The organism is Duganella vulcania, from assembly GCF_009857655.1.
Classification (GTDB): domain Bacteria; phylum Pseudomonadota; class Gammaproteobacteria; order Burkholderiales; family Burkholderiaceae_D; genus Rugamonas; species Rugamonas vulcania.
On record NZ_WWCX01000004.1, the window covers coordinates 1 to 162,255 of the forward strand.

A 162,255-nucleotide genomic window follows, 5' to 3' on the forward strand; every position below is an offset into this window, starting at 1 on the left:
GATGCGGCCGGCCAGGGCGCCGCTGCCGTCGCCGTCGTGCCCGCCCTGTTCGGCGAGGGCGCGCTCTCCACCTTTGAAACCGTCGTGCGCCGCCAGCTGCCGTGGGTGGTTGGCCTGTGGCTGGCCGGCGCCGCGCTGATGTCGCTGCGCCTGGCGCTGGGCCTGCGCTGGGTTGCCGAGCGTACCAGCGCCGGCGCCTACACCGTCAATCATTACTGGCAGCGGCGCCTGTCCGAACTGGCGCGCCGCTTCGACATCGAGCGCCATGTGCGGCTGGGCGTGGCCGATCTGCTGGACAGTCCTATCACGGCCGGCTGCTGGCGTCCCATCGTGCTGGTGCCGGCCGCGCTGGTCAGCGGCATGCCGCCCGACCTGCTCGAAGCGCTGCTGGCGCACGAGCTGGCGCACGTCAAACGACATGACTACCTGGTCAACCTGATTCAGAGCGCGATCGAGATCGTGCTGTTCTATCACCCTAGTGTTTGGGCCCTGTCACGCAGGATACGGATCGAGCGGGAACAAATCGCCGACGACCTCGCGGTGGACATGCTCGGCCAGCCCCAGAGGCTGGCGAAGGCCCTGTCGGAACTGGATCGGTTCCAGTTCGACACCACACAACTAGCCCACGCGGCTCACGGAGGAAATCTCATGTCTCGTATCAAACGCCTGCTGCGTCCCGATGTTGAACCGGTCAGCTGGAAAATGGCCTTGCCCTTGATGGGGCTGTTTGCCGCCGGCGCGGTGTTCTATGCCCACGCCGCGCCGCCAGCGCCGGCTATTGATGCTGCCGCGCCGGTCAGCGAGGTCAGCCATATGGCCGAGGTCGCCCAAGTCGATCCGGTCCCTGCGCCCGCAGCGCCGGCGCCCGCCGCTGAGGCCGCACCTGCCGCTGAGGCCGCGCCGGCTGCTGAGGCTGTACCCGCCGCGGAGGCAGCGCCAGCCGCTCCGGCAGCTCCGGCCGAGCCTGTCGCGGCCGCCGAGCTGACGATACCAGCCGCGCCTGCCAAACCACCCAAGCCGCCCAAGCCACCCCGCATGCTGGCGGCTGCTCCAGCGATGCCAGCCTTACCGCCTGTGCCGGCGCTGGCCGCACCTGCGGCGCCAGCCGCGCCCCCCGCACCGCCTGCACCACCGGCCGGAGTGCAAAGCTATCACTTTGACCGCTATAGCTCCCCAGGTCGCGACGGCCAGCGATCCGGCTACGCGCTGGTCCATGCCAACAAGGAAAACATCACCGTCTCGGCCGCGCACCAGGACCTGTCCAAAATCGACAATGCACGCCGCGCCGTCAAGGGCGACTTCATCTGGTTCCGCGATGGCGACAAGACCTACCTGATCCAGGACCCGGCCATCATCGCCAAGGCTGACGAAGCCTGGGTTCCCGCCAACCGCATTGGCGAGAAAATGGACGCGCAGGGCAAGAAAATGGATGCCCAAGGCAAGGTCATGGACGAGCTGGGCCGGCAGATGGACAAGCTGGGCCGGGATACCGAAGGCAAGGCCCAGCTGGACATGGATCGCCAGCAGCGCCTGATCGAACGGGTCGGCCGGCAGCAGGAAGCGATCGGCCGCCGCATCGAGCAAGCCGCGCGCGAACTGGGCGACGACCCGACCCCGGAAAAGCTGCGCCGCTTCCACGAACGCCAGGCCGCGCTGCAAGCGGAAATGGCGCCATTGCAAAGCCAGATCGCGCAGTACCAACGCGACCTGGCCCCGCAACTGGCAAAAATCCAGGCCATGCAAGCGCCGATGCAAGCGCTGAGCAAGCAAATGTCGGAAGCCGGCAAGCCGATGGCTGAGCTGGGCCAGGCCATGGGCGAGCTGGGCCGCGAACAAGCCAAGGCCAGCCGCGAAGCCGAGCGCACCATGAAAGAGCTGATCAAGGACGCCGTCAAGTCCGGCAAAGCAGTGCCAGCCCCGTCCGCATAAAATTGGGGTCAAGTCTGACATTCGGACACGAGCTCTTCTGTAGGCAGCGCCTACAGAAGAGCTCGTGTCCGAATGTCAGACTTGACCCCAGAGCTACGGCAGAGCTCGTGTCCGAATGCCAGACTTGACCCCAAGGTGCAAGGTGGTTGGGGGCCAAGGCCGGTATAATCACGGGATGCACAATCTTCTCCACAACCTCAACGACGAACAACTCGCCGCCGTGACCCTGCCGGCACAAAGCGCCCTGATCCTGGCGGGCGCCGGCTCCGGCAAAACCCGCGTCCTCACTACCCGCATCGCCTGGCTGATCCAGACCGGACAGGTGTCGCCGTCCGGCATCCTGGCCGTGACCTTCACCAACAAGGCCGCCAAGGAAATGATGACGCGCTTGTCGGCCATGTTGCCGATTAATACACGCGGCATGTGGATCGGGACCTTCCACGGACTGTGCAACCGCCTGCTGCGCACCCATCACCGCGACGCCGCGCTGCCGCAGACTTTCCAGATCCTCGATAGCCAGGACCAGCTGTCGGCCATCAAGCGCCTGATCAAGGCCAACAATATCGACGACGAGAAGTTCCCGCCCAAAGAGGTGATGTACTTCATCAACGGCGCCAAGGACCAGGGCCTGCGCGCCGACAAGATCGAGCCCTACAACGCCGACGAGCGCAAGAAGTGCGAGCTCTACCAGCTGTACGACGACCAGTGCCAGCGCGAAGGCGTGGTCGACTTCGCCGAGCTGCTGCTGCGCACCTACGAGCTGCTCAGCCGTAACCAGCCGCTGCGCGAGCATTACCAGCAGCGCTTCAAGCACATCCTGGTCGACGAGTTCCAGGACACCAACGACCTGCAATACAAGTGGCTCAAGCTGCTGGCCGGCCACGGCGAGCGCGACGGCGGCAGCGCGCTGTTCGCGGTCGGCGACGACGACCAGAGCATCTACGCCTTCCGCGGCGCCAACGTCGGCAACATGAGCGCCTTCGAGCGCGAGTTCAAGGTGCAGAATTTGATCAAGCTGGAGCAGAACTACCGCTCCCACGGCCACATCCTGGACGCCGCCAACGTGCTGATCGCCAATAACAGCAAGCGCCTGGGCAAGAACCTGCGCACCGACGCCGGCCACGGCGAGCCGGTGCGCGTGTACGAGGCCAGCTCCGACCTGGCCGAGGCGCAGTGGATCATCGAGGAAACCAAGAACCTGATCGCGGACGGCGCCGCCCGCAGCGAGATCGCCGTGCTGTACCGCTCCAACGCGCAGTCGCGCGTGATCGAGCACGCGCTGTTCTCGGCCGGCATCCCGTACCACGTGTACGGCGGCCTGCGCTACTTCCAGCGCGCCGAGGTCAAGCACGCGATCGCCTACCTGCAGCTGATGGACAATCCGCACAACGATTCAGCCTTCCTGCGCGTGGTGAATTTCCCGACGCGCGGCATCGGCCTGCGTTCCATCGAAGCCCTGCAGGCGGCGGCCGACCAGCACCAGATTTCGCTGTACGCCGCCGTGCCCTATGTGGCGGGCAAGGCCGGCTCGTCGCTGGGCGGCTTCGTCAAGCTGATCGAGGGCGCGCGCTTTGAAACGCAGCAAATGGCACTGCCGGAACTGGTGCGCGTGGTGCTGGAGGCGTCCGGCCTGCTGGCCCACTACCAGACCGAGAAGGAAGGCGCCGACCGCATCGAGAACTTGGAGCAGATGGTCAGCGCGGCCACGCAGTTCGTGTCCGAGGAAGGTTACGGCCAGGGCGCGCCGGCCCACCTCGGTCCGCAGGCGCAAGCCCAGGCCGGCGTCCCCATCGTCAACGAGGACGGCTTCGAGATCCTCGACGCCGACGCCGCGCTGCCGACCGTGATGTCGCCGCTGTCGGCCTTCCTGTCGCACGCCTCGCTGGAGGCCGGCGACAACCAGGCCACCGCCGGCCAGGAAGCCGTGCAAATGATGACGGTGCACTCGGCCAAGGGCCTGGAGTTCAACAACGTCTTCATCACCGGCCTGGAGGAGGGCTTGTTCCCGCACGAGAGCAGCTCGCGCGAGCACGACGGCGTGGAAGAGGAACGCCGCCTGATGTACGTGGCGATCACGCGCGCGCGCCAGCGCCTGTACATGTGCTTTGCGCAGACCCGCATGCTCCACGGCCAGACCCGCTACAACATGAAGTCGCGCTTCTTCGACGAGTTGCCGGAGGAGTCGCTGAAGTGGCTGTCGCCGAAGGTGCAGTCGCACTGGTTCGCCAACAAGAAGTCGTCCTGGGACGAGGCGCCGCTGGTCGGCTCGGACAACGCGATCGCGCAGAAGATCGCGCAGAAGTCGCCGGGTTCCGGCTGGCGCATCGGCGAGTCTGTCGCGCACGGCAAGTTTGGCGAGGGGGTGATCGTCAACATCGAGGGCAGCGGCAACAACGCCCGCGCGCAGATCAACTTCGGCAGCCACGGCATGAAGGTGCTGGACCTGAGCATCGCCAAGCTGGAGCGGCTGGGCCGCTGAGGCGGGCATAAAAAAAGGCGGCCATGGCCGCCTTTTTTTATGCCGCCGGTGGCGGCGCCGGCGGCGCGCTGGCTGCCGGCATGCCGAACACCTGGCGGTAGCACGCATACAGCGTGCAGTGCATCAGCACAACCATCATCAGGAAGATGGTGAAGATCACCATCACCTGCAGCTGCGCCGAGTCCAGCAGCAGCACCGGCACCGCCGCGCCGACCTGGAACATCAGGAACAGCACCACCGCCGCCATCAGGAAAGCCTTGAACTCGCGGCACACCGTCACCACGCTGAAGAACAGCGCCTTGGCCAGGGTCATCTTCTGCCAGTAGATCAGCGGCGCGGCCAGGCTGCTCAGCATCCAGCCCAGCATGTAGATGCCCGACGAGACGAACAGCGCCCCGCGCGAATTTTCCAGTAAGTCCTTGTCCATCGGGATCTGGCGCGTGGCCATCTTGATCAGCACGCCGTCGTCCAGCCAGCTCAGCACTGCCAGCGCGAGCAGCATCACCAGCAGGTACAGCACGCCCAGCCCCAGCAGCGGCTTGCGCACCGGCTTGCGGAAGCCGCTGAACACCAGGTTCGGCAGGGCGCGCTTGTCGTGGTCGACGTCGGCGCAGGCTTGCAGCAGGGCGATGGTGAACATCGGCGCCAGCAAGGTCGGCGCCACCGAGCCGAGGAAGGGCACCACCAGCGAGAACAGCGACAGGAACATGCAGCAGAAGAACAGCGCCATCAGCGCGCCCGGCTGCTTGCGGAACAGCTGCGTAGCCTGCTTGACCCAGTGCCAGCCGGTGCGTGCGGGAAGTCGGCTCATCCGCGCAGTCCCGGCGCCGGCGTGGCGATGCGTTCGCGCAGGATGCGCTCGAAGTGGGTCGGATCGTGCGGCGTCAGCATCTCCGCCTCGCGCGGCTGGTGGAAGTCGTACAGGCGCGACAGCCAGAAGCGCAGCGCCGCCGCCCGCAGCATCGGCTGCCAGGCGGTCTGCTCGGCGTCGGTGAACGGGCGCACGGCGTGGTAGGCGTCCAGCATGGCGCGCACGCGGGCGGTGTCCAGCGCACCGGTGTCGAGATCGATGCACCAGTCGTTGACCGTGACCGCCATGTCGAACAGCCAGGTGTCGCAGCCGGCGAAGTAGAAGTCGAAGAAGCCGGTCAGGCGCTCGCCGTCGAACATGACGTTGTTGCGGAACAGGTCGGCATGCACCGGGCCGCGTTGCAGCTGGCGGTAGGTGTCGCACACGGCGAACGCTTCCTGGAAGTGCATCTCGGCGCGCAGCAGGTGGGCGCAGCTGTCGTCCAGGAAAGGCAGCACGTGCGGCGTGGTCTCGTTCCACCAGTCCAGGCCGCGTAGATTGGGCTGGACCAGCGGATAGTCGGCGGCCGCCAGATGCATGCGCGCCAGCATGGCGCCGACGGCGGCGCAATGCACCGGCTGCGGATCCATCTGCGACTTGCCTTCGAGCTTGGTGACGATGGATGCCGGCTTGCCTTGCAGGGCGACGATCAGCTCGCCCTGGTCGTTGGCGATTGGCGCCGGCACCAGCACGCCGCGGTCGGCCAGGTGGTGCATCAGCTTGAGGTAGAACGGCAACTGTTCGAAGGACAGAATCTCGAAGATCGTCAGCACGAACTCGCCTCGCTCCGTCGTCAGGAAGAAGTTGCTGTTTTCAATGCCGCTGGCGATGCCTTTGAGCGCCAATGGCTGGCCGAGGGGAAACTGCTTGATCCACGGGGTAAGGTCATCCAGGCTGACCGGGGTAAACACTGCCATGAGAAAACTTGATGAGGTTCGGTGAGCGGCGCCGCCGTCGGGGCGGGCGCCGGGGGACGCCCGCGCAGGGCGGGCGCGCGCGTTATTTCACGGCGGGAGGCGCGGTGGTGTCCGTCGAGCCGTCTTCTTCCGTGGTTTTTTTCTTTTTCTTGCCGATGTCGAATTCCATCACGGTCCATTGCGGGCCGCGGTTGGCGCCCCCCATCGCATCGCCGGGTAGGGCGGTGCCGGCCGGGCGGTTCGGCTTCAGCGTGTAGGTGCTTGGACCGCTTTTGACGGTCGCTTCCACCACTTGGCCGCTGTTGTCGCGTTTTTCGGTGATCTTGTGTTCCGGCGCCGGCTTGGCCGTCACCGTGATCGGATCGTCCGCCACTTCCTCTATTTTTTCCAGTTTTGGCGGCGCCTGGCTAGGAGTCGACTGGGCAAACGCCGTGTGGGCGCTGAGCGTCAGGAGGAGAGCAGGCCAGAGGGTAGAGGTGCGCGTCATGATGATTCGCCTTAGAGATGTTATGTATGATCCATTGTAACAAACAGACACGCTTCGCTGTTTTTAAAAGCCGATTTCCGCACTGCGCCGTTGGGGTATTGTTAATTTGAAAAGACCCTGCGGGCGGGCGAGACCGGGCCAAAACCTGCGATAATGCGCCATTCGTGGCCTTGCCGCCATTGTTGCGCGGCGCCCTCACTCATATCTAGTGTCTATGCAAAATACCCTGCTGTTAGTTGACGGTTCCAGTTACCTCTACCGCGCCTTCCACGCGCTGCCCGACCTGCGCAGCCCGGACGGCTATCCGACCGGCGCCATGCACGGCATGGTCAACATGCTGCGCCGCTTGCGCGCCGATTATCCGGCCGCCTACATCGCCTGCGTGTTCGACGCCAAGGGCAAGACCTTCCGCGACGATATGTATCCCGAGTACAAGGCCACGCGCGCCTCGATGCCGGACGACCTGCGCCTGCAGATCGAGCCCATCCACGAGGCGGTCAAGGCCATGGGCTGGCCCATCCTGATGGTCGAGGGCGTGGAGGCGGACGACGTCATCGGCACGCTGTCGGTGCAGGCCGCGCAGGCCGGCATGAACGTGGTGGTGTCCACCGGCGACAAGGACCTGGCCCAGCTGGTCAACGACAAGGTCATGCTGATCAACACCATGACCAACGAGAAAATGGACGAGGCGGGCGTGCTGGCCAAGTTCGGCGTGCCGCCCAACCGCATCATCGACTACCTGACCTTGATCGGCGACACGGTCGACAACGTGCCGGGCGTGAACAAGTGCGGCCCGAAGACCGCGCTCAAGTGGCTGACCGCCTACGACTCGCTGGATGGCGTGATCGCCAACGCGGCAAACATCACCGGTGCGGTCGGCGAGAACCTGCGCAGCGCGCTGGAATGGCTGCCGAAGGGCCGCGAACTGATCACAGTCAAGCTGGACTGCGACCTGTCCGCGCACATGGCGACGATCAGCGAATCGCTGGTGGCGCGCGCCGAGGACAAGGAAACGCTGCTGGCCTTCTTCGGCAAGTACGGCTTCAAGACGCTGCTGCGCGAGCTGGGCACGCCGTCGGCCCCGGTCGGCGCGCCAGGCAAGGCCGCTGCCGCCGCCGCTGAACCGGCGGCCGGTGGCGCCGTCTCCGCCAACATGGATATGTTCGGCGAAGCGCCCAAGCTCAGCACCAACTACGAAACCGTGCTGACCGACGAACAGCTGGACAAATGGATCGCCCTGATCGACGCCGCCAAGCTGACCGCGGTCGACACCGAAACCACGTCGCTGGAGCCGATGACGGCCCAGATGGTCGGCATCTCGCTGTCGGTGGAGCCTGGCGTGGCCTGCTACATTCCGGTGGCGCACAGCTACCCGGGCGTGCCCGGGCAGCTGTCGCGCGAGCATGTGCTGGCCAGGCTGAAGCCGTGGCTGGAAGACGCCACCAAGCTCAAGGTCGGCCAGAACCTGAAGTACGACAGCCACATCTTCGCCAACCACGGCGTGCAGCTGCAAGGCATCGAGCACGACACGCTGCTTGAATCGTACGTCTTCGAATCGCACCGCACGCACGACATGGACAGCCTGGCGCTGCGCCACCTGAACCACACCACCATTCCGTTCGTGGACGTGTGCGGCAAGGGCGCCAGCATGATCACCTTCGACAAGGTGGAGATCGGCCGCGCCACCGAATACGCGGCGGAGGACGCCGACATCACGCTGCGCCTGCACCAGGCCATGATCGGCGAGGTGGAGAACGACGCCAAGCTGAACTTCATCTACCGCAACATCGAGCTGCCGACCGCCGTCGTGTTGCAAAAGATCGAGCGCAACGGCGTGCACATCGACGCCGAGCTGCTCAACATCCAGTCGGCCGAGCTGGGCGCGCGCATCGCCGAGCTGGAAGCCAAGGCGCACGAGCTGGCCGAGCAGCCGTTCAACCTCGGCTCGCCGAAGCAGATCGGCGAGATCTTCTTCGAGAAGCTCAAGCTGCCGGTGGTGAAGAAGACCCCGAGCGGCGCCCCGTCCACCGACGAGGAAGTGCTGCAGAAGCTGGCCGAGGACTATCCGCTGCCGAAAGTGCTGCTGGAATACCGCAGCCTGTCCAAGCTGAAGTCGACCTACACCGACAAGCTGCCGAAAGGGATCAACCCGGACACCGGCCGCGTCCACACCAACTACGCGCAGGCGGTGGCGGTGACGGGCCGCCTGGCCTCCAACGATCCCAACCTGCAGAACATCCCGATCCGCACCAAGGAAGGCCGCCGCATCCGCGAAGCGTTCATCGCGCCGCCGGGCAGCCACATCGTCTCGGCCGACTATTCGCAGATCGAGCTGCGCATCATGGCGCACATCTCGGAGGACGAGAACATGCTGCGCGCGTTCGCCGAAGGCGTGGACATCCACCGCGCCACCGCCGCCGAGATCTTCGGCGTGCCGCCGGAGGAAGTCAGCAGCGAACAGCGCCGTTACGCCAAGGTGATCAACTTCGGCCTGATCTACGGCATGAGCGCCTTCGGCCTGGCTTCTAACCTGGGCATCGAGCGCGGCGCGGCGCAAAGCTATATCGACCGCTACTTCGCGCGTTTCTCGGGCGTCAAGCAGTACATGGACGACACGCGCCTGCAGGCCAAGGCGCGCGGCTACGTCGAGACCGTGTTCGGCCGCCGCCTGTGGCTGCCCGAGATCAATTCCCCGAACGGCCCGCGCCGCCAGGGCGCCGAACGCGCCGCGATCAACGCGCCGATGCAGGGCACGGCGGCCGACCTGATCAAGCTGGCCATGGTGGCGGTGCAGGACTGGCTGGAAAAGGATAAGCTGCAAACCAAGATGATCATGCAGGTGCACGATGAACTGGTGCTGGAAGTGCCGGACGCCGAACTGGCGCTGGTCAAGGAAATGCTGCCGAAGCTGATGGCCGGCGTGGCGGAGCTGAAGGTTCCGCTGATCGCCGAAGTCGGCGTGGGGAAGAATTGGGACGAGGCACACTAATGCCGTCATTCCCGCCTGCGCGGGAATGACGGTTCTTTCTACTATCGGAGGAATCGCATGGATGATTTGAGGCAGGATGCAGAGAGTTTGCTGACCAAGACCAGTCTGTCGGACGGCGTCGACCGCCGCGACTTCCTGAAGGTGGCGCTGGGCACGGGCTTCGCGGCCGCCGCCATGCCGGTGGTGGCGCAGAACGTCATCAAGACCGACACCGCCGGCCTGACCGCCGGCACCATCACCCTGACGGTGGACGGCGTGCAGGTGCCGGTGTACCGCGCCCAGCCCGAAGGCAAGACCAACTTGCCGGTGATCCTGGTGGTATCGGAAATCTTCGGCGTGCACGAGCACATCGCCGACGTCGCCCGCCGCTTCGCCAAGCAGGGCTACATGGCGCTGGCACCGGAGCTGTTCGTGCGCCAGGGCGACCCGCAAAAGGCCGCCTCGATCGCCGAGCTGCAACGCGACATCATCTCCAAGACGCCGGACGCGCAAGTGATGGCCGACCTGGACGCGACCGTGGCCTGGGCCAAGGCCAACGGCGGCAACGCCGACAAGATCGGCATCACCGGCTTCTGCTGGGGCGGGCGCATCACCTGGCTGTACGCCGCGCACAACCCGGGCATCAAGGCCGGCGTGGCCTGGTATGGCCGCCTGGTTGGCGAGAGCAATCCGGTGACGCCCAGGCACCCAATTGATATCGCTGGATCTCTGACGGTGCCGGTGCTGGGCCTGTACGGCCTGAAGGACACGGGCATCACCCAGGACTCGATCGCGGCCATGAAGGCGGCGCTGGCCAAGGGGGCGAACAAGTCGACCTTCGTGGTCTACCCGAACTCCGGCCACGCCTTCAACGCCGACTACCGCCCCAGCTACGTCGAGGCGGACGCCAAGGATGGCTGGAGCCGCGCGCTGGCGTGGTTCAAGCAGCACGGCGTGTCCTGAGCGCTGATTTATCGGCCTTTTGGCCAAAGATGAGCACAAAACCGGGCTGGGCGGTAAAATAACGCCCCGGCCCGCGCGCAGCGGCACGGTCCCTGCTACAAGAGGCTATAACATCGATCCCGTACTCATCTCCATCCTACTGGCCACCACGCTTGCCGGCGTCGTCAGCATCACCGCTGCCGCGGTGTTCTCGTTTACGCTGCTGTCGAAGGTGGTGGAGCGCATGGTCAGCCTGTCGGTGGGCATCATGCTGTCGACCTCCCTGCTGCACGCCTTGCCCGAAGCGTTCGAATCGCAGGCCAGCGCGCGCAGCCTGTTTGGCACGCTGCTGGGCGGACTGCTGGCCTTCTTCCTGCTGGAGAAGATGGCGATCCTGCGCCACTCCCACCACCACGAGGGCGACGGCCACCACCATCACCATGGCCACGACAAGCGCGAGGCGGGCAAGGCCGGCTGGATGATCCTGGTCGGCGACGGCATGCACAACTTCACCGACGGCATCCTGATCGCGGCGGCGTTCCTGGCCAATCCCGAGCTGGGGCTGGTGACGGGGCTGGCCATCATCGCGCACGAGATTCCGCAGGAGATCGGCGACTTCATCGTGCTGCTCAACGCCGGCTTCACGCGCACGCGGGCCTATGTCTACAACTTGCTGTGCAGCCTGTTGTCGATCGCCGGCGGCCTGCTGGGCTACTACACGCTGGACCGCGCCAGCAGCCTGATCCCGTATGTACTGGTATTCGCGTCGTCGGGCTTCATCTACATCGCCGTCAGCGACCTGATGCCGCAGATGCAACGCCGCGCCACGCTGCGCGAGACCATCCCGCAAGTGCTGCTGATCGCGCTGGGCGTCATCATCGTCCTGTTCCTGACCCACGGCCACTGAGCCCGCTCAACCCGGCGCGCCTTGCACCATGCGGCGCCGGGAGTATCATGGCGGGATGGACAGCAAACCCAATAAGCAAGCCGAAGCATTCGCCGCGCTCACCGCGGAGGATCGCGCTCGCCTTGAACGGTTGGCTGCGCTTGCTCAACTGAGTCCGGAACAGCTTTGGCCGGACGTCTGGCGCTACGGGTTTGACGATGTTGAGGAAGGGATACTGGCGGACCTGGAAGCCGACGAGTACTTTAAACACAACGCCGGTATCGATAACGCCGAAGTTATGGCGGAAGCACGTCAGCTGATCGCCATTCATGGCAAGCGGAAACGCCGGATCGGGTAGTCTTCGGGTGCGCTGGCTACCCAGTGCGCGAAAAGCTTATTCCCGGTCGATCGTCTATATCGCCGAACAGGACCGCCGCGCGGCGGACCTCGTGGCCGAACGGGTCGAAAAAGCACTCGATATGATCGCATTGCAACCGGGGATGGGGACGCCGGTGAGTCGGCTGGGGCGAAGGCGATTCCCGATACCCAGGACGGGTCACGTTATTGAGTATTATGTGGCCAACGACGAAGTCAGAGTGACGCGCTGGGCGCGCCAAACACGTAAGTCGTAAGCGCCGGCCGGCGGCGCCGCGAGTATCGTGACGGTCATGGTAAGCAAATCCAATAAGCAAGCTGAAGCATTCGCCGCGCTCACCGCGCAGGATCGCGTTCGCCTTGATAAGCTTGCCGTTCTTGCGGGGTTGACTGCGGAAGAGCTTTGGCCTGCGGTCTATCGCTATGGCTTTCAAGATATTGAAGAAAGCGTCCAAGCTAGCTTGGACGCTGATGCGGATATTGCGGCAGGTCGCACAATACCGCATGAAGAGGTGATGGCGGAGGCCCGGCGTATTCTGGCGGCCTACGCCAAGCCCAAGCGTAAGCCAGACTAAGCTGGCATGCGCTGCTTAAGCGCCAGTCGCCACCGGCCGGGCCGGATCGGCGCACCATTCGCTCCAGGAGCCGGGGTAGAGCGCGGCGCCGGGCAGGCCGGCCACTTCCAGTGCCAGCAGGTTATGGCAGGCCGTCACGCCCGAGCCGCATTGCATGATCGCCTGCGGTGGGCTGGCGAACAACGGCGCAAACTCTTCCCGCAACTGCGCGGCGCCCTTGAAGCGGCCGTCGGCGTTCAGGTTGTCCTTGAAGAAGCGGTTCTTGGCGCCGGGAATATGGCCGCCCACCGGATCGATGGTCTCGTTCTCGCCGCGATAACGGTCGGCCGCGCGGGCATCGACCACGGTGCGCGCCTGTGTGGCCAGGTTGGCCACCACATCCTCCACCGACACCGTCGGCACCAGCGACGCCCGCTCGCTGATCGCGCCGCGTGCGCGCGTGGTGACCTGCGTCACCATCGGCAAACCCTGCGCCTGCCAGGCGGCCAGGCCGCCGTCCAGCACCGCCACCGCCGGATGACCCACCCAGCGCAGCAGCCACCACAGGCGCGCCGCGAACATGCCGCCGTGCGCGTCATACGCCACCACCTGCGTATCGTCGTTGATGCCCCAGCCGCGCAGCGTCTCGATCAGCGCCGCGCGCTCCGGCAGCGGATGACGGCCACGGAACTTGTCATCCGCGCCCACCTTGGCGCCCGACAAATCGGTATCGATGTTGGCGAACTGCGCGTTCTGGATATGGCCGATGGCGAAGCCGTCGCGGCCCGCGCTTGGATTCATCAGGTCATGGCGGCAATCGAGTATCACCCAATTGTCGTCGGTCAAATGCTGGGAAAGGTCGGTGGCGCTGATCAGAGTGGTGTGCATGTTCCGGGTTTCCTTAGACTTCGCTGGCTATCGGATCGGTATTGGCTATCGCCTTACCGCGCTCGGTGTTACGCGTATTGTAAAACGTTGTGGCCACACCGGACACCAGGATCACGACTATGCCCGCCCAGCTGTGCCAGCTGAACACGTCGCCAAACACGAACACGCCCCAGATACTGGAAAACACGATGCCGGTGTACTGCAGATTGGCCACCACCAGCGTCTGCCCCAGGCGATAGGCGCGCGTCATGGCGATCTGCGCGCTGGTGGCGCAGATGCCGATGCCCAGCAACAGCAAGCCACCGTGCCAACTGGTGATCGGATGCCAAACGACGCCCTGTCCGCCGGCCTGCGCATAATTGCCGGCGATGCCGGCCACCAGGTTCATGATCGCGAAGTAGAACACCACGCGGTTCTCGGGTTCGCCCGCCAGCCCCAGCTTGCGCACCTGCAGGTAGGCCATGGCCGACAGCACGCTGGAAGTGAGCGCGATCAGCGCCGGCGTCAGTTGATTGGAATGGAAGGCCGGCTGCAACAGCAGCGTGACGCCGACAAAGCTCATGCCAACCGCCGCCAGCAGCGGCCACTTGACCTGGTTTTTGGCATGCCACCAGCCGAGCGCGAACAGCCACACGGCGATCCAGATTGGCGCCATGTAGTTGAGGGTCATGGCGGTGGCCAGCGGCAGCTTGGCAATGGCGTAGAACCACAGCCACAGCGACACCACGCCGACCAGCCCGCGCCACAGGTGGGCGCCGGGCATGCTGGTGGTGAATCTGCCGCCTTGCAGCTTGATGGCGATGAACAGCACGACCACGCCAACCACGCCGCGGTACATGACGATTTCGGATGTGGAGAACTGCTCCGAGGCCAGCTTCACGCACACCCCCATCGCGGCGAACATGAAACTGGCGAACAACATCCAAAGTGACTGCATCGGCTTCCTAGAGATCGATATTGGCCCGGTACCACTCGTGGAAGTGCTGCATGCCGTCTTCCATCGGCGACTGGTAGGGACCGGCATCGGTGGTGCCGCGCTTCATCAGCGCCTTGCGGCCGGCGTCCATGCGCTGGCCGATCTCGTCGTCCTCGACGCAGGTTTCCATGTAGGCGGCGCGTTCGGCCTCGATGAACTCGCGCTCGAACAGCACGATCTCCTCGGGGTAGTAGAACTCCACCACGTTCTTGGTGCGCTGCGGGCCGTCGGGCCACAGGGTCGAGACGATCAGCACATGCGGATACCACTCGACCATGATGTTCGGATACAGCGTCAGCCAGATCGCGCCGTACGGTGGCGGTTCGCCGCCGCGGAACTTGAGCACCTGCTCCTGCCAGCGCTTGTAGATCTCGGAGCCGGACTTGCGCAAGCCCTTGTTCACGCCGACGGTCTGCACGCTGTAGTCGCGGCCGAATTCCCAGCGCAGGTCGTCGCAGCTGACGAAGCCGCCCAGGCCCGGGTGGAAGGGCTCGACGTGATAGTCCTCCAGATAGACTTCAATGAAAGTCTTCCAGTTGTAGTCGCAGTTATGCACCTCGACGTGGTCGAACATATAGCCGGAGAAATCCAGGTCCTTGGTCACCGACAGCTCCTTGAGCTTGTCCATGACGTCGTAGCCGTTCTGCTCGAACAGCAGGCCGTTCCAGCTTTGCAGCTTGGTCTTGGGCAGGTTCAGGCAAGGCGTTTCCGGGAAGTGCGGCGCACCGATCAACTCGCCCTTGAGGTCGTAGGTCCAGCGGTGCAGCGGACAAACAATGTTGTTGGCGTTGCCGCGCCCATTGAACATCAGCGCCTGGCGGTGGCGGCAGACGTTGGAGAGCACCTCCAGCCCATTGGCGTTGCGCACCAGCATACGCCCTTCGTCTTCAGAGACGAGGGTCGCGAAGTCGCCGACGTTCGGCACCATCAGCTCATGCCCGATATAGCGCGGGCCAGCCTGGAATAATTGCTGCATTTCGCGCTGCAACAGCGCTTCGTCAAAATAGACGTCAACCGGAAGTTGCGCGTTTGAGCGCGCCAGCTTGGCGTGGGTAGCCAGATCGGACATCCCAACCCCCCTTAATATGTACATCAAACCAAAGAGAGACAGAATCCGTAAAGACCTGAATTCAAAGTTGTTGAAAATGGTATTTCGGACAGAACCGGCGATTATACCGTGTTTCACCCCGGCCAGACGAGCGGATGTGCTCGTTTTTCGCGCAAATCATGGTGAAAATTACATGATTGTGCGGGATATGGGGACGATTGCGATAAAATCCATGGTTTCCGCCGTCGGCCGGGCCGCTATAGTTCCACCGGATAAGGTGGTTTGTTCTAAAATAACGGGCTACACTGCGCTGGCACGTGTTTTTACCTGAGTGACTATGTCTAAGAAATTAACCGCCGACGCGACCACCGCCCCCGCCTCGTTCGAAGAAGCGATGGCGGAACTGGCGCAGCTGGTTGCACAAATGGAGGCAGGACAGCTGCCGCTGGAAGCCTCGGTGGCCGCCTACGCGCGCGGCTCGGAGCTGGTGAAGTTCTGCGCCGTCCAGCTGGAGAAAGTGGAGTCCCAGGTCAAGGTGCTGGAAGGCGACATGCTCAAGCCGTTCGCGGAAGCCGGCGAGGGCGAACTATGAACGGCGCCTTCGACGACTGGATGAAGACCGTGCAGGCGGCATCGGAAAACGATTTATCCGGTTTCCTGCCCCCCGCCACGACGATCCCCACCAAGCTGCACGCGGCCATGCGCTATGCGCTGCTGGGTGGCGGCAAGCGCGTGCGTCCGCTGCTGGTGTACGCGGCCGGCGCATTGTTCGGCGCCGACGCGGCCATCCTGAGCCGCGCCGCCGCCGCCGTGGAAATGATCCACGCCTACTCGCTGGTGCACGACGACATGCCGTGCATGGACGACGATGAACTGCGCCGCGGCAAGCCGACGGTGCACGTGGCCTACGACGAGGCGACCGCGCTGCTGGTGGGCGACGCGCTGCAATCGCAGGCCTTCCTGGTGCTGGCCGAAGCGGACAGCATTCCGCCGGCGCGCCAGGTGGCGATGCTGCGCCTGCTGGCGCACGCGTCCGGCTCGGCCGGCATGTGCGGCGGCCAGGCGATCGATCTCGACAGCGTGGGCCTGAGCCTGACCTTGGCCCAGCTGGAGCAGATGCACCAGCTCAAAACCGGCGCGTTGCTGCGCGCCGCCGTGGTGCTGGGCGCGCTGGCCGGCAAGGAGCTCGACGCGGCCGAGCTGCAGGCGCTCAACACCTACGCGCGCGCCATCGGCCTGGCTTTCCAGGTGGTGGACGACGTGCTCGACGCCACGGCCGATTCGGCCACGCTGGGCAAGACGGCCGGCAAGGACGCCGCCGACAACAAGCCGACCTATGTGTCCATCCTGGGTCTGGAGCCATCGCGCGCGCTGGCGGAAACATTGCGGCTCGACGCGCACGCAGCGCTCGCGCCGTTCGGAGAAAAAGCTCTGCGGTTACGCGAACTCGCGGATTTGATCGTGCAGCGGAAGGCATAAATGAAATTGCTCGAAAACATAGATTCACCGGCGGACGTGCGTAAGCTGTCGCGCACCCAACTGACGCCGCTCGCGCATGAACTGCGCAGCTACCTGCTGGATTCGGTCTCGAAGACCGGCGGCCACCTGTCGTCCAACCTCGGCACGGTCGAGCTGACCGTGGCGCTGCACTACGTGTTCAACACGCCGCACGACCGCATCGTCTGGGACGTGGGCCACCAGACCTACTCGCACAAGATCCTCACCGGCCGCCGCGATCGCATGAACACGCTGCGCCAGCTGAACGGCATCTCCGGCTTCCCCAAGCGCGACGAAAGCGAATACGACACCTTCGGCACGGCGCACTCGTCGACGTCGATCTCGGCCGCGCTGGGCATGGCGCAGGCGGCCAAGATCAAGGGCGAGCAGCGCCACGCCATCGCCGTCATCGGCGACGGCTCGATGACCGCCGGCATGGCCTTCGAGGCGCTCAACAACGCCGGCGTGCAGGAAGACCTGAACCTGCTGGTGATCCTGAACGACAACGACATGTCGATCTCGCCGCCGGTGGGCGCGCTGAACCGCTACCTGGCGCGCCTGATGTCGGGCCAGTTCTACGCCGCCGCCAAGAACGTCGGCAAGTCCGTGCTGCCCGGCCCCGTGCTGGAGCTGGCCAAGCGGCTGGAAGAACACGCCAAGGGCATGGTGGTGCCCGCCACGATGTTCGAGGAGTTCGGCTTCAACTACATCGGCCCGATCGACGGCCACGACCTCGAATCGCTGGTGCCGACGCTGCAGAACATCAAGCACCTCAAGGGTCCGCAGTTCCTGCACGTGGTCACCAGGAAGGGCCAGGGCTACAAGCTGGCCGAGGCCGACCCGGTGCTGTACCACGGCCCCGGCAAGTTCAACCCGGCCGAAGGCATCAAGCCGGCCGCCGCGCCGGGCAAGATGAGCTACACCGAGGTGTTCGGCAACTGGCTGTGCGACATGGCCGCCGCCGACAAGAAGCTGGTCGGCATCACCCCGGCCATGCGAGAAGGCTCGGGCATGGTGCGCTTCGAGCAGCAGTTCCCTGACCGTTACTTCGACGTCGGCATCGCCGAGCAGCACGCCGTGACCTTCGGCGCCGGCCTGGCCTGCGAAGGCCTCAAGCCGGTGGTGGCGATCTACTCCACCTTCCTGCAGCGCGGCTACGATCAATTGATCCACGACGTGGCGCTGCAAAACCTGGACGTGACCTTCGCGCTGGACCGCGCGGGCCTGGTGGGCGCGGACGGCGCCACCCACGCCGGCAACTACGACATGGCCTACCTGCGCTGCATCCCGAACATGGTGATCATGGCCGCCTCGGACGAAAACGAATGCCGCCAGATGCTCACCACCGGCTACCGCTACAACGGGCCGGCGGCGATCCGCTATCCGCGCGGCGCCGGCGCCGGCGTGGCGGTCAAGCCGGAACTGACGGCGATCGAAATCGGCAAGGGAGAGATCAAGCGCCAGGGCCAGAAGATTGCCATCCTGGCCTTCGGCTCGATGGTGGCGCCGGCGATGGCCGCCGGCGAGGCACTGGACGCCACGGTCGTCAACATGCGCTTCGTCAAGCCGCTGGACGTTGAACTGGTCAAGCAGATGGCCGCCAGCCACGATTACCTGGTGACGGTGGAAGAGGGTTGCATCATGGGCGGCGCGGGCGCCGCCGTGGCTGAAGCGCTGGCCGCCGAAGGCATCGTCAAGCCGCTGCAGATGCTCGGCCTGCCGGACAAGTTCATCGACCACGGCGACCCGGCCAAGCTGCTTGCCAGCGTGGGCCTGGACGGCGCCGGCATCACCGCGTCGATCAAGCAACGCCACGCCGCCGCCGAGCCGCGCCTGGTGGTCAACAACGGCTAAAGACCGTTGCTGTTATGCTCAAAGCCGCCTTCGGGCGGCTTTTTTCTTGCCTATCGAGAGGACGCATCCTATCTTGGTATAAACAGTTTATTCGGTTTATATCGCCATGCATGCCGCCTGCTTTTTCTCTGGTTTTTTGTTCGCCTGCGGCATGGCGGGCGCGCAGGTGCCGGAATCGGGCAGGGCGCAGGATATGCGCTTCAGCGCCGAGGAAGTGGCCAGCACGGCGGAGGACCGCTATATCGAGCGCGTGGTCGGCCTGGCGGCTGACGGCCGGCTCGATGACGACCGCGTGCTGCTGGCGCGGCTGCAATCCATCGGCGCGGGGCTGGTCCGCGCGGCCGTGGCGCTCAAGCCGGAAGTGGCCGGGTGGGAGTGGGAGTTCCATACCACCAGCGACGCCGAAGTCGACGCCATCTGCATGGCCGGCGGCAAAATCCTGGTGGGCAGCGCCTTCGTGCGCCAGCTGGCGCTCGGCGATGGCGAGCTGGCCACCTTGCTGGGCCACGAAATCGCCCACGCGGTGGCCGAACATCACCGCGAAACCTTGTCGGAAGCGCTATTCCTGAACCGCTATCCAGTGGTGCCGCTGGAGGTGGTGATGGAGCGCCTGGAGAGCGACCTGTCGGTGCAGATCCGCCTGTCCAAGCTATCGAGCATGCAGGAGTCCGAGGCGGACCAACTGGGCATGGTGCTGGCGCACCGCGCGGGCTGGGCGGCCGCCGACATGGTCAGCTTCTACCGCAAGCTGTCCGATGGCGACCAGATGGCGCTGGTGTCCAGCGCCTATCCGGCCAGCGCTTCGCGCCTCAGCATGGCCAGGGGCATGGCGCTGCTGTTCCAGTCGGACCGTTGATCCTCAGCCGCGCTTGCGCTCGTGCTGCCACAGCACGTCGCTGCCGCCGGCGTAGCGGTTCAACACGCGCGACAGCACAAACATCAAGTCCGACAAACGGTTCACGTACTGGCGCGGATGCTCGTGGATGGTCTCGGCCTTGCCCAGCGTGACGATGGCGCGTTCGGCGCGGCGGCACACGGTGCGGCACACGTGCGCCTGCGAGGCCGCGCGCGAGCCGGCCGGCAGGATGAACTCCGTCAGCGCCGGCAGGGTGGCGTTGTACTTGGCCAGCAGCGCGTCGAGCCGCTCGACGTGCGCCTCGGTGATCATCTGGTAGCCGGGGATGCACAACTCCCCGCCCAGGTCGAACAGGTCGTGCTGGATGGTGACCAGCTCTTCGCGCAGCTCGGCCGGCATGTCTTCGCACAGCAGCAGTCCGATGTGCGAGTTCAGCTCGTCGACTTCGCCGATCGAGTGGATGCGCACGCTGTCCTTGTCGGTGCGGCTGCCGTCACCGAGGCCGGTGGTGCCGCCGTCGCCGGTGCGGGTGGCGATTTTGGAGAGTCGATTGCCCATATGGATTCCTAAAAGTGGATGAGTCGCGCCCGGAAGAATACAACAGTTTAATCGGGTATTTCGCCTTGCACGGCGTTTGTGCTTACAATCGATGCATAACCATGTGCTTCCAGGTGCCCGCTCCATGAACACTGCCACATCCACGTCATCCACACCGGCCGATATCGCCGCCCGCCGCGCACAGGTCGCCGCAGCCTTGCAGCAGGCGTTGCCGGCCCGCGCCGTCATGTCCGAGCCGGAAGACACCCGGCCCTATGAATGCGACGGCCTGGCCGCCTACCGCCAGCTGCCGATGATTGTCGTGCTGCCCGACAGCGAGGAGCAGGTCGCCGCCGTGCTGCGGGTGTGCCGTGAGCTGAACGTGCCCATCGTGCCGCGCGGCGCCGGCACCGGCCTGTCCGGCGGGGCGATGCCGATCGCCGACGGCGTGGTGCTGTCGACCGCGCGCCTGAACCGTATCGTGCGCATGGACGCCTACTCGCGGACCGCCGTGGTGCAGCCGGGCGTGCGCAACCTGGCGATCTCGGAGGCGGCGGCGCAGCATGGCCTGTACTACGCGCCCGATCCGTCGTCGCAGATCGCCTGCACCATCGGCGGCAACGTGGCCGAGAACTCCGGCGGCGTGCACTGCCTCAAATACGGCCTGACGGTGCACAACGTGCTGCGCGTGCGCATGGTGACCATGGACGGCGACGTGGTGGAACTGGGCGGCGAGTCGCTCGACGCGCCGGGCCTGGACCTGCTGTCGGTGTTCATCGGCTCCGAGGGCATGCTGGGCATCGTCACCGAGGTGACGGTCAAGCTGGTGCCCAAGCCGGCCACCGCGCGCGTGATCATGGCCTCGTTCAACGAAGTGACGGCGGGCTGCCATGCGGTGGCGGCGCTGATCGCGGCCGGCATCATCCCGGCCGGGCTGGAGATGATGGACCAGACCTCGTCGCGCATGGTCGAACCTTTCGTCAAGGCGGGCTACGATACCGAGGCCGCCGCCATCCTGCTGTGCGAGGCCGACGGCACCGTCGAGGAAGTGGAGGAGGAAATCGCGCGCATGTCGGCGGTGCTGAACACGGCCGGCGCCAGCGCCATCGCGGTGTCGCAGTCGGAGGCGGAGCGGTTGAAGTTCTGGTCCGGCCGCAAGAACGCCTTCCCTGCGGCGGGCCGCATCTCGCCGGACTACTACTGCATGGACGGCACCATCCCGCGCAAGCGCCTGGGCCAGGTGCTGGAGGGGATCGCGCAGATGGAGGTTAAGTACGGCCTGCGCTGCGCCAACGTGTTCCACGCCGGCGACGGCAACCTGCATCCGCTGATCCTGTTCAACGCCAACATCCCCGACGAATTCGAGCGCGCCGAAGCCTTCGGCGCCGAGATCCTGGCGCTGTGCGTGGAAGTGGGCGGCACCATCACCGGCGAGCATGGCGTCGGCATCGAGAAGATCAATTCGATGTGCGCGCAGTTCGCGCCGGCGGAGCTGGATGCCTTCTTCTCGGTCAAGCGCGCCTTCGATCCGGCCGGCCTGCTCAATCCCGACAAGGCCATTCCCACGCTGAACCGCTGCGCCGAATTCGGCAAGATGCGCGTCAGCGGCGGCATGCTGCCGTTCTCCCATCTGCCGCGTTTTTGAACGGAGCGACATGACGAACGTATCGTATTCCCATATCGCCGCGCAGTTCAGCGAACGCATACGCGTCGCCACGGACGCAGGCACGCCGCTGCGCCTGCGCGGCGGCGGCACCAAGGACTGGTATGGCCAGTCGCTGGACGGCGAGGTGCTCGACACGCGCGCCTACTCCGGCGTGGTCTCCTACGAACCGACCGAATTGGTGATCACCGCCCGCTGCGGCACGCCGCTGGCGGAGATCGAGGCGCTGCTGGCCCAGCACCATCAGATGCTGGCGTTCGAGCCACCGCGCCACGGCGCCGCGTCGACCATCGGCGGCGTGGTGGCCAGCGCCTTGTCCGGCCCGCGCAGGGCCAGCGCCGGCGCGGTGCGCGATTTCGTGCTCGGCGCGGTGCTGATGGACGGCCACGGCGAGGCGCTGCGCTTCGGCGGCCAGGTGATGAAGAACGTGGCGGGCTACGATGTCTCGCGCCTGCTGGCTGGTTCGCTCGGCACGCTGGGACTGATACTGGAGGTGTCGCTCAAGGTGCTGCCGGTGCCGCTGCGCGAGGCCAGCCTGCGCTTCGAGATGAGCGAGATCGACGCGCTGCGCCACCTGAACGAATGGGCCGGACAGCCATTGCCGATATCGGCCAGCTGCTGGCACCAGGGCGTGCTGACGCTGCGGCTGTCCGGCGCCGAGGCGGCGGTGGAAGCGGCGCAGCGCAAACTGGGCGGCGCGCCGCTGCCGGACGACGCGGCGTTCTGGACCTCGCTGCGCGACCAGACGCACAGCCATTTCAACGGCGGCGCCTTGTGGCGGCTGTCGGTGCCGCCGGCGGCCAGCGCCATCATCCTGCGCGGCGAACAGCTGATCGAGTGGGGCGGGGCGCAGCGCTGGCTCAAGGTGGAGTCCACCGACGCGGAGCAAGCGGCCAGTATCCGCCGCACGGTGGCGGCGGCCGGCGGCCACGCCACGCTGTTCCGCGGCGGCGACAAGAGCGTCGGCGTGTTCCATCCTTTGGCGCCGGCCGTGGCGAAGATCCACGAACGGCTCAAGCAGTCCTTCGATCCGGCGGGGATCTTCAATCCCGGCCGCATGTACTAGCGAACCCCATGCAAACCAATCTCGCCGATTTCATCAAGCACACCCGCGAAGGCGAAGAGGCCGACGCCATCCTGCGCGCCTGCGTCCACTGCGGCTTCTGCACCGCCACCTGTCCCACCTACCAGCTGCTGGGCGATGAGCTGGATGGCCCGCGCGGCCGCATCTACCTGATCAAGCAAGTGCTGGAAGGTGCGCCGGTGACAGCCAAGACCCAGACCCACCTGGACCGCTGCCTGACCTGCCGCAATTGCGAAACCACCTGTCCGTCCGGCGTCAAGTACGGCCGCCTGATCGACATCGGCCGCAAGGTGGTGGAGGAGCGCGTGCAGCGCCCGTTCGCCGAGCGCATGAAACGGCTGGTGTTGAAGGAAGGCTTGCCGCGCAAGGCGCTGTTCAAGACGGCGCTGCGCGCGGGGCAGATATTCCGGCCGCTGCTCTCGCCCGCGATGCAGGACAAGATCCCGGCAATGCAAAACCCCGGCGTGTGGCCGTCGCGCCAGCACGCGCGCAAGATGCTGGTGCTGGAAGGCTGCACGCAGCCGGCGATGGCGCCCAACATCAATGCCGCCACCGCGCGCGTGCTCGACGCGCTGGGCGTGCAGCTGATCGTCGCTCCCAAGGCCGGCTGCTGCGGCGCGCTGCGCCACCACCTCAACGACCAGGAAGCGGCGCTGGACGACATGCGCCGCAACGTCGACGCCTGGTGGCCTTACGTGCAGGACGGCGCGGTGGAGGCCATTGTGATGACGGCGTCCGGCTGCGGCGCCACGGTCAAGGAGTACGGCCACCTGCTGGCGCACGACAGCGCCTACGCGGGGAGGGCGCAGCGCATCGCTGAGCTCACGCGCGACCTGAGCGAGGTGATGCCGCAATTCGAGGAAGAGCTGGCGCGCCGCGCCAGCATCGGGGAGCGCGTCGCCTATCACCCGCCATGCACGCTGCAGCACGGCCAGCAGATACGCGGCAAGGTGGAGGGCGTGCTGCGCGCGGTCGGCGTCGACGTGGTGCTGTGCGCGGACAGCCATCTGTGCTGCGGCTCGGCGGGCACCTACTCGCTGCTGCAGCCGGAATTGTCGCTGCAGCTGCGCGACCGCAAGCTGGCCAACCTGGCCGACACCGGCGCCACCAACATCGTCTCGGCCAACGTCGGCTGCACCGCGCACCTGCAATCGGGCACCGACACGCCGGTCAAGCACTGGATTGAACTGATCGACTCAGCCCTGAATAAATAGCGGCATCTGCGCCGCGCCGTTGACCGGCTCGCCGTGCAGGTTGAGGATGGGCGGCAGCTGCGCGGCCGCCTGCCACACGCTCGCCGTGTTGAAGCTGGCGACCCATGGCAGCACGTCGTCCGCCGGCATTGGCCGGGCGATGCCGTAGCCCTGCACCAGGTCGCAGCCCAGGCGCATCAGCATGGCCCCGTGTTCGATGGTCTCCACGCCCTCGGCGATCACGCCCAGGCCGAAGGACTTGGCCAGGCCGATGACGGCGCTCACCAGGTGCAGGTCATCGCGGTCGACCAGCATGTTGCGCACGAAGCTCTGGTCGATCTTCAGCATGTCCGCCGGCAGCCGCTTCAGATAGGACATCGACGAATAGCCGGTGCCGAAATCGTCCAGCGCGAAGCTGATGCCCAGCGCCTGGCAATCGAGCATGATGCTGCGCACGTGGGCGATGTCGCTCAGCGCCGACGACTCCAGTATCTCCAGCTCCAGCATGTGCGGCGGCACGTCCGGGAACTCGGCCAGGATGCCCTTCAGGCGGGCGACGAAATCGGTGCGCTGGAAGTGGCGCGCCGCGATGTTGACGCTGATGACCCAGCGCGCGTCGAAGGCGCGCCAGAACTGCAGCTGGCGCAAGGCCTCGCGCAGCACCCACTCGCCGATGTCGACGATCACGTCGCTGTGTTCGACGATGGGCAGGAAGTCCATCGGCCCGACCACGCCGCGCAGCGGATGCGCCCAGCGCAGCAGCGCCTCCATGCCGACGATGCGGCCCTTGCGCATGTCCAGCTTGGGCTGGTAGTAGAGCCGCAGCTCGCCGGCGCGCAGCGCGGCGCGCACCTCGGTGCGGCGGTTGTGGTGGGTGCGTACCTGTTCGTCCAGGTCGGCGTCGAAGAAGTGATAGCGGTGGCGGCCCATGATCTTGGCCTGGTACAGCGCCTGGTCGGCGTGACGCAGCAGGCTGTCGGCGCTGATCTCGTTGCCGGTGTAGACCGCCACGCCGGCGCTGGCCGACATGCCGACCGCCTTGCCCGCGCACACGTAGTCGCGCGACAGCGCCGTCATCAGGCGGTCCAGCGCCTGCTCGATGGCGGCGCGGCCGTTCATCTCCGGCAGCAGCAGCACGAATTCGTCGCCGCCCAGGCGCGCCGCGTAGTGGCGCTGGCCGGCGAAATCGTGCAGGCGGCTGGCGGCCTGCTTGAGGATCTCGTCGCCGACGTGCTGGCCCATGGTCTGGTTCACGTGCTGGAAGTGATCGAGGTCGAACAGGCACACGGCCAGCAGGTAGCCTTCTTCGCGGGCGCGCGCCACCTCCTGCTCGAAGCGGCTGGCCAGCGCCGCGCGGTTGGGCAGGCCGGTCAGGATGTCGTGGTTGCTCTGCCAGGAGATCTGCTGCATCAGCTGGCGGCGCTCGGTCACGTCGCGGAACACCAGCACCGAGCCCTGCACCGCGTTGCGGCCGGAGCGGATCGCGTTGGCGGTGTATTCGACGGTGACGATTTCGCCGAGGCGGTTGCGCAGGCTCTGGTTGCCGACCTTGACCACGTTGCCGCCGGCGTAGATCTGCGCCATCGCCTTGAGCAGCGAGTGCTGGCCGAAGTTATTCGCCAACACGAACACCTGGTGCAGCTCCATGCCGCGCGCGCATGCCTCGGACCAGCCGGTGAGCTGTTCGGCGACGTCGTTGACGGTGGCGATCTTGCCGTTCAAATCGGTGGTGATGACGGCGTCGCCGATCGAGGCCAGCGTGACTTCGATGCGTTCCTTCTCCACCTGCAGCAGCGCCTGCGCCTCCAGCGTCTGCGCCAGCTGCTCGCTCAGTTTGTGCTGGCTTTGCTGCAGCTTGTGCACCAGCGCCTGCACGCGTTGCGCCATGTTGTTGAAGGTCACGGCCAGCATGCGTGCCTCGGGCGTGCCGCGCACCGGCAGGCGCACGCCGTGGTCGCCGTTCTGGAAGCGGGTGGTGGTCTCGGTCACCCGCTGCAGCATGCGCTGGTTGGCGAAGATGATGATGCCCAGCAGCGCGTAGATGATGGAGATGTTCACCAGCGAGATCGTGGCCTGCTGGTGCAGCGTGCGCCACACCTGGGCCAGCGGCAGCGTCGGCTCGAAGGCCAGCACCAGGCTGGCGTTGCCGATGTAGACGGTGCGGTTGATCGGCTGCAGGCCGTCGAGGTTGCGGAACCAGTCCGGGTATTCCGGCGGCGGCGCCGCGCTGCGCAGCGCTTCCAGGTGGCCGCCGGCGTAGTCCAGCCGCGCCGCGACCAGGTCGGCCTCCAGCAGCAGGGCGCCGGCCAGGGTGTTGTCGAGGGCGGCGCGGTCCGGCGCGGTCAGGGCTGGCAGCAGCGCCTTGTGCAAGTAGACGCCCAGTTCGCCGGCGTCCTTCTGGTAGCGGGCGTTGGCGTAAGCGGTTTCGGACTGGAACAACAAGGTATATCGCAAGCCCACCACGACGGCGATGATGAGGAAGATAGGGACGAACAAGCGGGAGTAAGTCCCCATCCGCATCCAGCGCGACAGTAGTTTTCCAAACAACGACATAGGCGACGGATTCGATTCTTGGAAATGACCAGCGGCCATTATTACCGAAAAGTTAACCGAAAGCACGTTTTTTGGAAAACGTTTTCACTCTTGTTACACTTTTTCATGTCCTGCCGCAGCGGAGTGTCTTATTCCGCCAGCAGTTTAGCGATGTCGGCGGCCAGCTCCTCGGGCTTGGTGGCGGGCGCGTAACGCTTGTAGACACTGCCGTCCTTGCGGATCAGGAACTTAGTGAAGTTCCATTTGATGGCCTCGGTACCGAGGATGCCGGGGGCGTCCTTTTTCAGTTTAGTGAACAGCGGATGGGCGTTGTTGCCGTTGACGTCGATCTTGGCGAACAGCGGGAAGGTGACGCCGTAGTTCTTTTGGCAGAAGGCGCCGATCTCGTCGGCCTGGCCCGGCTCCTGCGCGCCGAACTGGTTGCAGGGGAAGCCCAGCACCACCGCGCCCTGGTCCTTGAACTGCTGGTAGATCGCCTCCAGGCCCTGGTACTGCGGCGTGAAGCCGCACTTGCTGGCGGTGTTGACGATCAGCAGGACCTGGCCCTTGTACTGGTCCAGTTTGACGGCGGCGCCGGACAGGCTGTCGGCGGTGATGTCGTAGAGTGTGTTCAAAGTGTTCCTTTGGTTTTAGATGAGGCCCAGGTGCTCGGTGCCGGCCGACAGGTCGCGGTTCTTGGCGGCCTTGCCTTCGAGCTTGATGGCCAGGCGCAGGTCGTTGACGGAGTCGGCGTTGCGCAGCGCGTCCTCGTAGCTGATGATGTCGGCCTCGTGCAGGTCGAACAGCGACTGGTCGAAGGTCTGCATGCCCAGCTCGCGCGACTTCTTCATCAGCTCCTTGATCTCGTGCACTTCGCCCTTGAAGATCAGGTCGGAGATCAGCGGCGAGTTGAGCATGATCTCGATGGCCACCGCACGGCCCTTGGATTCCTTGCGCGGGATCAGGCGCTGCGAGATCATGCCCTTCAGGTTCAGCGACAAGTCCATCAGCAACTGCTGGCGCCGTTCCTCGGGGAAGAAGTTGATGATGCGGTCGAGCGCCTGGTTGGCGCTGTTGGCGTGCAGCGTGGCCAGGCACAGGTGGCCGGTCTCGGCGAAGGCGATCGCGTGGTCCATGGTTTCGCGGTCGCGGATCTCGCCGATCTGGATCACGTCCGGCGCCTGGCGCAGCGTGTTCTTCAGCGCCACCGCCCAGTCGTCGGTGTCGACGCCGACCTCGCGCTGGGTCATGATGCAGTTCTTGTGCGGGTGGACGTACTCGACCGGATCCTCGATGGTGATGATGTGGCCGTAGCTGTTCTCGTTGCGGTAGCCGACCATGGCGGCCAGCGTGGTCGACTTGCCCGAGCCGGTGGCGCCGACCATGATCACCAGGCCGCGCTTGGACATCACCACGTCCTTGAGCACCTCGGGCAGGCCGAGGTCCTCGAGCTTGGGGATCTCGCTGGTGATGGTCCGCAGCACCATGCCGACCGAGCTCATCTGTACAAACGCCGACACCCGGAAGCGGCCGAGATCGCCGGGGCTGATGGCGAAGTTGGCTTCCTTGGTCAGTTCGAAGGAGGCGGTCTGCTTGTCGTTCATGATGGAGCGGGCCAGGTCCATGGTGTGGGCCGAAGTCAGCACCTGCGACGATACCGGCGTCATCTTGCCATCGATCTTGATCGCGGGCGGAAAGCCGGCGGTAATAAACAGGTCCGAACCCTTCTTGCTGGTCATCAGCCGCAGCAGGTCGAACATGAATTTGGATGCCTGGTCGCGTTCCATGATGTGTCCTTTTTCGTTAACAACTTTGGGGTCAAGTCTGGCATTCGGACACAGCCTCTGCCTTGGGCTTGGGGTCAAGTCTGGCATTCGGACACGAGCCCAACCGTAGGCGCCGCCCTACGGTTGAGCTCGTGTCCGAATGCCAGACTTGACCCCATTATTAGGGTTGAGCCCGTGTCCGAATGTCAGACTTGACCCCATTTTTTTAGCCGGGGAAGTTGTCCGGCGTCTTGGCGGCGTTGCGGGCGGTGGCGGCGCTGATGACGTTGCGCCGTACCAGGTCCGTCAGGTTCTGGTCCAGGGTCTGCATGCCGACGTTGCTGCCGGTCTGGATCGCCGAGTACATCTGCGCGATCTTGGCTTCGCGGATCAGGTTGCGGATCGCCGGCGTCGCCACCATGATCTCGTGCGCCGCCACCCGGCCGGCGCCGTCCTTGGTCTTGAGCAGCGTCTGCGAGATCACCGCCTGCAAGGATTCGGACAACATCGCCCGCACCATCTCCTTCTCATCGGCCGGGAACACGTCGACTATGCGGTCGATGGTCTTGGCGGCCGACGAGGTGTGCAGCGTGCCGAACACCAGGTGCCCGGTCTCGGCCGCCGACAGCGCCAGCCGGATGGTCTCCAGGTCGCGCAGCTCGCCGACCAGGATGGCGTCCGGATCCTCCCGCAGCGCTGAACGCAGCGCGTTGTTGAACGACAGCGTGTGCGGCCCCACCTCGCGCTGGTTGATCAGGCATTTCTTTGATTCGTGCACGAACTCGATCGGATCCTCGATCGTCAGGATGTGGCCGTATTCGTTTTCGTTGAGGTGGTTGACCATCGCCGCCAGCGTGGTCGACTTGCCGGAGCCGGTCGGCCCCGTCACCAGCACCAGCCCGCGCGGCTTGAGCGCGAACTCGGCAAAAATTTTCGGCGCGTTCAGGTCTTCCAGGCTGAGGATCTTGGACGGAATCGTCCGCAGCACCGCCGAGGCCCCGCGTTCCTGGTTGTAGGCGTTGACGCGGAAGCGCGCCAGGCCGGGAATGGCGAACGAGAAGTCGCATTCAAGCATCTCCTCATAAGCCTTGCGCTGGCCGTCGTTCATGATGTCATAGATCATGCCGTGCACATCCTTGTGCTCCAGCGGCGGCAGGTTGATGCGCCGCACATCGCCGTGCACCCGTATCATTGGCGGCAGGCCGGCCGACAGGTGCAGGTCCGAAGCCTTGTTCTTGACGGAGAATGCGAGAAGTTCGGAGATGTCCATTTATAATCCCTGTGCCTGACGTTGGTGAGGTGCCCGCTGCGGCGCCTGCCCCTGTTTTTAACGATTTTTACTCGATGATTATGTCCCTGATCCCCCAGAACTTGCAAGCAGTCACCTCGACAATCGTTGCCGCAGCCCAAGATGTTGGCCGTGCGCCGCAATCGGTGCAGTTGCTGGCCGTCTCCAAGACCTTCGGGCCGGACGCGGTGCTGGAGGCGGTAGAGGCCGGCCAGCGCGCCTTCGGCGAGAATTACCTGCAGGAGTCGCTCGACAAGATCGCGGCGCTGAAGGCGGCCGGTGCGCCCGCGCTGGAGTGGCATTTCATCGGTCCGATCCAGAGCAACAAGACGCGCCCCATCGCAGAGAATTTCGATTGGGTGCACACGGTCGAGCGCGAGAAGATCGCGCAGCGGCTGTCCGAGCAGCGGCCGGCAGGCATGGCGCCGCTGCAAATCTGTTTGCAGGTGAATATCAGCGGGGAAGCCAGCAAGAGCGGCGTGGCCCCGGCGGAACTGGCGGCGCTGGCCCACAAGGTCGCGGCGCTGCCCAATCTCACCTTGCGCGGCCTGATGGCGATCCCCGAGCCGGTCGAAGACTTTGCGCAGCAGCGGGCGGCGTTCGCCCAGCTGCGCGTGCTGTACGAGCAGTTGCGCGCCGAGGGCCTGGCGCTCGACACGCTGTCGATGGGCATGTCGGCCGACCTGCGCGCCGCCATCGCCGAAGGCGCGACCATCGTGCGCATCGGCAGCGCCATTTTTGGTTCACGAAACTACAACAAGGTTTGACGATGAAAATAGCATTTATCGGCGGCGGCAACATGGCCTCCGCCCTGATCGCGGGACTGGCCAATAAACTGACCGCTGGCGCCAACATCCACGTGGCCGATCCGAACGCGGAAGCGCTGGCCCGCCTGCAGCAGCAGTTCGGTGTGACCACGGCCAGCGGCGCCGATGCCGCGGTGTCCTCGGCGGACGTGATTGTGCTGGCGGTCAAACCGCAAAGCATGCGCGAAGTGGCGGCGCAGTTGCTGCCGCTGATCGACAAAACGAAACAGCCGCTGATCGTCTCGATCGCGGCCGGCATCCGCATCGAGGATTTGTCGCGCTGGCTGGGTGGCTACGGCGCCATCGTGCGCTGCATGCCCAACACACCGGCGCTGATCGGCATGGGCATCACCGGCATGGCGTGCACCACCGGCGTGAGCGCGCAGCAGAAGCAGGCGGCGGACGATATCCTGCGCGCTGTCGGCCCGACCGTGTGGCTGGACGACGAGTCGCAGATCGACGCGGTGACGGCGGTGTCGGGCAGCGGCCCGGCCTATGTGTTCTACTTCATCGAAGCGATGCAGCAGGCCGCGCAGGACATGGGCCTGAGCGCGGAACAGGGCAGGCAGCTGGCGCTGGCCACCTTTGCCGGCGCCTCGCAGCTGGCGGTGCAGTCGACCGAGCCGGTGTCGCTGCTGCGCGAACGGGTGACGTCGAAGGGCGGCACCACTTACGCGGCGCTGACCAGCATGGAGGCCAGCGGCGTGAAGGGCGCGATCATCCAGGCGATGAAGGCGGCCCAGCAGCGCGGCAAGGAAATGGGCGACGAGCTGGGTTCCTCCAGCTAAAACGAATGGCGGCATCTTCGCGGGTGGCGGGCAGGCTGCCGCTCGCGCCATCAGCTAGGCGCCGTCGCAGCCTTGCTTCATCGCCGCGATCCACGCGCGTATCAATTCCACGCCCTCCTTGTGCACCGAGCCGCGCCCCAGTTCCGGCATCATGATGCCGGTCTGGTCGGAGCTGAGCCGGTAGACCATGATCGATTCATCCGGCTTGCCCGGCGCGATGCCGTAGCCATGGCCGCCGGTGCCGGCGCCCGCCGCCACCGGCGGCTTGCACAATCCCAGATGCAGATCCGCCGGCGCGCCGATGTTCAAATGCAGCGCCGTGGTGTTGGCCGCGCCCTTGTCGTTGTGGCAGTGGGCGCAGTTGATGTCCAGGTAGGCGCGGGCGCGCGCGTCCAGCGTCTGGCCCTGGTCGCGCCAGTTGGCGTTGTGCGGCGCGGCCGTCGCCGCATTGGCCGGCACGCCGCTCAGGTAACCGATGCGCGCCAGGTAATCGAGCTGGTTGACGGTCACGCCGTCGTAGCTGTAGTTGCGGTTCATATGCCGCGCCTTCGGGCCGATGGGTTGGAACTGGCGCGACTTCACATCGGCCACGTGGCAGGATGCGCACTGGTTCACGTTCGGCACCACATAGGTCAGCGGCTTGCGGGTGCGGTCCTCGTGCACCACCTCCAGCGGCACCTGGTCGCCGGTGCGCGACAGCACGGCCTCGGTCTGCTCGGCGTTCCATACGTAGGGCAGGGCGATCCAGCCGTCGGCGCGACGCACCAGCAGCCGCGTTTCGACCAGGCGCACGTTGGCCAGATCGAGCTTGTCGCCGCCGGTCTTGCTGGTGTCGTAGGTGGCCAGCACCGCCTTGGCGGGACCGTCCGCCTTCGGATAGTAGAAGGTCTTGCTGATGATGGTCCCGACCGGGAACTCGAAGGTGGTGTCGGGGTTGTAGACGGCGCTCTGGCCCTTCGGCATCCACACGGTGCGCAGCTTCTGCGCGTAGTCGGTAAACAGCGGCGTGTTCAGGTCATACGGCACCACACCGGTGTTCAGGTTCAGGCGCCCGCCGGAGACGGCCATCAGGTGCCAGTCGCTCAACTTGGCCGGATTGCCTTCGGTGATGAAGCTCACCGGAACCTGGGTCTGCGTGCATGCCGCGAGCATCAGCGCGCACGCCGCTGCGCTCAGTCTCGCCATCATGACTGCGCGGAGAGTTGGGTGATCGTCACCGGTGGCAGCTTGGCCAGCTCGCAGCGGAACGGCGCCGTGTCCTTGCTGGGGTTCTTGTATTTGTTCGGACCGTCGGCGTTCAGCACGTCCACGCCGTCCTGGATGCAGATGCGCTGCTCGGCCGGCAGTACGCCCTTGACCAGCAGCTTGGTGTCGACGTAGCCGTCCCACAGCACGTCGGGCAGGTGCCCGCTGATGCCGTACATGGCGATCTTCAGCGCCTTCAGATCGAGGCCGTCGGGCGAATCGCCGCCGCCCTTGAAGCGGTTGCCGTACACGTAGATCGCCTTGGGATACGGGTCGTAGCCGGCGGCCACGCCCTTCTCGGTGTAGTAGCCGGTGGAGTGGTAGCTGGAGATGATGACGTTGGCGGTCTGGTTGTCGGTGACGTCGTTGTCGAATATCTCCACCTTGGAATTGGAGTTGATGACGATGCCGGAACCAGCCGGCACGCTGGCCACGGCCGTGCCGCGCGCGGCGAAGTTACCGAGGTTGTTCTTGTCGACCTTGTTCTTGTACACGCGGGTGCTGTGTCCCGGCTGCGACAGGTTGGGCATGTTGAACACCAGGATGCCGCCGGTGTTGTTGGTGGCGACGTTGTCGTACACGTCGGCGTTGATGGTGTTCTCGATCTCGATGCCGGCCACGTTCTGCTCGGCGCGCGAGCGGCGCACCACCACGCCGTTGGACTGGCCGACGTAGATGCCGGCGTCGGAGGCGGCGATGGCCACGCTGTCCTCGATCAGCACGTTGCGGGTCTTGACCGGGTAGATGCCGTAGGCGCCGTTGGTGACCTTGGAGCCGCCGGTCCACTGCACTTTGACCTTGCGGATGGTGATGTTGTCGCCGTCGTTGATCTTCAGGCCGTCGCCCTTGGAGTCCTCGATGGTCAGGCCCTCGATGGTGAAGTTGCTGGCGTAGACCAGCATGCCCTCCGGCCCGGTGACCTGGCCCTTGAACGAGAGGATGGTCTTGTCCATGCCGGCGCCGCGCACCGTCACGCCGTTGCCGCGCAGGGTCAGGCCGCTAGTGAGATGATAGGTGCCGGCCGGGATCTCGACCACGCTGCCGGGTTTGGCGTCGAGCAGCTGCTCCTGCAGCTTCTTCTGGAACGCCGCGTCGGCGCCGGCTTGTTCCGCCGAGACGGGCGCCTCGGTCTTGCCGCAAGCACCCAGCAGGGCGCTGATCGTACCGCAAAGAGCAACTGCGCGTATGGCCTTGTACATGTCGTCCCCTCATTCTATTTGTTAGAACTTGTCAGATGTAGAGTGCTTGGCAACATTGAGTATAGCAGCATGTTTTGGGCCGCAAGCGCGTATCATGGCCTGGTTCGTACCATGTGGCGCGACAGCGACGGAAAGGAAAAAAGATGACGAATCGCCGGGTATTTATTTTGAACTCCTGTGCCGGGCTGGCCGCTGCTACGCTGGGCTGCATGGCCTGGGCCGAGGATCGCGTGCCGCTCAAGGAGGACGAGCCGCTGGCCAAGGAGTTCAACTATGTGATTGACGCGGCCAAGGTAGACGGGCACAAATTCCCCGACTTCAAACCGGGCGACCGCTGCGGCAAGTGCCAGATCTACGAAGACGGCCCGAACAACATGGGCGGCTGCGCCATCTTCCCCGGCAAGCTGGTGGCGGCCGGCGGCTGGTGTACTTCGTTCGGCTGAGAAAATGCTTGTCGGCATATAGGATTTCGACTACGATCTGTGACCTAACGTAAGTCAACCCAATTTTCTGAAAGGAGTTCGCGATGCAAAACCTGAACACTACCGCTCACTCCTTGGGTCTGGCTGGTTACTTCCAGGATTAATTCAAGCGGCATTCTGTCCGCCTTCCGCAAGTCTCCCGCACTATGATCGGCGCTCGTCCGCTGGTGTAAGGCCACGCCCAATCCACTTATCTTTTTCAGGATTGGCTCCATCATGGGCAATTTTATTCAGCATCTTTCTGATCGCGTGTCGATCATCGCGTCCGATCGCCTCTGGCTTGAAGACGCAGCAATACAGCAGGCAAAAACCACGGCCAACTTGCCGGGCATGCGGCGTGTCGTCGGCCTGCCCGATCTCCATCCCGGACGCGGCTATCCGGTCGGAGCCGCCTTCTTCAGTACCGGTCATTTCTATCCTGCGCTGGTTGGCAATGACATCGGCTGCGGCATGGCGCTTTGGCAGACCGACCTCTTGGCCGGCAAAGCAAAACTCGACAAGATGGACAAGCAAATCGGTAACCTCGATGACGTTGTCGATGACGGCGAATGGGCGTCACTTGAACGTTTCGATCCAGCGCTGGCGGCGAAGGTTGAGGCGCTGAGCGCCGCGTTGCGGCTGGCGGGCTTGGAGGCGGCCTGCCTGCGTTCCCTGGGCACGATAGGTCGCGGCAACCATTTTGCTGAGCTTCAGGTGGTAGACCGGATAGAGTGCAGCGAGACTCTGTCTCGGACCGCGCTGGCGCCCAAATGCCTGCAACTGCTGGTGCATAGTGGTTCGCGCGGATTGGGACAGGCGATACTGGCCGATCATGTTGAGAAATACGGTCATGACGGACTGGCCGCTGGCGGGGAGGCGGCCCAAGCTTACTTGCGGCAGCACAGCGCTGCCGTGCAGTTTGCCGAAGTCAACCGCGCAGTGATCGCGGCCCGTGTGCTCCAGCGCTTGCGCTGCGACGGTGAACGGGTACTCGATGTCAACCACAACACCGTCACGCCGGCCCATATCGACGACTGTGACGGCTGGCTGCACCGCAAGGGCGCCACGCCCAGCGATCTGGGACTGGTCATGCTGCCCGGCTCGCGCGACGACTACAGTTACTTGATCGAGCCGCTCACAGATAACGGAGCGTTAAGTCTGCATTCCCTGGCGCATGGCGCTGGCCGCAAGTGGCAGCGTACGGATTGCAAAGACCGTCTGGTGAGGCTAGCGACACCATCGCAGTTGAGCCGGACGTCACTGGGCGGCCGCGTGATTTGTAATGACCGGGCCTTGATCTATGAGGAGGCGCCGCAGGCATACAAAAATGTCGAGAGCGTCCTTGGCAGTTTGGTCGGCGCGGGTCTGGCACGCGTGGTGTATCGCAGCAAGCCTGTATTAACCTATAAAACACGCGGGGAGTGCTGCTGATGATCTGGCTACAACTCACGGCCAACACTGGCCCAGCTGAATGTTGTCTTGGCGTGAAAAAGGCACTGGCACGGTTGATGGAGGAAGCTGCCGCGTCCGGCGTCAGCGTCACACTTGTTGAAGAGGTCGACGGACCGGTTAACGGCACGTTGCGTTCTGTCTTGTTGCAGCTGGAAGGCGAGGCAGCGGAGGACGCGGCGCGACGCTGGAGCGGAAGCATACTCTGGACTTGCGACAGTCCCTACCGCCAGCAACACAAGCGGAAGAACTGGTTCCTGATGGGGGCCGAGCTGACGCCGCCGGCAGCGTCGCTTGGGAATGGCGAGATCCGTTATGAAGCGACGCGCGCGTCAGGACCAGGGGGACAGCATGTCAACAAGACCGACAGTGCAATCCGCGCGACGCACGTGGCGACGGGACTATCTGTGAAAGTGCAATCGGAGCGGAGCCAGCATGCGAACAAGAAGCTCGCCGCGCAGTTGCTGGCGCTGAAGCTGGCCAGGCTGGCGGAGGAGGCGGAAAGCAGCGTTCGCACCGAGCGCCACATGCAGCACAAGCAGGCGGAACGCGGCAATGCCCGGCGGGTATTTGTCGGGCCGCGCTTCGTCGAGCGTTTGCCTCAATAGGGTGCGGATGGGTGTCGCTAGCATTAACCAGGATCACGATCAAGTCTCATGGCGTCAAGATCGCCGTCCCAGTTCAGTTTGCCGCGTTGTAGGCGAAGCTGTTCTTGATTATGAAGGCCGAGCTCTATCGCCTGCTGCTCGTTTTTCACACCTGGGACTTGTAACCCGAGCCGCATCAATTTGTCGTCGCGATAACGATGTTTGTTTGGATGACTGCTCCCGGCGGGCACCTGCAAATTCTAGCGCAATCGCTGGCTATTTGCGGGCGACCAGTAGTCCTACCACCACGCCAAGCGCCGCGCCGAGGCCCACCGATTTCCACGGATTGTCGCGCACGTAGACGTTGGCCGATGCGGCCGCGCCGCGGCTGCGGGCGATCAGGCTGTCCTCCAGCTTGCGCAGGTCGGTCCTGGCGGTGCGCAGCGTGTCGTCGAAACGGGCGCGGTTTTCCGAGGCGGGCGTGGGGTCCTTGGCGGCGTCCTTGAGCCAGTCCTCGGCCTCGCCGATGGCGTGCTTCAATTCGTTCATCAGCCTGTCGCGCGCGGCGGCGCTGGCGGCCTGGTTGTCGGCGACGTCTTTGCCATTCTGTTGAATCTGATCCATGGTGACCTCATCGGATGTCGGTTGAAAGAGGATAGCCATTGTAGGCAGCACCCGCGCCGGCGCTTTGCGCTGCCTCAATCGAGTGGGCTAGCGCAACGCGTAGTCCAGCGCCACGCCCGCGAACACCGCCGCGCCCAGCCAGTTGTTGTGGCGGAAGGCGTAGAAGCAGGGATCGCGCTCGCGCCCGCGGATCAGCGTGTAGTGATAGCAGGCGATGCCCGCCGCCACCGCCACGCCGCCGGCGAACCACACGCCCATGCCCAGCTGCCAGCCGCAGGCCAGCAGCAGGCCCAGATGCACGGCGTAGCACAGCATCACCGCCGCCACGTCGTAGCGGCCGAAGGTGATGGCCGAGGTCTTGATGCCGATCTTCAGGTCGTCGTCGCGGTCGACCATGGCGTATTCGGTGTCGTAGGCCACGGCCCAGAACACGTTGCCGAGCAAGAGCACCCAGGCCACCATCGGCACCGTGTTCTGGATCGCGGCAAACGCCATCGGAATGCCGAAGCCGAAGGCGATGCCCAGGTAGGCTTGCGGGATCGCGAAGAAGCGCTTGAAGTAGGGGTAGGTGCCGGCGATGATGACGGCCGCCACCGACAGCTGCTTGGTCAACGCGTTCAGCGGCAGGATCAGGCAGAACGACAGCAGCGACAGCGTGCCGGCGATCGCCAGCGCTTCCTTGCCGCTGATGCGGCCGCTGGTGATGGGCCGCTGCGCCGTGCGCTTGACGAATTTGTCGATGTCCTGGTCGGCGTAGTCGTTCATCGCGCAGCCGGCCGAGCGCATCAGTAGCGTGCCGAGCGAGAAGATCAGCACCAGCGTCAGGCTGGGCTTGCCGTTGGACGCCAGCCACAGTGCGCACAAGGTCGGCCACAGCAACAGCAGCGTGCCGATGGGTTTGTCCAGCCTGACCAGGCGAAAATACAACTCCAGCTTGTTCATGGGTAGTGTCGCTTGAAGGGAAAGATCAGGATTATCGCAAATCCTGGCGCGGCTGGCTCAATCGCCGGCGCAGAGGGTGGTGATGCCGGGCAGGTTGCAGGCGGCTACGACTTCGCACACGGCGTCGATGGCGGCCTTGCGGGTGAAGCTTTTACGCCACACGATCACCACCCGGCGCGACGGCACCGGCGCGTCGAACGGGCGGAATTGCAGCATGCCTTCCTTGGCATCCATGTCCGGCACCGAGGCGCGCGGCAGCACGGTCAGGCCGATGCCGCTGGCCACCATGTGGCGGATGGTCTCCAGCGACGAGCCTTCGAAGGTGCGCTGCATGCCATTGCCCGGCGCGGAAAAGCGCGCCATTTCGGGACACACTTCCAGCACCTGGTCGCGGAAACAGTGTCCGTTCCCCAGCAACAGCATGTTTTCGGTCTTCAGGTCGTCGGCCGGGATGGTGCGGCGCTTGGTCCACGCGTGCTGGGACGGCATCGCCACCACGAAGGGCTCGTCGTACAGCGCCTGCATGGCCATGCCGTGCTCGGGCAGCGGCAGCGCCATGATGGCGGCGTCCAGCTCGCCCTGGCGCAGCATCTCGATCAGGCGCACGGTGAAGTTTTCCTGCAGGATCAGCGGCATCTGCGGGACTTTGTCGATCATGCCCTTGACCAGCGGCGGCAGCAGGTAGGGGCCGATGGTGTAGATCACGCCCAGGCGCAGCGGGCCGGCCAGCGGGTCCTTGTTCTGCTTGGCGAGTTCCTTGATGGCGGCGGTCTGCTCCAGCACGCGCTCGGCCTGGGCGACGATCTGCGCGCCCAGCGGGGTGACGGAAATCTCGGCGCCGCCCCGTTCGAACAGCACCACGCCCAGCTCATCTTCCAGTTTCTTGATGGCGACCGAAAGCGTCGGCTGGGCGACGTAACAGGCTTCGGCCGCATGTCCGAAGTGTTTCGCTCGTGCAACGGCGACGATATATTTCAGTTCGGTCAGTGTCATGAATGTATTTGAACACAGGCAATGCTGGGATGCAATAATTAACCCGTATTGTAGCGAATGGTGTCGATATAATGCAGCGTATGTTGGCGTCATCCATCGAAAGGCAAGCATGTCCTCCACATTTGGTCCAGAAGAAGCGCAAGCCTATCTGCACAAGTTGCTGAAGGTGATGCACCATACCGGCGGGTCGGACCTGTTCATTTCCGCCGATTTCCCGCCGAGCATGAAGTCGCAGGGCGCGATGAAGCCCCTGAGCCAGCAGAAGCTCACCGGCAGCGTGACCCGCGCGCTGGCGCTGTCGATCATGAACGAAAAGCAGAAGCGCGAGTTCGAGGCCGAGCTGGAATGCAACTTCGCCATCTCGCTGCCGGAGGTGTGCCGCTTCCGCGTCAACGTCTTCGTGCAGCAGCAGAACGTGGCGATGGTGATCCGCACCATCGCCTCGGAAATCCCGAACTTCGAGAAGCTGGACCTGCCCGAGGTGCTGAAGGAAGTCATCATGACCAAGCGCGGGCTGGTGCTGGTGGTGGGCGGCACCGGCTCCGGCAAGTCGACCACGCTGGCGGCGATGATCGACTACCGCAACGCCAACTCGGCCGGCCACATCATCACGGTGGAGGACCCGGTCGAGTACGTCCACAAGAACAAGGGCTGCCTGATCACGCACCGCGAGGTGGGCGTGGACACGCTGTCGTGGCACAACGCGCTGAAGAACACGCTGCGCCAGGCGCCGGACGTGATCCTGATCGGCGAGATCCGCGACACCGAGACCATGGAGCACGCGATCGCGTTTGCCGAGACCGGCCACCTGTGCCTGGGCACGCTGCACGCGAACAACTCCAACCAGACCATGGACCGCATCATCAACTTCTTCCCGGAGGAGCGGCGCAACCAGCTGCTGATGGATTTGTCGTCCAACCTGCGCGCCATCGTCTCGCAGCGGCTGGTGCGCACCGAGGACGGCAAGGGCCGCAAGGCGGCGATTGAAATCCTGCTCAACACGCCGACCATCGCCGAGATGATCTTCAAGGGGAACTTCCAGGCGATCAAGGAAATCATGCACAAATCGCGCGAGCTCGGCATGTGCACGTTCGACCAGGCGCTGTACGAACTTTATAATAGGGGCTACATCGCCTACGAAGAGGCGATCCGCAACGCCGACTCGGCCAACGGCTTGCGCCTGCAGATCAAGCTGCGCGGCGACCGCAAGGAACCTGGCGACAACAGTCCGGCCACCGCCGATACGCTCAGCATGCAGATCGACGACGAGCCGGAAAACGAAGAACCCAAATAACCGAAGAACTCCATGCCTCAATTTGAATCCAAGATCTGCACCCGTGAACAACTGGCCGCGCGCGTGGCCGCGCTGCCCAAGCCGGTGGTGCTGACCAACGGCGTGTTCGACATCCTGCACCGCGGCCACGTCACCTACCTGGCGCAGGCGCGGGCGCTGGGCGCCTCGCTGGTGGTGGCCGCCAACACCGACGCCTCCGTCAAGCGGCTGGGCAAGGGCGACGACCGTCCGCTCAACAACTGCGCCGACCGCATGGCGGTGCTGGCCGCGCTGGAATCTGTGAGCCTGGTGGTGGACTTCGACGAGGACACCGCGCTGGAAGTGGTGCAGCAGGCGCGGCCGGAAATCTACGCCAAGGGCGGCGACTACCAGATGGACGCCATCCCCGAAGGCCAAGCCGTGCTGGCCTACGGCGGCCGGGCCATCGCCATCGATTTCGAGCACGACCGCTCGACCACCAAGCTGCTGACCAAGGTGCGCGCCCAGCGTCCGTGATATGCGTCTCCTGATTGCCGCCTTCGCGGCGCTGGTGTTCCTTGGCGTGCTGTGGGGCCCCGCGTTCGCGGTCGCGCTGCGCTACTGGCGGCGCGGCGACGCGCGCGCCTTCCGCCAACTGCGCTTCCTGTATCCGGCCCAGCTGATCGCCACGGTCTCGCTGGCCTTCGCGGCCGACCTGCTCGGCCTGCGCAATCCGGCCGCGCTGGCGGCCGCCAGCACGCTCTGCGTCAGCGCGGCCGGCGCCGGCGCGCTGGCCATCCTGCTCCAGTTTGGGGTCAAGTCTGACATTCGGACACGAACTCTACCGTAGACGTCTGCTACGGTAGAGCTCGTGTCCGAATGTCAGACTTGACCCCAATTTTATGCACGGATGTCGGGCTTGGTCCAAATCTTATGCGCCGCCGGCGTAGCCGTTCTGGCGCCAGGCTTCGAACACCACCACGGCCACCGTGTTGGATAAATTCAGGCTGCGGTTGTCGGGACGCATCGGCAGACGGATGCGCTGGGCCGGTGGGAACGTTTCGCGGAAGGCCGGGTCGAGGCCGCGTGTTTCCGAGCCGAACACGAACACGTCGCCCGGCCGGAAGGCGGCGTCGGCGAACGGCGAGGAGCCGTGCGTGGTCATGGCGAACATGCGCGACGGCTCCGGCTGCACCTCGGCCAGGAAGGCTTGCCAGTCCGGGTGGACTTTCATCTTCGCGTATTCGTGATAGTCCAGGCCGGCGCGCTTGAGCTTGGCGTCTTCCAGCGGGAAGCCCAGCGGCTCGATCAAATGCAGCTGCGCGCCGGTGTTGGCGCACAGCCGGATCACGTTGCCGGTGTTCGGGGGAATTTCAGGTTGGACTAGTACGACGTGAAACAAAACAATTCTCCTCTTGTAAATTCAATGCGGCGGCGTGCGCGCGAACACCAGGTTGCTCACCTGCGCCGCGCCGTGGCGCTTCAACGTGGCCGCCAGTTCGTTCAGCGTGGCGCCGCTGGTCATCACGTCGTCGACCACGCCGATGTGGCGGCCCTGCACCAGCGCCATGTCCGGTATCGCGAACGCGCCGGCGATGTTGTGCCGCCGCCGCTCCGGCGTGACGCTGCTTTGCGCCGCCGTCTCCTGCACCCGGCAGGCCAGCCGCGGATGCAGCGCCACGCCCAGGCTGCGCGCCAGGGGCCGCGCGATCTCCAGGGCCTGATTGTAGCCGCGTTCGGCCAGCCGGCGCGGCCCCAGCGGCACCGGGCAGAGCAGGGCGGGCAGCGTGAAGCCGGGCTGCTGCAGGACGGCGTCGCGCAGCAGGCGGGCAAACAGCGTGGCCAGCGCGAGGCGGTGGCCGAATTTCAGCTGCAGCACCAGCTGGTCCAGCGGCATCGCATAATCCGCCGCGACCAGCGTGACGTCGAAGGCCGGCGGCTCGGCGCGGCAGGCGCCGCACAGCTGGCCGCGCGCCGAGTCCGGCAAGGGATTGGCGCAGCGCGGACAGCGCACGGCGGCAACGCCGAAGAACTGCGCGGCGCAGTCTGGACACAGCAATTCATCGCCGCCGGCCGCGCACAACGCGCACGAGGCCGGCAACACGCCGCGCAACAAGGCCGCGCCGCCGCGATGAAGCAGGGCGCGCATTGTGCCGATTGTCGGGGTAACAGACATCCACCCTCCCATGCGCCGTTCCCGCTTGCGCGGAAACGGTGTGCCTTCCAGGACGCGTTTGCGTTCAACCATGTACACTGCCGACATTATCGCACTACACCGAACGACATCATGGAAGTCCCCGCAAAACCCCCTAAACTGAGCGCCCCGATCGACCAGGTGCGCGTGCGCGCGCTGTTCAGCCGCCCCGGGCGCGTCGCGCCGTCCGATTTCCTGCGCCGCGAAATCGCCTCGCGCATGTTCGACCGCCTGGAGCTGATCAAGCTCGCGCCCCAGCGCGTGCTGGACGCCGGCTGCGGCCCCGGTGCCGATCTCGCACTCTTGCAAAAATCCTATCCCGCGGCCCACATCGTCGGCATCGACGCGGCCGAGGCCATGGCGCGCGCCGCCCAGGGCCCGGCCGCGAAGCCGTCGTCGCTGAACCAGCTGCTGAGCAAGCTGCTGCCGGCCAAGACCGGCATCGACACGCTGTGCGGCGATTTCGCCGAACTGCCGCTGGGGCCGCATTCGGTGGACCTGGTCTGGTCCAACCTGGCGCTGCACTGGCATCCGCAGCCGGACCGCGTGTTCGCCGAGTGGCGCCGCGTGCTGCGCGTGAACAGCCTGCTGATGTTCTCCTGCTTCGGGCCGGACACCTTCCGCGAGCTGCGCGCCGCCTTTGCCGAGGCCGACCTGGCGCCGCACGCGCTGCCCTTCGTCGACATGCACGATTTCGGCGACCAGTTGGTGGAGGCGGGCTTTTCGACGCCGGTGCTGGACATGGAGGTCATCACCGTCACCTACGACACGCCGCAGGCCCTGCTGGCCGACGTGCGCGCGCTGGGCGGCAACCCGCTGGGCACGCTGCGGCGCGGCCTGATGGGCAAGCAGGCATGGCGGCGGATGCTGGACACGCTGGAGAAGAACCGCCGCGCCGATGGCAAGCTGGGCCTGACTTTCGAGGTGATTTACGGCCACGCCTTCCGTCCGGCGCCCAAAGTGACCTCAAAAGGCGAGGCCATCATCCGTTTCGATTTACCACGAAAGCCGCGCCAGTAGCGGGTTTGCGGGCGCACTGTGGCGCCCCGGGCCACGCCATAGTTGTGATTTGGATTATTTCTTGATGTGGATCGTTTTTGTTATATATAATCATTCACTAATTTTGCCAGCAGATCACGCCGCCAGCTATAAATCAGCGAGGGGAGCGAGAGGCAGGCAAGGACGAGCACGAACGAGCAGTTGAATTAAGCAGAATCAGGCTTTCGCGTTGTCCCTGGGCAGTATCTGGGGATGAAGCGGCAAGCCTCAAGGTCCCGCCGGGGTCGCGTCACGAAGAATTTTTCGGACGAGGCTGGCATGGGGCCTGAAGTTGTTTAAGGAGCGCGGCGCCGGTTCAGTTCACCGAAAACCGGAGTCGTTAAAAAAATATTTTAATTTCTTGGGTGGTTGGGGAAAACATGAAACATGCGAAGCGACTTCAATCGTTGATGCTCGGGCTGTCGGTAACGGCGGCAAGTATCCCAGCGTGGGCGGCTGACAAGGCGGCATCCGCGGCAGGTACCTACACTGCGGCGACCGGCGGCACCGGCGGTCCCACCGCCGGCGAGCTGAATCTGCAACCTCCGGCGACCCAGATCGCTTCCGAAATCTACAGCCTGCACACCTGGATGATGCTGGTCTGCCTGGTCATCTTCGTCGGCGTGTTCGGCGTGATGTTCTACTCCATCTTCAAGCACCGCAAATCGCTGGGCCACAAGCCGGCCACCTTCCACGAATCCACCGCGGTGGAAATCGCCTGGACCGTCGTGCCCTTCCTGATCGTCATCGGCATGGCGCTGCCCGCCACCCGCACCGTGGTCGGCATGAAGGACACCTCCAACGCCGACATCACCATCAAGGTCACCGGCATGCAGTGGAAGTGGGGCTACGACTACCTGAAAGGCGAAGGCGAGGGCATTTCCTTCCTGTCCAACCTGTCGACCCCGCGCGCGCAAGTGGGCTCGCCCGGCTTCGAGCCGACCGAGAAACGCGGCGACAACTACCTGATGGAAGTCGACAATGAAGTCGTCGTTCCTGTCAATAAAAAAATCCGCCTGGTCACCACCGCCAACGACGTGATCCATTCGTGGTCGATCCCGGCCTTCGGCGTCAAGCAGGATGCGATTCCCGGCTTCGTGCGCGACACCTGGTTCAAGGCCGAGCACACCGGCACCTATCGCGGTTTCTGCTCCGAGCTGTGCGGCAAGGAACACGCCTTCATGCCGATCGTGGTGCGCGTGGTCAATGACGACGAGTACAAGACCTGGGTCGACGGCAAGAAAAAGGAAATGGCCGCGCTGGCCGACGATCCGACCAAGACCTGGACCATCGACGAGCTGAAAACCAAGGGCGAGAAAGTCTACTCGACCAACTGCGTGGCCTGCCACCAGGCCAACGGCAAGGGCGTGCCGGGCGCGTTCGCACCGCTGGACGGTTCGGCCGTGGTCAACGGTCCGAAGGCGGAACAGATCAACGTTCTGCTGCACGGCAAGAAGACCGGCAAGTACGGCGCTTCGGAAATGCCGGCATGGAAGCAACTGTCGGATACGGATATTGCGGCTGTCATCACCTACACCCGTAACAGCTGGTCGAACAAGGCCGCCGAAAACATCGTTCAACCAGCCGAAGTTGTGGCTGCACGTAAGTAATCAGGAGCGTTACAAATGAGCACAAGCACCTTGGATCACGCACACGATCACGATCACGCTCACGACCATCCCCATGGTCTGTCGCGCTGGTTGTTCGCCACCAATCACAAAGACATCGGTACGCTGTACCTGTGGTTCTCCTTCATCATGCTGCTGTCCGGCGGCGTGCTGGCGCTGATGATCCGCACCGAGCTGTTCAAGCCGGGCCTGCAGTTCTTCCAGCCTGAGTTCTTCAACCAGCTCACCACCATGCACGGCCTGGTGATGGTGTTCGGCGCCATCATGCCGGCCTTCGTCGGCTTCGCCAACTGGATGATCCCGCTGCAGATCGGCGCGTCCGACATGGCCTTCGCCCGCATGAACAACTTCTCGTTCTGGCTGCTGCCACCGGCGGCCATCCTGCTGGCGACCTCGTTCCTGGTCCCTGGCGGCGCCACCGCGGCCGGCTGGACGCTGTACGCGCCGCTGTCGACCCAGATGGGCCCCGGCATGGACATGGCGATCTTCGCGATGCACCTGATGGGCGCCTCGTCGATCATGGGCTCGATCAACATCATCGTCACCATCCTCAACATGCGCGCGCCCGGCATGACGCTGATGAAGATGCCGATGTTCTGCTGGACCTGGCTGATCACCGCCTACCTGCTGATCGCCGTGATGCCGGTGCTGGCCGGCGCCATCACCATGACGCTGACCGACCGCCACTTCGGCACCTCGTTCTTCAACGCCGCCGGCGGCGGCGACCCGGTCATGTACCAGCACATCTTCTGGTTCTTCGGCCACCCCGAGGTCTACATCATGATTCTGCCGGCCTTCGGCATCGTCTCGCAGATCCTGCCGGCCTTCGCCCGCAAGCAGCTGTTCGGCTACGCGTCGATGGTGTACGCCACCGCGTCGATCGCCATCCTGTCGTTCATCGTCTGGGCCCACCACATGTTCACCACCGGCATGCCGGTGACCTCGCAGCTGTTCTTCATGTACGCGACCATGCTGATCGCCGTGCCGACCGGCGTCAAGGTGTTCAACTGGATCGCCACCATGTGGAAGGGCTCGATGACCTTTGAAACCCCGATGCTGTTTGCCGTGGGCTTCATCTTCGTGTTCACCATCGGCGGCTTCACCGGCCTGATCCTGGCCGTGACCCCGATCGACATCCAGCTGCAGGACACCTACTACGTGGTGGCGCACTTCCACTACGTGCTGGTGGCCGGCTCGCTGTTCGCGCTGTTCGCCGGCTTCTACTACTGGTCGCCGAAATGGACCGGCCACATGTACAACGAAGCGATGGGCAAGACCCACTTCTGGCTGTCGCTGATCACCTTCAACATCACCTTCTTCCCGATGCACTTCCTGGGCCTGGCCGGCATGCCGCGCCGCTACGCCGACTACTCGGCGCAGTTCACGGACTTCAACATGATCGCGTCCATCGGCGCCTTCGGTTTCGGCCTGTCGCAGGTGTTCTTCCTGTTCTTCGTGATCCTGCCGACCATCCGCGGCGGCAAGAAAGCCGAAGCCAAGCCATGGGATGGCGCGGAAGGCCTGGAGTGGACCGTGCCGTCGCCGGCGCCGTTCCACACCTTTGAAACGCCACCGCAGTTCAAATAATCATGGGCGAACAGAAGAAGCCGAATAACGCGCGGACCGGCCTGCTGTTGGCCGGCATGGCCCTGTTCTTTTTCCTGTCCGTGTTTGTCAAGCGGATGTGGCTGAGCTGACGTGAGCAAAGACCAGGAAACAGGCGGGCTGAACCGCACCTTGCTCGGCAAGCTGATCGTGGTGGCGGTGCTGATGTTCGGGTTCGCGTACGCGCTCAACCCGTTCTACCGCCAGATCTGCGAGGCGCTGGGCATCAACGTGCTGACCCAGAAGGACGGCACGGTCAGCGTGGACGCCAACACGCAGATCGACAAGACGCGCAGCGTGACCATCGAGTTCGACGGCAACGCCCAGGGGCCGTGGCGTTTCCGTCCCGTGACGCACAGCATGAGCGTGCATCCGGGCGAGCTGGCGACCGTGATGTACGAGGTGGTCAACACGCAGAACCGCGAGGTCAGCGCGCAGGCGATCCCGAGCTACGCGCCGCAAAGCGCGATGCCGCATTTTAAGAAGGTCGAGTGTTTCTGCTTCAAGCAGCAGACCATGAAGCCGAACGAGGCGCGGCAGATGCCGGTGGTGTTCTTCATCGACCCGGCGCTGCCGAAGGAGGTGAAGACCATCACGCTGTCGTACACCTTCTTCGAGGTGGGCGGTCTGGACAAAGCCAAGACCGCGGCCAGGTAAGGGGGCGCCATGGAAGAGAACAAGAAGCAAGCGTCGTTCATGTATTCGATGAAAGCGGTGTTCTGGTCGTTCTTCGGCCTGCGCCGCAAGAGCGATTTCGATACCGATTCGGCCAAGCTGAATCCGGTGCACATCCTCATCGCGGCCTTGATCGGCGTGGCTTGTTTTATTGGACTGCTGATCACTATCGTAAAGCTGGTAGTTTCAAAATAAATTTAGGGAGATGAAGATGAGTTCACAAAACGCCGCGGCACCGTACTACTTCGTGCCTGGTCCATCCAAATGGCCGCTGCTGGCAGGCATGTCCCTGCTGACCACCATGATCGGCGCCTCGGCCTGGGTCAATGACGTCTCGTGGGGGCCGGCCGTGAACTTCGTGGGCCTGGCCGCCATCATTTCGGTGCTGTACTTCTGGTTCGGCGACGCCATCAAGGAATCCGAGGCCGGCCAGTACGGCCAGCGCATCGACCATTCCTACCGCTGGTCGATGGCCTGGTTCATCTTCTCGGAGGTGATGTTCTTCGGCGCCTTCTTCGGCGCGCTGTTCTACGCCCGTTCGATCACCATGCCGTGGCTGGGCGACCTGGACCACAAATTCATTTGGCCGGACTTCGCCGCGCACTGGGGCAACACCGGTCCGGCCGGCACGGTGCAGGAATTCAAGACCATGGGGCCGTTCCCCATCCCGACCATCAACACCGCGCTGCTGCTGACCTCGGGCCTGACGCTGACCATCTCGCACCACGCGCTGCGCGCCGGCCACCGCGCGCAGACCGCGTTCTGGCTGTTCGCCACGATCGCCCTGGGCGCGATCTTCATGGGCTTCCAGGCCTTCGAATACCACCACGCGTACACCGAACTGAACCTGAAGCTGACCTCGGGCATCTACGGCTCGACCTTCTTCATGCTGACCGGTTTCCACGGCTTCCACGTGACGATGGGCGCGATCATGCTGTCGGTGGTGCTGTACCGCGTGCTGCGCGGCCACTTCACGCCCGACCACCACTTCGCCTTCGAAGGCGCGGCCTGGTACTGGCACTTTGTGGACGTGGTCTGGCTCGGCCTGTACGTGGTCGTGTACTGGCTGTAAGCACGCGCAGTCGCAACGATTACGCCGTGGCGATGCCGCCGCGGCGCCCACGACAAGGCCGCCTCCGGGCGGCCTTATAGTTCGGACAGCGGCGTATTTTCGCCGGAGGTGCCGGCTTCGAGCGCGGTGATCAGTATGCCCAGGTCGTGCTCCAGGCGCGCCAGCGTTGGCGCATCCAATGCCGACAAGGCGTCCGGCAGCACGCCGGCAAACGGCATCGGCGCATGGGCCAGGCGCACCTGGCCCGCCGGCAGCAATGTCATCGTCGCGGTCCGGCGGTCGGCGCCGCTGCGGTCGATGGCGACGAGCCCCTGGGCCGCCAGGTTCTTGACCAGGTTGCTGGCGGTGGTCTGGTGGACGTCGAGGGCCCGGGCCAGCTCGCCGACCCCGATGCCCGGGCGCTGTTGCACCACGCTGAGCGCCCACAGCTGAGCGCCGCCGATGCCGGCGCTCTTTTCGACCTGGCGGAAATGGGTTTTCACCGCGTTGAAGACGATCCGGAATTGCCTCAGTACTCTGGTTGACGGTGCAAATTCCGCGGCGCTTGTCGTGTTGCCGGTCTTTTGCCGGCTGGAGGTATGGTTCGGTGGCATGGCGGGATGATAGCCGATAAATACTGCGTGGCCGTGGGATTGCTTATTCGCCGGCCCCGCGCTGAGGCCAGTTCTTCTCCAGGATCGCCCACAGGATCAAGCCATAGGACAGCAAGCGCACCAGGTAGTGGTAGGGCGAATCTTCGTTGACCGCGCCTTCCCACGCCGAATAGCAGCGGTGTATCCCCTCCACCAAAAACGACAGCGCGAAATACAGGAAGAACCGTTGCCCGGAGTTGCGCCAGAAGCGCAGGAAGAACAGCGTAATCATAAACGATGCCATGACGATGGCGCCGGTCAGGAAGTTGATCATCGTGGCCTCACTTGTTCTCGTAGATTAGACCAAACAACAGCAGCAGCAGCGCGACCAGGGCGCAGGCGAGGCGCCATTGCAGCAGGTCGACTTGCGGAAACACCAGCTTGTCCAGCACCAGCAGCACATTGTTGACGGACAGGCCAATGAAGCACAGCCCGCTCCAGAATAACAAGCGCACGCGATTGCGCCGATAGCTGCTGAGCAGCATCCATGCGCAGGCCAGCGAGGTGAGTGTGCACAGTCCGTAGATGGTTTGCGCCATGTCAGGGTTCCTTTCGCCAGGTGAATGCATCGGCAAACTGCTGGGCTTGCTTATCCAGTTTCGAGTGTATCAATACCGTCACGCCCACCAGATTCGCGGCGTAGCATGCCGCCAGTTGATCGATCATGGCGGCCAGTTCCGGATGGCGGGGCCAGTACTGGTAAGTGAGCGCCTTGTCGTCCTTCGCGCTGGCCAGCGCACCGATGGCGCGCAGCTCGTCGAGCAGCTTGCGCGCGGCGCGCTCGGTCACGTAGAGGCGTTGCGCGACGGCCGCGATGTCCCATTGCTGCGCGGGCGAGCCGCGCAGCAGGAGCAGGGCTTCCAGGTGCGGCACCGATGCAATGCTGGTCAGGATGAAGCGCTGCAACTCATCGGGCACGGGCGCGGGCGCGGGTGTCATCGCTCCGGCTCCGGCAGGCCGTCGTCGGGCTGCGCGGCCGTGGCGCTCAAGCGAGCCGGGATCGGGACGGCGCCGCGCCGCCATCGCGCACAACGGACCGGAAGAGTGGGGGGACACATTTGACAGATTATATTGCAGCAAAGTATATTTGTACAAATGTAGTTTGCCCGTATCCGTACATTTCACAGCAGAGCCTGAGAAGGCCTTCATCCTCGTGCCGGCGAGGATTTTTTTTAAGGTTGGCCATCTATACCATGAAACACCAGCACAACACCATCGCGGCGTTCAACCGGGAATTCCGCAACTGGCGCATCTGGGCCACGCGCGGCATCGTGGTGGCGGCCGCCGGCGTGGCCGGGCTGACGGTGGTGGCTTTTACATGGCTGGGCGAGCAAGCGCTGGCGTTGTTCATGCGGGGTTTTCACGCGGATGCATGGATGGCGCTGCTGTGGACACCGGTATGCACGGCGGCGATCGTCTGGATCACGCGGCGCCATTTCGCCGCTGCCGCCGGTTCCGGGATACCGCAGGTGATGGCCGCGCTGGATCCGCTGGCGCCGCCGCAGGCCACGGGCAGGCTCGTCTCGCTCAGGCTGAGCCTGGCGAAGGTGGGATTGACCACGTGGGGATTGCTGGCCGGATTGTCGCTGGGACGGGAAGGGCCGTCGGTGCAGGTGGCCGCCGGCATCATGCTGACGGCCCGGCGCTGGCTGCCGGAGCGGTCGTCGGTCACCACCCACGGCCTGCTGGTGGCGGGCGGCGCGGCCGGCATCGCCGCGGCATTCAACACCCCGCTTGCCGGCGTCATGTTCGCCATCGAGGAGCTGTCGCGCACCCCCGAGCAGCGCAGCAGCGGCCTGCTGATGTCCGCCATCGTGCTGGCCGGCCTGATCGCGGTCTCGATCTACGGCAATGCCACCTACTTCGGCATCATCCACGCCAGCGGCATCGACCTGTCATTGCTGTTGCCCGGCATATTGGTGGCGCTGGTCAGCGGCCTGGCGGGCGGGCTGTTCTCCCGCCTGTTGCAGGTCTCGCTGGGCGGCCAGGCCGGCGACGCGCTGTCGCGCCTGCGCCGCAGCCATCCGGTGGCGTTTGCGGCGCTGTGCGGCCTGGTGGTGGCGGTGATCGGCGTGGTCTCCGACGGGGCCACCTTCGGCAGCGGCTACACCCACACCCGCGACATGATTGCCGGCACCGAGAGCGTGCCGGCGCTGTTCCTGCTGCTGAAGTTTGTCGCGACCTGGTTGACGACCTGGTCCGGTGTGCCGGCAGGGATTTTCGCGCCCTCGCTGGCGATCGGCGCCGCGCTCGGCAACGACATGGCGCAACTGCTGCACTCCCCGCAGGCGACCGCCCTGATCGCGCTCGGGATGGTCGGATTTCTTGCCGCCGCCACGCAGGCGCCGCTGACGTCCTTCATCATCGTGATGGAAATGGTGGACGGGCACTCGATGGTGCTGAGCCTGATGGCATGCGCCATGGTGGCGCGGACCGTTTCCCGCGTGATCGGTGCGCCGCTCTACACCGTGCTGGCGCAACAGCAACTGGCCAACGCATCCCGGTGAATCGCGCGCCCGGCGAACAGCTTCCGTCCCGGCCGCGGCCCGATTCCCTTGCGTGGAAAAAGGTTTTTCGAACTGCGCTATCAGGTGAACTATAATCAGCCGCGGATGCCGGTGGGCTGGATGTAGCCCAGCTTGTACGCAACCAGCAGCGCGATGAACAGCGCGATCGACAGGCCGACCCGCACCGCCAGCGCGCGCACGGTGTTGTTGCTCTTGCCCTTGTCGCGCATCAGGAAGAAGAACGCGGAAGCCAGGCTGCCGATGATCAGGATGAACGCGATGGCGACAGCAATTTTCATGGCGTGGCAGGGGGAGTGAATTGATGAAGGTTCCATTGTAATGGGTATTGCGTTCCGTTTTAAACTGATCCCTTTCGTGGCGACCGTGCTGGTGGTCACGCTGGGCATCCAGCTGGGCAACTGGCAGGAGCGCCGCGCCGCGCAAAAGCTGGTGTTGCAGGCCAAGCTGGCCCAGGGCAACGCCAGCGCGCCCGTGGTGCTGGACGGCGCCCCGCTGGCGGCCGAGGCGGTGGAATTCCGCCGCGTGGCCGTTACCGGCGAATTCGTCGCCAACTGGCCGTTGTACCTGGACAACCGCCCGTCCGCCGGGCGCTCCGGGTTTTATTTGCTGATGCCGTTTAAAATCGCGGGATCGGGCATGCACGTGCTGGTGGCGAGGGGCTGGCTGCCGCGCGATCCGGCCGACCGCGCCAAACTGCCGGCCTACGCCACGCCGTCCGGTCCGGTCACGCTGGAGGGCATGGCGCGCATCGACGCCGGCCACGTGATGGAACTGGGCAAGGCGCCGGTGCTGACGCCCGGCATCATCGTGCAGAACGCCGATCCGCTGCAGGTGGCCAGGGACAGCGGCCTGACCATGCAGCCGTTCCTGATCGAGCAGGCCGGTGCGGCCAAGCCGGCCGGCGACGACGAGCACCTGGTGCGCGACTGGCCGGCGCCGGCGCTGGGCGTGGAAAAACATCAGGGCTATGCCTTCCAGTGGTACGCACTGTCGGCGATGGCTGTTATCTTCTTTGTGGTGAACGGATTCAGACGTGGAAAACAAAAGTAATCAAAGCCGTGGACGCTGGAAATTGTTGCTGGTGCTGGCCGTGTGCGCCGCGCCGCTGGTGGGTTCCTATCTGACGTATTACGTCATCAAGCCCAAGGGCGGCGTGACCAACTACGGTGCGCTGATCGACCCGCGCGACCATCCGATCCCGGCCATGGCCAGCACCACGCTGGACGGCAAGCCGGCCACGCTGGAGAACTACAAGGGCAAGTGGATCATGCTCAAGGTCGGCCCGTCCGACTGCCGCCAGGATTGCCAGGACCAGCTGTTCGCCATGCGCCAGCTGCGCACCATGCAGGGCAAGGAGATGGAGCGCATCGAGCGCGTGTGGCTGATCACCGACGACCAGCCGCTCGACACGCTGCTCATGCGCGTCAACGACGGCACCCGCATGCTGCGTGCGCCGGCCGCCGCGGTTGAAAAATGGCTGCCGCTGGAGCAGGCCGCAGGCGACCGCGCCGCCGACCACGTCTACCTGATCGACCCGCTGGGCAACCTGATGATGCGCTTCCCGAAAGGTGCGGTCTCCAGCGACACCGAGAAGGTGAAGAAGGTCCACAAGGACATCAGCAAGCTGCTCAAGGCTTCCGCGATAGGTTGACCCATGCATTCCACCACTCTCGCTCAAATGGCCGTGACGGCGCTGCTGGTGGCGCTGCTGCCGCTGTCGCTGGTGTGGACCTCGTCCGACGCCAACAAATACCGCAAGCTGGTCTGGGTCAGCGTGTTCCTGACGTTCGACCTGATCGTGTTCGGCGCCTTCACGCGCCTGACCGACTCCGGCCTGGGCTGCCCGGACTGGCCGGGCTGCTACGGCGCCGCCAATCCCTTCCTGGCGCACGAGCAGATCACGGCGGCCGAGGCGCTGCTGCCGACCGGCCCGGTGACGGTGTTCAAGGCCTGGATCGAGATGATCCACCGCTACCTGGCGATGGCGATCGGCGTGCTGATCGTGGCGATGATGGCGCAATCCTGGTATCAATGGCGCAAGTCGCAGGGCACGCGGACCGAGTACGCGCCCTGGCTGCCGACCGCGCTGTTCCTGTTCGTCTGCCTGCAGGGCGCGTTCGGCGCCTGGACCGTCACGCTGAAACTGCAACCGGTGATCGTCACCACCCACCTGCTGCTGGGCATGGGCCTGCTGGCGATGCTGGCCTGGTACGGCGGCCGCCAGAACCAGCTGATCGCGCCGATGCGCACGGTGACGGCCTCGCCGCCGGCGATGCGCAACATCCGCCTGCTGGCCGCCGCCTCGGCCGTGTTGCTGCTGGCGCAACTGGCGCTGGGCGGCTGGACCAGCACCAACTACGCCACGCTGGCCTGCACCGATTTCCCGCTGTGCGGCGGCAAGCTGGTGCCGGAGATGGACTTCGAACACGGCTTCACGCTGTGGCGCGAACTGGGCAAGACCGCCGCCGGCCACTACCTGCCGTTTTCCGCGCTGACGGCCATCCACTGGGTGCACCGCAACTTCGGCCTGCTGGTCGCGCTGGTGGCCGGCTACACGGCCTGGCGCGCGTGGGAGCACGCGGCGCTGCATAAAACCGCCCGCCACCTGGCGCTGACCTTGGGCGCGCAGATCGCCACCGGCGTCGCCACCATCTACCTCAGCTTCCCGCTGGCGATCGCGGTGCTGCACAACGCTGGTGCGGCGCTGCTGGTCCTGTTGCTGACCATGTTAAACTACAAGGCTAAGTACCAATACGATCTTGCCAAAAAGGCAGCCTCTGGCGCAGCATCGCCGCACACACCCGCTGCCCGGCAAAAGTAGGCACCACAAGTAGGCACCACTACGCATCGCTAATGACCACACACACCGCCACCTCCAAATCCGCTAGCCGCGCCTCGCAATACTGGGCGCTGACCAAGCCCCGCGTCACCCAGCTGGCCGTCTTTTGCGCCGTGATCGGCATGTTCCTCGCCAGCGACGGCATGCCGGACTGGCGCCTGCTGGTGGCCGCCACCGCCGGCATCTGGCTGCTGGCCGGCGCGGCCTTCGCGGTCAACTGCCTGGCCGAGCGCGAGATCGACGCCCGCATGGCGCGCACCGCCCGCCGCCCGATGGCCATGGGCGAGATCACCGTCATGCAGACCGTGGTGTTCGCGGCCGTCATCGGTGGCGCCGGCATGTGGATCCTGTATTCGCTGGTGAACCCGCTGACGATGTGGCTGACCTTTGTCACCTTCGTCGGCTACGCCATCATCTACACCATGATCCTGAAGCCGGCCACGCCGCAGAACATCGTCATCGGCGGCCTGTCGGGCGCGATGCCGCCGGCGCTGGGCTGGGCCGCGGTCGCCAACGACGTGCCGATGCAGGCCTGGCTGCTGGTGCTGATCATCTTTGTCTGGACGCCGCCGCACTTCTGGGCGCTGGCCATGTACCGCCGCGACGACTACGCCAAGTCCGGCCTGCCGATGCTGCCGGTCACGCACGGCATGCAGTTCACGCAGTTCCACGTCTGGCTGTACTCGATCGCGCTGGCCGCCACCACCTTGCTGCCGTACGCGGTGCACATGAGCGGCCTGATCTACCTGGTCAGCGCCGTCGCGCTGAACGCCGTGTTCCTGCACCACGCCTGGAAAATCTACCGCCACTACACCGACCTGATCGCCCGCAAGGCCTTCACCTGGTCGATCATCTACCTGTCGCTGCTGTTCGTGGCGCTGCTGGTGGACCATTACTATAAATTCTGATGAAAAAACTGCTCGCTGTCGGCCTGATGGCCCTGTCCGTACTATTGGCCGCCTGCGAGCGCAGGCCCGCCGCGCCGCGCCTGGAATTCACCAACACCGACCTGACCGGCCTGCCATACGCCAAGGACTTCGCGCTGACCGACCACAACGGCAAGCCGCGCACGCTGGCCGACTTCAAGGGCAAGGTCGTGCTGATGTTCTTCGGCTATACCCAGTGCCCGGACGTGTGCCCGACCACGATGGCCGAGATGTCGGCCGCGATGAAGGAGCTCGGTCCGCAGGCCGACCAGGTGCAGGTGCTGTTTGTCACCGTCGACCCCGAGCGCGACACGCAGCAGCTGCTGGCCGAATACGTGCCGGCCTTCGACAAGCGCTTCCTGGGCCTGTACGGCACCGCCGAGCAGACCGCCGCCGTCGGCAAGGAATTCAAGGTGTACTACGCCAAGGTGCCGGGCAAGACGCCGGGCAGTTATTCGATGGACCACACCGCGGCCAGCTACGTGTTCGACAAGCAGGGCAAGATCCGCCTGCTGGTGCGCGCGGGCCAAGGCCCGGCGCCCATCGTGCACGACCTGAAGCTGCTGTTGGCCCAGCCCTGACGGCGCGCGCATGCATCCGCGCTTCCAACCCTACACCCGCCTCGCCGCCATCGTCCTGCTGGTGATCGGCTGCCTGACCGTGTTGCGGCCCTTCCTGGCCGCCATCCTGTTCGCCGCCGCCATCACCATCTCCAGCTGGCCGCTGTACCTGCGGCTGCTGGCGCGCTGCCAGCAGCGCCGCTGGCTGGCCGCCGCCACCATGAGCGCCGGCCTGACCGTGCTGATCATCGTGCCGCTGGCGCTGGTCACCTGGAACATTGCCGACAATGCCACCGAATTCTATGAACAGATCAAGGCCAGCCTCGGCAGCGGCACGCTGGTGCCGCCGGCCTGGCTCAAGCAATTCCCGCTGGTGGGCGAGGCGGCCGACACCTATCTGCGCAAGCTGCTGGGCAGCCGCGAGGAATTGCTCAACGTCGCCAGGAACCTGCTGGAGCCGGCGCGCCGCTTCCTGCTGGGCGGCGGCATGGTGCTGGGCAGCGGCGTGGCGCAGGTCAGCCTGGCGGTGTTCGTCAGCTTCTTCCTGTACCGCGACGGCCAGGCGCTGCTGGCGGCGCTGGCCACCGGCCTGGACAAGTTGATCGGCGAGCAGGCCACGGCCGTGGCCGACACCGTCAGCCGCACCGTGCGCGGCGTCATGTACGGCCTGCTGGGCACGGCGCTGGCGCAGGCCGGCGTGGCCGCCGTCGGCTTCCTGATCGCCGGCGTGCCGGCGGTGGCGCTGCTGTCGGTGGCGACCTTCCTGCTGTCGCTGGTCCCGGTCGGCCCGCCGCTGATCTGGGGCGGCGCGGCGGCCTGGCTGTTCAGCGAGGGCAGCACCGGCTGGGGCGTGTTCATGCTGGTGTGGGGTTTCTTTGTGATCAGCGGCGTCGACAACGTGGTCAAGCCCATGCTGATCAGCCGCGGCAGCAGCCTGCCATTCATCCTGGTGCTGCTGGGCGTGATGGGCGGCGTGCTGGCGTTCGGCTTCGTCGGCCTGTTCATCGGCCCGACCCTGCTGGCCGTGGGCCTGGGCCTGCTGCGCAACTGGACCGGGGAAGCCGCCTAGAAGTTGATCATCTGCGCGGCGCGCTCGGCGTCCGTGTGGCGCTCGAAGATGCGGCGCAGTGTGCCATCGTCGCGCATCGCCCGCACGGCCTGGCGGAAGCGCGCCACCGTGGCCTCGTCCACGCTGCGGCGCGACAGCACCAGCCCCGACACGATGTTCTCGCGCGGCGCCCAATCCATCACGCTGTAGGTGCCGGCCAGCTGCTCCTGCCTGACCAGCGGATACCAGCTGGTCGGTGTGGCCATCACGGCATCCACCCGGCCCAGCTTGAACAGCCGCATCATCGACAGGTGGTCCGGCGTCTCGTACACGCGGCCCTGTTCCCGCAGCCTGGCCAGCCACGCCTCGTAGGAATGGCCGTGCTTGTAGCTCTTGACCACGGCAATCTTGTATTGGGGATCGGCGAGGAAGCTGTCCATGCCGTTCAGGCGCGCGCTGAGCCCCTTGTGCAGCAGGACGAAATTGCGGCCGGCCATGTAGGGCACGAAGCGGCCGATTTTTTCGCGCTCCGGCAGCGGAATGGCGGATACCGATATGTCAACGTTGCCGTTGGCGAGCGCGGCCCAGATGCGCACCCTGGAGTCGACGCTGACGTCCAGGCTGCAATCGAGCCGGCGGGCCAGCTCGTCGACCACGTCCTTGTCGATGCCGGTCCAATTGCCGCCGGCGGTGCGGTAAAACAGCGCGCCGTCCTCGTAGAAGGCCACGCGCAGGTGGTCGCAGCCGCCGCGCGGCGCCGCCATGCCAGGGACGGCGGGGCAGAGCAGGGCGCAGCAAAGGATCAGTCGGCCAAGCACAGCGCCTCCTACCGGGTTAGTCCTGGTCCGCGTTGTCCTCGGTGTCATCCTTGGGGATGACCTTGACCAGCAGGATGCGCGGGCCGTTCATTTTCTTCGCGACGATGTCGAAATTGCGGAAACTGATGCGTTGGCCCTGCTTGGGGATGTCGCCCAGCTTCAGCATGATCAGGCCACCTACGGATTCTACCTCTTCCAGGCCCAGGTCCTCATTTTCGATATCGATACCCAGTGTGCGCTCCAGCGAGAAGATAGGCAAGCTGGCCTTGCCGATCAGCGTGCCGTCGGGCTGCTTGAGCCAGTCGTTCTCGTTGAGGCGGAACTCGTCGTGGATCTCGCCGACCATCGCGCCCAGCAGGTTGTCGAGCGTGATGAAGCCCAGCGGCCGCTTGCCCTTTTCGCCGATCAGCGCGAAGTGCGGCGCGCCGTCGCGGAAGCGGCGGAACTGCTCCAGCGCCGGCGTGCGGGCGGAAATCGTCTCCACCGGCCGCAGGAAGGGCACCAGGTCGGTCACCGGCTTGCCGGACTGCTGGGCGAAGAACAGGTCCTTCAGGTGCACCACGCCCAGCACGGTCTCGCCGTCCTTGTCGTAGTAGGGATAGCGGCTGAAGCGGTTGCGCAGCATGGTCTGCAGGTTGTCGTTGAGCGGACGGTTGGCGTACAGGCCGATCACCTCGTTAATCGGGCGCATCAGGTCGGACACCGCCAGGTCGCTGAAATCGAGCGAATGGGCCAGGATGTTGCGCTCGTCCTCGTTGAATTTCTCGCCGGGGCGGCTGGTGCGCAGGATCAGCTTGAGCTCGTCGACCGAATAGTGGCTGTCGTGGCTGCCCTTGCCCGACAGGCCGGCCAGGCCCAGCACCATGCTGGCGCTGGCGTTGAGCACCCAGATGAAGGGATACATGGCCCAGTAGAAGCCGTACAGCGGCAGCGCGCTCCACAGGCCGATGGCTTCCGGCATGCGGATCGCCAGCGACTTCGGCGCCAGCTCGCCGACCACGATGTGCAGGAAGGAGATCACGCAGAAGGCGAACACGAAGGCCACGCCGTGGACGATTTCCGGCGAGCTGACGCCGATGGCGTGCAGCAGCGGCTCCAGCAGGCCGGCGAAGGCCGGTTCGCCGACCCAGCCCAGGCCCAGCGAGGCGAGGGTGATGCCGAGCTGGCAGGCGGACAGGTAGGCGTCCAGTTCGCCGTGCACCTTGCCGAGGATGCGGCCCTTGAGCCCCTGCGTCTTGGCGATGGCGCGCACGCGCGTCTTGCGCAGCGTGACGATGCCGAATTCGGCCGCCACAAAGAATCCATTGAGCGCGACCAGGAACACGGCGAGCACGACAAGCAGAAGGTTTTGCATAGGGTCCGAGCGGGGAGCTCAGGTAGTCGAAACCAGCATCTTAAACGACTGTGCCACAATGCAGCGCAAAAACCGGAGTTATCGCAACGATCAAGGGCAACCTACCTTATGACGAAACTGAAGCCGAGAATTCTAAAAATCACCGTTTCTATATTTTTTCTTATCTTGTTTTTGGCGGCAACTGCAGTGCTAAGCCAGCCGATGCTATTGAAAGCGTTGAGAGCGAAATTCAAGTCCACGGATGACTTTATCGTGCTTTCGACCGACCCACGGGTTCGGTATCAAGAGAACGCAAAGGAAAACGCCATAGCGGTCCAACAAATACTGCAACGCAGCCAGGATAGCGTGGAGCTCATCCTTAAATCAAAATTTGTGGACAGGGTAGGTGTGTATGTTTGCTCATCGCAGGAAACGTTCAATGAATATGTTTTCTTGTCAAAAAATGTCAGGGCTGCCGTTTATTGGGGCAAGCTCTTTTTATCCCCCGGCGCCTTCGAGGGGGGCGAGTCGTCGCTTAGCGAACTGACCACCCACGAGCTGACCCACTATCTTTTCTATACCCATCTCGGCGAAAAGTCGTCTATTGAGAACATTCCACTTTGGTTCAGAGAGGGGCTGGCTGTTTTTGTGGCGAACGGAGGTGCTGCGTACACGCACGAGAAGGATGTCTTCCATCAGATCAGTGTGAAAGAAAAAGAGGCGTATCTATCGGGAGCGGTTGATTATTGGTTCAAGACGAAAGACCCACGCGACGCTGTAGGCAAGACCGGCGGGGCGAACTGGCTGTTGTACCGAGTAGGAGCGTTGTTTGTGCACTACCTGCACGATTCGCATCCGGCTGATTTTGAAAAGCTGATAAAGCTGCTGCTTTCCGGTACGGAGTTCAGTCGCGCGTTAGAACTCTCTTACGGGAAAACTATCGATTCACTGCTTGCAGAATTTCAGGTCAATATCGGGAATACAGTCCCGAACCGGAAGAATTGAAGTAAAAATGGTATCTGGCCGCGCTTTTACCGCTCAGCAAGATGAGGGCGCGGTCTGGGCGTTGGGTCACTGATCGGCCATATGCTCGGGAAAGAGTAGCGAAAAATGTGCACCTACGCCAGCTTGCGCGCCATCTGCAACTGCCAGAGCTACGTTGCCCATTGCTCGCGCCGCATCGCCACAGGCATAGATGCCTGGTACGCTGGTCTTCCTGGTCATGAGATCGACCTGTATGAAATTCCCGAGAGGTCCCGCTTCAAAAGCGCAACCCGCCTGTTCAGCCAAGGGGCTGGCCATGCGCGTGTGGGAAAGCGTGAAAAGGCCATTCATCTGTTTCGTCGAGCCGTCTTCCAACTCCACATCCGCATTACCGCTAATGCGACGAATGCGATTTTCATCAATCGTGACACCTCGGTCGAATAAGGTCTTGCGTTGAGCCTCATCCGGAATGAAGCTTTGGTTGGTGAACAAGGTGACGGTACCCCAATCAGGCAACATCTGAGCATGGTGCATCGATAGTTCGCCGCTTGCGATAACACCGATGCGGCCGGCGTTCAATTCATAGCCGTGGCAATAAGGACAGTGAAAGACGGTTTTCCCCCAGCGCTCCTTCAGTCCTTCGATTGCGGGTAGCTCATCGACTACGCCGGTCGCCAGAATAACGCGCTTCCCCTTTATTAATTCGCTGTCGGTTTGAATCAAGAACGAGCCTTCTTCTTTTTTAATATTGAGCGCTTTTGCGGCTGCCCAGGCGGCATTTGGATAGCGTAGCAATTGCTCCTTCCCGTCAGCTGCGATATCGGCAGCCGCGCGCCCATCCTGTCCTAAGAATCCGTGCGAATGTGTAGCGAAACGATTGCGGCGCTGTCCACTATCGATGACCAGAACGGGGCGTCTTGTACGAGCTATCTGAGTAGCGGCGGATAGCCCCGCGTAGCTTCCTCCGATAACGATTACGTCATAGGTCATGGTGTTCATGCGGATCCTTTGAATGTTTATGCTTCGCGTAGCGAAGATTGAAGTCCGTCGACAAATCCTCCAGGGTGACGTCGCCGAGCCGGCTGATGAGTAACTGCTCAGCCTCCTGGAATGCGCCGTTCAAGGCGTTGTTGACCGCCTGTTCGACTAGGCATGAGGGGTTGTCGCTCCGATTTCCCATTGCGAAGACGGCGGGTGCGCCTACTGCCTCGTAGATATCTCGCAGAGTTACTTCTTGAAGATTGCAACTTAAAGTCCAGCCGCCTCCATGCCCCTTGTCTGATGCGACGTAGCCGCGGGTCCGCAATCCCGCTAGCACACGCCTTACCAATACGGCGTTCGTATGCAGATAGCCCGCGAGCTCTTCGGAGGTGAGTGGTCGATCGATGTATTGCATGTGTAAAAGCACGTGCAGCACGGAAGAAAGCTTGTTGTCTCGTCTCATGTAACTAATGATAGTACATGATGTGGAGCAGATCAAGCTTCAGAATTGCATTTGTTCTTCGCAAGACGGCGACTAAGCCCAGCGGTGGAGGCTATACGGCGGAAGGTCGATCAACGTAATATCATGTAGGCGCCATAAGCCGGCCCGTCGGGCCGGGCGGGTGACACTGGTCCCCAATCGGGAGAATGGAAATGAAAATGGTATCTGGCCGCGCTTTTGTCGCTTTGTTTTTCTTCGCGCTGGGTTCCAGCGCTCAAGCCGCTACCGAGCTCGTGATGCATAAGGGCTCAAGCATTGTTGCGAGCGTGGATGGCGACACCATGAAAATAGTAGCCGGCGATGGATTTGACCGTAGTTACGAATTTGATGGCTGTAAGTTGAGCAGCAAGATGAGGGCGCGGTCCGGGCGTTGGTTTGGCGGGCTAGGTATCTACGACCCCGCCGGGCCTTCCTTCTTTCGCCGGGAATGCAAAGGCATAAGCCGAACCGTTGTGGAAGAGGCGCAGATCCATTTTGACGATATGCGATTTGCCAATGATTGGATACAGAGGCAGAAAAAGGTTGCCGGCAAGGGAGGAAAGGTTGCCTGGACAAACGACGGCTTGTTGGTTGCCTGGAGCGTCGCTCCCAACAGGGCGCAATTGAATGTCGATGTTTGGCGTATGTGCTTTGCCGGGGAGCGTCCTCGGCAATTATCCGGAGCGGTAGATACCGCGATCAAAGTGCTGCCGGGCCCATCAGGGCCAGCACTCCATGAGTGTGCGACAGTTGGCAAGGACGTCGTAGACCAAACTCGCCGGGAACTGGAAGAAGAGTGGAAAAAATATCCAACTTCTGACTAGCTTCCCAGTCGGGGCCCTGGTCTTATTCGGCGATGGCGAAAGGCCCGCTGTGGACCGCCGACAGGATGGCCTCGATGGCCGGGTGTGTGATCTTGCGGGCGTTGGAGATGGCGAAGAACTGTTCGCGCAACTCGGGCGCGTCGCCCACCAGCACGGCGCCGAACTGTTCTTCGATATCGTGCGCCAGCGCGGAAGGCGCGAAGAACAATCCCAGGCCGTTACGGCCAAAGGTGTTGAGCATGGCGTTGTCCTCGAACTCGCCGACGATGTCCGGCCGCACCTGGTGCTGCACGAACCAGGCGTCGATGCGGCCGCGCAGCGCGTTGTTGCGGGTCGGTAGCAGCAGCGGCGCGCCGTGCAGGCTGGCCGGGAAGTTGCGCCGGTACTTGCGCGCCAGCTTGTGCACGCCGTACAGCTTCATGTCGCTTTCGCCCAGCAGGTGGCTGAACACCTTCAGGCTGCCGCCGGCGCGCACCGCGCGGTCGGTCAGCACCACATCCAGCTTGCCCAGCGCCAGATCGGCCAGCAGCGATTCGAATTCATCCTCCATGCACACCAGCCGCACGCGCTGCTCCAGCTGCTGCGTCGCCTGCAGCAGGCGGTAGGCGATCAGCTTGGGCAGCGAGTCCGAGATGCCGACCGTGAGGCGCATCTTGTCCGCCTCCGCTTCGTCCAGCGCATCCTGCAGCTGGTCGCCCAGCAGGAAGATCTGGTCGCAATAACTGAGCGCCAGCTTGCCCGCCTCGGTCGGCACCAGGCGCCGGCCCTGCGGCTCCAGTAGCTGCTTGCCGATCGACTGTTCCAGCGATGCCAGTTGCATGCTGATGGTCTGCACGGCCAGCCCGAGGCGCTCGGCCGCGCGCGTGACGCCGCCTTCCTTGGCCACCATCCAGAAGAAGTAAAGATGCCGGAAATTGAGTCCGCTGGTTTTCATGATCTTCTGCTTTTATGAAGTAATACTTCAATTATCTTCTATTTTTTAAAAACCGTTTGTTCTCTACACTGCATCCCATCGATTTATAACCAAGAGAGAAAAACATGAAGCACTTCAAAGTGTCTTTCCTCGTCACGTTCCTCTGCCTTGCGGCTGCGGGCTGGTGGGGCTACGAACTGACCGGATGGAGCGGCGCCTTGTCCGCCGTGGGTATCGCCGCGATCCTGGCCGCGATGGAAGTGTCGCTGTCGTTCGATAACGCGGTGGTCAACGCCTCCGTGCTCAAGACCTGGGACGCCTACTGGCAGAAGCTGTTCCTCGGCGTCGGCATCATCATCGCGGTGTTCGGCATGCGCTTGCTGTTCCCGCTGGTGATTGTGGCGGTGGCCGCGGACATCGGCATCATGGACGTGTGGCACCTGGCGCTGAACGACCCGAAAACGTACTCGATGCACCTGACGAATCACCACGCGGAAGTGGCGGCATTCGGCGGCATGTTCCTGCTGCTGGTGTTCCTGAACTTCCTGTTCGATGACGAGAAAGAAGTCCACTGGCTGGGCAACGTCGAGAAGAAACTCGGCTCGCTGGGCAAGGTGTCCTCGATCTCGGTAATGATTGCGCTGGCTGTCCTACTGGGCTCCATGGGCCTGGTAGGCGAAGCGCAGAAGCTGGTGGTGCTGGTGTCCGGCCTGTGGGGCATCCTGATCTACGTCGGTGTCGACGCGGTCAGCAACCTGCTGGAGAAGGAAGAAGAAGGCAGCAATGTCGGTGACCTGGTCAAGAAGGGCGGTATCGGTGGTTTCCTGTACCTGGAAGTGCTTGATGCCTCGTTCAGCTTCGACGGCGTGATCGGCGCGTTCGCCATCACCACCGACGTCGTGATCATCATGCTGGGCCTGGCGATTGGCGCGATGTTCGTCCGCTCGCTGACGGTGTACCTGGTGAAGAAAGGCACGCTCGACGAATTCGTCTTCCTGGAGCACGGCGCGCACTATGCGATCGGTATCCTGGCCGCGATCATGTTGGCGAGTATGAAGTACCACATCCCGGAACTGTTCACCGGTCTGATTGGTGTGGCCTTCATCGCTGCCTCGCTGTGGTCCTCGGTGCGTCACCGCCGCAAGCAGGAAGCCGCCGTCGCCATCGCTGCATAACGTATTCAAGAATTCGGCGGGCCGTTAATTACGGACACGGCCCGCCGCCTGTAGTACCCAAAGTCCGGTTCTCTTTTTAGGAGCATCACATCATGGCAATCAGTCTGCAAAAAGGCGGCAACGTTAATCTGAGCAAGGAAGCTCCAGGCCTGTCGAAAATCGTGGTCGGTCTGGGTTGGGACGTGCGCAACACCGACGGCAAGGACTTCGACCTGGACGGCTCGGCCTTCATGTTGAAAGTGGACGGCAAGGTCCGCGCCGACAATGACTTCATCTTCTACAACAACCTGAAATCGTCCGACCAGTCGGTGACGCACTCCGGCGACAACCGCACCGGCGCCGGCGATGGCGACGACGAAACCGTCACCATCGACCTGACCAAGGTGCCGGCCGACGTGGAACGCATCGCCATCTGCGCGACGATCCACGAGGGCGACGAGCGCCGCCAGAACTTCGGCATGGTGCAGAAGGCCTTTATCCGCTGCGTCAACGGCGCCGGCAACGGCGAGATCGCCCGCTACGACTTGTCCGAAGACGGCTCGACCGAATCGGCGATGATCTTCGGCGAGGTGTATCGCAACGGCGCCGATTGGAAGTTCAAGGCCGTCGGCCAGGGCTTCAAGGGCGGCCTGGGTCCGTTGGCATCGTCGTTCGGCGTACGCGTTTAATTTGATGGAATAAGAGAGGACTCAATCATGCCTAAATTTTCGATCACCGGCGACATCGATCCCTTCCTGCATGTCTCGCTGGCTCACGGTGAAAAAATCTACTGCGAGTCGGATGCGATGGTGATGATGGAAGCGGCGCTCGATTTGAAGGGCAAGGTCACCGGCGGCATCGGCGCGGCACTCATGCGCCGCTTCGCCAACGGCGAGTCCTTCTTCCAGCAGCACATCGAGGCAGTGCGCGGCGAGGGCGATTGCCTGCTGGCGCCGCGGCTGCCGGGAGCGATGCAGGTGCTCGACGTCGGCCAGCGGCAGTACATGCTGAGCGACGGCGCCTTCGTCGCCGCCACCTCCAGCGTCGAGCTGAAGGTGCGTACCCAAAGCCTGGGCAATGCGCTGTTCGCGCAGAGCGGCGGCTTTTTCATCACCGAGACCGCGGGCGTCGGCCAGGTGGCGGTATCGGGCTTCGGCTCGATCTCGCAGCTGGAGGTCACGCCGGGTCGCGATGTGATTATCGATAACTCGCATGTGGTGGCATGGGACAGCGCGCTGCGCTACGAAATCTCGGTCACCACGGGCGGCAACAGCGGCTTTCTGAGCAATCTGGTCAACAGCCAGACCAGCGGCGAAGGCATGGTGCTGCGTTTTTCCGGCCAGGGCAAGATCCTGATCTGCTCGCGCAACGGCGCGGCGTTCCAGGCCTGGGCGCAGCGCGGCGTTGCACAGTAACTTCACAGGAGATTCAAGATGTCAGTCAGTTTAAGCAAGGGCCAGAAAATTTCGCTGGCCAAGGAATCAGGCGGCGCATTGGGGCGCGTGACCATGGGCCTGGGTTGGGACGCGATCAAGAGCAAGGGCTTCCTGGGCTTCGGCTCGAAGACCGAAGCGGTCGACCTGGACGCCTCGTGCGTGATGTTCAACGAATCCGGCGCGCCGGTGGACGTGATCTGGTTCCGCCAGTTGAAGAGCAGGGATGGCAGCATCCAGCACACGGGCGACAACCGCACCGGCGCCGGCGACGGTGACGACGAGCAGATCAACGTCGACCTGAACGCGGTGCCGGCCACGGTCAAGAGCCTGGTGTTCACGGTGAACAGCTTCACCGGCCAGACCTTCGCGCAGGTGGAGAACGCCTACTGCCGCCTGGTGGACGCCAGCGGCGGGCAGGAAGTGGCGCGCTTCAACTTGTCGGTGCAAGGCCCGCACTCGGCGCAGATCATGGCCAAGCTGTACCGCCACAACGGCGAATGGAAGATGCACGCCATCGGCGAAAACGGCAAAGGCCGCACCTTCGACGAACTGCTGCCGCAAATCGCCGCCCACTTGTAACACCAGCAACTTGGGGTCAAGTCTGGCATTCGGACACGAGCTCTGCCGTAGAGGCCTTCTACGGCAGAGCTCGTGTCCGAATGCCAGACTTGACCCCAAATTGCACGGTATAATGTTGCTATGGAAAAACTGCGAGATTATGCCGAGATTGTTGCTCAAGCTTCGAAAGGGGAGCTGGTTTTTCCTACGAGCGTCAATGCCGCGCTGCGCCTGCAACTGGCGCTGGCCGATCCCGATTGCGATACCGAAGATGTGATCCGCAAGGTGCTGGGCGAGCCGCTGCTGGCCGCGCGCACCGTGGCGCTGGCCAATGCGGTGGTGTTCAATCGCGGTGGCGCACCCGTCACCAGCGTGCGCGCTGCGGTCCAGCGCGTCGGCTTCCGCAACCTGTACACGATGGCGGCCGCGATGGTGGTACGCCAGTTCGGCAGCCGCATCCGTGACGCCGCCTTGCGCGCCCAGGCCGAACAGCTGTGGCGCCACTCGGCCCATGTGGCCGCGCTGGCCCACGTGATCGCCCGCAAGCTGACCCGCACCGACGCCGATACCGCGCTGTTCGCCGGCATCGTGCACGCGGCGGGCGGCTTCTACCTGCTGGCCCGCGCCGACGATATCCCTGGCCTGCTCGACGACCCGGAAGACTGGATGGGCGCGGCGCAGGAAATCATCACCCGCGAAATCATGAAGAAGATGGCGATCCCCGAGCCGGTCGCCCAGGCCATCGTCTCGCTGCGCGGCGCCACGCTGACGCCGCCCCCGCTGGGCCTGCGCGATACGCTGCTGATCGCCAAGCACCTGGCCCCCGTGCCGTCGCCGCTGGCCCCGCAGCGCGAGCACGCCAGCCTGGCCGGCTTTGTCGACGACAACGCCACGCTGGACCAAATCCTGTTTGATTCCTCCGACGAGGCCGCCTCCATGAGCGCCGCGCTGCTGGCCTGAGTGTTGTTTGGAGTTGTTTCCAAGCTAGTCTGCGGCCACTAATCGCGCCAAAAATAGTGTCTAAGGCACAATTGTTGCCGAAAGTCTGGCAATATGCGGATCGTGCGACACGCCAGAAGCGTGTATGCTAACAGTCGTCATACAACAATCAGAAAACATGAACCATACCGCCGCTGCCACCATGACCGCTCCCACCGTCCTCGTGCCGAAGAAGAAGCACCGCAACCTCGCCCAGGGCGTGGTCGAGGCCTTCACCGGCAGCATCCAGGCCGGCACGATCAAGCCGGGCGAGAAGCTGCCGACCGAGTCGGTCATCATGGAGATGCACGGCGTGAGCCGCACCGTGGTGCGCGAGGCCATCTCGCACCTGCAGGCGGCCGGGCTGGTGCAGACCCGCCACGGCATCGGCACCTTCGTGCTGGAGCCGCAGCCGGCCAACCTGCGCATCTCGGCCGACACCATCCGCACCATCGGCGACGTGCTGGCCATCCTGGAGCTGCGTATCAGCCTGGAAACCGAGGCGGCCTGGCTGGCGGCCACCCGCCGCACAGAGGAGCAGGTGCAGCAGATGGGCGCCGTGCTCAAGCGCATACAAAACGCGCAGGGCCGTCCCGGCTCGGTCGAGTCCGACGTGGCCTTCCACCTGCTGATCGCGCAAGCCACCGGCAACCGCTATTTCGTCGACATCCTCAGCGACTTGGGCAACACCATCATCCCGCGTGCCCGCGTCAATTCGGCGCAGCTGGCGCACGACGATCCGGCCGTGTATCTGGAGCGCCTGAACCGCGAGCACGACGACATCTACAACGCCATCCTGCGCAAGGATGCCGAGGCGGCCCGCGCCGCCATGCGCACCCACCTGAGCAACAGCCGCGAGCGCCTGCGCCGCGCGCAAGAGGGCATCGTCGCCGACCAGCCGGCATAAAAACCACGCCAGCGGGGCGATTCGGCGGATTTCGCTAAATCGCTTGCTCACAAGCGTTTATAGTTGTACGATGTCATACAACAGATGGCACAAAGCTGTCGAACCCCCGTCCTGAGCTGTCGATTATTGGAGACCTTATGCAACCGAATGACCTTAAAAAAATTCTTTCCTCCGGCCTGCTGTCGTTCCCGGTCACCGACTTCGACGCTGAAGGCAACTTCCGCAAGTCGACCTATATCGAGCGCCTGGAATGGCTGGCTCCCTACGGCGCCAGCGCGCTGTTCGCCGCCGGCGGCACCGGTGAGTTCTTCTCGCTGACGCCCAATGAATACACCGACATCATCAAGACCGCGGTCGACACCTGCGCCGGCCAAGTGCCTATCCTGGCCGGCGTCGGCGGCCCGACCCGCGTGGCCGCTGCCTACGCCAAGGAAGCCGAGCGCGTTGGTGCGCAAGGCCTGCTGCTGCTGCCGCACTACCTGACCGAGGCGAGCCAGGACGGCCTGATCGAACACGTGGCCCAGGTCTGCGCCGCCACCAACCTGGGCGTGGTGGTCTACAACCGCGCCAACTGCCGCCTGACCCCGGACTCGCTGGCCAAGCTGGCCGACCGCTGCCCGAACCTGATCGGCTTCAAGGACGGCGTCGGCGACATCGAGCTGATGGTCTCGATCTGGCGCAAGATGGGCGACCGTTTCAGCTACCTGGGCGGCCTGCCGACCGCCGAAGTTTACGCGGCCGCGTACAAGGCTTTGGGTACTCCGGTATACTCGTCGGCGGTATTCAACTTCATGCCGAAACTGGCGATGGACTTTTACCATGCCGTCGCGTCGGACAACCACGCCGAACAAAACCGCATGCTGGACGAGTTCTTCCTGCCATACCTGGAGATACGCAACCGCAAGGCTGGCTACGCAGTGAGTATCGTGAAGGCGGGTGCACGCCTGGTAGGCCATGATGCAGGCCCTGTGCGCGCACCGCTGACCGACCTGACCGCGGAAGAATGCGACATGCTGGATAAACTGATCCGCAAACAAGGCGCTCAGTAATCCCTGCGGCGGCGACAAATATAAAACAAGCGCGGCTCGGCCGCGCTTTTCACACTTTGAGGAGTCATTATGCAAGTTGCTGGTGAAATGGTTATCGGCCGCAGCGCGGTCATGGGCAAAGAAGGCACGATGAAGGCGGTCGATCCGTCGCGTAACGCGGAAATCGAACCGGCCTTCGGCCTGGCAAGCGCCGCCGACCTGCAGCGCGCCTGCGAACTGGCCGACCAGGCTTTTGACATCTACCGCGCCACCGGCCTGGAAGCGCGCGCCAAGTTCCTCGAAACGATCGCCGACCGCATCATGGACATCGGCCCTGCGCTGATCGAGCGCGCGATGCAGGAAAGCGGCCTGCCGCAAGCGCGCCTGGAAGGCGAGCGCGGACGCACCTGCAACCAATTGCGCCTGTTCGCGAAAGTGGTGCGCGATGGCCGCTTCCAATCGGCCACGCTGGACAGCGCGCTGCCGGAACGCACGCCGCCACGCAGCGATCTGCGCCTGCGCAAGATCGGCCTCGGCCCGGTCGCCGTGTTCGGCGCATCGAACTTCCCGCTGGCGTTCTCGGTGGCCGGCGGCGACACCGCGTCGGCACTGGCGGCCGGCTGCCCGGTCGTGGTCAAGGCCCACTCGGCCCACCTGGGTACCTCTGAACTGGTCGGCAAGGCCGTCGCCAAGGCCGCCGCGGAATGCGGCATGCCGGAAGGCGTGTTCTCGATGCTGATCGGCTCCGGCCAGACCATCGGCCAGAACCTGGTCAGCCATCCCGCCATCAAGGCCGTGGGCTTCACCGGCTCGCGTTCCGGCGGCATGGCGCTGATGCGCACCGCCGCCGCGCGCAAGGAACCTATCCCGGTCTACGCCGAAATGAGCTCCATCAATCCGGTCTTCCTGCTGCCGGGCGCATTGGACAACGCCAAGCTGCCGCAAGCCTTCGCCGATTCGCTGACGCTGGGCTCGGGCCAGTTCTGCACCAACCCAGGCCTGCTGATTGGCCTGAAGAGCGACAAGCTGCAAGCCTTCGTCGCCGCCACCGCCGGCACGCTGGGCGCGAAGAGCGCGACCACCATGCTGACCCCTGGCATCCACAAGGCCTATGTCACCGGCGTCAGCGGCCTGGCCGCGGTCGACGGCGTAAAGCAGGTGGCCGCAGGCCAGGGCACCGACGCGCCATGCGCGGCGCAAGCCTTCCTGTACCAGGTGGACGCGAAGTCCTTCCTGACCAACACCGCGCTGGAAGGCGAGATCTTCGGACCGACCTCGCTGTTGGTCGTCTGCGACGATGAAGCGCAGATGCTGGCCGTGGCCGAACACGTGGAAGGCCAGCTGACCGCCGCCGTCCACGCCACCGCCGACGACCGCGAACTGGCCGCGCGCCTGATGCCTGTGCTGGAACGCAAAGTGGGCCGCATCCTGTTCAACGGCTTCGGCACCGGCGTGGAAGTGTCGCACGCGATGGTGCACGGCGGTCCGTTCCCATCGACCTCGGACAGCCGCACGACGTCGGTCGGCGCCTCGGCCATCGACCGCTTCCTGCGCCCTGTGTGCTACCAGGATGTGCCTTCGTACCTGCTGCCTGAATCGCTGGCCGACGCCAACCCGCAAAACATCCCGCGCGTTGTCAACGGCGACCTGGCATGGAACGGGTAAGCGACATCCGCTGCACGGTGGGCGAAAGCCCAACGTGGAGCAGGGCGGAATCGGCCTGGTACTGGGTCGATATCCCCGCCCGGCGTGTCTGGCGCCTCGACGGCGCCAGCGGCGCGGTGCGTTTCTGGACCACCACCGAAATGGCCGCCTGCGTGGCGGCCAAGGCGGGCGGTGGGCTGATCGCCGGCATGGAGACGGGCATCTACAGTCTTGAACTGGGCGAGGCGGAAGCCGCCGCGCAGATCAAGCTGGCGACGCCCGCCGCCGGCCTGGGCGAAGGCATGCGCTTCAACGACGGCCGTTGCGACCGCCAGGGGCGCTTCTGGAGCGGCACCATGTTCATGGACATGTCGGCCGCGCGCGCGGTCGGCGAGCTGTATCGCTACGACGCCGCGCGCGGCATTTCGGCGCCGATGGTGTCGGAGCTGATCACGCAGAACGGCCTGGCGTTTTCGCCGGACGGCCGCACCATGTACCTGTCGGATTCGCATCCGGCGCGGCGCATGGTGTGGGCCTTCGATTACGACATTGACGACGGCGTGCCTTCCGGCCGCCGCGTGTTTGCCGACATGGCGGAGTACACGGGCCGTCCCGACGGCGCCGCCATCGACAGCGACGGCTGCTACTGGATTTGCGGGAACGATGGCGGCTACGTGCTGCGCTTCACGCCGGACGGGAAGCTGGATCGCCGCATCGACGTGCCGATGCTCAAGCCGGCCATGTGCGCGTTCGGCGGCAAGGATCTGGACACGCTGATGGTCACCTCCATCGTCTCCGGCAAGCCGGAGGATGCGGAGTGGGGCGGCGCGGTCGTGCTGCTGCGGCCTGGCGTGCAGGGCGTGGCGGAAACGCCGTTCGGATTGTAATGAAGGGGCAGGCGCTGAACAGGCTACTGCCCTTGTTGTTTGCGGCCTTGCTTGCGGCGTGCGGCGCGCCGGCCGTGCGGCCAGCGCCGCAGCCGTGGATGCCCGACCTGGGCGACGGCCGGTATCAAAACCCGGTGCTGCACGCCGACTATTCCGATCCCGACGCGATACGCGTCGGCGACATGTACTACCTGACTTCCTCCAGCTTCAACAACGCGCCGGGTTTGCCGCTGCTGCAATCGCCGGACATGGTCAACTGGACGCTGGTCGGCCACGCCTTGCCGCAGCAGGTGCCGTTGACTGTCTTCGCATCGCCGCAGCATGGCAAGGGCGTGTGGGCGCCATGCCTGCGCTACCACGACGGCAAGTTCTGGATCTTCTATCCCGATCCCGATTTCGGCGTCTACGTGATGACGGCGACGGCGTTCGCCGGCCCGTGGACCGCGCCCCGCCTTCTTTTGGCGGGCAAAGGCATCATCGATCCCGCACCGCTGTGGGACGACGACGGCCAGGCCTATCTGCTGCACGCGTGGGCCAAGAGCCGCGCCGGCATCGCCAATCAACTGACCTTGCGCCGCATGGCGCCGGACGCCAGCCGCATGCTGGACGACGCGGGCAAGACCGTCATCGACGGCAACCGGCTACCCAACTACACCACGCTGGAAGGGCCCAAGCTGTACAAGCATGACGGTTACTACTATGTGTTCGCGCCGGCGGGCGGTGTGGAATTCGGCTGGCAGTCGGTGTTCCGCTCGCGCCGCATCGACGGCCCGTATGAGGACCGGATCGTGATGGCGCAAGGACGCACACCGGTCAACGGCCCGCATCAGGGCGCGTGGGTGCGCACGCAGGCGGGGGACGACTGGTTCATCCACTTCCAGGACAAGCGTGCCTATGGCCGCGTGGTGCATCTGCAGCCGATGCACTGGCGCGATGGCTGGCCGGTGATCGGCGAGGATGTCGATGGCAGCGGCACAGGCCAGCCGGTGTCGCGGTATCGCAAGCCGGTGGCTGGCCATGCCGCCGCAGCGCCGGCGACCAACGATGAATTCGACGGCGCGTCGCTGGGCCTTCAATGGCAGTGGAACGCGAACTGGAAGCCGGAGTGGTATTCGCTGTCCACGCGCGCTGGATATCTGCGCTTGTACGGCCAGCAGGAGCAGGGCGGGCGCAATCTGTGGGATGCGCCGTCGCTGCTTCTGCAAAAGCTGCCGGCCGAATCATTCACCGTCACGACGCGGATCGATGTGAGTGCGTTGGGCGAAGGCGGTAAGGCGGGCCTGATCATGTACGGCGCCGACTACGCCTGGCTGGGCGCGCGCCGCGAAGGTGGGAAGGCCAGGCTGGCGCTGGTCAGCTGCTACAAAGCCGACACCGCGTGCGTCGAGCGCGAGGAGGCCGGCGTCGAGCTGGCGGGGCCGCAGATATGGCTGCGCATGCAGGTGCGCCCAGGCGGCGCAACGACCTTCTCATTCAGCCGCGATGAGCGGAACTACGTCGTCATGGGCCAACCTTTCACCGCCCGGATGGGCCGCTGGGTAGGCGCGCAAATGGGCCTGTTCGCCACGGGTGGCGGCCACGTCGACATCGATTATTTCCACGTCACACCCTAGTCCGTCCGTTTGGTTTTTCTCAAACAAAGCGACCGAAAAAGGCGCAGTATAATTTTCACTACGTGTGCTGCGACGGAGGTGCATCATGAGAAGCATGACTGTGGAAATGTCCCCTGAAGTCGACGATGTTCTCAATATGATCTCTTGTGCCAGAGGGATCAGCAAAGGCGAAGCAATGCTGCGTGCTTTTGCTTTGCTAAAACTTGCTTATGATGAGAAGCAGAAAGGCGATGGTTCATCGTTAGGTTTGGTTCGCCGTCTACCCGACAACACGCTGCAAGCGGTAGGCGTTGTGACGGGAATATGATGTCCTCGCCGGAACAACATGATGTCGATATCCCTGGGAGTGTATTTCATGATCGTCCCAGTGTCGAAGTATCCGCTGGCGACCGATTAAAATTCGCCAAGCAGATATTGCTGGGACTCGCGATCATCTCTTCGGGCATCATTGCCGGCTATGCCTGCTTCCCGAGTAACAGTGCGTTGGCACAGCTCTCGGAGCTGGTTAAGATCGGTGCCCTGCCAATCGTTACGTTGGTAATCTCCTTTTATTTTCCCAACGGCTCCAAGAAGTAACAGTGGCACCTCATCTGTAGCCGCCGCCGTTTTCCACATACAAGAAGGCCACCTGCCTGGCCGCCGAATCGTAGTAATAGATCGTCTCGCCGACATAGTCCGGCTTGCCGGGCGCGCGCACCGTATGCACATCGCGCAGCACGTTGCCCTCGTATTGCCACTGGAAGCAATGCTCGTCGCTTTGCTTCCCCTCCGGGAAATCACCCTTCCAGCAATGCCCCGCCAGGAAGCCCATCGGCTTGAGCGCTTCAACAGGCGCCGCCTGCGCGGCGGCGGGCCACAACAGCAGCAGGAGCAGTGAACGCATGGCGTATCCCCGGACGTGGATGTCCCGCCAGTATAGACGAATCCCACTCACGCCACGGGCGAGCTCAATCCGTTATGTGGATTTCGTGATACGCGCCTTCAGCGTAGTAGATGATCTCGCAACTGGCCTCGCCGAAGCACAAGCCGATCGACTCGTTGGCGATGGCGAGTGGCGCGCAGTTTCCGCCGCCATGGCACACCGGCTGGTAACTGCCCGGCTTAACCAGCGACAGGTGCGGCGGATTGGCCTTGATGTCCTTGAAGGTCTTGACGATGCTGGCGGCACCGTCGCCGGCGGCACCCGGCAGCACAGCCAGCCCGTAGGCGCCGGCCTGGCCGTTCTGCACGACGACCGCAGTGTCGGTATGACCTGGCTGCTGGAATGTGCCTGACACCGTCAACCCCGCGTCTGCCGTGAGCGGCGTCCACCCTTGCGGCAGTTGTTTGACGTCGGCGTCGTTGCCGTAGCTGGCAGATGAAAAAGCCAGCAGCATGCCGGCCGCCAGGAAGCAGCGCCAGGTGGAGAAACCGCCGCCGCGTACCAGCGGCCGCACGTTGACTTCGGATTGCCCTGTTTGCGACATGACCGTACCCTCCAGTTGAAGTGCGACGGCGTCGCACCTATCCCGGATAGTTTAATTTTTTGATATCGAAATGGTCAATCAATAATTAATTACCAACTCGTAATGGCACCGTTGAACATCAGGCGGACAGCGTGGTGTTATGGACCTTGCCCCCGATGGTGACATTGTCCAGTTTCAGGCCCTGCACGTTGTAGAGGTACCAGGGCTGTTCCATATTGGCGGGCGTGCCGAAGTCGCAGTCGGAGATGGTGACGCCGGTGACGGGAACGACGGCGGGCATCGGTTGCGGGCCGTTGTAGTCCGAGGCCACCGGGCCGAGTATCACGATCGCCTGGTAGCACGAAACTACCTTGCCATCCTTGGCCTTCACATCGCCGACCTTCACGTTCGAGATATGGACGTTGCTGACCACCGGCGGCCGTGTGCGGACGTTGTCGCTGATTGGCGTGTAGTCGCAGTCGAAGGTGACGATGGCGCCGGCCGCCGTGGCGACGGTCTTCGATTGTATCGGCGATCCTGGCAGCGATGCGTAGAACGAAGGGCTGGTCTGCACGCCGTTCGGTATCGAGATGTCGCGCACGTAGAAATTGCGCAGGTAGCCGCCGCGATTGAGGTTGGTCTTCAAACGGATCGCCGTGTTGAGCGGATTGGTGGCCCAGTTGATGTTCTGGAAAACCAGCTTTTGCGCGTACACGTTCTGGATGCCGCCCGCCATCTCGCTGCCCAGGGTGACGGCGCCATGGCCGCTCTGCATGGTGCAGTTCTGGATCACGATGTTCTGCGAAGGCCCATACTGCGTATCGAGATCCTTGCCGGCCTTGATGGCGATGCAGTCGTCGCCGGTGTCGAAGGTGCAGCCGTCGATCAGCACGTGGTCGCAGGCCTCGGGGTCGAAGCCATCGCTGTTGGGGCCCAGGCTTTCGCAATGCACCTTGCGGATGACGATATTGCGGCAGTGGACAGGGTGGTGCTGCCAGAACGGCGTGTGCGTGACGTGGTAACCCTGGAGCAGCACGTTGGTGCAGCCGATCAGCTGTATCATCGGCGGCCGCAGATAGTGGCCCAGGCCGAACACGCGGCGGGACAGCGGCACGCCCGCTTCCGACAGCGCCGGCAGGTATTGCGCGTCCGCGCGCCAGCGCGCGCCTTCGCCTTGTATCAGCAGGCGCTCCGCTTCGGTGAGCTGCGGCGCGATGGTGGACAGCGACTCGGCGTTCATCGGGTTCTCGGTGTTCTCCGACATTTTCCCTTTTGTGAAATTGGGTGTCGAGCCTTGCGCCACCGCGTTCAGCGTTTTGAGTTTGCCTTTCCAGGTCCACCAGCAGTCGCCCTGCTCGTTGAATGGCACGCCGCCCTGGCCGTTCAGGGTGCTGGTCCAGTCGTCGCCGGTCAGGGCGATGTTGTCCTGGCCGTAGGCGTAGATCATCGACGAGAAGTTCAGGCAGTCGTTGCTCTGCCAGCGCGAGATCGACAGCTTGCCCTGCTTGCCGCAATCGATGTCGCCATACTTGGCGTAGTCCGCAGGGTTGTTGCTGAAGTAGATGTGGGCGCCCGCGCTCAGGTGCAGGTTGACGTTCGAGCGCAGCACGATGGGCCCTGCACAGTACCAGTTCCCGGCGGGGACCAGCACACGGCCACCGCCCGCGTTATGGCAGGCGGCGATGGCGGCCTTGAAGGCGGCGTAGCAGTCGCGCGATCCGGCGGCCGGGGTGTCGACGGTGTCCTGCTCTTCGAACGAGATCCAGGCTTTGACCTTGGCGAGCTTGCAGGTACGCGCGCCGTAGGCGGTGACGATGAAGTCCTGCTTGCGGAAGATGAGCGGCTTGGAGACGCGGTCGATGATGGCCTGTGCCTGCAGCCAGGGATCGGGTGCGGTGGCGGCGCGCGCCGGCATGCCGAGCGACAGGCCGGCGGCGGCTGGCAGGGCTTTTATCAAGTTGCGGCGTTGGGTGTTGATCGTCATGCGGTGATTCCTATTCGTCCGAGTTGTTGAACTCACCGAGGAAGATCTCCGCCGGCGATGGCTTTGCGGTGTAGCCGAGATCCGTGACGGGATCGATGCCGGCCTTGACCAGGTTGTTCCAATGATCGTCGGAGTTGTATTGGACCGGGCGGTAGGCCAGCGTCCCTTTCTTGTTCCAGTCCGACCATGGCGATGTGTGGTTGATGTGCGGACCAATGCGCGAATTCATGACCACCATTTTGCCGACGGCTTCCAGTGAGTTCCTGGCGATGGTGCCTTTGGGCGCCTGGTAGCCGTTGCTTGGGCCGAAGGTGCAGGCGTAGCCATCGACGGGGACTTTGTCGTAGGGCGTGCAGCGCGAGTTGTGGAACCACTGGCGCAGCAGGTAGAACGCGCCGTTGTGTGCATTGGGCGAACCGTCGCTCGTGAAGCGGCAGTTGTCGAAGACGAATCCGTAGCGGGTTTTGACGTGCGTGTCCGGCGCGGCGGCGTAGGACAGGCCACGGTCGCCCAGCGACCGGATTTCGGTCTGGTGGAAGTAGGCGGTGCTGTCGCCGAAGATGAAATCGACGTCGCCTTCGATGTAGGAGTTGTTGAAGAAGCTGCGCGAGGTGGCCGCCACCTGCGGCGACTTCAGGTACAGCGTGTCCTGGAAGCCGATCAGGCGGACGTTTTCGAACTGTGCCTTGTCGGCGCCGTCAACCTGCAGCGCCAGCGCCTGGTGGTGGATGTTGTTGATGTTGGGGAGCGCTTCGGCGCGGGCGTTGCCGGTGTCCTTGTTATAGCCGTTTTCGAAGGTCAGGTTGCGGGCCTGGAAGCCGTTGTCCTGAACCCAGACGGTGGCGGTGCCGAAGGTGCCGATCTGCGCGCGGTCCTTGATGGATGCATACATGGCCTGCACCGCCGGCGCGGCCTTGGCGAATTGCGCGTCGTACTGCCGGGCGTAGTCGGCGCCGGTGTTGGAGGCGTCCAGTTTGGCGGTGATCTTGGTGGCGCTTGCGTCCTTGCCTTCGCCGTACATGGTGATCGGCGCGGCGGAGGCGGGGATGTAGACCAGCTCCTGATAAGTCCCCGGCTTGAGCAGCATGTAAAGCCGCTTGGCGGGATGCTCCTTGCTGTCGGCGACCGCGCGGCTGACGGCTTCCTGCACGGTGTGGAACAGTTTGACGCCGTCGGCTTTGGCGGCCTTGTCGACGATGTAGTCGGGAGTGAAGGCCGCGCCTTTTGCCAGCGGGTCCGCCAGCGGATCCCACGGGTCGATGGTTTCCTTGCCGGCGGCGCCGGCGTACTTCAGCACCTCGCTGTACGCATACTGCCTGGATTGTTCGATGGTGAGTTGCGGCCGCGTGGTGGCCGGTGCGGCAGCAGGGAAGGCGCTAAATCGCTCGGTGCAAGCGATGGTGGAAGCGGCGGCGATGTCGCCCCTGAGCTCCAAGAATTCAAGCCGCCGGTCGGCCTTGCCGGCGATACCGACATCGTGCAGTGTGGCCTGCAGGGGGGGCTGCGCGTCGTAGCCTTGCATGATGACGCGGCCCGGCGTCACGCTATGCACGCCGTCGAAGGCGATGTTGGTGTAGACCGGAATCTGCGCGCCCTCGGCGTTTGGATTGTAGCGAGTGCTGATGTCGATCGGCGTCTTGACGTCGCGCAGGCAGACGTTCCGGTAGCGGACCTGGTCCACCACGCCGCCGCGCGAGACGTCGCTCTTGATGCGCAGGCCGGACGTGGTGCCCTCCATGCTCAAGTCTTCCACCAGCACGCGGCGCACGCCGCCATTGGTCTCGCTGCCGATGGACATGCCATGGCCGCTGTAGAAATGGTTGTGCAGGATGGAGATGTTCTCGGTCGGCCCATTGCCACCTGCCTTGATGGCGACGTTGTCGTCGCCGGTGCGGATATGGCTGTAGGCGATGGTGATGTTGCGCGACGAGATGGGATCGATGCCGTCGGTATTGCGCGCGGTGGCCGGCGTATCGATGCGCATGCCCCACGCGGTGAAGCCGTCCACGTTGTTCAGCGTGACGTGGAAGTTGGGCGAATTGCGCAAGGTGATCTTATGCAGCGTGAAGTCCTCCGAGCTGGTGACTTCGATCAGGCGCGGCACGTTCTGGCGGGCGTCTTCCTTCTGCGCGCGGCGGGCCAGCTGCCACCACGATTCCCGGAGGCCGTCGACCACATGGCCCCCCTGGCCGTCAATGGCGCCATCGCCGAAGATGCCGCTGCCCTTGGTCTTGTCGGCGGTGATGAAGGGCTTGCAGCCCTTACCCAGCTTATCCACCGTGCCGCAAGTGGCGGCGCCCCGGTCGAACAGTTTGGCGTTGGTGCTGGCATACAGCGTGGTCGCCGCATCGATCAGCAGGCCGACGCCGTTGCGCAGCACGAGCGGGCCGGCGACGAAACCGTGCTTCTCGTTTTGCGAGGACAAGCGCACCGCCTGCCCTGCCGCGCACTTGTCGATGGCGCTCTGGATGCGGGCGGTATCGTCCTTGCCGGCGGCATCGTCGGCGGCCGTCAGGACGGCGCAAGCCATGGGCGCGATGGGCTCCACGACCTTGCGCGTGTCCTGCGCGTGCACGGTGCTAATGCCCGACGCGGCCAACAGGAAGGCGATGCCCGCCGGCGACAACTGCCTCGTCATTGCTCGCTCTCCGGCTTGAACTGGCCCGCCGTCTCCGGCAAGGCGCGCTTCATCTCTTCCATCACCATCCGCGAGAAGTAGGCCGCGCCCTTGGCGCCAACGTGTGTGCGGTCAAACGCGGATTTCGCCGCGCCGGCCACTTCCACCTTGCCGGCCGCCAGCGCGGCGTCGGTGATTTTCTCGGGACGCGGCGCAACGGCGAGCGTATCCGCCTCGTCCTCGCCCATCGCCTGCACGGCGGCGTAGCTGTCGGCGTTCAGGTCGAGCAGCGCGACGTGCTGTGCGGCGGCGATGGCGCGCACCGCGTCGGCCCACGGCAGCAGGTTGTTTTCGAGGACCTTGTTGGTGAAGCTGCGGCGCGTCAGTGGCGTGACCAGTACCGGAATGCCGCCCAGCGCCTTGACCTCCTGCACGTAGCGCGTCATGTTGACGGGGAATTCGGTTTTCAGGTCGGTCGAGCGGCCAGGCTTGCCCGGCTGGTCGTTGTGGCCGAACTGGATCAGCACATAGGTGGCGCGATAAGCCGCAGCGCCGCGCAGCAGGCCTTCCACCTCATCCCAGCGGCCCTCGGCGCGGAAGCTGCTGGAACTGCGGCCGCCCTTGGCCAGATTGAGGCAGGTGTTGGCGCGGTTGATGCGCGCGCAGAAGGCGTCGCCGTAGCCGCTGCTGTTGGCCATCGTCGAATCGCCGACCAGGATCACGCGGACAGGCTTGGCCGGCGCTTCGGCGGCTTGGCTGGCGCCGGCCAGCATCAGGGCGGCGGCGAAGGGGAGGCTGTGGAATTTCATGTTCGGTATCCGGGACAAAAAAAAGGCGCCGGCCGCATCGCAGTCCGGCGCCTGGACTCAGGCGGAGAAGCTTTGATTGACGGCCTTGCCGCCGATCTTGACGTTCTTCAGTTTCAGTCCCTTGACGTTGTACAGGTACATCGGCTTCTCGGCGTTGACCGGCGTACCGAGGTCGCAGTCGCTGATTTCGATGTCGGACACCGGCAGCACCTTCGGCTTGCCCGGACCGTTGTAGTCCGATGCCACAGGCCCGAGGATCACGATGGCCTGGTAGCAGGAGTAGCTGCCCGCCTTGGTCTCGACGTTGGCACAGGTGACGTTCGAGATCCGCACATGGCTGACGCTCGGCGGACGGATACGCACATTGTCGTTGATCGGATCGTAGCCGCAGTCGATGGTGATGATGCCGCCCGCCGACGTGGCTACCGACTTGGTCGGGATCAGCGAACCTGGCAGCGTCGAATAAAACGCCGGCGTGGTGCGGATGCCGTTCGGGATATGCACGTTCCGCACATGCATATTGCGCAGGTAGCCGCCACGGCTCATATTGGTCTTGAGGCGGATCGCGATGTTAAGCGGATCGGTTTTCCAGTTGCTGTTCTCGAACACCAGGTTCTGCGCGTAGATGTTCTCGATCCCGCCGGACATGATGCTGCCCAGCGTCAGTGCACCATGCCCGCTCTGCATTTTGCAGTTCTGGATCACGATGTCCTTGGCGGGGCCGAACTGGATGTCCGGTCCCTTGCCAGAGTCGATGGCGATGCAGTCGTCGCCGGTGTTGAAGTGGCAGTCCTCGATCAGCACCTTGGTGCACGACTCGGGATCGAAGCCGTCGCTGTTCGGCCCCATGCTGTTGGCGTAGACCTTCTTCACGTGCATATTGTGGCAGTTGACCGGGTTGTGCTGCCAGAACGGCGTGTTGGTGGTCTGGTAGCCTTCGAACAGCACATTGGTGCAGCTGATGAACTGCACCATGTGCGGCCGCAGGTAGTGACCGATGCCGAAGATGCGCTTCTCCACTGGCACGCGGGCTTCCGCCAGCGAGCGCAGATAGTAGGAGTCGGTGCGCCACTTGTCGTTCGGACCCTGGATGAACGCAGCCTCCGCCTCGCTCAGGTGCGGCGCGATTTCGCGCAGCGAGACCGGGTTGGCCGGATTGACGTGCACTTCGGTCTTGCCCTTGGTGTGCTTGACGTAGTTGCCGGTGCCGGCGGCGATGTCGCCGGCCCAATTCGGTTTCTCGCGGCCCTTCCACGACCACCAGCAATCCGGGTCGCCGTCGAAGGCCACGCCGGCCTGGCCGTCCAGGATGCTGGTCCAGTCCTCGCCGGTCAGGGCGATGTTGTCCTGGCCGTGCGCGTACACCATCGACGAGTAGTTCAGCAGGTCGTTGCCTTCCCAGCGCGTGATCGACAGCTTGCCGTTCTTGCCGCAATCGTAGGCGCCGTACTTCGCGTAGTCGGCCGGGTTGTTGCTGAAGTAGACGTGGGCGCCCGCCTTCAAGTGCACGTTCACGTTCGACAGCAGCACGATCGGGCCGGCGCACAGCCAGTTACCGGCCGGGATCACCACGCGGCCGCCGCCGGCCTTGTGGCAGGCCTCGATGGCCTTGGCGATCGCCGGGTAGCAGTCGGGCGAACCGGCCACCGGGGTTTGCAGCGTGGCCGATTCGGTGAACGAGGTCCATGCCGTCACCGGCTTCACTTCGCAGGTGGCGGCGCCAAAGGCCGTCACCACGAAGTCTTCGTCGCGGAACTTCAACGGCTGCTTGAAGCGGTCGATGATGGCTTGCGCCTCCTTCCATGGATCGGCCGCCTTGGCGCCCGCCGCCAGCGCGGCCGGGCCGGCGGCGCCGGTCAGGCCGGCCGCCGACAAGGCCTGCAGGAAGCGCCGGCGGCCGAGGCCACCGCCTTGCTGTTCGTCTTTATGCATCTGTGCTCTCATCAGAAGGTGTAGGTAGCGCGGACGTTGTAGGCGCGGCCGATCGGGCTGGCGGCGCTGCTCAGGTAACCGAAGTTATACAGGCTGCTGTTGGTCACCGGCGGGTTCACGTTGAACAGGTTGGTGATGCCGGCCGTGACCTGGATGTTCTTGAAGCCGTTGTAGGTCGTGGTCCAGTTCCATACCTTGTACGAATTGATGTTGCGCCAGTACTGCTGCGCCACCAGGTTCTGGTCGGTGTACTTGGAGTTGTAGTTCTGGGTCAGCTGGGTATTCCAGTTGCCGGCGGCCCAGTTCAGCTTCAGCGTGTGCTTCCAGCGGTAGGTGATGATAGGCAGGCTGCTGGTGGTGCCGTTGCTGGCCAGGCCGAACTGGCCGATGTTCGATACGTACGGCGTGCCTTTATCGAGCTGGTTGTCGAACTGGGTCAGGTAGGTGCCGTCGATCGCCACCTTGAAGTCGCCGTACGAGGTATGCGGGAAGGCATACGATGCCGATACGTCGACGCCGGCCGCTTTCTGGCCGCCCAGGTTCATCGTGGTGTTCTTGATGTAGTTGATGGTGCGGTCGGCGTTACGCACGAAGTACGATGCGTACTTGACCGGATCGAGGAAGTAGACCTGCTCCGGCAAGTTCGCCAGCATGTCGGTCATCTTGATGTTCCAGTAGTCGATCGATACCATCGACGACTTGTTCGGCTCGAACACGGTGCCCAGCGTGAATCCCTTGGACTTTTCCGGCACCAGCTCTGGATTGGAGCCGGTCTGCTTGGGCAGGTTGGCGTTGCAGACGGTGGAGGAGACCAGGCCTGGCAGCGCGGTGCCGGTGCCGGCCACGCCTGGCTTGCCGCCCGGGCAGAGGACCGGGTCGTCCCATTTGGCCGAGGTCAGGCCGGTGGCGCCGGCCAAGCGGTAGCCGTAGCGGTCGAACAGCGTCGGCGCGCGGAAGCCGGTGTTGGCCGAGCCGCGGAACATCAGCTGCTTGGTCGGCTCGTAGCGGAAGCTGATCTTCGGATTGATGGTGTTACCGAAGTCGCTGAAATGGTCGTCGCGCACGGCGGCGTTCAGTTCCAGCGTCTTGGTGATCGGTACATTCAGCTCGGCGAACAGCGCGGCAACGTTGCGCGCGCCTTCGCCGTGCGATGGCGAGGCGCTGGCGTAAGTGACGTCGGCGCTGATCGGCAGCTTGGTGTCTTCGGTCGTGTCGCGATGGAAGTCCGCGCCCAGCGCCAGCGCCATCGAGCCGCCCGGCAGTTCCATCAGCGTGTGGCTGGCGGTCAGGTCGATGCCGGTGAAGGTCGATTTGGAGGTGCGGTTCTTGGCGCCGTCGACCCGGAGGGTGTCGAGGTAAGCCTGGCCGGCGGCGTCCTGCAGGCCGAAGGGATTGAGTACGCCGCTTTTCAGGCCGTCCAGCAGGCCCTGGCCGCGTACGTAGCCGGATTTATAGTAGTTGTCGCGCTGCGAAATGCCGATCACCAGGCCGGCCTTGTAGTCCCAGCCTGCCAGCGTGCCTTCATCCATGACGGACAGGCGCTGGTTCAGCTGCACGTCCTTGGTGGTGGCCAGGCCCAAGTCGGCTACCGCCCAGGTGAGGGTCAGCGGCGCGTTGTTCAGGCCAGCGACGGCGGGCACGCCGCCGCTCTTACCTGGATACCATTTGCTGGTCGAAGGCAGCGTGGCGCTGACGCCGTTGACGGCCAGCGCGTTGGTCGGGTTCTTGGTGCCGAGGATGAATTCCTCGCCGCGCGAGTAATCGACGCTGATGACATGGTCTTCACTCAGCTTCTTGGCGGCGCGGGCGTAGAACGTGACCTGCTGGTTGGCGTACAGCGCGGTGCCGTACTCGTTGGCATCCTGGATGCAGGTGTTCTTCTGGCCGACGATCGAGTAAGGCGCCAGACAGCCGCTCGCGGCGTACGGGTTCTGCGCGTTCTTGTTGGTGGCGGTGGTGAAGTTGGCCGGCGTGGCGTTGCCGCCGCTGCCCAGCGTCGGCGCGCGGCCGATGGAGGTCAGCAGGTCGGCGGAGCTCAGGTCGGCGCGGTCGCGCGCGGCCAGGCGGGTGCGTTGGTGGGCGTCGATGGTGCCGTAGATGCTCCAGCCGTCGCGTTCCAGATTGCCCTTGCCCCAGGTGATGCTGGCGCGCTGTTCGTCGCCGCCGCCGTTCTTCTCCGGCTGGACTTCCTGGCCGGTCAGCGACAGGCCTTCGAACGAAGTCTTGGTGATGAAGTTGACCACGCCGCCGATGGCGTCGGAGCCATAGATCGAGGAGGCGCCATCGCGCAGGATCTCGACCCGCGACAGGGCGCTCATTGGAATCACGTCCAGGTTGGCGTAGCCGTCGGCGATCGCCTCGTTGGCCATGCGGCGGCCGTTGAGCAGCACCAGGGTGCGGTTCACGCCCAGGCCGCGCAGGTTGATGTTGGTGCCGGAACCGGCGTTGGATGGCGCCAGCGATGCGGACTGCGGCAGCGACATCATGACGTCGGCCAGCGTGGTGATGCCCTGCTTGATGAAGTCCTCGGCCTTGACGGTGCTGACCGGCAGCGATGCCTCGGTGGCCAGGCGCTTGATGCTGGAGCCGGTCACTTCGACGCGGGTCATCGCCGGTTCTCCGCTCTGTTGTGCGGACGCCTGGTTGGCCAGCGTCAGCACGGCGATGGTGATGGCCGACAGCAGCAGGCGGGGTTGGGCGTAACGGTTTTGGACCGAGTGATCGGACGTGTTCATGCTAGTCTCCTTCGTCTTTTTGAATAAAGTTATGCGCCGTGCTGGAAAAGCACTGGACGTGAGTGGAGCACCTCGCGTGCTCCGTGCCGCTGGGACGAGGGCCGCTTTGGCAAGCATGGGCCGAGGTCGAGACGGTCGATAACTTATTGCTTTATTCGCGGACCGGCATCGAGGCCGGTCCTGCGCTACTACGGTGCTGCTACTTCTTTGTCATCCGCGCGAGAAGGTGCGGGTCACGCGTTCGAGGTGGGCGCGCATGGCCTTGCGCGCCGCCGCCGGATCGTGGGCGGCGATCGCCTCCAGGATGCGGCGGTGGTCCTTCAGCGTTTCCTGACGCAGTTCCTCGGTCTGGAAGTGTTCTTTTAATTTGTGCCACAGGCGGCCACGCTGGTCCCACAGGTAGTTCAGCGATCCGACCAGCGCGCTGTTGCCGGTGGCGCGCGCGATGGCCAGGTGGAAGTTGCGGTCGGCCTGCTCGTTGCTCGAATAGTGGTGGTGGTTCTGTTCCATCTCGACGACGGCCTTGAGGATGGCGTCGATGGCGCCGTCGGTGGCGACGCGGGCGGCGATGGCGGCGATTTCGGATTCGATCAGGCGGCGCGCGGACAGCACCTCGAACGGACCGGGGCCCGCCTCCGGCAGGTCGGCCGCCGATGGTTCCGGCACTTCGCTGACGTAGACGCCGGAGCCGCCGCGCACCTCGATCACCCCGCCCAGTTCCAGCGCGATCAGCGCTTCGCGCAGCGAGGCGCGGCTGACGCTCAACTTGGTGGCCAGGTCGCGCTCGGACGGCAGCCGCTCGCCGCCCGCGATGTGCTCATCGCGGATCAGCTGCTGGATGCGGTCCGCCACCACGCGGTACAGGCGCGGTTCGTGGGCATTGCTGTCGGCAGGGACGGAAGTCTTTTTCAGCATCTGTGTCTCGTCTTCGTAGTGTGGCTTTGATATTGCCATCTGGTCAGGCCATTCTAAGGTGGTCAGACCAAATATGCAATGTGGACTAGCCAAATTAATTTTTAGCTGTCATACTAAAATCGTCATGCAGCCGCGGGAAGAGGGAGTTTACAGGGGTGTAGCCCCGCAAACAAGCCGTTCCCGCCTGTGGCAACCAGGCCACAAACCCCGCCTGGCCGGCCAGCCTGAAACTGGCCTGACCACTTTGCAGCACACCAGACACCGCGAAAAAACAACGTTCGCCGGGACGCAGCGCCCGGAAAAGGAAGACAAATGACGACACCGACCAGCGCGGGTACGCCACGCTACATCCTCATGCACGACAACGATAACGTCGCCATTGTCGTCAACGACGGCGGCCTGCCGGCGGGCGCGGTATTCGCCAACGGCCTGGCGCTGCTGGAGGCCGTGCCGCAGGGGCACAAGGTGGCGCTGTCCGCCATCGCCAAGGGGGAGCCGGTGCGGCGCTATAACGTCACCATCGGTTACGCCGCGTGCGATATCGCCGCCGGCAGCTGGGTCGCCGAGCCGCAGGTGGAGATGCCGCCGGCGCGCGAGCTGGTGAACCTGCCGATATCGACCAACCTGCCGCCGCCGGCCGAGCCGCTGGAAGGCTACACGTTCGAGGGGTTCCGCAATCCGGACGGCAGCGTCGGCACGCGCAACATCCTGGCCATCACCACCACCGTGCAGTGCGTGGCGGGGGTGGTGGAGTTCGCGGTCAAGCGCATCAAGGACGAGCTGCTGCCGAAGTACCCCAACGTCGACGACGTGGTGGGGCTGGAGCACACCTACGGCTGCGGCGTGGCGATCGACGCGCCGGGCGCGATGGTGCCTATCCGTACGCTGCGCAATATCAGCCTCAATCCGAACTTCGGCGGGCAGGCCATGGTGGTGAGCCTCGGTTGCGAGAAGCTGCAGCCGGCGCGCTTGTTCCCCAAAGGCTCGATTCCGATCCAGAACGGCGGTGGCGCCGAGCCGGCGCTGGTCTGCCTGCAGGATGCGGGCCATGTCGGCTTCATGTCGATGATCGAGTCGATTATGAAGCAGGCCGAGATCAACCTGGCGGCATTGGACAAGCGTCGTCGCGAAACCGTGCCCGCTTCCGAGCTGGTGGTCGGCGTGCAGTGCGGCGGCAGCGACGCCTTCTCCGGCGTGACCGCCAATCCGGCGGTGGGTTATGCCACCGACCTGCTGGTGCGCGCCGGCGCCACGGTGATGTTCTCCGAGGTGACCGAGGTGCGCGACGGAATCGATCAACTGACCTCGCGCGCGGCCACGCCCGAAGTGGCGCAGGCGATGATACGCGAGATGGAGTGGTACGACAGTTACCTCAAGCGCGGCGGCGTGGACCGCAGCGCCAACACCACGCCGGGCAACAAGAAGGGCGGGCTGTCGAACATCGTCGAGAAGGCGATGGGCTCCATCGTCAAATCCGGCAGCAGCCCGATCTCCGGCGTGCTGTCGCCGGGCGAGAAGCTGACGCAGAAGGGCCTGATCTACGCCGCCACGCCGGCCAGCGATTTCATTTGCGGCACGCTGCAGGTGGCGGCGGGCATGAACCTGCACGTCTTCACCACCGGCCGTGGCACGCCGTATGGCCTGGCCGAAGTGCCGGTCATTAAAGTCGCCACGCGCAACGAGCTGGCCGCGCGCTGGCACGACCTGATGGACATCAACGCCGGCCGCATCGCCAGCGGCGAGGCGAGCATCGCCGATGTCGGCTGGGAGATGTTCCAGCTGCTGCTCGATGTCGCCAGCGGACGCCGTACGTGGGCGGAGAAATGGAAGCTGCATAACGCACTGGTGCTGTTCAACCCGGCCCCGGTGACCTGATAACTAAAACAGAGACTGAGACATGACCAAGCCATTCAAACGATTGCTGCTGACCGGCGCCGCCGGCGGCCTGGGTAAAATCCTGCGCGACCGCATCAAGCCCTGGGCGGATGTGGTGCGCCTGTCCGACATCGGCGACATGGGCGCGGCGCGCGAGGGCGAGGAGATCGTCCAGTGCGACCTGGCCGACAAGGCCGCCGTGTTCAAGCTGCTGGAGGGCGTGGACGCGGTGCTGCACTTCGGCGGCATCTCGACCGAGAACACGTTCGAGAACATCATGGCGGCCAACATCGCCGGTACCTACAACCTGTACGAGGCGGCGCACAAGCACGGCGTCAAGCGCGTGGTGTTCGCCAGCTCCAACCACACCATCGGCTACTACAAGACCACCGACTACATCGACGCCGACAGCCCGATGCGGCCGGACAGCCTGTATGGCGTGAGCAAGTGCTTCGGCGAGTCGCTGTCGCGCTACTACTATGACCGCACCGGCATCGAGACGGTCTGCCTGCGCATTGGTTCCTCGTTCCCGGAGCCGGTCAATCCGCGCATGATGGTGACGTGGTTCAGCTACGATGACCTGGTGGAGTCGCTGCGCTGCTCGCTGTTCACGCCGCGCGTGGGGCATACGATATTGTTCGGCGCGTCGGCCAATCCGGGCAGCTGGTGGGACAACAGCAAGGCCTCGCACCTGGGCTTCAAGCCCAGGGACAGTTCGACGCGTTTCGCCGCCAGCTTCCCCGACACCGGCGTCTATCCGCCGAAGGATGATGTGGCGACGATCTACCAGGGCGGCGGCTTCCTGATGTCCGGCCCGCAGTATAAAGACTAGTTCGCGGCAGTGCCGCGGACTAGAAAGCCGCAGTGGTACCGTGGCCGGAGAAGCGGCTGCGGTACTGGCCGGGGCTCACGCCCAACTGGCGCTGGAACACGCGCCGCAGGTTCTGTTCCTCCACATAGCCGGTGTTGGCCGCGATGGCCTTCAGCGGCAAGGCGGTTTTCTCCAACGCGCGGCACGCGGCCTCCAGCCGCATCGCTTCCACCATCTTGGCGGGCGTGCGTCCTTGCTGGCTGGCGTAGCTGCGCGCGAAGGTGCGCGGCGTCATGCCGGCCTGCTCGGCCAGGCGATCCACCGACAGGTTCTCGTGCAGGTTGGCCGCGACCCAGGCATGCAGATCGTCGAAGCGTCCGCCGTCGCTCGTCTGCGCCGCCAGCGGCACGCTGAATTGCGATTGGCCGCCTGTGCGCTTGATGAACATCACCAGCTGGCGCGCCGTCTCGATGGCGACATGATGACCGTAGTCTTCCTCGATCAGTGCCAGCGTCAGGTCGATGCCGGCGCTGACGCCGGCGGAGGTCCACACCGAACCGTCCTTGATGAAGATCTTGTCGGCATCGATGTCCATGCCGGGATGCAGGTCCCGCAGCCGGTCCATCCATTCCCAATGCGTGGCGACACGCTTGCCCTCCAGCTGCCCGGCGGCGGCCAGCAGGAAGGCGCCGGTGCAGACGGAACACAGACGGCGCACCAGCGGCGCCTGGTGCGCGATCCAGCTCACCAGCGCCGGCGGCGCGTAATACACCTGTCCCTTGCAGCCGCCCGGCGCGATCAGCGTGTCGATGGCCAGGCCGTCCAGCGTGGCGATGGCGACGGTCATCACCGGCAGGCCGGCGCTGGTGGTGATCATGCCGCCGTCGGCCGAGGCAACGATGGTTTCGTACAGCGCCGGACCCCGGCCGCTATGCCGCTTGCTGGCGGTGGCGAGTGCCTGCAACGGGCCGCACAGGTCCAGCAGGTTCATGTCGTCGTAGGCGAGCAGCACGACGCGCAGGGTTTTCTTCGATGGCATGGCGGTACGTGGATGGCGGGCTTCAGTGGTAGGAAGGATACTCGAATTCCAGCGCCACCAGCATGGCGGTGCGGTGGCCGTAGCGCTGCTCCAGTCCTTCCAGCGCGCGGTCGAGCGCCTGGCCGGGCAAGCCCGCAGTGGAGGTGTCGGGCAGCAGGGCCGGCGCCTCGGCCGCGCCCTGGACGCGGTCCGGCACGATGGTCAGGCCGGAGCGCGATTGCAGCGGAGCCGAGCTGGCGGCGACGGAGTAGACCTTGCTGCGCTTGGAACGCGACCATGCGTCGGCGGTGAAGGCCAGCGTGATTTCATCCACGCCCGGCGCCACGGCGACGCCGATCTCGTCGCGCGAGTGGAACCATTGATTGGTGTAGCCGGTGATGTAGGCGGTGAGGTTGGTGCCCAGGCGTGGACGGAAGATATCGCTGTTGTGGGTCGTGCTCCAGTCGCTCACGCCAAGCTGCTGCGCCACTTCGGCGGCGCGCTGCGTGCCGGCGATGGCTTCGATCAGGGCCAGCGCGGTTGGCATGGCGGCGCTGACGCCGGCGCTTGAGATGACTTTGCCGTCGGCGACGTAGCGGATGTTGCTGACCCATTGCGTGTCCGGATAATGCTCCTTGCGATAGGATTCGGTGGCCCAGTGCGCGGTGGCGCGGCGGCCTTTGAACAGGCCGGCGTTGGCGACAACTAGCGCGCCGTCGCAGATGCTGACGATGGTGGCGCCTTTGGCGCCCTGCGCGGCGATCCATGCCACCAGCGCCGCGTCGTCCGGCTTGACGACAGCCGGCACGATCACGTAGTCGGCGCCCTGCGGGAAGCGCTGGTCGAATTCGCCGGTGGTGGCATCCGGCTGGAGCTTCAGCGCCGGGCGCATGGAAATCGGGCCGGCTTGCGTGGCGACGCTCAGCAGCTGCGCCGCGCCGGAGCGGGTCAGCACGCCGTAGGGGATGGCGAAGTCGGTCAGTTCGGTGCCGCTGTTTTCGCCGGCGACGGCGATCACCGGTTTGGCGCGGCCGAAGCGGTCCTGGTAGGCGGGCAGTTCGCCGGCGGCGGCCCATTGGCCGATCAGCAGGAGGAGGTAAATCAGTGTGCGCATCTGGACGATCCTGTCTGTGTGGTTCGACAAGGATTATCCGATGTGCGCGCCGTGGCGGAATGACATAAAACGGTCAATTCCTGCCACGGAGGGTTCGGTGCCTACATCCAGAACTGCCAGGACAGGACCACGGCGTTATACACCGCGTGTACCAGCATCGGGCCTAGCAGGGTTTTGCTGCGCTCATACGTCCACGCGGCGCACAGGCCGAGCACGAAGACCGGCAGCATCGAGGTCGGCGGATGAACCACGGCGAAGATGGCGGCGCTCATCGCCATGGCGGGCATGGCGGACATCGAGCGGCGCAAGCCGCCGTAGATCAGTCCCCGGAAGATGAACTCTTCGCACAGCGGCGCGGCCAGCACGGCCAACGCCAGCAGCCATCCGCGCGAGACCGTCGATGCCGACGCCGACGACTGTTTGGCGATCTCCGCCCACAGCGCCGAATGCTGCAGGCCGGCCAGGTAGGCCAGCCCCACAGCGCATGCGACGAAGGCGGCCACCGCGCCATAGCCCAATGTCAGTTTCATGTCGCCGCCGCGCAGGACGGCCGGCACGCCGGCGGTCTTGCTGCGCCAGTAGACGAAGCGTATCAACACGTAGACCAGCAGGCCGGATGCTGCGAAGCCTATCGTCACCGCTGGCTGTGCTGGCATCTCCATGGCGTTCATCATGAACAGCGCGATCAAGCCCTGCATGATGAAGAACGCGGTGGCGGCGATCAGGCCGTCGGAGGTGGAGACGCGCGGCGGCGGCGCGGCGGCGGGGTCCAGCAGGTAGGGCAGGGCGTCGCGCGCCTTTTGCCACAGCGCCAGCGCCAGCGATGCGACCAGCACCATCACCACCAGTTTTTGCGACCACACATCGCTGTAGATCGACCAGGTGTAGAAGCTGGCCAGCAGCATGTACAGGTAGACGTAGGTTGGGCGCACGCGCGTGCGCACGTCGACCGCTTGCGGGTCGCAGGCGAATACGCCCAGCGAGACGGCGATCAGCGAGTAGATCGGCAAGCCGGCGAAGACGATCAGTAGCAGCGCCAGCATGCTCCATTCGAAGTGCCTGGTGTACCAGGCGCTGATGCCGACGATGATCAGCGGGTAGATCATCGTCAGCACGCCCCACAGCTGCGCCTTTTCCTTCAATATGCTCTCGATCGAGCGCGGCACGGTGTACAGCAGCCAGAGTACGTGGCCTTCGTTGTTCAGGGTCTGGAAGGCGGACAGCATCAGCATGTAGACGCCGATGCCGAAGGCGATGGCGGCGGCGACGGTGTGGTGCTCGCCCAGCTCCGCGAAGCTATTCAGCTTGCCGTTGAAGACCAGCTGGCTGACCACGATAATCACCGGGAGCAGCAAGGTCTGGAACAGGAAGTTGCGGTCGCGGCTCAGCAGCCGCAGCTCGCGGCGCTTGATCGGCGTGAACGCGCGGGAGAGCCGCCCGGCGCTGTTGGATGCCGCCTGCGGCTTGCGCCGCACGCTTTCCCGCGCGCCGGAGTTGACCACGCCATTGCGCAGCTGGTACTGCATCAGCGCCACGCCGGCCCACAGCAGCACGGCGGTTTGCGCCAGCAGCAGCGCGATGGCGAGGCCTGCCTGCGCCAGGCCGGATGCCTGCATCGCCTGCAGCACCAGCCCCGGTGGCGTCCAGCCGGCCCACGCCGGGAAGGCGCGCGCCCACTCCAGCACGAAGCCGCTGGCGCCGGGCATGCCGAGCGCCATGACGAAATACATCAGGGGCATGCTGAACAAGCCGGTGATGGCCTGCAGGTTGCGCAGCTGCGACGCGGGCAGCCACATACGCAGGCCGGTGTCGGCCAGCGTATGCAGCAGCGCCGCCAGCGGCAGCAGCACCAGCAAGGCCGCCAGCGCCGCCAGCGGGGCGAACCAGCCCAGGCCCGAGTACCACCCGATGATGGCGAGCGGCGGCATCAGCGCGAACACGCCGCTGATGTTGGACGCGCTGCGTTCCAGCAGGCGTCCCCACAACAGCGTGGGGCGTTCGACCGGCATGGTCACCAGCCACTCCAGGTCCCAGTCGGGCTGCCCCAGCTCCTTGCTGCCCAGCGGGAGCAGGACGGCGAGCGCGAACAGCAGCGTGAGGGCCATCGTCAGGCCGCGCGTCAGCTCCGGCTGGAACGGCGCCTTGTGCAGCTGGGCGGCGGCCCGTTCCAGGTCCTGGTGGCGGTCGCCGTCATGGTCGACCACCTGGCAGCCGCTGTCGGCCACCAGGTGGCAGTCCATGTTCAGCACCACGTTGCGCGACAGGCTGAGAAAGGAGAACGACATGAACAGCGCCATGACCACGGTCAGCACCCACATGCCGCTCTTCTTTCCGGCGATGCCGTCGCGCGGCTTCTTCTTGCGGAATTTGCGGAACAGGTTATTGGCCACCATGTTGCGCTGGCGGGTCAGGCGCATTTTTGTCATCAGCCAGATGGCGCGCGCCGGCGTCACTGCCTGGGCTGCCGGCTGCGTCATTCCGCGCGCTCCGCCGCGGCTTCGTCGGTGATCTTCAGGAACACGTCCTCCAGCGAGCCGCTGGCCGAGGCCTCGGCGCGGATCTCGTCGAGCGTGCCGGTGGCCACCAGCTGGCCGTGGTGGATGATGCCGACGCGGTCGCACAGCTTCTCGGCCATGTCCAGCAAGTGGGTGGAGACGAAGATGGTGACGCCGCGCGCGGCGGCCGCCAGCAGGCGTTCCTGAACGTCGCGCGAGGCGCGCGGATCGAGGCCGTTGATTGGTTCATCGAGGATCAGCACCGCCGGCTCGTGGATCAGCGCGCAGGCCAGCCCGAGGCGCTTCTTCATGCCCAGCGAGTAGTTGACGGCGTAGTCCTCGCCCGCTTCCTCCAGCCCGAATTCGCCCAGCAGGCGCGCGCTGCGCTGCACCGCTTCGGCGTGCGGGTAGCCGTGCATCTCGCCGACGAATTGCAGGATCTCGCGGCCGCGCAGGTAGTCGTAGAAGATCGGGGTGTCGGGCAGGTAGCCCACGCGGCGTTTGACTTCGGCCGGCTCGCTGTGGCAATCGAGGCCGTCGATCAGCACCTGGCCGGCGCTCGGCACCAGGATGCCCATCATCATGCGGATGGTGGTGGTCTTGCCGGCGCCATTGGGGCCGAGGAAGCCGAATACTTCGCCGCGCTTGACGGTCAGGTTCAGGGGTTTGACGGCATTGAAGCCGCCGTAGACCTTGGATAGTCCCTTGAATTCGATCATGTTTGCCTCGACAATGTTATGAGATTTTCTACTCATCATAGCATTGCCGGGGCCCGGCGGGGAGAGGCCCTATGGCGCCGGATAGAGGCTCATGCCGAAGCGTTCGGTGCGCGGATGCCAGTTGCCGGTGATGTCGGCGGAGGCCAGCACGCGCTCGGCGCGGCCGATCAGCAGGGCGCGCGGCACCAGGCCGATGTAGCGCGAGTCGGCGCTGTTGTCGCGGTTATCGCCCAACATCATGTACTCGCCCGGCGGCACGGTGAGCGGCGCGAAATCGCGGCGGGCCTGCACCTGCGGCATCAGCTGGATCGAATGGGCGCGGGCGTCGGCGATGGATTCGTCCACGCGCAGCGCCTCCAGCTGGCCCAGGCCCTTGACGGTTTCGGTGGACTGCCCCTGGGCCGCGTAGCCGGCCGGCTGGCCATTGATGACCAGCTGCTCGTTGCGCATCTCGACGCGGTCGCCGGGCAGCGCGATCACGCGCTTGATCAGCCGCGTGCCGTCCTTCGGCGAGGAGAAGGTGACGATGTCGCCGCGCTGCGGCTCACCGGTGGTGCCGAGGACGACGTCGGTCAGCGGCAGCTTGACGTTGTAGGCCAGGCGGTTGACGAACACCACGTCGCCCTCCAGCAGGTTGGGGTGCATGGAGGCGGACGGGATCGGGTTCCAGTCGGCGATGGCGGTGCGGAAGATCCCGAACAGCATCAGGAACAGTAAGAAGCCCTTGTTGGCGCGCGCCCAGTTTTTCATTGCATTCCCCAGAGTGGTATCGGTGACTCAGTTTGTTGGCTGATTCTTAAACATGGCTTAGCTGCGGGCTTACTTCGGCGCCGGCCTAACTATCGCGGTGAAATTGGTGGCATCCTTGTCGCATGAATACTACCTTTCCCCAAGACGCGCTGGCCGCGGTCACGCATGTCGATCCCTATCCATATTACGACGCTTTGGCGGCGGCACAAGGCTTGCGTTTCGATGCCGGCCTTGGCCTGTGGATCGCCGCCAGCGCCGCCGATGTGATGGCGGTGATGCGCCATCCCGATTGCCGCGTGCGGCCGCTGGCCGAGCCGGTGCCGGCGGCGATCGCGGGCGGCGCGGCAGGGCAGGTGTTCGGCGCGCTGGTGCGCATGAACGATGGCGAGCGGCACACGCAACCGAAGCTGGCTTTGCAGCGGGCGCTGGCTGGCGTGGACACGCAGGCCGCCCGGCTGCTCGCGCGGCGGATCGGCGGGCGCTTGTGGCGGGATGACGGGCTGGCGTCGTGGATGTTCGAGGCGCCGGTGTCGTCGATGGCCAGCCTGCTCGGCTTCGCGGACAGCCAGCTGCCGGCGGTGGCGGCGTGGATGGGCGAGTTCGTGGCCTGCCTGTCGCCGTACAGCGATGCGTCGCAGATCGGGCGTGCGCATGCGGCGGCGCTGTCGCTGCTGGCGGGCTTCGAGGAGCTGATGCGCGACGCGTCGCCGTCGGCTGCGCCGGGCAGCTTGCTGTCGCAGGTGATCGCCGAGGCGGAGGCGGTGGGCTGGAGCGAGTCGCACGGCTTGCTGGCCAATCTGGTCGGCCTGCTGTCGCAGACGTACGAGGCCACGGCTGGGCTGATCGGCAACAGCGTGCTGGCGCTGGCGCGTCAGCCGGAGGAGGAGCGCAGCGGCGTGGAGGATGCGGCCGTGCTGGTGCGGTCGGTCGGCCGCTTCGATCCGCCGATCCAGAACACGCGCCGCTTCGTGGCGCGCGATTGCGAGATCGGCGGCGCGCCTTTACTGGCGGGGCAAACGCTGTTGCTGGTGCTGGCCGCCGCCAACCGCGATCCGCGCGGCGAGGGGCGCGAGTTTGGCTTCGGCCATGGTGTACACGCCTGTCCGGGCCAGGCGCTGGCCTGCGCCTTCGCCACCGGCGCGATGGAGGCGCTGATGGCCGAGCCAGCGCATCCCGGTTTGCTGCGGACGCTGAACTGGACCTATCGCCGCTCGCCCAACGCCCGCATACCGGTTTTCAACTGAGCGCCTAGTGCGCCGACTTCTGCACCAGCGCGCTGCCGGCGCCGTGGCGGTGGCCTTCGCTGACGGCGGTGACGGTGCCGTCCGGGTTGAACACCAGCGCGTTGGCGGCGCCGATTTCTTCCGGCTTGTTCCAGTGCTGGCCTTTCTTCTCCAGCGCCACGGCCTGCGCGGTGCCGGCGAAGCCCGGCTCGACGTCGGTCGCCGGGCCGTTGCGCTCGGACAGGCGCGGCGCGTTGAGCGCGTCCGGCATGCTCATGCCCAGGTCGACGTAGTTGAAGATGGTCTGCAGCACGGTGGTGATGATGGTCGCGCCGCCGGGGCTGCCGATCGAGAACGCCGGCTTGCCGTTGCGGAACGCCAAGGTCGGCGACATGCTGCTGCGCGGACGCTTGCCCGCTTCCGGCACGTTGGGCGCCGGGCCGGAGAAGTCGAAGTCGGTCATCTCGTTATTCAGCAGGAAGCCGTAGCCCGGCACCACGATGCCGCTGCCGCCCCAGGATTCGATGGTGTAGGTGTAGGCGACGATGTTGCCGTCCTTGTCCGACACGGTCAGGTGGGTGGTGTGCGCGCCCTCGGCCAGCAGCTTGTTGGCGTTGGGGCGCAGCGGCACGCTCGGGTCGTTCTGGAACGGGTATGGATCGCCGGCCGGCGCCTGCACGCTGGCCTGGTCGGGGTTGATCAGCTCGCGGCGGCGGGCGGCGTAGTCCTTGCTCAGCAGGCCGGCCACCGGCGCTTCGACGAACTCGGGATCGGCCAGGTAGGCGTTGCGGTCGGCGAAGGCCAGGCGGCTCGCTTCCAGGTACAGGTGTTCGGCCTTGTCCTTCGGCATGGCCTTGAGGTCGTAGCCTTCGAGGATGTTGAGCGCCTCGGCGATGGCGATGCCGCCGCTGCTCGGCAGCGGCATGCCGTACAGGTCGTAGCCGCGGTAGGTGCTGTGCACCGGCTGGCGCAGGCGCGCTTCGTAGTTGGCCAGGTCGGCCATCGTCATCTGGCCGGCGCGCACGTGCACGCCGCTGGCGACCTTGGGCTGGTTGACCGCGTCGACCACGGCGCGGCCGATCTTGCCTTCATAGAAAACCTTGACGCCGCCGGCCGCCAGTTCGCGGTAGGCCTTGGCCATGCCGGGGTTGCGCAAGGTGCTGCCGGGCTGGATGGCCTTGCCGTTGCGCAGGTAGAGCGCGGCGGTGTCGGGGAACATGCTGAACTTGGCCTGGCTTTCCTCGACCAGGCGCGAGAAGTTGGCGTTGACCGGGAAGCCCTCGGTGGCCACGGCGATGGCCGGCGCCAGTACCTGCTTGAACGACATCGAACCGTAGCGGTCCAGCGCTTCGTGCCAGCCGCGCACGGTGCCCGGCACGCCGACCGACATGCCGCTGGCGACCACGGTGTCGAAGTCCATTTCCTTGCCGTCCTGCAGGAACACGCGCGGTGTGAAGCTGGCCGGCGCGGTTTCCCGGTGGTCGATGGTGATCACGCGCTTGTCCTTGGCCAGGTAGATGACCATGAAGCCGCCGCCGCCGATGCCGCAGCTGAACGGATCGGTCACGCCCAAGGTGGCGGCCGCCGCGACGGCGGCGTCCACCGCGTTGCCGCCCTGGTTGAGGATGGCCAGCGCGGCCTTGGACGCGGGCTCGCTGATGGTGGCGACCGCGCCGCCGCTGCCGGTGGCGACCGGGGTCTTGGCCCAGGCCGCCGGCGGCAGGATCAGCGTGAGGATGATGGTGGAAACGAGAACGGTGCGGGCGGGGCGTCTAGGCAGGGTCATGGGGCGCGGGGTCCGGGTTAGGATGAGGGGGCGTTGCTCACCCTCAAGCTTACCCGATAATCCGGCGTGGCTTCATTCTTGGCGGGGACTGCCTGCGGTTCGACGCCGGTCAGCGTGAAGGTCAGGCCGTTTTGCGTGACGCTGGGGCGGGCGTTGGGCATGCTGTCGGACAGCACGAAGTTGCTGGTGGTGCCGTCGGCGGCGGTCAGCGCGAAGCTGTAGCTGATGTAGCCGGCCCAGACGCACACCGCGCCGATGCGGCAGCGGCTGTCGTTGACCCGTTCGAGCTTGAGGCTGGGCGCGCCGGCGGTGGTGCCGGTTGCACCGCTGATGCCGGGCGCGGCGGCCGGCGCGATGGCCACGCTGGCGCCCTGCGTCAGCACATAGGTCTGGGCGAACGGCTGCGGCGCGGCGGCGGGGCGGCCGACGGCGGACGCGGAGCCGCAGGCGTGCAGCATGGCCAGCACGGCCGCCAGCAGCGGCAGGATGATCAACTGCCTGGTGAGTGTGGAGTTCATGGGATCCTCTTCCTTCGATGGGGAAGGCAAGCTTAGCAAAAAGATCACGTTCCCGTCGCACGAACCGCAGCTTTACAGCGCTGCGTCAAACCCGCTGCGGTGGCGCGGCCCGCGCGGCCGGCGTAAAAAAAGCCGCGCGGCGCGGGCCGGGCGGCTTTTTCGGTGCCGCGCGCGGCGGTGGGGCTTACACGTAGGCGGCCAGCGCGCCCTTCATTTTCTTCAGCGCGGCCACTTCGATCTGGCGGATGCGCTCGGCCGAGACGCCGAATTCCTCCGCCAGCGTGTGCAAGGTGGCGCCGGAGCCGTCGTCGTTGGCCAGCCAGCGGCTTTCCACGATGCGGCGCGAGCGGGCGTCCAGCTTGCCCAGTGCTTCCTCCAGCCCTTCCGATTGCAGGCGGGTCACCTGTTCGGCTTCCAGCACGCGGGTCGGTTCGCTGGCCTCGGACGACAGGTAGGCGATCGGCGCGAACTTGTCGTCCTCGTCGTCGTTGGGCGATTCCAGCGCGATGTCGCGCCCGCTCAGGCGGGTTTCCATCTCGATCACTTCCTCGCGCTTGACGTCCAGCATCTTGGCCAGGCTGTCGATCTGGGTCGGCGTCATCGCGTCCAGGCCGGTCTTGTGGCTGCGCAGGTTGAAGAACAGCTTGCGCTGGGCCTTGGTGGTGGCCACCTTGACCAGGCGCCAGTTCTTCAGGATGTATTCGTGCATCTCGGCCTTGATCCAGTGCATCGCGTACGACACCAGGCGCACGCCCTGGTCCGGGTCGAAGCGCTTGACCGCCTTCATCAGGCCGATATTGCCTTCCTGGATCAGGTCGGCGTGCGGCAGGCCGTAGCCCAGGTAGCCGCGCGCGATCGAGACCACCAGGCGCAGGTGCGACAGCACCAGCTCCTGGGCGGCGCCGAGGTCGTTCTTTTCCTTGAGGCGCTTGGCCAGCGAGATTTCATCGTCGTGCGTCAGCATCGGCAGGCGGTTGACGGCCGAAATGTAGGCGTCCAGGTTGCCCAGGTTGCCTGTGAACCCGAGTCCCAGGGCGCGATTGGTGGCGGGGACCAATGCAGTCGGTGCGGACATAGTCATGTTCATTCCTTCGCTCGATGATGTTGCTTGTTCTTAACGATTCTGGGTTCTGTAGAGAACTGTTTTCTCTTCAGTCCACGTATATTAGCACTCTCCTTCGTTGAGTGCCAATCATCGGTTATTAATCGCTTTGATAGTAAAAATACTATGACGTTTTTAAGCATCATGGCATCTGATTAATGAAGCATGCGCGGTGGAGCTTAGGCCGGGCTTAATGCTAATCGGCGGGGGCCGACCTTTCCGTGCGGGGGCGCACGGAAAGGCGGAGGGATCAGTTCAGGCGGGACAGGTGGCGCTGCACGGACAGCAGCGCGCCGATGAGGCCGAGGCCGGCCGACAGGGCCAGCAGGCCGGCCATGGCCAGCGGCGGCAGCGGCGCCAGCTGGAACTCGGAGGCGTACAGGCGGGCGAATTCGGCGATCGCCACGTTCAGCGGGCGCAGCGCCAGCGACACGGCACCCAGCGCCACCCCGCCCGCGCACAGACCCAGCAGCGCGCCGGTGTAGTAGAAGGGGCGGTGGATGAAGCTGTCGGTGGCGCCGATCAGCTTGGACACCAGGATTTCCTCGCGCTGGGTCATCACCTGCAGGCGGATGGTGTTGAAGATCACCGCCACCACCACCGTGCCCAAGGTGGCGGCCAGTAGCAGCAGCGCCAGGCGCAGCACGTTGAGCAGCGCGGCCAGGCGCTTGACCCAGGCCGAATCGACCTGCACTGTGTCGACGCCGGGCAGGGCGCGGATCTGCGCGGCCAGCTGGTCGACGTCGCCGCCGGCCTGGGCGTTGCGGAAGGCGTCCAGCTTGAGCACATAGCTGTCGGGCAGCGGGTTCTCGCCCAGCGTGGTCAGCACGTCGGCCAGGCCGCTCTTGTCCTTCAACTGCTCCAGCGCCTTCTCGCGCGGGGTGAAGACGATCTTGGCTTGTTTGTCGCGCACCGCCTGGCGCAGCGACACGGCCAGCGCCTCGGCCTGCTCGCGCGGGGTGTCCTGCTTGAGGAAGATGCTGAGCTCGGGATCGACCGACAGCTGCTCGGACATGGGGCGCACGTTGTCGAGCAGGGTGACGCCGGTGAACGGCAGCGCCAGCGCGATCGCCACCACTAAGATATTGAACAAAAAGCCGCCGGGCGAGCGGCGCAGGTGCACCAGGGCCGCGGCCAGCGCGTAGCGGTGTTGCCGGAACCAGAGCGTCATGCCGCCACCTCCAGCTGGCCATGCTTGAGATGGATGACGCGCGCGGCGGCGTCCAGCATCTGCTCGTCATGGCTGGAGATCAGGCAGGTCACGCCGACCGAGTGGAAGGCCTTGAGCGCGTCCAATACCTTGTTGGCGCTGGCGCGGTCCAGGTTGGCGGTGGGCTCGTCGGCCAGGATCACCTGCGGGCGGTTGACGATGGCGCGCGCGATCGACACGCGCTGCTGCTCGCCGCCGGACAGGGCCAGCGGCTGGGCGTCGGCGCGCTCCAGCAGTCCCACCTTGTCGAGGGCGGCGCGGGCGCGCTGCTCGGCCTGGGCGCGCGAGGCGCCGGTCACCAGCAGCGGCAGCATGACGTTGGCCAGGATGGAGCGGTCGGTCAGCAGCCGCTGCTGCTGGAAGATCAGGCCCAGGTTGCGCCGCAAGAACGGCACGGCGGCCGGCTTGATGCGGGCGATGTCCTGGCCGTTGACGATCACCTGGCCGGCGCTGGGGCGCTCGACCGCGGCGATCATTTTCAGCAGGGTGGACTTGCCGGCGCCCGAGGGGCCGGCCAGGAACACCAGCTCGCCCTTGGCGACCGTGAACGAGACGTCGCGCAGCGCCGTCGCGTCGGGGGTGTATTGTTTCGAGACGTTGCGGAATTCGATCATGGCGGGCGCTTATCCCAGCAGGGCTTCAACAAACTCGGCGGCCACGAAGGGCTGCAGGTCCTCGATCTTCTCGCCGATGCCGATGAAGTACACCGGCACCGGGCGCACGCGGGCGATGGCGGCCAGCACGCCGCCCTTGGCCGTGCCGTCGAGCTTGGTGATCACCAGGCCGGTCAGCTTGAGGGCGTCGTCGAAGGCCTTGACCTGGGCCAGCGCGTTCTGGCCGGTGTTGCCGTCGATGACCAGCAGCGTCTCGTGCGGCGCGCCTTCCATGCCCTTGCCGATGACGCGCTGGACCTTTTTGAGTTCCTCCATCAGGTGCAGCTGGGTCGGCAGGCGGCCGGCGGTGTCGATCATCACCACGTCCAGGCCCTTGGCCTTGCCGGACTGCACGGCGTCGAACGAGACCGCGGCCGGGTCGCCCGAGGCTTGCGAGATCACGGTGATGTTGTTGCGCTGGCCCCAGACCATCAGCTGCTCGCGGGCGGCCGCGCGGAAGGTGTCGCCGGCCGCCAGCAGCACCGACTGGCCGTGGGTCTGCATGTGCTTGGCCAGCTTGCCGATGGTGGTGGTCTTGCCGGCGCCGTTGACGCCGGAGATCATCATCACGGTCGGCTGGTGGCGGCCCAGCTCGAACGGGCGCTGCAGCGGGGTCAGCAGCTCGATCAGTAGTTGCTTGAGCGCGGCCTTGACCGCGGCCGCGTCCAGCAGCTTGTCGTCCTTGACCTTTTGCTTGAGGGCGTCGAGCAGGTATTGGGTGGCGTCGACGCCGGCGTCCGACATCAGCAGGGCCGCCTCCAGCTCGTCGTACAGGTCGTCGTCGATCTTGGCGCCGACAAACAGGATCGACAGGTTGCTCGAGGTCTTGGACAGGCCGGCCTTCAGGCGCGACATCCACGACAGCTTGGGCGCCGGCTCCTCGATCGGCAGCAGCTCGGGCAGCGCGGGCGGGACGGACGGTTCGATGGCGGGGGCGGCAGCAGCAGCGGCGGCCGGCGGCGTTTCGGGGGCGACGGGTTTTTTCTTGAAGAAACTAAACATGGACATGTGGTTGGGGGCGCTTCAAGCGGATGGCCGGCGGCGCCGGACACGGGGAAAAATGCCGCTATTTTACCAGAGCGTGGCGCGGCCGCCCGGCCATGCTACCGGAATGACAAGATTTTCAGCCCGCCGCGGCGGCGTGGCGCTGGCGCCAGTCGGCGATGGCGGCGCTGATGTCGGACAGCGCGTAGACCCGCACGTACGCCGGCCGGCGCCGCTTGAACGCGGCGTTGCCGCCGCCGGCCCACAGCTCGATGCTGCCGCCCAGGCGGCTGTGCAGCTCGGCCAGCGCGTCCAGCGCCTGGCGCGCGTTCATGCCGACCGAGAACGACAGCGCGATGATGTCGATGCGCTGCACGCGGGCCGCCTCGACGATGTCGAGCAGCGGCGTTTGCACGCCCAGCGAGATGCAATGCGCGCCCTCGGCCACGCACATGGCCTCGGCCATCAGCAGGCCCAGGCCGTCGCGCTCCTGCGGCAGGGTGGTCAGCATCAGGCGCGGCGCGCCCACGTTGCTGGCGCTGGCCTGCGGCATGGCGAAGATGGCGCTGCGCATGACCACGGTCAGCGATTCGGTATACAAGTGTTCTTCGAAGGTGGCCAGCGCGCCGCTGGCCCAGGCCTCGCCGATCAGCGCGGTCAGCGGCGCCACCAGCTCGATCACGAAGCTTTTCAGCCCCATCATCAGCAGCGCCTGCGACAGCTTGCGGCGCAGCGCCTCCATCTGGTGGCTCTTGCACAGGTCGAGGTAGCTTTGCAGCGCGGGCGGGGTCACGCTGGCGCCGTGCAGGCTGCCGGTGGCCTGGCCGGTCAGCGCCTGCAGTTCGGCGGTGCTGTACTGGATCACCTTGCCCGGGCGGTAGCCCAGGTCGATCAGGCGCTTCACCAGGCGCAGCTTGTGCACCTGCTCGATCGGATACACCCGTTCGCCGTTCGGGTCGCGCATCGGCTGGGGGAAGTCGTAGCGCCGCTCCCACACGCGCAGGGTTTCCTTGGCGACGCCGGTGTCGCGTTCGACGTCGCTGATCGTGCTAGGAACTGTTTGTGTAGAAACTTTAATAGTCATCAGGCTTAAGCGGCAACCATTTATTGGGCAGCCGCGAGGGTTGGCACGGGGTCCGGGTGCACAGTGCGTCGACGGCCGAGGCCGGGGAACGCGACCTGCATTTTACATTCGATTTGCGCCCGGAAGTACGGCGCCACCTATCGGGTTTTGCCCGGTTTGCCCTATGGGAAAGACCTTGTCCACGACACACAGTTGGCATACAGAACTAATGAACTGTTTAGCGGGTTTCCCCTTGCTTTGTCGTGGACAATATAATTTGCGGCGCCACAAAAAAACTGTGGCAGCCAGCAACATTTCGCCGCGGGACAGGACTTTTATGCGCTGGATCAAGCGCGGTCCCCGCATGCACCAAATTCATACATTTGAGAGTGATTCGCACGGCATGTCGGCGGATTTTGCAAGGTTTCCTGAAGAGATTGTCTCCAATTTGCAACAGGTAGCAATTTCTTACAAATTGCTGATGCAGCGCAACACCCGGCGCGCGCGACAAAATTTCCTACACTTATAAAGCGTTTACACTATGAGCAAAGTTGGCCGGAGGGCTATTTTGCCTGTGGAAAACACCGAACAAAGTCCGGAGTTGTAAGCTTATTACCATTGCGCTGGGACGGACGGCGGGGCACTTCAGTATAAAATGGCGTCAGAAATAGCAAAGAGGCTATTTTTACTTGGTCCGACAACGATGTAGTCGCGCTTGTATTGGCCACTCGGGCAGCCCGCACAACGGGTCGCTGCGAGGGATGCATCGGGCGGAAATACCGGGCTAGTTGCCTGACTCGGCAGGAAATATTGCGATGCAGTAAAATACTGTTGTTTTGAAAACGGACAGGGGTGAGGGTGGTCAATATGAACGCTTTTACACTTGATCGACAAGCAAAGCATCAGTATAGTGCCGCCTCTGGCGCATTTTGCGCTGCGATAAAGCCGGCGTCGATAGAATCGGCCGCAATTTAAGTGAACGCGTCCCCGCAGTCGGGATCGCACAGTGGCAGCTGGGGAGTTTGCCCTCACGCACAGAACCGAACACGCCGTCATACTAGCTTTACCTTTTTACAGCAACACAACTGAAGGAAACACGTAATGAAAAAATCCCTTATCGCCATGGCCGTCCTGGGCGCAATGAGCTCCGCAGCGTTCGCACAATCGAACGTAACGATCTACGGTATCGTCGATGCCGGTATCGTGAGCGAGCGCGGCGGCGTTGCCAACACCACCAAAGTCACCAGCGGCGTAGGCTCGGCCTCCCGTCTGGGTTTCAAAGGTACGGAAGATCTGGGCGGCGGTCTGAGCGCTATCTTCGTGCTGGAATCGGGCGTTAAAGTCGACACCGGCGCGTCCGATGTTGCTGGCTCGATCGCCAACCGTCAGTCCTACGTTGGTCTGAAATCGACCACCGCCGGCCAGCTGACCCTGGGCCGTCAGTACACCCCGTACTACGAAACCCTGCGCGACGTGGCTGACCCGTTCGCACTGGGCTACGCTGGTACCGCCAAGAACCTGTTCGGCGTGGCTGGCATTCCTAACAACAACGACCACAGCAACACCCGCAACAGCAACGCCATCGTGTACCTGTCGCCAGTGGTTGAAGGCTTCCAGGGCGAGGTTTCCTACTCGGTGGGCGAACAAGCTGGCGACGCTTCGGCACAACGTCAACTGGGCACCTGGATTGGCTACTCGAACGGTCCTCTGAATGTTCGCGTTGCTTACAATGCAACCAACAACGACGTGGCCGGCCCAACCAAGCTGAGCACCGACATCGGCCGCAACACCATGATCGCTGGTAACTACGACTTCGGCGTGGTCAAGGCTTTCGCTGCTTACAGCAAAGACAAGGGCACCAACAGCTCGCCACTGGCTAACAACAGCAACCCGTTCGGCTACGCTATCGCTCCTACCGCTACCCGCGACAGCAACGTTGCCCTGATCGGCGCTACCGCTCCTATCGGTCCTAACGGCACCCTGATGGCGTCGTACACCCGCAAGAACGACAAGGAAGTCGCTAACCACGATGCAGATCAGTGGGCAGTTGGCTACTCGTACGCTCTGTCGAAGCGCACCAGCACCTACGTTGCTTTCGCTAAGATCAAGAACAAGAACGGCGCCAGCTACACCGTTGGTAACAACACCGAAGCCGGTTCGGGCGACAAAGCCTTCAACCTGGGCATGCGTCACTCGTTCTAATCTGATCTGATCAGTTAGAATCCACAACGGCTGCCTGGTGCAGCCGTTGTTCATTTCTGAAAGCCGTTACCATGATGACTACCCCACGCGCGGCGCTGGCCGGCGCCATCCTGCTGGCCTCCTGCGCCGTGATCGCCGCGCCCAAGCTGGCGCGCAAGCCGGCCGTGTCGGCCGGTGGGCTGCCGCGCTACGGCATGGTGGTGTACTCGGACCTGTGCATCCATCCGGACAGCGGCGAGTTCGGCGGGCAGCGCATCACGCTGCAACGGTTTTCAGAAGTCGACACGGTGCTGTATGAGTACACGGCCGGCGGCCTGAGCTGGCCGGTGGTGGCCAGCGACGTCAACATCGACCCGCGCGGCAAGCAGCTGTACTTCACGGTGCAGCCGCCGGACGAGGACGAGCGCACCATCAGCGGCAAGCTGGCCGACGGCGGCAACACGCTGGTGCTGGACGGCGGCTACTGCGGCGACGCGGCGGTGCCGATGCGGCTGAAGCGGGTGACGGATTTCGGCCGCAAGGCCGGCGCCTGCCGCGCCTGCCCGGCGCCCAAGCCGCACAAGGAACAGGAAAAAGAGAAGGAAGAGGAAACGCCGGCGCCGTCCATCGACGCCGGCCAGACCACCACCGCCGGCCTGTGAGCCGGCGGTTTTTTTATGGCGCTCAGGCCTTGGCGGCCAGGGCGTTCTTGCGGATGGTGTCGAGCGTGGCGCCCGGCGTGATCAGGTTGCCGTCGTAGCGCAGCTCGATCACGGCCGGCAGCTGCTCGCCGTTGGCGTAGGCCAGCGCGCGTTCCAGCGCCGGCGCGAATTCCGCCGTGGTGCTGACCACCTCGCCATGGCCGCCGTAGGCCACCGCCAGCGCGGCGAAGTCCGGGTTGTGCAGCTGGGTGCCGGACACGCGGCCAGGGTAGTGCAGCTCCTGGTGCATGCGGATGGTGCCGAACATGCCGTTGTTGAACACGATGATGACCACGCCCGCGCGGTACTGCACGGCGGTGGCCAGCTCCTGGCCGTTCATCATGTACTCGCCGTCGCCGGCAAAGGTGATCACGGTGCGCGCCGGGTCGATGATCTTGGCGGCCACGCCGGACGGCACGCTGTAGCCCATGGCGCCGCTGGTCGGCGCCAGCTGCGTGCGCATGCCGCCGTAGCTGTGGAAGCGGTGCGCCCAGGTGGCGTAGTTGCCGGCGCCGTTGGTGATGATGGTGTCGTGCGGCGCGATCTGGTCGATCTGCTGCACCACCTGCCACAGGTCCAGCGGCGCTTTGCCGTCCTGGAAGATCGGCGGCTGGCGCTGCCAGGCGGCCAGGTCGGCCTTGGCCTCGGCCACCGTGGCTTGCCAGGCGCTGGCATCGAGCGGCGCCATCGCGGCCAGCATCGCGGTCATCTGCGGCATGCCGCTGTTGATCATCAATTCGGCTTGGTAGACGCTGCCCAGTTCCTCGGCGTCGGCGTGCACGTGGATCAGGCGCTGGGCCGGCACCGGCGCGGCGATCAGCGCGTAGCCGCCGGTGGTCATCTCGCCCAGGCGCGGGCCGATCGCCAGGATCACGTCGGCCTCGCGCACGCGCGCGGCCAGCTTGGGGTTGATGCCGATGCCGACGTCGCCGATGTAGTTGGGGTGGGCGTTGTCGAGCAGGTCCTGGAAGCGGAAGGCGCACGCCACCGGCAGGTGGTTGGCCTCGGCGAAGGCTTGCAGGTCGGCGCAGGCTTGCGCGTTCCAGCCGCCGCCGCCCAGCAGCACCAAGGGTTTCTTGGCGCCGGCCAGCAGCGCGCGCACCTGGTCGATCTGCGCGGCCGACGGCGACGCCTGCACCGGCTGGTAGCGGCCGGTGTCGGCCACGGTGGCGACGGCGGTCAGCATGTCTTCCGGCAGCGCCAGCACCACCGGGCCGGGACGGCCGCTGGTGGCGATCTGGAAGGCGCGCGCGATGTACTCGGGCACGCGGTCGGCGCGGTCGATCTGCGCCACCCACTTGGCCATCTGGCCGTACATGCGGCGGTAGTCGATCTCCTGGAACGCTTCGCGGTCGACGAAGTCGTTGCCGACCTGGCCGATGAACAGGATCATCGGGGTCGAGTCCTGGAACGCGGTGTGCACGCCGATCGAGGCGTTGGTGGCGCCCGGGCCGCGCGTGACGAAGCAGATGCCCGGCTTGCCGGTCATCTTGCCGTAGGCGTCGGCCATGAAGGCGGCGCCGCCTTCCTGGCGGTTGATGATGAAGCGGATGTCGGAGTCGTGCAGCGCGTCGAGCACGTCGAGGTAGCTTTCGCCGGGCACGCCGAAGGCGGTGTCCACGCCGTGGATCTTCAGGGCGTCGACCAGGATCTGGCCGCCGGTGCGGGATGGTTGCGTCATGTCTGGCCTTATGGGTATAGGTATCCTGCATTCTACGGCTGGGAAAAGGCGGCGGCTTTTCTAATGGCGACACCAAATTTCAGATTTACAGGGGTGGACTGGTACAATAGCGCTTGAAGCAAGCCAGACAGCCGCTGGCCAGCGCGTAATGCCTGGCGGGAGGAAGGTCCGGACTCCATAGAGCGGGGTGACGGTTAACGGCCGTCCGCTGAAAGCCCTTCGGGGTATAAGGCGAGGAATAGGGCCACAGAGACGAGCGTATTAAGTTACGGTGAAACGCGGTAACCTCCACCTGGTGCAATTCCAAATAGGCACGCGATGATGCTGCTCGCGGAGCGTGCGGGTAGGAAGCTTGAGCGCTGGAGTAATCCAGCGCCTAGAGGAATGGCTGTCATAGCGCAGGTTCGCCTGCGCCGTAACAAAATCCGGCCTATCGGCTTGCTTCAACTAATAACGATGTTCGCGGCTGCCGCGGGACCGACGCGCACGCCGCGGCGCTCCTGGGGACTCTGCCGATGAAAAAATACATACTGGCCTTGGATCAAGGCACCACCAGCTCACGCGCCATCCTGTTCGATCATCAGGGCCACATCTGCGGCAGCGCGGCGCAGGAATTCCCGCAGCATTTCCCGCAGCCCGGGTGGGTCGAGCACGATCCCAACGAAATCTGGAACAGCCAGCTCACCGTGGCGCGCAAGGTCCTGCACGACAACCACGTCGACGGCAGCCAGATCCTGGCGATCGGCATCGCCAACCAGCGCGAGACCACCGTGGTGTGGGACCGCAAGAGCGGCGAGCCGATCGCGCCGGCCATCGTCTGGCAGGACCGCCGCACGGCCGATACCTGCGAGGCGCTGCGCGCCGACGGCAAGGCCAAGAAAATCACCGACATCACCGGCCTGGAGCTGGACGCGTATTTTTCCGCGACCAAGCTCAAATGGCTGCTGGACCATGTGCCGGGCGCGCGCGAGCGGGCCCGCCACGGCGCGCTGGCCTTCGGCACCATCGACAGCTGGCTGACCTACAAGCTGACCGGGCGCCATGTGACGGACGTCAGCAACGCCTCGCGCACCATGCTGTTCAACATACACCTGATGCGCTGGGACCACGACCTGTTGCAGCTGTTCGATATTCCCGAGGAGATGCTGCCGCAGGTGGTGTCGTCCAGCGAGGAGGTGGGCCACACCAGGGCCGCCTTGTTCGGCGCGGAGATCCCGGTGGCCGGCATCGCGGGCGACCAGCAGGCCGCCACGTTCGGCCAGGCCTGCCTGAAGCCGGGCATGGTCAAGAACACTTACGGCACCGGCTGCTTCATGCTGATGCATCTGGGACGGCATCCGGTGGCGTCGCACAACCGGCTGTTGAACACGGTCGGCTGGCGGGTCGACGGCGCCACCGATTACCTGCTGGAGGGCAGCGTGTTCATGGGCGGCGCCACGGTGCAGTGGCTGCGCGACGGGCTGGGCATCATCCAGCAGTCCAGCGACGTCGAGGCGCTGGCCGCCAGCGTGCCCGACAGCGGCGGCGTGTTCATGGTGCCGGCCTTTGTCGGGCTGGGCGCGCCGCACTGGGATCCGTATGCGCGCGGCGCGCTGGTCGGCCTGAGCCGGGGCAGCAACCGCGCCCACATCGCCCGCGCGGCGCTGGAGGCGATCGCTTATCAAAGCGCGGAGCTGATGGCGGCCATGCAGAAGGATGTGGCGGCGTCGCATCACGCGATTCCATTGACCGAGGTGCGCGCGGACGGCGGCGCGGCCCGCAACGATCTGCTGATGCAGTTCCAGGCCGACCTGCTGGGCGTGCCGGTGCTGCGGCCCAACGTGACCGAGACCACGGCGCTGGGCGCGGCCTATCTGGCCGGGCTGGCGGTGGGCTTCTGGGAGACGCAGGAGGAAATCGCCGCGCAGTGGTCGTGCGAGCGCCGCTTCGAGCCGGCCATGCCGGCCGGGCGCCGCGCCGAGCTGCTGGCGCAGTGGGGCCGCGCGGTGGAGCGCTCGCGCGGCTGGGTCGACGGCAGGTAGGAGTTATGCTCACGGCAAGGTTCCAGTGCGCGCAAGGATAAGGTAATATTGGTTGTCTTGTCACCTGAGCAACTGGAGCAGCGATGCAAAATGTCGAGTTGAATGCGATCGAAATCCTGTTCGATGAACTGAGCGATGTCGCGTTTTTCGTCAAGGACCGCGACGGCCGCTACCTGGCCGCCAACCGCACGCTGGTGCGCCGCTGCGGCCTGCGCAGCAAGCAGGAAATCGTCGGCAAGACGGTGCTGGAGGTGCATCCGCGCCACCTGGCGCAGAACTACATGGCGCAGGACCGCGAGGTCATCGAGGCCGGCCACACCATCAGCAAGCACCTCGAGCTGCACCTGTATCCCAACCGCCGCCACGGCTGGTGCCTGACCCACAAAACCCCGCTGCGCGACGACGCCGGCGCCATCGTCGGCCTGGTCGGCACCTCGCACGACCTCGGGCTGGCCGACGACCACCACCCGGTGTACCGGCAGATCGCCAGCATCGCCCAGCACATCCGCGACAACTACAAGGAACCCCTGTGCCTGAACCAGCTGGCGCAGGAAGCCGGCCTGCCGCTGGCGCGCGTGGAGCGGCTGTTCCAGCGCGTGTTCCACTACAGCCCGCGCCAGCTGTTGCTGCAATCGCGGCTGAACGGCGCGCTGGCGCTGATCGAGGCCGACCAGACCCGCAGCATCGCCGACATCGCCAACGATTGCGGCTATTCCGACCACAGCGCCTTCAGCCGCCAGTTCAAGGCGCTGACCGGCATGACGCCGGTGCAGTACCGCGCGCAGCACCACGGCGCACGCACGCCGGCGGCGGCGCCGGCGTCGTCGTTGTGGCAGGGGCTGAACGCCTGAGCGTCAGCCGCGCGCGCAAAAGTGTGGTATTTCCGCGCAAACGCTGTGCCGATCCCGCACCCCCGGCTGTTTAAATAGAGCGAACCACCGGCCGCCGTCCGGTGTGCGCCATGCCTTGCAAACTCATCAAGATAGTATTTCCAAGCCGCCCAAACATGGCGGCCCAAGACCAATAACTATTCTTGAAGAAGAGAGGCAGACATGTCGTTATCGAGGAACATCCTGTATCTGGGCGGCCTATGCGTGGCCAGCCTGAGTATCGCCGCCCACGCGGACCAGGGCGGCGATCCCGCCGTGGACAAGCATGGCCGCCTGAAGCAGGCGCCCATGCCGCACCAGCGCCAGAACCTGCCGCCGTCGATCGAGCAGCAGAAATTCCAGGTGGCGCCGACCACCAAGCCGCGCTACGACCTGCTGCCGCGCTCCCAGCGCAACAGCCTGACGCCGTTGAGCGCGACGCCGGAATGCAAGGACATGGGCAAGCTGGCCAGCTACAGCGGCGCCGCGCTGGCCGACTACCTGGCCAACCTGCCGGACTACGAGTGCACCTACGGGCTGTTCTCGCTGACGCCGGAGCAGGGCGCGACGGTCTACTCGGCCGCCAACATGAGCGCCATCGCCAGCCGCTTCACGCAGGAAGCCGCCAACTACAACGCCAGCGACATGAAGCTGGTCAACCTGACGCTGTACCTGCGCGCCGGCTACTACCTGGCCGAGGGCGGCACCATCGCCCAGCCGGCCCAGTCGCTGAAGACCGCGCTGCGCACGCCGATCAAGCAGCTGGCCGACGGCACGGCGCTGTATGTGCCCAACACGGTGGCCAGCAGCACCGCCGGCGAGGCGATTCGCCTGATCACCAATATGCATGACGAGCCGTACTACCTGTCCAGCATGAAGGCGCTGGTGCAGCGCTACACCAACAGCGCCAACAATCCGCACGCGGTCGACGCGCTGCGCAACCCGAGCACGGCCGGCGCCTTCACGTCGGCGTTGACGGTGTTCTTCTATTCCCACTACCGCGCCGAAGGCGTGCCGCTGCTGCAGAACGACCTGTCGTACGCGACCGCGCTGAACGCCTTCGTCACGTCCAACAAGGCGACGCTGCTGGGCGACTACTACGGCTATGAGCTCAACGATGCGATCAACGAGGCGTTCCGCTTCATGCAGTACCCGGCGCTGAAGGACGGCATCAAGCCGATGGTCAAGGCCATGCTGGCCAGCTCCAGCATGACCGGCACCGACAGCGACCTGTGGCTGGCGGCCGCCTCGGCCGTCAAGTACTACGACAACGCCAACTGCTCCGAGTACGGCACCTGCGACTATGTCAACCAGCTGGCCAACATCGTGCTCAAGTACAGCAAGGACTGCAGCCCGACGCTGCACATCCGCGCCCAGGACATGACGCCGGAACAGCTGCAGGACAGCTGCGACAAGCTGGCGGTGGAAGAAGGCTATGTGCACGAGATGCTGAAGACCAATCGCACACCGGTGGCCAACGACTACAACACCTCGCTGGAACTGGTGGTGTTCGACGACTACGCCAACTACAGCAAGTACGCCTCGGTCATCTACGGCATCGACACCAACAACGGCGGCATGTACCTGGAGGGCGAACCCGACCAGCCGGGCAACCAGGCGCGCTTCATCGCGCACGAAGCCTCGTGGCTGCGTCCGACGTTCTCGGTGTGGAACCTGGAGCACGAGTTTGTCCACTACCTGGACGGCCGCTTCGACATGCTGGGCGACTTCGCGCAGGCCACCTCGGTGCCGACCGTGTGGTGGATCGAGGGCATCGCCGAGTACATGTCGCTCAAGAATAACAACCAGGTCGCGATCGACATGGCCAAGACCGGCACCTACCGCCTGAGCCAGATCTTCGGCAACACCTACAGCATGGCCGACTATGTGCCGCGCGCTTATCGCTGGGGCTACATGGCGACCCGCTTCATGATCGAGCGCCACCGTGCCGACGTCGACGCCGTGCTGGGCCAGTTCCGCGTGGGCGACTACGGCGGCTACCAGAGCTTCATGGACCGCATCGGCACCAGCTACGACGCCGAGTTCGCCGACTGGGTCAACCAAGCCACCACCGCCGGCCAGCCACCGCTGCCGGAACCGCAACTGCCGCGCTGCTCGTCGACCAGCTACCTGGGCAAGAACTGCGGCATCACCGGCCTGTCCTCGAGCGGCCAGGCGTATGTGTTCCTGATGGTGCCGGCCGGGGCCCGGAACGTCAAGGTCTACAGCCGCGGCGGCAACGGCGACGTCGACCTGTACATGGCGCTGGACCGCTACCCGACCGTGGCCTCGTTCGACATGGTGTCGGCCACCGCCGGCAACGCGGAAAACCTGTACCTGCCCAATCCGGTAGCAGGCCACTGGTACTACATCATGCTGAACGCCAAAACCCCGTTCAGCGGTGTCACGGTGTACGCGACCTACGACTGATGCTTGTATAATTCTTGATTAAGAAGCACTTAAAACGGCAGCCGCACGGCTGCCGTTTCTGTTTTTGGGCGGCGGATTTCGTATAATACCGGCTGGCGGTGGCGGTCTAATTTGTCTATACAAGTTGAAGCGCGCCGCGGTAATGTCCCTCAACGAACCCAGGTTTTGCTTTCCGCTTCAGCGCGCCGCCGGCGCGACTTGCCGCAAGAAATCCCCTCCGCCCGCACATTCCCGCCCGTCCACCACCGATAACTATTTGCTATTGCAATGTTGGCGCTTTGCAACTTTATGCATTTAATTCAATTATTTTATACGGCCTTTTTCAGCCCCGGCAGGGCGTCAAACACATGTGCGCAGGTGAGGTAGCACATTCACACTTTGACATAAGTGCTTAATTTACCTGACTATTTTATTTCTACCCGGCTTCAAGGAATCGCGCTAAGTCCTTAATTTCATTACTAAAATCGCTGTTTCGTTTGCCTGAAAGCGCTTGACCGTCATTCTTGCTTCCTCTAAAGTGGGCATCTGTGTGAAAAAGTGTCTTTTTGTGGGAAATTTCACCCGACTTAGCGGCGGGGGAGATGCAAAGCAGAAAACGCCGATCATGCTCCGCTAACCCTACTGAGGTCAAAAGGTAATCCCGTGTTTCAAGGCGCGTCCGCAATCAATCTCGATGCCAAAGGCAGGATGTCCATCCCTGCCAAGCATCGTGACGCGCTCTCGATCCAGTGCGAAGGCCGCCTCACTCTGACCCGCCATCCCGACGGCTGCGTCATGCTGTTCCCCCGCCCCGTGTGGGAGCAACACCGCCAGCAAATCGCCCAGTGGCCGCTGCAGGCCCGCGCCTGGCAGCGCATCTTCCTTGGCTACGCCACCGACGTCGAAATGGACACGGCCGGCCGCATCCTGATCGCCCCCGAGCTGCGCAGCGCCGTCGGCCTGGAACGGGAAGTCATGATGATGGGCATGGGTTCGCACTTTGAAATCTGGGATGCCGCCAAGATGGCGGAAAAAGAGCAGCAGGCAATCGAAGCCGGCACCCCCGATGTACTCGCCAATTTCTCCTTCTAAGGCTCCGTGATGACTACTACATCGGTGCCGGAATTTCAGCATCGGACGGTGCTGCTGGACGAAGCGGTCGACGCGCTGGCGATCGACGGCGCGCGCGCCGGCGGCGTCTACGTCGACGGCACCTTCGGCCGCGGCGGGCACTCGCGCCTGATCCTGTCCAAACTGGGCGCCAACGCGCGCCTGATCGCCTTCGACAAGGACCTGCAGGCGATCGCCACCGCCGAACAGATTAACGACCCGCGCTTCACCATCGTGCACGACAGCTTCGCCACCATGCACGCGGCGCTGGCCGAGCGCGGCGTGGCGCAGGCCGACGGCATCCTGCTCGACCTGGGCATCTCGTCGCCGCAGGTGGACGACGCCGCGCGCGGCTTCAGCTTCCGTAACGACGGCCCGCTCGACATGCGCATGGACACCACGCGCGGCATGTCGGCGGCGGAGTGGCTCGCCACAGAAACCGAACAGACACTGGAAAAGGTGATCAAAGAATATGGGGAAGAACGGTTTGCTTTTCAGATTGCAAAGGCGATTGTTGCTCGCCGGGCAGTCGAACCAATTTCAACCACACGACAGCTTGCCGGCATCGTGGCAGGCGCGGTCAAGACTCGGGAAAAGGGCAAGGACCCGGCCACCCGCACCTTTCAGGCTATCCGGATTTTCATCAATAAAGAGCTTGAAGACCTCGAGATCGGCCTGACGCAAGCCTGGAACAGCCTGGCGCCGGGCGGCATCATCGCCATCATCAGCTTCCACTCGCTGGAAGACCGCATGGTCAAGCGCTTCTTCGCGTCCAAGGCCAACGTCGAGCAGCCGGACCGCCGGCTGCCGATCCGCGCGGTCGACCTGCCGCAGCCGGAGCTCAAGCTGCTGGCCAAGATCAAGCCGTCCGACGCCGAGGTGGACGCCAACCCGCGCGCCCGTTCGGCCGTGATGCGGGTGGCGCGCCGCCTGCCATTGCCTGTGAAGGGTACGGCATGAGCGGCAAGATCAACCTGGTGCTGGCCACCTTGCTGGTGGCCTGCGGGCTGTCGCTGGTGAACGCCCAGTACCAGGCGCGCCATCTGTTCATCGAACTGGAACGCACGCAGTCGCAGGCGCGCCAGCTCGACATCGAATGGGCGCAGCTGCAGCTGGACCAGTCGACGCTGGGCAAGCACGCCCGCATCGAGGAAATCGCCCGCCGCGACCTGAACATGACGCCGCTGACCGCCGCGCGCACGCAGTACCTGACGCCGGAGGAATCGAAATGAGCCGCGGCAGCAACGTGAACACCTCGCGCGTGGCCGCCTCCAAGGGCGTGCCGTTCTCGAAGAACCCCGTACTGGCGGTGCGCCTGCCGGTGTGGCGTTCGCGCGTGGTGCTGTTCGTGTTGTTCGCCGCCTTCGCCGGCCTGGCCGCGCGCGCCCTGTGGCTGCAAGGCCTGTCGACCCAGTTCCTGCAGAAGCAGGGCGAGATCCGCTACGCCCGCACGCTTGACCTGCCGGCCACGCGCGGCAAGATCACCGACCGTGACGGCCAGGTGCTGGCGTCGTCGGTGCCGGTCAAGGCCATCTGGGCGATCCCGGACGACGTGCAGGACGCGCCGCCGGCCAAATTGAAAGAGCTGGCACGCCTGCTCGACATGAGCAACGCCGAGCTGCAGAAGAAGCTCGACTCCGACCGCGGCTTCGTCTACCTGAAGCGCCAGGTGGAGCAGGACGTGGCCGACCAGATCACCAAGCTCGGTATCGACGGCATCCAGACCCGCAAGGAATACAAGCGCTTCTACCCGCAGGGCGAAGTGACGACCCACGTGGTGGGCTTCACCAACGTCGAAGACGTGGGCCAGGAATCGATGGAGCTGGCGCAGCAAAAGACGCTGGTGGGCCAGCCGGGCAGCCGCCGCGTGATCAAGGACCGCCTGGGCCGCATCGTCGAGGACATCGAATCGGTGCGCGAGCCGCACGACGGCAAGGACCTGACGCTGTCGATCGACAGCAAGATCCAGTACATCGCCTTCACCCAGGTGAAGGAGTCGGTGGAGAAGTTCCACGCCAAGGCCGGCGCCGCAGTGGTGCTGGACGTGCACACCGGCGAGGTGCTGGCGCTGGCCAACTGGCCGACCTACAACCCCAACGACCGCTCCAAGCTGACCGGCGAGCAGCTGCGCAACCGCGTGATGACCGACACCTTCGAGCCGGGTTCCTCGCTCAAGCCGTTCACCGTCGGCCTGGCGCTGGACGAGAAGCGCATCACGCCGCACACCATGTTCGACACCGGCGCCGGCGCCATGGTGATCGCCGACCACGTGATCCATGACACCCACCCGCACTACATGATCGACGTGCAGGGCATCATCCAGAAGTCGTCCAACATCGGCACCTCGAAGATCGCCTTGAGCATGCCGCCGCAGGAGATGTGGGAGATGTTCACCAAGGTCGGCTTCGGCCAGCAGCCCAAGTGGGGCTTCCCCGGCGCCGTGGCCGGCCGCGTGCGCCCGTACAAATCGTGGCGCCCGATCGAGCAGGCCAACATGAGCTTCGGCCAGGGCATCTCGGTGTCGCTGATCCAGCTGGCGCGCGCCTACATGATCTACGCCCGCGACGGCGACATCATCCCGCTGTCGTTCCAGAAGGTGGCCGAGGCGCCGCACGGCACCCAGGTGGTCAGCGCCAAGACCGCCGCCGAGATGCGCGAGATGCTGGAGATGGTCACGCAGCCTGGCGGCTCGGCCGTCAAGGCGCAGGTGCCTGGCTACCGCGTGGGCGGCAAGACCGGCACCGCGCAGAAGTTCATCAACGGCCACTACTCGCAGACCAAATACATCGGCAACTTCGTCGGCATGGCGCCGATGTCGAATCCGCGCTTCATCATCGCCGTCATGATCGACGAACCGGGCGGCCCGGTGCACGTCGGCGGCGACGTGGCAGGCCCCGTGTTCTCCGCGCTGGCCGCCAACGCGCTGCGCGCCAAGAACATCACGCCCGATTCGACCCTTACCCATATCATCATTCCTGATAATGCATCACAGGAGAACATGTGACGACTTCTGACTTCGACCCGCTGGCAATCGCCGCCGCCATCCGCAAGCTCGCGCCGACCGCGCATTTGGCTTCGGATTCGCGACGCATCAAGCTGGGCGATGTGTTTTTCGCTTACCCCGGCGACGCCGGCGACGGCCGCAGCTTCATCGGCAGCGCCGTCGAGCGGGGCGCCGCGCTGGTGGTGTTCGACCCGGCCGGCTTCACCTGGGACGACAGCTGGGCTGTCCCCTACATCACCGTCGAAAAGCTCAAGCAGCACGCCGGCGTGATCGCCCACGCGTTTTATGAGCAGCCGGATGCGGCCATGTTCACCGTCGGCGTGACCGGCACCAACGGCAAGACCTCCAGCGCGGTGTGGCTGGGCCACGCGTTGTCGCGCGGCGCCGAGCCGGCCGCCGTTGTCGGCACGCTGGGCGTGGGCCTGTTCCGCGCGCGCGGCGATGTCGAATACGACGTCACCGGCTACACCACGCCGGACGCGGTGCTGCTGGCGCGCACGCTGGCCGACCTGCGCACGCAGGGCGCGGCCTCGCTGGCGATCGAAGTGTCGTCGATCGGCCTGGAACAAGGCCGCGTGGCCGGCATGCACTTCGACGTCGCGCTGTTCACCAACCTGACCCGCGACCACCTGGACTACCACGGCACGATGGAGGCCTACGAGGCCGCCAAGACCAAATTGTTCGACTGGCCCGGCCTGAAGACGGCGGTGGTCAACCTGGACGACCCGATGGGCCTGCGCCTGGTCGCGCACCTGAAGGCGCGCGCGCCGCTGGCCGGCCAGATACCGCTGATCGGCTACACGCTGCGCGACGCCGCTGCGCAGCCGGACATCGAGGGCGTGCTGATGCTGCGCGCCAGCCAGATGCGCGCCAGCCGCAGCCTGGGCACCGAGTTCCACCTGGAGTGTCCGCTCGGCGTGGCGCTGGTCAAGACGCATTTGGTCGGCAACTTCAACATCAGCAACGCGCTGGGCGTGATGGGCGCGATGCTGGCCAAGGGCCTGGGCCTGCGCGCCGCCATCGAGGCGGTCGAATCGCTGCAGCCGGCGCCTGGCCGCATGCAGCAGGTCGGCGGCCAGGACGCGCCGATGATCGTCATCGACTACGCGCACACGCCGGACGCATTGGAAAAAACGCTGGCCGCGCTGCGCCCCGTGGCCACCGACCGTGGCGGCCAGCTGTGGTGCGTGTTCGGCTGCGGCGGCGACCGCGATCCGGGTAAACGCCCGCAGATGGGCAAGATCGCGCAGATGGCCGACCACGTGCTGGTCACCAGCGACAACCCGCGCAGCGAAGATCCGCACGCCATCATCGAGCAGATCGTCGCCGGCATGGACCGCAACAACCCGGCATCGACCGTGCAGACGCTGGACGACCGCGCCGCCGCCATCCTGTCGGCCATCAAGCACGCCGGCAAGCCGGACGTGATCCTGCTGGCCGGTAAAGGCCATGAGCCATACCAGGAAATCAAGGGCAAGAAACTGCCATTCTCGGACGCCGACCACGCGCAGCTGGCGCTGTCGGCCCGCTTAACCATGATGAGGACGAATTGATGCGTGCAGCACTCGCACAGATTCTGCCTTCTGTGACCGGCGCCAAGCTGATTGGCTCCGGTGAAGTTGTATTTAGCGGCGTCTCCACCGACAGCCGCAACGTATTTGCAGGTTCGCTGTTCGTCGCCTTGCGCGGCGAGGTTTTCGACGCCCACAACTTCCTCGCGCAGGTCGCGGAGAAGGGCGCCGCCGCTGTCGTTGTTGAAGAACTGCCGGAAGGCTGGACCCTGCCGGCCATCGTTGTCCCGAACACGTTGGTGGCGCTGGGCCAGATCGCCAACCACTGGCGCCGCCAGTTCTCCATGCCCGTCATCGGCGTCACCGGCAGCAACGGCAAGACCACGGTCAAGGAAATGATCGCCGCCATCCTGGCCGCCGCCCACGGTGAGGACGGCCGCCTGGCCACACGCGGCAACCTGAATAACGAAATCGGCGTGCCATTGACGCTGTTCCGCATGGACGCGAAGCAGCAATCGGCCGTGGTGGAACTGGGCATGAACCATCCCGGCGAGATCGGCCGCCTGAGCGCCATCGCCGCGCCGACCATCGCCATGGTCAACAACGCCCAGCGCGAGCACCAGGAATTCATGCACACCGTCGAAGCGGTCGCTCGCGAGAACGGCGCCGTGCTGGCCAGCCTGCCCGCCGACGGCGTGGCCGTGTTCCCGCATGGCGATGAGTTCACGCCGATCTGGGAAGAACTGTCTGCCGGCCGCCGCGTGCTGCGCTTCGGCCTGACCAAGGACGCGGAAGTAAGCTGCACCTTCCGCGCCAACGATTTCGGCAACGAGATGTTCGTCACCATCCGCGAGGGCGGCGCAGAACCGGAACAGTTCTTCGTCAACCTGCAAGCGGCGGGCGACCACAACGTGCGCAACGCGCTGGCCGCCGTGGCTTGCACGTACGCCGCCGGCATCGCGCTGGACAAGATCAAACTGGGCCTCGACACCTTCGCACCGGTCAGCGGCCGCCTGCAGAAGAAGGCCGCGGCCAACGGCGCCGTCGTCATCGACGATAGCTACAACGCCAACCCGGACTCGGTGCGCGCCGCCATCGACGTGCTGTCCAAGGCCGCCGCCCCGCGCGTGCTGGTGCTGGGCGACATGGGCGAAGTCGGCACGCAGGGCCGCGAGTTTCACGAAGAAATCGGCGCTTACGCGCAGAGCAAAGGCATCGAACAGGTGCTGGTAACCGGCGAACTGGCCGCGCACATGCGTGGCGCGTCCATTCGTCATTTTGAAAACTTCGGCGATTTGCTGGCTGCTGTCGAAGCAGCCGTCACGCCGGATGCAACCGTATTAATCAAGGGCTCCCGCTTCATGAAAATGGAACGGGTCGTGCAGCATTTGATTGGATCGCAACAAGCTAACAAGGAAAGTCACTAATCATGCTGCTTTGGCTCGCTCAGTATTTTCAGCAGGACCTCGGGCCACTCCGGGTCTTCAACTTCATCACCTTCCGCGCGGTGTTCGCCACCGCGACGGCGTTGCTCATCGGCCTGTCGGCCGGTCCGGCCGTGATCCGCAAGCTGACCGCCATGAAGTACGGCCAGGCCGTGCGCACCGACGGTCCTCAGACCCACCTGAAAAAACACGGCACCCCGACCATGGGCGGCGTGCTGCTGCTGATCGCCATCGGCGTCTCCACGCTGCTGTGGTGCGACCTGTCCAATCGCCTGATCTGGCCCGTGCTGGTCGTCACGCTGGGCTTCGGCGCAGTCGGCTGGGTCGACGACTACCGCAAGGTGGTGCGCCAGGATCCTGAAGGCATGCGCTCGGCGGAAAAATACTTCTGGCAGTCGCTGGTCGGCCTCGCCGCCGCGCTGTACCTGGCGTTCTCGGTGTCCGCGCCGAACGCCGGCAAGGTGTTCGAGCTGTTCTTCGCCTGGGTGCAGTCGGGCTTCTCGATGGACCTGCCGCCGAAGGCCGACCTGATCGTCCCGTTCTTCAAGACCATCAGCTACCCGCTGGGCGTGTGGGGTTTCATCGCGTTGACCTACTGTGTCATCGTCGGCACCAGCAACGCCGTTAACTTCACCGACGGCCTGGATGGCCTGGCGATCATGCCGACGATTATGGTCGGCTCCGCGCTCGGCCTGTTCGCCTACCTGACCGGCAGCGCCACGTATTCGAAGTACCTGTTCATCCCGCACATTCCCGGCGCGGGCGAATTGATTATCTTCTGCGGCGCGCTGGCCGGCGCCGGCCTGGCCTTCCTATGGTTTAACACCCACCCGGCCCAGGTGTTCATGGGCGACGTCGGCGCATTGGCGCTGGGCGGCGCGCTGGGCACCATCGCAGTTATCGTGCGCCAGGAAATCGTCCTGTTCATCATGGGCGGCATCTTCGTCGCCGAGACGGTGTCGGTGATTATCCAGGTGGGCTGGTTCAAGATCACCAAGAAGCGCTTCGGCGTCGGCCGCCGCGTGTTCCTGATGGCGCCCTTGCACCACCACTTTGAACAAAAAGGCTGGAAAGAGACCCAGGTCGTCGTGCGCTTCTGGATTATCACGATGATGCTGGTGCTGGTCGGACTCTCTACTTTGAAACTGCGCTGATGATCTACGAAGGCAAAAACGCACTGGTACTGGGACTGGGTGAATCCGGTCTGGCGATGGCGCTGTGGCTCGCCCGCAGCGGCGCGCGCGTGCGCGTGGCCGATACCCGCGAAGCGCCCGAGCGCCTGCCGGCGCTGCGCGCTGCCGTGCCGGATGCGGACTTCGTCGCCGGCCCGTTCGGCGCTTCGCTGCTGGAAGGCGTGGACTTCGTCGCCGTCAGCCCCGGCCTGGCGCCGTACCGCGAACTGAAAGAGATTTCGCCTGCAGCCACCGCCGCCGGCGTGCCGGTATGGGGCGAGATCGAACTGTTCGCGCAGGCGCTGGAAGCGCTGGAGCAGGAACGCGGCTACGCACCCAAGGTCATCGCCATCACCGGCACCAACGGCAAGACCACCGTCACCACCTTGGTCGGCCAGCTGTGCGAACGCGCCGGCAAGACCGTGCGCGTGGCCGGCAACATCAGCCCCGCCGCGCTGGACGTGCTGCGCGAAGTGATCGACGAGGGCACGCTGCCCGAAGTGTGGGTGCTGGAACTGTCGTCCTTCCAGCTGCAGACCACCTTCACGCTGGAAGCCGACGCCGCCACCGTATTGAACGTCACCCAGGACCACCTGGACTGGCACGGCGACATGCCATCCTACGCCGCCGCCAAGCACCGCATCTTCGCCGCCGACACCGTGCGCGTGTTGAACCGCGACGACGCCACCGTGATGCGCATGGCCAGTTCCACCGGCCACAACGTCACCTTCGGCATCGACGCGCCCACGCTGCGCGACGACTTTGGCCTGAACAGCGAACGCGGCGTGCTGTGGCTCGCCACCGCCGTCCCGGCCGAGGAAGAGGGCGAACCGAAGAAGCGCAAGAAGAACGATCCGCCGCCACCACCGGTCGAATGCATGGTCAAGAACCTGATGCCGGCCGACGCGCTGCAAATCCGCGGCGTGCACAACGCCGCCAACGCGCTGGCCGCGCTGGCCCTGTGCCGCGCCATCGACCTGCCACTGGCGCCGCTGCTGCACGGCCTGCGCGAGTATCGCGGCCAGCCGCACCGCGTGGAACTGGTCAGCGCCATCAACGGCGTCGAATACTACGACGACAGCAAGGGCACCAACGTTGGCGCCACCGTGGCCGCGTTGAATGGCCTGGGCAAGGCCTTCACCGGCGCCAGCCAGCGCCTGGTGGTCATCATGGGCGGCGACGGCAAGGGCCAGGACTTCACGCCGCTGGCCGAACCGGTATCGCGCTACGTGCGCGCCGTGCTGCTGATCGGCCGCGACGCGCCGCAGATCCGCGCCGCGCTGGAAGCCTCGGCGGACCTGGGCTATGACATCGAAGACTGCGGCACCGACCTGCCGCAAGCCGTCAAGCGCGCCAGCGAGCTGGCGCAATCCGGCGACGCCGTGCTGCTGTCGCCGGCCTGCGCCAGCATGGACATGTTCAAGAACTACGCGCATCGCGCCCAGGTGTTCATCGACACCGTGCGCGAAATCGCCCTCGACGCTGGACAGGAGCTCTGATGGCCTTCCAGATGCCGTTCCGCTTTGCTGACAAGTCGACGCCACCGTCGATGGACAGCCGCGCGCGGCAATCGAAGATGATGGAGTACGACCAGCCGCTGGTCTGGGTCACGCTTTTGCTGATGCTGCTCGGGATGGTGATGGTGTATTCGGCCTCGATCTCGCTGCCGGATTCGCCCAAGTTCGCCAACTACGTACGCTGGCAGAACACCTACTTCCTGCAACGGCAGGCGATGTTCATCGCCGTCTCGCTGCTGGCCGGCCTGTTCGTGTTCCGCATCCGCATCTGCGACCTGCAGAAGGCCGCGCCGTACCTGTTCATCGGCACCCTGGTGCTGCTGGTGCTGGTGCTGATCCCCGGCCTGGGCGTGGTGGTCAACGGCGGCCGCCGCTGGCTGTCGCTCAAAGTGATCAACGTGCAGCCGTCGGAACTGATGAAAGTCGTGGCCGTGCTGTACGCCGCCGACTACACCGTGCGCAAGCAGGAATACATGCACAAGCTGACCAAGGGCTTCATGCCGATGGCGGCGGCGGTTGGCTTCGTCGGCCTGTTGCTGCTGCTCGAACCCGACCTGGGCGCCTTCGGCGTGATCGTCTGCATCGCCATGGGCATCCTGTTCCTGGGCGGGATCAACGCCATCTGGTTCGGCGGCATCGGCGCGGTGCTGGTGGTGATCTTCGGCTCCATCATCGCGCTGTCGAAATTCCGCCGCGAGCGCTACTTCGCCTATTTGAATCCGTGGGAAGAGGACAACGCCTTGAACAAGGCCTACCAGCTGACCCACTCGCTGATCGCCTTCGGGCGCGGCGAGATTTTTGGCGTTGGCCTGGGCGGCAGCGTAGAGAAGCTGCACTACCTGCCGGAAGCGCACACCGACTTTTTGCTGGCGGTGATCGGCGAGGAACTCGGCCTGGCCGGCGTGCTGGTGGTGATCGCCATGTTCTACTGGCTGATCAAGCGCGCCTTCGACATCGGCCGCCAGGCCATCGCCATCGACCAGACCTTTGCCGGCCTCACGGCCAAGGGTATCGGCATCTGGATCGGCGTACAGACGTTTATCAATATGGGCGTCAACCTTGGCCTGCTGCCGACCAAGGGCTTGACCCTGCCGCTGATGAGCTATGGCGGCACGGGCGTGGTTATTAACTGCATCGGACTCGCGATCCTGCTCCGGATCGACTACGAGAACCGGGTCCTGATGCGTGGTGGCAGATTATGAAACGATTGATGATCATGGCGGCCGGCACCGGCGGCCACATTTTCCCCGGCCTGGCGATCGCGCAGACCTTGCGCGCGCGCGGCTGGGAAGTAAGCTGGCTGGGCACCGCCGCCGGCATGGAACAGGACCTGGTGCCCAAGCACGGCATCGCGATGGACAGCATCGACTTCACCGGCATGCGCGGCAAGGGCCTGGCGCATACGCTGGGCGGCGCGCTCAAGATGGTCAAGGCCTTCGCCGCCTGCTTCGGCTACATCGGCAGCCGCAAGCCGGATGTGGTGCTGGGCATGGGCGGCTATGTCACCGTGCCGGGCGGCCTGATGGCGCGCCTGCGCGGCGTGCCGCTGGTGCTGGTCAACGCCGACGCCGCGCTGCTGCTGTCGAATAAAACGCTGGTGCCGTTCGCCGATCGCGTGTGCTTCGGCTTCCCCGCCAACTTCGGCAAGGCCGCCAGCAAGGCCGTCGTCACCGGCAACCCGGTACGCAAGGAGATTTTGGACCTGCCGGCGCCGGACCTGCGTTTCTTCGGCCGCGAAGGTCCGCTGCGCATCCTGGTGGTGGGCGGCAGCCTGGGCGCCAAGGCGCTGAACGACAACCTGCCGGCCGCGCTGGCGCTGATCCCGGCCGCGCAGCGTCCGCAGGTGACGCACCAATCGGGCAAGAAGAACATCGACGCGCTGCGCGCCGCGTACGCCGAGGCGGGTGTGGCAGCGAACGTGGTCGACTTCATCGACGACATGGCGGCGGCCTACAGCCAGGCCGACGTGGTGATCTGCCGCGCAGGCGCGATCACCGTGTCGGAGCTGACCGCCGCCGGCGTGGCCAGCGTGCTGGTACCGCTGGTCGCATCGACCACCAGCCACCAGCGCGACAACGCGCAATGGATGGCGAAACAGAACGCGGCGATCCACATGCCGCAATCGGAAATGAGCGCGCAGAGTGTGGCGACGCTGTTGGAAACGCTGACACGCGGCGCCTGCCAGACCATGGCGATGGCGGCGCGCGATGTGGGCAAACGCGATGCGAACGACGCTATCGCACAGGTATTGGAACATTTAGCATGAAGCATAAGGTACAGAATATTCACTTCGTCGGCATCGGCGGCAGCGGCATGAGCGGCATCGCCGAAGTGCTGCTCACGCTTGGCTACACCGTGTCCGGCTCGGACCTGGGCAGCAACGCCGTCACGCAGCGCCTGGCCGACATGGGCGCCACCGTTTATCAAGGCCACGCCGCCGGCAACATCGGCGACGCCGACGCCGTCGTCACCTCGACCGCCGTCCAGCAGGACAACCCGGAAGTGGTGGCCGCGCGCGCCCGCAAGATCCCCATCGTGCCGCGCGCCGTGATGCTGGGCGAGTTGATGCGCCTGAAGCGCGGCATCGCCATCGCCGGCACGCACGGCAAGACCACCACCACCAGCCTGGTCGCATCGGTGCTGGCGCAGGGCGGCCTCGATCCGACCTTCGTCATCGGCGGCCGCCTGACCGCCGCCGGCGCCAACGCCAAGCTGGGCACCGGCGACTACCTGGTGGCCGAAGCCGATGAATCGGATGCATCGTTCCTGAACCTGACGCCGATGATCGAAGTGATCACCAACATCGACGCCGACCACATGGAAACCTACGAGCACGATTTCGAAAAGCTCAAGCAGGCCTTCGTTCACTTCACGCACCGCCTGCCGTTCTACGGCCGCGCCATGCTGTGCATCGACGACCAGCACGTGCGCTCGATCCTGCCACAGGTGACCAAGCCGGTGACCACCTACGGCTTCCACGAGGACGCCGAAGTGCGCGCCGTGAACGCCCGCGCGGTCGGCGTGGAGATGCACTTCACCGTCATCCAGGACGGCTACCCGGACCTGGACGTGGTGCTGAACCAGCCCGGCCTGCACAACGTGCAGAACGCCTGCTCGGCCATCGCCATCGCGCGCGAGATCGGCATTGACGACAAGGACACCCAGGCCGGCCTGGCCGCCTTCGCGGGCGTAGGCCGCCGCTTCACCAAATACGGCGACGTCGCCATTCCAGGCGGCGGCAGCTTCACGCTGGTGGACGATTTCGGCCACCACCCGCTGGAAATGGAAGTGACCACCGCCGCCGCGCGCGCCGCCTATCCTGGCCGCCGCCTGGTGCTGGCGTTCCAGCCGCACCGCTACAGCCGCACGCGCGACCTGTTCGAGGATTTCGTCAAGGTGCTGGGCACCGTGGACGTGCTGGTGCTGGCCGAAGTCTACGCCGCCGGCGAAGCGCCCATCGTGGCCGCCGACGGCCGCTCGCTGGCGCACGCATTGCGCGCGCGCGGCAAGACCGAACCGATTTTTGTAGAGGCGATCGGCGATATGCCGGAAACCATCATGGGCGTGGTGCGCGACGGCGACGTCGTCATGACCATGGGCGCAGGCTCGATCAGCGGCGTCCCTGCCAAACTGACTAACTATCCAAAGGTCTGAAAGTGAATCACCTTACTCCTGTTGACGCAAAAGCTTTCGGCAAGGTCGGCGTACTGTACGGCGGCCGCTCCGCCGAGCGCGAAGTGTCCATCATGTCCGGCAACGGCGTGCTGGCGGCCCTGCAAAGCAAGGGCATCGACGCCCACCTGTTCGACACCGGCCTGCGCACGCTGGCCGAACTGGCCGCCGAAAAATTCGACCGCGTGTTCATCGCGCTGCACGGCCGCTTCGGCGAAGACGGCAGCCTGCAGGGCGCGCTGGAACTGCTGGGCATTCCGTACACCGGCAGCGGCGTGATGGCCAGCTCGGTGGGCATGGACAAGATCACCACCAAGATCGTGTGGCTGGCCGCCGGCCTGCCGACGCCGCGCTACGCGGTGCTCAATGCTAGCTCCGACCTGGACGCCGTCTGCGCCGACCTGGGCCTGCCGCTGATCGTCAAGCCGCCGCATGAAGGTTCGACCATCGGCATCACCAAGGTCAGCGCCGCCAACGAATTCAAGGCCGCCTTCGACATCGCCGCCGCGCTGGACGACTCGGTGCTGGCCGAGGAATTCGTCACCGGCCGCGAGTTCACGGTCGCGATGCTGGGCTCCGGCGCCAACGCGCGTCCGCTGCCGGTGGTGGAGATCGTGGCCCCGCAGGGCAACTACGATTACCAGAACAAGTACTTCACCGACGACACCAAGTATTTCTGCCCGGCCGTGCTGCCGGAGGCGCTGACGCAGGAGATGCAACGCTTGGCGGTGCTGGCCTACCGCGCCATCGGCTGCGAGGGCTGGGGACGGGTCGATTTCCTGCTGCGCGAGAGCGACCAGAAGCCCTTCCTGCTGGAGGTGAACACCTCGCCCGGCATGACCGGGCACTCGCTGGTGCCGATGGCGGCGCGCGCGGAAGGCATCAGCTATGAAGACCTGTGCGTGGAAATCCTGCGCACGGCGCGCCTGAAGATGAAGGGCTGAGTAACAGATGTGGCAAGACGCTAAAGCTTTGAATGCAACCGCCAGTGGCATTTTCGTCCTGACGCTGTTGGCATGCATCGCGGCAGGCGTGTGGTGGGTGGCGCAGCGGCCGATGTTCACGCTGCGCACGATACGGATCGAGACGATCGGGCGGGACGAGTTAAAGCATGTGAATCACCTGACGCTGCGCAGCAACGCGTTGGGCCGCATCAAGGGCAACTTCTTCACGACGAATCTGGATGCGGTGCGCCAGGCGTTTGAATCGGTACCCTGGGTGCGCCGCGCAACGGTGCGCCGCGAATGGCCGGACCAGCTGATCGTGGCGCTGGAGGAGCATGAGGCGCTCGGCACGTGGGGCGAGGACGGCAAGCTGCTGTCGACCAAGGGCGATGTGTTCACCGCCAACCTGGCCGAGGCGGAAGAGGATCACACGCTGCCGGAGTTCGATGGACCGGACGGCAGCGAGAAGGAAGTGCTGTCGCGTTACGACGAGCTGCGCACCTGGTTAGCGCCGCTCAAGCTGGTGCCGGAGGCGCTGTCGCTGTCGGGGCGCTATGCGTGGACGGTGAAGCTGAATAACGGCATGAGCGTGGCGCTGGGGCGTGAGCAGACCAGCACCACGTTGAAGGAAAGGGTGGACCGCCTGATGGGAATTTATCCGCAGCTGGTGGAGCACTTGCAGAACATCGAGACCATCGATATGCGGTACCAGAACGGGCTGGCCCTGAGCGCGGCGGGATTGAAGATTCCGGCCGAGGGAGCCAAGCCGAAAGCGGCAGTTAAAAAGAACAACGTTAAACCACAACACTAAGCAGTAACAGCAGGCGAGAGAGTAGGCTAAAAGACATGACTAAAGACGCGAAAAACCTGATCGTCGGCCTCGATATCGGCACCTCGAAAGTGGTGGCCGTGGTGGCCGAGGTGATGGGCGATGGACGCCACGAGGTGATCGGGCTGGGCCAGCACGAATCGAAAGGCCTGAAGAAGGGCGTGGTGGTGAACATCGAAGCGACCGTCGAATCGATCCAGCGCGCGCTGGAAGAGGCGGAGCTGATGGCCGACTGCAAGATCCGCAATGTCTACGCCGGCATCGCGGGCAGCCATATCCGCAGCTTCAATTCCAGCGGCATGGTCGCCATCAAGGACAAGGAAGTGACGGCCACCGACGTGGCGCGCGTCATCGAAACGGCGAAGGCGGTTAACATTCCGACCGACCAGCAGCTGCTGCACACGGTACCGCAGGAGTTCATCGTCGACAGCCAGGAAGACGTGCGCGAGCCGATCGGCATGAGCGGCATCCGGCTGGAAGTGAAGGTGCATATCGTCACCGGCGCCGTGTCGGCGGTACAGAACATCGTCAAGTGCGTGCGCCGCTGCGGCCTGGAAGTGTCGGACCTGATCTTGCAGCCGATGGCATCGGCCGACGCCGTGCTCACGCCGGACGAGAAGGAACTGGGCGTGGTGTTGATCGACATCGGCGGCGGCACCACCGACGTCGCCGTGTTCTCGGACGGCGCGATCCGCCACACCGCCGTGATCCCGATCGCCGGCGACCAGATCACCAACGACATCGCGATGGCGCTGCGCACGCCGACCTCGGAGGCGGAAGAGATCAAGATCCGCTACGGCGTGGCCAAGCAGGTGCTGGCCGATCCGGGCGAGACGCTGGAAGTGCCGGGCCTGGGCGACCGTGGTCCGCGCAACCTGTCGCGCCAGGCGCTGGCCGCCGTGATCGAGCCGCGTGTCGAAGAGCTGTTCGCGATGGTGCACCAGGTGGTGCGCGAGTCGGGCTACGAAGGCGTGCTGTCGTCGGGCATCGTGCTCACCGGCGGCACCGCGATCATGCCGGGCATGGTCGAGATGGCGGAAGACATATTCCTCAAGCCGGCGCGCCTTGGCACGCCGGACTACCGTGGCCAGTTGGCCGACGTGGTGCGCAGCCCGCGCTACGCGACCGTGCTTGGCCTGTTGTTGGAAGCGAAAAAGCAGTACCTGCGTGGCCACATCGTCACGCGGCAGGATGGTTCGGTGAAGGCAGTCTGGCAGCGCATGAAAGAATGGTTCTTGGGTAATTTTTGACGATAAACCGTGATTCCCGCTGCGCGGGAATCACAAGAAATAGTAGCTAAACTTTTTATATTAAAACCGCAGTTTTCAACCCCCAGTTCTTCTAACGATATGAGGACTGGCGCTTGAAAACCGCATTCTGATAGGGAGTCACATCATGGAGTTTGATATGGTCGATAACGCAGCTTTGGGCACCGTCATCAAGGTCGTCGGAGTCGGCGGAGCAGGTGGCAATGCAGTTCAACACATGATCAACAAGGGTATGGCCGGCGTCGAGTTCATCGCCGCGAATACCGATGCGCAGGCGCTGTCCACCTCCAAGGCCCACAACGTCATCCAGATCGGCGAGACCGGCCTGGGTGCGGGCATGAAGCCGGACGTCGGCCGCAAGCTGGCCGAGGAATCGCGCCAGCGCATCGAAGACTCGCTGCGCGGCGCGCACATGGTCTTCATCGCCGCCGGCATGGGCGGCGGCACCGGCACCGGCGCCGCTCCGATCGTGGCGGAAGTCGCCAAGTCGCTGGGCGCGCTGACCGTGGCCGTGGTGTCCAAGCCGTTCTCGCACGAAGGCCAGAAGTGCATGGACATCGCCGACGAAGGCCTGGAACAGCTGTCGGCCAACGTCGACTCGCTGATCGTGATCCTCAACGAGAAGCTCGAAGAGATCTACGAAGACGAATCGCTGATCGAATGGCTGCAACACGCCGACGATGTGCTCAACAACGCCGTGGCCGGTATCGCCGAGATCATCAACGTGCCGGGCCACATCAACGTCGACTTCAACGACGTCAAGACCATCATGGGTGAGCAGGGCAAGGCCATGATGGGCACCGCGACCGCGTCCGGCATCGACCGCGCGCGTATCGCCGCCGAGCAGGCAGTGGCTTCGCCGCTGCTGGACGGCGTGGACCTGTCGGGCGCCCGTGGCGTGCTGGTCAACGTGACCGCGTCGCGTGGCCTGAAGGGTAAGGAGATCAAGGAAGTCATGGCCGCCGTGCGCGCCTTCGCCGCGCCGGACGCGTCGATCGCCCAGGGTATCGCCTACGACGACAACATGGGCGACGACATCCGCGTCACCGTGGTCGCCACCGGCCTGGGCAAGACCAAGAAGCATGTGCAGCTGGTTCCTCAGCAGATGCTGCGCACCGGCACCCATAACAGCCCGATGATGCCATCGGCTGGCCTGGGTGGCGCGGCTTCGTCGTCGGTGTCGATGGGCGCCACCAGCGGCATGGGCGGCGGCGCGTCGCCAGCCTTCGACGGCATGAAGGCGCCGGCCGTATGGCGTCGCGAATCGGCTTCCGAGCAGGTGCGCGCGATGGAGAAGAATGGCATGGAAACCTACGACATTCCTGCCTTCCTGCGCAAGCAGGCGGATTAAGGCATACTGCTGGCTCTAAGCCGGTGAAAGCCGCGCCTTGGCGCGGCTTTTTTACGTTCCACATTTTATAAAAGGAGTCATCCATGACCATCAAGATTGGCGACACCCTGCCAGAAGGCACCCTGTCCGAATTCATCGAAACCGAAACCGAAGGCTGCTCGCTGGGCCCGAACACGTTCAACGTACAAGACCTGGTCAAGGGCAAGAAGATCGCCATCTTCGGCCTGCCAGGCGCCTACACCCCGACCTGCTCGGCACAGCACGTGCCAGGCTACGTCAAGCACGCCGCCGACCTGAAAGCCAAGGGCGTCGACGAAATCTGGTGCATCTCGGTCAATGACGCCTTCGTCATGGGCGCGTGGGGCCGTGACCAGAAAGCCACCGGCACCGTCCGCATGATGGCTGACGGCAACGCCGCCTACTCCAAGGCCCTGGGCCTGGACGCCGACTTCAGCAAGTTCGGCATGGGCACCCGCTCGCAGCGTTACTCGATGCTGGTCGAGAACGGCGTCGTGACGCAGCTGAACATCGAACAAGGCGGCAAGTTCGAAGTGTCGAACGCCGAAACCCTGCTGGCCCAGGCGTAAGCGCCGGTCTGGTTGGATGCAGTAAAAAACGGCGCCGCGGCGCCGTTTGTCTTTACCACCAGCCGTTATCGTGCAAGACCATTTTCTTGTAGTAGTCGATGTTGGCGCGCAGCGCGTACAGCGCGGTCGTGGCCATTCCGGCTGCTTTTTGCAGCGGCGCCCAGTCGATGCCCGGCATGGTGACCTCGAGCAGAATCACCAGCATGAAGCCGATCAGCCAATACGCCAGCGCCTTGCGCCACATGCCTCAGGTCCGGTCCGCCCGCCTGTTCGATCAAATCGAAGCGGATGCGCCAGATCTGCGGCAAGTCCGCCGGCAGCGAAGTCCCGGCTGTTTTGCAATCGTCCACGGTAATCTCCTTCAGGTAGTGATCGTGCTTTATATTGTCATTCTGGATCAGTCTGAATATTGACGCGTGGCAATGTCTGGTAAGCGGGATTTAATTGGCGTCACGTGTGGCTTCATCGCGGGCAGAAAAATGGAGGTATGATTTCCAAGGCGCGTTCGATGGAGGAAGTGATGAGTTTTCTGAGTTGGGAAGGGCTGGCTACCAGCGGTGAGCACGTAGCCTCTAGCGAAGCGGATCATGCGGATTGGGCCAAAGCCAAGATAAGCGCGGCGATGGCTGGACTGCGGGATGGTTCCAATCGCGTCTTTTCAGCAGCCGAGTGGGCTGCTATTCGAGCTGAGAAAAAAGCGAGTCGCGAGGTACATTTGAACTAGTGGTGCATAAGCACTACGTTGTTGTATTCATTGATGACCTGACCACAGTCACCTTGCTGAACGTGATACATACCAGCAGAAAATACCCATGAAAGTAATTGCCATATCCGGCAGCCTGCGGGCCGCCTCGATCAACTCGATGCTGCTGCGCGTGATGGCCGATGTGGCGCCGCCCGGCATCGAGGTGCGGCTGTACCAGGGACTGGGACAGCTGCCGTTGTTTAACCCGGATATCGCCGAGCCGCCGCCGGTGGTGGCCGCGCTGCGTGATGCCTTGCTGGCCGCCGATGCGGTGGTGATCGCCAGCCCGGAATACGCGCATGGCGTGACCGGCGCCATCAAGAACGGACTCGATTGGATGGTCGGCAATGAATCCTTCATCGACAAGCCGGTGGCGCTGCTGAACGCCTCGCCGCGCGCGACGCATGCCTACGCTTCGCTGCGCGAAACCATCACCGTGATGTCGGCCCGCGTGGTGGAGGCCGCGTCGATTACCCTGCCGCTGTTGGGCGCCAACCTGAGCGAGGAGGCGATGCGCGCCGATCCGCAGATCTGCGGCATGCTGCGCGCGGCCTTGCTGGCCTTGAAGGCGGATCAGTAACCCAGGCAGAGCGCCAGTTCATCGGCCAGCCGGCGCCGCTGGGCCACGCCCAGGAAGCGGCCGACCTCGATCTGCCGGCCACGGTCGTCCAGTTGGATCGGATCGCTGTCGCGTCGCGGCGGCAGCAAACGGGTGGTGCGGGGATGCAGCCTGAGCGTGCTGCGTCGGCGGCCCCGGCGTTGCTCCACCACGATGACCACGCCGGGAGAAATATCGATGCGGTCATAGTCGCCGCGATGGTGCGCGCAGTAGCGCAGGCCTGCCGCCAGCGCCGCCTGTTCCAGCACGGCGTAAGCCAGCACGTACCAGTAGCCCTGCCACAGGAAGGCCAGCGCCACCAGCGCCGACGGCACGCACAGCGACGCGAACACCAGCAGCAGCTGGCGCTGGCTCAGCGTGCAGCGGCGCTCCAACAGCCAGCTGCGCGGTTCCGATGGCACGTCGCGCGGCATCGCATGCTCCTCCGATAGCAAGCCTCAAGTATAGCCGCGATCCGGCGACGATCCGCTTGCGGCATGTAACCATCCCGTGTATCGTGCTGCCAATCTTATTTTTTGGATAACACATGAAAAACTGGATCGGCAAGTGGATGATGTTCGTGGCGCTGGGCCACACCGCGGTGGCGATTGCCTTCTTTTCCAACGGCTATCGCGAAGTGATGGCGCAGGGATTCTTCAACGCGGTGCGCAGCGAGAGGACCAGCCTCGCGGTCTGGTTCCTGCTGTTTGGCTTCTTGCTGTTCATCGTCGGCATGCTGGTGTCCGCGATGGAAAAACTGGCGACGCCCATCCCCGCTGCGATAGGCATCGCCCTGTTGCTGCTGACCGTGCTCGGCGTCTCGCTGATGCCGGTCTCCGGGTTCTGGCTGATGATCCCGGCGCTGGTCGCGCTGCTGCGCCGCCGTCAGTAGATATCGCCGAAATCGTGCTTGGCCTTGAACAGGGTCGAGTCGATCGAGAACGAGCAATCGGCCTGTACCGCGAAGTACTGCAGCGTCTCCTCCGGCGCCGTGGCGAACAGGCTGCGGATCGCCGTCACCCGTTCGGCCGGCGTGCGCATGCGGGCGGTCCATTCGTCGAACTTCATCTCCAGCTTCCAGTCGCTGACGCGCTCGCAGCTGAAGCCGGCGCCTTCGAGCATCCCCTGCCATTCGGACGGCCGGTAGTCGCGCACGTGCGAGCCGTCGCGCAGCAGTTCCACCGCCTGCAGCGTGGTGTCGTGCAGCGGGCTTTCCGGCGCGGTGATGTCGATGACGATCAGCACGCCGCCTTTCTTCAACACCCGCTTCACTTCGCGCAGCGCTGCCGGCACGTCCAGCCAGTGGTGCGCCGAGAAGCGCGTGACCACCATGCAGAACGTGGCGTCGGCGAACGGCAGGCTGGCCACGTTGCCCTGCTGCGTGAGCACGTTGTCCAGACCCCGTTCGCGGGCGGCGCCGGCCACCACGGCCAGCATTTCCGCCGACAGGTCGAACGCCGTCACCGACCTGGCCACCGGCGCCACGGCGAAGCTGGCGTGGCCGGCGCCGCAGCCCAGGTCCAGTATCGTCGGATGCGGCCCCAGCACGCGGGCGATTTCGCGCAGCGCGGCCAGGTCGGCGCCTTGCGCGTGGACGGTGCTGGTGAGGTAGGCACTGGCGGTATTGCCGAACTGCTGGGCGACGACGGCTTGCTGTTTCATGTTTTTCTCCAGGAAGGGACGAGTCAGGGCAGAATAGGCGTGTTTTTATCCTGTAACAAGACAAGTACTTATCCTGGTATAACAACTACCATGCACACCAAACTTGGCGAATTTATCCGCGCCCATCGCGAACGCACCAAGCCCGACAGCGTTGGCCTGCCCGGCGGCGGGCGCCGCCGCACGCCCGGCCTGCGGCGCGAAGAGCTGGCGCAATTGTGCGACGTCAGCCCGACCTGGTTGACCTGGCTGGAACAGGGCAGGGAGGTGCAGGCGTCCAGCAAGATGCTGGCGCGGCTGGCGGAAGTGCTGCGGCTGTCGGCCGCCGAGCGCGCCTATCTGTTCGGCCTGGCCGACCGCCTCGATCCGCACCATGACGACGACGGCGGCGAGACGGCCGAAGCGCTGGACGCGGTGGTCGCGGCCATCGGCGCGCCGGCCTACATCCTCGACCGGCAGTGGGACGCGGTGGCGTGGAATCCGCAGGCGGCGCAGCTGTTCGCGGGCTGGCTGACGCCGCGTCCGCAGCCGCCCTCCCGGCCCAACCTGTTGCGCTACATGTTCATCGACGCGGCGGCGCGCGAGCTCATCGTCGACTGGCCCGAGCGCGCCCGGCGGCTGGTGGCCGAGTTCCGCGCCGACATCGGCCGGCATGCCAGCGAGCAGCCGCTGGCCGGCCTGATCGCCGAATTGTCCGAGGCCAGCGCCACCTTTGCCGAACTGTGGACCTTGCAGGACGTGGTCGGCCGTGAAGGCGGACTGCGCCGCTTCCGCCATCCGCGGCGGGGCGACCTGGCCTTCAACCAGGTGACGCTGCACCCGGCCAAGCGGCACGACCTGAAGCTGGTGATGCTGCTGCCGCAGACGTGATTGGGCGGCCGCCTGAAACATCCGGCCTATGATGTTATAGTTCCTGCATCATCTTGCCTTTGGAAGTGCTTGTATGCCGATCGAACTCAACTTTGTGGCGCCGGTTGCGCTTCCCGCACAGTCCAGCATTACCCACCTCTACAAGTCGGTCAACCTGTCCGACGCGTTTGCCATCGGACTGCCGGCCGGCGCCTCGCATGATCCGGATCTGCTGGCCCGGTTCATCTTTGCGCACCAGCCAGCATGGATCGGGAAACTCCTCAAACTTCGCGATCTGATCGTTGCCGGCTTTGGTTTGAAGACCGCCACGCACCTGGCAACCCTGGCGCATGACGCGAAGGCCGAACGGCTTGGCATCTTCAAGGTCTACAGCACCAACGCAACCGAGATGGTGGTGGGGGAGGATGACACGCATCTCGATTTCCGCCTGTCGATCCTGTGCAGCGGCGCACCGGAGGCTGGCAGCGGGCGCGCATTGACCCTCTCGACGGTGGTCCATTGCCATAACCTGCTGGGGCGGGTCTACATATTCTGCATCGCGCCCTTTCATCGCATGGTGGTCAAGGCCAGCCTGCGCCGCGCTGCGCGTATCGGCTGGCCTGCCGGGCCGGGCGTCGCCGCGCCCGCCAAGCGGTAAGCGCCCGGCAAACGGACAGTGAACCGCAAGCCCTTGACGATACTGGTGGTGGAGGACCACGCGGCGATCGCGCGCCAGATAGTGGCCTTCCTTGATGGACTGAAGTGGCAGACCGACCACGCCGCCACCGGCACGCTGGCCATCGACCTGGCGACGCGCAACCTGTACGACGTTGTGCTGCTCGATCTGAATCTTCCCGACCTCGATGGACTGGAGGCCTGCCGCGCGATCAAGGCGCGTGCGCCGCGCAACGTGCCGGTGTTGATGCTCACCGCCCGCGACGCGTTCGAAGACAAGGCGCGCGGCTTCAACCAGGGCGCGGACGATTACCTGACCAAGCCGTTCGACCTGCGCGAGCTTGCCCTGCGCTGCGAGGCGCTGGCGCGGCGCGGACAGCTGCACGTCGGTCAGGAAATGCGGGTCGGTCCGCTCACGCTGCTGCCGCGCGAAAAGCGCGCCCTCTGCGGCGGCGTGCCGCTGCCGTTGACGCTGGCCGGCTTCAAGATACTGCTGATGCTGTGCACCGCGTTTCCGCACGCCGTTTCCCGGTCGGCACTGAGGCACGAGCTGTGGGGCGCGAACCCGCCGGACAGCGACGCGCTCAAATCGCACATCTATGCGCTGCGCAAGCAGCTGGAGCTGGCCGGCGCCGGGAAGATGGTCGTCACCATACCGCAGCTCGGCTATCGGCTGGCGCCGGAGGAGACGGCCGTTGTTTAAGTCGATCCGGCATGGTCTGTTCGCCGCGCTGGCCGGTTTCACCGTCCTGATCTGCCTGGCCTATACGGGGCTGGCGCTGGTTATTTCCTACGTCACCGAAGACATGCTGATCGATCGCCTGCTGGAACGGGAAGCTGTCGCCATGGCGGCGCATTTCCGCCTGCATGGCGCCGTCCCGGCCCCCGCCGATGAAACGATGCGGGTCTACCGCAGCGCCGAGGCGCTGCCGCCCGCCGTGCGCGAACGGGTCGCCGCCGGCCAGCTGCGTGCGGAAATCTCCACCGGCGGCGGCCAGCACTATCACCTCCGCACGCTCGACCTGCCCGCGCAGTCCGGACCGCGGCGTGTCTACCTGTTGGCCGATGTCCGTCCGCTGCTGGTGGTGTCGCAGCTGTTCCGCGATGTCGGCGGGGTGCTGGTCTCGGTTGCGCTGGGCTTGATCGCGCTGGCGCTGTTGCTCGCTTATTGGCTGTCGCGCCGGCTGGTCGCGCCGTTGCAGGTGCTGGCGAACGAGGTGCGCGCCCTGCCGCAGCAAGGTCCGGTTGAATTCAGCGCCCGGCATCGCCGCGACGAGATTGGCTACCTGGCGCGCAAGCTTGGCGCGACTATCGCCGAACTGCAGGCCGCGCTGGGCCGCGAGCACGCGTTCACGCGCGACGTCAGCCATGAGTTGCGTACGCCGTTGACGGTCATGAACAATATCCTCGGGCCGGCGCAAGCCTCCGCGCTGGACGCGGACGACGTGGCCCAGCTGCGCACGGGTGTCGATGAAATCGGCAACACCATCGACGTGCTGTTTGCGTTGGCGCGCGCGGAGCATATCGCCGAGCAGGCGTTCGACCTGCGCGGCTGCATCGAGGAAGGCCTGCTGCGCCTGATGGACGGCGGTGCATGGGAAGACGATCGCTTGGCGCTCGACCTGCCTGACCGGCTGGAGGTGTGGGGTAACCGTCATCTGTCCACGCTGCTCGTCAACAACTGCCTGGGCAATGCCTTGTTTCATGGCGGCGCCGGCTCGCGGTTGTCGCTGTCGTTTGCCGGCGGCGTGCTTAGCCTGAGCAACACTGTCGATCCAGAGCGGCCGGGCGCCACGCAAGGTTTCCAGCATGGCCAGCATCTGCTGCGACGGATCGCCGGAGCCATGCGCAGGGAAGTGGAGTGCCATGCCGGCGCGACGGCGTACCGTGTCGACATCGTGCCGCGCCGCGCGCGCTGAAACCCGCCGGATTTCACCTGGGTTTCACCAGCGGTTTTTTATGCTGGGTGCTCGTTCACTTAACCGAGACCAGCCCCATGAAAATACTGATCAGCCTTGCCGTCCTTGCCTGTGCCGCTTTCCCGGCGTTCGCGCAGGTGCAATCCCTCGTACACAAGGAGGAGAAGCGCCGCTACCTGGTCTACACCCCGCCGTCCTACGCCGGCCAGCCGCAGAAGGCCTACCCGGTCGTCTTCAATTTCCACGGCAGCGGCATGACCATGGCCGAACAAATGCTGTACACGCAAATGAACCGCGCCGCTGACCGTCACCAGTTCATCGTCGTCTACCCCATGGGCGTCAAGCAGGACTGGAATGTCGGTTTCGGCATGTCCTATCTTGAGGGGACCGACGACATCGGCTTTACCGAAGCGCTGCTGACCAAGCTCAAGCAGGACTACCGCATCGACGGCAAGCGCGTGTACGCGACCGGCCTGTCGCGTGGCGGCTTCTTCGCGCTGCGCATCGCGGCCGAGCTGCCGCACCTGTTCGCGGCCGTGGCATCGGTGGGCGGGCCGATGCCGGAACCGGTGGTGCAGCACCATACCAAGCCGGGCAAGGTCGGCGTGCTGCTGGTGCACGGCACGGCGGACCAGGTGGTGGCGTATGGCGGCAAGCCGGGCGGCTATTTGTCGGCCGAGGACAGCTACAGCTATTGGCTGAAGCGAAATGGCCTGGACCCCGCAGGCGCGAGCCGCCGCGTGATCGACAGCGACTCCGGCGACGGCACCGAGGTGGCTTGGGTGGAGCGCGGCAACGGCCAGCTGAGCGTGGCGCTGGCGACCGTCAGGGAGGGCGGCCATACCTGGCCCGGCGCCGATCCGTTCAATGTCGGCCTGCCGATCGGCAAGACCAGCCGCGACATCGACGCCAATGACGTGATCTGGAACTTCTTCGACAAGCACCGCCGTTTATAATGCGGGCATGAAACCGCTCATCGCACTATTGTTGGCCGCCATATCGGTCCCGGCGCTGGCCTGCCAGGCGCCCACGCCGGACAGCCTGCGCGCAGCCTGGATCGCCGTGCGTGCGGCCGCGCTGCGGGACGAGCCGGGCACCTCGGCGCGGCTGTATAAATTTCCTTTGCTGCTGCTGTCCGCCTATGACGGCGACCGGCCGCTGCGCGTGACCAGGGCCGCCTTCAACGACCACTACGCCGAGCTGTTCGGCGCGGAGATGCAGTTCCGCCAGGACTTGAAGAAGACCAAGGACAGCGAGTACATCGGAAAAATCGACTTCGACGACAAGACTTGCCGGCTCAAGTGGCCGGTGCGCATCCACGACTACAACTTCACCTACGAGCAGAAGGCCGGCTGGCTGGTGCAGTCGATCTACATGCCGGAAGCCTACGGCCTCTATCAGGACGGCGGCACCGGCGGCATTCGCTGAGCGGCTTTGCTATAATCCGCATGACCGGGCTCTGTCCTGGTCCTGGCTCCGGACGTCGCCATGATGACGTTCCCAGTGGTCCGCACGGACCTGATGCAAGGAGCTTCCCCTGTCCACCGCCACCCGCCCGGAAAACCTGCGCAGCATCTATGCGATGCTGGCCGCGGTCGCCATGTTCTCGTTCATGGACACCACCATGAAGGTGCTGTCCTCCCACTATCCCGCCACGCAAGTGACCGCCATGCGCGCGCTCAGTTCGCTGCCTCTGCTGTGCGGCTACATGCTGTATCGCGGCGCCTTCCGCGGCATCTTCCGCGTGCGCTGGGGCATGCACATCTTCCGCAGCCTGCTCGGCATCGCCATGCTGACCTCGTTCGCTTACGGCCTCAAGGCGCTGTCGCTGGCCGAGGCGTATTCGATCTTCTTCATCGCGCCGTCGCTGATCACGGCGCTGTCGGTGTTCGTGCTCAAGGAGAAGGTGGGCGCCGGCCAGTGGGTCGCCATCGTGGTGGGCCTGCTCGGCGTGCTGGTGGTGCTGCGGCCTGAAGGCACGGGCTTCCTGACGCTGGGCGGGCTGGCGCTGCTGGGCTCGGCCGCGTGCTATGCGATGGCCGCCATCGTCAGCCGCGTGCTGGCCCGCACCGACAGCAACGAGTCCATGATGTTCTGGTACCTGCTGATGATGGCCGGCGGCGGCCTGGCGATGTCGTTCAGCCACTGGGTGCCGGTGCGCGCCGAGGACGGCTGGGTGTTGCTGGCGCTGGCGCTGAGCGGCTTCCTCGGCCAGCTGGCGATCACGCGCGCGTTCAGCTCGGGCAAGGCGTCGGTGGTGGCGCCGTTCGAATACTCGGCGCTGGCCTGGGGCGTGGCGATCGACTGGCTGCTGTGGCACACGCTGCCCGACGGCTACACGCTGCTGGGCGCCGCCATCATCATCGCCAGCGGCATCTACCTGGTGCGGCGCGAGACGGTCCACGCCGAGGCCGAGCATCCTTGATTGAAGGAAAGTCCGTAGACAGCGCGGCGGACCCAACTTCGCTATAATCGTCGGATGTTAAAACAACGCACCATCAAAGAACTGGTCCGCACCACAGGTGTCGGGCTGCACTCCGGCACCAAGGTCGAGCTGACCCTGCGCCCGGCCGCGCCCGATACCGGCATCGTGTTCCGCCGCGTCGATTTGAACCCGGTGGTGGAGTTCCCCGCCAGCGCGATGGCGGTGGGCGACACCCGCATGGCCTCGGTGCTGGTCAAGGACGGCGCCCGCGTGTCGACCGTCGAGCACCTGATGTCGGCCTGCGCCGGCCTCGGGCTGGACAACCTGTACATCGAGGTCAGCGCCGAGGAAATCCCCATCATGGACGGCTCGGCCTCGTCCTTCGTATATTTATTGCAACAAGCCGGCGTGCAGGAACAGCCGGCCGCGAAGAAATTCATCCGCGTGCTCAAGCCGGTGGAAATCCGCGAAGGCACGGGCGACAAGGAAAAATGGGCCCGCCTGAGCCCGCACAACGGCTTCAAGCTGGACTTCTTCATCGAGTTCAACCATCCGGCCGTGGACGGCACCCAGCAGCGCGCCCGCGTGGATTTCGGCGACGTCTCCTACGTGCACGACGTGGCCCGCGCCCGCACCTTCGGCTTCATGCAGGACGTGGAAATGTTGCGCGGCATAGGCCTGGCGCGCGGCGGTTCGCTGGAGAACGCCATCGTGATGGACGAGTACCGCATCCTCAACTCGGACGGCCTGCGCTACGACGACGAGTTTGTGCGCCACAAGATCCTGGACGCCATCGGCGACCTGTACCTGGTCGGCCACCCGCTGCTGGCCAGCTACGAGGCGCACAAGTCCGGCCACTCGCTGAACAACCAGCTGCTGCTGGAGCTGCTCAAGCATCCGGATGCCTATGAAATCGTCTCGTTCGAGACCAATGAGGTCGCACCACCGTCGTACCTGCGCCAGATGGCGCGTGAGTGGGCGCTAACTTAAGCTAGGTGGTGCGGCGCTTGGCCACCATCGCCTTCAGCGCCGCGATCAGCGTGGCGTTCTGCGGCGTGTCCTCCAGCGTGTGACCGAGCTCGTCGAAGGCCGTCACGGCCGCCTCGGTCAGCGACAGCGAGCGCATCTGCTCCTTGATCTCGGCCGGCTTGGTCATCTGCACTTTCAGTTTCACGCCATCCACCTTCCAGCCGCGGCGCGCCAGCGTCTCCTGCAGCTTGGGCAGCTGCTGCTTCAATTTGGCCGCCAGCGAGGCGTTCGGCAGCGACAAGGTCAATTGTCCCGCCTCGAAAGCCAGGATCTCGCAGTACTTGAACATGGCCGGCAGGGCCGCCGCGCAGTCTTTTTGCAGCGCGGCCATGCGCTCGATGGCCGGCAGCAGGGCGGCCATTTTATCGTCGCGGCGCAGGAAATCGGTGGCCCCGACCGGGGCGCGGCGCTTGATCGAGATGTTGGAGGAGTTGAATCGCATGCGCAGCAACATATCACAGCGGCAAAAAAACGTCACCACCGGTTAAAATAGCTTAATTTTGTGACATTGTTCACCCTTGGGCTATTGTTAAACAGGTCAATAACCCAATGTAGGCGCGGACGCATGATAAAATCACCGTCTTTTGCCATAGTCGAACTCCGTGCGGTAAGGCGTTTTTCACCTACAGAGCTTTTTTTAACGGCGTTTTTTCAAGAATTCAAGCATGTCATTACTGACCCAGATTTTCGGTAGCCGCAACCAGCGGCTGCTCAAGCAATACCAAAAAACGGTACGCGAGATCAATGCGCTCGAGCCGGCGATGGAAAAACTGTCCGACGCCGAGCTGCAAGCGAAGACGCCTGCATTCAAGGAACGCATCGCCAATGGCGAATCGCTGGACGCGATCCTGCCCGAGGCGTTTGCCGTCTGCCGCGAAGCGAGCAAGCGCGTCTTCAAGATGCGCCACTTCGACGTGCAGCTGATCGGCGGCATGGTTCTGCACTACGGCAAGATCGCCGAAATGGGCACCGGCGAGGGCAAGACCCTGACCGCGACCCTGCCGGCCTATCTGAACGCGCTGTCGGGCAAGGGCGTGCACATCGTCACCGTCAACGATTACCTGGCCCAGCGCGACGCCGACACCATGGGCAAGCTGTACGGCTGGCTCGGCCTGTCGACCGGCATCAACCTGTCGCAGATGGAGCACGCCACCAAGCAGGCGGCGTACGCGTCCGACATCACCTACGGCACCAACAACGAGTTCGGTTTCGACTACCTGCGCGACAACATGGTGTTCGAAGCCCGCGACCGCGTGCAGCGCGCGCTGAACTTCGGCATCGTCGATGAAGTCGACTCGATCCTGATCGACGAAGCCCGCACCCCGCTGATCATCTCCGGCCAGGCCGAGAACCACACCGACCTGTACTACAAGATCAACGAAGTCCCGCGCCTGCTGACCCAGCAGATCGGCGAGGAAACCCCGGACGGCAAGGGCAAGGTTGAAGTCCCCGGCGACTACACCAAGGATGAAAAAGCCCACCAGGTGCTGCTGACCGAAGCCGGCCACGAAAAGGCCGAGGCGATCCTCACCAAGATGGGTCTGCTGCCGGAAGGCGCCTCGCTGTACGACTCGGCCAACATCACGCTGGTGCACCACCTGTACGCGGCGCTGCGCGCGCACGCGCTGTACTTCAAGGACCAGCACTACGTGGTGCAGAACAATGAAGTGGTGATCGTCGACGAATTCACCGGCCGCCTGATGACCGGCCGCCGCTGGTCCGACGGCCTGCACCAGGCTGTCGAAGCGAAAGAGGGCGTGAAGATCCAGAACGAGAACCAGACCCTGGCCTCGATCACCTTCCAGAACTACTTCCGCATGTATGCGAAGCTGGCCGGCATGACCGGCACCGCCGATACCGAAGCCTACGAATTCCAGGAAATCTACGGCCTTGAAACCGTGGTGATCCCGCCTAACCGTCCTTCGCAGCGCAAGGACCGTCAGGACCAGGTCTACAAATCGTCGGCCGAGAAGTACAACGCCATGATGCTGGAAATCCGCGAATGCTACGACCGCGGCCAACCGGTGCTGGTGGGTACCACCTCGATCGAAAACTCGGAACTGCTGTCGGGCATCCTGACCAAGGGCGGCCTGCCGCACAACGTCCTGAACGCGAAACAGCACGCCCGTGAAGCGGAAATCATCGCCCAGGCGGGCAGCCCGAAAGCGATCACCATCGCCACCAACATGGCCGGCCGTGGTACCGACATCGTCCTGGGCGGCAACGTCGAGAAGCAGATCCAGTTCATCGAAGCCAACCCTGACCTGAGCGACGCCGACAAGGCCGCGCAATCGCAGGCGCTGCGCGACGGCTGGAAGGCCTTGCACGAGCAGGTGGTTGCCGCCGGCGGCCTGCATATCGTCGGCACCGAGCGCCACGAGTCGCGCCGCGTGGACAACCAGCTGCGCGGCCGCGCCGCACGCCAGGGCGACCCCGGCATGTCGCGCTTCTTCCTGTCGCTGGACGACCAGCTGCTGCGCATCTTCGCGGGCGACCGCGTGCGCGCCATCATGGACCGCCTGAAGATGCCGGAAGGCGAACCGATTGAAGCGGGCATCGTCTCGCGCTCGATCGAGTCGGCGCAGCGCAAGGTCGAGGCACGCAACTTCGACATCCGCAAGCAGCTGCTGGAATACGACGACGTCGCCAACGACCAGCGTAAAGTGATTTACCAGCAGCGTAACGAGCTGCTGGAAGCGACCGACATCTCGGAGCTGATCGAGTCCCTGCGCCACGGCGCCTTCACCGACCTGGTGCGCGAATACGTGCCGGCGGAATCGGTGGAAGAGCAGTGGAACATCAAGGGCCTGGAAGCGGCGCTGGCGTCGGAATGGCAGATCGACCTGCCGCTGCGCGCCATGCTGGAAAAAGAACAGAACCTGAACGACGACGACATCCTGGAACGCGTGCTGGCCGCGGCCGATGCGCTGTACCAGTCGAAGATCGACATCGTCGGCAAGGAATCGTTCGGCGGCTTCGAACGCAACGTGATGCTGCAAAGCGTGGACAGCCACTGGCGTGAACACCTGGCGGCGCTGGATCACCTGCGCCAGGGTATCCACCTGCGCGGCTATGCGCAGAAGAATCCGAAGCAGGAATACAAGCGCGAAGCGTTCGAGCTGTTCGGCCAGATGCTGGACATGATCAAGAACGAAGTGGTCAAGCTGATCATGACGGTCCGCATCCAGTCGCGCGAAGAGATCGACGCGGCCGAAGCGGCGATGCAGCAGTCGCACGTTGAGAACGTGAGCTACCAGCACGCCGACTTCAACCCGAACGCGGCACCGGAAGAACTCCTGGCGCCAGCGCCAGCGGCCTTCGGCGGCCTGCCGCCGGAGCTGAAAGGCCTGAGCGGCGAGCAGCTGATGGAGATGGGCCTGAAAGTCGGACGCAACGACCCATGCCCATGCGGCAGCGGCAAGAAGTACAAGGCGTGCCACGGCAAGCTGGCCTAAGCCAGACGCAGGCGCAGACCTCAACGGCCCGATCGTAACCACGATCGGGCCGTTTTTCATTTGGCTCCCCGCACCTTTTTCGGCTGCCTTCGGGCCATGTTCAATCGCGCGCCAGCCCGGCGGTTTTACGCGTAACATGCTCCACCGAATAAAGTTATCATTTATGATATTTTTTATTGCATGTTATTTGATTGCAACTCCCGCACCGCGTTTCGCACAATAGCTGCCATCGACATGCCATGCCGCCTGAGTCGCGACGCATGCGCCCCGATTCCCCTGGAGAACCCAAATGAATTTGAACGAGCGGCTGGCCGTGGGCATGGGCCTGAGCGAAGCCAAGCGTCCGATCCGCCTGCGTCTGTCCCACGAACAAGGCGTCGCCGACGATGCCTTGCTGATCAAGCACGTCAGCGGCATCGAAACCATTTGCGGTGGCATTGAATATCGCTTGCTATGCGTCGCCAGCCAGGCCGGCGTGCCGACCAAGCAACTGATCGCGGCGCCAGTTGAATTGCAGTTCGTTACCGACATGGGCACGCTGCGCTCGGTGTGCGGCATCGTCGATGTCGCGGTGGAAGGTGAGAGCGATGGCGGACTGGCCACTTACCAGCTGATCGTGCGCGACGCCCTGTCCATCATGGAAAAACGCAGCAATACCCGGGTCTTCCGCAACCAGAACGAAGTCGATATCACCCAACTTCTGCTGAGCGAATGGCAGCATAACAATCCGGTGCTGGCGCGTGCTTTCAAATTCGACCTGGGGCAGTTGAAGAGCAACTATCCGGCGCGCGAATTTACCATGCAATCGAATGAATCCGATGCGGCCTTCCTGCGCCGCTTGTGGAAGCGGCGCGGCCTGGCCTGGTTCATCCGGCCCGGCGACGCCAGCGACACCGGCAGCGACGACACCCCGGCCCACACGCTGGCCTTGTTCGACGATGTTTCGTCCCTCGCGCAGAATGCCGCGGGCCTCGTGCGTTACCACCGCGACGACGGCACCGAAAGCCGCGACAGCATCACCGCCTGGCACGCTGTGCGCACCCTGACTCCCGGCAGCGTCACCCGACACAGCTGGGATTACGCGCGGGCCGGCATGATGAGCGCCCAGGAGAGCAGCCGCAACGACCAGGGGCCGCTCGGCAGCCAGTTCGCCGCCAGCCTGGACGACCACGTGGTCGATCCCCCGCACGCTGGCGACGACGCCGAGGATTACCACAGCCTGGGCACGCTGCGTATGCTGCGCCACGAATACGAGTCGAAATGCTTCCAGGCCGAAAGCGGCGTGCGCGACCTGTGCGTCGGTCAATGGATAGGCGTTACCGGCCACGCCGAAATCGACAGTCATCCGGCCGAAGAGCGCGAATTCGTCATCACCGAGCTGCACGTCGAGGCGGATAACAACCTGCCTAAAACCCTGTCCGACAAGGCGCGCCGCCTGTTTGCGCTGAACCGCTGGCACACGGATGGCGCCGATCATGGCGCCGCGCTGGAACAGGCCGGCGCGGAACGCCAGGCACGCTACGCCAACCGCTTCACCTGCGTGCGGCGCGGCATTTCGATCGTGCCGGCCTTCGATCCACGCATCGACCTGCCACGCGTGCAGACCCAAAGCGTGCTGGTGGTCGGGCCAGTCAATGAAGAGGTGCATTGCGACGAGCAGGGGCGGGTGAAGGTCCGCTTCCCCGGTTGCCGCGCGGTGGATCACGAGCATGCGCAAGGCGCGGGCGCTTCCGATACCGAGCGCGATTCGGCCTGGCTGCGGGTGGCCAGCTTTTGGGCCAGCGCGCAATGGGGCGCGATCTCGCTGCCGCGCGCCGGAGACGAGGTGCTCGTTTCGTTCCTGAACGGCGATCCGGACAAGCCGGTGATCACTGGCCGCGTGCACAACGGCGTTGCGCCGCCGCCTGATTTCAGCCATAGCGGCGCGCTGCCCGGTAATAAATACCTGTCGGGTATCAAGAGCAAGGAAGTCAAGGGCACGCGCTACAACCAGTTGCGCCTGGACGACACGCCCGGCCAGATCAGCGCGCAACTGGCCAGTGAACACGGCCACAGCGAACTGAATCTGGGCCACCTGACCCATCCACGGCGCAACGGCCAGGCCAAGCCGCGCGGCGAGGGCGCGGAGCTGCGCAGCGACGAGCATATCGCACTGCGTGCCGCCAAGGGCCTGCTGCTCACCGCCTGGCAGCGCCTGCATGCGGTGGACAGTCAACTGGCGCGCGCCGAGTACCTGTCGCTGATGGAACAATGCCTGGAGCAATTCCGCAGCCTGGGTAACTACGCTGCGGAGCATCAGGCCCTGCCGCTGGACGACAAGCCGCAGGCTGAACTGCAATCGAAAATCAAGCAGTGGGAGAACGGCAGCAATACCGCACCCGACGGCGCGGAGGGCGGCGCGCCGGTCATCGGCATCACCGCGCCGGACGGTCTAAGCTTCGCAACGCCCAAGAGCATCGTCAGCTATGCCGGCAGCAACCTCGACAGCGTGGCGCAGCAGCACCTGCAACTGACCGCTGGCCAGCGCTTCAACCTGAACGCAGGCAAGGGCATCTCCCTGTTCTCGCACCACGACGGCATTAAGGCCATTGCGCATCACGGCAAGCTGCTGCTGCAAAGCCAGGATGAAGACACCGAAATCAACGCCGCGAAGAACGTCAAGGTCAGCGCCAGCGATGGTGTGATCCGCTTGATGGCCAAGGAAATTCACCTTATTGCCGAGGACGGCTCGTTCATCAAGATCGGCGGCGGGATCAAGCTCGGCAGCAAGGGCGACATCAGCCAGCACGCGGCCAACTTCCCTTTCTCGGGGCCGACCACGATGGCAACCGAGCTGCCGACCTTTGACAGTGGTGCGCCGGATCAGAAATTCCTTCTCAAGTATGGACCGCATACCGACGGCGCGGTCATCGCGCCTAACCGCAAGTTCGAGATCGACATGAGCGACGGCACGACGGTCAAGGGTGTCAGCGATGCGCAGGGCAAGACCGACATCCTGCAGCGCGATGCCATGCATATTGCCAATGTCCGGATCCTTTCGGACAAAGCGTAAGAAGACGACAAAACACAGCAGGCATATGAAATGAGTTATCCAAAACAATCTTATGGAGTTGGGCAGGGATGCAGCGTCCTGCAAAGCAACCGCGTTGCCGACAAGACGGTCGCGGTCAAACCCGACCTGCCCGGCAATATCATCGTGATCCATGGCGTGAATGACGTCGGCACCAGCTATGGTGCGGTGGAAGAGGGGCTCTGTCAGGGGCTGGATGCCCGGATGTACAACATTGCGCGCGGCGCGAAGGGCTGCTTTTCCCCCGGCACCTATCGCATGCCGACGGCGGAGGACAAGGAGCGGCTGGAGCCGGACCCGGACGCGGTGTATTTCAAGCGGAAGATGGACGGCGCCACGCACAGTCCGGTGATTCCGTTTTACTGGGGATTTCGGGAAGAAGATCCCCTTGCCAAAAGCAAGAATGGCCAACGCACCGACCGCTTTGGCAACCGTCTCGACAAGGACCTGTCCAAGGGCGGCGGTCCATTCGGCAACGCCACGTCCACCTTGCCCGACATGTGGAACAGCGGCCTGTGTTCGCCGCTCGACGTGGGCGGCGACCCTGTACGCCCCCTGTTAAGCGCGCCGGGCCGCATGTACATGGTGCTGGCCGCCAAGCGCCTGGCAGCGCTGATCACAATGATCCACGATTACGACCCCGACGAAACGGTGTCTATCGTCGCGCACAGCCAGGGGTGCCTAATTTCCTTGTTGGCGCAAGCGTTCCTGCTTGATTCCAAAGACGCCAAGCAACGGCCGGCCGACACGCTGGTGTTGACCCACCCGCCGTATAGCTTGGTCGAGGATACCACCATGTTTTTTTCGGCAATCGAGGGACTCAGGCCGTTCGGCGGTGGAGACGATGAGGTCATGAAAGGCCATTATGACACCATCGCCGACAGGCAAACGACGGAGGCACGCGTAAAAACGCTGGTGAATATTGTAAATGGCGTCGTCGGCAAAAAACACACCACACCGCCCATTCAGGCGCTGACGGACCAGGGGAAATATTGTGGCATGGTGGGGGCGAAATGGAGCCCTGCTGCGGATCGCGACAATCGCGGCAAGGTCTACTTGTATTTCTGCCCGGAAGACATGACTGTGGCGCTTGACAATATCCAGGGCATTGGCTGGTCAGGAGTGCCTGACTATATCGGCGGCACGACGCTATCCGAGACGGAAAAGACCGAAAAAAAGACTAGTATCTGGAGCAACGAGGTCGACGTCACCTGGAAAACCAAGTTTAGTCAATTGCAGCCTTTTGCGGAACTAACCAAGAACAAGGGTTTCTTCCAACGCGTATTTACGAGCAAGAAGCGACTGGACCCGGCTAAAAAAACCTCGGGCCCTGTACTGGTGGGGCAGGCTCCGCACGATTTTGCCTTGCGTATCGAGGGGGAAGATGAACACGCGCACGTGGCGGAGTCAGGACGCGGTCACCGTAGCAGCAACCCCGAGGTGGCATGGCCGCCAGAAAAAAGTCGGTTGGATTTTGTTAAGCCAGCCTCGTGGCTGCGGGAAGGTCTGCGCCGCATTAATGGCGAGGCGCTGCCCGTGCCGGTCGTCGCCGACTTGCGTGGTGCGGGTCAGATCGATCCGGGTTCAAAGGAATTTCCCAAAAATTCTGTGCAGGCCAAGCTCGATAGAAAAGACCAAGGGCCTTGCGAGGAAGTTGATCCCATCGATTCTGCCATCGCCATTACCAGCGGCGATGGACTGAATTTTTGGCAGGAGGAGCTTCCCGATCCTACCGGTAGAAAACACCCTTGTAGTTCTCCGCAGATTTTGGGGCTGCGAGAACTACGCATGATCCAAGAGCGTTACAGCTACAATCAGGGCAAAACGAACCCGGATGATCAGCGACGCATCATGCGTGCGACACGTCTTCCAGACGGAACGGTGAGGGGCGACGTTCGGGAAAGTCCGAATGAGGCGCGGAAGCGCTGGCAGCACGAGGTCAGCCCGAAATCCTTCCACGGCGCGATTATTGGGAGCAAGGAAAACCATCGCCAGGTCACCGCGTATGATGTGGCCATAGGCGGCGGGAAGGCTGCGAGCGATCCGTTGTTTTACCAATATTTGTGCGCGGTGGCAGATTGGCGACTTCAATATAGTAAATCCACCAGACCGTCAATTTTGACGTGGGAAAAATTCATCAAGACTTTTTCCATTTACTGCAATGTCGAACCAGCGTGGCGTAGGGAAATAATCGAAGGTAATGCGAAATACTACAGCACCGGCCTATTGCCATCCTGCGTGCCGGCGCTGCATGTTGGACTTCCAACGTCGGTGGTATGCGAGACGACGGGTGGCAAGCGAACCGCAGTCGCTGCCACTGCTGAGAAAAAGGGACACGCATGAACGTAACCGTGCAGCCACCTAAATTATGGAAGTATCTGCTGGGCGCGTTTATTGCGCTTATCATTCTGATCCCGCTATGGACGTTATTCGTCATGGTGGTAGTCCAACCGAATAGTTTAATGATGCAGGAGCAAACGATGGGTAACCGATTGTGGTGGTGGGCTGTAGGGCCGGTGGCTGTGGTAGGTTTGGTGCTCGGTGCGCGTTGGATGATGGTAACCCAACAAGCACGAGCTAGCGAACAACAATCGCGAGCGCACATGCAGGTGCATACCCAACACGCAGCCGCCACCGGACAGGCCCGCAATGAATACGTGCTCGAAGTTATCGGACTCGGTGTCACTCTGGACAAGTATCGGCAGGGTAAGCTGTGGGAGGCGTTGCAAAAGGGTAGTCCGTATGTGACGATTCGCGAACAGGATCCCAATAAATATCCTTGGAGCGGCCTGGATAAAGGAGGCGTCAGCGGTGGACGCGGTGGTGACACGCTGGAAAATGGTGCGCAGTATACGCCGATGTATTACGGGGTACCCGTGTTCAATGCTGAACCACCGGTGCTTGATCCGGCAATGATAGACAAGCAAAATGACCCTCGTCCCGGGCTTGCAGAAGGTGCTGTTTCTTCCGGCATGGCTTGGCATTTGTTTGCAGCTGGCCCTCGTCGCTTCGGCGAACGCCCTGACCATATCCTTGAGGACGTGTTTGCTTTCTTCGACGCCAATCCCGATGTGCCGTATATCGTATTGAATTCGGACGATAGCATGGAGTTTCGCGATACCACCCGCCCTCCCAACGAAGCTCCTCTCCTCAGGGACGGCTACTACATCCCCGAGATGCCGGACTCGTCTGCGCTGTTCGTGCTGGCACGGCGTGAGCGGGTTGATCCGGTGCGTCCATTCGTCTGGGATGATCCAGACAACGATTTTTTGCAAAATACCTTACGGTGGATGTACTACACACTGAAGCAGTCCGTTCCTCATCCTGAGCGCAAGGAAATTACCCGCACGCCGGCGCAAGTTGGGGCGGATCCAACTCAGCGCCGCCAGAATGAGGGACCCTCACGCACACCGCTCGTTTCCGAATGGCTGGAAGCGGCCGCCGCTTTTGCCAATCGTCCGGACGTTCGCGGCACCGGCCTGACCCACGTACTCGACGGGGTCAATCCGTTGGTGCACCGTCCGCCGAAAGACTGGCGGCCTACGCCATGGTTCCCGGTTCCCTGGAATCGGGAACAGCTGGCCACCTTCGACAGGTTGCCCACGCTCGGTTATATCCACCGTCCGACCTTCGTCAAGTTCAGCGATGCGAACGGCCAGCCGCTGACGCGCCGCGATGAACGGGAAAAAGCCTTGCAGTCCGGCTGGCAGGAAGCGCTGCGCACGCTGCCCGAGGCGGAACGCGCCAAGGCCCCGGCCCGCATCATTGCCGCCACCGGCGGAAACAGCAGCCAGACCATCGCCCTGCACAGCCTGCTGACCGACCAGGCTGCACATGGCGGTCCCGAGATCGACAGCGGCAAGTCCAGCCAGTTCATCGACACCGACAAGCGCCTGGGCAACACCGGCGCGGCCACGTTGTTCGTGCAAATGGCCATTGGCGTGATGGGCAGTTACCGTGATGGCGGCATCAGCGCCGCAGTCAACCTGCGCGATACCAATGAAGCGTCCATCGTCTTCATCAGCCCGCCGTCCGACGAGAAGCGCAAGACGCAAAAGCATCCAAAAGGCGGTGATGTGTTCGCCCATCACGGTACACCGGCCGTTGATCCGGCCAACTATCCGTCAAACTAGATGCGTAAAGTCATTCGTTTAAACGACTCCACCAGCCACGGCGGCAAGGTCGTCCGCGTCGCGGCCACCCATTTTACGGTGGGCGGCATCGCTGTCGCGCGCGTCGGCGACGAATGCACCTGCCCGATCAAAGGGCATGGCAAGTGCGTCATCATCGAAGGTGATCCTCACCACACCATCGACGGCGTCGCCGTTGCCTACGAAGGCCATAAAACCAGTTGCGGTGCGACGCTGGTGGCCACCGTCGATAACTTCGGTCGGGCGTAGACCTTCTATAAAAGACGTTTGGCGCTGAGCGAGAAGATGATAAAAAAACGATGGTGGTGCTGCGGGATTGCGGTCGCGCTGTGGCTTGGTGTGCACTGGACGACGGCATCACTGGACGCGCAAGCCCGGGAGAAACAGTTAAAAACAATAGTGTCGGCGCAACGCGCCGGCTCCGCTGGGCAAGTTCGTCAGGAATACGTGCTTGAAGTTATCGGGCTCGGTGTCACTCTGGACAAGTACCGGCAGGGCAAGCTGTGGGACGTGCTACAACGAGGAAGTCCCTACGTAACGGTTCGGGAACAAGACGTTAATAAATATCCATGGAGTGCCAGGGACAAAAATGGCACCAACGGTGGACGTGGCGGCGACACACTTGAGAACGGCGCGCAATACACGCCCATGTATTATGGAGTGCCAGTGTTTAACGCCGAACCTTTGGCGCTCGATCCGACAATGACCGACAAAGAGAACGCCCCTGTAATAGGGCTCGCTGAAGGTGCAGTTGTCTCAGGCATGGCTTGGCATTTATTTGTCGCGGGACCCCGACGCTTTGGCGAGCGTCCAGATCACATTCTTGAAGATGTGTTCGCGTTCTTCGATACCCATCCAGACGTGCCCTATATTGTCCTTAATTCGGACGACAGCATGGCGTTTCGCGACAGCACCCGTCCCATGGATGGACCCAAGTTGCTCAAGGACGGCTATTACATCCCCGAGATGCCGGACTCGTCCGCGCTGTTCGTGCTGGCACGCCGTGAACGGGTTGACCCGGTGCGTCCGTTCGTCTGGGATGATCCGGACAACGACTTTTTGCAAAACACCTTACGGTGGATGTACTGCACACTGCAGCAGTCCGTTCCTCATCCTGAGCGCAAGGAAATTACCCGCACGCCGGCGCAAGTTGGGGCGGATCCAACTCAGCTCGGCCCAAATGACGGGCCCTTACGCACACCGCTCGTTTCCGAGTGGCTGGAAGCCGCCGCCGCTTTTGCCACTCGTCCGGACGTCCGCGGCACCGGCCTGCCCCATGTATTCGACAGCGTCATTCCGTGGATGCACCGGCCGCCGAAAGACTGGCGGCCCACGCCATGGTTCCCTGTTCCCTGGAACCGTGAACAGCTGGCCACCTTCGACAAGTTGCCCACGCTTGGTTATATCCACCGTCCGACCTTCGTCAAATTCAGCGACGCGAACGGCCAGCCGCTCACGCGCCGCGACGAACGGGAAAAAGCCTTGCAGGCCGGCTGGCAGGAAGCATTGCGCACGCTGCCCGAGTCGGAGCGCGCCAAGGCCCCGGTCCGCATCATTGCCGCCACCGGTGGAAACAGCAGCCAGGCCATCGCCCTGCATAGCCTGCTGACCGACCAGGCTGCACATGGCGGTCCCGAGATCGACAGCGGCAAGTCCGCCCAGTTCATCGACACCGACAAGCGCCTGGGCAACACCGGCGCGGCCACGCTGTTCGTGCAAATGGCCATTGGCGTGATGGGCAGCTACCGTGATGGCGGCATCAGCGCCGCAGTCAACCTGCGCGATACCAATGAAGCGTCCATCGTCTTCATCAGCCCGCCGTCCGACGAGAAGCGCAAGACGCAAAAGCATCCGAAAGGCGGTGACGTGTTCGCCCATCACGGCATACCGGCCATTGATCCGGCCAACTATCCGTCTAACTAGTCCGCTAGCGCGCAGCCTCGCGCTGCGGCGCGGAGTACGGCAGCAGCATGCGCACCGCCGTGCCGACGCCTGGTGCCGAGTCGATGGTGATGCGTCCACCCAGCACGCCGGTGACGATGTTGTAGACGATGTTCATCCCCAGTCCCGTCCCGCCCTGGCCCATCTTGGTGGTGAAGAAGGGATCGAACACCCGCCGCAGCACATCCTCCTGCATGCCGGCGCCGTCGTCGCTGAACATCAGCTCCACGATGTCCTCGTCCACGGCCTCCGCGCGCACGGTGATGGTGCCGCCCTTGCGCTGTTCGAACGCGTGCGTGAGCGCGTTGTTGACCAGGTTATTCAGCACCTGGTACAAGGCGCCGGGATAAGAGTCGAAGGTCAGTCCCTCCGGTATTTGCATCACCACCTCGCACTCGGCGCGGCGCAGGCGCGGCATGTAGGTGGCCATGGTGTCGTGCACCGCCGACAGCAGATCGAAGCGGCGGCGCTGGTCGTTGGTCTGGTCCACGGCGATCTGCTTGAACGACGCGATCAGCTCCGCCGCCTTGTGCAGCGAGCCGGAAATGAGTTCGCTGGCCAGGCGCACTTCCTCCAGGTGCGCGGTCAGCTCCGAACGCCGCAGCGCGCCGGCCGCCACATGGCGGTCGAACTCCGTCACGCGGTCGCGCAGCGCGGTCGATGCCAGCAGGCTGTTGCCGATCGGCGTATTGAGTTCATGCGCGATGCCCGCCACCAGCGATCCGAGCGACGCCATCTTCTCGGCCGCCAGCAGGTCGTGCTGCGTGTGCTGCAAGGTCTCCAGCGCCGCGCTCAGGTCCGCGTTGGCGCGCTCCAGCGCCGCCGAGCGGTCGCGCACGCGCGTCTCCAGCGAGACGTTGAGGTCCTTCAGTTCGCGCTTGGCGTTGAGTTCCTCGGTCAGGTCCAGCAGCGCCCAGATGATGGAGTCGTTGCCGTCCAGCGTCAGCGAGGACGACCAGATCGCCACGCTGCCCACGCTGCCGTCGGGCAGCAGCACGCCGGCGATGGCGCCATGTACCGCGCCGTCGGTCTTGTAGATGTTCCAGATACGGTCGCGCTCCAGCGTGCTGGCCCAGAACGGTACCTCGTCGCTGCGCTTGCCGATCAACTTGGCCGCGCCGGCGCCGAAGGTGTGCGTGACCGCGCGGTTGGCGGCGACGATGCGCCCATCGCGGTCCGACACGGTGAGCGGCAGCGGCGCCATGTCGAACAGCGTCTTGAAGCGCGCCTCCGATTCCGACAGCCGCTGCTGCGATTGCTCCAGCTGCGCGATGCGCTCGCGCAGCGCCGCGCTCATGGCGTTCAGGGCGCGCGTGAAGACGGCGATTTCGTCGTGGCCCTCGACCGGCAGCGCCTTGCTGTAGTCGCCCAGCGCCATCTGCTTCGACTGGCCGGTGAGCGCGTTCAGGCGGCGCCCGATGCCATGCGTGAAGGCGTAGAACAGCAGCAGGCCGGTGGCGAATCCGGCCAGCGAGATCACGCCGCCCTGCAGCAGCACCTCGTCGCGCGCCTGCTTCAGGTCCTTGGTGGTGAGGCCGAAATTGATGGAGCCCACGCGGCCGTCGCGCAGCAGCAGCGGTGAGCGCGCGTGCAGCATGGCGCCGTCGAGGAGCGTATGCACGCCTTTGAAGCTGGTGCCTTCGCCTTGCCGCAGGATCTCCGGCAGCGGCATCTTGCGCTTGCCCACTTCGAGGATGGTCCGTTCCTGTTCGTCGAGGATGACCAGGTAGCGCAGAAAACTGTCGTCGGGATCGGCCAGCATCTCGGCCAGGTAGTTGGTCAGTTCGGGCAGGCGGCCGCGCGTGGCGTAGGGGCTGAGGGAGAGGTTGAGCGTGACCGCATATTCGCGGGCGACGCGTTCGGCGTTGGTGCTGACGGCGTGGTTCATCAGGCGCAGGCTGTTCCAGATCAGCAGGCCAACCACCAGCGCCTGGATGACGGCGCTCAGCAGCAGAAATTTCGCGCGCAGCGATAGACTCAAAACGTACACTCCTTGTGGCGGTGCCAGGAGCGCACGCGCCTGCCGTCCGCGCGGACGGCAGGGGGCCAGGGCTACCTGGAGGTTAAGGCAGGGTCAGGATCACTTTGACGGTGTCGTCCACTGCCGACTTGTCAATATAACCGATCGCCTTGGGATCGGCAGCAACTGCTTTCTTCACCTCGGCGTTGTTCGGATACTCCTTCGGCGGCGTGGCCTTGCCGGTGAAGACCAGCTTGGACCACAGGGCCTTGACCTGGGCTGGGTCCTTGTCCGCCACCTTCTGGTAGAAGTCGGCGCGGATGTGCGAGCCTTCGGCCTGGTCGACCGGCGTGAACAGGTTGGATTTACCGAGGAAGAATTGCGATGCCTGTTCCGAGAACATGCGGGTCGCCGGATTCTTCTGGCTGACGATGACGACGGTTTCGGCCGAGGCGCCGGCCGCGGCCAGCGACGACAACAGCGCGGCGATGATCATTTTTTTCATGTGTGGGACTCCGGATTAGAAGACGAAATCGAGCGCCGCGGCGACAACGGTGACGTTGCCGCTGAAGCCAGGCTTGACGAAGATCAGGGAACCGGCCTTGGTCTTGGGCTTGACGCGGTCGGCCTGCACTTTCAGGGCCACCGATTTGGCGAAGTCCCAGCGCACGCCGATCAGGTCGGACGTTTGTTCCGGCGATGGCAGCAGGCCATACACGGCCGCGCCCAGCGGATGGTTCTTCGGCAGGGAGGCAGGCGGGGTCACCGAGCTGCCGGCGTCGCGGTAGGAAGCGTGTGCGTAGTAAGGCAGCACCTTGCCGACGCGGTAGCCGACCATGGTGTACCAGGCGTTGGTGTCGGGGATATAGACCGCTTCCTTGGCGCGGCGCTGCGCGTATTCGGTCTGGACGACGATGTTGTGCCAGTCCATGGTGGCGCCGATCGAGGTGAAGGCGATCTTTTTGCCGTTGGTCAGGCCGAGGTCATCGGCCAGCGGCTTGAAGCCGAACTGGGTCAGCTGGGCGGTCAGGCCGTTGATCGGCGCCAGGTCGTTGATCTTCAGGTCGGCGCGGGCGTGGCCGACGCGCACCAGGAACGGGCCGTATTCGCCGGTGAAGCTGATGCCGGCGGCTGGCGCGCGGTAGGTGGCCACCGAGCCGGCGCCGGTCGGCACGAACAGCTTGCCGCGGCTGACGCCGACGAAGGCCTGGGTGGTGAAGTTGAAGTCGCCGAAGGCGCGCTGGAAGTTGATGTCCGCGCCGTCCACGTTTTCGATCGGCGCCTGGCCGTACATTTCAATCGGAGGACGCATCATGGTGTTGGCGTAGCCGACGTTCTGGTAGTCCGAGATCAGGAAGGTCGGCAGCACGACGCGGCCGACACGCACGCTCACTTCGTCGTTGACGCGGGCTTTCAGGAAGGCCCAGGTCAGGTCGGTGGTGAAGGTCGGGCTGGTGTTCTTGCGGGTCAGGATCTGCGCGGTGCCGGACAGCCAGTCGTTGATCTTGTAGGTCGCTTGCAGGCCCAGGTTGGTGTCGAGGCCGATCTTGGCCTTGTCGGCCACGCCTTCGGCCTGGTTGTAGCGGGCGAATTGCGCCTGGTCGGTATTGCTCTTGGCGACGCCGAGCGTGCCGAAGCCGCTGATGCTCAGGTTCTCGTCGCCCAGGGTGGCGGCCTGCGCTTGCATGGCGGCGGTGGCGGCGAAAATGGCTGCTACTAAAAGTTTCTTTTTCATGTGGTCTGTATCCTTTGATTTGTTGTCAGCTGTGTACTGCGTTCGGCGATCATGTCGCCTTGTTTGTCTCGAGACATGCGGGGATGGGGCATTCGGGCTAGACCTTAAACTAATTTCCGTACGGCATGAAACGGTTTTTTGAAAATTAGAACGGACGTACTAAAATGTTGTCGTTTTTACGATCAAGATAACGTTTTCATCAATAAATTCATGGGGTTGTACGATATCCTTCTAGTGCTTTTTGAGCAAATTTAAGGATAAATCATGCTTTGTGGAAGTGGTCTTTTAGAGTGACCGTTAGTCACATTGATGCGATGCGCCATTCTGGCCGTCAGGTATTACAATAGCGGCTCCCACTTTCCACTCACGAGAACACTCATATGGCCGTCAATTCCCCTCTGCCCGTCGCCTCCGCACTGAAGCCTGTAGCCGGCATCGAAATCGGCTTTGCCGAAGCTGGCATCAAGAAGCCGAACCGCAAGGACGTGCTGGTGATGAAGGTGGCGCCGACCGCCACCGTGTCCGGCGTGTTCACACTGAACCGCTTCTGCGCCGCGCCGGTGCAGATCGCCAAGGCCCACCTGGCGGCCGCCAAGGAAAGCGGCAAGCCAATCGCCGCGCTGCTGATCAACACCGGCAACGCCAACGCCGGCACCGGCGAGCTGGGCCTGTCGCTGGCCAACGAGACCTGCGCCGCGCTGGCCGCGCAGCTGGGCTGCGAAGCGTCGCAGATCCTGCCGTTCTCCACCGGCGTGATCCTGGAGCCGCTGCCGGCCGCCAAGGTGATCGCGGGCCTGCCGCAAGCGGTGGCCGGCCTGAAGGCCGACAACTGGTACAACGCGGCCGAAGCCATCATGACCACCGACACGCAGCCAAAGGCCGGCTCGCGCACCGTGACCATCGGCGGCCACACCGTCACCATGAGCGGCATCAGCAAGGGCGCCGGCATGATCAAGCCGAACATGGCCACCATGCTGGGCTACCTGGCGTTCGACGCCAAGGTCGCGCAGCCGGTGCTGGACGTGCTGGTCAAGCAGGTGGCGGACAAGTCGTTCAACTGCATCACCATCGACGGCGACACCTCGACCAACGATTCCTTCATGCTGATCGCCACCGGCGCCGGCACGCTGGAAATCAATTCGGTGGACTCGCCGGAATACGCCGAACTGGCGGCCGCCGTGACCGAGCTGTCGCTGTTCCTGGCGCAGGCCATCGTGCGTGACGGCGAGGGCGCGACCAAGTTCATCACCATCACCGTGGAAGATGGCGCCAGCGTGGAAGAGTGCCGCAAGATCGCCTACTCGATCGGCCACTCGCCGCTGGTCAAGACCGCGTTCTTCGCGTCCGACCCTAACCTGGGCCGCATCCTGGCCGCCATCGGCTACGCCGGCGTCGACGACCTCGATGTCAGCAAGCTCAATCTGTACCTGGACGACGTGTGGGTGGCCAAGAACGGCGGCCGCAATCCGGACTACAAGGAAGAAGACGGCCAGCGCGTGATGAAGCAGAGCGAGATCCTGGTGCGCGTCAAGCTGGCGCGCGGCGCGGCTGCCGCCACGGTCTACACCTGCGACCTGTCGCACGACTATGTGAGCATCAACGCCGACTACCGTTCCTAAGATGGCGACGCCTCTCGAACAATTCCTGGTGCGCGCCGAGGCCTTGCTGGCGCGCGTGGAGGCGGTGCTGCCGCAGGCGCCGCGCGAGCCGGACTGGAAGCTGGGCTTCGCTTTCCGCTGGAGGAAACGCAGCGGCGGCGGCGCCAGTTATCTGCAGGCGGTGGCCCACGTGTCGCCGATCGCGCTGGACGATTTGCAGCACATCGGTCCGCAGAAAGAGCAGATCGAGCAGAACACCCGCCAGTTCGTGCAGGGCCGGCCGGCCAACAACGTGCTGCTGACCGGTGCGCGCGGCACCGGCAAGTCCTCGCTGATCAAGGCTTGTTTGAACCAGTTCGGCAAGGACGGCCTGCGCCTGATCGAAGTCGACAAGGCCGACTTGGCCGAGCTGCCGGACATCGTCGACATCGTGGCCGGACGGCCGGAGCGCTTCATCATCTTCTGCGACGACCTGTCGTTCGAAGAGGGCGAGAGCGGCTACAAGGCGCTGAAGGTGGCGCTGGACGGCAGCATCTCGGCGCAGTCGGACAATGTGCTGATCTACGCGACCTCCAACCGCCGCCACCTGATGCCGGAGCGTATGTCCGACAACATGAGCTACAAGCACGACGAGGACGGCGACCTACATCCGGGCGAGACGGTGGAAGAGAAGATCTCGCTGTCCGAACGCTTCGGCCTGTGGCTGACGTTTTATCCGTTCAAGCAGGACGACTACCTGGCCATCGTCGGCCACTGGCTGTCGTCGCTGGGCTGCACCGAGGCGCAGATCGAAGCCTCGCGCGCCGACGCGCTGCGCTGGGCCTTGCAGCGCGGCTCGCGCTCGGGCCGTGTGGCCTGGCAGTTCGCCAAGGACTTCGCCGGGAAGCAGGCATGAGCGGCGCACAGGCGAAGGTCAAACCGGTGGACGTCGCGGTCGGCATCCTGATGAAGCCCAACGGCGACGTGCTGCTGGGCCAGCGTCCGGCCGGCAAGCCGTACGAAGGCTATTGGGAATTCCCCGGCGGTAAAGTCGATCCGGGCGAGACCGTGCTGCAAGCGTTGAAGCGCGAGTTCGTCGAGGAACTGGGCCTCCATATCAACAGCGCCGAGGAGTGGTGCGGCGTCGAACACGTGTACGAACACGCGCATGTGCGGCTGCACTTCTTCATCAGCCGCGACTGGAGCGGCGAGCCGCAAAGCCTGGAAGGCCAGGCCTTCGCATGGCAGGGCGCGGTCGGTGTCGAGCCGCTGCTGCCGGCCACCATTCCGCTGCTGGCGTGGCTGGACATGGTTCGCTACGGCGACCAATGACGAACTGGTGGCATCAGGTGGGCGTTTGGCGCGGGCTGGCGGGCGCCGCGCTGGCGGCCTGTGTGGCGCTGGGCGCGCTGCTGGTGCTGCGCCCCGAACCGCCGGGACCGGCGTGGGTCGCGGTGCTGTCCGCGCCGCAGGACAATAGCGCCGCCTGGGTGGCGCTGGTGGGCGCGGACCGCCAACTGACGCTGACGCCGTTGCACGACACCGTGGTCGCCAACCGCAAGGCGCTGCAATTGTGGATATCCGCGCCGGGCTGGGCCGCGCCGGTGTCGCTGGGTTTGCTGGAGCAGGACCGCCAGGCCAAGCTGGCGCTGGACAAGTTGCCGCCGCTGGAGGCGGGCTGGTCGTTCGAGATGACGCTGGAACCTCAGGGAGGCTCGGCCGCGCCAAGCGGGCCGGTGCTGTACACCGGACAGGCCGTCAAGCCGCGATAGGATTTATTCTTCGTCGTTCGGATCGACCGGCGGAGCGGCCGGGATGGCATACTTTTCCTCGGCCCAGGCGCCGAGATCGATTTGCTTGCAGCGTTCCGAGCAGAACGGGCGATACTTATTCTCTTCCTTCCACTCCACTTTGGCGGAGCAGGTAGGGCAGTCAACTACGGTGGCCATGATCAATCTTTAAAAGTTACAGAGGGTGAGCTCGAATGGTACATCATCTTCCAGCGGCTTGGGTTTCAGGTCGCCGCCCTGCGAGGTGAAGCGCACCCACAGCATGTATTTGTTGGCCGAGATCTCCGGGATCGCGCCCAGCGATTCGTCCAAGGTCAGCCGCAGCATCTGGTAGACCTTCCCCTGCAACATCTGCTGGTAGCTGCCGGCCACGGCGATCATCTTGACCGGGCCGCCGGAATCGCGCAGCAGGCGCAGCACCAGGCCCAGCGCGTCGAACAGCGGCGCCAGCGGCGCGAACCAGGCGGCGATGTCGTTGAAGCGCTGCTCGGCCGGACGCTTTTGCCACGCGTAGTAGGACGGCAGGTCGAATTCGCAGGCGCCGCCGGGGATGATGGTGCGGCCGCGGATGCTCATCAGCCATTCGTTGTCGCGCACGTTCTGGCCGGTCTTGCCCTGGGCCGCGACCAGCGCGCTGCTCACGCCGTCGAGCTCGGCCAGGATGGCGTCCAGCGTTTCCGCCTGGACGTTGGGATTCATGCGGTAGCCCAGCAGCGATTGGCGCTGGCGCTCCAGTTCTTGCAGCAGGTCGGATTTCAAATCGGCGCGGCCGGCCACCTCCAGCATGTCGAAGATGGTCGCCAGCGCGACGTGGTGCTGCATAGGATGTTCTTGATGCACAAAGAACTTGAATTTCTCGTACAGATCCTCTAATCGCAACAACGTGCGGATGCGCTCGTTGAAAGGATATTCGTAGACAATCAAAATAACATCCCTCTGTAGGTGGACTTGCGATTAATTCCCGTGATTTTGAAGCAAGCCAAGCAAAATTACAAACGTTGCGAGGATATTGTTACCGTTCTTTTTGAAATTGCCAGCGCATTTTCAAATATAAATCGTGCAGACGCTCGATTTGGGGCGCCAAAGCCTCGATTCCGTTGCCGTTTTCGATAACATCGTCCGCCGCGTCCAGCCTTTGCTGGCGGCTGGCCTGCGCCGCCATGATCGCGCGCACCTGGCTTTCCGGCAGATTGTTACGCGCCATCACGCGGGCGATTTGCACTTCTTCCGGGCAGTCTACCGCGAGTACGCGTGTGACCCGCGCACGCCAAGTGCCCGATTCCACCAGCAGCGGCACGGCGAAGATGACGTAGCTGCCGGTGGCCGCGGCGGCCGCGGCCAGCGCGGCGTCGCGGATGCGCGGGTGCAGGATGGCTTCGAGGCGGGCCGCTGCTGGTGGAATCGGGCACTTGGCGTGCGCGGGTCACACGCGTACTCGCGGTAGACTG

Annotated in this window: 154 protein-coding genes, 1 other RNA gene and 2 pseudogenes; 98 read left to right on the forward strand and 59 right to left on the reverse strand. The window is 64.4% G+C overall.

The annotated features are described in order from the left end of the window. Window positions 1-84 precede the first annotated feature (84 nt). A pseudogene (locus tag GTP90_RS37565) lies at window positions 85-555 on the forward strand (M56 family metallopeptidase); the annotation flags it as partial. A gap of 1,549 nt (window positions 556-2,104) precedes the next feature. Then, window positions 2,105-4,408 carry a UvrD-helicase domain-containing protein gene (locus tag GTP90_RS05235; protein ID WP_161082501.1) on the forward strand — a complete coding sequence of 768 codons (2,304 nt, stop codon included), beginning with the start codon at window positions 2,105-2,107 and terminating at the stop codon, window positions 4,406-4,408. Between the two features lie 37 nt (window positions 4,409-4,445). On the opposite strand, the gene GTP90_RS05240 is transcribed toward GTP90_RS05235, so the two are convergent. From GTP90_RS05240 to GTP90_RS05250, 3 genes are all read right to left on the reverse strand, one after another. Then, window positions 4,446-5,219: a BPSS1780 family membrane protein gene (locus tag GTP90_RS05240; RefSeq protein WP_161082502.1), complete on the reverse strand. Its 774-nt coding sequence runs from the start codon at window positions 5,217-5,219 to the stop codon at window positions 4,446-4,448. Next, on the reverse strand, window positions 5,216-6,175 hold the full coding sequence (locus GTP90_RS05245) for a homoserine kinase (RefSeq protein ID WP_161082503.1): 960 nt from the start codon (window positions 6,173-6,175) through the stop codon (window positions 5,216-5,218). Before GTP90_RS05245 ends, GTP90_RS05240 begins: the two co-directional genes overlap by 4 nt. Window positions 6,176-6,257: 82 nt before the next feature. Next, the gene (locus tag GTP90_RS05250) at window positions 6,258-6,662 is read right to left on the reverse strand and encodes a hypothetical protein (RefSeq protein WP_117012929.1); all 405 of its coding nucleotides are present in this window, start codon (window positions 6,660-6,662) and stop codon (window positions 6,258-6,260) included. 214 nt (window positions 6,663-6,876) lie between these two features. Here GTP90_RS05250 and polA point away from each other — a divergent pair, with 214 nt between their 5' ends. The 6 genes from polA (at window position 6,877) to GTP90_RS05280 (ending at window position 12,408) form a co-directional block, all read left to right on the forward strand. Beyond that, on the forward strand, window positions 6,877-9,651 hold the full coding sequence (gene polA / locus GTP90_RS05255; protein ID WP_161082504.1) for a DNA polymerase I: 2,775 nt from the start codon (window positions 6,877-6,879) through the stop codon (window positions 9,649-9,651). 57 nt (window positions 9,652-9,708) lie between these two features. Continuing rightward, on the forward strand, window positions 9,709-10,593 hold the full coding sequence (locus GTP90_RS05260; protein WP_161082505.1) for a dienelactone hydrolase family protein: 885 nt from the start codon (window positions 9,709-9,711) through the stop codon (window positions 10,591-10,593). Window positions 10,594-10,726: 133 nt separating this feature from the next. Beyond that, window positions 10,727-11,479, forward strand: a complete 753-nt coding sequence (locus tag GTP90_RS05265) for a ZIP family metal transporter (RefSeq protein ID WP_371875027.1) — start codon at window positions 10,727-10,729, stop codon at window positions 11,477-11,479. A 55-nt stretch (window positions 11,480-11,534) separates the two neighbouring features. Beyond that, entirely contained in the window at window positions 11,535-11,816 is a 282-nt protein-coding gene (locus tag GTP90_RS05270; protein WP_161082506.1) for a hypothetical protein, read from the forward strand. Beyond that, window positions 11,788-12,090 carry a type II toxin-antitoxin system RelE/ParE family toxin gene (locus tag GTP90_RS37570; protein ID WP_161082507.1) on the forward strand — a complete coding sequence of 101 codons (303 nt, stop codon included), beginning with the start codon at window positions 11,788-11,790 and terminating at the stop codon, window positions 12,088-12,090. Before GTP90_RS05270 ends, GTP90_RS37570 begins: the two co-directional genes overlap by 29 nt. 36 nt (window positions 12,091-12,126) lie before the next feature. Beyond that, a complete protein-coding gene (locus tag GTP90_RS05280; RefSeq protein WP_161082638.1) occupies window positions 12,127-12,408 on the forward strand; it encodes a hypothetical protein in 282 nt (93 codons plus the stop codon). Window positions 12,409-12,423: 15 nt separating this feature from the next. Here GTP90_RS05280 and GTP90_RS05285 read toward each other — a convergent pair whose 3' ends face one another. Genes GTP90_RS05285 through GTP90_RS05295 form a run of 3 tightly spaced genes read right to left on the reverse strand, consistent with a single transcriptional unit; the run spans window position 12,424 to window position 15,320 of the window. Next, entirely contained in the window at window positions 12,424-13,275 is an 852-nt protein-coding gene (locus GTP90_RS05285) for a sulfurtransferase (RefSeq protein ID WP_161082508.1), read from the reverse strand. 13 nt (window positions 13,276-13,288) lie between these two features. Next, window positions 13,289-14,212, reverse strand: coding sequence for a DMT family transporter (locus tag GTP90_RS05290; protein ID WP_161082509.1), 924 nt, complete (start codon window positions 14,210-14,212; stop codon window positions 13,289-13,291). Between the two features lie 7 nt (window positions 14,213-14,219). After that, complete coding sequence (locus GTP90_RS05295) at window positions 14,220-15,320, reverse strand: aromatic ring-hydroxylating oxygenase subunit alpha (protein WP_161082510.1); 1,101 nt, start codon at window positions 15,318-15,320, stop codon at window positions 14,220-14,222. A 316-nt stretch (window positions 15,321-15,636) separates the two neighbouring features. Between GTP90_RS05295 and GTP90_RS05300 the strand changes: the two genes are divergently transcribed. From GTP90_RS05300 to GTP90_RS05315, 4 genes are all read left to right on the forward strand, one after another. After that, window positions 15,637-15,891 (forward strand): exodeoxyribonuclease VII small subunit, encoded by a 255-nt coding sequence (locus GTP90_RS05300; protein WP_161082511.1) that lies wholly within the window; start codon window positions 15,637-15,639, stop codon window positions 15,889-15,891. Then, entirely contained in the window at window positions 15,888-16,778 is an 891-nt protein-coding gene (locus tag GTP90_RS05305; protein WP_161082512.1) for a polyprenyl synthetase family protein, read from the forward strand. Before GTP90_RS05300 ends, GTP90_RS05305 begins: the two co-directional genes overlap by 4 nt. Continuing rightward, the gene (gene dxs / locus GTP90_RS05310; protein ID WP_161082513.1) at window positions 16,779-18,650 is read left to right on the forward strand and encodes a 1-deoxy-D-xylulose-5-phosphate synthase; all 1,872 of its coding nucleotides are present in this window, start codon (window positions 16,779-16,781) and stop codon (window positions 18,648-18,650) included. It abuts the gene before it with no gap. Window positions 18,651-18,756: 106 nt separating this feature from the next. Further along, window positions 18,757-19,506 carry a M48 family metalloprotease gene (locus tag GTP90_RS05315; protein ID WP_161082514.1) on the forward strand — a complete coding sequence of 250 codons (750 nt, stop codon included), beginning with the start codon at window positions 18,757-18,759 and terminating at the stop codon, window positions 19,504-19,506. 3 nt (window positions 19,507-19,509) lie between these two features. Here GTP90_RS05315 and GTP90_RS05320 read toward each other — a convergent pair whose 3' ends face one another. Continuing rightward, window positions 19,510-20,064 (reverse strand): cob(I)yrinic acid a,c-diamide adenosyltransferase, encoded by a 555-nt coding sequence (locus GTP90_RS05320; protein ID WP_117012940.1) that lies wholly within the window; start codon window positions 20,062-20,064, stop codon window positions 19,510-19,512. A gap of 124 nt (window positions 20,065-20,188) precedes the next feature. Between GTP90_RS05320 and GTP90_RS05325 the strand changes: the two genes are divergently transcribed. From GTP90_RS05325 to glcF, 3 genes are read left to right on the forward strand one after another with little or no spacing between them, the layout of a single operon-like run. Continuing rightward, window positions 20,189-21,688 carry an FAD-linked oxidase C-terminal domain-containing protein gene (locus GTP90_RS05325; protein ID WP_161082515.1) on the forward strand — a complete coding sequence of 500 codons (1,500 nt, stop codon included), beginning with the start codon at window positions 20,189-20,191 and terminating at the stop codon, window positions 21,686-21,688. Window positions 21,689-21,698: 10 nt separating this feature from the next. Beyond that, a complete protein-coding gene (gene glcE / locus GTP90_RS05330; RefSeq protein WP_161082516.1) occupies window positions 21,699-22,772 on the forward strand; it encodes a glycolate oxidase subunit GlcE in 1,074 nt (357 codons plus the stop codon). 8 nt (window positions 22,773-22,780) lie between these two features. Next, complete coding sequence (gene glcF, locus GTP90_RS05335; RefSeq protein WP_161082517.1) at window positions 22,781-24,004, forward strand: glycolate oxidase subunit GlcF; 1,224 nt, start codon at window positions 22,781-22,783, stop codon at window positions 24,002-24,004. On the opposite strand, the gene GTP90_RS05340 is transcribed toward glcF, so the two are convergent. The 4 genes from GTP90_RS05340 to GTP90_RS05355 all read right to left on the reverse strand — a co-directional run bounded on the left by GTP90_RS05340 (window position 23,987) and on the right by GTP90_RS05355 (window position 29,551). Continuing rightward, the gene (locus GTP90_RS05340) at window positions 23,987-26,497 is read right to left on the reverse strand and encodes an EAL domain-containing protein (RefSeq protein ID WP_161082518.1); all 2,511 of its coding nucleotides are present in this window, start codon (window positions 26,495-26,497) and stop codon (window positions 23,987-23,989) included. The two genes, glcF and GTP90_RS05340, sit on opposite strands and share 18 nt — an antisense overlap. Before the next feature lie 167 nt (window positions 26,498-26,664). Further along, complete coding sequence (locus GTP90_RS05345) at window positions 26,665-27,150, reverse strand: glutathione peroxidase (protein WP_161082519.1); 486 nt, start codon at window positions 27,148-27,150, stop codon at window positions 26,665-26,667. Window positions 27,151-27,165: 15 nt separating this feature from the next. Continuing rightward, window positions 27,166-28,302, reverse strand: a complete 1,137-nt coding sequence (locus GTP90_RS05350; protein WP_161082520.1) for a PilT/PilU family type 4a pilus ATPase — start codon at window positions 28,300-28,302, stop codon at window positions 27,166-27,168. A gap of 205 nt (window positions 28,303-28,507) precedes the next feature. Continuing rightward, window positions 28,508-29,551 carry a type IV pilus twitching motility protein PilT gene (locus tag GTP90_RS05355; protein WP_161082521.1) on the reverse strand — a complete coding sequence of 348 codons (1,044 nt, stop codon included), beginning with the start codon at window positions 29,549-29,551 and terminating at the stop codon, window positions 28,508-28,510. 80 nt (window positions 29,552-29,631) lie between these two features. On the opposite strand from GTP90_RS05355, the gene GTP90_RS05360 reads away from it, so the two are divergent. Together GTP90_RS05360 and proC are read left to right on the forward strand one after the other, a co-directional pair. After that, complete coding sequence (locus GTP90_RS05360; protein WP_161082522.1) at window positions 29,632-30,336, forward strand: YggS family pyridoxal phosphate-dependent enzyme; 705 nt, start codon at window positions 29,632-29,634, stop codon at window positions 30,334-30,336. Between the two features lie 2 nt (window positions 30,337-30,338). Next, entirely contained in the window at window positions 30,339-31,163 is an 825-nt protein-coding gene (gene proC / locus GTP90_RS05365) for a pyrroline-5-carboxylate reductase (protein ID WP_161082523.1), read from the forward strand. 54 nt (window positions 31,164-31,217) lie between these two features. Here the strand turns inward: proC and GTP90_RS05370 are convergent, their stop codons facing one another. Further along, on the reverse strand, window positions 31,218-32,351 hold the full coding sequence (locus tag GTP90_RS05370; protein ID WP_161082524.1) for an SO2930 family diheme c-type cytochrome: 1,134 nt from the start codon (window positions 32,349-32,351) through the stop codon (window positions 31,218-31,220). Then, window positions 32,348-33,607, reverse strand: a complete 1,260-nt coding sequence (locus GTP90_RS05375; RefSeq protein WP_161082525.1) for a parallel beta-helix domain-containing protein — start codon at window positions 33,605-33,607, stop codon at window positions 32,348-32,350. The genes GTP90_RS05370 and GTP90_RS05375 overlap by 4 nt, the downstream gene beginning before the upstream one ends. 143 nt (window positions 33,608-33,750) lie before the next feature. Between GTP90_RS05375 and GTP90_RS05380 the strand changes: the two genes are divergently transcribed. The 3 genes from GTP90_RS05380 to prfH all read left to right on the forward strand — a co-directional run bounded on the left by GTP90_RS05380 (window position 33,751) and on the right by prfH (window position 36,125). Next, entirely contained in the window at window positions 33,751-34,050 is a 300-nt protein-coding gene (locus GTP90_RS05380; RefSeq protein WP_161082526.1) for a high-potential iron-sulfur protein, read from the forward strand. A 255-nt stretch (window positions 34,051-34,305) separates the two neighbouring features. After that, window positions 34,306-35,499 carry an RNA ligase RtcB family protein gene (locus GTP90_RS05385; RefSeq protein ID WP_161082527.1) on the forward strand — a complete coding sequence of 398 codons (1,194 nt, stop codon included), beginning with the start codon at window positions 34,306-34,308 and terminating at the stop codon, window positions 35,497-35,499. After that, entirely contained in the window at window positions 35,499-36,125 is a 627-nt protein-coding gene (prfH, locus tag GTP90_RS05390; protein WP_161082528.1) for a peptide chain release factor H, read from the forward strand. The genes GTP90_RS05385 and prfH overlap by 1 nt, the downstream gene beginning before the upstream one ends. Before the next feature lie 255 nt (window positions 36,126-36,380). Here the strand turns inward: prfH and GTP90_RS05395 are convergent, their stop codons facing one another. The 3 genes from GTP90_RS05395 to GTP90_RS05405 form a co-directional block, all read right to left on the reverse strand. Continuing rightward, a complete protein-coding gene (locus tag GTP90_RS05395; protein ID WP_161082529.1) occupies window positions 36,381-36,728 on the reverse strand; it encodes an ElaB/YgaM/YqjD family protein in 348 nt (115 codons plus the stop codon). Window positions 36,729-36,815: 87 nt separating this feature from the next. Further along, a complete protein-coding gene (ubiA, locus tag GTP90_RS05400) occupies window positions 36,816-37,670 on the reverse strand; it encodes a 4-hydroxybenzoate octaprenyltransferase (RefSeq protein WP_161082530.1) in 855 nt (284 codons plus the stop codon). A 57-nt stretch (window positions 37,671-37,727) separates the two neighbouring features. Further along, a complete protein-coding gene (locus tag GTP90_RS05405) occupies window positions 37,728-38,663 on the reverse strand; it encodes a hydrogen peroxide-inducible genes activator (protein ID WP_161082531.1) in 936 nt (311 codons plus the stop codon). Window positions 38,664-38,772: 109 nt separating this feature from the next. Here GTP90_RS05405 and GTP90_RS05410 point away from each other — a divergent pair, with 109 nt between their 5' ends. The 3 genes from GTP90_RS05410 to GTP90_RS05420 are packed head-to-tail and all read left to right on the forward strand — an operon-like array spanning window position 38,773 to window position 40,765. Next, window positions 38,773-39,957, forward strand: a complete 1,185-nt coding sequence (locus GTP90_RS05410) for a PilT/PilU family type 4a pilus ATPase (RefSeq protein WP_161082532.1) — start codon at window positions 38,773-38,775, stop codon at window positions 39,955-39,957. A gap of 12 nt (window positions 39,958-39,969) precedes the next feature. Next, the gene (gene rfaE2, locus GTP90_RS05415; protein ID WP_161082533.1) at window positions 39,970-40,452 is read left to right on the forward strand and encodes a D-glycero-beta-D-manno-heptose 1-phosphate adenylyltransferase; all 483 of its coding nucleotides are present in this window, start codon (window positions 39,970-39,972) and stop codon (window positions 40,450-40,452) included. Window position 40,453: 1 nt separating this feature from the next. Then, window positions 40,454-40,765, forward strand: coding sequence for a hypothetical protein (locus GTP90_RS05420; protein ID WP_161082534.1), 312 nt, complete (start codon window positions 40,454-40,456; stop codon window positions 40,763-40,765). 81 nt (window positions 40,766-40,846) lie between these two features. Here GTP90_RS05420 and GTP90_RS05425 read toward each other — a convergent pair whose 3' ends face one another. Together GTP90_RS05425 and GTP90_RS05430 are read right to left on the reverse strand one after the other, a co-directional pair. Then, the gene (locus GTP90_RS05425) at window positions 40,847-41,317 is read right to left on the reverse strand and encodes a tRNA (cytidine(34)-2'-O)-methyltransferase (RefSeq protein ID WP_161082535.1); all 471 of its coding nucleotides are present in this window, start codon (window positions 41,315-41,317) and stop codon (window positions 40,847-40,849) included. Between the two features lie 21 nt (window positions 41,318-41,338). Continuing rightward, entirely contained in the window at window positions 41,339-42,064 is a 726-nt protein-coding gene (locus GTP90_RS05430) for a ComF family protein (protein ID WP_254451741.1), read from the reverse strand. Between the two features lie 138 nt (window positions 42,065-42,202). On the opposite strand from GTP90_RS05430, the gene GTP90_RS05435 reads away from it, so the two are divergent. The 7 genes from GTP90_RS05435 to GTP90_RS05460 all read left to right on the forward strand — a co-directional run bounded on the left by GTP90_RS05435 (window position 42,203) and on the right by GTP90_RS05460 (window position 48,127). After that, window positions 42,203-43,129 (forward strand): methyltransferase domain-containing protein, encoded by a 927-nt coding sequence (locus GTP90_RS05435; RefSeq protein ID WP_161082537.1) that lies wholly within the window; start codon window positions 42,203-42,205, stop codon window positions 43,127-43,129. Between the two features lie 398 nt (window positions 43,130-43,527). Further along, window positions 43,528-44,757: a cytochrome c oxidase subunit II gene (gene coxB / locus GTP90_RS05440; protein WP_161082538.1), complete on the forward strand. Its 1,230-nt coding sequence runs from the start codon at window positions 43,528-43,530 to the stop codon at window positions 44,755-44,757. 15 nt (window positions 44,758-44,772) lie between these two features. Continuing rightward, window positions 44,773-46,362: a cytochrome c oxidase subunit I gene (ctaD, locus tag GTP90_RS05445; RefSeq protein ID WP_117012970.1), complete on the forward strand. Its 1,590-nt coding sequence runs from the start codon at window positions 44,773-44,775 to the stop codon at window positions 46,360-46,362. Between the two features lie 2 nt (window positions 46,363-46,364). Then, a complete protein-coding gene (locus GTP90_RS36600; RefSeq protein ID WP_217431939.1) occupies window positions 46,365-46,472 on the forward strand; it encodes a cytochrome oxidase small assembly protein in 108 nt (35 codons plus the stop codon). A gap of 1 nt (window position 46,473) precedes the next feature. Then, on the forward strand, window positions 46,474-47,037 hold the full coding sequence (locus GTP90_RS05450) for a cytochrome c oxidase assembly protein (RefSeq protein ID WP_161082539.1): 564 nt from the start codon (window positions 46,474-46,476) through the stop codon (window positions 47,035-47,037). 9 nt (window positions 47,038-47,046) lie between these two features. Then, complete coding sequence (locus tag GTP90_RS05455) at window positions 47,047-47,250, forward strand: DUF2970 domain-containing protein (RefSeq protein ID WP_161082540.1); 204 nt, start codon at window positions 47,047-47,049, stop codon at window positions 47,248-47,250. 16 nt (window positions 47,251-47,266) lie between these two features. Further along, window positions 47,267-48,127: a cytochrome c oxidase subunit 3 gene (locus tag GTP90_RS05460; RefSeq protein ID WP_161082541.1), complete on the forward strand. Its 861-nt coding sequence runs from the start codon at window positions 47,267-47,269 to the stop codon at window positions 48,125-48,127. 74 nt (window positions 48,128-48,201) lie between these two features. Here the strand turns inward: GTP90_RS05460 and GTP90_RS05465 are convergent, their stop codons facing one another. The 4 genes from GTP90_RS05465 to GTP90_RS05480 form a co-directional block, all read right to left on the reverse strand. Next, the gene (locus GTP90_RS05465) at window positions 48,202-48,609 is read right to left on the reverse strand and encodes a MarR family winged helix-turn-helix transcriptional regulator (RefSeq protein WP_371875024.1); all 408 of its coding nucleotides are present in this window, start codon (window positions 48,607-48,609) and stop codon (window positions 48,202-48,204) included. Window positions 48,610-48,763: 154 nt separating this feature from the next. Beyond that, window positions 48,764-49,033, reverse strand: a complete 270-nt coding sequence (locus GTP90_RS05470; RefSeq protein WP_161082543.1) for a DUF5985 family protein — start codon at window positions 49,031-49,033, stop codon at window positions 48,764-48,766. Window positions 49,034-49,040: 7 nt separating this feature from the next. After that, complete coding sequence (locus tag GTP90_RS05475) at window positions 49,041-49,298, reverse strand: DUF5985 family protein (RefSeq protein WP_161082544.1); 258 nt, start codon at window positions 49,296-49,298, stop codon at window positions 49,041-49,043. Between the two features lies 1 nt (window position 49,299). Continuing rightward, window positions 49,300-49,698: a hypothetical protein gene (locus GTP90_RS05480; RefSeq protein ID WP_161082545.1), complete on the reverse strand. Its 399-nt coding sequence runs from the start codon at window positions 49,696-49,698 to the stop codon at window positions 49,300-49,302. A 254-nt stretch (window positions 49,699-49,952) separates the two neighbouring features. Here GTP90_RS05480 and GTP90_RS05485 point away from each other — a divergent pair, with 254 nt between their 5' ends. Further along, entirely contained in the window at window positions 49,953-51,266 is a 1,314-nt protein-coding gene (locus GTP90_RS05485; protein WP_161082546.1) for a chloride channel protein, read from the forward strand. Window positions 51,267-51,361: 95 nt separating this feature from the next. Here the strand turns inward: GTP90_RS05485 and GTP90_RS05490 are convergent, their stop codons facing one another. Then, window positions 51,362-51,565 (reverse strand): twin transmembrane helix small protein, encoded by a 204-nt coding sequence (locus GTP90_RS05490; protein WP_161082547.1) that lies wholly within the window; start codon window positions 51,563-51,565, stop codon window positions 51,362-51,364. 40 nt (window positions 51,566-51,605) lie between these two features. Between GTP90_RS05490 and GTP90_RS05495 the strand changes: the two genes are divergently transcribed. Genes GTP90_RS05495 through GTP90_RS05520 form a run of 6 tightly spaced genes read left to right on the forward strand, consistent with a single transcriptional unit; the run spans window position 51,606 to window position 56,681 of the window. Then, a complete protein-coding gene (locus GTP90_RS05495) occupies window positions 51,606-52,337 on the forward strand; it encodes an SURF1 family protein (protein ID WP_161082548.1) in 732 nt (243 codons plus the stop codon). After that, entirely contained in the window at window positions 52,321-52,938 is a 618-nt protein-coding gene (locus tag GTP90_RS05500) for an SCO family protein (protein WP_161082549.1), read from the forward strand. Before GTP90_RS05495 ends, GTP90_RS05500 begins: the two co-directional genes overlap by 17 nt. 3 nt (window positions 52,939-52,941) lie before the next feature. Further along, on the forward strand, window positions 52,942-54,108 hold the full coding sequence (locus tag GTP90_RS05505; protein ID WP_175047984.1) for a COX15/CtaA family protein: 1,167 nt from the start codon (window positions 52,942-52,944) through the stop codon (window positions 54,106-54,108). Window positions 54,109-54,140: 32 nt separating this feature from the next. Beyond that, window positions 54,141-55,034 (forward strand): heme o synthase, encoded by an 894-nt coding sequence (gene cyoE / locus GTP90_RS05510; RefSeq protein ID WP_161082550.1) that lies wholly within the window; start codon window positions 54,141-54,143, stop codon window positions 55,032-55,034. Further along, window positions 55,034-55,633, forward strand: coding sequence for an SCO family protein (locus tag GTP90_RS05515; RefSeq protein WP_161082551.1), 600 nt, complete (start codon window positions 55,034-55,036; stop codon window positions 55,631-55,633). Before cyoE ends, GTP90_RS05515 begins: the two co-directional genes overlap by 1 nt. Before the next feature lie 10 nt (window positions 55,634-55,643). Continuing rightward, window positions 55,644-56,681, forward strand: a complete 1,038-nt coding sequence (locus GTP90_RS05520) for an AI-2E family transporter (protein ID WP_161082552.1) — start codon at window positions 55,644-55,646, stop codon at window positions 56,679-56,681. Here GTP90_RS05520 and GTP90_RS05525 read toward each other — a convergent pair. Then, window positions 56,678-57,478: a substrate-binding periplasmic protein gene (locus GTP90_RS05525; protein ID WP_161082553.1), complete on the reverse strand. Its 801-nt coding sequence runs from the start codon at window positions 57,476-57,478 to the stop codon at window positions 56,678-56,680. The genes GTP90_RS05520 and GTP90_RS05525 overlap by 4 nt on opposite strands. A gap of 16 nt (window positions 57,479-57,494) precedes the next feature. Further along, window positions 57,495-58,832, reverse strand: coding sequence for a hemolysin family protein (locus GTP90_RS05530; RefSeq protein ID WP_161082554.1), 1,338 nt, complete (start codon window positions 58,830-58,832; stop codon window positions 57,495-57,497). Window positions 58,833-58,940: 108 nt separating this feature from the next. On the opposite strand from GTP90_RS05530, the gene GTP90_RS05535 reads away from it, so the two are divergent. Next, window positions 58,941-59,816 carry a hypothetical protein gene (locus GTP90_RS05535; protein ID WP_161082555.1) on the forward strand — a complete coding sequence of 292 codons (876 nt, stop codon included), beginning with the start codon at window positions 58,941-58,943 and terminating at the stop codon, window positions 59,814-59,816. 66 nt (window positions 59,817-59,882) lie between these two features. On the opposite strand, the gene GTP90_RS05540 is transcribed toward GTP90_RS05535, so the two are convergent. Then, window positions 59,883-60,785, reverse strand: a complete 903-nt coding sequence (locus tag GTP90_RS05540; RefSeq protein ID WP_161082640.1) for an NAD(P)/FAD-dependent oxidoreductase — start codon at window positions 60,783-60,785, stop codon at window positions 59,883-59,885. Continuing rightward, window positions 60,775-61,239, reverse strand: coding sequence for an RrF2 family transcriptional regulator (locus GTP90_RS05545; protein ID WP_161082556.1), 465 nt, complete (start codon window positions 61,237-61,239; stop codon window positions 60,775-60,777). The genes GTP90_RS05540 and GTP90_RS05545 overlap by 11 nt, the downstream gene beginning before the upstream one ends. A gap of 191 nt (window positions 61,240-61,430) precedes the next feature. On the opposite strand from GTP90_RS05545, the gene GTP90_RS05550 reads away from it, so the two are divergent. Then, the gene (locus tag GTP90_RS05550) at window positions 61,431-62,081 is read left to right on the forward strand and encodes a hypothetical protein (RefSeq protein ID WP_161082557.1); all 651 of its coding nucleotides are present in this window, start codon (window positions 61,431-61,433) and stop codon (window positions 62,079-62,081) included. Window positions 62,082-62,103: 22 nt separating this feature from the next. Here the strand turns inward: GTP90_RS05550 and nhaR are convergent, their stop codons facing one another. Next, on the reverse strand, window positions 62,104-63,015 hold the full coding sequence (gene nhaR / locus GTP90_RS05555; RefSeq protein ID WP_161082558.1) for a transcriptional activator NhaR: 912 nt from the start codon (window positions 63,013-63,015) through the stop codon (window positions 62,104-62,106). Window positions 63,016-63,119: 104 nt separating this feature from the next. Here nhaR and GTP90_RS05560 point away from each other — a divergent pair, with 104 nt between their 5' ends. The 12 genes from GTP90_RS05560 to GTP90_RS05615 all read left to right on the forward strand — a co-directional run bounded on the left by GTP90_RS05560 (window position 63,120) and on the right by GTP90_RS05615 (window position 73,775). Then, window positions 63,120-64,169, forward strand: a complete 1,050-nt coding sequence (locus tag GTP90_RS05560; RefSeq protein ID WP_161082559.1) for a DUF475 domain-containing protein — start codon at window positions 63,120-63,122, stop codon at window positions 64,167-64,169. A gap of 92 nt (window positions 64,170-64,261) precedes the next feature. Then, the gene (locus GTP90_RS05565) at window positions 64,262-64,837 is read left to right on the forward strand and encodes a TerD family protein (protein WP_161082560.1); all 576 of its coding nucleotides are present in this window, start codon (window positions 64,262-64,264) and stop codon (window positions 64,835-64,837) included. 27 nt (window positions 64,838-64,864) lie between these two features. After that, the gene (locus tag GTP90_RS05570; protein ID WP_161082561.1) at window positions 64,865-65,563 is read left to right on the forward strand and encodes a TIGR00266 family protein; all 699 of its coding nucleotides are present in this window, start codon (window positions 64,865-64,867) and stop codon (window positions 65,561-65,563) included. An 18-nt stretch (window positions 65,564-65,581) separates the two neighbouring features. Then, window positions 65,582-66,163 carry a TerD family protein gene (locus GTP90_RS05575; protein WP_161082562.1) on the forward strand — a complete coding sequence of 194 codons (582 nt, stop codon included), beginning with the start codon at window positions 65,582-65,584 and terminating at the stop codon, window positions 66,161-66,163. A 120-nt stretch (window positions 66,164-66,283) separates the two neighbouring features. Then, window positions 66,284-67,102 carry an HDOD domain-containing protein gene (locus tag GTP90_RS05580; RefSeq protein WP_161082563.1) on the forward strand — a complete coding sequence of 273 codons (819 nt, stop codon included), beginning with the start codon at window positions 66,284-66,286 and terminating at the stop codon, window positions 67,100-67,102. A gap of 157 nt (window positions 67,103-67,259) precedes the next feature. After that, window positions 67,260-68,027, forward strand: coding sequence for a FadR/GntR family transcriptional regulator (locus GTP90_RS05585; RefSeq protein ID WP_161082564.1), 768 nt, complete (start codon window positions 67,260-67,262; stop codon window positions 68,025-68,027). Window positions 68,028-68,164: 137 nt separating this feature from the next. Further along, entirely contained in the window at window positions 68,165-69,076 is a 912-nt protein-coding gene (gene kdgD / locus GTP90_RS05590) for a 5-dehydro-4-deoxyglucarate dehydratase (RefSeq protein ID WP_161082565.1), read from the forward strand. Window positions 69,077-69,145: 69 nt separating this feature from the next. Continuing rightward, window positions 69,146-70,720 (forward strand): aldehyde dehydrogenase (NADP(+)), encoded by a 1,575-nt coding sequence (locus GTP90_RS05595; protein WP_161082566.1) that lies wholly within the window; start codon window positions 69,146-69,148, stop codon window positions 70,718-70,720. Beyond that, entirely contained in the window at window positions 70,708-71,586 is an 879-nt protein-coding gene (locus GTP90_RS05600; protein WP_161082567.1) for an SMP-30/gluconolactonase/LRE family protein, read from the forward strand. Before GTP90_RS05595 ends, GTP90_RS05600 begins: the two co-directional genes overlap by 13 nt. Next, the gene (locus GTP90_RS05605; RefSeq protein WP_161082568.1) at window positions 71,586-73,199 is read left to right on the forward strand and encodes a glycoside hydrolase family 43 protein; all 1,614 of its coding nucleotides are present in this window, start codon (window positions 71,586-71,588) and stop codon (window positions 73,197-73,199) included. Before GTP90_RS05600 ends, GTP90_RS05605 begins: the two co-directional genes overlap by 1 nt. Window positions 73,200-73,284: 85 nt before the next feature. Beyond that, window positions 73,285-73,506 (forward strand): hypothetical protein, encoded by a 222-nt coding sequence (locus GTP90_RS05610; RefSeq protein ID WP_161082569.1) that lies wholly within the window; start codon window positions 73,285-73,287, stop codon window positions 73,504-73,506. Further along, window positions 73,503-73,775 carry a hypothetical protein gene (locus tag GTP90_RS05615; RefSeq protein ID WP_161082570.1) on the forward strand — a complete coding sequence of 91 codons (273 nt, stop codon included), beginning with the start codon at window positions 73,503-73,505 and terminating at the stop codon, window positions 73,773-73,775. Before GTP90_RS05610 ends, GTP90_RS05615 begins: the two co-directional genes overlap by 4 nt. A 10-nt stretch (window positions 73,776-73,785) precedes the next feature. On the opposite strand, the gene GTP90_RS05620 is transcribed toward GTP90_RS05615, so the two are convergent. From GTP90_RS05620 to GTP90_RS05655, 8 genes are all read right to left on the reverse strand, one after another. Next, window positions 73,786-74,082 (reverse strand): hypothetical protein, encoded by a 297-nt coding sequence (locus GTP90_RS05620; protein WP_254451742.1) that lies wholly within the window; start codon window positions 74,080-74,082, stop codon window positions 73,786-73,788. 64 nt (window positions 74,083-74,146) lie between these two features. Further along, a complete protein-coding gene (locus tag GTP90_RS05625; protein ID WP_161082571.1) occupies window positions 74,147-74,665 on the reverse strand; it encodes a hypothetical protein in 519 nt (172 codons plus the stop codon). Window positions 74,666-74,783: 118 nt separating this feature from the next. Beyond that, window positions 74,784-76,628: a glycoside hydrolase family 28 protein gene (locus tag GTP90_RS05630; RefSeq protein ID WP_161082572.1), complete on the reverse strand. Its 1,845-nt coding sequence runs from the start codon at window positions 76,626-76,628 to the stop codon at window positions 74,784-74,786. Between the two features lie 10 nt (window positions 76,629-76,638). Further along, a complete protein-coding gene (locus GTP90_RS05635) occupies window positions 76,639-79,266 on the reverse strand; it encodes a pectinesterase family protein (RefSeq protein ID WP_161082573.1) in 2,628 nt (875 codons plus the stop codon). Next, entirely contained in the window at window positions 79,263-80,054 is a 792-nt protein-coding gene (locus GTP90_RS05640; protein WP_161082574.1) for a rhamnogalacturonan acetylesterase, read from the reverse strand. Before GTP90_RS05640 ends, GTP90_RS05635 begins: the two co-directional genes overlap by 4 nt. 57 nt (window positions 80,055-80,111) lie before the next feature. Beyond that, window positions 80,112-81,986 carry a glycoside hydrolase family 28 protein gene (locus GTP90_RS05645; RefSeq protein ID WP_161082575.1) on the reverse strand — a complete coding sequence of 625 codons (1,875 nt, stop codon included), beginning with the start codon at window positions 81,984-81,986 and terminating at the stop codon, window positions 80,112-80,114. Between the two features lie 11 nt (window positions 81,987-81,997). Further along, window positions 81,998-84,721: a TonB-dependent receptor plug domain-containing protein gene (locus GTP90_RS05650; RefSeq protein WP_161082576.1), complete on the reverse strand. Its 2,724-nt coding sequence runs from the start codon at window positions 84,719-84,721 to the stop codon at window positions 81,998-82,000. A gap of 210 nt (window positions 84,722-84,931) precedes the next feature. Continuing rightward, on the reverse strand, window positions 84,932-85,675 hold the full coding sequence (locus tag GTP90_RS05655) for a FadR/GntR family transcriptional regulator (RefSeq protein WP_161082577.1): 744 nt from the start codon (window positions 85,673-85,675) through the stop codon (window positions 84,932-84,934). A gap of 273 nt (window positions 85,676-85,948) precedes the next feature. Here GTP90_RS05655 and garD point away from each other — a divergent pair, with 273 nt between their 5' ends. Together garD and GTP90_RS05665 are read left to right on the forward strand one after the other, a co-directional pair. Continuing rightward, complete coding sequence (gene garD / locus GTP90_RS05660; RefSeq protein WP_161082578.1) at window positions 85,949-87,511, forward strand: galactarate dehydratase; 1,563 nt, start codon at window positions 85,949-85,951, stop codon at window positions 87,509-87,511. Between the two features lie 22 nt (window positions 87,512-87,533). After that, window positions 87,534-88,343 carry an NAD-dependent epimerase/dehydratase family protein gene (locus GTP90_RS05665; RefSeq protein ID WP_161082579.1) on the forward strand — a complete coding sequence of 270 codons (810 nt, stop codon included), beginning with the start codon at window positions 87,534-87,536 and terminating at the stop codon, window positions 88,341-88,343. A 19-nt stretch (window positions 88,344-88,362) separates the two neighbouring features. On the opposite strand, the gene GTP90_RS05670 is transcribed toward GTP90_RS05665, so the two are convergent. The 5 genes from GTP90_RS05670 to lepB form a co-directional block, all read right to left on the reverse strand. Beyond that, entirely contained in the window at window positions 88,363-89,361 is a 999-nt protein-coding gene (locus tag GTP90_RS05670) for a GlxA family transcriptional regulator (protein ID WP_161082580.1), read from the reverse strand. Between the two features lie 22 nt (window positions 89,362-89,383). Further along, on the reverse strand, window positions 89,384-90,454 hold the full coding sequence (locus GTP90_RS05675) for a DJ-1/PfpI family protein (protein WP_161082581.1): 1,071 nt from the start codon (window positions 90,452-90,454) through the stop codon (window positions 89,384-89,386). A gap of 101 nt (window positions 90,455-90,555) precedes the next feature. Beyond that, complete coding sequence (locus tag GTP90_RS05680) at window positions 90,556-92,931, reverse strand: CPBP family intramembrane glutamic endopeptidase (RefSeq protein WP_161082582.1); 2,376 nt, start codon at window positions 92,929-92,931, stop codon at window positions 90,556-90,558. Continuing rightward, entirely contained in the window at window positions 92,928-93,668 is a 741-nt protein-coding gene (locus GTP90_RS05685; protein ID WP_161082583.1) for an ABC transporter ATP-binding protein, read from the reverse strand. The genes GTP90_RS05680 and GTP90_RS05685 overlap by 4 nt, the downstream gene beginning before the upstream one ends. 69 nt (window positions 93,669-93,737) lie before the next feature. Then, the gene (gene lepB, locus GTP90_RS05690) at window positions 93,738-94,418 is read right to left on the reverse strand and encodes a signal peptidase I (RefSeq protein ID WP_161082584.1); all 681 of its coding nucleotides are present in this window, start codon (window positions 94,416-94,418) and stop codon (window positions 93,738-93,740) included. A 122-nt stretch (window positions 94,419-94,540) separates the two neighbouring features. Between lepB and GTP90_RS05695 the strand changes: the two genes are divergently transcribed. After that, window positions 94,541-95,662 (forward strand): cytochrome P450 family protein, encoded by a 1,122-nt coding sequence (locus tag GTP90_RS05695; protein WP_161082585.1) that lies wholly within the window; start codon window positions 94,541-94,543, stop codon window positions 95,660-95,662. A gap of 4 nt (window positions 95,663-95,666) precedes the next feature. Here GTP90_RS05695 and ggt read toward each other — a convergent pair whose 3' ends face one another. The 7 genes from ggt to GTP90_RS05730 form a co-directional block, all read right to left on the reverse strand. Next, window positions 95,667-97,427, reverse strand: a complete 1,761-nt coding sequence (ggt, locus tag GTP90_RS05700; protein WP_161082586.1) for a gamma-glutamyltransferase — start codon at window positions 97,425-97,427, stop codon at window positions 95,667-95,669. Between the two features lie 17 nt (window positions 97,428-97,444). Continuing rightward, entirely contained in the window at window positions 97,445-97,945 is a 501-nt protein-coding gene (locus GTP90_RS05705) for a hypothetical protein (protein WP_161082587.1), read from the reverse strand. Between the two features lie 184 nt (window positions 97,946-98,129). Next, entirely contained in the window at window positions 98,130-99,020 is an 891-nt protein-coding gene (rpoH, locus tag GTP90_RS05710) for an RNA polymerase sigma factor RpoH (RefSeq protein WP_175001010.1), read from the reverse strand. A 277-nt stretch (window positions 99,021-99,297) separates the two neighbouring features. Beyond that, window positions 99,298-100,218, reverse strand: a complete 921-nt coding sequence (gene ftsX, locus GTP90_RS05715) for a permease-like cell division protein FtsX (RefSeq protein WP_161082588.1) — start codon at window positions 100,216-100,218, stop codon at window positions 99,298-99,300. Continuing rightward, the gene (locus GTP90_RS05720; protein WP_161082589.1) at window positions 100,215-100,871 is read right to left on the reverse strand and encodes a cell division ATP-binding protein FtsE; all 657 of its coding nucleotides are present in this window, start codon (window positions 100,869-100,871) and stop codon (window positions 100,215-100,217) included. Before GTP90_RS05720 ends, ftsX begins: the two co-directional genes overlap by 4 nt. Before the next feature lie 9 nt (window positions 100,872-100,880). Continuing rightward, a complete protein-coding gene (gene ftsY / locus GTP90_RS05725; protein ID WP_161082641.1) occupies window positions 100,881-101,912 on the reverse strand; it encodes a signal recognition particle-docking protein FtsY in 1,032 nt (343 codons plus the stop codon). A 121-nt stretch (window positions 101,913-102,033) separates the two neighbouring features. Continuing rightward, window positions 102,034-102,978 (reverse strand): MerR family transcriptional regulator, encoded by a 945-nt coding sequence (locus tag GTP90_RS05730; protein ID WP_161082590.1) that lies wholly within the window; start codon window positions 102,976-102,978, stop codon window positions 102,034-102,036. Window positions 102,979-104,058: 1,080 nt separating this feature from the next. Here GTP90_RS05730 and GTP90_RS05735 point away from each other — a divergent pair. Both GTP90_RS05735 and GTP90_RS05740 read left to right on the forward strand, forming a co-directional pair. Next, window positions 104,059-105,159 carry a porin gene (locus GTP90_RS05735; protein ID WP_161082591.1) on the forward strand — a complete coding sequence of 367 codons (1,101 nt, stop codon included), beginning with the start codon at window positions 104,059-104,061 and terminating at the stop codon, window positions 105,157-105,159. A gap of 71 nt (window positions 105,160-105,230) precedes the next feature. Then, the gene (locus GTP90_RS05740) at window positions 105,231-105,800 is read left to right on the forward strand and encodes a hypothetical protein (RefSeq protein WP_161082592.1); all 570 of its coding nucleotides are present in this window, start codon (window positions 105,231-105,233) and stop codon (window positions 105,798-105,800) included. A gap of 22 nt (window positions 105,801-105,822) precedes the next feature. On the opposite strand, the gene GTP90_RS05745 is transcribed toward GTP90_RS05740, so the two are convergent. Then, window positions 105,823-107,520 carry a thiamine pyrophosphate-binding protein gene (locus GTP90_RS05745; RefSeq protein ID WP_161082593.1) on the reverse strand — a complete coding sequence of 566 codons (1,698 nt, stop codon included), beginning with the start codon at window positions 107,518-107,520 and terminating at the stop codon, window positions 105,823-105,825. 115 nt (window positions 107,521-107,635) lie between these two features. Between GTP90_RS05745 and rnpB the strand changes: the two genes are divergently transcribed. The 20 genes from rnpB (at window position 107,636) to GTP90_RS05845 (ending at window position 131,229) form a co-directional block, all read left to right on the forward strand. Further along, window positions 107,636-107,969: RNase P RNA component class A (rnpB, locus tag GTP90_RS05750), an RNA gene on the forward strand. A gap of 66 nt (window positions 107,970-108,035) precedes the next feature. Beyond that, the gene (gene glpK, locus GTP90_RS05755) at window positions 108,036-109,541 is read left to right on the forward strand and encodes a glycerol kinase GlpK (protein WP_161082594.1); all 1,506 of its coding nucleotides are present in this window, start codon (window positions 108,036-108,038) and stop codon (window positions 109,539-109,541) included. Window positions 109,542-109,624: 83 nt separating this feature from the next. Further along, window positions 109,625-110,392 carry an AraC family transcriptional regulator gene (locus GTP90_RS05760; protein WP_161082595.1) on the forward strand — a complete coding sequence of 256 codons (768 nt, stop codon included), beginning with the start codon at window positions 109,625-109,627 and terminating at the stop codon, window positions 110,390-110,392. Between the two features lie 201 nt (window positions 110,393-110,593). Next, a complete protein-coding gene (locus GTP90_RS05765) occupies window positions 110,594-112,840 on the forward strand; it encodes a M9 family metallopeptidase (RefSeq protein ID WP_161082596.1) in 2,247 nt (748 codons plus the stop codon). Between the two features lie 642 nt (window positions 112,841-113,482). Further along, a complete protein-coding gene (gene mraZ, locus GTP90_RS05770) occupies window positions 113,483-113,911 on the forward strand; it encodes a division/cell wall cluster transcriptional repressor MraZ (RefSeq protein WP_161082597.1) in 429 nt (142 codons plus the stop codon). 9 nt (window positions 113,912-113,920) lie between these two features. After that, entirely contained in the window at window positions 113,921-114,889 is a 969-nt protein-coding gene (gene rsmH, locus GTP90_RS05775; RefSeq protein WP_161082598.1) for a 16S rRNA (cytosine(1402)-N(4))-methyltransferase RsmH, read from the forward strand. Then, window positions 114,886-115,161, forward strand: coding sequence for a cell division protein FtsL (ftsL, locus tag GTP90_RS05780; protein ID WP_117013026.1), 276 nt, complete (start codon window positions 114,886-114,888; stop codon window positions 115,159-115,161). Before rsmH ends, ftsL begins: the two co-directional genes overlap by 4 nt. Further along, entirely contained in the window at window positions 115,158-116,933 is a 1,776-nt protein-coding gene (locus GTP90_RS05785) for a peptidoglycan D,D-transpeptidase FtsI family protein (protein ID WP_161082599.1), read from the forward strand. Before ftsL ends, GTP90_RS05785 begins: the two co-directional genes overlap by 4 nt. Continuing rightward, window positions 116,930-118,486: a UDP-N-acetylmuramoyl-L-alanyl-D-glutamate--2,6-diaminopimelate ligase gene (locus GTP90_RS05790; protein ID WP_161082600.1), complete on the forward strand. Its 1,557-nt coding sequence runs from the start codon at window positions 116,930-116,932 to the stop codon at window positions 118,484-118,486. Before GTP90_RS05785 ends, GTP90_RS05790 begins: the two co-directional genes overlap by 4 nt. After that, a complete protein-coding gene (locus tag GTP90_RS05795) occupies window positions 118,486-119,871 on the forward strand; it encodes a UDP-N-acetylmuramoyl-tripeptide--D-alanyl-D-alanine ligase (RefSeq protein WP_161082601.1) in 1,386 nt (461 codons plus the stop codon). Before GTP90_RS05790 ends, GTP90_RS05795 begins: the two co-directional genes overlap by 1 nt. Before the next feature lie 2 nt (window positions 119,872-119,873). Beyond that, window positions 119,874-121,043 (forward strand): phospho-N-acetylmuramoyl-pentapeptide-transferase, encoded by a 1,170-nt coding sequence (mraY, locus tag GTP90_RS05800; RefSeq protein WP_161082602.1) that lies wholly within the window; start codon window positions 119,874-119,876, stop codon window positions 121,041-121,043. Further along, window positions 121,043-122,560: a UDP-N-acetylmuramoyl-L-alanine--D-glutamate ligase gene (gene murD, locus GTP90_RS05805; RefSeq protein WP_161082603.1), complete on the forward strand. Its 1,518-nt coding sequence runs from the start codon at window positions 121,043-121,045 to the stop codon at window positions 122,558-122,560. The genes mraY and murD overlap by 1 nt, the downstream gene beginning before the upstream one ends. Continuing rightward, window positions 122,560-123,780: a putative lipid II flippase FtsW gene (ftsW, locus tag GTP90_RS05810; protein WP_161082604.1), complete on the forward strand. Its 1,221-nt coding sequence runs from the start codon at window positions 122,560-122,562 to the stop codon at window positions 123,778-123,780. Before murD ends, ftsW begins: the two co-directional genes overlap by 1 nt. Continuing rightward, entirely contained in the window at window positions 123,777-124,844 is a 1,068-nt protein-coding gene (gene murG, locus GTP90_RS05815; RefSeq protein WP_254451744.1) for an undecaprenyldiphospho-muramoylpentapeptide beta-N-acetylglucosaminyltransferase, read from the forward strand. Before ftsW ends, murG begins: the two co-directional genes overlap by 4 nt. Next, window positions 124,841-126,232 (forward strand): UDP-N-acetylmuramate--L-alanine ligase, encoded by a 1,392-nt coding sequence (gene murC, locus GTP90_RS05820; RefSeq protein WP_161082605.1) that lies wholly within the window; start codon window positions 124,841-124,843, stop codon window positions 126,230-126,232. The genes murG and murC overlap by 4 nt, the downstream gene beginning before the upstream one ends. Window positions 126,233-126,234: 2 nt before the next feature. Then, complete coding sequence (locus GTP90_RS05825; RefSeq protein ID WP_161082606.1) at window positions 126,235-127,194, forward strand: D-alanine--D-alanine ligase; 960 nt, start codon at window positions 126,235-126,237, stop codon at window positions 127,192-127,194. Window positions 127,195-127,201: 7 nt separating this feature from the next. Next, window positions 127,202-128,005 carry a cell division protein FtsQ/DivIB gene (locus tag GTP90_RS05830; RefSeq protein WP_161082607.1) on the forward strand — a complete coding sequence of 268 codons (804 nt, stop codon included), beginning with the start codon at window positions 127,202-127,204 and terminating at the stop codon, window positions 128,003-128,005. 35 nt (window positions 128,006-128,040) lie between these two features. Then, the gene (gene ftsA, locus GTP90_RS05835) at window positions 128,041-129,273 is read left to right on the forward strand and encodes a cell division protein FtsA (RefSeq protein ID WP_008445439.1); all 1,233 of its coding nucleotides are present in this window, start codon (window positions 128,041-128,043) and stop codon (window positions 129,271-129,273) included. Between the two features lie 145 nt (window positions 129,274-129,418). Next, entirely contained in the window at window positions 129,419-130,642 is a 1,224-nt protein-coding gene (ftsZ, locus tag GTP90_RS05840; RefSeq protein ID WP_161082608.1) for a cell division protein FtsZ, read from the forward strand. Window positions 130,643-130,725: 83 nt separating this feature from the next. Beyond that, window positions 130,726-131,229: a peroxiredoxin gene (locus GTP90_RS05845; protein ID WP_117013038.1), complete on the forward strand. Its 504-nt coding sequence runs from the start codon at window positions 130,726-130,728 to the stop codon at window positions 131,227-131,229. A 52-nt stretch (window positions 131,230-131,281) separates the two neighbouring features. On the opposite strand, the gene GTP90_RS05850 is transcribed toward GTP90_RS05845, so the two are convergent. Beyond that, on the reverse strand, window positions 131,282-131,434 hold the full coding sequence (locus GTP90_RS05850; protein WP_161082609.1) for a hypothetical protein: 153 nt from the start codon (window positions 131,432-131,434) through the stop codon (window positions 131,282-131,284). Between GTP90_RS05850 and GTP90_RS05855 the strand changes: the two genes are divergently transcribed. From GTP90_RS05855 to GTP90_RS05865, 3 genes are all read left to right on the forward strand, one after another. Continuing rightward, entirely contained in the window at window positions 131,433-131,642 is a 210-nt protein-coding gene (locus GTP90_RS05855) for a hypothetical protein (protein ID WP_161082610.1), read from the forward strand. The two genes, GTP90_RS05850 and GTP90_RS05855, sit on opposite strands and share 2 nt — an antisense overlap. Before the next feature lie 74 nt (window positions 131,643-131,716). Next, window positions 131,717-131,953 (forward strand): hypothetical protein, encoded by a 237-nt coding sequence (locus GTP90_RS05860; RefSeq protein ID WP_161082611.1) that lies wholly within the window; start codon window positions 131,717-131,719, stop codon window positions 131,951-131,953. Window positions 131,954-132,041: 88 nt separating this feature from the next. Further along, window positions 132,042-132,554 carry an NADPH-dependent FMN reductase gene (locus tag GTP90_RS05865; protein ID WP_161082612.1) on the forward strand — a complete coding sequence of 171 codons (513 nt, stop codon included), beginning with the start codon at window positions 132,042-132,044 and terminating at the stop codon, window positions 132,552-132,554. Here the strand turns inward: GTP90_RS05865 and GTP90_RS05870 are convergent. After that, window positions 132,548-133,006 (reverse strand): DUF2244 domain-containing protein, encoded by a 459-nt coding sequence (locus GTP90_RS05870; protein WP_161082613.1) that lies wholly within the window; start codon window positions 133,004-133,006, stop codon window positions 132,548-132,550. The genes GTP90_RS05865 and GTP90_RS05870 overlap by 7 nt on opposite strands. 113 nt (window positions 133,007-133,119) lie before the next feature. On the opposite strand from GTP90_RS05870, the gene GTP90_RS05875 reads away from it, so the two are divergent. Then, window positions 133,120-133,464 carry a DUF6463 family protein gene (locus GTP90_RS05875; protein ID WP_161082614.1) on the forward strand — a complete coding sequence of 115 codons (345 nt, stop codon included), beginning with the start codon at window positions 133,120-133,122 and terminating at the stop codon, window positions 133,462-133,464. Here GTP90_RS05875 and GTP90_RS05880 read toward each other — a convergent pair. Continuing rightward, window positions 133,458-134,234 (reverse strand): class I SAM-dependent methyltransferase, encoded by a 777-nt coding sequence (locus GTP90_RS05880; protein WP_161082615.1) that lies wholly within the window; start codon window positions 134,232-134,234, stop codon window positions 133,458-133,460. The genes GTP90_RS05875 and GTP90_RS05880 overlap by 7 nt on opposite strands. Before the next feature lie 90 nt (window positions 134,235-134,324). On the opposite strand from GTP90_RS05880, the gene GTP90_RS05885 reads away from it, so the two are divergent. The 8 genes from GTP90_RS05885 to lpxC all read left to right on the forward strand — a co-directional run bounded on the left by GTP90_RS05885 (window position 134,325) and on the right by lpxC (window position 141,089). Continuing rightward, the gene (locus tag GTP90_RS05885; RefSeq protein WP_161082616.1) at window positions 134,325-135,101 is read left to right on the forward strand and encodes a helix-turn-helix transcriptional regulator; all 777 of its coding nucleotides are present in this window, start codon (window positions 134,325-134,327) and stop codon (window positions 135,099-135,101) included. Between the two features lie 73 nt (window positions 135,102-135,174). Then, window positions 135,175-135,738 (forward strand): DUF2867 domain-containing protein, encoded by a 564-nt coding sequence (locus GTP90_RS05890; protein ID WP_161082617.1) that lies wholly within the window; start codon window positions 135,175-135,177, stop codon window positions 135,736-135,738. An 18-nt stretch (window positions 135,739-135,756) separates the two neighbouring features. Then, on the forward strand, window positions 135,757-136,458 hold the full coding sequence (locus GTP90_RS05895; protein WP_161082618.1) for a response regulator transcription factor: 702 nt from the start codon (window positions 135,757-135,759) through the stop codon (window positions 136,456-136,458). Beyond that, on the forward strand, window positions 136,451-137,674 hold the full coding sequence (locus GTP90_RS05900; RefSeq protein ID WP_161082619.1) for a sensor histidine kinase: 1,224 nt from the start codon (window positions 136,451-136,453) through the stop codon (window positions 137,672-137,674). Before GTP90_RS05895 ends, GTP90_RS05900 begins: the two co-directional genes overlap by 8 nt. Before the next feature lie 77 nt (window positions 137,675-137,751). Then, complete coding sequence (locus GTP90_RS05905; protein WP_161082620.1) at window positions 137,752-138,630, forward strand: extracellular catalytic domain type 1 short-chain-length polyhydroxyalkanoate depolymerase; 879 nt, start codon at window positions 137,752-137,754, stop codon at window positions 138,628-138,630. 7 nt (window positions 138,631-138,637) lie between these two features. Then, on the forward strand, window positions 138,638-139,102 hold the full coding sequence (locus GTP90_RS05910) for a hypothetical protein (RefSeq protein WP_161082621.1): 465 nt from the start codon (window positions 138,638-138,640) through the stop codon (window positions 139,100-139,102). Between the two features lie 154 nt (window positions 139,103-139,256). Then, window positions 139,257-140,099, forward strand: a complete 843-nt coding sequence (locus GTP90_RS05915) for a DMT family transporter (protein WP_161082622.1) — start codon at window positions 139,257-139,259, stop codon at window positions 140,097-140,099. Between the two features lie 54 nt (window positions 140,100-140,153). After that, a complete protein-coding gene (gene lpxC / locus GTP90_RS05920; RefSeq protein WP_161082623.1) occupies window positions 140,154-141,089 on the forward strand; it encodes a UDP-3-O-acyl-N-acetylglucosamine deacetylase in 936 nt (311 codons plus the stop codon). Window position 141,090: 1 nt separating this feature from the next. Here lpxC and GTP90_RS05925 read toward each other — a convergent pair whose 3' ends face one another. Further along, window positions 141,091-141,570, reverse strand: coding sequence for a DciA family protein (locus GTP90_RS05925; protein WP_254441901.1), 480 nt, complete (start codon window positions 141,568-141,570; stop codon window positions 141,091-141,093). Between the two features lie 223 nt (window positions 141,571-141,793). On the opposite strand from GTP90_RS05925, the gene secA reads away from it, so the two are divergent. The 6 genes from secA to GTP90_RS05955 all read left to right on the forward strand — a co-directional run bounded on the left by secA (window position 141,794) and on the right by GTP90_RS05955 (window position 153,727). Beyond that, complete coding sequence (gene secA / locus GTP90_RS05930) at window positions 141,794-144,583, forward strand: preprotein translocase subunit SecA (protein WP_161082625.1); 2,790 nt, start codon at window positions 141,794-141,796, stop codon at window positions 144,581-144,583. A 289-nt stretch (window positions 144,584-144,872) separates the two neighbouring features. Next, window positions 144,873-147,635: a type VI secretion system Vgr family protein gene (locus GTP90_RS05935; protein ID WP_254451745.1), complete on the forward strand. Its 2,763-nt coding sequence runs from the start codon at window positions 144,873-144,875 to the stop codon at window positions 147,633-147,635. Between the two features lie 30 nt (window positions 147,636-147,665). Beyond that, complete coding sequence (locus GTP90_RS05940; RefSeq protein ID WP_161082626.1) at window positions 147,666-149,996, forward strand: T6SS effector phospholipase Tle3 domain-containing protein; 2,331 nt, start codon at window positions 147,666-147,668, stop codon at window positions 149,994-149,996. Further along, on the forward strand, window positions 149,993-151,786 hold the full coding sequence (locus GTP90_RS05945; RefSeq protein WP_161082627.1) for a type VI lipase adapter Tla3 domain-containing protein: 1,794 nt from the start codon (window positions 149,993-149,995) through the stop codon (window positions 151,784-151,786). The genes GTP90_RS05940 and GTP90_RS05945 overlap by 4 nt, the downstream gene beginning before the upstream one ends. Beyond that, window positions 151,787-152,053, forward strand: a complete 267-nt coding sequence (locus GTP90_RS05950) for a PAAR domain-containing protein (RefSeq protein ID WP_161082628.1) — start codon at window positions 151,787-151,789, stop codon at window positions 152,051-152,053. It abuts the gene before it with no gap. Between the two features lie 18 nt (window positions 152,054-152,071). Further along, window positions 152,072-153,727: a type VI lipase adapter Tla3 domain-containing protein gene (locus GTP90_RS05955; RefSeq protein WP_161082629.1), complete on the forward strand. Its 1,656-nt coding sequence runs from the start codon at window positions 152,072-152,074 to the stop codon at window positions 153,725-153,727. Window positions 153,728-153,731: 4 nt separating this feature from the next. Here GTP90_RS05955 and GTP90_RS05960 read toward each other — a convergent pair whose 3' ends face one another. The 3 genes from GTP90_RS05960 to GTP90_RS05970 all read right to left on the reverse strand — a co-directional run bounded on the left by GTP90_RS05960 (window position 153,732) and on the right by GTP90_RS05970 (window position 157,440). Continuing rightward, entirely contained in the window at window positions 153,732-155,735 is a 2,004-nt protein-coding gene (locus GTP90_RS05960; RefSeq protein WP_371875025.1) for a sensor histidine kinase, read from the reverse strand. Between the two features lie 73 nt (window positions 155,736-155,808). Then, the gene (locus GTP90_RS05965) at window positions 155,809-156,210 is read right to left on the reverse strand and encodes a type 2 periplasmic-binding domain-containing protein (protein WP_117013051.1); all 402 of its coding nucleotides are present in this window, start codon (window positions 156,208-156,210) and stop codon (window positions 155,809-155,811) included. 15 nt (window positions 156,211-156,225) lie between these two features. Then, window positions 156,226-157,440, reverse strand: a complete 1,215-nt coding sequence (locus GTP90_RS05970) for a porin (protein WP_161082631.1) — start codon at window positions 157,438-157,440, stop codon at window positions 156,226-156,228. A gap of 380 nt (window positions 157,441-157,820) precedes the next feature. Here GTP90_RS05970 and argJ point away from each other — a divergent pair, with 380 nt between their 5' ends. From argJ to GTP90_RS05990, 4 genes are read left to right on the forward strand one after another with little or no spacing between them, the layout of a single operon-like run. After that, window positions 157,821-159,059 carry a bifunctional glutamate N-acetyltransferase/amino-acid acetyltransferase ArgJ gene (gene argJ / locus GTP90_RS05975; RefSeq protein ID WP_161082632.1) on the forward strand — a complete coding sequence of 413 codons (1,239 nt, stop codon included), beginning with the start codon at window positions 157,821-157,823 and terminating at the stop codon, window positions 159,057-159,059. Window position 159,060: 1 nt separating this feature from the next. Further along, on the forward strand, window positions 159,061-159,933 hold the full coding sequence (locus tag GTP90_RS05980) for an ATP-binding protein (RefSeq protein ID WP_161082633.1): 873 nt from the start codon (window positions 159,061-159,063) through the stop codon (window positions 159,931-159,933). Beyond that, window positions 159,930-160,349 (forward strand): NUDIX domain-containing protein, encoded by a 420-nt coding sequence (locus GTP90_RS05985; RefSeq protein ID WP_161082634.1) that lies wholly within the window; start codon window positions 159,930-159,932, stop codon window positions 160,347-160,349. Before GTP90_RS05980 ends, GTP90_RS05985 begins: the two co-directional genes overlap by 4 nt. Then, a complete protein-coding gene (locus GTP90_RS05990; RefSeq protein ID WP_371875026.1) occupies window positions 160,346-160,789 on the forward strand; it encodes an anti-sigma factor domain-containing protein in 444 nt (147 codons plus the stop codon). Before GTP90_RS05985 ends, GTP90_RS05990 begins: the two co-directional genes overlap by 4 nt. Before the next feature lie 3 nt (window positions 160,790-160,792). Here GTP90_RS05990 and yacG read toward each other — a convergent pair whose 3' ends face one another. The 3 genes and pseudogenes from yacG to coaE all read right to left on the reverse strand — a co-directional run. Then, the gene (yacG, locus tag GTP90_RS05995) at window positions 160,793-160,966 is read right to left on the reverse strand and encodes a DNA gyrase inhibitor YacG (RefSeq protein WP_161082636.1); all 174 of its coding nucleotides are present in this window, start codon (window positions 160,964-160,966) and stop codon (window positions 160,793-160,795) included. Between the two features lie 9 nt (window positions 160,967-160,975). Beyond that, window positions 160,976-161,731 carry a cell division protein ZapD gene (zapD, locus tag GTP90_RS06000; RefSeq protein WP_117013056.1) on the reverse strand — a complete coding sequence of 252 codons (756 nt, stop codon included), beginning with the start codon at window positions 161,729-161,731 and terminating at the stop codon, window positions 160,976-160,978. An 88-nt stretch (window positions 161,732-161,819) separates the two neighbouring features. Continuing rightward, window positions 161,820-162,200: pseudogene (coaE, locus tag GTP90_RS06005) on the reverse strand (dephospho-CoA kinase); the annotation flags it as partial. Between the last annotated feature and the right edge of the window lie 55 nt (window positions 162,201-162,255).

Excerpts from the sequence above, each read along its gene's own strand:
- GTP90_RS05235 (WP_161082501.1), top strand. The coding sequence starts at position 2,105 with ATGCACAATCTTCTCCACAACCTCAACGACGAACAACTCGCCGCCGTG.
- GTP90_RS05240 (WP_161082502.1), bottom strand. The coding sequence starts at position 5,219 with ATGAGCCGACTTCCCGCACGCACCGGCTGGCACTGGGTCAAGCAGGCT.
- GTP90_RS05245 (WP_161082503.1), bottom strand. The coding sequence starts at position 6,175 with ATGGCAGTGTTTACCCCGGTCAGCCTGGATGACCTTACCCCGTGGATC.
- GTP90_RS05250 (WP_117012929.1), bottom strand. The coding sequence starts at position 6,662 with ATGACGCGCACCTCTACCCTCTGGCCTGCTCTCCTCCTGACGCTCAGC.
- polA (WP_161082504.1), top strand. The coding sequence starts at position 6,877 with ATGCAAAATACCCTGCTGTTAGTTGACGGTTCCAGTTACCTCTACCGC.
- GTP90_RS05260 (WP_161082505.1), top strand. The coding sequence starts at position 9,709 with ATGGATGATTTGAGGCAGGATGCAGAGAGTTTGCTGACCAAGACCAGT.
- GTP90_RS05270 (WP_161082506.1), top strand. The coding sequence starts at position 11,535 with ATGGACAGCAAACCCAATAAGCAAGCCGAAGCATTCGCCGCGCTCACC.
- GTP90_RS37570 (WP_161082507.1), top strand. The coding sequence starts at position 11,788 with ATGGCAAGCGGAAACGCCGGATCGGGTAGTCTTCGGGTGCGCTGGCTA.
- GTP90_RS05280 (WP_161082638.1), top strand. The coding sequence starts at position 12,127 with ATGGTAAGCAAATCCAATAAGCAAGCTGAAGCATTCGCCGCGCTCACC.
- GTP90_RS05285 (WP_161082508.1), bottom strand. The coding sequence starts at position 13,275 with ATGCACACCACTCTGATCAGCGCCACCGACCTTTCCCAGCATTTGACC.
- GTP90_RS05290 (WP_161082509.1), bottom strand. The coding sequence starts at position 14,212 with ATGCAGTCACTTTGGATGTTGTTCGCCAGTTTCATGTTCGCCGCGATG.
- GTP90_RS05295 (WP_161082510.1), bottom strand. The coding sequence starts at position 15,320 with ATGTCCGATCTGGCTACCCACGCCAAGCTGGCGCGCTCAAACGCGCAA.
- GTP90_RS05300 (WP_161082511.1), top strand. The coding sequence starts at position 15,637 with ATGTCTAAGAAATTAACCGCCGACGCGACCACCGCCCCCGCCTCGTTC.
- GTP90_RS05305 (WP_161082512.1), top strand. The coding sequence starts at position 15,888 with ATGAACGGCGCCTTCGACGACTGGATGAAGACCGTGCAGGCGGCATCG.
- dxs (WP_161082513.1), top strand. The coding sequence starts at position 16,779 with ATGAAATTGCTCGAAAACATAGATTCACCGGCGGACGTGCGTAAGCTG.
- GTP90_RS05315 (WP_161082514.1), top strand. The coding sequence starts at position 18,757 with ATGCATGCCGCCTGCTTTTTCTCTGGTTTTTTGTTCGCCTGCGGCATG.
- GTP90_RS05320 (WP_117012940.1), bottom strand. The coding sequence starts at position 20,064 with ATGGGCAATCGACTCTCCAAAATCGCCACCCGCACCGGCGACGGCGGC.
- GTP90_RS05325 (WP_161082515.1), top strand. The coding sequence starts at position 20,189 with ATGAACACTGCCACATCCACGTCATCCACACCGGCCGATATCGCCGCC.
- glcE (WP_161082516.1), top strand. The coding sequence starts at position 21,699 with ATGACGAACGTATCGTATTCCCATATCGCCGCGCAGTTCAGCGAACGC.
- glcF (WP_161082517.1), top strand. The coding sequence starts at position 22,781 with ATGCAAACCAATCTCGCCGATTTCATCAAGCACACCCGCGAAGGCGAA.
- GTP90_RS05340 (WP_161082518.1), bottom strand. The coding sequence starts at position 26,497 with ATGGGGACTTACTCCCGCTTGTTCGTCCCTATCTTCCTCATCATCGCC.
- GTP90_RS05350 (WP_161082520.1), bottom strand. The coding sequence starts at position 28,302 with ATGGAACGCGACCAGGCATCCAAATTCATGTTCGACCTGCTGCGGCTG.
- GTP90_RS05355 (WP_161082521.1), bottom strand. The coding sequence starts at position 29,551 with ATGGACATCTCCGAACTTCTCGCATTCTCCGTCAAGAACAAGGCTTCG.
- GTP90_RS05360 (WP_161082522.1), top strand. The coding sequence starts at position 29,632 with ATGTCCCTGATCCCCCAGAACTTGCAAGCAGTCACCTCGACAATCGTT.
- proC (WP_161082523.1), top strand. The coding sequence starts at position 30,339 with ATGAAAATAGCATTTATCGGCGGCGGCAACATGGCCTCCGCCCTGATC.
- GTP90_RS05370 (WP_161082524.1), bottom strand. The coding sequence starts at position 32,351 with ATGATGGCGAGACTGAGCGCAGCGGCGTGCGCGCTGATGCTCGCGGCA.
- GTP90_RS05375 (WP_161082525.1), bottom strand. The coding sequence starts at position 33,607 with ATGTACAAGGCCATACGCGCAGTTGCTCTTTGCGGTACGATCAGCGCC.
- GTP90_RS05380 (WP_161082526.1), top strand. The coding sequence starts at position 33,751 with ATGACGAATCGCCGGGTATTTATTTTGAACTCCTGTGCCGGGCTGGCC.
- GTP90_RS05385 (WP_161082527.1), top strand. The coding sequence starts at position 34,306 with ATGGGCAATTTTATTCAGCATCTTTCTGATCGCGTGTCGATCATCGCG.
- prfH (WP_161082528.1), top strand. The coding sequence starts at position 35,499 with ATGATCTGGCTACAACTCACGGCCAACACTGGCCCAGCTGAATGTTGT.
- GTP90_RS05395 (WP_161082529.1), bottom strand. The coding sequence starts at position 36,728 with ATGGATCAGATTCAACAGAATGGCAAAGACGTCGCCGACAACCAGGCC.
- ubiA (WP_161082530.1), bottom strand. The coding sequence starts at position 37,670 with ATGAACAAGCTGGAGTTGTATTTTCGCCTGGTCAGGCTGGACAAACCC.
- GTP90_RS05405 (WP_161082531.1), bottom strand. The coding sequence starts at position 38,663 with ATGACACTGACCGAACTGAAATATATCGTCGCCGTTGCACGAGCGAAA.
- GTP90_RS05410 (WP_161082532.1), top strand. The coding sequence starts at position 38,773 with ATGTCCTCCACATTTGGTCCAGAAGAAGCGCAAGCCTATCTGCACAAG.
- rfaE2 (WP_161082533.1), top strand. The coding sequence starts at position 39,970 with ATGCCTCAATTTGAATCCAAGATCTGCACCCGTGAACAACTGGCCGCG.
- GTP90_RS05420 (WP_161082534.1), top strand. The coding sequence starts at position 40,454 with ATGCGTCTCCTGATTGCCGCCTTCGCGGCGCTGGTGTTCCTTGGCGTG.
- GTP90_RS05430 (WP_254451741.1), bottom strand. The coding sequence starts at position 42,064 with ATGCGCGCCCTGCTTCATCGCGGCGGCGCGGCCTTGTTGCGCGGCGTG.
- GTP90_RS05435 (WP_161082537.1), top strand. The coding sequence starts at position 42,203 with ATGGAAGTCCCCGCAAAACCCCCTAAACTGAGCGCCCCGATCGACCAG.
- coxB (WP_161082538.1), top strand. The coding sequence starts at position 43,528 with ATGAAACATGCGAAGCGACTTCAATCGTTGATGCTCGGGCTGTCGGTA.
- ctaD (WP_117012970.1), top strand. The coding sequence starts at position 44,773 with ATGAGCACAAGCACCTTGGATCACGCACACGATCACGATCACGCTCAC.
- GTP90_RS36600 (WP_217431939.1), top strand. The coding sequence starts at position 46,365 with ATGGGCGAACAGAAGAAGCCGAATAACGCGCGGACCGGCCTGCTGTTG.
- GTP90_RS05455 (WP_161082540.1), top strand. The coding sequence starts at position 47,047 with ATGGAAGAGAACAAGAAGCAAGCGTCGTTCATGTATTCGATGAAAGCG.
- GTP90_RS05460 (WP_161082541.1), top strand. The coding sequence starts at position 47,267 with ATGAGTTCACAAAACGCCGCGGCACCGTACTACTTCGTGCCTGGTCCA.
- GTP90_RS05470 (WP_161082543.1), bottom strand. The coding sequence starts at position 49,033 with ATGATCAACTTCCTGACCGGCGCCATCGTCATGGCATCGTTTATGATT.
- GTP90_RS05475 (WP_161082544.1), bottom strand. The coding sequence starts at position 49,298 with ATGGCGCAAACCATCTACGGACTGTGCACACTCACCTCGCTGGCCTGC.
- GTP90_RS05480 (WP_161082545.1), bottom strand. The coding sequence starts at position 49,698 with ATGACACCCGCGCCCGCGCCCGTGCCCGATGAGTTGCAGCGCTTCATC.
- GTP90_RS05485 (WP_161082546.1), top strand. The coding sequence starts at position 49,953 with ATGAAACACCAGCACAACACCATCGCGGCGTTCAACCGGGAATTCCGC.
- GTP90_RS05490 (WP_161082547.1), bottom strand. The coding sequence starts at position 51,565 with ATGAAAATTGCTGTCGCCATCGCGTTCATCCTGATCATCGGCAGCCTG.
- GTP90_RS05495 (WP_161082548.1), top strand. The coding sequence starts at position 51,606 with ATGGGTATTGCGTTCCGTTTTAAACTGATCCCTTTCGTGGCGACCGTG.
- GTP90_RS05505 (WP_175047984.1), top strand. The coding sequence starts at position 52,942 with ATGCATTCCACCACTCTCGCTCAAATGGCCGTGACGGCGCTGCTGGTG.
- cyoE (WP_161082550.1), top strand. The coding sequence starts at position 54,141 with ATGACCACACACACCGCCACCTCCAAATCCGCTAGCCGCGCCTCGCAA.
- GTP90_RS05515 (WP_161082551.1), top strand. The coding sequence starts at position 55,034 with ATGAAAAAACTGCTCGCTGTCGGCCTGATGGCCCTGTCCGTACTATTG.
- GTP90_RS05520 (WP_161082552.1), top strand. The coding sequence starts at position 55,644 with ATGCATCCGCGCTTCCAACCCTACACCCGCCTCGCCGCCATCGTCCTG.
- GTP90_RS05530 (WP_161082554.1), bottom strand. The coding sequence starts at position 58,832 with ATGCAAAACCTTCTGCTTGTCGTGCTCGCCGTGTTCCTGGTCGCGCTC.
- GTP90_RS05535 (WP_161082555.1), top strand. The coding sequence starts at position 58,941 with ATGACGAAACTGAAGCCGAGAATTCTAAAAATCACCGTTTCTATATTT.
- GTP90_RS05540 (WP_161082640.1), bottom strand. The coding sequence starts at position 60,785 with ATGACCTATGACGTAATCGTTATCGGAGGAAGCTACGCGGGGCTATCC.
- GTP90_RS05545 (WP_161082556.1), bottom strand. The coding sequence starts at position 61,239 with ATGAGACGAGACAACAAGCTTTCTTCCGTGCTGCACGTGCTTTTACAC.
- GTP90_RS05550 (WP_161082557.1), top strand. The coding sequence starts at position 61,431 with ATGAAAATGGTATCTGGCCGCGCTTTTGTCGCTTTGTTTTTCTTCGCG.
- nhaR (WP_161082558.1), bottom strand. The coding sequence starts at position 63,015 with ATGAAAACCAGCGGACTCAATTTCCGGCATCTTTACTTCTTCTGGATG.
- GTP90_RS05560 (WP_161082559.1), top strand. The coding sequence starts at position 63,120 with ATGAAGCACTTCAAAGTGTCTTTCCTCGTCACGTTCCTCTGCCTTGCG.
- GTP90_RS05565 (WP_161082560.1), top strand. The coding sequence starts at position 64,262 with ATGGCAATCAGTCTGCAAAAAGGCGGCAACGTTAATCTGAGCAAGGAA.
- GTP90_RS05570 (WP_161082561.1), top strand. The coding sequence starts at position 64,865 with ATGCCTAAATTTTCGATCACCGGCGACATCGATCCCTTCCTGCATGTC.
- GTP90_RS05575 (WP_161082562.1), top strand. The coding sequence starts at position 65,582 with ATGTCAGTCAGTTTAAGCAAGGGCCAGAAAATTTCGCTGGCCAAGGAA.
- GTP90_RS05580 (WP_161082563.1), top strand. The coding sequence starts at position 66,284 with ATGGAAAAACTGCGAGATTATGCCGAGATTGTTGCTCAAGCTTCGAAA.
- GTP90_RS05585 (WP_161082564.1), top strand. The coding sequence starts at position 67,260 with ATGAACCATACCGCCGCTGCCACCATGACCGCTCCCACCGTCCTCGTG.
- kdgD (WP_161082565.1), top strand. The coding sequence starts at position 68,165 with ATGCAACCGAATGACCTTAAAAAAATTCTTTCCTCCGGCCTGCTGTCG.
- GTP90_RS05595 (WP_161082566.1), top strand. The coding sequence starts at position 69,146 with ATGCAAGTTGCTGGTGAAATGGTTATCGGCCGCAGCGCGGTCATGGGC.
- GTP90_RS05600 (WP_161082567.1), top strand. The coding sequence starts at position 70,708 with ATGGAACGGGTAAGCGACATCCGCTGCACGGTGGGCGAAAGCCCAACG.
- GTP90_RS05605 (WP_161082568.1), top strand. The coding sequence starts at position 71,586 with ATGAAGGGGCAGGCGCTGAACAGGCTACTGCCCTTGTTGTTTGCGGCC.
- GTP90_RS05610 (WP_161082569.1), top strand. The coding sequence starts at position 73,285 with ATGAGAAGCATGACTGTGGAAATGTCCCCTGAAGTCGACGATGTTCTC.
- GTP90_RS05615 (WP_161082570.1), top strand. The coding sequence starts at position 73,503 with ATGATGTCCTCGCCGGAACAACATGATGTCGATATCCCTGGGAGTGTA.
- GTP90_RS05620 (WP_254451742.1), bottom strand. The coding sequence starts at position 74,082 with ATGCGTTCACTGCTCCTGCTGCTGTTGTGGCCCGCCGCCGCGCAGGCG.
- GTP90_RS05625 (WP_161082571.1), bottom strand. The coding sequence starts at position 74,665 with ATGTCGCAAACAGGGCAATCCGAAGTCAACGTGCGGCCGCTGGTACGC.
- GTP90_RS05630 (WP_161082572.1), bottom strand. The coding sequence starts at position 76,628 with ATGACGATCAACACCCAACGCCGCAACTTGATAAAAGCCCTGCCAGCC.
- GTP90_RS05635 (WP_161082573.1), bottom strand. The coding sequence starts at position 79,266 with ATGACGAGGCAGTTGTCGCCGGCGGGCATCGCCTTCCTGTTGGCCGCG.
- GTP90_RS05640 (WP_161082574.1), bottom strand. The coding sequence starts at position 80,054 with ATGAAATTCCACAGCCTCCCCTTCGCCGCCGCCCTGATGCTGGCCGGC.
- GTP90_RS05645 (WP_161082575.1), bottom strand. The coding sequence starts at position 81,986 with ATGCATAAAGACGAACAGCAAGGCGGTGGCCTCGGCCGCCGGCGCTTC.
- GTP90_RS05650 (WP_161082576.1), bottom strand. The coding sequence starts at position 84,721 with ATGAACACGTCCGATCACTCGGTCCAAAACCGTTACGCCCAACCCCGC.
- GTP90_RS05655 (WP_161082577.1), bottom strand. The coding sequence starts at position 85,675 with ATGGCAATATCAAAGCCACACTACGAAGACGAGACACAGATGCTGAAA.
- garD (WP_161082578.1), top strand. The coding sequence starts at position 85,949 with ATGACGACACCGACCAGCGCGGGTACGCCACGCTACATCCTCATGCAC.
- GTP90_RS05665 (WP_161082579.1), top strand. The coding sequence starts at position 87,534 with ATGACCAAGCCATTCAAACGATTGCTGCTGACCGGCGCCGCCGGCGGC.
- GTP90_RS05670 (WP_161082580.1), bottom strand. The coding sequence starts at position 89,361 with ATGCCATCGAAGAAAACCCTGCGCGTCGTGCTGCTCGCCTACGACGAC.
- GTP90_RS05675 (WP_161082581.1), bottom strand. The coding sequence starts at position 90,454 with ATGCGCACACTGATTTACCTCCTCCTGCTGATCGGCCAATGGGCCGCC.
- GTP90_RS05680 (WP_161082582.1), bottom strand. The coding sequence starts at position 92,931 with ATGACGCAGCCGGCAGCCCAGGCAGTGACGCCGGCGCGCGCCATCTGG.
- GTP90_RS05685 (WP_161082583.1), bottom strand. The coding sequence starts at position 93,668 with ATGATCGAATTCAAGGGACTATCCAAGGTCTACGGCGGCTTCAATGCC.
- lepB (WP_161082584.1), bottom strand. The coding sequence starts at position 94,418 with ATGAAAAACTGGGCGCGCGCCAACAAGGGCTTCTTACTGTTCCTGATG.
- GTP90_RS05695 (WP_161082585.1), top strand. The coding sequence starts at position 94,541 with ATGAATACTACCTTTCCCCAAGACGCGCTGGCCGCGGTCACGCATGTC.
- ggt (WP_161082586.1), bottom strand. The coding sequence starts at position 97,427 with ATGACCCTGCCTAGACGCCCCGCCCGCACCGTTCTCGTTTCCACCATC.
- GTP90_RS05705 (WP_161082587.1), bottom strand. The coding sequence starts at position 97,945 with ATGAACTCCACACTCACCAGGCAGTTGATCATCCTGCCGCTGCTGGCG.
- rpoH (WP_175001010.1), bottom strand. The coding sequence starts at position 99,020 with ATGTCCGCACCGACTGCATTGGTCCCCGCCACCAATCGCGCCCTGGGA.
- ftsX (WP_161082588.1), bottom strand. The coding sequence starts at position 100,218 with ATGACGCTCTGGTTCCGGCAACACCGCTACGCGCTGGCCGCGGCCCTG.
- GTP90_RS05720 (WP_161082589.1), bottom strand. The coding sequence starts at position 100,871 with ATGATCGAATTCCGCAACGTCTCGAAACAATACACCCCCGACGCGACG.
- ftsY (WP_161082641.1), bottom strand. The coding sequence starts at position 101,912 with ATGTTTAGTTTCTTCAAGAAAAAACCCGTCGCCCCCGAAACGCCGCCG.
- GTP90_RS05730 (WP_161082590.1), bottom strand. The coding sequence starts at position 102,978 with ATGACTATTAAAGTTTCTACACAAACAGTTCCTAGCACGATCAGCGAC.
- GTP90_RS05735 (WP_161082591.1), top strand. The coding sequence starts at position 104,059 with ATGAAAAAATCCCTTATCGCCATGGCCGTCCTGGGCGCAATGAGCTCC.
- GTP90_RS05740 (WP_161082592.1), top strand. The coding sequence starts at position 105,231 with ATGATGACTACCCCACGCGCGGCGCTGGCCGGCGCCATCCTGCTGGCC.
- GTP90_RS05745 (WP_161082593.1), bottom strand. The coding sequence starts at position 107,520 with ATGACGCAACCATCCCGCACCGGCGGCCAGATCCTGGTCGACGCCCTG.
- glpK (WP_161082594.1), top strand. The coding sequence starts at position 108,036 with ATGAAAAAATACATACTGGCCTTGGATCAAGGCACCACCAGCTCACGC.
- GTP90_RS05760 (WP_161082595.1), top strand. The coding sequence starts at position 109,625 with ATGCAAAATGTCGAGTTGAATGCGATCGAAATCCTGTTCGATGAACTG.
- GTP90_RS05765 (WP_161082596.1), top strand. The coding sequence starts at position 110,594 with ATGTCGTTATCGAGGAACATCCTGTATCTGGGCGGCCTATGCGTGGCC.
- rsmH (WP_161082598.1), top strand. The coding sequence starts at position 113,921 with ATGACTACTACATCGGTGCCGGAATTTCAGCATCGGACGGTGCTGCTG.
- ftsL (WP_117013026.1), top strand. The coding sequence starts at position 114,886 with ATGAGCGGCAAGATCAACCTGGTGCTGGCCACCTTGCTGGTGGCCTGC.
- GTP90_RS05785 (WP_161082599.1), top strand. The coding sequence starts at position 115,158 with ATGAGCCGCGGCAGCAACGTGAACACCTCGCGCGTGGCCGCCTCCAAG.
- GTP90_RS05795 (WP_161082601.1), top strand. The coding sequence starts at position 118,486 with ATGCGTGCAGCACTCGCACAGATTCTGCCTTCTGTGACCGGCGCCAAG.
- mraY (WP_161082602.1), top strand. The coding sequence starts at position 119,874 with ATGCTGCTTTGGCTCGCTCAGTATTTTCAGCAGGACCTCGGGCCACTC.
- murD (WP_161082603.1), top strand. The coding sequence starts at position 121,043 with ATGATCTACGAAGGCAAAAACGCACTGGTACTGGGACTGGGTGAATCC.
- ftsW (WP_161082604.1), top strand. The coding sequence starts at position 122,560 with ATGGCCTTCCAGATGCCGTTCCGCTTTGCTGACAAGTCGACGCCACCG.
- murG (WP_254451744.1), top strand. The coding sequence starts at position 123,777 with ATGAAACGATTGATGATCATGGCGGCCGGCACCGGCGGCCACATTTTC.
- murC (WP_161082605.1), top strand. The coding sequence starts at position 124,841 with ATGAAGCATAAGGTACAGAATATTCACTTCGTCGGCATCGGCGGCAGC.
- GTP90_RS05830 (WP_161082607.1), top strand. The coding sequence starts at position 127,202 with ATGTGGCAAGACGCTAAAGCTTTGAATGCAACCGCCAGTGGCATTTTC.
- ftsA (WP_008445439.1), top strand. The coding sequence starts at position 128,041 with ATGACTAAAGACGCGAAAAACCTGATCGTCGGCCTCGATATCGGCACC.
- ftsZ (WP_161082608.1), top strand. The coding sequence starts at position 129,419 with ATGGAGTTTGATATGGTCGATAACGCAGCTTTGGGCACCGTCATCAAG.
- GTP90_RS05845 (WP_117013038.1), top strand. The coding sequence starts at position 130,726 with ATGACCATCAAGATTGGCGACACCCTGCCAGAAGGCACCCTGTCCGAA.
- GTP90_RS05855 (WP_161082610.1), top strand. The coding sequence starts at position 131,433 with ATGAAGCCGATCAGCCAATACGCCAGCGCCTTGCGCCACATGCCTCAG.
- GTP90_RS05850 (WP_161082609.1), bottom strand. The coding sequence starts at position 131,434 with ATGCTGGTGATTCTGCTCGAGGTCACCATGCCGGGCATCGACTGGGCG.
- GTP90_RS05860 (WP_161082611.1), top strand. The coding sequence starts at position 131,717 with ATGATTTCCAAGGCGCGTTCGATGGAGGAAGTGATGAGTTTTCTGAGT.
- GTP90_RS05865 (WP_161082612.1), top strand. The coding sequence starts at position 132,042 with ATGAAAGTAATTGCCATATCCGGCAGCCTGCGGGCCGCCTCGATCAAC.
- GTP90_RS05870 (WP_161082613.1), bottom strand. The coding sequence starts at position 133,006 with ATGCCGCGCGACGTGCCATCGGAACCGCGCAGCTGGCTGTTGGAGCGC.
- GTP90_RS05875 (WP_161082614.1), top strand. The coding sequence starts at position 133,120 with ATGAAAAACTGGATCGGCAAGTGGATGATGTTCGTGGCGCTGGGCCAC.
- GTP90_RS05880 (WP_161082615.1), bottom strand. The coding sequence starts at position 134,234 with ATGAAACAGCAAGCCGTCGTCGCCCAGCAGTTCGGCAATACCGCCAGT.
- GTP90_RS05885 (WP_161082616.1), top strand. The coding sequence starts at position 134,325 with ATGCACACCAAACTTGGCGAATTTATCCGCGCCCATCGCGAACGCACC.
- GTP90_RS05890 (WP_161082617.1), top strand. The coding sequence starts at position 135,175 with ATGCCGATCGAACTCAACTTTGTGGCGCCGGTTGCGCTTCCCGCACAG.
- GTP90_RS05905 (WP_161082620.1), top strand. The coding sequence starts at position 137,752 with ATGAAAATACTGATCAGCCTTGCCGTCCTTGCCTGTGCCGCTTTCCCG.
- GTP90_RS05910 (WP_161082621.1), top strand. The coding sequence starts at position 138,638 with ATGAAACCGCTCATCGCACTATTGTTGGCCGCCATATCGGTCCCGGCG.
- GTP90_RS05915 (WP_161082622.1), top strand. The coding sequence starts at position 139,257 with ATGCTGGCCGCGGTCGCCATGTTCTCGTTCATGGACACCACCATGAAG.
- lpxC (WP_161082623.1), top strand. The coding sequence starts at position 140,154 with ATGTTAAAACAACGCACCATCAAAGAACTGGTCCGCACCACAGGTGTC.
- GTP90_RS05925 (WP_254441901.1), bottom strand. The coding sequence starts at position 141,570 with ATGCGATTCAACTCCTCCAACATCTCGATCAAGCGCCGCGCCCCGGTC.
- secA (WP_161082625.1), top strand. The coding sequence starts at position 141,794 with ATGTCATTACTGACCCAGATTTTCGGTAGCCGCAACCAGCGGCTGCTC.
- GTP90_RS05935 (WP_254451745.1), top strand. The coding sequence starts at position 144,873 with ATGAATTTGAACGAGCGGCTGGCCGTGGGCATGGGCCTGAGCGAAGCC.
- GTP90_RS05940 (WP_161082626.1), top strand. The coding sequence starts at position 147,666 with ATGAGTTATCCAAAACAATCTTATGGAGTTGGGCAGGGATGCAGCGTC.
- GTP90_RS05945 (WP_161082627.1), top strand. The coding sequence starts at position 149,993 with ATGAACGTAACCGTGCAGCCACCTAAATTATGGAAGTATCTGCTGGGC.
- GTP90_RS05950 (WP_161082628.1), top strand. The coding sequence starts at position 151,787 with ATGCGTAAAGTCATTCGTTTAAACGACTCCACCAGCCACGGCGGCAAG.
- GTP90_RS05965 (WP_117013051.1), bottom strand. The coding sequence starts at position 156,210 with ATGAAAAAAATGATCATCGCCGCGCTGTTGTCGTCGCTGGCCGCGGCC.
- GTP90_RS05970 (WP_161082631.1), bottom strand. The coding sequence starts at position 157,440 with ATGAAAAAGAAACTTTTAGTAGCAGCCATTTTCGCCGCCACCGCCGCC.
- argJ (WP_161082632.1), top strand. The coding sequence starts at position 157,821 with ATGGCCGTCAATTCCCCTCTGCCCGTCGCCTCCGCACTGAAGCCTGTA.
- GTP90_RS05980 (WP_161082633.1), top strand. The coding sequence starts at position 159,061 with ATGGCGACGCCTCTCGAACAATTCCTGGTGCGCGCCGAGGCCTTGCTG.
- GTP90_RS05985 (WP_161082634.1), top strand. The coding sequence starts at position 159,930 with ATGAGCGGCGCACAGGCGAAGGTCAAACCGGTGGACGTCGCGGTCGGC.
- GTP90_RS05990 (WP_371875026.1), top strand. The coding sequence starts at position 160,346 with ATGACGAACTGGTGGCATCAGGTGGGCGTTTGGCGCGGGCTGGCGGGC.
- yacG (WP_161082636.1), bottom strand. The coding sequence starts at position 160,966 with ATGGCCACCGTAGTTGACTGCCCTACCTGCTCCGCCAAAGTGGAGTGG.